181 protein-coding genes, 1 tRNA gene and 2 pseudogenes (2 of these 184 running past the window's edge) are annotated in these 230,686 nt (G+C 65.4%); 70 read left to right on the plus strand and 114 right to left on the minus strand.

Going from position 1 to position 230,686, the window contains the following annotated elements; all coding sequences use genetic code 11:
- Positions 1–466, plus strand: partial view of a tetratricopeptide repeat protein gene (locus QX128_RS15160; RefSeq protein WP_316237841.1) — the end only. Its footprint begins 1,763 nt before the window's first position; the window shows 466 of its 2,229 coding nt (coding positions 1,764–2,229); its start codon lies off the left edge, out of view; the stop codon is at positions 464–466.
- A gap of 20 nt (positions 467–486) precedes the next feature.
- On the opposite strand, the gene QX128_RS15165 is transcribed toward QX128_RS15160, so the two are convergent.
- Positions 487–1,824: a sulfotransferase gene (locus QX128_RS15165; protein WP_316237842.1), complete on the minus strand. Its 1,338-nt coding sequence runs from the start codon at positions 1,822–1,824 to the stop codon at positions 487–489.
- Positions 1,825–2,056: 232 nt separating this feature from the next.
- Here QX128_RS15165 and QX128_RS15170 point away from each other — a divergent pair, with 232 nt between their 5' ends.
- Positions 2,057–2,212, plus strand: a complete 156-nt coding sequence (locus QX128_RS15170) for a hypothetical protein (RefSeq protein ID WP_315803114.1) — start codon at positions 2,057–2,059, stop codon at positions 2,210–2,212.
- 26 nt (positions 2,213–2,238) lie between these two features.
- Here QX128_RS15170 and QX128_RS15175 read toward each other — a convergent pair whose 3' ends face one another.
- The 3 genes from QX128_RS15175 to QX128_RS15185 all read right to left on the minus strand — a co-directional run bounded on the left by QX128_RS15175 (position 2,239) and on the right by QX128_RS15185 (position 4,535).
- Complete coding sequence (locus QX128_RS15175) at positions 2,239–2,757, minus strand: hypothetical protein (protein WP_315803113.1); 519 nt, start codon at positions 2,755–2,757, stop codon at positions 2,239–2,241.
- A 168-nt stretch (positions 2,758–2,925) separates the two neighbouring features.
- Positions 2,926–3,843, minus strand: a complete 918-nt coding sequence (hpaD, locus tag QX128_RS15180; RefSeq protein ID WP_315827378.1) for a 3,4-dihydroxyphenylacetate 2,3-dioxygenase — start codon at positions 3,841–3,843, stop codon at positions 2,926–2,928.
- Between the two features lie 170 nt (positions 3,844–4,013).
- Positions 4,014–4,535, minus strand: a complete 522-nt coding sequence (locus QX128_RS15185) for an Hsp20/alpha crystallin family protein (protein WP_315714485.1) — start codon at positions 4,533–4,535, stop codon at positions 4,014–4,016.
- Positions 4,536–5,022: 487 nt separating this feature from the next.
- Here QX128_RS15185 and QX128_RS15190 point away from each other — a divergent pair, with 487 nt between their 5' ends.
- The gene (locus tag QX128_RS15190; RefSeq protein ID WP_315803111.1) at positions 5,023–6,777 is read left to right on the plus strand and encodes an ATP-binding protein; all 1,755 of its coding nucleotides are present in this window, start codon (positions 5,023–5,025) and stop codon (positions 6,775–6,777) included.
- Between the two features lie 158 nt (positions 6,778–6,935).
- Entirely contained in the window at positions 6,936–7,520 is a 585-nt protein-coding gene (locus QX128_RS15195; RefSeq protein ID WP_316237843.1) for a peroxidase-related enzyme, read from the plus strand.
- A gap of 5 nt (positions 7,521–7,525) precedes the next feature.
- On the opposite strand, the gene QX128_RS15200 is transcribed toward QX128_RS15195, so the two are convergent.
- Complete coding sequence (locus QX128_RS15200; RefSeq protein ID WP_315803109.1) at positions 7,526–8,152, minus strand: ParB-like protein; 627 nt, start codon at positions 8,150–8,152, stop codon at positions 7,526–7,528.
- A 239-nt stretch (positions 8,153–8,391) separates the two neighbouring features.
- Here QX128_RS15200 and QX128_RS15205 point away from each other — a divergent pair, with 239 nt between their 5' ends.
- From QX128_RS15205 to QX128_RS15235, 7 genes are all read left to right on the plus strand, one after another.
- Entirely contained in the window at positions 8,392–8,742 is a 351-nt protein-coding gene (locus QX128_RS15205) for a hypothetical protein (protein WP_315803108.1), read from the plus strand.
- Positions 8,743–8,959: 217 nt separating this feature from the next.
- Complete coding sequence (locus tag QX128_RS15210; RefSeq protein WP_006609130.1) at positions 8,960–9,241, plus strand: acyl carrier protein; 282 nt, start codon at positions 8,960–8,962, stop codon at positions 9,239–9,241.
- A gap of 9 nt (positions 9,242–9,250) precedes the next feature.
- The gene (locus QX128_RS15215; protein WP_315803107.1) at positions 9,251–9,721 is read left to right on the plus strand and encodes a 3-hydroxyacyl-ACP dehydratase FabZ family protein; all 471 of its coding nucleotides are present in this window, start codon (positions 9,251–9,253) and stop codon (positions 9,719–9,721) included.
- Positions 9,718–10,923, plus strand: coding sequence for a beta-ketoacyl-ACP synthase (locus tag QX128_RS15220; RefSeq protein ID WP_315803106.1), 1,206 nt, complete (start codon positions 9,718–9,720; stop codon positions 10,921–10,923). Before QX128_RS15215 ends, QX128_RS15220 begins: the two co-directional genes overlap by 4 nt.
- A 38-nt stretch (positions 10,924–10,961) precedes the next feature.
- Positions 10,962–12,236, plus strand: coding sequence for a beta-ketoacyl-ACP synthase (locus QX128_RS15225; protein WP_409997940.1), 1,275 nt, complete (start codon positions 10,962–10,964; stop codon positions 12,234–12,236).
- Positions 12,237–12,252: 16 nt separating this feature from the next.
- Entirely contained in the window at positions 12,253–13,185 is a 933-nt protein-coding gene (locus QX128_RS15230; RefSeq protein ID WP_315803105.1) for a lipid A biosynthesis lauroyl acyltransferase, read from the plus strand.
- A 158-nt stretch (positions 13,186–13,343) separates the two neighbouring features.
- Positions 13,344–13,721, plus strand: a complete 378-nt coding sequence (locus QX128_RS15235) for a VOC family protein (protein ID WP_315803104.1) — start codon at positions 13,344–13,346, stop codon at positions 13,719–13,721.
- A 102-nt stretch (positions 13,722–13,823) separates the two neighbouring features.
- Here the strand turns inward: QX128_RS15235 and QX128_RS15240 are convergent, their stop codons facing one another.
- The 13 genes and pseudogenes from QX128_RS15240 to QX128_RS15300 all read right to left on the minus strand — a co-directional run bounded on the left by QX128_RS15240 (position 13,824) and on the right by QX128_RS15300 (position 30,060).
- Positions 13,824–14,930, minus strand: a complete 1,107-nt coding sequence (locus QX128_RS15240; RefSeq protein ID WP_315803103.1) for a polyamine ABC transporter substrate-binding protein — start codon at positions 14,928–14,930, stop codon at positions 13,824–13,826.
- 12 nt (positions 14,931–14,942) lie between these two features.
- Positions 14,943–16,106, minus strand: a complete 1,164-nt coding sequence (locus QX128_RS15245; RefSeq protein WP_315803102.1) for an aminotransferase — start codon at positions 16,104–16,106, stop codon at positions 14,943–14,945.
- Between the two features lie 9 nt (positions 16,107–16,115).
- Positions 16,116–16,445 carry a rhodanese-like domain-containing protein gene (locus QX128_RS15250; protein WP_315714496.1) on the minus strand — a complete coding sequence of 110 codons (330 nt, stop codon included), beginning with the start codon at positions 16,443–16,445 and terminating at the stop codon, positions 16,116–16,118.
- Between the two features lie 108 nt (positions 16,446–16,553).
- Positions 16,554–18,476, minus strand: coding sequence for a potassium transporter Kup (locus QX128_RS15255; RefSeq protein WP_316216235.1), 1,923 nt, complete (start codon positions 18,474–18,476; stop codon positions 16,554–16,556).
- Between the two features lie 151 nt (positions 18,477–18,627).
- Positions 18,628–20,526: a potassium transporter Kup gene (locus QX128_RS15260; RefSeq protein WP_315803100.1), complete on the minus strand. Its 1,899-nt coding sequence runs from the start codon at positions 20,524–20,526 to the stop codon at positions 18,628–18,630.
- A gap of 280 nt (positions 20,527–20,806) precedes the next feature.
- Positions 20,807–21,637 carry a flagellar motor protein MotB gene (locus QX128_RS15265; protein WP_315803099.1) on the minus strand — a complete coding sequence of 277 codons (831 nt, stop codon included), beginning with the start codon at positions 21,635–21,637 and terminating at the stop codon, positions 20,807–20,809.
- Positions 21,638–21,673: 36 nt separating this feature from the next.
- A complete protein-coding gene (locus QX128_RS15270) occupies positions 21,674–22,447 on the minus strand; it encodes a motility protein A (protein WP_315714499.1) in 774 nt (257 codons plus the stop codon).
- Between the two features lie 164 nt (positions 22,448–22,611).
- Positions 22,612–22,974 carry an Hpt domain-containing protein gene (locus QX128_RS15275; protein WP_315803098.1) on the minus strand — a complete coding sequence of 121 codons (363 nt, stop codon included), beginning with the start codon at positions 22,972–22,974 and terminating at the stop codon, positions 22,612–22,614.
- The gene (locus tag QX128_RS15280) at positions 22,971–25,160 is read right to left on the minus strand and encodes a hybrid sensor histidine kinase/response regulator (protein WP_316237844.1); all 2,190 of its coding nucleotides are present in this window, start codon (positions 25,158–25,160) and stop codon (positions 22,971–22,973) included. Before QX128_RS15280 ends, QX128_RS15275 begins: the two co-directional genes overlap by 4 nt.
- Positions 25,161–25,449: 289 nt before the next feature.
- Positions 25,450–26,169, minus strand: coding sequence for an RraA family protein (locus QX128_RS15285; RefSeq protein ID WP_316237845.1), 720 nt, complete (start codon positions 26,167–26,169; stop codon positions 25,450–25,452).
- Positions 26,170–26,279: 110 nt separating this feature from the next.
- Positions 26,280–27,170 (minus strand): phosphatidylcholine/phosphatidylserine synthase, encoded by an 891-nt coding sequence (locus QX128_RS15290; RefSeq protein ID WP_315803095.1) that lies wholly within the window; start codon positions 27,168–27,170, stop codon positions 26,280–26,282.
- An 87-nt stretch (positions 27,171–27,257) separates the two neighbouring features.
- A pseudogene (locus QX128_RS15295) lies at positions 27,258–27,962 on the minus strand (phosphatidylserine decarboxylase); the annotation flags it as partial.
- A gap of 124 nt (positions 27,963–28,086) precedes the next feature.
- On the minus strand, positions 28,087–30,060 hold the full coding sequence (locus tag QX128_RS15300) for an ABC transporter ATP-binding protein/permease (protein WP_316237846.1): 1,974 nt from the start codon (positions 30,058–30,060) through the stop codon (positions 28,087–28,089).
- Between the two features lie 245 nt (positions 30,061–30,305).
- On the opposite strand from QX128_RS15300, the gene QX128_RS15305 reads away from it, so the two are divergent.
- Positions 30,306–30,908 carry a TIGR00730 family Rossman fold protein gene (locus QX128_RS15305; protein ID WP_315803093.1) on the plus strand — a complete coding sequence of 201 codons (603 nt, stop codon included), beginning with the start codon at positions 30,306–30,308 and terminating at the stop codon, positions 30,906–30,908.
- Between the two features lie 3 nt (positions 30,909–30,911).
- Here QX128_RS15305 and QX128_RS15310 read toward each other — a convergent pair whose 3' ends face one another.
- The 4 genes from QX128_RS15310 to cysS form a co-directional block, all read right to left on the minus strand.
- Complete coding sequence (locus QX128_RS15310) at positions 30,912–31,289, minus strand: VOC family protein (protein WP_316237847.1); 378 nt, start codon at positions 31,287–31,289, stop codon at positions 30,912–30,914.
- A gap of 115 nt (positions 31,290–31,404) precedes the next feature.
- Positions 31,405–33,018, minus strand: a complete 1,614-nt coding sequence (gene cimA, locus QX128_RS15315; RefSeq protein WP_316237848.1) for a citramalate synthase — start codon at positions 33,016–33,018, stop codon at positions 31,405–31,407.
- Positions 33,015–33,518 carry a GNAT family N-acetyltransferase gene (locus QX128_RS15320; protein WP_315803090.1) on the minus strand — a complete coding sequence of 168 codons (504 nt, stop codon included), beginning with the start codon at positions 33,516–33,518 and terminating at the stop codon, positions 33,015–33,017. The genes cimA and QX128_RS15320 overlap by 4 nt, the downstream gene beginning before the upstream one ends.
- Positions 33,519–33,631: 113 nt before the next feature.
- Complete coding sequence (cysS, locus tag QX128_RS15325; protein ID WP_316237849.1) at positions 33,632–35,041, minus strand: cysteine--tRNA ligase; 1,410 nt, start codon at positions 35,039–35,041, stop codon at positions 33,632–33,634.
- 390 nt (positions 35,042–35,431) lie between these two features.
- On the opposite strand from cysS, the gene QX128_RS15330 reads away from it, so the two are divergent.
- Together QX128_RS15330 and QX128_RS15335 are read left to right on the plus strand one after the other, a co-directional pair.
- Entirely contained in the window at positions 35,432–35,740 is a 309-nt protein-coding gene (locus QX128_RS15330) for a hypothetical protein (RefSeq protein WP_316180680.1), read from the plus strand.
- Positions 35,741–35,893: 153 nt separating this feature from the next.
- Complete coding sequence (locus tag QX128_RS15335) at positions 35,894–37,057, plus strand: DUF2865 domain-containing protein (RefSeq protein WP_315803087.1); 1,164 nt, start codon at positions 35,894–35,896, stop codon at positions 37,055–37,057.
- A 26-nt stretch (positions 37,058–37,083) separates the two neighbouring features.
- Here QX128_RS15335 and QX128_RS15340 read toward each other — a convergent pair whose 3' ends face one another.
- The 3 genes from QX128_RS15340 to QX128_RS15350 are packed head-to-tail and all read right to left on the minus strand — an operon-like array spanning position 37,084 to position 40,256.
- Entirely contained in the window at positions 37,084–38,502 is a 1,419-nt protein-coding gene (locus tag QX128_RS15340; protein ID WP_316237850.1) for a nitrilase-related carbon-nitrogen hydrolase, read from the minus strand.
- Between the two features lie 12 nt (positions 38,503–38,514).
- On the minus strand, positions 38,515–38,868 hold the full coding sequence (locus QX128_RS15345; protein WP_315776898.1) for a diacylglycerol kinase: 354 nt from the start codon (positions 38,866–38,868) through the stop codon (positions 38,515–38,517).
- On the minus strand, positions 38,868–40,256 hold the full coding sequence (locus QX128_RS15350; RefSeq protein WP_315803084.1) for a class II 3-deoxy-7-phosphoheptulonate synthase: 1,389 nt from the start codon (positions 40,254–40,256) through the stop codon (positions 38,868–38,870). Before QX128_RS15350 ends, QX128_RS15345 begins: the two co-directional genes overlap by 1 nt.
- A gap of 173 nt (positions 40,257–40,429) precedes the next feature.
- Between QX128_RS15350 and QX128_RS15355 the strand changes: the two genes are divergently transcribed.
- Together QX128_RS15355 and QX128_RS15360 are read left to right on the plus strand one after the other, a co-directional pair.
- A complete protein-coding gene (locus QX128_RS15355; RefSeq protein WP_316237851.1) occupies positions 40,430–41,305 on the plus strand; it encodes an alpha/beta fold hydrolase in 876 nt (291 codons plus the stop codon).
- Positions 41,306–42,322: 1,017 nt separating this feature from the next.
- The gene (locus tag QX128_RS15360) at positions 42,323–42,817 is read left to right on the plus strand and encodes a hypothetical protein (protein ID WP_316237852.1); all 495 of its coding nucleotides are present in this window, start codon (positions 42,323–42,325) and stop codon (positions 42,815–42,817) included.
- 316 nt (positions 42,818–43,133) lie between these two features.
- Here the strand turns inward: QX128_RS15360 and QX128_RS15365 are convergent, their stop codons facing one another.
- Together QX128_RS15365 and QX128_RS15370 are read right to left on the minus strand one after the other, a co-directional pair.
- A complete protein-coding gene (locus QX128_RS15365) occupies positions 43,134–43,862 on the minus strand; it encodes a sulfite exporter TauE/SafE family protein (protein ID WP_316237853.1) in 729 nt (242 codons plus the stop codon).
- Between the two features lie 42 nt (positions 43,863–43,904).
- Entirely contained in the window at positions 43,905–44,096 is a 192-nt protein-coding gene (locus QX128_RS15370; protein WP_316216225.1) for a hypothetical protein, read from the minus strand.
- 328 nt (positions 44,097–44,424) lie between these two features.
- Between QX128_RS15370 and QX128_RS15375 the strand changes: the two genes are divergently transcribed.
- The 4 genes from QX128_RS15375 to QX128_RS15390 all read left to right on the plus strand — a co-directional run bounded on the left by QX128_RS15375 (position 44,425) and on the right by QX128_RS15390 (position 47,321).
- Positions 44,425–46,137, plus strand: coding sequence for a jacalin-like lectin (locus tag QX128_RS15375; protein WP_316237854.1), 1,713 nt, complete (start codon positions 44,425–44,427; stop codon positions 46,135–46,137).
- A 194-nt stretch (positions 46,138–46,331) separates the two neighbouring features.
- Complete coding sequence (locus QX128_RS15380; RefSeq protein WP_315803079.1) at positions 46,332–46,655, plus strand: metalloregulator ArsR/SmtB family transcription factor; 324 nt, start codon at positions 46,332–46,334, stop codon at positions 46,653–46,655.
- Complete coding sequence (locus QX128_RS15385) at positions 46,652–47,062, plus strand: SRPBCC domain-containing protein (protein ID WP_316237855.1); 411 nt, start codon at positions 46,652–46,654, stop codon at positions 47,060–47,062. Before QX128_RS15380 ends, QX128_RS15385 begins: the two co-directional genes overlap by 4 nt.
- A 40-nt stretch (positions 47,063–47,102) precedes the next feature.
- Positions 47,103–47,321: a hypothetical protein gene (locus tag QX128_RS15390; RefSeq protein WP_316237856.1), complete on the plus strand. Its 219-nt coding sequence runs from the start codon at positions 47,103–47,105 to the stop codon at positions 47,319–47,321.
- A gap of 85 nt (positions 47,322–47,406) precedes the next feature.
- On the opposite strand, the gene QX128_RS15395 is transcribed toward QX128_RS15390, so the two are convergent.
- The 5 genes from QX128_RS15395 to rpiA form a co-directional block, all read right to left on the minus strand.
- Entirely contained in the window at positions 47,407–48,630 is a 1,224-nt protein-coding gene (locus QX128_RS15395; protein WP_316237857.1) for a caspase family protein, read from the minus strand.
- A gap of 68 nt (positions 48,631–48,698) precedes the next feature.
- Positions 48,699–49,493: a DUF4336 domain-containing protein gene (locus tag QX128_RS15400; RefSeq protein ID WP_316237858.1), complete on the minus strand. Its 795-nt coding sequence runs from the start codon at positions 49,491–49,493 to the stop codon at positions 48,699–48,701.
- A gap of 151 nt (positions 49,494–49,644) precedes the next feature.
- Positions 49,645–51,030, minus strand: coding sequence for a glutathione-disulfide reductase (gene gorA / locus QX128_RS15405; protein WP_316216220.1), 1,386 nt, complete (start codon positions 51,028–51,030; stop codon positions 49,645–49,647).
- 33 nt (positions 51,031–51,063) lie between these two features.
- Positions 51,064–51,585, minus strand: coding sequence for a DUF2059 domain-containing protein (locus QX128_RS15410; protein WP_316216219.1), 522 nt, complete (start codon positions 51,583–51,585; stop codon positions 51,064–51,066).
- A gap of 48 nt (positions 51,586–51,633) precedes the next feature.
- A complete protein-coding gene (gene rpiA, locus QX128_RS15415; protein WP_316216408.1) occupies positions 51,634–52,326 on the minus strand; it encodes a ribose-5-phosphate isomerase RpiA in 693 nt (230 codons plus the stop codon).
- 173 nt (positions 52,327–52,499) lie between these two features.
- On the opposite strand from rpiA, the gene QX128_RS15420 reads away from it, so the two are divergent.
- The 8 genes from QX128_RS15420 (at position 52,500) to QX128_RS15455 (ending at position 60,668) form a co-directional block, all read left to right on the plus strand.
- Positions 52,500–53,186 (plus strand): HAD-IA family hydrolase, encoded by a 687-nt coding sequence (locus tag QX128_RS15420; protein WP_316237859.1) that lies wholly within the window; start codon positions 52,500–52,502, stop codon positions 53,184–53,186.
- 265 nt (positions 53,187–53,451) lie between these two features.
- Complete coding sequence (locus QX128_RS15425) at positions 53,452–53,844, plus strand: hypothetical protein (RefSeq protein ID WP_316237942.1); 393 nt, start codon at positions 53,452–53,454, stop codon at positions 53,842–53,844.
- A gap of 210 nt (positions 53,845–54,054) precedes the next feature.
- Positions 54,055–55,086 (plus strand): GTP 3',8-cyclase MoaA, encoded by a 1,032-nt coding sequence (gene moaA / locus QX128_RS15430; protein ID WP_315803071.1) that lies wholly within the window; start codon positions 54,055–54,057, stop codon positions 55,084–55,086.
- 182 nt (positions 55,087–55,268) lie between these two features.
- Entirely contained in the window at positions 55,269–55,901 is a 633-nt protein-coding gene (locus QX128_RS15435) for a DUF1326 domain-containing protein (RefSeq protein WP_316237860.1), read from the plus strand.
- Between the two features lie 36 nt (positions 55,902–55,937).
- On the plus strand, positions 55,938–56,759 hold the full coding sequence (locus QX128_RS15440; RefSeq protein WP_315803069.1) for a DUF2182 domain-containing protein: 822 nt from the start codon (positions 55,938–55,940) through the stop codon (positions 56,757–56,759).
- Between the two features lie 136 nt (positions 56,760–56,895).
- A complete protein-coding gene (locus QX128_RS15445) occupies positions 56,896–57,573 on the plus strand; it encodes a spermidine synthase (protein WP_315803068.1) in 678 nt (225 codons plus the stop codon).
- A gap of 228 nt (positions 57,574–57,801) precedes the next feature.
- Entirely contained in the window at positions 57,802–58,188 is a 387-nt protein-coding gene (locus tag QX128_RS15450; protein ID WP_315803067.1) for a nuclear transport factor 2 family protein, read from the plus strand.
- A gap of 218 nt (positions 58,189–58,406) precedes the next feature.
- Entirely contained in the window at positions 58,407–60,668 is a 2,262-nt protein-coding gene (locus tag QX128_RS15455) for a DUF2235 domain-containing protein (protein WP_316237861.1), read from the plus strand.
- A gap of 124 nt (positions 60,669–60,792) precedes the next feature.
- Here QX128_RS15455 and QX128_RS15460 read toward each other — a convergent pair whose 3' ends face one another.
- Positions 60,793–62,562: a tannase/feruloyl esterase family alpha/beta hydrolase gene (locus QX128_RS15460; protein WP_316237862.1), complete on the minus strand. Its 1,770-nt coding sequence runs from the start codon at positions 62,560–62,562 to the stop codon at positions 60,793–60,795.
- A 486-nt stretch (positions 62,563–63,048) separates the two neighbouring features.
- On the opposite strand from QX128_RS15460, the gene QX128_RS15465 reads away from it, so the two are divergent.
- The 4 genes from QX128_RS15465 to QX128_RS15480 all read left to right on the plus strand — a co-directional run bounded on the left by QX128_RS15465 (position 63,049) and on the right by QX128_RS15480 (position 67,026).
- Entirely contained in the window at positions 63,049–63,321 is a 273-nt protein-coding gene (locus QX128_RS15465; RefSeq protein ID WP_316180645.1) for a hypothetical protein, read from the plus strand.
- A 235-nt stretch (positions 63,322–63,556) separates the two neighbouring features.
- Entirely contained in the window at positions 63,557–64,447 is an 891-nt protein-coding gene (locus QX128_RS15470; protein ID WP_315803064.1) for a cation diffusion facilitator family transporter, read from the plus strand.
- A 318-nt stretch (positions 64,448–64,765) separates the two neighbouring features.
- Entirely contained in the window at positions 64,766–65,347 is a 582-nt protein-coding gene (locus QX128_RS15475) for a TRAP transporter small permease subunit (protein ID WP_315803063.1), read from the plus strand.
- A 23-nt stretch (positions 65,348–65,370) separates the two neighbouring features.
- The gene (locus QX128_RS15480; protein ID WP_316180643.1) at positions 65,371–67,026 is read left to right on the plus strand and encodes a TRAP transporter large permease subunit; all 1,656 of its coding nucleotides are present in this window, start codon (positions 65,371–65,373) and stop codon (positions 67,024–67,026) included.
- A 96-nt stretch (positions 67,027–67,122) separates the two neighbouring features.
- Here the strand turns inward: QX128_RS15480 and QX128_RS15485 are convergent, their stop codons facing one another.
- The 4 genes from QX128_RS15485 to QX128_RS15500 all read right to left on the minus strand — a co-directional run bounded on the left by QX128_RS15485 (position 67,123) and on the right by QX128_RS15500 (position 71,365).
- The gene (locus QX128_RS15485) at positions 67,123–68,211 is read right to left on the minus strand and encodes a TRAP transporter substrate-binding protein (protein WP_316180641.1); all 1,089 of its coding nucleotides are present in this window, start codon (positions 68,209–68,211) and stop codon (positions 67,123–67,125) included.
- Between the two features lie 176 nt (positions 68,212–68,387).
- The gene (locus QX128_RS15490; RefSeq protein WP_315803060.1) at positions 68,388–69,482 is read right to left on the minus strand and encodes a TRAP transporter substrate-binding protein; all 1,095 of its coding nucleotides are present in this window, start codon (positions 69,480–69,482) and stop codon (positions 68,388–68,390) included.
- A gap of 179 nt (positions 69,483–69,661) precedes the next feature.
- On the minus strand, positions 69,662–70,786 hold the full coding sequence (locus QX128_RS15495; protein ID WP_316180639.1) for an Mrp/NBP35 family ATP-binding protein: 1,125 nt from the start codon (positions 70,784–70,786) through the stop codon (positions 69,662–69,664).
- A gap of 132 nt (positions 70,787–70,918) precedes the next feature.
- Positions 70,919–71,365: a VOC family protein gene (locus QX128_RS15500; RefSeq protein WP_316237863.1), complete on the minus strand. Its 447-nt coding sequence runs from the start codon at positions 71,363–71,365 to the stop codon at positions 70,919–70,921.
- 259 nt (positions 71,366–71,624) lie between these two features.
- Between QX128_RS15500 and QX128_RS15505 the strand changes: the two genes are divergently transcribed.
- The 6 genes from QX128_RS15505 to QX128_RS15530 all read left to right on the plus strand — a co-directional run bounded on the left by QX128_RS15505 (position 71,625) and on the right by QX128_RS15530 (position 79,207).
- Complete coding sequence (locus tag QX128_RS15505; protein WP_316237864.1) at positions 71,625–72,494, plus strand: NAD(P)-dependent oxidoreductase; 870 nt, start codon at positions 71,625–71,627, stop codon at positions 72,492–72,494.
- A gap of 341 nt (positions 72,495–72,835) precedes the next feature.
- Positions 72,836–75,226 carry a TonB-dependent receptor domain-containing protein gene (locus tag QX128_RS15510; protein ID WP_316237865.1) on the plus strand — a complete coding sequence of 797 codons (2,391 nt, stop codon included), beginning with the start codon at positions 72,836–72,838 and terminating at the stop codon, positions 75,224–75,226.
- Between the two features lie 7 nt (positions 75,227–75,233).
- On the plus strand, positions 75,234–76,664 hold the full coding sequence (locus QX128_RS15515; protein WP_316216209.1) for a PepSY domain-containing protein: 1,431 nt from the start codon (positions 75,234–75,236) through the stop codon (positions 76,662–76,664).
- Positions 76,665–76,801: 137 nt separating this feature from the next.
- On the plus strand, positions 76,802–78,397 hold the full coding sequence (locus QX128_RS15520) for a HAMP domain-containing sensor histidine kinase (RefSeq protein WP_316180631.1): 1,596 nt from the start codon (positions 76,802–76,804) through the stop codon (positions 78,395–78,397).
- A gap of 47 nt (positions 78,398–78,444) precedes the next feature.
- Positions 78,445–78,642 (plus strand): DUF1289 domain-containing protein, encoded by a 198-nt coding sequence (locus QX128_RS15525; RefSeq protein WP_315803053.1) that lies wholly within the window; start codon positions 78,445–78,447, stop codon positions 78,640–78,642.
- A 28-nt stretch (positions 78,643–78,670) separates the two neighbouring features.
- Positions 78,671–79,207 (plus strand): TIGR02281 family clan AA aspartic protease, encoded by a 537-nt coding sequence (locus tag QX128_RS15530; RefSeq protein ID WP_315717625.1) that lies wholly within the window; start codon positions 78,671–78,673, stop codon positions 79,205–79,207.
- A 75-nt stretch (positions 79,208–79,282) separates the two neighbouring features.
- On the opposite strand, the gene dusA is transcribed toward QX128_RS15530, so the two are convergent.
- Complete coding sequence (gene dusA, locus QX128_RS15535; protein WP_316237866.1) at positions 79,283–80,281, minus strand: tRNA dihydrouridine(20/20a) synthase DusA; 999 nt, start codon at positions 80,279–80,281, stop codon at positions 79,283–79,285.
- A 111-nt stretch (positions 80,282–80,392) separates the two neighbouring features.
- On the opposite strand from dusA, the gene QX128_RS15540 reads away from it, so the two are divergent.
- Positions 80,393–81,454, plus strand: a complete 1,062-nt coding sequence (locus tag QX128_RS15540; protein ID WP_315720766.1) for a site-specific integrase — start codon at positions 80,393–80,395, stop codon at positions 81,452–81,454.
- A gap of 230 nt (positions 81,455–81,684) precedes the next feature.
- On the opposite strand, the pseudogene QX128_RS15545 reads toward QX128_RS15540, so the two are convergent.
- Positions 81,685–82,419 (minus strand): annotated as a pseudogene (locus QX128_RS15545) (substrate binding domain-containing protein).
- 229 nt (positions 82,420–82,648) lie between these two features.
- Between QX128_RS15545 and QX128_RS15550 the strand changes: the two are divergent.
- Positions 82,649–82,849 (plus strand): zinc-binding dehydrogenase, encoded by a 201-nt coding sequence (locus tag QX128_RS15550; protein ID WP_316237867.1) that lies wholly within the window; start codon positions 82,649–82,651, stop codon positions 82,847–82,849.
- Between the two features lie 269 nt (positions 82,850–83,118).
- Here QX128_RS15550 and QX128_RS15555 read toward each other — a convergent pair whose 3' ends face one another.
- The 6 genes from QX128_RS15555 to QX128_RS15580 all read right to left on the minus strand — a co-directional run bounded on the left by QX128_RS15555 (position 83,119) and on the right by QX128_RS15580 (position 90,657).
- Complete coding sequence (locus QX128_RS15555) at positions 83,119–84,780, minus strand: FAD-dependent oxidoreductase (RefSeq protein ID WP_315720768.1); 1,662 nt, start codon at positions 84,778–84,780, stop codon at positions 83,119–83,121.
- A gap of 40 nt (positions 84,781–84,820) precedes the next feature.
- Complete coding sequence (locus QX128_RS15560; protein WP_315720769.1) at positions 84,821–86,050, minus strand: MFS transporter; 1,230 nt, start codon at positions 86,048–86,050, stop codon at positions 84,821–84,823.
- Between the two features lie 149 nt (positions 86,051–86,199).
- Positions 86,200–86,832: a hypothetical protein gene (locus tag QX128_RS15565; RefSeq protein WP_316237868.1), complete on the minus strand. Its 633-nt coding sequence runs from the start codon at positions 86,830–86,832 to the stop codon at positions 86,200–86,202.
- Positions 86,833–86,840: 8 nt separating this feature from the next.
- Positions 86,841–89,096 (minus strand): xanthine dehydrogenase family protein molybdopterin-binding subunit, encoded by a 2,256-nt coding sequence (locus tag QX128_RS15570; RefSeq protein WP_316237869.1) that lies wholly within the window; start codon positions 89,094–89,096, stop codon positions 86,841–86,843.
- Position 89,097: 1 nt separating this feature from the next.
- The gene (locus tag QX128_RS15575) at positions 89,098–89,562 is read right to left on the minus strand and encodes a (2Fe-2S)-binding protein (RefSeq protein ID WP_316237870.1); all 465 of its coding nucleotides are present in this window, start codon (positions 89,560–89,562) and stop codon (positions 89,098–89,100) included.
- A 159-nt stretch (positions 89,563–89,721) separates the two neighbouring features.
- A complete protein-coding gene (locus QX128_RS15580; RefSeq protein WP_410053155.1) occupies positions 89,722–90,657 on the minus strand; it encodes a helix-turn-helix domain-containing protein in 936 nt (311 codons plus the stop codon).
- A gap of 291 nt (positions 90,658–90,948) precedes the next feature.
- Between QX128_RS15580 and QX128_RS15585 the strand changes: the two genes are divergently transcribed.
- Entirely contained in the window at positions 90,949–91,962 is a 1,014-nt protein-coding gene (locus QX128_RS15585; protein ID WP_315720774.1) for an aldo/keto reductase, read from the plus strand.
- 718 nt (positions 91,963–92,680) lie between these two features.
- Here QX128_RS15585 and QX128_RS15590 read toward each other — a convergent pair.
- From QX128_RS15590 to QX128_RS15610, 5 genes are all read right to left on the minus strand, one after another.
- Positions 92,681–93,391: an alpha/beta hydrolase gene (locus QX128_RS15590; RefSeq protein ID WP_409998792.1), complete on the minus strand. Its 711-nt coding sequence runs from the start codon at positions 93,389–93,391 to the stop codon at positions 92,681–92,683.
- A gap of 118 nt (positions 93,392–93,509) precedes the next feature.
- The gene (locus tag QX128_RS15595; protein ID WP_410053156.1) at positions 93,510–94,472 is read right to left on the minus strand and encodes an alpha/beta fold hydrolase; all 963 of its coding nucleotides are present in this window, start codon (positions 94,470–94,472) and stop codon (positions 93,510–93,512) included.
- 231 nt (positions 94,473–94,703) lie between these two features.
- Positions 94,704–94,994 (minus strand): putative quinol monooxygenase, encoded by a 291-nt coding sequence (locus QX128_RS15600; protein ID WP_315720776.1) that lies wholly within the window; start codon positions 94,992–94,994, stop codon positions 94,704–94,706.
- Between the two features lie 46 nt (positions 94,995–95,040).
- A complete protein-coding gene (locus tag QX128_RS15605; protein ID WP_315720777.1) occupies positions 95,041–95,718 on the minus strand; it encodes a type 1 glutamine amidotransferase domain-containing protein in 678 nt (225 codons plus the stop codon).
- 87 nt (positions 95,719–95,805) lie between these two features.
- Positions 95,806–96,165, minus strand: a complete 360-nt coding sequence (locus QX128_RS15610) for a helix-turn-helix transcriptional regulator (RefSeq protein ID WP_316237872.1) — start codon at positions 96,163–96,165, stop codon at positions 95,806–95,808.
- A 1,286-nt stretch (positions 96,166–97,451) separates the two neighbouring features.
- Here QX128_RS15610 and QX128_RS15615 point away from each other — a divergent pair.
- The gene (locus QX128_RS15615) at positions 97,452–100,295 is read left to right on the plus strand and encodes an ATP-binding protein (RefSeq protein ID WP_316237873.1); all 2,844 of its coding nucleotides are present in this window, start codon (positions 97,452–97,454) and stop codon (positions 100,293–100,295) included.
- Positions 100,296–100,461: 166 nt separating this feature from the next.
- Here the strand turns inward: QX128_RS15615 and QX128_RS15620 are convergent, their stop codons facing one another.
- Together QX128_RS15620 and QX128_RS15625 are read right to left on the minus strand one after the other, a co-directional pair.
- Positions 100,462–101,277, minus strand: coding sequence for an NAD(P)-dependent oxidoreductase (locus QX128_RS15620; protein WP_315720780.1), 816 nt, complete (start codon positions 101,275–101,277; stop codon positions 100,462–100,464).
- A gap of 5 nt (positions 101,278–101,282) precedes the next feature.
- Positions 101,283–101,732, minus strand: coding sequence for a MarR family transcriptional regulator (locus QX128_RS15625; protein ID WP_316169126.1), 450 nt, complete (start codon positions 101,730–101,732; stop codon positions 101,283–101,285).
- Between the two features lie 190 nt (positions 101,733–101,922).
- On the opposite strand from QX128_RS15625, the gene QX128_RS15630 reads away from it, so the two are divergent.
- The gene (locus tag QX128_RS15630) at positions 101,923–102,270 is read left to right on the plus strand and encodes a tyrosine-type recombinase/integrase (protein ID WP_316237874.1); all 348 of its coding nucleotides are present in this window, start codon (positions 101,923–101,925) and stop codon (positions 102,268–102,270) included.
- Positions 102,271–102,733: 463 nt separating this feature from the next.
- Here the strand turns inward: QX128_RS15630 and QX128_RS15635 are convergent, their stop codons facing one another.
- Positions 102,734–102,952: a helix-turn-helix transcriptional regulator gene (locus QX128_RS15635; RefSeq protein ID WP_315718625.1), complete on the minus strand. Its 219-nt coding sequence runs from the start codon at positions 102,950–102,952 to the stop codon at positions 102,734–102,736.
- Positions 102,953–103,070: 118 nt separating this feature from the next.
- Between QX128_RS15635 and QX128_RS15640 the strand changes: the two genes are divergently transcribed.
- Both QX128_RS15640 and QX128_RS15645 read left to right on the plus strand, forming a co-directional pair.
- Complete coding sequence (locus QX128_RS15640) at positions 103,071–103,487, plus strand: hypothetical protein (RefSeq protein ID WP_316237875.1); 417 nt, start codon at positions 103,071–103,073, stop codon at positions 103,485–103,487.
- A gap of 249 nt (positions 103,488–103,736) precedes the next feature.
- Positions 103,737–103,823: transfer RNA gene (locus QX128_RS15645), tRNA-Thr, on the plus strand.
- Between the two features lie 691 nt (positions 103,824–104,514).
- Here the strand turns inward: QX128_RS15645 and QX128_RS15650 are convergent.
- The 3 genes from QX128_RS15650 to QX128_RS15660 all read right to left on the minus strand — a co-directional run bounded on the left by QX128_RS15650 (position 104,515) and on the right by QX128_RS15660 (position 106,078).
- Positions 104,515–105,075, minus strand: a complete 561-nt coding sequence (locus tag QX128_RS15650) for a hypothetical protein (RefSeq protein WP_316237876.1) — start codon at positions 105,073–105,075, stop codon at positions 104,515–104,517.
- A 374-nt stretch (positions 105,076–105,449) separates the two neighbouring features.
- On the minus strand, positions 105,450–105,863 hold the full coding sequence (locus tag QX128_RS15655; protein WP_316237877.1) for a hypothetical protein: 414 nt from the start codon (positions 105,861–105,863) through the stop codon (positions 105,450–105,452).
- Positions 105,860–106,078 carry a hypothetical protein gene (locus tag QX128_RS15660; protein WP_316237878.1) on the minus strand — a complete coding sequence of 73 codons (219 nt, stop codon included), beginning with the start codon at positions 106,076–106,078 and terminating at the stop codon, positions 105,860–105,862. The genes QX128_RS15655 and QX128_RS15660 overlap by 4 nt, the downstream gene beginning before the upstream one ends.
- Before the next feature lie 341 nt (positions 106,079–106,419).
- Here QX128_RS15660 and QX128_RS15665 point away from each other — a divergent pair, with 341 nt between their 5' ends.
- Both QX128_RS15665 and QX128_RS15670 read left to right on the plus strand, forming a co-directional pair.
- The gene (locus QX128_RS15665) at positions 106,420–107,109 is read left to right on the plus strand and encodes a hypothetical protein (protein WP_316237879.1); all 690 of its coding nucleotides are present in this window, start codon (positions 106,420–106,422) and stop codon (positions 107,107–107,109) included.
- A gap of 77 nt (positions 107,110–107,186) precedes the next feature.
- The gene (locus tag QX128_RS15670) at positions 107,187–107,327 is read left to right on the plus strand and encodes a hypothetical protein (RefSeq protein WP_316187962.1); all 141 of its coding nucleotides are present in this window, start codon (positions 107,187–107,189) and stop codon (positions 107,325–107,327) included.
- 466 nt (positions 107,328–107,793) lie between these two features.
- Here the strand turns inward: QX128_RS15670 and QX128_RS15675 are convergent, their stop codons facing one another.
- A complete protein-coding gene (locus QX128_RS15675) occupies positions 107,794–108,840 on the minus strand; it encodes a hypothetical protein (RefSeq protein ID WP_316237880.1) in 1,047 nt (348 codons plus the stop codon).
- Positions 108,841–110,334: 1,494 nt separating this feature from the next.
- Between QX128_RS15675 and QX128_RS15680 the strand changes: the two genes are divergently transcribed.
- The 3 genes from QX128_RS15680 to QX128_RS15690 all read left to right on the plus strand — a co-directional run bounded on the left by QX128_RS15680 (position 110,335) and on the right by QX128_RS15690 (position 114,880).
- Positions 110,335–112,158 (plus strand): AAA family ATPase, encoded by a 1,824-nt coding sequence (locus QX128_RS15680; protein ID WP_316237881.1) that lies wholly within the window; start codon positions 110,335–110,337, stop codon positions 112,156–112,158.
- Between the two features lie 432 nt (positions 112,159–112,590).
- Entirely contained in the window at positions 112,591–114,105 is a 1,515-nt protein-coding gene (locus QX128_RS15685) for an ATP-binding protein (protein WP_316237882.1), read from the plus strand.
- Positions 114,106–114,649: 544 nt separating this feature from the next.
- Positions 114,650–114,880 (plus strand): helix-turn-helix domain-containing protein, encoded by a 231-nt coding sequence (locus tag QX128_RS15690; RefSeq protein WP_316237944.1) that lies wholly within the window; start codon positions 114,650–114,652, stop codon positions 114,878–114,880.
- A 746-nt stretch (positions 114,881–115,626) separates the two neighbouring features.
- On the opposite strand, the gene QX128_RS15695 is transcribed toward QX128_RS15690, so the two are convergent.
- The 5 genes from QX128_RS15695 to QX128_RS15715 all read right to left on the minus strand — a co-directional run bounded on the left by QX128_RS15695 (position 115,627) and on the right by QX128_RS15715 (position 121,204).
- On the minus strand, positions 115,627–117,486 hold the full coding sequence (locus tag QX128_RS15695) for a TRAP transporter large permease subunit (RefSeq protein WP_316237883.1): 1,860 nt from the start codon (positions 117,484–117,486) through the stop codon (positions 115,627–115,629).
- Complete coding sequence (locus QX128_RS15700; RefSeq protein ID WP_316237884.1) at positions 117,483–118,499, minus strand: TRAP transporter substrate-binding protein; 1,017 nt, start codon at positions 118,497–118,499, stop codon at positions 117,483–117,485. The genes QX128_RS15695 and QX128_RS15700 overlap by 4 nt, the downstream gene beginning before the upstream one ends.
- A gap of 78 nt (positions 118,500–118,577) precedes the next feature.
- Positions 118,578–119,591, minus strand: a complete 1,014-nt coding sequence (locus tag QX128_RS15705; protein ID WP_316237885.1) for a transketolase family protein — start codon at positions 119,589–119,591, stop codon at positions 118,578–118,580.
- Positions 119,591–120,439 (minus strand): transketolase, encoded by an 849-nt coding sequence (locus tag QX128_RS15710; protein ID WP_316216201.1) that lies wholly within the window; start codon positions 120,437–120,439, stop codon positions 119,591–119,593. Before QX128_RS15710 ends, QX128_RS15705 begins: the two co-directional genes overlap by 1 nt.
- Before the next feature lie 15 nt (positions 120,440–120,454).
- Entirely contained in the window at positions 120,455–121,204 is a 750-nt protein-coding gene (locus QX128_RS15715) for a glucose 1-dehydrogenase (RefSeq protein ID WP_315802997.1), read from the minus strand.
- A gap of 108 nt (positions 121,205–121,312) precedes the next feature.
- Here QX128_RS15715 and QX128_RS15720 point away from each other — a divergent pair, with 108 nt between their 5' ends.
- The 3 genes from QX128_RS15720 to QX128_RS15730 all read left to right on the plus strand — a co-directional run bounded on the left by QX128_RS15720 (position 121,313) and on the right by QX128_RS15730 (position 126,742).
- Entirely contained in the window at positions 121,313–122,215 is a 903-nt protein-coding gene (locus QX128_RS15720; protein WP_316216200.1) for a LysR substrate-binding domain-containing protein, read from the plus strand.
- A 178-nt stretch (positions 122,216–122,393) separates the two neighbouring features.
- Positions 122,394–123,788: a transcriptional regulator CadC gene (locus tag QX128_RS15725; protein ID WP_316237886.1), complete on the plus strand. Its 1,395-nt coding sequence runs from the start codon at positions 122,394–122,396 to the stop codon at positions 123,786–123,788.
- A gap of 326 nt (positions 123,789–124,114) precedes the next feature.
- The gene (locus QX128_RS15730) at positions 124,115–126,742 is read left to right on the plus strand and encodes a spermidine synthase (protein ID WP_316237887.1); all 2,628 of its coding nucleotides are present in this window, start codon (positions 124,115–124,117) and stop codon (positions 126,740–126,742) included.
- Positions 126,743–126,746: 4 nt separating this feature from the next.
- Here the strand turns inward: QX128_RS15730 and QX128_RS15735 are convergent, their stop codons facing one another.
- The 3 genes from QX128_RS15735 to QX128_RS15745 all read right to left on the minus strand — a co-directional run bounded on the left by QX128_RS15735 (position 126,747) and on the right by QX128_RS15745 (position 129,939).
- A complete protein-coding gene (locus tag QX128_RS15735; protein ID WP_316237888.1) occupies positions 126,747–127,370 on the minus strand; it encodes a 2OG-Fe(II) oxygenase family protein in 624 nt (207 codons plus the stop codon).
- A 94-nt stretch (positions 127,371–127,464) separates the two neighbouring features.
- Entirely contained in the window at positions 127,465–127,794 is a 330-nt protein-coding gene (locus QX128_RS15740) for a hypothetical protein (protein ID WP_316237945.1), read from the minus strand.
- 120 nt (positions 127,795–127,914) lie between these two features.
- Positions 127,915–129,939: a hypothetical protein gene (locus QX128_RS15745; RefSeq protein WP_316237889.1), complete on the minus strand. Its 2,025-nt coding sequence runs from the start codon at positions 129,937–129,939 to the stop codon at positions 127,915–127,917.
- A gap of 281 nt (positions 129,940–130,220) precedes the next feature.
- On the opposite strand from QX128_RS15745, the gene QX128_RS15750 reads away from it, so the two are divergent.
- The 5 genes from QX128_RS15750 to QX128_RS15770 are packed head-to-tail and all read left to right on the plus strand — an operon-like array spanning position 130,221 to position 133,866.
- Complete coding sequence (locus tag QX128_RS15750) at positions 130,221–131,105, plus strand: peptidylprolyl isomerase (protein ID WP_315803165.1); 885 nt, start codon at positions 130,221–130,223, stop codon at positions 131,103–131,105.
- On the plus strand, positions 131,102–132,082 hold the full coding sequence (locus QX128_RS15755; protein ID WP_316180615.1) for a HupE/UreJ family protein: 981 nt from the start codon (positions 131,102–131,104) through the stop codon (positions 132,080–132,082). The genes QX128_RS15750 and QX128_RS15755 overlap by 4 nt, the downstream gene beginning before the upstream one ends.
- A gap of 17 nt (positions 132,083–132,099) precedes the next feature.
- Entirely contained in the window at positions 132,100–132,711 is a 612-nt protein-coding gene (locus tag QX128_RS15760) for a HupE/UreJ family protein (protein ID WP_315802989.1), read from the plus strand.
- On the plus strand, positions 132,708–133,328 hold the full coding sequence (locus tag QX128_RS15765) for a HupE/UreJ family protein (RefSeq protein WP_316180613.1): 621 nt from the start codon (positions 132,708–132,710) through the stop codon (positions 133,326–133,328). Before QX128_RS15760 ends, QX128_RS15765 begins: the two co-directional genes overlap by 4 nt.
- A 46-nt stretch (positions 133,329–133,374) precedes the next feature.
- Complete coding sequence (locus tag QX128_RS15770; protein ID WP_315802987.1) at positions 133,375–133,866, plus strand: prepilin peptidase; 492 nt, start codon at positions 133,375–133,377, stop codon at positions 133,864–133,866.
- A 19-nt stretch (positions 133,867–133,885) separates the two neighbouring features.
- Here QX128_RS15770 and QX128_RS15775 read toward each other — a convergent pair whose 3' ends face one another.
- From QX128_RS15775 to QX128_RS15820, 10 genes are read right to left on the minus strand one after another with little or no spacing between them, the layout of a single operon-like run.
- Positions 133,886–134,524 carry a hypothetical protein gene (locus tag QX128_RS15775; RefSeq protein ID WP_316237890.1) on the minus strand — a complete coding sequence of 213 codons (639 nt, stop codon included), beginning with the start codon at positions 134,522–134,524 and terminating at the stop codon, positions 133,886–133,888.
- Positions 134,524–135,087 carry a type II secretion system protein GspM gene (gene gspM / locus QX128_RS15780; RefSeq protein WP_315802985.1) on the minus strand — a complete coding sequence of 188 codons (564 nt, stop codon included), beginning with the start codon at positions 135,085–135,087 and terminating at the stop codon, positions 134,524–134,526. The genes QX128_RS15775 and gspM overlap by 1 nt, the downstream gene beginning before the upstream one ends.
- Positions 135,084–136,154 (minus strand): PilN domain-containing protein, encoded by a 1,071-nt coding sequence (locus QX128_RS15785; protein WP_316237891.1) that lies wholly within the window; start codon positions 136,152–136,154, stop codon positions 135,084–135,086. The genes gspM and QX128_RS15785 overlap by 4 nt, the downstream gene beginning before the upstream one ends.
- Complete coding sequence (locus QX128_RS15790; protein ID WP_316237892.1) at positions 136,151–137,095, minus strand: type II secretion system protein GspK; 945 nt, start codon at positions 137,093–137,095, stop codon at positions 136,151–136,153. The genes QX128_RS15785 and QX128_RS15790 overlap by 4 nt, the downstream gene beginning before the upstream one ends.
- A complete protein-coding gene (locus tag QX128_RS15795; protein WP_316180605.1) occupies positions 137,095–137,817 on the minus strand; it encodes a type II secretion system protein in 723 nt (240 codons plus the stop codon). Before QX128_RS15795 ends, QX128_RS15790 begins: the two co-directional genes overlap by 1 nt.
- Positions 137,817–138,215 carry a type II secretion system protein gene (locus QX128_RS15800; RefSeq protein WP_316180603.1) on the minus strand — a complete coding sequence of 133 codons (399 nt, stop codon included), beginning with the start codon at positions 138,213–138,215 and terminating at the stop codon, positions 137,817–137,819. The genes QX128_RS15795 and QX128_RS15800 overlap by 1 nt, the downstream gene beginning before the upstream one ends.
- Complete coding sequence (locus QX128_RS15805; protein ID WP_316237893.1) at positions 138,208–138,672, minus strand: prepilin-type N-terminal cleavage/methylation domain-containing protein; 465 nt, start codon at positions 138,670–138,672, stop codon at positions 138,208–138,210. Before QX128_RS15805 ends, QX128_RS15800 begins: the two co-directional genes overlap by 8 nt.
- Positions 138,665–139,147, minus strand: coding sequence for a type II secretion system major pseudopilin GspG (gspG, locus tag QX128_RS15810; protein WP_316216190.1), 483 nt, complete (start codon positions 139,145–139,147; stop codon positions 138,665–138,667). Before gspG ends, QX128_RS15805 begins: the two co-directional genes overlap by 8 nt.
- A gap of 20 nt (positions 139,148–139,167) precedes the next feature.
- Positions 139,168–140,379, minus strand: a complete 1,212-nt coding sequence (locus QX128_RS15815; RefSeq protein ID WP_316237894.1) for a type II secretion system F family protein — start codon at positions 140,377–140,379, stop codon at positions 139,168–139,170.
- Between the two features lie 8 nt (positions 140,380–140,387).
- The gene (locus QX128_RS15820) at positions 140,388–142,043 is read right to left on the minus strand and encodes a GspE/PulE family protein (protein ID WP_316237895.1); all 1,656 of its coding nucleotides are present in this window, start codon (positions 142,041–142,043) and stop codon (positions 140,388–140,390) included.
- Between the two features lie 255 nt (positions 142,044–142,298).
- On the opposite strand from QX128_RS15820, the gene gspD reads away from it, so the two are divergent.
- The 4 genes from gspD (at position 142,299) to QX128_RS15840 (ending at position 148,602) form a co-directional block, all read left to right on the plus strand.
- Entirely contained in the window at positions 142,299–144,602 is a 2,304-nt protein-coding gene (gene gspD / locus QX128_RS15825) for a type II secretion system secretin GspD (protein WP_316237896.1), read from the plus strand.
- A complete protein-coding gene (locus QX128_RS15830; protein WP_316237897.1) occupies positions 144,574–145,122 on the plus strand; it encodes a tetratricopeptide repeat protein in 549 nt (182 codons plus the stop codon). The genes gspD and QX128_RS15830 overlap by 29 nt, the downstream gene beginning before the upstream one ends.
- 243 nt (positions 145,123–145,365) lie before the next feature.
- A complete protein-coding gene (locus QX128_RS15835) occupies positions 145,366–147,240 on the plus strand; it encodes an alkaline phosphatase family protein (protein WP_316237898.1) in 1,875 nt (624 codons plus the stop codon).
- 243 nt (positions 147,241–147,483) lie between these two features.
- Positions 147,484–148,602 carry a hypothetical protein gene (locus tag QX128_RS15840; RefSeq protein WP_316237899.1) on the plus strand — a complete coding sequence of 373 codons (1,119 nt, stop codon included), beginning with the start codon at positions 147,484–147,486 and terminating at the stop codon, positions 148,600–148,602.
- A gap of 73 nt (positions 148,603–148,675) precedes the next feature.
- Here QX128_RS15840 and QX128_RS15845 read toward each other — a convergent pair whose 3' ends face one another.
- The gene (locus QX128_RS15845; protein ID WP_316237900.1) at positions 148,676–149,545 is read right to left on the minus strand and encodes a ferritin family protein; all 870 of its coding nucleotides are present in this window, start codon (positions 149,543–149,545) and stop codon (positions 148,676–148,678) included.
- Positions 149,546–149,750: 205 nt separating this feature from the next.
- Between QX128_RS15845 and QX128_RS15850 the strand changes: the two genes are divergently transcribed.
- The 7 genes from QX128_RS15850 to QX128_RS15880 are packed head-to-tail and all read left to right on the plus strand — an operon-like array spanning position 149,751 to position 158,675.
- The gene (locus QX128_RS15850) at positions 149,751–152,051 is read left to right on the plus strand and encodes a 4Fe-4S binding protein (RefSeq protein WP_410053153.1); all 2,301 of its coding nucleotides are present in this window, start codon (positions 149,751–149,753) and stop codon (positions 152,049–152,051) included.
- Positions 152,052–152,061: 10 nt separating this feature from the next.
- Positions 152,062–153,987: a TAT-dependent nitrous-oxide reductase gene (nosZ, locus tag QX128_RS15855; RefSeq protein WP_316216182.1), complete on the plus strand. Its 1,926-nt coding sequence runs from the start codon at positions 152,062–152,064 to the stop codon at positions 153,985–153,987.
- Between the two features lie 3 nt (positions 153,988–153,990).
- On the plus strand, positions 153,991–155,382 hold the full coding sequence (locus QX128_RS15860; RefSeq protein ID WP_316237902.1) for a nitrous oxide reductase family maturation protein NosD: 1,392 nt from the start codon (positions 153,991–153,993) through the stop codon (positions 155,380–155,382).
- Complete coding sequence (locus tag QX128_RS15865; protein WP_316216180.1) at positions 155,379–156,299, plus strand: ABC transporter ATP-binding protein; 921 nt, start codon at positions 155,379–155,381, stop codon at positions 156,297–156,299. The genes QX128_RS15860 and QX128_RS15865 overlap by 4 nt, the downstream gene beginning before the upstream one ends.
- Positions 156,296–157,126, plus strand: a complete 831-nt coding sequence (locus tag QX128_RS15870; protein WP_315802967.1) for an ABC transporter permease subunit — start codon at positions 156,296–156,298, stop codon at positions 157,124–157,126. Before QX128_RS15865 ends, QX128_RS15870 begins: the two co-directional genes overlap by 4 nt.
- Positions 157,123–157,680, plus strand: coding sequence for a nitrous oxide reductase accessory protein NosL (locus QX128_RS15875; protein WP_315802966.1), 558 nt, complete (start codon positions 157,123–157,125; stop codon positions 157,678–157,680). The genes QX128_RS15870 and QX128_RS15875 overlap by 4 nt, the downstream gene beginning before the upstream one ends.
- Positions 157,677–158,675, plus strand: a complete 999-nt coding sequence (locus QX128_RS15880) for an FAD:protein FMN transferase (RefSeq protein ID WP_315802965.1) — start codon at positions 157,677–157,679, stop codon at positions 158,673–158,675. Before QX128_RS15875 ends, QX128_RS15880 begins: the two co-directional genes overlap by 4 nt.
- Positions 158,676–158,721: 46 nt before the next feature.
- Here QX128_RS15880 and QX128_RS15885 read toward each other — a convergent pair whose 3' ends face one another.
- From QX128_RS15885 to QX128_RS16040, 32 genes are all read right to left on the minus strand, one after another.
- Positions 158,722–159,348, minus strand: coding sequence for an NAD(P)H-dependent oxidoreductase (locus QX128_RS15885; RefSeq protein WP_315802964.1), 627 nt, complete (start codon positions 159,346–159,348; stop codon positions 158,722–158,724).
- A 3-nt stretch (positions 159,349–159,351) separates the two neighbouring features.
- Entirely contained in the window at positions 159,352–160,926 is a 1,575-nt protein-coding gene (locus tag QX128_RS15890; RefSeq protein WP_316237903.1) for an isochorismatase family protein, read from the minus strand.
- 18 nt (positions 160,927–160,944) lie between these two features.
- Positions 160,945–161,793 (minus strand): MBL fold metallo-hydrolase, encoded by an 849-nt coding sequence (locus tag QX128_RS15895; RefSeq protein ID WP_315802962.1) that lies wholly within the window; start codon positions 161,791–161,793, stop codon positions 160,945–160,947.
- A 39-nt stretch (positions 161,794–161,832) separates the two neighbouring features.
- Positions 161,833–162,720 carry an amidohydrolase family protein gene (locus tag QX128_RS15900; RefSeq protein WP_315802961.1) on the minus strand — a complete coding sequence of 296 codons (888 nt, stop codon included), beginning with the start codon at positions 162,718–162,720 and terminating at the stop codon, positions 161,833–161,835.
- On the minus strand, positions 162,717–163,835 hold the full coding sequence (locus QX128_RS15905) for a VWA domain-containing protein (RefSeq protein ID WP_315802960.1): 1,119 nt from the start codon (positions 163,833–163,835) through the stop codon (positions 162,717–162,719). The genes QX128_RS15900 and QX128_RS15905 overlap by 4 nt, the downstream gene beginning before the upstream one ends.
- On the minus strand, positions 163,832–164,713 hold the full coding sequence (locus tag QX128_RS15910; RefSeq protein WP_315802959.1) for a MoxR family ATPase: 882 nt from the start codon (positions 164,711–164,713) through the stop codon (positions 163,832–163,834). Before QX128_RS15910 ends, QX128_RS15905 begins: the two co-directional genes overlap by 4 nt.
- Positions 164,714–164,719: 6 nt before the next feature.
- Positions 164,720–165,742, minus strand: a complete 1,023-nt coding sequence (locus tag QX128_RS15915) for a xanthine dehydrogenase family protein molybdopterin-binding subunit (RefSeq protein WP_315802958.1) — start codon at positions 165,740–165,742, stop codon at positions 164,720–164,722.
- Between the two features lies 1 nt (position 165,743).
- On the minus strand, positions 165,744–167,318 hold the full coding sequence (locus QX128_RS15920) for a xanthine dehydrogenase family protein molybdopterin-binding subunit (protein ID WP_316237904.1): 1,575 nt from the start codon (positions 167,316–167,318) through the stop codon (positions 165,744–165,746).
- A 12-nt stretch (positions 167,319–167,330) separates the two neighbouring features.
- Positions 167,331–167,810, minus strand: coding sequence for a (2Fe-2S)-binding protein (locus QX128_RS15925; RefSeq protein ID WP_316180567.1), 480 nt, complete (start codon positions 167,808–167,810; stop codon positions 167,331–167,333).
- A gap of 3 nt (positions 167,811–167,813) precedes the next feature.
- Positions 167,814–168,635, minus strand: a complete 822-nt coding sequence (locus QX128_RS15930; protein ID WP_316180565.1) for an FAD binding domain-containing protein — start codon at positions 168,633–168,635, stop codon at positions 167,814–167,816.
- A 15-nt stretch (positions 168,636–168,650) separates the two neighbouring features.
- Positions 168,651–169,094, minus strand: coding sequence for an SRPBCC family protein (locus QX128_RS15935; protein ID WP_315802954.1), 444 nt, complete (start codon positions 169,092–169,094; stop codon positions 168,651–168,653).
- A 4-nt stretch (positions 169,095–169,098) separates the two neighbouring features.
- Complete coding sequence (locus tag QX128_RS15940; RefSeq protein WP_315802953.1) at positions 169,099–169,536, minus strand: SRPBCC family protein; 438 nt, start codon at positions 169,534–169,536, stop codon at positions 169,099–169,101.
- A 6-nt stretch (positions 169,537–169,542) separates the two neighbouring features.
- Positions 169,543–172,440: a flotillin family protein gene (locus QX128_RS15945; RefSeq protein WP_316237905.1), complete on the minus strand. Its 2,898-nt coding sequence runs from the start codon at positions 172,438–172,440 to the stop codon at positions 169,543–169,545.
- A gap of 74 nt (positions 172,441–172,514) precedes the next feature.
- Positions 172,515–173,360: a phosphoenolpyruvate hydrolase family protein gene (locus QX128_RS15950; protein ID WP_315802951.1), complete on the minus strand. Its 846-nt coding sequence runs from the start codon at positions 173,358–173,360 to the stop codon at positions 172,515–172,517.
- Between the two features lie 5 nt (positions 173,361–173,365).
- Complete coding sequence (locus QX128_RS15955) at positions 173,366–175,585, minus strand: ABC transporter permease (protein ID WP_316237906.1); 2,220 nt, start codon at positions 175,583–175,585, stop codon at positions 173,366–173,368.
- Positions 175,578–176,360 (minus strand): ABC transporter ATP-binding protein, encoded by a 783-nt coding sequence (locus tag QX128_RS15960; RefSeq protein ID WP_315717437.1) that lies wholly within the window; start codon positions 176,358–176,360, stop codon positions 175,578–175,580. Before QX128_RS15960 ends, QX128_RS15955 begins: the two co-directional genes overlap by 8 nt.
- The gene (locus QX128_RS15965; RefSeq protein WP_409997935.1) at positions 176,353–177,441 is read right to left on the minus strand and encodes a branched-chain amino acid ABC transporter permease; all 1,089 of its coding nucleotides are present in this window, start codon (positions 177,439–177,441) and stop codon (positions 176,353–176,355) included. The genes QX128_RS15960 and QX128_RS15965 overlap by 8 nt, the downstream gene beginning before the upstream one ends.
- Before the next feature lies 1 nt (position 177,442).
- On the minus strand, positions 177,443–178,453 hold the full coding sequence (locus QX128_RS15970) for a branched-chain amino acid ABC transporter permease (RefSeq protein WP_316237907.1): 1,011 nt from the start codon (positions 178,451–178,453) through the stop codon (positions 177,443–177,445).
- 199 nt (positions 178,454–178,652) lie between these two features.
- On the minus strand, positions 178,653–179,477 hold the full coding sequence (locus tag QX128_RS15975; RefSeq protein WP_316237908.1) for an AraC family transcriptional regulator: 825 nt from the start codon (positions 179,475–179,477) through the stop codon (positions 178,653–178,655).
- A gap of 119 nt (positions 179,478–179,596) precedes the next feature.
- Positions 179,597–180,847: an ABC transporter substrate-binding protein gene (locus QX128_RS15980; protein WP_315802947.1), complete on the minus strand. Its 1,251-nt coding sequence runs from the start codon at positions 180,845–180,847 to the stop codon at positions 179,597–179,599.
- Positions 180,848–181,164: 317 nt separating this feature from the next.
- Positions 181,165–181,518 carry a hypothetical protein gene (locus tag QX128_RS15985; RefSeq protein WP_315803163.1) on the minus strand — a complete coding sequence of 118 codons (354 nt, stop codon included), beginning with the start codon at positions 181,516–181,518 and terminating at the stop codon, positions 181,165–181,167.
- A gap of 182 nt (positions 181,519–181,700) precedes the next feature.
- Positions 181,701–183,032, minus strand: coding sequence for a lysine N(6)-hydroxylase/L-ornithine N(5)-oxygenase family protein (locus QX128_RS15990; RefSeq protein WP_316237909.1), 1,332 nt, complete (start codon positions 183,030–183,032; stop codon positions 181,701–181,703).
- An 18-nt stretch (positions 183,033–183,050) separates the two neighbouring features.
- Positions 183,051–184,112 carry a GNAT family N-acetyltransferase gene (locus QX128_RS15995; protein ID WP_410053154.1) on the minus strand — a complete coding sequence of 354 codons (1,062 nt, stop codon included), beginning with the start codon at positions 184,110–184,112 and terminating at the stop codon, positions 183,051–183,053.
- Positions 184,113–184,245: 133 nt separating this feature from the next.
- Entirely contained in the window at positions 184,246–185,979 is a 1,734-nt protein-coding gene (locus QX128_RS16000) for a cyclic peptide export ABC transporter (protein WP_316237911.1), read from the minus strand.
- Positions 185,976–186,959 carry an alpha/beta hydrolase gene (locus QX128_RS16005; protein ID WP_316237912.1) on the minus strand — a complete coding sequence of 328 codons (984 nt, stop codon included), beginning with the start codon at positions 186,957–186,959 and terminating at the stop codon, positions 185,976–185,978. The genes QX128_RS16000 and QX128_RS16005 overlap by 4 nt, the downstream gene beginning before the upstream one ends.
- Before the next feature lie 7 nt (positions 186,960–186,966).
- Positions 186,967–203,367, minus strand: a complete 16,401-nt coding sequence (locus QX128_RS16010; RefSeq protein ID WP_316237913.1) for a non-ribosomal peptide synthase/polyketide synthase — start codon at positions 203,365–203,367, stop codon at positions 186,967–186,969.
- Positions 203,360–209,938, minus strand: a complete 6,579-nt coding sequence (locus QX128_RS16015; protein ID WP_316237914.1) for a non-ribosomal peptide synthetase — start codon at positions 209,936–209,938, stop codon at positions 203,360–203,362. Before QX128_RS16015 ends, QX128_RS16010 begins: the two co-directional genes overlap by 8 nt.
- Entirely contained in the window at positions 209,935–219,657 is a 9,723-nt protein-coding gene (locus QX128_RS16020; protein ID WP_316237915.1) for a non-ribosomal peptide synthetase, read from the minus strand. Before QX128_RS16020 ends, QX128_RS16015 begins: the two co-directional genes overlap by 4 nt.
- Positions 219,658–219,699: 42 nt before the next feature.
- Complete coding sequence (locus QX128_RS16025; protein ID WP_316216158.1) at positions 219,700–220,626, minus strand: TauD/TfdA family dioxygenase; 927 nt, start codon at positions 220,624–220,626, stop codon at positions 219,700–219,702.
- Between the two features lie 122 nt (positions 220,627–220,748).
- On the minus strand, positions 220,749–221,477 hold the full coding sequence (locus QX128_RS16030) for a thioesterase II family protein (protein ID WP_316237916.1): 729 nt from the start codon (positions 221,475–221,477) through the stop codon (positions 220,749–220,751).
- A gap of 20 nt (positions 221,478–221,497) precedes the next feature.
- Complete coding sequence (locus QX128_RS16035) at positions 221,498–221,728, minus strand: MbtH family protein (protein ID WP_316237917.1); 231 nt, start codon at positions 221,726–221,728, stop codon at positions 221,498–221,500.
- Positions 221,729–222,083: 355 nt separating this feature from the next.
- Entirely contained in the window at positions 222,084–224,378 is a 2,295-nt protein-coding gene (locus QX128_RS16040) for a TonB-dependent siderophore receptor (RefSeq protein ID WP_316237918.1), read from the minus strand.
- 252 nt (positions 224,379–224,630) lie between these two features.
- Between QX128_RS16040 and QX128_RS16045 the strand changes: the two genes are divergently transcribed.
- Entirely contained in the window at positions 224,631–224,975 is a 345-nt protein-coding gene (locus QX128_RS16045) for a hypothetical protein (protein ID WP_316180539.1), read from the plus strand.
- A gap of 67 nt (positions 224,976–225,042) precedes the next feature.
- Here the strand turns inward: QX128_RS16045 and QX128_RS16050 are convergent, their stop codons facing one another.
- The 6 genes from QX128_RS16050 to QX128_RS16075 form a co-directional block, all read right to left on the minus strand.
- Positions 225,043–225,291 carry a hypothetical protein gene (locus QX128_RS16050; protein ID WP_316237919.1) on the minus strand — a complete coding sequence of 83 codons (249 nt, stop codon included), beginning with the start codon at positions 225,289–225,291 and terminating at the stop codon, positions 225,043–225,045.
- The gene (locus QX128_RS16055; protein ID WP_316237946.1) at positions 225,288–226,418 is read right to left on the minus strand and encodes a PepSY-associated TM helix domain-containing protein; all 1,131 of its coding nucleotides are present in this window, start codon (positions 226,416–226,418) and stop codon (positions 225,288–225,290) included. Before QX128_RS16055 ends, QX128_RS16050 begins: the two co-directional genes overlap by 4 nt.
- Positions 226,419–226,764: 346 nt before the next feature.
- Positions 226,765–228,216, minus strand: coding sequence for an aldehyde dehydrogenase (locus QX128_RS16060; protein WP_316237920.1), 1,452 nt, complete (start codon positions 228,214–228,216; stop codon positions 226,765–226,767).
- A complete protein-coding gene (locus QX128_RS16065; protein WP_316216154.1) occupies positions 228,213–228,971 on the minus strand; it encodes an ABC transporter ATP-binding protein in 759 nt (252 codons plus the stop codon). Before QX128_RS16065 ends, QX128_RS16060 begins: the two co-directional genes overlap by 4 nt.
- On the minus strand, positions 228,964–230,631 hold the full coding sequence (locus QX128_RS16070; protein WP_316237921.1) for a branched-chain amino acid ABC transporter ATP-binding protein/permease: 1,668 nt from the start codon (positions 230,629–230,631) through the stop codon (positions 228,964–228,966). The genes QX128_RS16065 and QX128_RS16070 overlap by 8 nt, the downstream gene beginning before the upstream one ends.
- Positions 230,628–230,686, minus strand: partial view of a branched-chain amino acid ABC transporter permease gene (locus tag QX128_RS16075; protein WP_315752511.1) — the 3' end only. It continues 817 nt past the right edge of the window; 59 of the gene's 876 nt are visible here — the last part of the coding sequence; its start codon lies off the right edge, out of view; it ends in the stop codon at positions 230,628–230,630. Before QX128_RS16075 ends, QX128_RS16070 begins: the two co-directional genes overlap by 4 nt.

Here is a 230,686-nt window from a genome sequence, read left to right on the forward strand (position 1 = left end):
CCTGCTGCGCGACCGATTGGTTGCACGCTTCGTCGCTCACGGCATTACCGCGGACCGCGTCCGTTTTGCAGGAAAGACGACGCGCCAGGAGCATCTTGCGATGTTCGCCGAGATCGACATCTCGCTCGATCCGTTCCCGCAGAATGGCGGCATCTCGACCTGGGAATCGCTGCAGATGGGCGTGCCTGTGGTCACCAAGCTCGGCAGCGGCCCTGCCGCCCGCGCGGGCGGCGCGATCGCCAAGGCAGTGGGCCTGGACGCGTGGGTCGCCGATGACGACGAAAGCTATCTCGCGACAGCGCTGAAATTCTGCTCGCGGCCTGCCGAGCTTGCCGCGCTACGCGCCGAGCTGCCGGCCAGGGTCTCGCATTCAGCGGCCGGAAACGGCGCGCTCTACACGCAGCATGTGGAACAGGGATATCGGACGTTCTGGCGCGACTATTGCCGGCAAGCGCCGATCCGCTAGCGTTTCCTGTTTTGATTGGATCAGGACCGACCGGGCCGGCAGAGCCTCGCGCCCGTGCGCCGTTCCACCCATGCGAGATACTCTTCCGACCGGGCTAGCACCTGCGCCCGCGACAATCCGAATTGCTCGAGCGAGTAGACATGCTTGAAACGGCGGCTGATGGACTCCGCCTGCAAGTGCCGTCGCATGAGGGTCTCGAACTCGCCCGTGAAATCGTAGCCGAACTTCGCATAGATGGTGCGAACGGTCGCGATCGGGTCGCGAGTCAAATCCTCGAACAGGACATCGATGAATTGGCCGGATCTCGCCTCCTCGTCGGCCTGCATCATCCGGGCCATCGACTGCTCGAACAGCTCGAGCATGCGCTGGCCGAGGTCGTGGGCATCGAGGCGCGGCGTATAGGCGATCTGCATCTGCGCGATCAGGCTGGCGAGGGCCGGAATGATCTGGCAGGGATCCCGATGCAGCCGAACGATCCGTGCGTCGGGAAAGCTCTTGAACAGCACCGGAAAGAACTGCGCATGAGCCAGCGACTTGCTGACCCAGTGCCCGCCGCGATGAAACAGTTGCAGGTGCTGAACCTGACGTCTGTAGCCGGCGTACAGCATGTCCAACTCTGACGGACTCACCCCTCGGAACCATTGCCAATAGTCCGGTGACCTCAGCCCGAGGATCATGTGCTGCGGGCCGTGCCACATCATGAGCTGGCACTCCTCGGGGGCCGCGGGGGCGAACTCATGGATCTTGTGCAGATCCGGCATCACGGCCGACCTAAAATCGGCGTGCACGCGAAGCCGGTCGATCCGCGGATCCGTCTCATACGTCTCCCGACGAGGCGGTGGCGACGGCTCCTGCAACTCCCAGAGCCGCGGTGCCCGCGCCTGGGGATCGAGGGCCAGCAGATGATGCAGAAACGTGCTTCCGGTCCGGCCGAAACCGACGAGAAACAGAGGCTTTGCAACGGGCACGTCGACGATGTCGGGGAAGTCGGCCACATCCTGCTCGAACTGAAGGTACCGCTCGAGCCAGCCATAGATGTAGTGGCTCGCCATGTAGCGGCCGAGATCGTCATAGTGGGTATCGCGTGCGATCGAGCCTGCCAGGCACCTGATCCCTTCGAGATGCAGTTCGCCGCGCGTCCCCAGCGGCACCGAGCCGACGCGGCTTTGCGCCAGGTCGAGCAACTGATCGACGTCCAGCACTTGCCTCGCGCCAAGTTCGCGATCCAGGGAGAGCATCCTCGTCAGGAGCTGTGCGGCCTTGGGCGAGCGCAGCTCTGGAGCGACGACGATGGTTTCGTCGGAATCGACTTTCCGGCGAGGCATGGAACGCTTCCCTGGGCGCGGTGAGGCGTCCATGCTAGCGAACGGCCCGCCCGATCACAACAGAGGCGCCGCGATCGAGGCTGAATGCGACGCTTGCGCTGCGTCGACGACGCTGTCCTGCCGGTCCCCGCCTCGCATCGTCTCCTCGACTTCACGATCTCGCCAAGGTGCGCCCGATCACGGAATTAACCCGTCATTCACCACGATCCTCATCCGGCCGGAACGATGCAATTTGCTTCAAATTGTCTGGCCAGGGAGACGGGACATGACCAAGCTGATGGACCTCGAAGACCAGATCGAACGCGCCGAGCGACTCGCGCGCAGCATCACCGACACGCTGACGATCGAGCGGCTGCGCCAGTTCGCGGCCGAGTGCCGGTGCGAGCGCGAGCGGCTGTCGCATCAACGCCACGCGGCCTGAAGGATCGCATCAGAGGGCGCAGCCGCTCACGAGCAGGTCGTCACCATGTTGGTGCAGAGCTGCCGCGTCCAGCCGACGCCTTTCTTGACGCGGATCCTGGCGAAGTCGCCGAAGCAGCCGAGCAGCTCGACCGCCTGGTCACCGCTCGCATGCGGGTCGAGCTTCGCGCTCGATGTGGCGTGATCGCGGTAGATCGCCGCGCCGTTCTGCAGGCCGCCGGCGCCGACGATGCTCCGATGCAGGAAGCCCCTGCCCTGAAAGATCACGGTCTCCTTGCCTTGCTCGACGTCGTTCAGCACGGCCCGGTCGATCTCGAACCAGTCACCCTGCTGCGCGGTGAGATGCACGACGATCCAGCCGTCGCTGGTCGGGTTCTTCAAGGCATTGACGATGCCGCCGCCTGGCTCCGCGCGGACATTGGCGCCGTTCGGATCGCGGTCGATGATGTCGGCCTCGACGTTGCAGGCCTCGCGATGCGGCACTTGCGCCGCCGCCATGCCCGGCACGATGAGCATCGCGGTCAGCAACAGAATTCTCGTCAGCATTGAGCGGTCACCGGCCTCCGGTCCATCCCGCATTGGTCGCGCCGCCGACGCCGCGGTTCAACACCGAGCAGATGGCGGCGACCAGCCGGGCTCACGGCGACCGCCGATCAGGTCTATCCGGAGGACATCATCGAGATGCACCGGCATCCGGAGGTCTGGTGAGCGGCGCTACAGCCGACCGCCCGCGAGCGCGGCGGCGCGCGGCCGGCCGACGTCGTCCAGCGCCTGCGGCATCGGTGAGACCGGAAACACCGCGTTGATCTGGCCCGTCCCTGATGACGGGAAGAACGGCGTCACCACCTCGACGCCGCGGTCGTAGTGGTTCCAGCCGAGCGCGCCCAGCAGCATGGCCGTATCGTGCATGAAGCCCTCGCCATGGCCCTTGCTGGCATATTCCGGCAGCATGTCGCAGAAATCCGGCCACTCGCCGTGCTCCCACATCTGGATCACCTCGTGGTCGAGCCGCTCCAGGAACGGGCTGAACATCCGGTCGCGATACTCGTCGGCGGTGCCGTTCTGGGCGAAGCGGTGGCTCAGCGAGCCCGAGGCGAAGAAGGCGACCGTGCCGTCGTAATGATCCTCGACCGCGCGGCGGAACGCCCAGCCGAGCTTGGCGCTGTCGGCGAGATAATGCGAGGTGCACAGCGCCGAGACGGAGACGACCTTGAAGTGGCGGTCGGGGTTCATGTAGCGCATCGGCACCAAGGTGCCGTATTCCAGCGCCAGCGACGTCGCATCGTGGGCCATGGTGGCAACACCATGGGCGTTGGCGCCCTCGGCGAGGATGTGGCCCAGCTCCGGGTTGCCGTCGTATTCATAGGTCATGTTGGCGATGAAGTGCGGCAGCTCGTTCGAGGTGTAGAGCCCTTCGAAATGCGGCGCGCAATTGATGTGGTAGCCGGCATTGACCAGCCAATGGGTGTCGAACACGACGATGGTGTCGACGCCGGCCTCGCGGCAGCGCCGGCCGATCTCGATATGACCGTCGATCGCCGACTGTCGCTTGCCCTTGGCCGGACCATCCAGCTCGCTGAGATACATCGACGGCACATGCGTGATCTTGGCCGCGAGTGCGAGCTTGCCCATCCTCTCGTCTCCCTTCCGGTCGTTCCCCGGTCCGGCATCGCCGACCGTTTGCTTGGGAGGCAGATTACCCCTGCAGCTCCGCGAAAAAAAGGGCCGCGCGCGCGGCCCTTCCTCGGCGTCCGATCCATCGTCTGTCCCATGATCATGGGACAGAAAGCCACAGGATGCGGTCACGCCGCCTTGATGTCGATGGTCTTGGCGGCCTTCTGTACCTCGGGTTTCTTCGGCAGGGTGACCTTGAGCACCCCCTGCTTGAACACGGCCTCGATCTTGTCGGTGTCGACGCCGTCGGGGATCTGGAAGGAGCGTTCGAACGAGCCGAAGCTGCGCTCACGGACGTAATAGTCCTTCTTCTTCTCCTCCTTGTCCTCCTGCTTCTCGCCCTTGATCGAGAGCACGCCGCTCGCAACCTTCACCTCGACGTTCTTCTCGTCGAGGCCGGGCAACTCAGCCGTGACCTCATAGGCATTGTCGTGCTCGGCGACGTCGACCGCCGGCGCCACGGCAAAGGACCGTGCGCGGGCCAGACCCGGCAGTTGGTCGAACAGCGACGGTGTGCGCCAGATTCCGCCATGGAAGTCCTCGAACACGCGATCGATCTCGCGGCGCAGGTTCTCGAACGGCCGCCATCCCTGCATGGAGGGCGCACCTGCCTTCTCGGTGTTGACGGGCAGCTTGGTAGGTTCAGCCATAACATCATCCTCCTGCTTCACGCGAGGATCAGGTCTGCAACGGCATGGGCGCGACCAATGTCATCCGACGAGATCGGCCGGCATCCGCTCCCTCGCGCTTGACGGGAAAGATATAGCCTGCACGCCCGGGTTCCAGATTGATTGCGATCAAATCGCTGAGCGGCCGGACGGCTTTCGGATCGGTGCGGCAACCCATCCAGGTTGCTTTCAGGGTCGGGGCGTCCAGCGCCGAAGAGCCCTGAAGGAAGAGCCTTGGAGATGGTGAACCGGACGTTAACCCGAACGGCTCGCGCAACGCTTTAGGGAAGGATGCAGAAATCCTTACACTCCAAAGTGTTAGGCCCCATTGAGGAGGCGCGATCGCAACGCTCCGCGCGACCCTCCGACGGCCGGACCGGGCGCCGGCGCGTTCACAAACATTGCCCGCTTAACAAATTTTCCAGTCCCAGCAGAGAAGGTGTCAGCTCAACAATTCACCACAGGTTTCATGACCGTGACATCCTTCGGACGCGTGATCTCGGTGCGGGGCTCCCAGGCCCGCGTCGGCATTCTGTCGAAACAGCAGATGAACGTCTCCGATATCCGCGCGACAGTCGGCCGTTTCATCAGCATTCGCTGCCCGAGCGCCACGATCATTGCGATCATCACCGAGGTGACCAGCGAGGACCTCTCGCATGCCAGCGAATACGTCGCGACGGCGTCGGTAGACCTGCTCGGCGAGATTCTCGGGCCGGCCGAACGGCCCAAGTTCCAACGCGGCGTCACCCACTACCCGACCATCGGCGACGCCGTCGACATGATCACGAGCGAGGAGCTGCGCACGATCTACACGCCGACCGCCGGCGACCACATCGACATCGGCGCGCTGCAGCAGGACACCTCCGTGCGCGCCTGTGTCAATGTCGAGGAAATGCTGTCGAAGCATTTCGCGGTGCTTGGATCGACCGGCGTGGGCAAATCGACCGGCGTGTCGCTGCTGCTCAACGAGATCCTGAAGGCGCGGCCGAACCTGCGCATCTTCCTGCTCGACGTCCACAACGAATACGGCCGCTGCTTTGGTGAAAAGGCGCTGGTGCTGAACCCGCGCAACCTGAAGCTGCCGTTCTGGCTGTTCAATTTCGAGGAGATCGTCGACGTCCTGTTCGGCGGCCGGCCCGGCGTGCCGGAAGAGCTCGACATCCTGGCCGAAGTGATCCCGCTGGCGAAGGGCATCTACACCCAGTACCAGAACACGGACCGCATCGGGCTCAAGCGCGTCGACCCCAAGATGGTCGGCTACACCGTCGATACGCCGGTGCCCTACCGCCTCGTCGACCTGATCAACCTGATCGACGAGCGGATGGGCAAGCTCGAGAACCGCTCCTCGCGCATCATCTATCACAAGCTGATCTCGCGCATCGAGACCGTACGCAACGACCCGCGCTACGCCTTCATGTTCGACAACGCCAATGTCGGCGGCGACACCATGGCCGAGGTCATCAGCCACCTGTTCCGCCTGCCCGCCAACGGCCGGCCGATGACGGTGATGCAGCTCGCCGGCTTCCCGGCCGAGGTTGTCGATTCCGTCGTGTCGGTGGTGTGCCGCATGGCGTTCGATTTCGGGCTGTGGAGCGACGGCGTCTCGCCGCTGCTGTTCGTCTGCGAGGAGGCCCACCGCTACGCCTCCGCCGACCGCTCGATCGGCTTCGGCCCGACCCGCAAGGCGATCTCGCGCATTGCCAAGGAAGGCCGCAAATACGGCGTCTATCTCGGCCTGATCACCCAGCGGCCGGCCGAGCTCGACGCCACCATCATCTCCCAGTGCAACACGCTGTTCACGATGCGCCTCGCCAACGAGCGCGACCAGTCGCTGCTGCGCTCGGCGGTGTCGGACGCCGCCGCCAACCTGCTCTCCTTCGTCCCCTCGCTCGGCACCCGCGAGGTGCTGGCGTTCGGCGAAGGCGTCGCGCTGCCGACCCGGCTGCGCTTCAAGGAGGTGCCGCTGCATCAATTGCCGCGCAGCGAGGCGACGATCGCCACCGTCCGCTCGGTGAATGCCGGACACGACATGCATTTCGTCAGTGCCGTGCTGGAGCGCTGGCGCGGAGCGACCTCGAGCCGGGACGCCTCGAGCGGCGACGGCGGCGCCGGCAACCTCGGGGATCGAGGAAGTATGTCCGCATCGCTGGACGCGCCAATGCTGCAGCCCTCGATGGGCCTCGATCCGGACCGCTTCTCCCTGTTGAAGAAGCCGCTGCGCTAAACACGGCGGCCGCCGCTCTCAAATCCCGGTCGACGACGCCCCGAGGAGGCGTTGCGGGCACGTCGCCAAAAGCAAGGTGGTGGGCTGAGCTGGACCGTTGCGCCTGCGCGGCGATCGACTAAGGTTCGCCCCCTGCCACGCACGCCGGACCCGTTGCCATGACGCAAGCTCCCATCAGCCGCTTTCCCGTTCCCGCAATCGACGCCTTGCCGGACGACATCCGCACCCGGCTGCTCGGCGTGCAGGAGAAGAGCGGCTTCGTGCCCAACGTGTTCCTGACACTCGCGCACCGGCCGGACGAGTTCCGCGCGTTCTTTGCGTATCACGACGCGCTGATTGAGAAGGACGGCGGGCTGACCAAGGCCGAGCGCGAGATGATCGTGGTGGCGACCTCGAGCGCCAACCAGTGCCAGTATTGCGTCATCGCGCATGGCGCGATCCTGCGCATCCGCGCCAAGAGTCCCCTGATCGCCGACCAGATCGCGATCAACTACCGCAAGGCCGACATCACGCCGCGGCAGCGGGCGATGCTCGATTTCGCGATGAAGGTGGCGCTCGAGGCGCAGACCGTCGGGGACGCCGATTTCAAGGCGCTGGCCGGCCACGGTTTCAGCGACGACGACATCTGGGACATCGCCGCAATCGCGGCATTCTTCGCGCTGTCGAACCGGATGGCGAATGTCACAGGCATGCGGCCCAACGACGAGTTCTACCTGATGGGGCGGCTGCCGAAGACCAAGTGAGACGATCAGTCGTCCGACGCCGGCCCGCACCAGCCGGGCAGATAGACCGCGTCGTGGCTCTTTGCGGCCGCCAGCGCGTGCTCCATGGCGGCGGCGAAATGGGTCTCGACCGTCTTGCGCTTGACCTTGCGGCGCAGGAAGTCGGCCCATAGGAACTCGCTGAACGGCGTCGTGTCCTTGGCAAAGCCGCCGGCGCGGCGCAGCTCACCGGCCAGGCTGCGGAACGGATCGTCCTTCAGATTCGCGACGGTCTTCGGCAGGTCCTTGAAATGCCGCCGCACGCCCTTGGCGTCGTAAGGATAGACCCAGCGCTTGTTGTCCATCACGCCCCAGAACGCCTCCCGATCGACCATCGAGAGGTCGCCGATCACCGTGACCAGCACATCCTTGACGCCCTCATCATGGAGCGCGCGGGCGAGGTGATGGTGGTCGACGACGTAGTGCCGCTCGTCGGGACCGAGCACCACCGGGATCATGTGCTTGCCGAGCAGCTCGGCCTGCTTCTTCTTCGACTTGTGCTCGCGCCAGCGCTCGCGCTTCTCCTTCACCTCGCGCATGCCGACGGTCATCTGGGTCGGGCGCAGCGACAGGATCGGCACGGGATGAAGCAGCGGCTCGCGGGTATTGGCCATGGCTGGGCTTCCAGGGGGATGATCAGCATTATGCCACGCCTGCCGAGCCGTTCCAGCGCATCTTCCCCGAGCTGCGACGCCGTTCGGACCGACCGCGGCAGGTTCCAATCACCCGCGGAGCAGGCGCCGACTGGATGCATCCGAGGAGGGAGATGTTTTGCTGATGCAGCTCAATTATGGCAAAGTTTCTTTGTGAGAGGTTGGGCCCGCGTGCTAAAAAGGACCATCGGAGTCGAGGCATGAAGTCCCAGCGCCCCATTGCAGCGGAGGAAGAGCATCGCGTGGTGCCGTTCCGGCCGCGCAGCAGTCCGGTGCGGCGCGCGGCCGAGGGCGGCAGTCCGCCGATTCAGCTGCACCGGCGCGAGCAGCCGACACTCGATCTCTCCCGGTATGAGCAGCCGCGTGAGGAGCCCGATGACTTCCGTCACCGCATCCTGGCCAACATCGCCGCCATCGCCTTCACGGTCGCGTTGACCGCGATCGGCATCTGGCTGGCGATGAGCATTGCCGACCTGCGCAAGACCCAGGACTGCCTGCTGACCGGACGGCGCGACTGCGCCCGCATCATCACCGAGACCTACACGCCCTGATCCCCTGCTGGACGCGGCTGCCGCGGCCGGCGGGGCATCACAATCCCGCCACAACCGCCGTGTCCGGCTCCATTGAACTCACCGCGTCGCTCCGATATACGGGCACACGACTCCCCGGGCGACGGGGGTAAAAGGGCTCGCATCAGACGCCCCCGGGGGCGCGGTGTCCTCCCGTCGCCACCTACCGGATTAGCTCCAAAATATCAAAGGCTTAGTGATGTCCTCAACATTCGATCAGGTCGCCACGATCATCGCTGAAACCTGCGACATCCCGCGCGACACGATCACGCCGGATAGCCACGCCATCGACGATCTGGGCATCGACAGCCTCGATTTCCTCGACATCGCGTTTGCGATCGACAAGGCCTTCGGGATCAAGCTGCCACTCGAGAAGTGGACGCAGGAAGTCAACGACGGCAAAGCCAGCACCGAGCAGTATTTCGTGCTGAAGAACCTGTGCGCCCGCATCGACGAGCTGGTCGCCGCCAAGGGCGCGTGAGCGCCTGCCATGCAGATCGAATACTTCCTGCTCATCGACCGCATTCTCGATCTTCGGCTGGACGAGAAGGCCATCACCGTCGAAGCCAAGGTCCCCACCGAAAGCACGATCTTCGAAGGACATTTCCCGGGCTATCCGATCATGCCCGGCGTTCTCCTGATCGAATCGATGGCGCAGACATCGGGCTGGCTGCTGCTCGCGCTCATGAAGTTCGAGCGGATGCCGTTCCTCGCCGCGGTCAAGGAGGCCAAGATGCGCGGCTTCGTGTCGCCGGGTGAGGTGCTGACCGTCGAGGCCAACGTGCTGCACGAGGGCTCCGGCTATGCCATGACCGAAGCGCGCGTGAAGGTCGGCGGCAAGCTACGCTCGAACGCGACGATCACCTTCAGCCACGTCCCCTTCCCCAATCCGGAGCTGCGCGGACACATGGACGCCGTCGCCGAGCGCGTCGGCTTTCCGCAACAGGTCCTACAGCGATGAGTGAGACGACAGCCGTGACCTCCGAGCCCGTCGAAGTCTGGATCACCGGTATCGGCCTTGCGACCTCGCTCGGCGAGGGACTCGATGCGAACTGGGAGGCCCTCAACGCCGGCCAGATCAACGTCGACGAGCAGGGTTTTGCACCCTACATCGTGCATCCCTGGGCCAAGGTGAATCTGGAAGCGCAGATCCCGAAGAAGGAGCAGCGCCAGATGGAGGCGTGGCAGCGCATCGGCACCTATGCCGCCGGGCTTGCGCTGGATTCCGCCGGCCTCAAGGGCAACAAGGACATCCTGTCCCGGATGGACATGATCGTGGCCGCGGGCGGCGGCGAGCGCGACATCTCCGTCGACACAGCGATCCTCAACGCGGAGGCCCAGGGCAATTGCACGCCTGGCTTCCTGAACGACCGGCTGATGAGCGACCTGCGCCCGACCCTGTTCCTGGCGCAGTTGTCCAACCTGCTCGCCGGCAACATCGCGATCTCGCACGGCGTCTGCGGCACCTCGCGCACCTTCATGGGCGAGGAGGTTGCGGGCGTCGACGCGTTCAAGATCGCCTTGGCCCGCATCGCCGGCCGCCAGAGCGACATCGCGCTGGTCGGCGGCTCGCACAATGGCGAGCGCAAGGATCTGCTCGTGCTGTACGAGTTCGGCGACTACAATCTGAAGAACGAATTCAAGCCGGTCTGGTCCCGCAAGGACCATCCGGGCTTCGCGCTCGGATCGGCCGGCGCGTTCCTGGTGCTGGAATCCAAGCCGCATGCCGAAGCCCGCGGCGCCAAGCCGCTGGCGCGGCTCAGCAAGGTCGTCGCCGACCGCGCCCGCCGCAAGGAGGCAGGCGCGGTGACCGGAACGCTAGACCGTCTATGGTCGGCGCTCGACGTCCACGAGGCCCCCGGCGCCATCATCACGGGCGCGACCGGTGCGGAGCCGGTGACCTCGGAGGAGCGCGCCTTCCTCGACCATCACAAGGCGTTCGCGGTGCGCTCGAGCGGGACCCGCTTCGGCCACACGATGGAAGCGCATTTCGCGCTTGGTCTGGCGCTTGCCGCACTTTCGATCTCGCGCGGCGCCCTGTTCGCACCGGGCGACGCCTCGGGTGTGGAGGCAGAGATGAAGGAGGCTCCGACCCAGATCGTGGTGGTCGGCGCCGGCCACTACCGCGGCGAAGGCATGGCCTTGGTCGAAGCAGTCAAGTGAACACGGTACGGCCTTAAGAAGACGCGACGGGGGACATCATGAGTGTACGCGACAAGTTTGGACGCCCCATCGTGGTCGTGACCGGGATGGGCATCGTCACCTCCCTTGGGGCCGGCAAGTCCGATAATTGGAACAAGCTCGTGGCCGGCGAGTCCGGCATCCGCACCATCACGCGCTTTCCGATCGACGGCTTGAAGACGACCATGGCCGGCACGGTCGATTTCGTCCCCGTGGCGCCGTTCACGTCGACGGGCCTGTCCGAGCGGCTCGGCCACATGGCCGTCGAGGAAGCCATCGCGCAGGCTGGAATCGGCAGCAAGGGCGACTTCCCGGGCCCGCTGTTTCTCGCCGTGGCGCCCGTCGAGATCGAGTGGCCGCAGCGCCTGGAGCTCGCGCATGAGGTTGGCGGCACTCAGTTCACCTATGACGACCTGCTGAAGGTCTGCGGCGGCGGCAAGTTCGTCAACTATCACCACCGCTTCCTGTTCGGCTCCGTCGCCGATTCGCTGTCCGACACCTTCGGCACCAAGGGCTCGCCGATCTCGCTGTCGACTGCCTGCGCCTCCGGCGCGACCGCGATCCAGCTCGGCGTCGAAGCCATCCGGCGCGGTGAGACTGACGTCGCGCTATGCGCCGCCACCGAAGGCTCGGTCAATCCGGAAGGGCTCGTGCGCTTCTCGCTGCTGTCGGCGCTGTCGACCCAGAACGACCCGCCGCAGGCCGCCTCCAAGCCGTTCTCCAAGAACCGCGATGGTTTCGTGATGGCCGAGGGCGCCGGAGCGCTGGTGCTGGAAAGCTACGACGCGGCCGTGGCGCGCGGCGCCAAGATCCTCGGTGTCGTCGCCGGCTGCGGCGAGCTGACCGACTCCTTCCACCGCACCCGCTCCTCGCCGGACGGCAAGCCGATCATCGGCTGCATCCGCAAGGCGCTCGCCGATGCCGGCATGGCGCCGGAGCAGATCGACCATATCAATGCCCACGGCACCGCCACGCCCGAGAACGACAAGATGGAATATGTCGGCGTCTCCGCCGTGTTCGGCGAGCACACCGGCAAGATCCCGGTGTCGTCGAACAAGTCGATGGTCGGCCACACCATCTCGGCGGCCGGCGCGGTCGAGGCGATCTTCTCGCTGCAGACGCTCGAGCATCAGCGTATTCCGCCGACCATCAACTACGACATTCCGGATCCCGCGATCCTGTTCGACGTCGTCGGCAACAAGGCCCGCGATGCGCGCGTCACCACCGTGATGTCGAATTCGTTCGGCTTCGGCGGCCAGAACGCCTCGCTGATCCTGACGCGCGAACCGGCCTGATCCGCCTGTCACATCGATGAGTCTCCTGCCCCTCCGGACCAAGCTCGTGATCCGCCGAGCCGTGAAGTCGGCCGGGGCGTCCGCCGTCGGCGCGCTGACGGTCGGCATGCTCAGGACCACGCGCTATTTCGATCCGCAGAAGACGGCCGACCGCTTCGCGCGCCTCGCGCAGTGGATCGGTCCGCGGCTGCGCGAGCAGCGCATCGGCCGCGACAATCTCACGGCGGCCTTTCCGGAGAAATCGCCCGAGGAGATCGAGAAAATCCTCGCCGGCGTGTGGGACAATCTCGGCCGCGTCGGCGCCGAGTTCGCCCATCTCGACAAGATCTGGGATTACGACGAGGCTCATCCGGAGCGCAGCCGGATCGAGCTGTCGCCGCGCACCCATGAGCTGTTTCATCAGCTCCGTCTCGACGGCAAGCCGGCGCTGATCTTTGCCAGCCACCTCGCCAATTGGGAGATGCCGGCGCTGGCGGCGGTCGCCCATAAGCTCGATACGGCGATCCTCTATCGCCGGCCCAACATCGCCGCCGCCGACCGCATCATCCAGGAGATACGGCAGGTCAAGATGGGCACACTGGTCCCGGCCGGCCGCGACGCGCCGCTGCGGCTGGCACAGGCGCTGAAGAACGGCCAGCACGTTGCCATGCTGGTCGATCAGTACCTGACCGGTGGCGTCGAGGTCACCTTCTTCGGCCGCAAGACCCGCGCCAATCCGATGCTGGCCCGTCTGTTACGCCAGGTCGAATGCCCCGTGCACGGCGTCCGCATCATCCGCCTTCCCGGCAACCGCTTCCGCGCCGAAGTCTCGGAGGAGGTGAAGCCGGTCCGGACGGCCGATGGTCAGATCGACATCCAGGGCACGACACAGGCGATCACCGACGTCGTCGAGAGCTGGGTCCGCGAATATCCCGAGCAATGGCTCTGGCTGCATCGGCGCTGGCGGTAGCCCGCGCCCGGACAAACTCCGCTGCGGGGAAGCAGCGCTGCAGCACCACTTACCGCTGACGGGCCGTTCAAAGAAAACGCTTACCTCATCCATCGACGCTCGCTACCTTGGTCGCGTATCCGACGGCTGTTCGGAAGCTGCAGGGAGGACAAGCGCGAATGTTTTCGCATGTGATGATCGGCACCAACGACCTCGACAAGGCCAAGGCCTTCTACGACAAGCTGCTGGGAACGCTCGGCGTGAGGCCGGCACGGGTCGACGGCCACCGCATCTTCTACATCACGCCGACCGGCATTTTCGGGGTGTCGAAGCCGATCAACGGTGAGCCGGCCACGCACGCCAATGGCGGCACGATCGGCTTTGCCTGCAACTCACCTGAGCAGGCAGACGCCTGGCATGCAGCCGGGCTCGAAGCCGGCGGCACCAGCTGCGAAAATCCGCCCGGCGTTCGTGAAGGCTCCGCCGGCAAACTCTATCTGGCATATCTGCGCGACCTCGACGGCAACAAGCTCTGCGCGATGCATCGGCTGGGGTAATCCCGCGGAGTCATTGCGAGGAGCAACGCGACGAAGCAATCCAGATCTTCTTCTCAGCCCTGGATTGCTTCGCAGCGTTCGCAATGCCGGCAGCAGCGCAGGCTACCGCCCGGTCTTCACCTTCGTCCAGAGCCGGTTGATGACGCGCTGCGTCGCGGGCTCGCGGGCGGTGATGACGAACAGCTTCTTCAGCGTCGTCTCATCCGGATAGATGTTCTTGTCGCCAAAGATTTTTGGATCGATCAGCTTCTGGCTCGCCAGGTTGCCGTTGGCATAGGACAGGAAGTCGGAGTTCTTGGCCGCGACCTCGGGCCGGTAGAGATAATTGATCAGCGCATAGGCTTCGGCCACGTGCGGAGCGTCAGTGGGAATCGCAAAATTGTCGAAGAACATCTGCGCGCCCTCTTTCGGGATTGCGTAGCCGATCTCGACGCCGTTCTTTGCTTCTTCCGCGCGGCTGCGCGCCTGCATGATATCGCCGGACCAGCCGACGACGAGGCAGATCTCGCCGGTGGCGAGCGCGCTTAAGTATTCCGACGAATGAAACTTGCGCACGGATGGTGCGACCTTGCCGACCACCTCGGCCGCCTTCTCCAGATCGGCCTGCCTGGTCGAGTTCGGGTCGAGGCCAAGATAGTTCAGCGCCGCCGGAAAGATGTCGTCGGCGGAATCCAGCATGTGGACGCCGCAGTCCTTGAACTTGGCGAGGTTCTCCGGCTTGAACACCATGTCCCAGCTGTCGATCCGCGCGCCGGGCCCCAGGATCTTCTCGACCGCCTTGACGTTGTAGCCGATCCCGGTCGTGCCCCACATGTAGTTGGCGGCGAACTGATTGCCGGGGTCGTAGGTGGCCAGACGCTCGGTCACGACGGGCCACGCATTGACGAGATTGGGCAGCTTCGACTTGTCGAGCGGCTGGAAGATCTTGGCCTTGATCTGGCGCTGCAGGAAGTACGCGGTCGGCACCACGACGTCGTAGCCGGATTTGCCGGCGAGCAGCCGCGTCTCCAGGGTCTCGTTGGCGTCGAATGTGTCGTAGACCACCTTGATGCCGGTCTCCTTGGTGAAGTCGTCAAGGACACCGGGCGCCATGTAGTTCGACCAGTTGTAGAAGTTGACGACGCGCTCCTCTGCGCGACCGGCCGCCCCCGTGAGCGTCAGCGCCGCGACAGCCAGCGCCAGAGCCGAACCCATGCAGCCGCGCGTCATCACTCGTCTCTCCTAGCGCCGGTGGATGGCGTCCGAGAGGCGCTCCAGCGCCGTATCCAGGGTTGCGTCCTTCTTGGCGAAGCAGAACCGCACCACCGACGTCACGGCATCCGTCTCGTAGAACGCCGACACCGGGATGGCGGCCACCTTGTAGTCGTTGACGATGCGGCGGCAGAACTGCTCGTCGGTCTCGTTGAGGCCGAGCGGCGAAAGGTCGACGGTCAGGAAGTAGGTCCCCTGCGCCTTCAGCACGGGAAAGCCCAGGCTCTCGAGACCGGCCGTGAGCCGGTCGCGGCTGCGCGCGAGCTCGCTGCGCATGTTGATGAAGTAGTCGTCCGACTTGCCGAGGCCGTAGGCGACCGCGACCTGCAGATTCGGTGCCGTCGTGAAGGTCAGGAATTGATGCACCTTGGCGGCGACGCGCAGCAGATGCGGCGCGGCGCAGACGAAGCCGATCTTCCAGCCCGTCAGCGAGAAGATCTTGCCGGCCGAGCCGACCTTGATGGTGCGGTCGCGCATGCCGGGAATGGTGATCAGCGGGATGTGCGCGCGGCCGTCGAACACGACGTGCTCCCAGACCTCGTCGCAGATCGCGACCGCGTCGAACTCCTGGCAGAAGCGCGCCAGCAGCTCGAGATCCTCGCGCGGGTAGACCACCGCGGCCGGGTTGAGCGGGTTGTTGAACAGCACCGCCTTGGTCTTTGGCGAGAACGCCTGCCGCAGCATCTCCTCCGACAGCCGCCAGTGCGGCGGCTCCAGACGGACGAGGCGCGGAATGCCGCCGGCCTGGCGGATGATCGGCAAGTATGAATCATAGACCGGCTGGAAGCAGATCACCTCGTCGCCCGGCTCCACCACCGACAGGATCGCCGACGTCAGCGCCTCGGTGCCGCCGGAGGTGACCATGACCTCGCTCATCGGATCGAGATCGAGCTTGTGCCAGTGCTTGTAGTGCGCGGCAATGGCCTGGCGCAGCTCCGGCAGGCCCATCATCGACGGATACTGGTTGTAGCCGTTGAGGACCGCGTCGGCCGCGGCACGGCGGATATCCTCCGGACCCGGATCGTCGGGAAAGCCCTGCCCCAGATTGATCGCGTCGTTGTCGCGCGCGAGCTGCGACATCTGCTCGAAAATGGTGACGGGCAGGTCGGCAAAGACCTTGTTCTGCGAGATCATGATCGCCTGTCAGCCGCCAGTCCTGGTCGGCAGGCCAGCCGCCTTCCAGCCGAGCATACCGCCCTGGAGATGCTTGTCGTAGGGCAGACCGGCGGCCTGCGCGGCCAGCGAGGCCGTGACCGAGCGCTTGCCGGAGCGGCAGGCGAACACGACGTCCTTGCCTTGCGGATCCGGGATCAGCTTCGGGTCGAAGCCCGACAGCGGAACGACGACGCCGTCGGGATAGGCTTCCGCAGAAACTTCATTCGGCTCGCGCACGTCAACCAGAAGAATTCGCCCTTCCGCGATCCCCTGGGCCACGTCCTGCGGGGTCAAATCGTGCACAACAGCCACGCCCATCCTCCAAGCCTTCAGCAGGGCCATATCGGCCCCAATCCGGTCGCCAAACTCACCCCAGACGCACCGAAAATCAAGCGCTTCGGCACGCTGAGGAGACGGGTCTCGAGCTCAGATCGTAACCTGGGTGCCGACCTCCACCACCCGTCCGCTCGGGATCTGAAAATAGTCGGTCGCGTCGTTGGCGGAGCGGCTCATCGAGATGAACAGGTGATCCTGCCAGCGCGGCATGCCTGAATGCGCAGCCGGCTTCAGCGCACGTCGCGACAGGAAGAACGAGGTCGACATGATGTCGAACTGCCAGCCGAGCTTGCGCGCGATCGCAAGTGCCCGCGGCACGTTGGGCGATTCCATGAAGCCGAAGCGCAACGTCACCTTGGAAAACGTCGGACTGATCTGCTCGAGGCGAACCCGTTCGGACGGCTCGATGCGCGGCGTCGGCGCGGTCTCGATCGTCAGGATGACGTTCTTTTCGTGCAGCACCTTGTAGTGCTTGAGGCTGTGCATCAGCGCGGTCGGCGCGCTCAAGGGATCGCTGGTCAGGAACACGGCCGTGCCGGCCACCCGTTGTGGCGGACGCTTCTCAAGCATGGTCACGAGATCGGCGAGCGGGAATTCGAGCTTGCGCGACTTGTCGAACAAGAGCCGGCTGCCGCGCCGCCACGTGTACATCAGCGTCATCACGAAGCCGCCCAGCGCCAGCGGCACCCAGCCGCCTTCGAACACCTTCAGGAGGTTCGCCGCCAGGAAGGTCAGATCCAGGAACAGGAACGGCGCGATCAGGGCGGCCGCCGCAATCGGCGACCATCGCCAGACCTTCCAGATCACGACGAAGCCCATCATGGCGGTGACGACCATGGTGCCGGTGACCGAGATGCCGTAGGCCGAGGCGAGCGCGCTCGATGACTTGAACATCAGCACCAGCAGCATGACCGAGATCAGCAGCAGCTTGTTGATGCGCGGAATGTAGATCTGGCCCGAATGCGCCTCGGAGGTGTGGCGGATCTCGAAGCGTGGCAGCAGGCCGAGCTGAATCGCCTGACGCGTCAGCGAATAGGCACCGGTAATGACGGCCTGGCTCGCGATGACGGTCGCCATGGTGGCGAGCGCGACCATCGGGATCAGCGCCCAGTCCGGAAACATCAGGAAGAAGGGGTTCTCGATCGCCTTCGCGTCGGCGATCACCAGCGCGCCCTGCCCCAGATAGTTCAGCGCCAGCGACGGCAGCACGATGAACAGCCAGGCGGTTTGGATCGGCCGCTTGCCGAAATGGCCGAGGTCGGCATACAGCGCCTCCGCGCCGGTGACGGCCAGAAACACCGCGCCGAGCGTGATGAAGCCGATGATGCCGTGATGCAGCATGAAGGTCACGGCATTCAGCGGGTTGATCGCCCACAGCACCTCGGGATGGCGCAGGATCGGCGGCAGCGCCGCGATGCCGATCACCAGGAACCAGATCAGCATGATCGGGCCGAAGAACGCAGCAACCTTGGCCGTTCCGCGCGCCTGGACAGCGAACAGCGCGACCAGAATCACGACGGTCAACGGCACGACGTAGGGCTCGAACGCCGCCGTGACCAGCTTGATGCCCTCGATCGCCGACAGCACGGACAGAGCCGGCGTGATCACCGCATCGCCATAGAACAGCGCGCCCGAGATGATGCCGAGCAGCACGATGATGCTGGCGCCGCGCGCGACTCCGCGCTGGGCGAGCGCCATCAGCGCCAGGGTGCCGCCCTCGCCGTGGTTGTCGGCGCGCAGCAGGATCACGACGTATTTGAGGGTCACGACGACGATGAGAGCCCACAGGATGAGCGAGATCACCCCCATCACGGCGTGAGGCGCAGGCTCGCCGCTGCTGCTCGCAGCCAAGACCGCTTCACGCAACGCGTACAGCGGGCTGGTGCCGATGTCGCCATAGACGACACCGATGCTTCCCAGTGTCAGCGCCGCGAAGCTCGCCGTGGAATGGGCGTTGCCATGCCCGTTGGTCGCCGGCGCTTCCGCGGGCGTAGCTGCGACGTCGACTGTCATGGGGTAGCCCCCTCGAGGACTCGTTAATGCTTCACTGCACAACGCGGCAGAGCGCGCGGCTTATAGCGGCAGCGCGTTACGACGGACCCGTCGGGAATGCGCCTCAGCCATGCATTTAAGCATGCACGAGCCGTCAGGGAAGTCCAGCCGATCAAATCGTTACCTGGGTACCTACTTCGACGACCCTGCCCGTGGGAATCTGGAAATAGTCCGTGGCGTCGTTGGCCGACCGGCTCAGACCGATGAAGAGATGGTCCTGCCAGGTCGGCATGCCCGACTGGGACGATGGCTTCAACGAGCGGCGCGAGACGAAGAACGACGTCGACATGATGTCGAACTGCCAGCCGAGCTTGCGCGCCACCGCGAGCGCGCGCGGCACGTTCGGGGATTCCATGAATCCGAAGCGCAGCCGCACCTTGGAAAACTTCTCGCTGATCTTCTCCATGCGCACGCGCTCCGAGACATCGACCCGCGGCGTCTGCGCGGTCTCGATGGTCAGGATCACGTTGTGCTCGTGCAGCACCTTGTTGTGCTTGAGATTGTGCAGCAATGCGGTCGGCACCGAGGTCGGGTCGCTGGTGAGAAACACCGCCGTGCCCTTGACGATGTGAGGAGGCCTCTTCTCCAGGCTGGTGATCAGGTCATCCAGCGGAACCTCGATCTTGCGCGTCTTGAGCACCAGGATCGCCGAACCACGCCGCCAGGTCCAGATCGTCACGACCATCGCGGCACCGAACAGCAGCGGAACCCAGGCTCCTTCGAGCAGCTTCAGCAGGTTGGCGCTGAAGAAGGTCATGTCGACGATGACGAAAGGAGCGATCACGGCGGCCGCCACGGCCGCGCGCAAGTTCCACAGCTTCCAGATCACCACGAAGCCCATGATGCCGTCGGCGACCATGGTGGTGGACACTGCGATGCCATAGGCGGAGGCGAGATTGCTCGAGGTCCGGAACAGCAGCACCAGCAGCAGCACGCCGATCAGCAGCAACCGGTTGACCCGCGGCAGATAGATCTGGCCGGCATGGCTCTCGGACGTATAGCGCACCTCGAAACGCGGCAGCAGGCCGAGCTGGACCGCCTGGCTGACCAGCGAATAGGCGCCCGTGATCACGGCCTGGCTCGCGATGACGGTCGCGGCGGTGGCCAGCACCACCAGCGGCAGCAGCAGCAGTTCGGGCACCATCCGGTAGAACGAATTCTCGATCGCGGCGGGATCGGACAGCACCAGTGCGCCCTGCCCGAAATAGTTGATCAGCAGCGCCGGAAGCACGAAGAACAGCCAGGCCGACTGGATCGGCTTGCGGCCGAAATGACCGAGATCCGCATAGAGTGCCTCGCCGCCGGTGACCGCGAGGAACACCGCGCCCAGGGTGACCAGGCCGATCGTGCCGTGCGAGAGCAGGAACTGCACCGCATAATAGGGATTGATCGCCGCGAGCACGGAGGGGTCGTCGCGGATGTGGACGAGTCCCATCACGGCGAGGGTGGTGAACCATGTGACCATGACCGGGCCGAAGGCGGAGGCGACGCGCGCCGTCCCCTTGCTCTGGACCGCGAACAGTACGACCAGGATGAACACGGTCAGCGGCACGACGTAGTGCTCGAGCGCGGGCGCCGCGAGCTTGAGACCTTCGACCGCCGACAACACCGAAATCGCCGGCGTAATCATCGAGTCTCCGATGAACATCGAAGCGCCGATCACGCCCAGCGACATCAGGAACAGGCTGCGCCGACCCAAGGCCCGCTGTCCGAGCGCCATCAGCGACAGCGTTCCGCCCTCGCCGTTGTTGTCGGCGCGGAGCAGCAGCAGGACGTATTTGGCCGTCACCACGATGAACAGCGACCAGAGGATCAGCGAGAGCACCCCGAGCACGATGATCCGCGACACCGGCTGCCCCTGAGCGGCGCCGTGCGCGGCCTCGCGAAAGGCGTAGAGGGGCGAGGTGCCGATGTCTCCGAACACCACGCCGATGCTGCCTAGCGTCAGCCCCCAGAACCCCGACGTGCTCGCGGTGTCCTGTCCTTCGGTCGATGTCGCGCTGGCCGTCATGTTGCTCGGAACGCATCTTCCCTGTTTGGCCCGGCGCGTGTGAACGTAGACCGTTCGCAGGTCAAGTCTCTAGCGTAAGCAGACCGCTGTTCCCAGGTCGCAACCAAACGGCATGGCAGACACGGATGTCGCATGCCGCATCGCGGCAAGTGCCTTTAGCCCAGGCATCCTGAGGCAGATGTCGGATCTACCCCCGGCGAATCAAGTGCCCGCTGATGCTCTTCGTTGCCGTTCGCAAGCCGCCATGCGGCATTATGATGCGGCAAGCGAAGCATCCCGGCTACGGCTTCAGATCGGGCGGCAATGGCGGGTCTTCCCGCATCAGGGTGATCGTCACGCGGCGGTTGGCTGCCAGCGACGGGTCGTCGGGAAACAGCGGCTGGGTGTCCGCCTTGCCGGAGACGGCATAGATGTGGCTCGCCGGCAGCCCTTCCCGCTCCAGGATCTGGCGCACCGCATTGGCGCGGTCCGCCGACAGGTCGAAGCCGCCATAGTCGCTGCGGGCGGGAACGAAGCCGGCGGCCGTGTGCCCGGTGATCTGGACCCGAAGCGGGGTCGCCTTGAGCGGGGCAGCCAGCTTCTCGATCAGGCGTCGCGTGCGGTCGAACGGCACCTTCGAGCCATCAGCGAACATCGACCGCCCGTCCTGGTCGACGATCTCCAAGTTGAGACCCTGCTTGGTCTCTTCGAACATGATGTGCTTGGAGATCTCGGTCATCTCCGGCATGTCCTGCAGCGCCTGGCGCAGCGAGGCGGACGCCAGCGCGAACTGGCGATCGATCTTCAGCTTGGCGCCATTGGTATGCTGGCGCTCCTCCTGCTCGGGGCTCGGCTCGCGCGCGGTCTCCTCCGGCGAGATGTGGGCGGCGTTCTTGAGCTTCGGCCGGGTCGGCAGGCCGTCGGATTCCACGATGCCCGAATAGCGCGACTCGGTCTGCACGCCGAAGGCGTCGCGCATCGAGCCTGCGACGACCTTCAGCTTGGCGTTGTCCATGGTCGAGAACGCGACCAGCATCACGAAGAAGCTGACCAGAAGTCCCATCAGGTCGGCAAAGGTCACGAACCAGCCGTGACCGCCGCCATGCGCATCGCCCCTCTTCTTCTTGGCCATTGCCTACCCCACCCCGGATCGCCCCGCCGCAGCCGATCAGGCCGGCACGGGCTCGCCTTCGGCGTGGCGATGCTTCTCCGGCAGATAGGCCAGGAGCATTTCGCGGACCAGGGCGGGACTCTTGGAGTCGCGGATCATCAGGATTCCGTCGATGATCAGCGTCCGGTTGGTTTCCTCGTCCAGCAGCTTGCCATGCAGCTTGTCGGCGATCGGCAGACAGATCAGGTTCGACACCAGCGCGCCGTACAGGGTCGCGAGCAGCGCGGTCGCCATGAACGGGCCGAGCTTCGAGGGGTCGGTCATGTTGGCGAACATCTGCACCATGCCGATCAGCGTGCCGACCATGCCGAACGCCGGGGCGCAGTCGCCGATGGCGCGATAGATCTTGCTGCCTTCGTCCAGATGCATCAGGAAATTGTCGCGGTCACGCTCGAGATTGTCGCGGATGAATTCGAGGTCGTAGCCGTCGGCCACGTATCGGATTCCCTTGGCGAGGAACGGCTCGTCGGTCTCGACCTTTTCCAGGCCGACCGGGCCCTGCTTGCGCGCGATCTCGGCGATGCGGGCGAGCTCGTCGACGAGCTCGCGGGCCGACAGGCGGCTCATGGTGAAGGCGTACTTCATTCCAAGCGGAACACCGTGCAGCATGACGCCCAGCGGGAAGCGAATCATGGTGGCTGCGATCGAACCGCCGAAGATGATGATTGCGGCGTGCTCGCTGACGAACATCTCGAGATCGCCGCCCAGCAGCATCATCGTCGCGATGACGATCACGCCAGCCACGAGCCCCGCACTCGTCATAATATCCATGAGTCAACTCCACCGCGTACGCAAACCACGGACCCTGCCGGACCGACGCGGTGCTTCTGGACCGCATGTCACGACACTAAATGTCCGCCATTAAGGACGAGTTACTGAATTCGGTAGGCATAATGAAAGGTAAACAGCAGCGCCGCAGACGACGCCGACCTCGCTCAAGCGACCGACGATCCGGACTTGAGCAGGTTCGCCGCGGCGAAGACGGCTGACTGATCGAATGATCGCTGCATCTTGTGGACCATCTCCAGCATCTGCGCCGGCTCCATCGTCGCCGATCCCACCTCGAGTTCGCGCGACAGGCGCGACAGCGCCGAGAAACCGAACGTCGCCGACGAGCTCTTGATCGAATGCGCCTCGCGCCTGAGTTCGAGGCGATCCTCGAACTTGGCCGCAAGCGTGCCGAACTTTCCGGACGTGTCGTCGAGGAACGTGCGCAGGACCTCCAGCGCATCCTCCTCGCCGAGCTCGGAGACCAGGATTTGATAGACGGATTCGTCGAATTGCACCCAGTCGGTCATGCGACAAGCCTTTCCTTGTGTGTAGCAGCGGCCGCGCGAAGCAGAGCGGCATTCAGTCGATCGCGCGTGACCGGCTTGGTCACGAAGTCGTTCATGCCGGCGTCGGTGCACGCCAGATGATCCTGGCTGGTGGCGTTGGCCGTCAGAGCGACGATGTAGATGTCCTGCGCGGGCGGCGGCAGCGAACGGATCATCCGCGTCGCCGTGAGCCCGTCCATCTCGGGCATCATCATGTCCATGAGCACGAGGTCGTAAGGCTGCTTCTGCACGGCTGCGATCGCCTGCGTGCCGTTCTCGACGATGTCGTAGCCGTGACCAAGCTTGTCCAGGAGCTTTTTGATGACGAACTGATTGGTCAGATTGTCCTCGGCAACGAGGATCTTCAGCGGCGCGAGGCTGCCCGGACGTTCCTCGGCGATCGTCTCGCCGACCGGCACGATGGTCGCCTCGGGCGCGCTCACCTGCTCGACGTCCGGCTGCGGCTGGACCTGGATCGAGAAGGTGAAAGTGCTGCCCTCGCCCACCTTGCTCTGCACCTTGATGTCGCCGCCCATGCAGGTGACGAGGCGCTTGCAGATCGCGAGCCCCAGACCGGTGCCGCCGAAGCGGCGCGAGATGGAATTGTCGACCTGCGAGAACTGCTTGAACAGCCGGCTGACGGCGTCTGCGGGAATGCCGACGCCGGTATCGGCGACCGAGAACACCAGCGTCAGGTTCGGCCCGGCAAGGTTCTCGGCACGCACATCGATATGGACGCCGCCCGATTCGGTGAATTTGAGCGCATTGCCGACCAGGTTGAACAGCACCTGGCGCAGCCGCGCGGGATCGCCGACCACGTAGTTCGGCACGTCCGGCGCGATCGACGTCGTCAGTTGCAGGCCCTTTTCCCTGGCGCGGGACACCAGCAACTCGGCGGTCGCCGTCACCGACCGGTGCAGGTCGAACTCGATGTGCTCGATCTCCAGACGATCGGCATCGAGCTTGGAGAAATCGAGGACATCGTTGAGCAGTTGCAGCAGGTAATCGGCCGACTCGCGCAAGGTTGTCGCGATCTTGCGCTGCTCCGGCGCGAGGTCCGCCGACAGCAAGAGATCGGCAAGGCCGATGACGCCGTTCATCGGCGTGCGGATCTCATGACTCATCATCGCCAGGAATTCGGAGCGCGCCCGCGTACCTGCCTCGGCGGCATCGCGTGAGGCGGCAAGTCCCGCCTGATAACGCGCAATCAGGATCGTGATGATGCCGATGACCACCGTCAGCAACGCCCCGACCAGCAGATCACGATCGCGGTTGAGCTTGAAGGCGCTGAAGATCTCCTCGGAGGCCTGACCGACGATGACCACCAGCGGCAGATCCTTGATGCGCTGGAACGAGTAGATGCGCGTGATGCCGTCGATCAGACTTTTGAAGGTGTAGAAGCCGCTGCTTCTGTGCTGAATGGCGCTCATCACCGGGCTGCTGGCGAGCGAGGATCCCACGCCCCCCGGACCGGCCGAGGCCCGTGCGCGCACGATGCCGTCGAGACCGAGGAGTGTGACATTGCCCTTCTTGCCGAGATCGACCGAATTGTAGAAGCTCGACAGATATTCGGGGTCGAGCGAGACCACCACCACGCCGCCGAACGAACCGTCCGGCATGATGATGCGGCGGGTCAACTGGATCGACCATTTGTTGGAGACACGGCCGAAGATCGGCTTGCTGATGAAGAGAAAATCGTCCTTGCCGTCGGCATGAACGCGGAAGTGCTCGCGGTCGCGCAGGTCGAGGCCGCGCATCTTCGGATCGATGTTGCTGGACAGCATGATGCCGTCCTTGCCGATCACGACGACCTGAAACGAGAAGTCGGACAGGAACTGGCTGTTCTTCGACCATAGCGACATGTCGAAGTTGTGCGGGTCCCTGGCATAGGAGTCGCGGACGTAGAGCAAGGTCTGATCTGCCGCGCGGATCGAGCGGATGATCTGCTCCTCGAACGCGCGGGCCAGATTGGCGCCGTTCTTCAGCGCCGACTGCTCGGTGCGCGTATACTCTTCGGAGATCGTGTAGAAGATGCCGGCCCACACCAGCGCGATCGCCGAGAGGCCGATCGCGGCACTGCCGAAATGTCCGATCAGCCGAACCATCCTGTCGACGGTCCGGTCGACCCGCCCGAACAACGGCCTCGATTTCGATATCAGCCTGCGCATGTCCTTCGCCCTCGGGCGACATGCCTATCGGGACGGGCTAGCCATCAGGTAAAGCTTGATGGATAAAATCTTCTCAACGAGCGACGGCCGCTTAACCTTCGGCGAGTCCCGGCCTGTTTGCGGGTAATTCGTCACCGCGTTCGACATCTTCGGCCGAAGCTCAGTCGTCACCCCGTAGTCATCCGGATGCGGTTGCAGCGTCGCAGTTCGGCGAGCGCCCCGCGCAAGGGCGGCGAGCCGCACCGTCGAGCGGCACGGCTCGCTCATTTGGACCGGAGCGAAGCGACGCTCAATGAATCTCCGCCGACCGCTTCAAGGCGGCCTTGAGCTTCTCGAGCGAGAAATCCGCAGACCGCGCGATGTCCAGGATCGGCGTTTCACGGCGCGCGCACAGCTCGGCCGCCTCGGGAAGCTTCGCGGCGATGTCGGCGGGGATGACGATCGCACCATGGCGATCGGAGTGGATCAGGTCGTCCGAGCGCACGGTCATCCCGGCGACGCGGACCTCGCCGCCGAAGCTCTCGGCATGCACCCACGCGTGCGACGGACCGATCGAGCCCGCCAGAGCCTGGAAGCCGGCAGCCCATTGCGGAATGTCGCGGATCGATCCATCCGTGATCACGCCGAGGCAGCCGAGCGCCTTGTGGACGTTGCTCTGCACCTCGCCCCAGAACGCGCCGTAGCCGATGTCGGGGCCATCGATATCCTGGATCACGACGATGCGCGGACCATGACCGGTGCCGACATATTCGTAGTAGTCGGTGCGCCGCCTCGCCTGCTCGTCCGCCGGCAGGCCCGACTTGACGACGGACCGGATCGTCGCCGTCCGCGCGTAGCCGACCATGGGCGGCAGGTCCGGGAACGGGCACACCAGCGGCTTGGTCGTGTAGCCGATCAGGCGGCGCTCGGGCGCCACGATCTCCATCGCGTTGCAGATGGTCGGCGTGTCATAGCGCGCGAGCGCCTCGAGGACGGAAGCAGCGAGGGGCGCGTCGGCAGTGCTTGTCACGGGCGTTTCTCCGGATGATGCGGACGGCATTCGCGGGCCGTCCTTGGCCATCCGGTATAACTGAGGCGCCGAAGCCGGCAAAGCGCGGGCTCGGTCGGGGCGCCCTGCGCTCAGTGCAGCCGTTCCGGCGGCCGCTGCCCCTGCTCCGCCGCCGGCACGCCGGTCGGCGCAAAAGCCGTCGTGGATGAAGACGAGGCGTGCGACGCTGCAGCCGCGGCACCAAGGACCGCGGCGTGCCGCGCCGCCTGCTGCCGATACAGCCGCCAGCCGAACGGAAGGCTCAGGATGTAGAGGATCGATCCGGCCGACAGGATGTGCCAGGGATAGACCACCAGCAGCGCGACGAAGAACACCACCGCGGCGAACACCGGCAGCACGAGTTCGGGCGAGACGCGCATCCGCGCGGTCTTGCCGGAGAACACCGGCAGCCGCGACACCATCAGGAAGGCGATCAGCAGCGTGTAGAACGCCGTCAGCAGCGCCGGCGGCCTCGGCAGGTCCAGGAACGCCAGATAGACGGGCAGCAGCACGGTGATGGCGCCGAGCGGGGCCGGCACGCCGGTGAAGAAATTGGCGGCGAAGGGCGGCTTGTTGGGATCGTCGATGCTGGCGTTGAAGCGCGCCAGCCGCAGCCCGCCGCTGATGGCGTACATCATGGCGGCGATCCAGCCGCCGTCGTGCAGCTCATGGAGCTGCCAGAAATACAGGATCAGGCCGGGCGCCACGCCGAAATTGACGAAGTCGGCCAGGCTGTCGAGCTCGGCGCCGAACTTCGACTGGCCCTTGATCATGCGGGCGATGCGACCGTCGATGCCGTCCAGGAAGGCGGCGAAGACGATGGCGCCGACGGCGAGCTCCATCCGCCCCTCGGTCGACAGCCGGATTGCGGTGAGGCCGGCGCAGATCGCCAGCAAGGTGATCATGTTCGGCACCAGCAGCCGCACCGGGATCGGGCGGAAACGGCGGCGGCGCAGTTCGGGAGAGTTCAGATCGAAGCTCATGATCACACCACGTGTGGTTTGTCCGGGACCTTGTGCCTGAACACGGCTCAAGGTCTCCTTAATGGGTCACCAGCGGGCAGCGACGGTTCACTGGCTCCGGAACGTCAGGCCGGGCACGGGCACGTCGAAATCGGCCAGGATCGTCTCGCCGGCGATGGCGGTCTGCCCCTCCGAGACCAGAACCTCAGTGCCGTCAGGAAGATAGACGTCGAGCCGCGAGCCGAAGCGGATCAGGCCGAAGCGCTCGCCCGCGCCAATGGTCTGCCCCTCGCGCACGAACGACACGATCCGGCGCGCCACGAGGCCGGCGATCTGGACCACGCCGATCCGGCCATGCGGCGTCGAGATCGCGAGCGAGTTGCGCTCGTTGTCCTCGCTCGCCTTGTCGAGCTCGGCATTGATGAAGGCACCCGGACGGTAGGAGATCTTCTCGATCCGGCCGGCCACCGGGCTGCGGTTCACATGCACGTTGAACACGCTCATGAAGATCGAGACCCGCAGCAGCGGCCGGTCGCCGAGGCCGAGCTCGGCCGGCGGCAGGGCGCGCGTGATCATGGAGATGCGTCCGTCGGCCGGCGCCACCACCAGCCCTTCCCGCTGCGGCGTGACCCGGATCGGGTCGCGGAAGAACAGCGCGCACCAGACGGTGAGCAGCGTGCCGATCCAGCCGAGCGGGGTGAATATCCAGAACAGGATCAGGCTGACGAGGGCAAATCCCCCGATGAAGGGGTAGCCTTCCGGGTGGATCGGCGGGATCTGAGCGCGGATGGAATTGCTGATCGACATGGCCTGCTTCGTTGAGTGTTGTCGCTCTGACCCTCAGAGCGGACCGCCGCCTTGACTAGGTCGATGGCCGGCGAAGGTCAAAATGAATCCTTAATGCAGTCTTGAGTTCAGATCAGGGCGGTCCGCAGCATCATTCGGCGGCGCTGGCTACCCGTCCCGCCAGATCCGGCCCGGCGACATCCGGTTCGCCCCGATCAGGCGGATTGCGGTTCGGCGCCGTGGCCTCATCGCCAATCTGCGCCAGTTTTTCGCGCGCCTCCTCGGCCTCGCGCTGCCGGTTCCACATGCCGGCATACAGCCCGCTTTTGGCCAGCAGCTCGGCGTGGGTGCCGCGCTCGGCGATGCGACCCCGGTCGAGCACGATGATCTCATCGGCCGCTACGATGGTCGAAAGCCGGTGCGCGATCACGAGCGAGGTGCGGTTGCGCGACACGCCATCGAGCGCCTCCTGGATCTCGTGCTCGGTATGGCTGTCCAGCGCCGAGGTCGCCTCGTCCAGCACGAGGATCGGCGGCCCCTTCAGGATGGTGCGGGCAATCGCGACGCGCTGCTTCTCGCCACCGGAGAGCTTGAGGCCGCGCTCTCCCACCTGGGTCTCGTAGCCCTTCGGCGCCATCCGGATCAGACCGTCGATCTGGGCCAGCCTCGCCGCCTCCTCAACAGCGGCGTCGTCCGCATCCCAGCGTCCGTAGCGGATGTTGTAGCGGATGGTGTCATTGAACAGCACGGTATCCTGCGGCACCATCCCGATCTGGGCGCGCAGCGACATCTGGGTAACATCGCGGATGTCCTGGCCATCGATCAGAATGCGGCCGCCGGAGACGTCGTAGAGCCGAAACAGCAGCCGCGAGATGGTCGACTTGCCAGCACCGGACGGCCCCACGATCGCGACCGTCTTGCCCGCCGGCACCTCGAAGCTGAGCCCCTGCAGGATCGGCCGCTCCGGCTCATAGGCAAAGCGGACGTCCTCGAAGCGGACGTTGCCGGAGGTGACCAGCAAAGGCGCCGCTCCGGGCGCGTCGTTCACCTCGGCATCGCGCGTGAGCACGCCGAACATCTTCTCAATATCGATGATGGCCTGCTTGATCTCGCGATAGACCATGCCCATGAAGTTCAGCGGCTGATAGAGCTGGATCATCATGCTGTTGATCATGACGAAGTCGCCGACGGTGTTGCGTCCCTGGCGCACGCCCTGGGCGCACATCAGCATGGCCACCGTCAACCCGACCGTGAAGATCACGGCCTGCCCGGCGTTGAGCACCGCCAGCGAGGTATAGGTCTTCACGCTGGCCCGCTCGTAGCGCTCCATCGAACGGTCGTAGCGCTCCGCCTCGCGCGCCTCGGCGCCGAAATATTTCACCGTCTCGTAGTTGAGCAGCGAGTCGATCGCCTTGGTGTTGGCGTCCGTATCCGAGTCGTTCATGCGGCGCCGGATCTCGATGCGCCACTCGGTCGCGATGTAGGTGTAATAGAGATACGCCGCGACCATGGTCAGCGTGACCAGCACGTAGCGCCAGTCGAACTGCCACAGCAGCACCGCGGTCAGCAGCGAGACCTCGACGATGGTCGGGATCAGCTGCAGGATCACCATGCGCACGATGGTCTCGATCGCGTTGCGGCCGCGCTCGAGCACGCGGGTCAGGCCGCCGGTCTTGCGCTCCAGATGGAAGCGCAGCGACAATTCGTGCATGTGGACGAAGGTGATGGTCGCGAGCTTGCGCACCGCATGCATGGCGACACGGGCAAAAATACCGTCGCGCCACTGCGTCAGCACCGCCATCAGCACCCGAATCCCGCCGTAGCTTGCCGTCATGACGATCGGCGAGGCCACCAGCCAGAACGCCCAGTTATCGGGCGCGATCGGCGCGGTGTTGGCGCCGGTCAACGCGTCGGTCGCCCACTTGAAGGTGAAAGGCAGAACCAGCGTCGCCACCTTGGCCGCGAGCAGCAGCACCACGGACCACAGCACGCGCATCTTCAGATCGGCGCGATCGCTCGGCCAGATGAAGGGCCACAAATGGCGCAGCGTACCGGCCAGCGTTCCCTGCTCGAGGGACGATGACGGCTGGTTGGCGGCTGCTTCGGAGGAGGAATCGGGCGGCATCAAACGTTCTGGAACAGCGAGTGTTTTGGCATGTTGTGATGCCGGGGCGTTGCCTGCGTCATATAGAGTGTCCGGGCGCCGGATGCACCGGTACGTCGACGGAATCCGTTACCGCGGCGCAGTATTTGCATACTCGTTTTCGGACAAATGGACCCATTCAGCCTGCATCATCCCGTGAAAGCCCGCGAATCCACGTCCTCCGCCCTCGTCTTGACGCCTTTCAACTGCAGTGTCACACCGCTCCAATGACTGAAATCCGCACCGTTTGCGTCTATTGCGGCTCCGGCCCGGGGACGAATCCCAGCTTCATCGAATCGGCGAAGGCACTCGGCAAGGCGCTTGCCGAGAACGGCGTCAGGCTCGTTTATGGCGGCGGCTCCATCGGCATGATGGGCGCGGTCGCCAAGGCGGTGCTCGACCATGGCGGCGACGTCACCGGCATCATTCCGGACTTCCTGGTGAAGAAGGAGGTCATGATGCCGCTCAAGGATCTCATCATCACGCCGGACATGCACGAGCGCAAACGGCTGATGTTCGAGCACTCCGACGCGTTCGTCGCCCTGCCCGGCGGCATCGGCACGCTCGAAGAGCTGGTCGAGCAGTTGACCTGGAAGCAGCTCGGACGCCACGCCAAGCCGGTGCTGATGGCCAATATCGACGGCTTCTGGGAACCGCTGTTCGCGCTGCTGGCCCACATGCGCGAGACCGAGTTCATCCGCCCCGGCTTCCAAATCGAGCTGCTCAAGGCCGAACGCGTCGAGGACATCCTGCCGCGCCTGCGCGAGGCCGCCGCCCGCGTCGCCAAGGAAGAGACCGAGATGGCGCCAGAGATCGCCAAGCGGCTCTGATCCCTATTCGGCCGGAAACGTCACCGCCTCAATCCGATTGCCGTCGGGATCGAGCACGAACGCCGCGTAATAGCGCACGCGGTCATGCGGCCGCAGCCCCGGTGCGCCGTCCGAGACACCGCCTGCCTCCAGCGCCGCGGCGTGGAATGCATCGACGTCGTTGGAGCTCCTGGCACGGAAGCAAAGGTGCGAGCCCGTCTCGGCGGATACCCGCGCCATGCCGGCGCGCAGATTGATCCAGAATTCCGGATAACTCTTGCCGAAGCCGATCGTGCTGGGACGTTCGACCAGGCGCGTCAAACCAAGCGGCGCCAACGTGCGCTCGTAGAACCGCGCGCTGCGGGCGAGATCGCTGACACCGACTGAGACGTGGTCGATCATGCGTTTGCTCCTGCCCTCTCCGCGTCATTGCGAGGAGCGAAGCGACGAAGCAATCCAGAGTCGTGCATTCAGCCCTGGATTGCTTCGCTTCGCTCGCCATGACGGATGCATCACCTCAACCCGGCGCGCCGGACTTCACCAGCTTGTAGAACACCGAATCCATCAGCGCCTGGAACGAGGCGTCGATGATGTTGGGCGAGACGCCGACCGTGGTCCAGCGCTCCCCCTTTTCGTCCTCGCTTTCGATCAGCACGCGCGTGACCGCCTCGGTGCCGCCATTGAGGATGCGGACGCGATAGTCGATCAGCTTGAGGCCGTCGATGTAGCCCTGGTATTTTCCGAGATCCTTGCGCAGCGCGACGTCGAGCGCATTGACCGGACCGTTGCCTTCGGCCGCGGAGATCAGCCGCTCGCCGGCGACGTCAACCTTGACGACGGCCAGCGCCACCGTGACGCGCTCGCCTACCGCGTTGTAGCGCTGCTCGACATTGACGTCGAACTGCTCGACGCGAAAATACTCCGGGACCGAGCCCAGTGTACGCCGCGCCAGCAGCTCGAACGAGGCGTTGGCAGATTCGTAGGCATAGCCCGCGGCCTCGCGCTCCTTCAGCTCCTCGACCAGGCGCGTGAGCTTCGGATCGCTCTTGCTGAAGGGGACGCCGCCGCGCTCCAGTGCTGCGATCACGTTGGAGCGGCCGGCCTGGTCCGATACCAGCACCTTGCGGCGATTGCCGACGCTCTCGGGCAGCACGTGCTCATAGGTCTGCGGATCCTTCAGCACGGCCGAGGCATGGATGCCGGTCTTGGTCACGAAGGCGCTCTCGCCGACATAAGGCGCGTGCCGGTTCGGGGCGCGGTTCAGCATGTCGTCGAGCGTCCGAGAGACCTTCACGAGGCCGCTGAGCTGCTCGTCGGAGACGGCGATCTCGAAGCGCTCAGAGAACTCGGTCTTCAGCTTCAATGTCGGGATCAGCGAGCACAGATTGGCGTTGCCGCAGCGCTCGCCGAGCCCGTTCAAGGTGCCCTGGATCTGGCGCGCGCCGGCGCGGACCGCGGCCAGCGAATTCGCGACTGCCTGCTCGGTGTCGTTATGGGCGTGGATGCCGAGGTGATCGCCCGGCACCTGCTTGGCGACCTCGCCGACGATCGCTTCGATCTCGTGCGGCATGGTGCCGCCATTGGTGTCGCACAACACGACCCAGCGTGCGCCGGCCTCATAGGCCGCGCGTGCGCAGGCCAGGGCGAACGCCGCATTCTCCTTGTAGCCGTCGAAGAAATGCTCGCAGTCGAGCATCACCTCGCGTCCCGCGGCCTTTGCGGCCGTCACGCTGTCGCGGATCGAGGCGAGGTTCTCCTCGTTGGTGGTCTCCAGCGCGACGCGCACCTGATAGGCGGATGACTTCGCGACGAAGCAGATCGCGTCCGCCTTGGCGTCCAGCAGTGCGGCGACGCCCGGATCGTTGGACACCGAGCGTCCTGCCCGGCGCGTCATCCCGAAGGCAGTGAAGCGGGCATGGCCGAGCTTGGGCTTGGCGGCGAAGAACTCGGTGTCGAGCGGGTTGGCGCCGGGATAGCCGCCCTCGACATAGTCGATGCCGAGATCGTCGAGCATGCGCGCGATCGCCTGCTTGTCGGCCAGCGTGAAATCGACACCGTTGGTCTGCGCACCGTCGCGCAAGGTGGTGTCGAACAGATAAAGTCGTTCTCTGCTTGTGCTTGCCCTGCTCATGCCTGCGCTCCCCCGGAGCCGAGCGTCTTCTTCATCGTGGTGTTGGCGAGCCACTCGCCATTGATGGAGACGCTGTTGCGCTGCTGCGCGACATAGCCGCGCTTGCGGAAGAATTCGACCGCCGTGTCGCTGGCGTCGACCGACAGACCGGTCGTGCCGCGCGCGCCCGCCAGCTTTTCCAGTGCGTCGCATAGCAGGGCGCCGACGCCCTGCCCCGCCGCGTTCGGATGAACGTAGAGCATGTCGATGTGATCGTTTCCCTTCAGCGCGGCGAAGCCGACCGGCGAGCCCTGCAGGGTCGCAATCAAGGTGAGCTCGGATGCCAGCCTCTTGCCGAAGCCCGTCTCATCCTCCGCAGCGGACGCCCAGGCCTCCTGCTGCTCCTCGCTGTAGTCGTCACCTGTCAGCCCCTGGATGCTGGCGACGAAGATCGCGGCGAGCAGCGGCGTATCAGCCGGAAGAAACGGCCGCAGTGCGGGCCTCGGGAGAGCCTGTCCCATGTGTCACCACATGCCGTAGAGTTTCGTGACCAGCGCCACTGCGCCCGCGATCAGCACCAGTTTGAGCAGGATGTAGTACAGCCAGTGCCGCGGAAACGGGGTGTCGGGCTTGCTCATCGCGCAATCTCCCAGGTCGTGACCGGCTTGCCGTCGGCGCCTTTGCCATCCTTCAATACAACGCCCATCGCCGCGAGCGCGTCGCGCAGGCGATCGGACTCCTTGAAGTCCTTCCGCGCGCGGGCCGCGGTACGCTCGGCGATCAGGCCTTCGACCTCGGCGGCGTCCACGCCCTTGGCCTGCTGCTTTCGCGCTTCCCATTGCACGGCGGTCTCCGACAGGAAACCCGCAAAGCGAAGCGAGCCGGCAAAGGCAGCGCGATCCGACTCGCCGCCGGACGCCGCACGGCTCCGCAACGCGTGCAGCTCTGCGATCATCAGCGGCGTGTTGAGATCGTCGACGAGCGCCGCGATGATCTCAGGCTCCGGCTGCTCGCCCGGCGCATCGGCCGCGACGCGATACCAGTCGTCGAGCGTCTTGGCGCTCTCCTCCAGGCCCTTGGCCGTCCAGTCCGCCGGCGAGCGATAATGCATCTTGAGCATGTTGAGGCGCAGCACCTCGCCGGGCCAGTCCGCCAGCAGGTCGCGAATGGTGACGAAATTGCCGAGGCTCTTCGACATCTTCGCGCCCTCGACCTGGACGAACTCGTTGTGCAGCCAGTAGTTCGCCATCACTGAGGTGCCATGGGCGCAACGCGACTGCGCGATCTCGTTCTCATGATGCGGGAAGATCAGGTCGAGCCCGCCGCCATGGATGTCGAAGACCTCACCGAGATAGGCCGCGCTCATCGCCGAGCACTCGATGTGCCAGCCCGGGCGGCCGCGGCCCCACGGGCTGTCCCAGCCCGGCTCGTCCTCCGACGACTGCTTCCACAGCACGAAGTCGGCAGGGTTCTTCTTGTGTGCGTCGACGGCCACGCGCGCGCCGGCAAGCTGCTCGTCGAGCTTGCGACCCGACAGCGCGCCATAGTCCGGCATTGATCGGGTGTCGAACAACACCTCGCCGCCCGCCTCATAGGCGTGGCCACGCGCGATCAGTTGCTTGATCAGGGTCACCATATCCGCCTTGCCATCGGGGCGCGGCAGCACGAATTCGGTGGCGCGTGGCTCGAAGGTCGGAGGCAGGCTGCCGAGCGCAGCCGCGTCGCTGCGGAACTGATTGGCCGTCACCTCGGTAACCTTCCGGATCGCCTCGTTCAGCGGCAGCCCGGGAAAGTCACGCGCGGCGCGGGCGTTGATCTTGTCGTCGACATCCGTGATGTTGCGGACATAGGTGACGTGCTTTTCGCCATAGAGATGCCGCAGCAGCCGGAACAGCACGTCGAAGACGATCACCGGGCGCGCATTGCCGATATGGGCGAAATCGTAGACCGTCGGTCCGCAGACATACATGCGGACGTTGTTGGGATCGAGCGGCACGAAGGGGCGCTTCTCCCGCGATGCGGTGTCGTACAAACGCAAGTCCATGGTCCGTCCCCGAATGCCCTGTGCTCACCGCCTCGCCGGACCGACAGGTCCATGACGAGGCGCAACGGGTGTCCTACGCCGAACGACCGACCGCGAGCGGACGGCAACGGCACGAATCACGCTCCCGACCTGCCGGCCGGGCGTCCTGATCATCTCTGTTGAGAAAAGACGGCCTCAGCCAGCGAATCGCTAGCGCGTAATCTCGCGGCAAATGCAGCAGATGGCGAGGAAACCGTTCATGAAACTCACCATGATGCAGCAGGCTGTCTCCGTCAAGAGCCGCAAAACGGCCGCTTTCACTGCCCAAATGCTCGCGCCCCGCCTCATGGTTAATCATTTTTAACCTTTTGGGCCTAACCATGAGTTGTCTCCTACACCCACCGGTGCACCATGCGAATCTCCCCGGCGCTGCTCGCCTGCTGTGTTCTCCTCGCCGCCGCGACCACCGCCACGGCGGAGAGCCGCATCTTCATCATCGCCAACGAAGCCGACGGCTACGGCGTCGACCAGTGCCTCGCCAAGGGCGACCGCTGCGGCGCCTCGGCTGCGCGCTCGTACTGCCAATCACGGGATTTTGCACAGGCCTCCTCCTATCGCCGCGTCGACCCCGATGAAATCACCGGATCGGTGCCGAAAGCCGGGGCAAACTGCGCCCATGGCGGCTGCAGCGACTTTGTCGCGATCACCTGCCAGCGCTGAGACGGCCGGGAACGGCTGTTCCCGCCACCCCGGCGCCCCGGAAACGACGTGACGATGCCCGACAAAGCGGCTATGGGATGCCCGCCGCTGCCGCGATTTTTCCGAATTCTGTGCTAGTCCCGCGGCCGCACCCATGGACCGGAATACCGCATCTTGATCGCATCCCTGTCTCCGCGCCTGTTGGCCCTCTCTGCGCTGCTCGGACTGACCCTGACCGGCTCGCACGCCCTGGCGCAATCCAGCTCCGATTCCTATGCGCAGATGCCGCCGGGCCCGCCCGGGCCGCAGGCCGGCGTCAATCCGATCTGCCCACGTCTGGAAGCGCAGCTCGCCTCGATCGATCGCGGCGGTGGCGGCGATCCCGCGCGTGAGGACCAGATCCGGCGTTATCAGGACGCGGCCGCCAAGCAGCAAGGCGAGCTCGACCGCGTCAGCATGCAGGCCAAGCGCATGGGTTGCGACAGCCCTGGCTTCTTTTCGATCTTCAACGGCCGCGCGGCCGAATGCCAGCCGGTGAACAACCAGATCCAGCAGATGCGCTCCAACCTCGACCAGATCATGGGCAGCCTGGAGCGTCTGCGCAGCGGTGGGTTCGGCGGTGAGCGCGACAACCAGCGCCGCTCGGTGCTGGTAGCCCTCGGCCAGAACAATTGCGGCCCGCAGTACCAGCAATATGCCAATGCAAACGCCAATCGCAGCGGCGGCGGTAACTTCCTGACCAGCCTGTTCGGCGGCGGGGCCGACAGCAATCCCGCCGCATCGCTGCCGCCGCCGAGCGCCGATCTCGCGGCGCCGCAGGGCACCTTTCGGACCGTGTGCGTGCGCAGCTGCGACGGCGCCTATTTCCCGATCTCGTTTGCCACCGTTCCCGGCCGCTTCGCCGACGACGAGCGCGCCTGCAAGGCGCAATGCCCTGCCGCCGACGCGACGCTGTTCACCTATCGCAATCCCGGCGAAGACATGAACCAGGCGGTCTCGGTCAACGGTCAGCCCTATACCGCGCTGCCGAACGCCTTCAAGTTCCGCACCGAGTTCAACCCGAGCTGTTCCTGCAAGGCGCCGGGCCAGACCTGGGCGGAGGCACTGAAGTCGATCGACGACCGAGCCACCGCCGCCGAGCAGGGCGACATCATCGTCACCGAGGAGAGCGCCAAGCGCATGCAGCAGCGCCAGACCGGCAGGGCGCCGGCGAACGCCGCCAGGAAGGGTGCCGCGCCGGCCGAGGCCGCAGCGCCAGCGACCGCGGACATCACGACCAGCGCTGGCGGCGACAAGCAGATCCGCACGGTCGGACCGACTTTCATCCCGCAGCGCTGATCGAGTCAGTCGCCGGGCCATGGGCGTCATCCCTCGAACGCGTCTGATGACGCGCGGTCGGCAAGCGCCCGGTCGTCGCGCGCCTCCAGCGGACTCGTGATCAGAGCGGGCGAGATGACCTCGCCCGACGGTCCCAGCGCGTCAGCGAACCGCCAGCGGTTTCGCAATGCTGCGAGACGACGCAACTGTGCCGGGCCGATGCCTTCGAGCGGCGCAAACCCGCCAGCCACGTCGCCGATCTCGGCCGTGGCGCCGACGACAACGGCCAGCGCGCCGGACAGGCTCGCCAGTGCCATCAGCAGCGTCGCGCGGACGCGGGCCAGCAATTGATGACGGGCGCTTCCCGCAAGCGGCCCGGGCAGCGCGCGCTCGAAGCCTTCGACGGCGGCCGCGATCGGTACCCGCTCGGCGGCGAAGCCGAGTCGCGCCGCGACCGCCATGGCCTGATCCAGCGACGCCTGCGACGTGCCGGGTCCGGACAGCATCACGCCGCGGACTTTGCCGGACCCGAGCGCATCGACCGCCAGGGCTGCGGCCAGCGCCGACTCGATGGCTCCGGTCAGGCCGAGCACGATGCCGGTGAAGCCGTGCTTCTCGACGTGGTCGCGCAGGCCGAGCACGCGGGCCGCGTAGTCCGCCTCGTCGCCCTCGATCAGCGTGGTGACCGGTCCCCGGCACTGCCAGCCATCGTCTCCCCTGCTCCATGCCAAGGTCGCGACTTCAGCGACGAAGCCCGGGAGCTGTGCCGCCACCGAGAGATCGACGTTCAGCGCGAAGGACGCGCCGTCGAACACCTCGCCGTCCTGACCGCCGACCTGGTTGAGCCAGACGAGCGGCAGATCGCTTTCGGTGACGCGGGCCACGGCGGCCGACAGGCGCCGGTCGCCGCCGCTGCGCACGTAGCATGAGCGGCTCGGCACGACGATGAGCTCGGCCCCGGTTTCCGCCAGCGTCTCGACGACGTTTTCGTAGTTCGAGGAGTCTTCGAGCGAGATGTCCTCGCCGATCGCGACCCCGATGCGGACGCCCCGCACGCTGAGCGGGCCGGCCGCCGGGCCGCGCGTGAACACGCGCTTCTGATCACCATCGGCCAGGTTGGCCTTGAAGCGCGTCGCGGCGATGCGGCCGGCGTCGAGGAGCACGCAGGCATTGTAGAGCTTGCCGTCCTCGGTCCAGGGCGTGCCGATCAGCACCGCCGGCCCGCCATCGGCGGTCTCGCGCGCGAGCGCCTCGATCGCGGCCCGGCACGCGGCCTGAAATGCCGGCTTCAGCACCGGGTCCCGGGATGGATGCCCCGCCAGGAACAGCTCCGGCAGCACCACGAGATCGGCGCCGTCGGCCGCCGCCTTCGCCCGCGCCTCGCGCGCCTTCGCGGCGTTTCCCGCGATGTCGCCGGCCGTCGGGTTGAGCTGGGCCAGCGTGATCCTGAAGAAGTCAGCGGCCATCGCTCAACTCATTCACAGCAGCCCGAGCCGCTCGGCGATCGCGAACAGCCAAAAGCAGCCCGACATCAGCAGCGCGACGCCGACTGCGGCCGAGCCGAGATCCTTGACCCGGCCGATCTGCAGATCGTGCTCGGTGGTCAGGCGGTCGGCGAGCTTCTCGATCGCGGTGTTCAGCAGCTCGACGACCAGCACCAGCACCACCGCGCAGACCAGCTCGACGCTGCGCATCGGCGTCGCGCCGATCACATAGGCGAGCGGCAGCGCCAGCAGGAATGCGACGACCTCCTCGCGCACCGCCTGCTCGGAGCGCAGCGCGAAGGCCAGGCCGTTGCGCGAGTTGACCGTCGCGCGCCACAAACGCAGCATCAGAAGCCCGCGACCGCCGGCATCGGTGCGGACTTGCCGCCGCGCTGCTGCTTCAACAGCTCGGCGATCAGGAACGCCATGTCGATCGACTGCTCGGCGTTCAGCCGGGGATCGCACACCGTGTGATAGCGGTCGTTGAGATCCTCGTCGGTGATCGCGCGCGCACCGCCGATGCACTCGGTGACATCCTTGCCGGTCATCTCGAGATGGATGCCGCCGGCATGGGTGCCCTCCGCCGCATGCACCGCGAAGAACGCGCGCACCTCGGACACGATGCGGTCGAACGGCCGCGTCTTGTAGCCCGAGGTCGAGGTGATGGTGTTGCCGTGCATCGGATCGCACGACCACACCACCTTGCGCCCTTCCCGCTGCACCGCGCGGATCAGTCCCGGCAGATGATCGCCGACCTTGTCGGCGCCGAAGCGGTTGATCAGGGTCAGCCGGCCCGGCTCGTTGTCGGGATTGAGAATGTCGATCAGCTTCAAGAGCTCGTCCGGCTTCAGCGACGGGCCGCATTTCAGGCCGATCGGATTCTTGATGCCGCGGAAATATTCGACATGGCCGTGATCGAGCTGGCGGGTGCGATCGCCGATCCAGATGAAATGGCCTGAGGTCGCGTACCAGTCGCCGGTGGTGGAATCGACGCGCGTGAAGGCCTGCTCGTAGCCGAGCAGCAGCGCCTCGTGGCTGGTGTAGAAATCGGTGGCGCGCAGCTCCGGATGGCTCTCGAGGTCGAGGCCGCAGGCGCGCATGAAGTTGAGCGCCTCGGAGATGCGGTCGGCGAGCTCCTTGTAGCGGCGCGACTGCGGGGAATCCTTGACGAAGCCGAGCATCCACTGATGCACGCTGCCGAGATTGGCGAAGCCGCCGGTGGCGAACGCCCGCAGCAGGTTCAACGTCGCCGCCGACTGCCGGTAGGCGTCGAGCTGACGCTGCGGATTGGGGATACGCGCCTCGGCGGTGAAGGCGGTGTCGTTGACGATGTCGCCGCGATAGCTCGGCAGCTCGACGCCATCGATCTTTTCGGTGGGCGAGGAGCGCGGCTTGGCGAACTGGCCGGCGATGCGGCCAACCTTCACCACCGGCACCGCGCCGGCATAGGTCATGACGACAGCCATCTGCAGCAGCACGCGGAAGAAGTCGCGGATGTTGTTGGCGCCGTGCTCGGCAAAGCTCTCGGCGCAGTCGCCGCCCTGAAGCAGGAACGCCTCGCCCGCCGCCACCCGCGCCAGCGCCTTCTTCAGGTTGCGCGCCTCGCCGGCGAACACCAGCGGCGGAAAGGTCGCAAGCTGCGCCTCGACCTCGGCCAGCGCCTTCTGGTCGGGATAGTCGGGCACCTGCTGCACCGGCTTGGACCGCCAGCTCTCCGGGCTCCAGCGCTCCGTCATGGCTTTCTACTCCCTCTGGACGGCCGCACACTTGTTCCCCGCACGGCGGCGCGCGCCTTATACACAGCCTGTCCCCGTGCCGCCACTTGGAATTTAAAGCGCGGACACAAGGGCTTGCACCGCAACCGGAATTTGACTTTGCTGCGGAAGGGCAAGGGACGGGAGAACGAGGCGTGGGCGAGACGGAATCCGACGGCGTTTCGAGCGAGGATCTGACCGTTCCGGCCGTCGATGGCTTTGCGCTCGCCGGCAGCCTGTTCATGCCGCGCGGCAGGCCGGCGCATGCCGTGCTGATCAATTCGGGGGCGGCGATCCCACGCCGGATCTATCGTGGCTTCGCAGCCCATCTCGCCCAGCAGGGGTGCGCGGTCCTCACCTACGACTATCGCGGGACCGGCGGCAGCCGTCCCCGCTCCCTGAAGGGCTTTGCGGCCTCGATGACCGACTGGGCCGCACTCGACATCACCGGCGCGGTCGGTTGGATGCGCGAGAGCTTCGGTGAGCTGCCGCTGCGCTATGTCGGTCACTCCTTCGGCGGCCAGACGCTCGGCCTGCTCGCCAACAACACCGAGGTGTCGCGCGCGCTCTTCATCGCCTCGCAGGCCAGCTATTGGAAGCTGATGGCCCCGGGTGAACGCTGGCGCGTGGCGGCGATGCTGAACGGCATCGGCGTTCCGCTGACGCATGCGCTCGGCTACACGCCGGGATGGAGCGGCGTCGGCGAGGACCTGCCGAAGGGGGTGTTCCTGCAATGGGTGCGCTGGATCATGAGCCCGCGCTATCTGTTCGATGACGCATCGCTGCCGGGCCTCGCGAACTACGCCAGCTTCAACGCCCCGCTGCGGGCGCTGTGCCTGGCCGACGATCCCTGGGCGACACGGCCCGCGGTCGAGAAGCTGTGCGCCGGTTATACGGGCACGACGCCGGAGCTGCTCAGCATCGCGCCACAGGACGTCGGCGCCTCCGCGATCGGCCATATGGGCTTCTTCCGCGCCGCGCATCGCGACACGCTGTGGCGCAGCGCGACGGAGTGGCTGCTCGAAAGCTGAGTCAGGGGTCGGCTCGCCGTTGCCCATGAGCAAACGTTCTCGCGGCGCCATGGTGCCCGAGCTGGACTGGTCTTGCTCACCCTCCAATAGTCGGAGGGCGCAGGGAATGCCGGACGATGGCCTCGCCCATGGCCCGCCTGCGGAAGAAAGTGCAGGCGGCAGGTACCACAGGTTCAGCCGGTCCTCCGGCATTCCCTGCGCGACGGTCTTCACGCTTATACGCAGTCTGCCTGGTGCGCCGGGCTTGTTGGCCACCATTGCCACGCGAAGCGAGGCTCCGCGTAACGTGACACCAGCGTCGGGGTGTCAGCACGCTGCGACTTCACGTCCGCGCCGAGCCGTTCGTCCGCGCATCCTTCCCGACACGCTGCGGCTCCCTCGCGGCCATCGCTCCCCGCCCCGCGTGTCGTGACGATCGCGCGCAACGCCCCTTCCGAGTGAGGCGGGATGGCGACACTAAAGCATGATTTCTGATATTCGTAAATCGAAATTTTCAGACTATCATTCCCGGGCTGGAGCTCTGAGCAGAGGCCACGGAGCACGGCGGCTCCACAAATGCCTACCAATGGAAAGCTTGGCTCCGGCCAAGCATTGAGAGGTACGCCAATCCGACATCCGGGCACCAACAAGAAGTATCGGCGCGATTACCGCCTACCATAAACCCTAAATTGCTTCACCAAATTATTGCAATTTTATTAAAGTTCCGCTAGCGAGAACGCGTGTTCAGTTTTTCTAATTGCCTTGGGGGGAATTGATGCCGTTTCGGATTGGAGAAGACGTGTACGTAATGAGCAGACTGGAAACGGGCGAGGTACGAACGGTAAATTCCCCTTTGTATGACGTCGCACGGGATAGCGACAATAGTGTTGGGGAGCATCACGAAGATGACCTCAAGAGCCTACCATTTCGCGGACGCATTCATAAGGTGGGATACTTTATAGTAGTCGAAGCAACCGCTGCTGACGGTCAGCGAAATGCAAATCACCGTATGTACACATCCACAGGCTCACGAATTAGATGAGTCCCTTTTTTCATTTGTCTGATAAGGGGCGCGACGCGGCGCAGAAGGTCGTAGTATTTTCATTGCTAGTCGTATTCTTCAGCGGCTTTAAAATACAACTAAGTCAGGTTCCAATACTAAATATCCCGCTGCCTGCTCCTGCCGACAATCCGGGCCACGAGCTACCTTCCGTGGCTTCTATTTTTCTGCTGGTTGCCATCTTTCAGGCCGCCGTTTTGCTAGGAATATACTTAGGCGAATACTCGAATTATATCGATCAGGCGGATCAAAAGCTTACCGTAACAATTATCGATAGAGCCGGCGTCGTTCCGCCCGAACAGCAGGCAATCAACGCCGGCTTAAACCGCAGCCGCGAGGCGAATTGGAAGCTTGCTTCTATAGGTTCGGCACTTCGGTTTATCACGGACTTATTGGCGCCTTTCTTGCTTGTTTCTTTAGCTGGCTACCTAGAATTCGGCCACAGTATTCGATCCATATACCAAATGTTGTAAGATCAGCGCGAGAATCGTTTCTCGGATGGGGGCCCGTGACATGCATTCCGCACAATTTGAGTTCGTTCTTGAAGACGGTCGCGAGGTAACAGCTCGACGATTTGTCAATCCCGATGGCAAAATCGGCGGCTGGGTTGCGGTAAGCGCAACAGTCCAGCCCGGTGCAGTGATAGATGTCGGAGCGATTGTGTGCCCAGGGGCAGAAGTACAACGAAATGAACATATTAGATCCGGCGAAATAAGATCCTGAAGTGCTGCACCCCACTAGTCATCTGAAAGTATTGCGGGCTGCTAGTATAAGCGCCTCCAGAACGGATCAGACGACCAGCAGCACTCCCGACAGCAGCAGGATGCCCAGGATCATCTTCCTGAACAGCGCGTCGTTGATCCTGCGGAAGGCGAGGATGCCGAGCGCCGTGCCGGCGAACAGCGCCGGGATGCTCAAGGCGAGATCGATGATCACCTTGGACGACAGATCCTGCCGGGCCAGCATCGCCGCCAGCGAGGCGAGCTGAATCGCGGCAATGAACGGCTGGACGACGCCGCGCTGCTCGGTCTTCGGCAGGCCGTGCATCTCGCACCAGATCGTCGGTAGCGCACCCGGCATCGCCGTGAGGCCGCCGATGAGACCGCCGCCGAAGCCGACGATCGCGGTGCGGCCTCGGTTCATCGGTTGAAGGCTGCCCAGCGCCGGCTTGAACAGCATGTAGCCGGCGTAGATCGCGATCGTCGCGCCAAACACCTGCTGAAACACGCGCGCGTCCGCATTGTGCAGCAGCCAAAGCGCGAGGGGGACGCCCAGCAGGCCGCCCAGGATCAGGACGAAACTGTCCTTCCAGCGGATGCTGCTGCGAAGCGCCCAGAGGTTCGTCGCCTGCACGCCGACGCTGCACGCCATCATCAACGGCACGGCCTCCAAAGGCTGCAGACTGTGCAGCAGGATCGCGCCGGCCACGGCGGAAAAGGCGAACCCGGCCAGGCCGGAAACGAAGGCACCAAAGAAAACGGCGGCGCTGAGCAGCAGAAATGATCCTGGTCCGGCCATGAAATAGCTCCGGCTGATGAAGTTGAAAATGAGCGGGGATCGTCAATCGTAGGGCTGGAGCGTTGCAGTCCCATCGGCCTGCGCTCCGCTTCGCGTGGCATCGCCCCGCAGCATCGTGGCTGCGACGACGTGCAGGAACAGGAAGACGGCGAGGACGCTCGCGGCCAACACCGCGCGGGGGATCATCGGCAGCTTGCGCCGCGGCCGAGCCTCGTTTGGCTGCATGTCCGTCATCTCCATCACCTGATGCCGGGCTTGCTAGCAGTTCAGCGTCCCCTCAGCGTCCCCCGAGCAGAGTATGGCGTGCGGCGTGTTTCCGTGCAGGGCGAGGAGGAGTCGGCGTCGGTCAGTTCCTCGGCGCTCGTCATTCGCAACCGCTGCCATGGCCGCGGTCGATCGCAGAGCGCAGGCGGATCGGTCGTGCGCACACGACGCAACCCCCGCTCGCATCTGCCATCCCGACACGCCGCGCGCAGAACATGCATCGATCCGTCATCAGGCCGACACGCGGCAGGTGATATCGCGCGCCCCGCTATCCGGCATCATCGAGGGGAATCGACCAATGACACTTCGCCTATGGGCGGGCGCAATCGCGCTTGGATGCACCAGCCTGCTCGGCAGCGCGCTGCACGCCGCAGACGGAACGTTCAGCACGCTGACCTACAACGTGGCGGAAACGCCGACCGCCTACAATGGCGGCAGCGACGCGCATTCGCGCGTGATCAGCTGCTATCTGCGCCAGTTCGGCATCGTCAACGTGCAGGAAGATTTTCTCTGGCACGCCGCGCTCTACGACACCTGCGACAACCATCCCTATCGCACGCCGACCTCGGGCACGGCCGGCATCGGCGACGGCATGAATACGCTCAGCGCCTATTCGTTCGACGATCTCGATCGCGTGACCTGGACCAAGCGCGCCGATTCGGACGCGCTGACTCCGAAGGGCTTCTCGCTGATCCGCACACGGCTGGCCGAAGGCGTCTATCTCGACTTCTACAACCTGCACGCCCGGTCCGGCACGTCCTCCACCGATCTCGCCTACAGCGAGTCCGACGTGGCGCAGATTCTGAGCTACATCGAGGCGAACTCGGCCGGCAACGCCGTCATGGTGATGGGCGACACCAACACGCGCTATACCCGGGCCGGCCAGAACATGTGGGAATTCCTGCATCACGGTTTCAGCGACGCCTGGATCGAGACGGTGCGCGGCGGCAGCGTGCCGCCGATCGGCGATGCGCTGGTCTGCGGCGATACCCAGACGGCGCGGCCGGATTGCGAGATCGTCGACAAGGTGCTGTGGCGGAACAACGGCTTCCTGAACCTGCAGGCGTCCAACTATGCCGACCGCCAGGACGCGCTGGATTCAAACGGCGCGCAGCTCTCCGATCATCATCCGATCGAGGTCGACTGGAGCTTCGCCACGGCCGCGAGCCGCAGGCTCAGCGACCAGTTCGGCGGCCCGCACGGCACGAGCTACAACGACGTCTCCGCGCTGCCGGCCAATCCGGTGGTCAGCAAGCTGACCATCCGCACCGGAGCCCGGGTCGACCAGGTCGAGCTGACGCTGTCCAACGGCTATGTCTACAGCCATGGCGGCACCGGCGGCACGGCGCAGAGCCTGGCGCTCGTCAGCGGTGAATATCTCACCTCGGTCAATCTGTGCAGTGATCAGTATCAGGGCCACACGCGCATCTTCCGGGTCGCGTTCGGCACCAGCGCGGGCCGCACTTTGTCGGGCGGCACGACGACGTCGAGCTGCACCAGCTACACCGCACCGAGCGGCTGGCAGATCACCGGCTTCCACGGCCGGTCCGGCGACGAGATCGACAAGCTCGGCGTCGTCTACGCGCCGGTCCCCACCGCCACAGCGCCAGCGCGCCAGCCGGTCCGCATCGTCAATCGCACGTCGGCGCTGTGCATGGACGCCAGCGGCGGCGCGATGGCCGACGGCACCGCCGTGATCCAGTGGTACTGCACCGGCGCCGCCAACCAGACCTGGAGCTACGACGATGCCAGCGGCATGATCCGCAGCATGCAGGACCCCCACTACTGCCTCGACAACAGCGGCAGCTATGGCGACGGCGCGCAGCTCGTCATCTGGACCTGCACCGGCAACAACAACCAGCGTTTCCGCTACGACGCTGCGGCCGGCACGATCGCGGTGCGCAGCAATCCGGTCGAGGTCATGAGCCAGAACGGCACCTCCGTGGGCAACCAGCTGCTGACCACCTCGGCCTCGGCGGCGGGATCGCAGCAATGGACGCTGGCGCCTTGAGCCGACCATGAACGCAGATGATCCGGGCGGTCGCGCCGGCCGGATCATGCTGCGGTGGTCCCGGAACTCCACCGAAGCCGTCCGCGCCCCACCCGTCGAACTTGCGGACCGATCGCTCCAACGAGAATTCATGCTTGACCTATTCATAACTTTGCGGTTATGAGTTTATCCATAACCAACGGGTTATGGATAAAATGGCGCGATCGCCCGACCTCCTGTTCAGATCACTTGCCGACCCGACCCGGCGGGCCATTTTCGAGGGCCTGTGCCGGCATGGCGAGCAGACCGTCGGCGCGCTGACGGCCAAGGCCGGCGTGTCGCAACCAGCCGTGTCGAAACATCTCGGCGTGCTCAAGCAAGCCGGCCTCGTGCGCGAGCGCCACGAAGGCCGCCAGACGCATTATCGCGCGCAGCCGAAGGCGCTCGCCCCCCTGCTCGACTGGACCAGCCGCATGGGCGCGTTCTGGGAGAGCCGGTTCGATGACCTGGAAAATCTTCTCAACAGGATGGATCAATGACGAAAGCCGCGCCGGAAACCCGCACCGTCGTCGTCGAACGCGAGTTCGCGCATCCGCCGGAAAAGCTCTGGCGCGCGCTGACGCAGCCGCATCTGCTCGCGGAGTGGCTGATGGCTAATGATTTCGTGCCGGCGGCCGGTCATCGCTTCAAGCTGAAGGCCGACTGGGGCGTGGTCGACTGCCAGGTCACGACTGTCGAGCCGCACAGGACGCTGTCCTACAGCTGGGCGGCGCTCGGCCTCGACAGCGTCGTGACCTGGACGCTGACGCCGACAGCGGCGGGCACGCATCTGCGCATGGAGCAGACCGGCTTCGGACCGGATCAGACCCGCGCCTATCAGGGCGCAAGCTACGGCTGGCCGAAGTTCTTCGACGGCCTGGAGCAGACTCTGGCGCGGCTCGACTGAGCCGAACCGGACGAAAACTCATCATCAAGGAAAGAAACAGATGAATTGGAGCAACACGATCCGGCAGGTGCATCGCTGGGTGTCCATCGCCTTCACGCTCGGCGTCATCGTCAACATCGCGGCGATGACGCAGACGCAGCCGGCCTTCTGGATCGGCCTGCTCGCGCTTGTCCCGCTGATCGCGCTGCTCTGCACGGGGCTTTACATGTTCGCGCTGCCCTATCTCGCACGACCGCGCAACGCGCGGCAGGCCGGTTGACGAGACAGCAGCTTGGCCCGTCATTGCGAGCGGGGTGGTGTACAAGCGCGATCTGAGCGGCGATGCGCTGAGGGTGCGGGACTGCTCACTCCAGCCCGTTCGACGACACCCAGCCGACGACGCCGTTCCACACCGCCCGGCACGACGGAAACCGGCTGATGCCGTCGCCCGGCATCACGCAGCCGCCGACCATCGCGGTCTCGCCGGCCGGAATGCGGGTCAGGATGCTGGATTTCTGCCCGGGCTCGCTGCGCAGGTTGAGATAGCCCTGCGAGACGTTGCGCTTGACCACGCGCGGCACGAGGTGCGGATTGGGCAGAATGGCTTGCGCGCGCTCCGTCGGAGAGTCGGTCGGACGCGCCGCGGTCTGGGTCTTCTTCAGCTCCTCGATGCGGGCGCGCGCCATCGAGCCGTATGGCGTGCTGCCGAACTGGCGCACGAAATCCTCGAGCACGGCGATGCTGCTGGTGTTCTGCGTCACCGCCCAGGCGCGCTCGGCCGGATCGGATGACGACGGCGCCGGCTGTGCGGTCGAGGCCGGCGCGAACGCTTGGCCCGCGAAGTAGAAGTCGCCGTCGACCGGCGAGCTCGACACCCAGGGCTGCTGGCTTCCAGCGGTCGCCCGCTTCACCTCCAGGCCGACCTGGTTGAAGGTCTTGAAGATGTCGAGACCCGGCTGCTTGATCGTCTCGGCCAGGGCCTTCGTGAACGGGCTGTTGCCGTCGCGGCCGTCGAGCGCGACGTTGCCGGGCTGGGTCGCGAACGAGATCAGCGTGCCCTCCGGCGCGCGCATCTGCGCAAGCCCGCTGCCGGCGTCGCGCAGGCCGCGGCCGCCGAACGGATTGTTGCGGCAGGCATCGAGGATGACGAGGTTCAGCTTGGTGCCCGCGCTCTCCATCTGCCGCAGCACGACATTGACGTCGAGCATCTGGAAATCGACGTCGGCCTCCCGCGTCGGATTGGCGTCGATCGGCACCAGATAGTTGGCGCCGCGCACCTGCACGCCATGGCCGGCATAGTAGACCAGCGCGACGTCGGCGCCGCGCGCGTTGGCGCCGAACTCCTGTACGGCCCTGCGCATCGCGGTTTCGTCGAGATCGAGCTGGGCGCCGCCGCCGACCAGGGTGAAGCCGAGCCCGGCCAGCGTCTGCGCCATCAGCGCGGCATCATGTCTGGGATTGTCGAGCCGGCTGACGGCGCGATAGGCCGAATTGCCGATGACGAGCGCGATGCGGGTGTCGGCGAGCGCCGGGCTGCATAGGAACAGCACGCTGCATCCGGCCAGCACCAGCCTCATCCATTGCCGCATCCGTCCGCCCTCGCCAACCTCGATGGCACGAGCTTATACGTCCGTCGCGGGAGGAGAAAAGCACGGCTTCACGACGGCCGGTCTCGTGAGGCCATGCCGGCCGTTCGAGGCCGCAGCAACCAGCAGAATGCCTCGCGCAGGATCTCGGTGCCGTCAGCCGGGTGCCAGGCGCCATGGGCGATCACGATCCGCTCGGGGTGCCACGCCAGCATGGTCTCGACCGCCGCCCGCAACTCGCGTCGGTGCCGCCAGGTAAATGTCAGCCGGAGATCGCGCGGCAGGCCGCCATGCGGCGGACCGACGCCCCCGATCCAGCTTAGGTAGCGCGCCAGGCCGGCGCCGATCTTGGCCGGCTCGAAATTCTCCATCAGATCGGTCAGGATCAGCGTGCGCGACGGCCGATGGAAGAACACGACCTCCGTCATATAGCTGCCGAGGACGGGCAAGGTCGCGATCTCATCATCCCACGGATAGCCAGTACTGCGATCCAGCGGCCTGCCCTCGAAGTCGATGCGGCCCTTCGCCTGCGCGCGAATGCCAGGTGCCAGATAGATCGCCGCGTCGGGAAACGCCGCCTGCCAGTCGGGGATCCACCAATAGTGGATGCGATTCGGACCGATGATGTCGCGCACGCGGCCTTCCCGGTCGATCTCGGCCCGCAGCGCCGGCGTCAACAGCGTGGGCGAGTGGATGAACAGATCGCCGGAGGCGCAGCGCACCACGGTCATGCGGGTGGGAAACGGAAATTTCAGCCCGGGAATGCCGAAGCGGATCACGGGCCCGTCGACGATCCAGATGTTCTCGGCAACGGGCTTCAGGGTGTTGAGCGGCGGATAGGTCGCAAGGCAATCATCCTGGGACATGCTGGTCGCTCTCCAACCGCCGTTCACTGAACGGCTCCAAGATGGCAAGCCCGATCGGCCATGGTGTGGACCGTCGTCAGACCGTGAGCACTGGCCACCGCAGTCGCTACGGAGGCCGGCTGCGCACGAGCGCCAAGAAGCAGACGGCGTCCTACTCCGCCGCCTGCCGCACGTGGCGCTCGGTCACCGTGCGCATCGTCACCAGCTCCTCGGCAGCCGAGGGATGCAGCGCGATGGTGGCGTCGAAATCGGCCTTGGTCGCCTTCATCTTGATGGCGATGGCGACGGCCTGGGTGATCTCGGCAGCCATGTCTCCGACGATGTGGCAGCCGAGCACGCGGTCGCTGGTGCCGTCGACGACGAGCTTCATCAGCACGCGGGTGTCGCGGCCGGACATCGTCGCCTTGATCGGGCGGAAATTCGTCTTGTAGATGTCGACGCGGTCGTACAGCTCGCGCGCCTGGGTTTCCGTCAGGCCGACGGTGCCGACTTCAGGCTGGCAGAACACGGCGGTCGGAATGTCCGCGTGATCGACGCGCACGGTCTTGCCGCCGAACACGGTGTCGGCAAAGGCGTGGCCCTCGCGGATCGCAACCGGCGTCAGGTTGAAGCGATGGGTGACGTCGCCGATCGCGTAGATGCTCGGCACCGAGCTCTGCGAGAACGCGTCGACCGCGATGCCGCCGTTCCGGGGATTGATGGCGACGCCGGCCTTCTCCAGGCCGAGATTGGCCACCGCCGGATGGCGGCCGATCGCGAACATCACCTTGTCGGAGGCGATGCTGGAGCCGTTCGACAGATGGGTGGTGTAGTCCTGGCCGTGCCTGTCGACGCTGGTGACGGTGCATCCGGTAAGGATGGTGATGCCTTCCTTCTCCATCTCCGAGCGGACATGCTTGCGGACGTCCTCGTCGAAGCCGCGCAGGATGTTGTCGCCGCGATAGACCACGGTCACGTCGGAGCCGAAATTGGCGAAGATGCAGGCGAACTCGAGCGCGATGTAGCCGCCGCCCTGGATCACGATCCGGCGCGGCAGCTCGTCGAGATGAAACGCCTCGTTGGACGAGATGACGTGCTCGATGCCGGGAATCGGCGTGCCGTGGTTGGGCGCGCCGCCGGTCGCGATGAGAATGTACTTGGCGCGGATGGTCTCGCCGGTCGTCAGCCGCACGGTGTGGGCGTCCTCGAGCACCGCGCGGGTCTTGACGATCCTGGCGCCGGACTTCTCGACGTTGCTGGTGTAGGCCGCCTCGAGCCGCGCGATCTCCTTGTCCTTGTTCCTGATCAGCGTCGGCCAGTCGAAGGTCGCGGTCGGGATCGTCCAGCCGAAGCCCGCGGCGTCGGCGATCTCCTGGCGGACATGCGAGCCGATCACGAACAGCTTCTTGGGCACGCAGCCGCGGATCACGCAGGTGCCGCCCATGCGGTATTCCTCGGCGACAACAACGCGAGCACCATAGCCGCTCGCGATGCGGGCGGCGCGCACGCCGCCCGAGCCGCCACCGATCACGAACAGGTCGACGTCGAATTCAGCCATCTCTCCCCCGACCTGGCCTTTCGGCCGCAAGCCTCAGATCGGCTTGTTGCGCTTGCGCATCTCGGCGCGGAACTGTGCGGTGACGGTGTCGGAGAACTCCGCCGCCCACAGGTTCATCGCCTGCATGCTCATCTGGATCGCCTTCGGCTCCGCCGCAAGCAGCTTCTGGCCGATGGCTGACTTGTAGAAAGCGACGAGGTTGGCGATCTCCTGGTCGGAGAACTCGTTGCAGTAGATCTGCGCCATCTTCTCGCCGATCTCCTTCTCCTTGCCGGCATAGGTCTGCGCGACCACCACGGCGACCTCGTCGAGGTCCTTCTGGTAGTTGAGATTGGACTGCAGCAGCGCCTGCTTGGTCTGCTGCACGATGCCGGGGACGGCATTGGCGTACATCGCAGCCGCGTTCTTCATCCCCAGAATCTCGCGCGCGCCGGCCATGCAGGCGGGCGAGGCCGGCTTCAGCGCCGGTGCCTGGCCCTGCGCCGCAACCGGGCTTGCCGAGGCCAGGGCCAGCACGAGTCCGGCGGCCGGCAAGATTCTGAACACGCTCTTCATTCCAAGTCTCCTGTGAGTTGCCGCCCTGAGCGCAGCCTCGTGCCGCGCTCAGGGCCGCTGGATAACGCGAATTCCCTGTGCGCCTGCCAGGATCGCCGTGCTGCCGAGGCCGATGAACAGCCCATGCTCGACCACGCCCGGAATTGCGCTCAAAAGGTCCGCCAGGCGCGGGGGATCCACGATCTCCCCAAGGCGGACGTCGATAATCCAGTGGCCGCCATCGGTGACGAAAACGTGGCCGTCTGCGGACTTGCGCAGGCTCATCGGCCCGGACACGCCGGCCGTGGCGAAGGCGTCACTCATCTCGCGCTGGGTCGCAGCGAGGCCGAACGGAACCACCTCGACCGGCAGCGGGTAGCGGCCGAGCCGCGCCACCCATTTGCTGTCGTCAGCGATCACGATCATGCGATCCGAGGCGCTGGCGACGATCTTCTCGCGCAGCAGCGCGCCGCCGCCGCCCTTGATCATATCGAGCGCCGGATCGATCTCGTCGGCGCCGTCGACGGTGATGTCCAGCCGGTCGATCTCGTCGAGCGTGGTCAGCGGCACGCCGCACGCTTGCGCCTGCGCGCGCGTCGCCTCCGAGGTCGGCACGCCCACGATCTTGAGGCCGGCGCGCACCTTTTCCCCGAGCAGATCGACGAAATGCTTCGCGGTCGAACCGGTGCCGAGACCGAGCTTCATGCCGCTCTCGACCTCCTCCAGCGCACGCGCCGCCGCCTGCCGCTTCAATGCATCCATGTCGACCAAGGAACCCGCCCTTCGCACCCAGGGCCCCCACAAGCCGGGGCCGAAAGCCGGCGCATATCTAGCGATGTTTTGACGCGGGGCCTAGCTCTCGCCGGCCACGAAATCGGACAAAAAGCCATTGCGAGGCTCTTGCACGGACGCGAGCCGGCCGCTAGCGGATACCGATGGCCATCTCCAGCACCATCGTCTTCGATCTCGACGGCACCCTGGTCGACACGGCGCCGGACCTCATCAACGCGCTGAACCACATCTTGCAGCGCGAAGGGCTGCGGCCGGTGCCATTGGCCTCGGCCCGCAAGATGATCGGGCACGGCGCGCGCAAGCTGCTCGAGCGCGGGCTGGAGGCGGAAGGCCGCTTCGCCAGTCCCTCCGACATGGAGCGGCTCACGGTCGACTTCATCGATTTCTACGCCGAGAACATCGCCATCGAATCGCGCCCCTTCGAGGGGCTGGAGGCGGCGCTCGACGAGCTCGCCGGCCGCGGCTGCCAGTTCGCGGTGTGCACCAACAAACTGGAATGGCTGTCCAGGCGGCTGCTCGACCAGCTCGGCCTGTCCTCCCGCTTCGCCGCGATCTGCGGCGCCGACACGTTCGGCGTTGCCAAGCCGGATCCGACGATCCTGCGCCAGACCATCGCGCAGGCCGGCGGCGAGGTCGGGGCTGCGATCATGGTCGGCGATGCCGGCACCGACGTCGGCGCCGCCCGCCGCGCCGGCGTGCCGGTGATCGGCTGCACCTTCGGCTATACCGACGTACCGATCGCGGAGCTCAATCCGGACCACCTGATTGACCACATGCGCGAGCTGCCGGCGGCCGTCACGGCCCTCAGCCCCTCGCTCAGGATCGCCTAGCCAGCTTGCGATTCGACTGCCGCATCGCGCCCTAACTCCCTGCCCGATCGACCTGAATCCGCACCTTGGGGTGCGTTAACGTTCTGTTGAGAATAGGGTTGACCGCAGTTGCGCCGCTGTTCTGACGCTCCTATGGTCGCCCTGGGATTGCGGCCGATGGCCGCAGGGTTGTGGGGCGGACATCATGATGCGGCGTGTCATCGCAATTGCGGTTGCGGGAGCCGGCTTGGCCGGTTGCTCGTCCTTCTCCATGGACAGCTTCAAGATGGCCGCGCCCGAGGTACCGGTGCAGCTCGACTCCGTGCCGCCGGGCGCTGACGCCAAAACCTCGCTCGGACCAGGCTGCAAGACGCCCTGCACCGTCTCGGTGCCGGCGCCCGATGCCGGCTTCAGCGTCACCTTTACGATGGACAAGTACCAGCCCGCGACCATCCCGGTGCAGGTGCTCCGAAACTCCGGCGATTTCAACACCTCGCCGCCGGTGGTGATGGACCCGAGCCCGGTCGTTGCCGAGCTGCAGCCGATGCCGGGTGCGCCGCCCAAGGCCGTCAAGCACATGCGGCCGAAGAAGCCGAAGCCGCCGAAATCCGCCGCTGCGCCGGAAGCACCGGCGACCACCGGGTCCGCCTTCCCCGCCCCCGCGCCGGGACGGCAATAACGGGCCATCGTCCCGCGCGTCCCCTTGCCAAGGCGAAGCTGCATTGCAGCATCGACGTTTCAACGTCGATGATTGTGAGGCGCGGCGATCATGATTAGATTGTCGTGAGACCGACATCCGGCCGCGCTTGCGCGGCCGCCGCGTGGCATCGCCGCCACCTGGGCCGCCACCAGCCAAGGCTTGCATCAAGGCTTTCCATCAAGGCTTTCCATGACCGCAGAGACGTTGAGTGACACCGCCCTGACGCGCCCGATGACCGACCCGTTCGGCCGCCGCATCAGCTATCTGCGCGTCTCGGTGACCGACCGCTGCGACCTGCGCTGCTTCTACTGCATGTCCGAGGACATGACCTTCCTGCCGAAGGCCGACCTGCTGACGCTCGAAGAGCTCGACCGGCTGTGCTCGGCGTTCATCCACAAGGGCGTCAAGAAGCTCAGGCTCACCGGCGGCGAGCCGCTGGTCCGGCGCAACGTGATGGGCCTGGTGCGCTCGCTGTCGCGGCATCTCAAGAGCGGCGCGCTCAACGAGCTGACGATGACGACCAATGCGACGCAGCTCGCCAAGTACGCCGCCGAGCTCGCCGATTGCGGCGTCCGCCGCATCAACGTCTCGCTCGACACCCTCGACCCGGACAAGTTCCGCGCCATCACCCGCTGGGGCGATCTCGACCGCGTGCTGGCCGGCATCGAGGCGGCGCGCGCTGCGGGTCTCGCCGTGAAGATCAACGCGGTCGCGCTGAAGAACATGAACGAGGACGAGATCCCCGCGCTGATCGACTGGGCGCACGGCAAGGGCATGGCGCTGACCTTGATCGAGGTGATGCCGATGGGCGAGATCGGCGAAGGCCGCATCGACCAGTATCTGCCGCTGTCGCTGCTGCGCGGGCGTCTTGCCCAGACCTACACCATGACCGATCTCGACGAGACCACCGGCGGTCCCGCCCGCTACGTCCGCGTCGCCGAGACCGGCGGCACGATCGGCTTCATCACGCCGATGACGCATAATTTCTGCGAGAGCTGCAACCGCGTCCGCGTCACCTGCACCGGCACATTGCACACCTGCCTCGGCCACGAGGACGCCTCCGACCTGCGCAAGCCGCTGCGCGCCTCGGCCAGCGACGAGCAGCTGAGCGACGCGATCGACCGCGCCATCGGCCTGAAGCCGAAGGGCCACGACTTCATCATCGACCGCCGCCACAACCGCCCGAGCGTCAGCCGGCACATGAGCGTGACGGGCGGCTGACCGGAGTCCTCGACCACCGCGGCCTGCGACCGATCGCGGCCGGAGCCAGTCAGTGGGCCGGCCCCCCTGACGTGGAGAGGAACAAACGACCGGCTTGCGGCACGTCCCGACGCGGCGTAGCTTGCAACCTGAGATCGTGCGTTCCAGAGCACGTTGTCGGTGAGACCCAGCGGGAGGCGGCGATGGCAGACCCAGTCGCTTGGCACCTGTCCGGTGACTATTTCGAGAATTGCAGCTGCAGCCTGCTGTGTCCGTGCCTGATGTCGGCCGCGCCTCCCCTGACCGCGCAGCCGACCGAGGGGTTCTGCAACGTGCCGCTGCTGTTCCACATCGACACCGGCCGCTATGGCGATGTCGCGCTTGACGGCCTCAACGCGGCGGTGATGCTCCATGCGCCCGGCGTGATGGCGGAGGGAGACTGGTCGATCGCCGCCTACGTCGATCAGCGCGCCGACGATCCGCAGACCGAGGCGATGGCCGCGATCTTCACCGGCGCCGCCGGCGGACCGATGGCTGCGTTCACGCCGCTGATCAGCACCAATCTCGGCGTGCGCAAATCCGCCATCACCTTCCGGATCGCCGGCAAGACGCGATCCGCCGAGATCGCCGACATCCTGCACATGTCCGTCGAACCGCTGCCGACCATGCATCCGAGCGGCGAGATGTGGGTGAACATCGGCCATCCCGTCAGCCCGGACAGGATGGCGCTCGCCGTCGGCGCAGCGGGCAACACCTACAATGATCACGGCATGCGCTGGGACAATTCCGGCAAGAACGGCCTGTACGCGTCGATCAGCTGGTCCAACCAGGCCTAGATCGACGTGACGCAAGGCCGGCAACCCGCCTTGCAGATGACTGGCAGCGCCCTCGAAGCCGTGCTGCGGCGCGATCGCTGGATCGTCGGCGGCGCGATCGCAATCATGGTCGCCCTGTCATGGGCCTATGTTGTCTGGCTCGCCAACGACATGGACATGGGCGGCATGGACATGACCGGCTTCCGCATGATCCCGGCCGGCATCGGCATCATGTTGCCGGCCAGCGAGTCGTGGCGCGCAATCGAGTTTGCCTATGTGTTCCTGATGTGGGTGGTGATGATGGTCGGGATGATGGCGCCGTCGGCCGCGCCGATGATCCTGATGTACGCCCGTGTCGGTCGACAGGGCCGCGCGCAGGGCCAGCCGTTCGCTGCGACCGGCTGGTTTGCGGCCGGCTATCTGCTCGCCTGGAGCGGCTTTTCGCTGCTGGCGACCGTGCTGCAATGGGGTGTGGAGCGGACGGCCCTGCTGGATTCGCGGATGGCGATCGACAGCCACGTGCTCGGCGCCACCGTGCTGATCGCCGCGGGCGTCTATCAGTGGACACCGCTGAAGGGCGCCTGCCTCGTCCAATGCCAGTCGCCGCTCCTGTTCCTGATGCGCCACGGCGGCTTTCGCGGCGACCTGCGCGGGTGCCTGCTATTGGGCCTCCGGCACGGCGGCTATTGCGTCGGCTGCTGCTGGGCTCTGATGGCGCTGCTATTCGTCGGTGGCGTCATGAACGTAACGTGGATCGCCCTCCTGACCCTGCTCGTGCTGTTTGAGAAAGTCGCTCCGTTCGGACGATGGGTCGCGCGCGCGGCCGGGATCGCCTTCAGTGCCGCGGGCGTCTGGATGCTGGTGTCGCCACCGCAATGATGCGCGACGGCGCCATGCAGGCCGTCGCAACAGTGGCGTCGCCCTTGGTGCTGGATGCAGGCAATGTGGTAAGCAGCGGCCCAGCGCGGCGACTCCGCCGCCTGACATAGCGTAATCCAACTGACGCGAGACGCCCGTGATTCCCTGGAAGCTGATCGACACCGCGGACGTCCCCGGCGGCGGCGAGCCGCTGCGGCTGATGCAGCGCGGCAAGGAGTTCTCGATCAAGCTCGGCGCGAACGAACTGATGAACAGCCGGCTGCACGGATCCGAAGAGGCGCTGGCGACCCTGAGCTGCGCCCGCATCAAGGCCGCGCCCGCTCCGCGGCTGCTGATCGGCGGCCTCGGCATGGGCTTCACCTTGCGCGCCGCGCTGAAGGTGCTGGGTCCGCAGGCCCGCGTCACCGTCGCCGAGCTGGTGCCCGCGGTGATCGCCTGGGCCCGCGGCCCGATGGCCGAGTTGTCCGGCGCAAGCCTCGCCGATCCACGCGTCGACATCCACGAGGGCGACGTCGTGAAGCTGATCGCCGCCGCGCGCGGCACCTATGATGCGATCCTGCTCGACGTCGACAACGGCCCTCAGGGACTGACGCGGCAATCCAACGACGCGCTGTATGATTCCTCGGGCTTGCGCACCGCCTTCACCGCCCTGCGCCGCGGCGGCGTGCTGGCGGTGTGGTCGTCACACCCGGACGAGCGCTTTACGCCGCGGCTGCGCAAAGCAGGCTTTGCCGCCGAGGAGATCAACATCCGCGCCACCGGCCGCGGCGGCGGCGCCCGCCACGTGATCTGGATCGCGACGCGGCCGGCGTGACGGCGGCAGCGTTGTTGCGGGGAGCCACTCAGGCGGAGAGCTCGTTCCTTCGCATCTCCCGCCGTTCGCATCGGAGTGGTGAGGCGTCAGCCATCGTCCTATGATGCATCACGGCTGCGAAGCCGGCGGATGCCCGCATCAACGCGCGAACGCCGCGAGGATGCGCCGTTCTCTGGCGTGTCGACGGACGCTCTGCAACGAGAGCGCGTGCCTGAATGGGAGATTGCCATGGACGACCGCGCCACGCGCGCTGCCCTGCAGCACCATTGGGATGCATCGGACGCCAACGATTTCGACGCCGAGCACGCCATCTATCGCGACGATGCCGTGCTCGATTATCCGCAATCGGGCGAGCGTATCCGCAGCCGGCGCAACATTCAGGAAAGCCGCTTCGTCCAGCCCAACCACAAGCGCTTCACAGTGCAGCGGATCATCGGCGGCGGCGATCTCTGGGTCACTGAACTGGTCCTGACCTATGACGGCGTGCCCTCCTACGTGGTGAGCATCATGGAATTCCGCGACGGCAAAGTGGTGCATGAGACGCAATATTTCAGCGATCCCTTCGACCGGGCGCCCTCGCGCGCACATCTCGTCGAGCACATCAACCCCGCCTGAAGGGCGATGAACGGCGACGGCAACCGCATTTCGGTGATGTCGGCATTTCGGTGGCAGCGCAGTGCATTTTCGTCCTCGGGTCGCCGCGTCGCTGCAGCGGCGTCCCGCATCCTCCGGCCACGCCGCCGAAAGCCTCACACCATCTCAGGTTGCTTTCCCGATCGTCCGTATTACGCTCCCGGCTCTCGACCGGGGGAATGTCGAGCGGGGTCCTTTGCATGGCGAGTCCCAAGATCATCATCCTGTCCGACGGGACCGGCAACGCCGCGTCGAGCGTGTGGCGGACCAACGTCTGGCGCATGTTCCAGGCGCTCGACCTGCAGAGCAATGCCCAGGCGGCCAAGTACGACGACGGCGTCGGCACATCGTCGTTCGTCCCTCTCGCCCTGCTCGGCGGCGCGTTCGGCTTCGGTCTCAAGCGCAACATCCTCGACGCCTACAAGTTCGTCTGTCGCAACTACGACCACGAGCATGGCTCGAAGATCTATCTGTTCGGCTTCAGCCGCGGCGCCTTCACCGTGCGGGTGCTGGCCGCGCTGATGCTCGACCAGGGCCTGATCGTTGCCGGCACCGAGGCCGAGCTGCACGATGGCGCCGTGAAGGCCTATCGCGCCTATCGCGCCAAGGGCTACCATTCGATCTGGCGGATCGAGGTGCCGTTCCGCTGGCTTCGCGATCATGTGCTGGTGCCGGTGATCGACCGCATCATGGGCCGCAAATCTCTCGACCTCCTCGAGCGAAAACGCCTCCCGGCGATCGAGTTCATCGGGCTGTGGGACACCGTCGCCGCCTACGGACTGCCGATCGACGAGATGACGCGAGGCATCTCCAACTGGGTGTGGCCGCTCGAGCTGCCCAATCGCGTGCTCAACCCGCGGGTGACATGCGCGCGCCACGCGCTCGCGCTCGACGACGAGAGAACGACATTCCATCCGGTGCTCTGGACCGAGGCCGGCGAGACCAAGCCGCAGGATGCCAGGACGATCGATGACGAACGGCTGGTTCAGGTCTGGTTCGTCGGCATGCACGCCAATGTCGGCGGCGGCTATCCGGACGATTCCGTCTCCTTCGTCCCCCTGACCTGGCTGGTCGGCGAGGCCGTCAAGCGCGGCCTGATCTTCAAGTCCGCGCCCGAAGCCGATCCGGATGCGATCAGGTCGATCGTCACGTCGCAGGACAAGGATGGACGCCTCTACAACTCGCGCTCCGGCCTCGGCTCCTACTATCGCTATGGCCCGCGCAAGGTGTCGGATCTCTGCAACGACCCGGCCGCGGGCGTCCAGGTGCCGATGCCGAAGATCCACGAAAGCGTCTTCGACCGCATCGACAGCGGCTGCAACGCCTATGCGCCCATCGGGCTGCCCGACAACTACATGATCGTCCGCTACGACGGCACGCTGACGCCGCTCGGGCCGACCACGTTCGAAACGCCGGCCGGCGCGGCGGCCCGGTTCGCGGCCCAGGAAAAGCTGTGGAATCTGGTGTGGTTCAGACGCCTCGCTTATTTCGCGACGCTGGCGGCCTCGCTCCACCTCGCGGCGTTCTGGCTGTTCCACGACCTCGATCGCACGCACGAATACGCCTCCCGCATCAGGATGGTCTCCGAAGCGGTCCGGCTGGTCGAATCGTTCCTGCCGAACTCCCTGCACTGGTGGACGGACTGGTACGCCGCCAATCCCGAATGGTTCGCCGGCGGGATCATCATCCTGGTCGTACTGACTGCGCTCGGGACGTTCCTCAGCGACCGCATCGGCGACCGGATGCGCGTGATCTGGCGCGAACGCGCATCGCCCCCGATACCGTCCGGCCTGGTGCATCGGGCCATTTACGCGCTCCGGACAAATCGCGCCTATCAGTTCGTCATCAGGAACGGCAAGCGACATGTCGGCCCGTTCTTCCTCGCTGTCGGCACCGTCTGGCTTGCGGTCACGCTGATCAGCCATTTCCTGTTCAACGCCGCGGACTCGATGGGCGCCTTCTGCCATGGCACGCCCGCGCGCGAGCTCGTCGCGGTCGACAAGGGCATTCCGCAGGATGCGCGGGATTTCTCGACCGACGCGGTCTGCGCGCCCACCGGCTTGAGCGTCCGTCCCGGCTTCTCCTACGAGATCATCGTCACAATGACCGATCCGTGGGAGGACGCCGGGCGGCCGGTCACGCCCGCCGGCTATCGCACCTCGACGGTCCAGGGCTATGCCCGCTCGACGTTCTACGCGGGCATCCTGCTGCGCCGCGTTCTGTTCCGGCCGTGGTATCGGCTGATCGCCAGGGTCGGCGAGACCGGCGTCGACGAATATTTCCTCGACCCCGTTCCCGCCCCCAACACGACACCTCAAGCCTACAAGGCACGCTTCAAGGCCGACCGCGGCGGCGAGCTGTTCCTCTATGTCAACGACGCGGTGATCGGGCTGCCCTGGATGTACGGTGCATTCTATCCGAACAACGCCGGCAAGGCGAAGGTGAGCGTCAGGCTGCTGTGAATCACCATCGCCGACGGTGTGGACCGGCGTATCGACATCGCGACGTCGATCGCGGTTCTCTGATGCAGGGACGAGGTCATCATCGATTGTCGGCGAGCCGCTTCGCTGTGTTCAAACACCTGCCTCACTGCTCGTCGTGCGGCCCGTGGTCATGACGGTGCCCACCCTCGACGCAAGAGAAGCTCGCCGCGTCGTCGGTGCTGCCGCGGCCGTTGTATCGCGCGATCTTCGGGAACACACAGAGCGGCCGCGTCATCTGCACATCGGGCGCCGTGTCGTTGACGTACTTGGTCGCGACGACGGACCCCGGCGGCGTGCCGTTCTCGACCCAGTCTTGGAGCGCCGGAAGGAAGACGAACGCGTTGGGGCCAGGTCCGCCGCCGCAGTGATACATGCCCGGCACCATGTACAGGCGGGCGTAGCTCAGGGTTCGCTGCAGCCCGGCTCGCACGTGATCGCCGCCGAACCGATCTTCCGCGACGTCAGCACCGACCTGCGCTTCGTCTCCTCGCCGCGTCGCGAAGGACGGGCTGTCGAATTTCACAAGCGAGTTGAAGTAGTCGATCGTGTTCTGCGGCATCACAAGCTCATCGGCCCACCCCTGATACATGATGAGCCGGCCGCCGCGTTCCCGGAAGGCCGTGAGATCCGGGCTGGTGGCGTTCAGCGGCTCGGCCAGCATGGCCTCCACAGCCGGCAGGTCGCGATGGATGTCGAAGTTCGTGTAGTTCACGGCACTGCCGGGCTGCCCGAAGGTCGGACCATAGACCCAATAAAGGGGGCCATCGAACAGCGGCTCGGGAAGCTGCTGCTTGAGCATGATCCCCTTCTCTGACAGGTCCTCGGTCTCGCTGCCGGGCGCAAAGCCCGGGACGATCCTTTCACCGGTCACCGGGTCGACCGTGCCGGCATAATAGTTCTGCATCGTCGTGACCTGTTCCTCGGTCAGGCATGCCGGTGGCACGTCGCCGCCGGTGCATTGCAGGACTTTAGGATCGAACCGGCAGCGCCGCGGATTGTTCAGGAACTGGTCCGTTGCGACTCCGCCATCCCGCCCAGCGCATTGCGCCAGGACGGCCTTGTTGATCAGCGACATCTGACCGGCTTGCATCTGCCGCCCCGGCGTCGCATGCGTGTTGCGCCATCCGAGCGGCGTCGTCGCATACAGGTGTGTGCGATTGTAGGCCGGCGCGCCGACCAGGATGCCGTCATAGTCCTCGGGATAGCGTTGCGCCTCCATCAGTCCGCTGTGGCCTCCGGTGGAGCAGCCGAAGAAATAGGCCCTGGTCGCGCTCTGCTGATAGTATGCTTGTACGATCTCCTTGGCCCGCAGCGTCATCAGGTGGACCGCGCGATGGCCGAAATCAGTGATCCACTCGGGATGCCCGTAGAGCCCGAGGCTCGGGGTCGCCTTGTCGCCGAGAGCGATCGCGAACGCGTTGCCCTTGTTGCCGTCCGATCCGCAGTAGTGCACGGTGCATCCGGAGGTCCCGGTTCCCAGACCGGTGTAGGCAACAGCGTAACCGGCCTTGAGGCGGAACGCGAGGCCGCCATAGTCGTAGTAGCCGCCGAATCCGCCACTGCCGAGGCCGAGAAACCGCCCGCTCCACGTCGACGCCGGCAGCCAGACCTCGATCTTGATCGCCGAATCCACGGTCGGCGCGATCGTCGCGGCGACGCGGCAGAACGCCGGCAGGCCCGTGATGTCTTGCGCCGGATTGCTCCCGGGAACGGTGAAGACGCCGCTCGTGATGTCGGTCGCCAGCGTGATGGTGGTATGCTCGAGCGCGAGCGTCTGCAGGTTGCTGCACGGTGTTGCCGCACACGGCGTCGCGATCTCCGCGATCGCGGTCAGGCCTCCCAGGATCAAGCCGAAAAGACGCAACCCAAGCATGTCCGAGTCCCCGCTTCCCCGTCTGAGCCGACGGCGCATGTGGGCCGCCCCACAACATAAGGTCGCATCAGAATGTGAAGCCCGGAAGAACGTCACCGCAAGCCGAGCCGGTCTGCAAATATCTTCGCGTCGCGTGCCCGCGTTTTGGGAAACGATGTGCGGATCGGCCGAGCACAGACCGTTCGCTCAGCTTCGCCACCGGCATGTCAGGGATCCCGCCGCGGAGACTTTGCGCGATCGTCCGCGTCGCAGCCGACATCGACCAGCGAGCCACCGCGGGCCTGCGCTGGCGTCGCTGCGCCCTGACGAAATCTCGCGTCCATCGTTGCCGACACTGCATCGCATCAACACAGGCTGCGTCTGGCGTGCCGGAACCCCGACCAGTCGACCGAGTTGCAAACGCGGAGAGCGTCGAACGATGAGGACAAGATCTCCTCATCGCCCCCTCGCTCCCCTTTTGGCTGTTCTTGGAAAAGAGAGGCGACGATGAAAGCACCCCTTCTTCTTGCCGGCGCAGTGATCATCGGATCGGTCGCTCCGGCGCTTGCTGACGAATACTACATCGTGCAGGGACCGAGCCATCGCTGCACCATCACCACCACACGCCCCGCCGACCGCGAGGTCGTCACGCAGATCGGACCGATGGCGTTCACCAGCCGCGTGGAAGCCGAGGACCGCATCCGCCAGACCAAGGTCTGCGAGGACGAGGGCACGGTCGGCAGCTCCACCAGCACCACCACGGTCATCAAAGAGAAGTAGTCGGCGGCGTCATTCCTGTTGGCGTTTGCCGACAAGGTCGCGCCCATGTCCGTGGGCGCGACCTTTCTGTTTTCCACAGATCGCTTCTCCATCGGAGCGACACCGCCGCTATAGGCGGTCTCGACGGCCATAAAAACCGGGGGCATCAGCTCCTTCCCGACACCGAACCGCTTCCACCCTGGTTGCGTTCCGCCGCAGCGTTGAGTACCCCAGCGCGGGATCGGATCAGGACATCATGGCCTCGCAATCGCTCAAGCTCGCCATCGGCAGCCTCGTGGTCGGAACGATCGTGCTCGGCCTGAAATATCTTGCCTATTGGATCACCGGCTCGGTCGCGCTCTACTCCGATGCCGTCGAGAGCATCGTCAACGTCGTCACCGCCGTGGTCGCGCTCGGCGCGGTGCGCATCGCCGCCAAGCCCGCGGATGCCAACCATCCGTTCGGCCACCACAAGGTCGAGTACTTCAGCGCGGTGATCGAGGGCGTCATGATCGTCGTGGCGGCGCTGCTCATCATCCATGAGGCCTACGGGAATTTCTTCAATGCGCGCGCGTTTTCGGCGCCTGCGGAAGGCCTCGCGGTGAACGCGCTGGCGAGCGCGATCAATGCGGTCTGGTGCTGGCTGTTGATCACGCGCGGCAAGCGGCTGCGATCGCCGGCGCTGGTGGCGGACGGCCGGCACCTGCTGACGGACGTCGTGTCCTCGGGCGGCGTCGTGGTCGGCCTCGGCCTCGCGGTGATGTTGCAGTTGCCGATCCTCGATCCGGCGCTGGCGGTGCTGGTCGCGGTGAACATCCTGTGGTCGGGATGGCAGGTGCTGAAGGAATCCACCAGCGGGCTGATGGATGAGGCGGTCTCCGACACCACGCTTGCGCGCATCCGCCAGATCATCAGCGCCCATGCCGATGGCGCGCTGGAGGCGCATGATGTCCGGACCCGTCACGCCGGCAAGCTGACCTTCATCGAGTTCCACCTCGTGGTGCCCGGAGAGATGTCGGTCAACCAGGCGCACGAGATCTGCGACCGGATCGAGGCGGCCTTGCGCGAGGACGACGAGCACAGCTGGATCACCATCCACGTCGAACCCGAAAACAAGGCCAAGCATTCCGGCGTGGTGGTGCTGTAAGACCGCCTCGCGCAGGACGCGCTCGGTCGGCCGCATTCGCGCGCCCTCCGCCCTCGGACGCCGCCCGTTCAGCTCCCGGCACCGGCCGCCGATCGCCCGGCTCCGGCAACCGGAGACGGCTGTGGCGCGGCGTCGCCACTCCCGCAACATGTTGCGGCAACGCCCCTTTTTGCCCATTTTTCCGATTGACGGCAACACGAGGCGCTGAAATGGTGCCCTCGTTTTTTGAGCCTGCCGGGCCGGATAGGCCGTTGCGCCATGTGCTGCGCAGCCAGAACGGGCCATGGGACGTCGCAAGACATTTGGGGGAGGATTGCGTTGCAAGCGTTGCTGAAATTGAGCCGTGGGATCGATGCGTTCACGACCTGGACCGGCAAGCGGCTGGCGTGGCTGATCCTGCTGGCCGTCATCATTTCCACGATCAACGCCATCGTCCGCAAGACGCTCGACACCTCGTCGAACTCCTGGCTCGAGCTGCAGTGGGTGCTGTTCTCAGCGGTCTTCCTGCTGTGCTCGCCGTGGACGCTGCTCGACAACGAGCACATCCGCATCGACATCGTCAACGCCATGATGCCCAAATGGCTGCGTGACACCATCGACGTCGTCGGCCACGTGCTCTTCCTGATTCCGCTCTGCGTCGTGATGATCATCACCAGCGTGCCGTTCTTCCTGCGCTCGTTCGAAATCAACGAACAGTCGAGCAATGCCGGCGGCCTGCCGCAATGGCCGGCGAAATCGCTCATCATGATCGGCTTCGTGTTCCTGCTGGCGCAGGCCATCTCCGAGCTGATCAAGCGCATCGCCGTGATGCGCGGGCTCATCCCTGATCCCCACGCTGCGAAATCCCACGGGATCGAGGCCGAGGTCGAGCACCTCGTCGAAGCGATCGAAAAGAAGTAAGCGGCGGGCTGGGGGATACTTCAATGACAGCTTTTCTGATCGCCAACATGGCGCCGATCATGTTCGGCTCGCTGGTCGTGATGCTGCTGCTCGGCTATCCGGCAGCCTTCTCGCTCGGCGCCGTCGGCCTGTTCTACGCCCTCGTCGGTATCGAGCTCGGCGAATTCCGGCCGGACTTCCTGCAGGCGCTACCGGAACGCGTCTACGGCGTGATGAACAACGACACGCTGCTGGCGATTCCGTTCTTCACTTTCATGGGCCTGGTGCTGGAAAGATCCGGCATGGCCGAGGACCTGCTGGACACCATCGGCCAGCTGTTCGGCACCATCCGCGGCGGCCTCGCCTATGCGGTCGTGTTCGTCGGCGCGCTGCTCGCGGCCACCACTGGCGTGGTCGCCGCCTCCGTGATCTCGATGGGCCTGATCTCGCTGCCGATCATGCTGCGCTACGGCTACGACCGCCGGCTTGCCAGCGGCATCATCGCCGCCTCCGGGACCTTGGCGCAGATCATCCCGCCGTCGCTGGTCCTGATCGTCATGGCCGACCAGCTCGGCAAGTCCGTCGGCGACATGTACGAGGGCGCCTTCATCCCCGGCCTCGTGCTGTCCGCGATCTATGCGCTCTACGCCTTCCTGACCAGCATGATCTTTCCGAAATCGGCGCCCGGCCTGCCGGCCGATGCGATCGGCTTTCGCGAGGACTCGGGCGACCGCGGCCTGAAATCGCTGGGCGTGCTGTTTCTGGCGAGCTGCGTGTTCGGCTGGTTCATGATGCGCGGCTCGGAATATCACGGCGCCGACTTCGTCGTGCTGAGCATGTTCTACGGCATCGTGTTTGCCTTCGCCGTCGCAGTCGTGAACTGGGTGCTGGAGCGCACCACCGGATACCGCTTCCTGTCCCGCATGGCGCAGCAGACCACCTTCGTGATGGTGCCGCCGCTGTTCCTGATCTTCCTGGTGCTCGGCACGATCTTCATCGGGCTCGCGACGCCGACCGAGGGCGGCGCGATGGGCGCTGCCGGCGCGATCATCCTCGGCGCGATCAAGCGGCGGCTCAGCTTCGACCTGGTCCGCCAGGCGGTCGAGTCCACCGCAAAACTGTCGGCCTTCGTGGTCTTCATCCTGGTCGGTGCGCGCGTGTTCTCGCTGACCTTCTACGGCGTCAACGGCCATGTCTGGGTCGAGCACCTATTGACGTCACTGCCCGGCGGCCAGATCGGCTTCCTGATCTTCGTCAACGCCTTCGTGTTCGTGCTGGCGTTCTTCCTCGACTTCTTCGAGCTGGCCTTCATCATCATTCCGCTGCTGGGGCCCGCGGCCGAAAAGCTCGGCATCGACCTGATCTGGTTCGGCGTCATCCTCGGCGTCAACATGCAGACCTCGTTCATGCATCCGCCGTTCGGCTTCGCGCTGTTCTATCTGCGCTCGGTGGCGCCGAAGGAGTCCTATCTCGACCGCGTCACCGGCAAGCGGATGGAGCCGGTGACGACCGGCCAGATCTACTGGGGCGCCGTGCCGTTCGTCGTGATTCAGTTGGTCATGGTGATGCTGGTGATCCTGTTCCCCTCGATGGTCATGCACTACAAGGGCGCGGCCTCGACCGTCGATCCGAACTCGATCAAGATCGAGATTCCGCAGATCGATGCGCCGCCGCTCGACTTCGGCCCGCCGAAATTCTGATGGCGCAGATGCTCCATCGTCGCGACAATGAAAAACCCCGGCGCGCTGCGCCGGGGTTTTGTTTTGTCTGCCTCCTGACGCGATACGGCGCCGGCCTCAGCTCTGCGAGTTGCGCGCCATGAAGGCGTCGTAGCCGATCTCGGCGACCTGGAACCAAGAGTAGCCATTGCCGGAGAAGGCCGACAACGACTCATAGGTCTTCTTGAAGTCGGGGTTGGTGGCCGCGACCTCGCTGTGCAGTTCGCGGGCGGCCTTCAGGCATGCCTGCATGATCTCCGGCGAGAACGCATGCAGCTTGGCACCGGCGGCGAGCAGCCGGCGCAGCGCCGCCGGATTGCTCTGGTCGTACTTCGCCATCATCCAGTTGTTGGCATAATGGCCGGCATGCTCGAGGATCTTCTGATAGTTCTTGGGCAGCGCATTCCAACGATCCTGGTTGACGAAGGAGAGCAGCATCGGCCCGCCTTCCCACCAGCCCGGATAGTAGTAATGCGGCGCGACCTTGACGAAGCCGAGCTTCTCGTCGTCGTACGGACCGACCCACTCAGCCGCATCGATCGTGCCCTTCTCCAGCGCAGGATAGATGTCGCCGCCGGCGATCTGCTGCGGCACCGCGCCAAGCTTCTGCAGCACGCGGCCGGCAAAGCCACCGATGCGGAATTTCAGTCCCTTGAGATCGTTGACGCCGGTGAGCTCCTTGCGGAACCAGCCGCCCATCTGACAACCGGTGTTGCCGGCAAGCAGCGAGACGACATTGTACTTCGTGTAGAACTCGTTGAGGATCTCACGTCCTCCGCCGAGCATGTACCAGGCCTGGTTGATGCGCATGTTCGGCCCGAACGGGACCGACGAGCCGAAGGTGAACGTCGGGTCCTTGCCGAAGTAGTAGTACGACGCGGTGTGGCCGATTTCGACGGTGCCGTTCTGCACGGCGTCGAGGACCTGCAGGCCGGGGACGATTTCGCCGGCCGCGAACGGCTGGATCTGGAATTTGTTGTCGGTGGCTTCGCCGACCACCTTGGCCATGATCTCGGCGCCGCCATACAAGGTGTCGAGCGATTTCGGCCAGCTCGTCGGCATGCGCCATTTCAGCTCCGGCATCGATTGTGCGATGGCCGGCGCTGCGATCGCGGCCGCGCCAGCGGCGCCAAGCCCGGTCACCTTGATGAAGTCTCTCCGCTTCATAGTTCTTCCCTCCCTGGGGGTCATTGTGTTCGTTTCCTGAGCAGCCTTCTTTGTGAGGCTTCAGTTCCAGTGTGGATCAAAGTGCGTCGGAGTGCCATTGCGAAACGTTGCCGCAACGCAAAAGCCCGGCCTCTTGCGAGGCCGGGCTCAAGTCGATCCGCCGATTGAAGCTACGATCAGCCGCGGGTACGCGAGCGGATCATAAAGCTGTCATAGGTGTACTCGGCGACCTGCCACCACAGATACTCATCCGAGCGGTAGGCCTGCATCGCGTCGATGACCTTCTTGAAGTCGGCGTTCTTGGCCGAGATCTCGCCCCACAGCTCGTTGGTCGCCTTGAGACAGGCTTCGAGCACCTCGTTGGTGAACGGACGCAGCTGCGTGCCCCCGGCAACCAGGCGCTTCAGCGCCGCCGGGTTCACCTGGTCGTAGCGCGCGGCCATCCAGGTATTGGCGTTGACCGTCGCGTTGGCGAGGATCGACTGATAGTGCTTCGGCAGCTCGTTATACTTGTCGAGGTTGGCGAATGCGTGGACGGTCGGACCGCCTTCCCAGAAGCCCGGATAGTAGTAGTACTTGGCAACCTTCTGGAAGCCGAGCTTCTCGTCGTCATACGGACCGACCCACTCGGCCGCGTCGATGGTGCCCTTCTCCAGTGACGGGTAGATGTCGCCACCCGCGAGCTGCTGCGGCACGACGCCGAGCTTCTGCAGCACCTGGCCGGCGATGCCGCCGATGCGGAACTTCAGGCCCGAGAGGTCGGCGACGGTCTTGATCTCCTTGCGGAACCAGCCGCCCATCTGGGTGCCGGTATTGCCGCAGGGGAAGCCGATCACGTTGGCCGACTTCTTGAAGAACTCGTTGGCGAGCTCGTTGCCGCCGCCCTGATATAGCCAGGAGTTCTGCTGCCGGGCGTTGAGGCCGAACGGCACCGACGCGAAGATCGCGAAGGTCGGGTCCTTGCCGACGTAATAATACGACACCGTATGGCACATCTCGACGGTGTTCTTGGAGGTCGCGTCGAGCGCCTGCAGACCCGGAACCAGCTCACCGGCCTGGAAGACCTGGATCTGGAACTTGTTGTCGGTCATCTCGGCGACCTGCTTCGCCAGGTACTCGGCGCCGCCATAGATCGTGTCGAGCGACTTCGGGAAGCTCGAGGTCAACCGCCACTTGATTTCCGGCATCGACTGCGCGATCGCCGGCGAGGCCACCGCAGCCGTCGCCGCGGCACCGGCGGCCGAAACCTTCAGAAAATCACGACGCTTCATATTAAGGCATCTCCTTGTTGGGGGCGTTTCCCGTTGAAAAAGCATTTATCCGCCGATGCGATTGGCCGCACACGGTCGAAGGCGATCCGGGCCGGGCTTTAGCACGGAACCGGTTAAGCGAAAACGCGACGTTGGAATGACAAACGGTCCAATAGTCGCACGCGCTTCGCTGCAGTGCATCAAGCAGCGGCGATGGCGTCCTTGAGCTGATCCCGCACCGACGCGGCGATGGTCCTGTAGATCGCGGCATGCGGACCCTTCGGCTCGCTCTCGACCACCGGGTTGCCGGCGTCCGACGTCGAGCGGATGTCCATGTGCAGCGGGATCTCGCCGAGGAACGGCACGCCGAGCCGCTCGGCCTCGTGGCGCGCGCCGCCATGACCGAAGATGTCGGACCGGGTGCCGCATTGCGGGCACTGGAAGTAGCTCATGTTCTCGATGATGCCGAGCACGGGCACGTTGACCTTGCGGAACATCGCAAGCCCGCGGCGGGCGTCGATCAGCGACAGGTCCTGCGGCGTCGACACGATCACCGCGCCCTTCAGCGGCACGTTCTGCGCCAGCGTCAGCTGGGCATCGCCGGTGCCCGGCGGCATGTCGACGACGAGCACGTCGAGCGTGCCCCACGCGACGTCGCGCAGCATCTGGTTGATCGCCGACATCACCATCGGGCCGCGCCAGATCATCGGGCTGTCCTCGTCGACGAGAAAGCCGATGGACATGATCGACAGGCCGAAGCGCGACAGCGGAATCATCTTCTTGTCGTCGGTGAGCTTGGGCTTTTCCTGCAGCCCGGTCAGCCGCGGCACCGACGGGCCGTAGATGTCGGCGTCGAGCAGCCCGACCTTGAGGCCGAGATCGCGCAAGCCCAGCGCGAGATTGATCGCGGTGGTCGACTTGCCGACACCGCCCTTGCCCGAGGCCACGGCGATGACGGCCGCGATACCCGGAATCGCGGCCTGCCGGGACATCGGCGAGTCCGCCGGATGCTGGTGCGGACGATGCGCCGAGACCGGCTGCACCCCGCCTTGCCGCGGCGGCGGGGCGGCAGCGCCCGCCTTGCGCTCGGCGGTCAGCGCGATCATCGCCATGGTCACGCCGGGAATGGCGCGCACGGCGGCTTCGGCTTGCGCCCGGGTGTCTTCCCAGGCGCGAGCCTCGCTGGCCTCGACATTGATCGAGAAGAACACCTTGCCGTCATTGGCCGTGATCGGCGACAGCACGCCGGCGTCCGGCAGCGCCACGCCACGTGGCGAGCGGACCCGCTTGAGTGCCTCGATAACCTGCTGCTGCGTCACGCTCACGGCGCGTCTCCTGAAATAGCTCAGAACGCGCCACATCGTCGCGCCCTATCCTGTTGGCCGGACATGATCTTCCGTCGTCTGCGACGGCACCGCTCCGGCCCTGCGTTGCGCCGCTTCATAAAGCCGACCGGCTCAAAACGCCACCATGGTTCCGATGTCGGAGGCGGTCTCCACCGGCGCATCCTCGGCCTGCTCTTTCGCTGCCTCGTAATTGAGCTCGATCATCACGCCGTTGGGGTCGCGCACAAAGATCTGCCACAGCTCCCCGCCCGGCACCTGCCGCGCTTCGAACGGCATGCCCTTCTCGGCGAGCCGGGCCTTCATGCCGGCGAAGCCGCGGCTGACGAAGGCGACATGGTGGACGACGCCGGAGTCCGGCTTCTGTGCCTCGGAGGTCGGCGAGATGTCGACCAGGTGCACCACCGGGCGGCCCTCGCTGTACATCCAGGCGCCAGGAAAGGCGAAGTCCGGACGGGCGCCGTTCTCCAGCCCGAGCACGTCTTCATAGAAGCGCACGGTCTCGGCGAGGTTGCGGGTCCGGATGTTGAAATGATCGAGCACGCCGACGCTGACGCCCATGCGAGACACTCCCTGGCTGGTTCGTTGGTTGACTGGATTTCGTTGCCGGATGGCGGCTTTGCAAGCCGTCATGATGATGCCTCTTTAGCACGCGGCGGCGCTTTCGCATCCGTCACGAAGCCGTTGCCCCCGCCTCGCAAGCCGGTATGGTGCGGCGTCCAGCACCGCCGCGACCGCGCCGGGTGCTGATGTGTTCCTTTCAAGAACAGCCCGGCCCTCTCAAGGCCGCCGGCAGAACCCCAAGGTCAAGGTAGCTCATATGGCTAAAGTCGCTTTCATCGGTCTCGGCGTCATGGGTTTCCCCATGGCAGGACACCTCGTGAAGAAGGGCGGTCACGAGGTCACGGTCTACAACCGCACCTCGGCCAAGGCGAAGGAATGGGCCGACAGGTTCGGCGGCCAGGCAGCACCGACGCCGAAGCAGGCCGCGGAAGGCCAGGACTTCGTGATGTGCTGCGTCGGCAATGATAACGACCTGCGCTCGGTCACGATCGGCCCGGACGGCGCCTTCGCCGGCATGGCCAAGGGCGCGACCTTCGTCGACCACACCACCGCCTCGGCTGAAGTGGCACGTGAGCTCGACGCCGCAGCCACCAAGGCCGGCTTCAAATTCATCGATGCGCCGGTGTCCGGCGGCCAGGCCGGCGCCGAGAACGGCGTGCTGACGGTGATGTGCGGCGGCACCGCGGACGCCTATGCCGGCGCCGAACCGGTGATCGCGGCCTATGCCCGGATGTGCAAGCTGCTGGGACCGGCCGGCAGCGGCCAGCTGACCAAGATGGTCAACCAGATCTGCATCGCCGGTCTCGTGCAGGGCCTGTCCGAGGGCATCCATTTCGCGAAGAAGTCCGGCCTCGACGTCCCCGCCGTGATCGAGACCATCTCCAAGGGCGCCGCACAGTCGTGGCAGATGGAGAACCGCTACAAGACCATGAACGATGGCAAGTATGACTTTGGTTTTGCGGTGGAATGGATGCGCAAGGACCTGTCGATCTGCCTCAGCGAAGCGCGCCGCAACGGCGCCCATCTGCCGGTCACCGCGCTGGTCGACCAGTTCTATTCCGAGGTCGAGAAGCTCGGCGGCAAGCGCTGGGACACGTCGAGCCTGCTGGCCCGTCTGGAGAAGTAGTCCCGGGGCTTGTCGACACCATCAAGCGGCCGCCCTCGGTTCGACGGGCGGCCGTTTTGCATTGGACTCGGTATGCGAGCCGGACCCGCCCTGTCGTCGACGCCAGATGCTCTGAATGACATCGGAACGCTCCATTGCGCCCCCTGCGACTCGCTGATACCCGTTGCAATCGCTAATCGTTCGCATGTGTTGCCAGATCGAGACACCCTCCAGCCGGAATCGTTTACTTGTAATGTTATAACATTATATTTTCGGAGGTTTAAGCTAACTCTCGTCCGGGCATCGTGAACGTAAGGGGGGCGCAGGCGCCGGCTCAGTCCGGACCTGCGGTGGGGATCAGAATGAGCGTGCGGACGATCTGGGGGTCGATATCGTTGGCGGGACTTGTGGCCGGGTGGTCAGCTGGCCACATGGCTCACGCGCAGCAAACGGCAAGCCCCGCCGTAACACCGGCGGCCAACACGTTGCTTCCGGATGTAACGGTCGACGCACCGCGGCAGCGGCCAGTGTCCGACCGGACGCAATCGCGTGGCCGAACGGCGGGCCGGACCACCCGTCCCGTCCAGCAACGCGGGACCGCGCCAGCGCAGGCAGCGCCATCCGTTCCCTCACAGGCCACCAACGCGACCGCGACCCCGCTCAACGGCAACGCCATCCCGGCAGCCGGCAGCCGGCTCGGCCTGGCCGCGCGCGAGGTGCCGGCGACGGTCGAGGTGATCGGCGCCGAGACGCTGCGCGAGCAGGGCTATCACACGACCGTCGACGCGGTGAAAGGCGCCACCGGCGTCAGCGCCGGCGATGCGCCGAACGACGTCGGCTTTGCGATGCGCGGCTTCCAGGGCAACCAGGTCAACGTCCTCTATAACGGCATCAACATCGGGCCGACCGGATTCACCGCGCTGACGATGGAGACCTTCAACCTCGACCGCGTCGAGTTTCTCAAGGGCCCCTCCTCGCTGATCTCAGGCCAGGGGGCGGTCGGCGGCACCATCAATTTCGTCACCAAGACCCCGCACAGCGGCCCGGTCGAGAGCGAAGCCTTCGTCGGCTTCGACCAGCGCGGCACATTCCGCAGCTGCTTCGGCTCCGGCGGCAGCACGACCGTCAAGGGCCTGGACTATCGTTTCGACATCAGCCGGACCAAGGAGGTCGGCTTCATCGACGACACCGAGTTCAAGAATGTCCATGTCTCCGGCCAGCTCGACTACCGGCTGTCCGAGAGCTTCAAGACCTTCTTTGCCGCCGAGTTCAAGGACTACAAGGCCAAGCCCTATGAGGGCACGCCGCTGGCGCCGGTGGCCTATAGCGGCGCGAACGCAACCAGCGGCATCGTCTCGGGCTCCAAGATCTCCGCCTACAACGGCAGCGATCTCGGCGCCGTCACGATCGACGGCCGCACGCTGTCGACCAACTACAACGTGGTCGACGGCCACAAGACCATCAAGGAATCCTGGGTCCGCAGCGGCTTCGAATGGGACCTGAACAACGCAGTCACGCTGCGGAGCCAGATCTACAACTACAACGCCAGCCGCGACTGGTACAATAACGAGGTCTCGGCCTTCAACGCGAACACCAATCTGGTCGATCGCGAGCGCTTCTTCGTCCATCACAACCACAACATGGTCGGCAACATCACCGACGTGATATGGAACGGCAACATCTTCGGTCTCGCCAACCGGCTCGTCACCTCGGTCGAGAGCTCGCATACCGACTTCACGCGACCCGGCGCGGCCAATTTTCCCGGCGATTCAGTCCCGCTGATCGGCTTCGATCGCGGCACCTATGGTAAGCTGAGGACACAGCTTCAGACCGCCACGATCGACAGCGTCGCGCTCAATCTCGAAGACCGCTTGAGGCTGACCAACAGCTTCGCGCTGGTCGGAGGGCTGCGCTACAACCCGTTCACGCTCGACCGCAATTGGATCCGCAATGGCGCCGAGCGGCCCGGCTTCCCCTATTCCAAGAGCTGGCAACCGGTCACGGGACGCATCGGCTATACCTGGGAGGCGCTGCCGGGCACGATGTTCTACAGCCAATATGCGACGGCAACCGACATCTCGGCCGACAGCATCTTCATCCTCACTCCGACGCAAAACCTGACGCTGTCGGATTCGCGCAGCTACGAGACCGGCGTCAAGCGGCTCGCATGGAACGGCCGCGCGGAATGGACCTTCTCGGCCTTCGACATCGAGCGCAACAACGTCTACAGCGCCCAGGCCGGCCAGCAGCTCAACCTTGCCGGCAAGGTCAAATCGCAAGGCATCGAGCTGTCGGCTGCGGTGCGGCCGACGCCGGAGAGCAGGCTCTGGGGCAATTTCGCCTATGTCCGCGCCCGCTATGCCGATTATGATCTCGCCGGCGGCGGCTCGTTCTCGGGCAACACGCCACCCAACATCCCCGCCGTCATCGTCAATGGCGGCGGCTCCTACCGCTTCCTCAATCCCGGCTGGTGGCCGGTCGAGCTCGGTTTCTCCGTCCGCCACGTGGGCGACCGCTGGAGCACCGATGCCAACACGGTGAAACTGCTCGCCTACACCACGGCCGACCTGTTCGCCTTCATCGACCTGCCGAAGGTGCCGCTGTTCGCCACCGCGACCAGCACGCGGCTCGCCTTCCGGGTCCGCAACGTCACCGACCGGCGCTACGCGGCCTGGAGCGATCCGTTCTATCCCGACCAGATCTTCCTCGGCGCGCCCCGCACCTACGAGGTCGAAGCCTCGTTCAAGTTCTGATGGCCGCATGATCCGGGCGCTGATCCTCACGCACCGCTGGCTGAGCATCCCGCTCGGTCCGCTGCTCGTGCTGTGGTTCGCGACTGGGATCGTGATGCACTACGTGCCATTCCCGGCGCAGACCGAGAGCGAGCGCTTCGCCGCGCTGCCCGTGCTCGACGTCGCCATGTCGCTGCACGGTCCCGCGGAGGCCCTCGCCAAAGCTGGAATCGACCATCCAGACCGCATCCGCCTGGTGCAGCGCATGGATGGCCCGGTCTATGTCATCTCGACCGCCGGCCGCAGCACGGCCATTCATGCCGACACGCTGGCCACAGCCGAGGTGAGCGCCCCCGACATCGCCCTGTCGATCGCACGCGCGGCAGCGCAGCGGCGCGGGCTCGAAGCCGACGGCGCCGCCGTTGCAGCTCTGGACGACTACGACCAATGGACGGTGCCGAACCGGTTCGACGTGCATCGTCCGTTGCACCGGATCGCGCTCAACGATCCCGGCGGCACCGAGCTCTATGTCTCCTCGCGCACCGGCGAGGTCGTGCTCGACACGACTCGGTTCGAACGCGCCTGGAACTACGTCGGCAGCGTCGTTCATTGGATCTATCCGACCATCCTGCGCAAGGACTGGGCGGCCTGGAACGCTGCCGTGTGGTGGCTGTCGCTCGCGGCGGTCGTCGCCGCCGTGAGCGGCGCCCTGCTCGGCCCGATGCGGCTGAGATATCATGAGGCGCGGCTGTGCTCGCGCTACCGCGGCTGGCACCTGTGGCATCATTGGGCCGGCCTGATCTGCATGCAGTTCGTGCTGACGTGGATGGTCAGCGGCTGGCTGTCGATGGACCATGGCAGGCTGTTTGCGACCGGCCGTCTGACGCCGTCCGAGCAAGCCATTCTCGTCGGCGCGCCGGATTGGACCGACGCGACCGCGGGCGCGCTCGCGGCGGTGCATGGCGGGGTCCGCGAGATCGAGTGGTTCGCCTTCGGCGGCCGCCTCTATCAGCGCATCCGGCGCGCGCCGAGTCAGCAGCAGATTTCGCTGCTGGACGGCGCATCGGCACGCATCGTCGGCCGCTTCCTGCAGCCGGCCGACGTCAATGCCGCGGCGTCCCGCCTGCGCGGCGACTGCGCGCGCTCGTCCGAAGTCGAGCCGGGCGACGACTATCCGTTTGTTTCCGATGTGCCGGGCGCGCCGGTCCATCGCGTGATCTGCGGCGACACCTGGTATCAGGTCGACGCCGCCTCCGGCGCAGTGCTCGAGAAGCTCGACCCATCCCGGCGCGCCTATCGGTGGCTCTATCAGGCGCTGCACACGCTCGACTTTCCGGCCCTGCTTGCGCAGGCGGCGCTGCGCACGTTTCTCATCGTCGGCCTCTGCGCGATCGGCCTCGTCTTCAGCATCACCGGCGTGGTGATCGGCTGGCGCCGCCTGCGCATGCAGCTCCGCTGAGCCTCGCCACAATGGTTAATTTAACGCGCGGTTAACGCAAATTTTTCGTTGTCTATAATCCGTCTTAAGGATTTGGGCCCAGTTATAGACAATGCAGAAAGCAGCCCGTACCTCGCGGGCAGGATTTGTGTTGTTTGATGAGTAAACCCGCTGAAAAGCCTGAGGTCGTCGAGCTTCCGGCAGATCCGCCGGCGCTTGCACCAGCAAGCCAGCGCCGGGCCGCGCAGCAGCGGGTGCGCGAGGCGCGCGACCGGTTAACGTCGACATCGGGAACGCGTCCGGCCTTCGACCGCGAGCTGCTGCGCCAATACGCGCAGACCCGCATCTCCGCCTCCTACATCGTCGTGCTGCTGGTGGTGGCAACCGGCCTGATGCTCAGCGTGTGGCTGCATACGATCGCGGCCGGCGCCTGGACGCTCGGCGTGCTCTGCATTCATGCGGCGATCGTGCGCAACTGCTCGAACTTCCTCGCCGACCAGCCGTCGCTGGCGGCGACGCGGCGCTGGCGCACGCGCTTCGTGCTGCTCGACCTGCTCTACGGCGTGTGCTGGATGGCGATCCTGATCCATCCGGCGCTCGCGGCGGTGTCGGGCACGCTGATGATGTTCCTGATGCTGCTGGTGATCGCGGTCTCCAGCATGCTCGCCGCCAACCTGCCGATCGCAGCCGTCGCCGTCACCGCGCCGGTGACGGTCGCGATCACGCTGAGCCTCGCGCTGTCGGGCACGTTCGACAACTACCTGCTCGCCGGGTTCGCCGTCGCGGCCGAAGGCTATTTCGTGCTGCTCGCCCATCAGCTGCACGCGACGACGCTCGCCACGCTCGAAGCACGCGCCGAGAAGGACGCCCTGATCGGCGAGCTCGAGCAGGCGAAGGCGATCTCCGACGAGGCGCGCTACCGTGCGGAGGCCGCCAACGTCGCGAAGTCGCGATTCCTCGCGCAGATGAGCCACGAGCTGCGGACGCCGCTGAACGCCATCCTCGGCTTTTCAGAGGTGATGAAGAGCGAGATCTTCGGCGTGCATGCGGTGCCGGTCTACAAGGAATATTCGGCCGACATCCACAATTCAGGCGTCCACCTGCTCAACCTCATCAACGAGATCCTCGATCTCTCGCGCATCGAGGCCGGCCGCTACGAGCTGAACGAGGAGGCCGTGGCGCTGGTGCACGTGATCGCCGACTGCCACCATTTGCTGAAGCTGCGCGCAACGAGCCGCGGCATCACCATTCACGAGGTGTTCGAGCAGAAGATGCCGCGGCTGTGGGCCGACGAGCGCGCGATCCGCCAGGTGGTGCTCAACCTGCTGTCCAACGCCATCAAGTTCACGCCGCAGGGCGGCGACATCTGGCTGAAGGCCGGCTGGACGGCCTCGGGCGGACAATATCTCAGCGTCAAGGACACCGGCTCGGGCATCCCCGAGAACGAGATTCCGATCGTGCTCGCCTCGTTCGGCCAGGGCTCCAACTCGATCAAGTCGGCCGAACAGGGCGCAGGATTAGGTCTGCCCATCGCCAAGAACCTGATCGAGATGCATGGCGGCACGTTCACGCTGAAATCGAAGGTCCGCATCGGCACCGAGGTGATCGTCACCTTCCCGCCGGAGCGGGTGATGTCGGCGCTCGCTCCGCTGTCGGACGAGGCACCGCCATTGCAGCCGGAACACGCGATCGCCCCCGCTCAGGAGAAGCGTCGGGTCCGCAAGCCGATCATGAATGCCGGAACGGGACTGTGAGATGATTGCACTTGCACGACAGTGGCAGAACCTTTCAAACTCGCGCCATGAGCCAGGAGACGCCCTGCATCGCCGTCTGCATGATCGACCCGAAGACGAAGCTCTGCTTCGGCTGCGGACGCACGCTGCCGGAGATCGCCCGCTGGGGCCGCATGTCGACCGACGAGCGGCTGGCGCTGATGGACGGGCTGCCGTCCCGCATGCACGACGCCGGCCTGCCCGCGCTGGCGCGTCGGCGCGACTGAGCGCCTCGGTGCCGACGGGAGGCGCGGCATGAACAAGGTCGTGCTCGTTTTCGTCACCATGGTGCTCACCGCGGGCGCCGTGATCGTCTACAAGGACCCCGAGCAGGCAGCGCTCGCAAGCGACACCGTGTCGGAGGTTCTGCGCAGCCGCGCGCTCCGCGCCAAGGCGAGCCCTCCGACCAACGCGGTCGAGATCGAGCGCACCAGAGGCGGCGAGTTCGCATTGCGCGCCAAGATCAACGGCGTCACCGCGCCGATGGTGGTCGACACCGGCGCCACATCGGTGGTGCTGACCTACGAGACTGCCAAGGCCGCAGGCCTGCCGCTCGAACTGCTCGCCTACGACGTCGACGTCGAAACTGCCGGTGGCCATACCAAGGCGGCGCGGCTGACGTTGGACCGGCTCGCGATCGGCAAACTGGTGGAGCGCTCGGTGCCGGCGCTGGTGGTGCCGCACGGCCAGATGAAGACCAACCTGCTCGGCATGAGCTTCCTCGACCGGCTGGAGCGCTGGGAAGTGCGCTCCGACCGGCTGATGCTGCACGGCTTTCCCGACCGCAGCTGAGGAGCTGGGCCTCGTCGCAGCCAGCAGAGAGATCGCGCGCCAGGCCGTCGCCGAACTGCCGCTGGCCTGAGCCGCTCAGGCCAGCGCAGCAACCGCTGGGCGCTCCTCGACCATCGCGACCGCCTCGCGCAGTACCTCGATGCCGGCGTCTGGCTTGACGCCACGCTCGGCGAGATGGCGGCGGAATGCGCGTGCGCCGGGCACCGCGTGATAGGCGCCGACGAGATGCCGCGTGATCGCGTGCAGCCGCGCGCCCTGCCCGAGCTGGCGCACGATGTAGGGCTCGAGCGCCGCCAACGCATCCTTCATGGTCCGATGCGGCGCGACCTCGCCGAACAGGACGGGATCGACATCGAGCAGCCGCCACGGCTCCTGATAGGCCGCTCGCCCAAGCATCACGCCATCGACATGCGCGAGATGACCTTGCGCAGCTTCGATGCTGCCGATGCCGCCATTGATGATGACGGGCACGTGCGGCAGCCTCGCCTTCAACCGGTACACCCTGTCGTAGTCGAGCGGCGGAACGTCACGGTTCTCCTTTGGCGACAAGCCGTTCAGCCACGCCTTGCGCGCGTGCACGATCAACGCGTCGGCGCCGCTATCGACGACCGCGTCCGCCAGCGCATCGAGCGCGACCTCCGGATCCTGATCGTCGATGCCGATGCGGCACTTCACGGTGACGGGAATGCGAACGGCGTGCTTCATCGCGGCGACGCAGGCGGCCACGAGCGCGGGCTCGGCCATCAAACAGGCGCCGAAGCGGCCGTCCTTCACCCGGTCCGACGGACAGCCGACATTGAGGTTGATCTCATCGTAGCCGAAATCCTCGCCGATCCTGGCCGACGTCGCGAGATCGCCGGGGTCGGAGCCGCCGAGCTGCAGCGCCACCGGATGCTCGCTGGCATCGAAGCCGAGCAGCCGCTGCCGGTCCCCATGAATGACGGCGCCGGTCGTGACCATCTCGGTATAGAGCAACGCCCGGCGCGACAGCAGCCGATGGAACACCCGGCAGTGCCGATCGGTCCAGTCCATCATAGGCGCCACGGCAAATCTATGTAATTGATTTATCTGCATTTTTCGATTAAGTTCAATTCGTTAGGTCGCGTCGTGTGCACTCTACTCTACGCCATAGTGCGACGTTTTTTCCGGCTTTTCGACGCCTCAGTGCACACGGAGCGCACACGCGTGGCAACTATCACCAGACTGAAATCCGGCTCTTGGAGAGCCCAAGTCCGACGAAAGGGGAAATATGTCAACGAGACATTTCTCCGCCGAAAGGACGCCGAAGAATGGGGCATCGATATCGAGCGGCGGATCGATCGCCAAGAATCGATAGCGACGCACAAATCTCGGGATGTCCAGCTTTTCGGCGACCTCATCACACTTCATCGTCAAGACTTGGAAGAGGTCGGGAAGGACATCGGTCGTTCCAAAACTGCCAGCCTCAACTTCCTGGACGAAAGACTTGGGCATCTTCGTCTTCCAGAGCTTGATCGAGAGCGGCTCATCAAATTCGGAAAAGAGCGCGCGCTGGAGGGAGCGGGCCCCGTGACGGTCGGGATCGATCTTGGATATATAAAGACGATTCTGTCTCACGCCGCCGCGGTACACGGTATTGTTGCGTCAACTGAACCAATCGATCTCGCCCGGATCGCTTTGGGACGTCTCGGGCTCGTTGGAAAAGGCAATGAGCGCAATCGCCGTCCCACGCAAGACGAACTCGATCGTATTATCTCAGCGTTGGAGTCAAACGATCGGCAACAGATCCCAGTTGGTCGTGTCATCCGATTTGCGGTCGCGACGGCTATGCGGCAAGACGAAATTGCAAGAGTCGAATGGCGCGACTTCGACGCCGGCAGCCGAATGCTCCTCATTCGCAATCGGAAAGATCCCCGAAAGAAGAAGGGCAACGATCAGCGAATTCCCCTGCTGGATGTAACAGGCTATGACGCATGCAAGATCATTGAGGAGCAAGGTCGGTTCTCGAATACTCGCGAAGGTCGAATTTTTCCTTACAACGGACGATCCGTTGGAACAGCATTTCGTCGTCAGTGCCAGCAATTGAAGATCGATGACCTTCATTTTCACGATTTGCGTCACGAAGGCACGAGTCGCCTCTTCGAAGCTGGATTTTCAATCGAACAGGTCGCACTTGTCACCGGGCACAAGGATTGGAAAATGCTGCGCCGCTACACACACCTAAGGCCAGAAACGCTACACTCTATCCGTTCGGTCCGGGTTGCCTGACAGGCACCGAAAACATTGGGGAGCTCAATCCCAATGGCTGAAAAATCGAACCGTCGTATTCAGCTCGGAGGTTTCGAGAGTTGAATACTTCAAAGCGCGTTGGGACAAGAGTCGGCTCTAGGCGCGATCGAACTAGAATAGCTTTTCTGGACAGTCCGAACTGAAGCGACCCAAGATCGCCCTCAGCTGCGGGTTGGAACTGCCATTCGCAAGCGACCATCGCCGAACGCTCACAGGAACAGACGACCGGCGGTCTCACGCAATGCCTCAGACAGCACCTGCAGCCTAGCCGAAGGTTGGGCCAGCGCACGCAAGAGCCAGATGCCGACAGGTCGGCTACTCCAGACCTCGCCGCCAAAGCCGAGAGGGACCAGTGCGCCCGAGCGGACATCCGGGACGACCACCCACTCGGGAAGTAACGCGACGCCGAGACCCGCGCACGCGGCAAGTCGCATCGCTTCGAAATCATCGCAGCGGAAGACGGCATCGTCATTGCTCACCGCCTGCGCCACTGGCGTGCCCAACAGATCGGCTCAATCAAGCAGGTCCGCGCCATGCAGCTTGTCGATCAGTCGATGGCGCGGCAGATCGGCCACCGCTTCAGGGCGGCCCGCACGCGCCAGATAGGCTGGACTTGCCACTAGGAGGCGGCGCTGATCGGAGAGCTTGGTGGCGATAAGCGTGCTGTCTGCCAGATCACCGATGCGGATCACAGCGTCCAGCCATTCAAGCACCGGATCGGCAAGGCGCTCGGTCAAACCAAGTTCAATCCGGAGCCGAGGATGCTCGGCCATGATCCGCTGGAGGACCGGAATAACGTAGCGTTTTCCGAACGTCGGCAAGCAGGCGATCCGCACTACACCCGCCACGGCTCCATCGAACGCAGCGACTTCAGCATACGTATCGGCCAGTTGGTCGAGCAAGGGCTGGGCCCGCTCGTAGAGGCGTTCGCCCGCGTTGGTCATCGCCAACGCGCGCGTAGAACGGACCAGCAGCAGCAGGCCCAGCGAGTGTTCTAGCGCGTCAATCTCGCGCCCAATCTGCGTAGCCTCAGACCTGGCGGAACATTGGTGCAGATCGGCAATCTCAGCGGCGCGACAGAGGCGACCATTCCGCTCAAGCTGCTCCTGCACAATCACCTGCGGCTGCAGGGCACGGTGATGAAATCGCGCGATCCCGCGGAAAAAGAGGGCCGTGATAGAGCGTTTTGCGCCTTTAGCCCTGCCCTTGCTCGCGGAGGGCAAACTGAAGCCGCTGATCCGTGCAGTGCTTCCGCTGCAACAAGCTGCCGAAGCGCATCGTCTGATGGAAGCAGGTGGCAGCTTCGGTAAGATCATCCTGACGGTTGAATCAGAATTCCGTCCTTACAGCTTGCTCGTCCGATTGGAACGCTGACCGCGCAACAGTGATGAAAACACTGGAGCGGGTGAAGGGAATCGAAACTCTCGTATGGAGGAGGCGGTGAGTTGCCAATGCGGTGCCTGAGAACCAGCATTAGGGGTCATCCCGAGATACGTCGGGGGTTCGAGTAGCGGGGGGATTCACGCGTCACTCCGTCCCCCGACAGATCTCTTCATGGTCATCCGTCGGAAACGAAGGCCGCCTGAGGTCGCTGCCGAGTCGTTTGGTGAGGCGCGGCAGCCATCCTGCTCGCTCCCGCCGGGTCAGCGGCTTCGCGTCAGGACCGAATGAACCTGCGAGACGACGGTGGCGCCTTCGCCGACGGCCGCTGCGACGCGCTTGGTCGAGCCTGCCCTGACATCGCCGATCGCAAAGATGCCAGGCCTGCTCGTCTCGAGCGACAATCTGTGCCCCGGACCGGCTTGCTCGCCCGTCAGCACGAAGCCTCGGTCGTCGATGTCAACGCAGCCGTTGATCCACTCCGAATTGGGATCGGCGCCGACAAAGAGGAACAGATGGCGCGCCTCTAGCGTGCGGGTCGTGCGGCTTCCGTTGTCGCGCAGCGTCACGGCGGTCACGCCCGTCGCGCGGTTACCGTGCAGGCCGACGACTTCCGAGCCGAGATGCAGCTCGATATTGGGAAGCGCGGAAATCCGGTCGATCAGATAGCGCGACATCGTCTGCGCAAGCGGCCGGCGAACCACGAGGTCGAGCCGCTCGACCCTGGGCGCAAGATAGACGACCGCCTGACCCGCTGAGTTGCCGCCGCCGACCAGCGTGACCTTGGCGCCCGCGCAGAGACGTGCCTCGATCGGCGAAGCCCAGTACGAAACGCCGGCACCTTCGAACTCGCCCAATCCGGCAATGTCTGGCCGCCGATAGCGAGCGCCCGACGCGATAACGACGGTCTTCGCACGTGCGGTGCTGCCGCCGCCAAGCTCCAGCGTGAAGGCGACATCCGACTCATCCCCGTGACAGTGAAGCCGGTCGACCGTGAGCGGGATCGCGACCTCGGCGCCGAACTTGACGGCTTGATTGAACGCGCGTCCGGCCAGGGCCTGACCTGAAATGCCCGTGGGGAAGCCGAGATAGTTCTCGATCCGCGCGGACGCACCCGCCTGGCCGCCGAAGGCGCGGGAATCGAGCACCAGGGCAGAGAGCCCTTCCGATGCGGCGTAGACCGCCGCCGCCAGTCCCGCCGGCCCGGCGCCGACGACGGCGACATCGTACACCGTCTGCGGCTCGAGCACCGGCAAAATGCCGAGACAGGACGCAGCGTCGGCATCGCTCGGTTTCGCCAGCAACGTGCCGTTGGGGCAAATCATCAACGGCAGATCGTCGGCCGCGATACCGAGCCGTCGCACCAGTTCGCGTCCCTCCGCCTCCGACGCATCGATCGTGGTGAACGGATAGCCGTTGCGCGCCAGAAAGCCGGCGAGGCGGACGATCTCGGGCGCATCGCTGCGACCGACCAGGACCGAGCCGGCACCGCCGCCCTGTCCCTCCTCGATTAGCATGATGCGACGAAGAATGTACGCGCGCATGATGATCTCGCCGACCTCGGCCGAGGCAATGACGAGGGCGCGCAAATGCGGCGCATCGAATGGAACAGCCAGCGCCCCCTGTTCGCCTGCGACGACCGACATCAGCGTTGGACGGCCCGACAGATGATTGGTCTCGCCTGTGAACTGGCCGCGGCGATAGGTCGTGACCAGCGACGACTTGCCCGCGGCGCCGCGCATGAGCGCATCGGCCGATCCCTCCAGGATCATCCAGGCCGGAATGTTGCGGGCACCGATGTCGTAGATCGTCTCATGGGCGTCGAAGCGGCGCGCATCCGCGCTTGCAAAGCGCCGGGCCAGGCTGATCTGCAACTCCGAAAGCGTCGGGAAGATCTGCTCGCGGCGAGCCTCACTGATAGCCATGATCGTCACCACCGGTTCCATGCACCCAAGCCGGCTTCGTTCATGCCCGCGCGAGCTGCGGCACCTTTGCCAGCGTCAGCGCGAAGACCGCGAGCCCGAGCATTGTCAAACCGAAACCAGCCCATGCGCATGACAGCAGTCCGCGACCGGACGCGATCACTTGGCCGCCGACCCATGCGCCGATCGCATTGGACAAATTGAGCGCGGCGAGATTCATGGCGCCCATCAACGTGGGCGCTTCCGGCGCCAAGCGTGTGAGCCGGACCTGGATAGTCGGGATCGCGGTCATCATCGTGGCGCCCACCCCGAACAAGGCGGGCATGAGCACCCAGACATGGCTGCCTGCGATCGCCAGCACGGCGAGCACCACGAGAGCGCAACCGAAGCCGGCGACAAGGCCACGCGCGGGAAAGGCGTCGGCCATTCGCCCGCCGATGAAGTTGCCGAAGGTCATGCCGAACCCGAACAGCGCCAGCGCGACCGGGATCCAGGCGCGATCAAGCGCGGCCTGGTCGGTCACCAGCGGACCGATGAAAGTGTAGATCGCGAAGATGCTGGCGACGCCGAGCGCTGCGACCAGCATGGTTCCCCACACGGCAGGCCGGCGCAGCGCGCCAAGCTCCTGCATCAAGGGACGGCCGCGCAGTGACTGACTTACCGGCACCCACGCCCACAGCGCCAGCAGGGCAAGCAGCGCCACGCACGCGACGACGGCATAGGTCCGCCGCCAGCCAATCGCCTGACCCAGGAAGGTCGCCAGCGGCGAACCAATGATCGTTGCAATCGTCAGTCCGCCCATGACCTGCGCGAACGCCCTGCCGGACTGACCGGGACCGACGATGCAGGACGCGACCATGGCGCCCGCGCCAAAGTAGGCACCTTGCGGCAGTCCGCTCACGAAGCGCGCGAGGGCTAGAAGCGTCAGATTGGGGGCAATCGCCGACAGCGCATTGCCGAGCACGAATAGCGCCATGAGGCAGAGCAGCAGCATCCGCCGGTTCAGTCGCGCGGCCATCAGCGTCACGAGAGGCGCTCCGACCACCACACCGACCGCGTAAGCCGTGATTGCGTAGGTCGCGGCCGGGATATCGACGCCAAGCCCGGTCGAGAGCAGCTGAAGGATTCCCATGCTCGCGAATTCGGACGTGCCGATGCAGAAGCTTCCGAACGCGAGCGCAAACAGCGTCAGGCCGCGCCTGCGCTGCTGCGCTTCATCGGTGCAATGGTCCTCGACGGCTGCGCATTGCGCTCGGTAGGCGCTCTCGAGCATCACTATATCCGCTCACAAGGAAGGTCTGATCGCGGCGATCATGGCCCGAGGATCCCGCAGTTGGTTCACACGCTCGCGTCAGCGCGTCCGCACTGCGGAGGCTCTGACGTACGGCTATTCACGCCCTTGGAACCCGCCGCGTCGCTGTATCACTTTGGACAAGGCTGTCCTGCCGCGCCCCAGAGGGCCACATCCTTGACGTGATCCTCGAACGTGCCCGGCGGCGTCGAGCGTCCCGCGCCCGGCGCCCAGCCGCGCGGGATGAAGCCATTCTGCGAAGCGTCGTGGCGCAGATGTTCGAGCAGCCCGACGGCGTCGCGGCCCCCGTTGCGCTTGGGATCCTTGAGCTGCGCGCAGATCTCGGCGCCTTTCTTGCCGAACCAGATGAACTCGACTGGCGCGAGCTGCCAGTCGATGCCCGCGTGCGGCGGCGCAGGCGCCGGATCATTCGGCATGGCCGAGGTCATGTGACAGGTCGAGCACGGCACCGCCTCGGCACCGATGCGGCTTTCGCCGCCATGGACGTTCATGCCGTGCACGCGCGGCTTGGTTTCACCCGCCGGCGTCCAGATCGGAATCGCCCCGGCATCGACGTGACAATTGGCGCAACGCGGATGAGTGATGACCGCTTCGATCCGCTGCCAGGCTTTCAGTCCTTCGGCGCGGCTAATGCTACCGGCCGGCAGCGCATCTTTGTTGGCCTCGTCCTTGGCGGCAACGATGCCAGTGAGCGCCGCTATAGCTGACGTTGCGACGACGATCGCAATCAAAGAGCATTTCATGGCCGGCCTCACACGAATTCGACGAACTTGTTGAAGGGCATTTCGCGGATGCGCTTGCCCGTGGCCGCGAAGATCGCGTTGGCCAGGGCGGGCGCCACTGGCGGCACCGGCGGCTCACCGAGCCCCCTCACCTTCGGATCGTTCTCGAGACCGCGCACGGTGATCACCGGACACTGGTACATCCGCATCGCTTCGTGATGATTGTAGTTGGTCTGCTGCACCCCACCCTTGGCATAGGTCAGTTCGCAATTCATTGCGTGACCGAGCCCCCAGACGACGCCGCCCTGCACCTGGCTCTCGAAGTTGACGGGGTCGATGATCTTGCCGACATCGACGGCGACGAAAACCCTGTCGACCCGGATGCCGTGCGGCGTCGCCGTCACGTCAACGACCTCGGCGACCGGTGTTCCGAACGACTCGACGAAGGCGACGCCGCGTCCCCTGCCCTGGCCGAGCGGTCCCTTCCAATCCGACATCTCCGCAACCGTCTCGAGCACCTTGCGATAGGTCGGCACGGCACACATCTCGATGCGAGCCTTCATCGGATCGAGCCCCGCCGCATGAATCATCTCGTCGATGAAGCTCTCGGTGAAGAAGCCGCCCGTGGATGCGCCGACCGAGCGCCAGGTCGTGCACGGCGACAGGTTGCGCGCCTCGAAGGTCGTCGCGCGAAAGTGCGGGATATCGTAGTAGACGTTCCACAGCCCGGCGGCGAGTTGCGGATCGGGATCCTTGGTCGGCATGCCCATGTGCTCGAGCAGTCCGTTGTAGGGCATCGTGCCCGCGAGCTTCAGGTCGGCCGCAATGATCCTGCCCTTGGCCACGCTGCCTGTGTGGCGGGCGATCGAGATCTGGCGCGGGATATCCTGACGGAAATCCTCCTCGCGCGAGAACACCAGCTTGATCGGCGTGCCGCGCATCTGGCTGGCGATCTCCGCCAGCACGCGGACGTTCTCGAACTCCAGACGATGCCCGAAGCTGCCGCCCGTCCATTGGTTGTGAAACGTCACCTGCTCGGGCTTCAGACCGGCATTGGCAGCCGCGATCGCCTGCACCGCCTGCGGGCTCTGATGCCCGACCCAGATCTCCATGCCCGCATCGGTTACGACGGCGACGCCGTTGAGCGGCTCCAGCGGCTGGTGACCGACATAAGGTGCACGATACTCGGCCTCGACCCGCTTGCCTTGCTTGAGGCCTGCCTCGACATCACCGATCTTGCGCCACTCCTTGCCGAGAAACTCCGGTTTGAAGGATGCCTCCAGCGTCTTCCAATGATCGGCCTGTTCGGCAGGATAGGTTGACGGCGCCCAATCGCAGTCGATCGTCTCGACCGCCTTCATGGCATACCAGCTGTTTGTCGCGACGGCAGCGACGCCGTTCTTCAGACGCAGAATCGTCTTCACGCCCGGCATTGTCCGTGCCTTGGCAGCATCGAAGGATTCCAGAGGCTGCCCCTTGTTGGGGTTCAGCTTGACGGCGGCGTACAGCATGCCGTCCATCTTCATGTCGATGCCGAACTTCAATTCGCCCAGCACTTTCGAGCGGATGTCGAGCCGCATCATCGGCTTGCCGAGAATCCTCCACGTCGAGGCATCGCGCGGCTTGGCATCGAGCACCGGCGGAATGCGCGCCGCGTCCGCTGCGAGATCGACATAGGCGATCCGCGATCCGTTCGGCAGCACCACATGGCCGGACTGGGTGCGGAGATCGGCCAGCGGCACGCCCGTACGTTTGGCCGCTGCAAGCTTCAACGTCTCGCGCGCGACGGCGCCGGCCACCCGCAGCTTCTCATAGGTGTCAGGGATGGTGCTCGACCCACCCGTCATCTGCAGCCCGGACTTCCTGAGACCTTCGAGCGCGACGGCGCGCGCCTTCTCCGCGGCGGGGCTCTGGTCCGCAGCCAGGAAGGGTGCGAGCTCTTCCTTGAAGCCTGTATTGAAATAGGCGGGGTGCGGTCCCGCGAACCGGATCTCGAACTGACCGGGATCGAGGTCCATCTCCTCGGCGATCATCATCGGTTGGACCGAGCCGGTGCCCTGGCCGATATCGGCATGCTGGGCAATCAGCGTGATCTTGCCGCCACTGATCTCGACCCATGGGTTGAAGGTCACCGCATCGGGCGCAAGGCCCGCAGCCAGCGGATTGTCGTTGGCCGATTCAGCCGCCTGCACGGCCGCGCCGTAGCCGCCGAATGCAACACCGCCGGCCAGCGCCGCGGAACCGATGAGGAAGGACCGACGCGAAAGACCTTGCGCGATATCCATGTTACTTCTCCGCCATCTTCTTTGCGGCCGCCGTATGAATCGCGGCTCGAATACGAGGATAGGTGCCGCAGCGGCAAAGATTGCCGGACATGACCTGTTCGATCTGTTCGTCGGTCGGCTTTGGGATCAGGTCCAGCAGCGAGATCGCCTGCATGATCTGCCCGGTCTGGCAGTAGCCGCATTGCGGCACCTGATGCTCGATCCATGCCTGCACCACCGGATGCTGATCGCGTCCGTCGACGCCGTCGAGCGTGACGACCGACTTTCCGGCCAGATCGCCGATCCGCGCCTGACAGGAGCGGACCGCCAAGCCATCGATGTGAACCGTGCACGCGCCGCACTGCGCGACGCCGCAACCATATTTGGCACTGGTGATCCCGAGCTCATCCCTGAGCACCCAAAGCAAAGGCATGTCGGGAGTGACGTCGACCTGGCGCTTGGTTCCGTTGACCGTGAACTCGATCATGTCGATGAATCCTCCTATCAGATGCCTGCCGCGCTTGCGGTCTGAAGCCAACGGTTACAGGAGCAGCCGCATCGGGATGCGGCCGGCAGTTAGCTCGGCGAAGCTGACGCATGTAGTCTGCCGCATGGGGACGCGACGGTATTGGCGAATCCTGCGGTATTATGGACAATCCGTGCGCCGATCGAGTGCGCGACGACCCTGCTTTGCCTGCGAGGAGCCGCAGCACAACTCGCGATATTGTCCGGGTGTCAGGCCGGTAGCCTTGCGGAAGACACGCGTGAAATTGGCTTGCGATCCGAAGCCGAAGTCGAGCGCGATCTGGACCAGCGTCGCGTCGTTGTGCGCCAGTTCATGCCGTGCCGCCTGGACTCGGCGATCGGTGACGTAGCGATGCGGCGACAGGCCGGTCGCCTCGCGAAACAGGCGCGAGAAATGGAACGGGCTGAGACAGGCCTGGGCGGCAAGTTCGTCGAGCCGGATGTCGGCGCCGAGCGAAGCTTCGATGAAGTCGATCACGCGTTGCAGCCGGCGCGGATCAAGCGAAGGCGATCTCTCGGGCGGCCGCCAGCGATCGATCGTATAGCAACCGATGAGATGGGCCGCGAGCGCGGTCTGGATGCCCTCGACGAACAACGCATCGGTCGGCTGGCGCGGCCGATACAACAGATCGCGCAGCGGCGAGCAGATCTGGAAGATCACCTGGTCTGCAAGGCCGTCGGCATAGGCGATCTCAATTTTGTCCGGGTCGACGTCGAAATCGGCGAGCGCGCTTTGATCGAGAAGCGCGGGGGGAAGATAGAGATGCAGGCACTCCATCCGGTCCGACAGTTCGAGATGGCTCTCCTGCGTGCCGACCGGAACGAGATAGGTCATCCCCGGCCGGGCGAGACTGGTTTGTGTTTCGCCATTGCCGGTGCGCGAGACGATGCCTCCGCCGGACAGCAGCAGCACGAGCTCGTTACAGATTGGAACGGGCGTCTCCTGACGACCGGCCGCGAACTTGCGATGCTCGATGCCGAGGTGTTGCCAGTCCTTGGCTTCCGCGAGCTTCTCACTGTTCCGATATTTCTCGTCCCCATGCGTGGGGAGCGGCATTGTGGCCTCCGCTCGATCCGGGGGTATCTCGACTAACGCTGCCGGTCGTCCCCACTGACCTGCCACTTGTTCGCGACAGCGCAGGCAAAGTCCAGGGAGCGCGCGGTTAAAAGAGGTAAATCGCAGTAAACACAGAGGCTTGCTGGCGACCCCAGTCCCCTCGGACGATTGTTGAGGCTGCGCAGCAATCAGCAAGATCGGTCCGTCATCGCGCAGAAACCGAGAATATGTCCGCGCTCATCCGCCGTAGGAACGGCTGAGCCAATCAGCCACGTCTAAGGAGACGAGAGCATGTCACTGAAGACCATCCTGCCCGGCAAACTGGGATTCGGCGCCGCACCGCTCGGCAACATGTTCCGCGACATTCCGGAAGACGAAGCCCTGGCGACGGTCAGCGCCGCATGGGACAGCGGCATCCGCTATTTCGACACCGCCCCGTTCTACGGCGCTGGGCTCGCCGAGTTGCGCCTGGGTGCGGCGCTCGCTGGGCGGCCGCGGGCTGACTATGTGATCAGCACCAAGGTGGGCCGTCTGATCCTCGACGAGATCGAGGACGTGAACGCGCGTGACCTCGGCGAGAAGGGCGGCGTGTTCAAGCATGGACGTCCCAACAGGATCGTCAACGACTACACGGCCGATGCGACGCTGCGCTCGATCGAGGACAGCCTGAAGCGGCTGCGCCTGGACCGCATCGACATCGTCTTCGTTCACGACGTCGCGCAGGACTTCTACGGCGACGAGTGGCTCGGCGTGTTCGATACCGCGCGCAAGGGCGCATTCAAGGTGCTCGACCGGCTGCGCGACGAGGGCGTGATCAGGGCATGGGGGCTCGGCGTCAACCGGGTCGAGCCGATCGAACTGCTGCTCGCGCTAGATGCGCCGCGGCCCAATGGCTGCCTGCTGGCAGGCCGCTACACGCTGCTCGACCATGCCCAGGCGTTGCAGCGGCTGATGCCAATGGTGGCCGAGCACGAGCTCGGACTCATCGTCGGCGGCCCCTATAGTTCCGGGGCGCTCGTCGGCGGTCCGAACTTCGAATACGCGCCGGCTCCGCCCGAGATCATCGAGAAGGTGGCGCGCATCAAGGCCATCGCCGATCGCCATCGCATCAGCATGAAAGCGGCCGGCCTGCAGTTCGCTCTCGCCAATCCGGCAGTTGCGGCTGTCATTCCCGGAGCAAGCCGCCCCGACCGTATCGCGGCCGATCATGCCGCGCTCGCGGAAGTTATTCCTACCGCGTTCTGGAGCGAGCTTCGCGCCGCCTGCCTCATCCATCCGGATGCTCCGGTCCCGGAGACGAACTGACCGGCCTCAGAGCGGAGCACAGCAAGTTGCGGCCGGTCCCGGCTCTCTCTCGGCCGCAACACTGCCTGTTGACCTCGAGGAGATTGCAGATGACCGACGCTGTGAACAATGCCGCCGATATCGAATGCTCGACCATGCTTCGCGCTACTGACGGGCCCGGCCGCTTCCGCCTAGCAGGCCTCGTCGCCGAGCTATGCGGCCATTCCGATTGGCGCCTACTCCGTGGTGGCGCAGGCGCGGGCAAAGCTGATGCGACTCCGGGCCCTCAATCATCGCGTCTCTGGGCAGCCTGATCGCGCCGAGCGTCTCCCTCCTAGCCGCGATCGACGAGGCCCGCAGCATCGGGGCGCTGTCATTCGAACTGCGCGCCGCCAGCGAGCTTGCGGCGCATCATCTCGAGACTGGCTATCCAGGAAAGGCCAATTTCATCCTGTCGCCTGTCTGCCGGCAGTACCGGGAAGGGTTCGCTATGCAGGACCTCGTGAGAGCGTCGCACCTCCTGCGGCGAGCCGGCGAGATGACATTGTAGGATCGACAAGCCCAACGATCCCAACGAGCCGCTGAGCCGCCATGATCCGGCAATTGTTTTCCGACGCGCTTGGTGGGATTCCAGTGATCGCTTTGTTCCCTTGACGGCTTGGCTGCGTGCTCCCGCAATCGACGACCCGCAGCGGAATTCACTGCGGGTCGCAACGAAAGATGATCTATTCCGCTTCGATCATCGGTCGGCAGACTCGATGAATGCGGCGACCTCCCGCGGATGGGACAGCATCACTGCATGGCTGCTGCTTATCTCTTCCACTCGCGCGCCGCTTCGCTTGGCCATCTTTCTTTGCGAACTTGGAGTTATCATGCGGTCTTGCGACGGGATCAGGAAAACACTTGGTTTTGCCTTCCAGCCCACCTTTGTGACCTTCGCTTCAACGGCGTGCAATCCCCATGGCACTTGCGCGGCCGCCATGAACTCGGTGAGAGCCACGGGCGAATCCGCTGCAAAGGACGTCGGGAACTTCGCGGGATCGACCAGTAGATAGCCGTTCTGCGGGGGCAGCAGTGGTGCCTTAACCTCGCCGGGCTCTGCTGGCCACGAATTCAGCGATGCGGCCGATTCGCCCGTATCCGGCGCGAAAGCTGCGATGTAAGCCAAGCTCTTGACCTTCGGATTTTCGCCAGCCTGCGTGATCACCATGCCGCCATAGGAGTGGCCTACCAGCACGACAGGATACTTGGCTGCTGCGATCACTGCCTCTGTGGCGGCGACGTCGCCTTCGAGTGTGATGGTCGGATTCTGGACCACCAATACTTCGTAGCCGTCCTTCTTGAGAAGATCGTAGACCGCTTGCCAGCCTGAGCCATCGACGAACGCTCCGTGGACGAGGACGACGGATGTCGCTTTCTGCTGCTGAGCTCCCGAGGATGTTGACGTCATGACAAGCGCGGAGAGCGCCAGCAACGGTGCCAGATACTTCATATGATTTCCCTTCGTCTTGTGGAGTGGAATAACAAATCAGCCAGCGTTGGCTTCGTGCGAACGTCTTGCATCAGCGTCATTTGTTAACTTGATCGAGAAAGTCGTTGATCAGTGGCGCCATCACGTCGATTTGGTCCTCGAGTGCGAAGTGGCCGGTGTCGAGCAAGTGCAACTCGGCTTCCGGCAAATCGCGCAGATAGGCGTGCGCGCCTGCTTCAGCGAAGACTTTGTCGTTCTTGCCCCAGAGGATCAGGGCGGGCGGTTTACGTTCGCGGAAAAACGCCTGGAAGGCCGGATAGAGCGGGACGTTGGTCGCGTGGTCGTACAGCAGGTCGAGCTGAATATCCTTGTTGCCCGGGCGATCCAGGAGTGCCTGGTCATTGACCCAATTATCAGGGCTGATGCGAGTCGGATCGCGTACGCCGTCGGTGTACAGGAACTTCGTCGATGCGGCCGAGACGAGGAACGAAAGCGCATTCCTCCGCTCCTCCGTGCCTTCCTTCCAATACGCCTTGATCGGCTCCCAAGCGTCTCGCAAACCCTCTTCGTAGGCGTTGCCGTTTTGAACGATGAGGGCAGTCACACGCTCTGGATGTTTGAGGGCGAGCCGGTAGCCGACCGGCGCCCCGTAATCCATGACGTACATGGCGTAGCGCTTTGCACCGAGTTGATCCAGCAACACATCGATCATCTCGGCATAGTTCGCAAACGAATAGGAGAATCGGCTGCGGTCTGGAGCGTCGCTCTGCCCGAAGCCAGGATAGTCCGGCGCAATGACATGATATCTGTGGGCCAGCTTCGGGATCAAATCGCGAAACATATGCGAGGACGACGGAAAGCCATGCAAAAGCAGAGCGACCGGCCCATCTGTCGGCCCAGCCTCCCGGTAGAACACGTTCACGCCGTTGATAGCGGCCGTGCGGTAGTGAACCGTTGAAGAGCCCGCTGCGCGGCCAGGTATCGGCAAGCGATGAGCGGACGCGCCCGGTCCGCAATCGGACGCCGTGGGTTCCCCGAACGATGGATGGGCACTCGCCATGATCAAGCCGATGGCAATCGTGCAGGACAGACGCATCGCAACTCCTTCGGTCGTGCACCAGGTTATTTCGCGGTAGTCGAGTGCGATCAACATCGCCTCGTCAGTCTACCGATCTGTCGTCTTCGCAATTCGTGACAGAAGCGCAATTGCGTGCGCAACCCTTACGAACCGGCCGTCTCGCGCTGTGGCAACTGAAGCTCAGCGACATTGCCAATATGTCGAAGGCAACGATTATCTGACATCCAAGGCCTCCGCGACGACTGCCGTGCGCTCGGCCAATTTGGGAGCCTTGGCCAGGTACTCCTGATAATGCTGTGAATTGCGATGCGCTTCGACAGCAGCGCCGTCCAGATAGAGTTCGTCAAGGACGTAACGATGATCGTCCTCCCGGTCGCGCCAAATGTCCCAACGCAGATTTCCGGGCTCGGCTCTGCAATGCGGCGCCATTCCGACAAGCAGATCTCTAAGCTCAAGGCTTTTGCCAGGGTAGGCAACCAGAATGGCTGTAATCTTTGACGGCATTGTACAACCGACCTTTTTCGTGACTGCGGCCTCCGAGGCGGCCAGGCTAGACTTGGCTGCTTCTGAGTGCCGCCAGCAGCTCCTTTGCCAGAGGCCCGGCTGACGCAGGATTCTGCCCGGTGATCAGGCGCCCATCGACGACGACGTGCGGCTGCCAGTTTTCTACAGACGTATATTCAGCGCCCTCGGCCCTCAAAGCATCTTCAAGCTCATAAGGAACATCTTCACGTGCGTAGTCGTACTCTTCTTTCTTCGAGAACGAAGTCAGCTTCCTTCCCTGCACGAAAGGCTTACCGTCGCCAAGGTCTACTCCGAGAAGCGCGCATGGACCGTGACAAACGGCCGTCACGATTTTTCCCGTGCTCCATGCACGCACGACCGCATCATGAACGGTAGGATTTCGCTGGATATCGACCATCGGCCCAAGTCCGCCTGGCACCAGGATCGCATCAAAATCCGCAGCATCCACCTCGGCCAGCTTGCGGCTGCGATTGAGACGGCGAAAAGCCTTGCTTTCAAGGAAGGCTTTTTGCGCAGGATCTTTCTCGTCGTAGGCGTCATAGGGCGTCCATCCACCTCTCAAGGAAGCGAACTCGACCGCGATGCCTGCCTTGTCAAGAACATCGAACGGATGCGCAACCTCGGCGAAAAAGAAGCCCGTCTTGCGATTCTGCGGGCCGATCACTGCCGCGTTGCTGACGATAAACAGGACGTGCTGGGTCATGATCGGCCTTCTGGAGAGCTGCAAAAGTGAGATGTCGCAATGACGTTATCGCCGGGCCCCAGAACCGTATTTGCGAATCCTGCGGGATCATGAGCAATCCCTGCGGTCATTCGAATCGGGCCCATCGGCATTTGCCTGGATCTGGTCGCTGCACAATTCGAGATACTGCCCCGGAGTGAGGTCTGCGGCCTTACAGAAGAGGCGCGTGACGTTCGCTTGCGAGCCAAAACCGAATTCAAGGGCAATTTCCACCAGGGAGACTCGGCTGCGCGCGAGTTCGTGCCGCGCAGCCTGAACGCGCCGATCAGTTACGTATCGGTGCGCTGACAATCCGGTCGCTTCGCGAAACAGCCGGCAGAAATGATCGGGGCTGGGACAGGCCTGAGCACGCGCTGCAGTCGCCTTGGATCGAGCGACGGAGCCTGTCTGGCGAACGCCGGCGATCAATTGTATAGTTGCCCCAAATGTGCGCCGCGAGCGCGACTTGAATCCCTTTCCCGAACAGCGCGTCAGCCGACTGTCGCGGACGATGAAGCAGATCCAGAGGCGGTGAGCAAATGAGGAAGTGCACCCGGCCCGTCAAACCGTGAGCATAGGCGATTTCGATCTTCACCGGATCGATATCGGAATCCGCAAGCGCGCTCTGGTCGAGGAGCGCGGGCGGAATTTAGAGATGGAGACGCTCCGTCCGGTCCGGAAGCTCGATATGACTATCCCGCGTCCCAGATGGGACGAGGTAGCTCATGCCAGGGCGCGTCAGGCTCTTCTGGATTTCACCGTTGCCTGTTCGACACACCATCCAGCCGACTGACAGCAGCATCACCAGCTCGGTGCAGATGGGAACCGGCGTCGCCTGGCATCCTGCTTCAAGCTTACGATGTTCTATGCTCAGCCCTGGTCAGTCGTTGGCCGCTGCGAGCTTGTCGGTGTTTCGGCACTTCTGATCTCCATAAGTCACGAGTGCCATCAAGACCCCGCAAGTTGCGGTAATTTCCCCCTCCCATCGCGAGAGAACGATCATTCCGCCTGGTCAATGAGTGCAGCCCCGGCCAGCTGCAACGCGCATACTCAGATTCTCACAAGGAGCGACAGCGAAGTCCAGAGGTGGCACGGTTAAAAAGAGTTAAAAGCGAGCGACAACAGGTTGCACTCGCGTATCGCGCTGCCTGGAAGCCGCCCTCTCACCGCAGATGAGCAAGATGCGATCGTCGTCGCGGGAGTTAAAGGAATCGCAACTGATCACGCGCGCTCGAGAGTCTAGCAAACGGCCATGTCGCCAAGGATCAGGGCCAGCTATGAAGCCGATTACATTTTCATTTGCTGCCAAGGCGACGGGTCTGCTGCGGTTCGCGCCGGCGAACCAAGGTAGTGGCAGCTGTCATTTCCGGCGCGATCCGCCCAGGCATTGCCGAGAATCGCGCGGCGCGCTTAAGGAAGAAGCGCTTCCCCCCCCGCAACTCCGCTTCCCCACTTAAGTGCAATTCGAAAGCGTGCTTCGCCAAGTCTCCACAACTCGATGATGAGGCATCGGCCTCTGCGCATAGCCGTTCGCAGCATGCCAAAAAAGTAGCCAGAAGCGCCTCAGGCGAGGAATTCCACGCTGCACTCGTGCAATTGCAAATGGTTCGCTTTAACAACTCTGGAGGCCATGATAATACCGGTCGATCTCATCGACTGATTGGCTTTGCTCAATGCGGACCGCCACAAAGAAACGGGGCGCCCCCCGACAGGAGTTGACGTTCAGCTTCGGTCCTTTTCGACTGGTCCCCGGCCGTCAGCTGCTTCTCCTCGACGACCGCCCCGTCAAACTCGGCGGACGCGCCTTCGAGCTCTTGCGGCTGCTGGTGCAGCGCCGTGGCGAGCTCGTCAGCAAGAACGACCTGACGGCGGCCGCCTGGCCCGGCACGTTCGTTCATGACAGCAATCTCAAGGTCAATATGTGGAGCTTGCGCCGCTCGCTGGGAGACACCCAGATCGAGCCCATCTACATTGCGACCGTCGCACGGCGCGGGTACAAATTCATCGCCGATGTCCGGGTCGGGATCGGCGATGTCCAGGACGAGCCGACGCCAGCCGATCCGCCCCCGCTTGCGCACCCGCCATTGCCGCGCGGCATCGTCGGCCGGGAAGCCGATATCACCGCCATCGCCGATCTACTCGCCGAGGACAGACTTGTAACCCTGGCCGGCACCGGGGGGATCGGGAAGACAACCGTCGCCCTAGCCGTCGCACAGGCGTACGCTTCAAGATATCACGACGGCGTCTGCTTCGTCGATCTCGCGACAATCTCCGATCCTACCCTGTTCGGCGCGGCGCTAGTGACGGCGCTCGGTATCCGAGGCAATACGGACATTGGTCTGGCTGCTGTCCTCGACTTTCTGAGGCCGCGGCAAATGCTGCTCATTCTCGACAATTGCGAGCATGTGCTGCCCGCTGCTACGATCTTTGCCAGCAAGTTCATGACGGACACATCGCCATCCAGGCTGCTTGCCACGAGCCGCGAGCCGCTCGGCACCACCATTGAGCATGTCGTTCGGCTTGGCTCTCTCTCATTTCCCAGCTTCGGTCTTGGACTGTCGGCCGATCAGGCTGTCAGATTCCCGGCGGTGGAGTTGTTCGTCCGACGCGCCACCGAATGGTCGGATTACGAGTTCGTCGACGAAGATTGCAATGCAATAGCCGCGATCTGCCATTCGTTGGACGGACTTCCATTGGCCATCGAATTGGCTGCAGCCCAGATCGGCAGATTTACTCCGCAGGAGCTATTGCTCAATCTCGATCATAAGCTTGGTTTTACCGCGGCCGGGATCGCCTCGTTGCCCCGCCATGAAACTCTCATGGCTACGATTGAGTGGAGCTACCGGCTGCTTTCGCAGAAGGAAGCCAGGTTGTTCGCGGTATTGTCGGTGTTCAGTGACGGATTCGAGCACGATGACGCGGTCTTCGTGGCGAACGCGGCGGGGCTCACGCCAATCGACGTTGTGACCGCACTCGGGAGTCTCGTCGCCAAATCACTGTTGAGTGCGCAGGCCCGAGGCTCGAGCCTGCGATACCGGCTGCTCGACAGTACACGCCGCTACGCTGCCGAGCGGTGTCGGGGCGACCCGGCGTGCGGCTCGGCGATGCGCCGGCATGCGGAACGCATGATAGCGCTGTTCGAGCAGTCGGAGGAGGAGTGGAATTGGCGCGAGCCGGCCGATTGGACCGAGCGCTATCTCGGCCGCATTGCCGATCTGAGAAGCGCACTCTCATGGTCGTTCGGCGAGCAAGGCGATCCCATGCTCGGCATCAGGCTTGCGGTTGCGGCCATCACTCTCTGGTCGGAAACCTCCATCCTGTCGGAGGCGCAGGCGCGGCTGGAGGTCGCACTCGCCTTGGCCAAGCGCGTCCCATGCGACGATCTGTCAAAAGCGAAGCTCGCCTGTGCCCTCGGCTGGAGCCTGTTCTACGCTCGCAAGAGTTCGAATGAGAACGAGGTCGCTTGGCTTGATGCCATCGCATTCGCGACACGCGCCGGCAACGTCGATTATCAGCAGCGCGCGCTGGTAGGTTTCGCGTTCTACCTGCTCCAGATCGGAGAAATCGCACGTGCCATAACCTATCTTGAGCAGGCCACCTCGCTGGCCGGCCGGGACCGCGATTCGACGGCCACATCCGAAGCCGACAGGGCCTTGGCCTGGGCCCACGCCTTCGCAGGCGAATTGAGCAAAAGCCGCCCGGTTCTCGATCGTCTCGCGTCAACCCATTCGCTGGCCCAGGGACGTTCGCGCAAGGATGCAAATGAGGTCTACCGCTTCATCACCGTCCGCTTCAACCTGCCCTTCGTCGCGTGGATGCAGGGGCAGGCCGACTACGCCGCCAAGCTGGCTCGCGACGCCGTGGATGCTGCAGACCGCGGCGGCCATTGGGTGTCGCAGTCGAACGCACTTGGGCTGGCCGCTCTTCCCATCTCGCTTGAAATTGGCGATCTTGACGCGCTCGCGTTCTTCACAGAACGTTTGCGTCGCAACCTGGAACGAGAGCGCATCTCTCGCTGGGTTTCAGTCGAGCGCTATTTCTCCGCCTGCCTGCGCAACTTGCGCGGCGATCGGCGGGCGGTGGAGGATATTCGGGTTGCGATCGATGAACTGATAGAATGCCGCTTCTTGATGCGGATCGGCAGCTATCTGGCTTTCCTCGCTCGTGCATACCTGCGGCAGGGACGGGTCGCGAAAGCGCGGGACGCCATCAGGCGAGCGATCGATTATCAGGAACGCCAAGGCGAACGCTGGTGTCGCTCGGAACTCCTTCGTGTCAATGCATCGATCCTTCTCCACGCAGGCGAAACTGACCGCGCTGAAAAGCTGTTCAATCAGGCGCTTGCCGACGCTCGCGCTACCGGCGCGTTGACTTTCGCACTTCGAACCGCCACCGACCTCGCGGCTCATTGGGCGACGACAGGCCGCGAGAAAGACGCAGTCCAATTGCTCGCTCCGATTTTTGGGGAGTTTACTGAAGGGTTTGGCGCGCAAGACCTCGTCCGTGCCTCTAGGTTGTTGGCGGAGATAGATGACGGAACCAGCGGCCGGGACTCATAAAGAACAAGTCCGACATGGAGCTGATCTAACTGGCAAGCTCTTGATCAAAAGGGACTACGGACTCGTTCAATACGTAGTCGACTTCTGAAGGTTGGCACTGCCTCGTGCATCTACTGCTCTCCCTCCGCCAGAGCTACGCCCCTCCAACCCTTATCAATTGGGCAACTCAAAGGAGGCCTTCTTGTACCGCTTGGTAGACCGTGCGCACGGTGGGTTGGAAACCGAGGCCACGCGCCAGCGACGCATCGATGTGCAGATGCCAGGGGTTCTTCATCGGCTCGGCTGAAGCCTCCATCCTTGCGCCGGCGAGACCGACCAACTCGTAGATTGTGGTGGGCGCTTCGTCGGCAATATTGACGATGCGGCCATCGAATACACCCGCGAGCGCCAGCTTCATGGCAGTCGCGATGTCGCGGTGATGGATGGTGCTCATGCGATTGGCGGGGTGGAATCCGAACGCCGCCATATGCTTGGGAAGCATATCGAGGTGGCCATCACCGTCACCATACACAAACGGGAACCGTAGAATCGCCCAGTTCAGCCCGCTGTCGCGGAGCAGCGCCTCGGCCGCGACCTTACTTGCCGGGTAGGCAAGATCCGGCTCAACCCTGTCGCTCTCACGGCTGGGCTGAGGACTATTCTCGTTATAGACGTTCGAGGTGCTCGCCATAATGAAGCGCGCATATGGAGCATGGGCCTGCACCGTAGCGATGAGGCTGCGTGTACCGCCCAGATTGCTTCGCCAAATCAGGTCGGCGTCTTGCGTGCGAAACACTGCCGCAAGGTGGATGACTGCCGAGACGCCGGTGGCGGCCTCCGCCAGCGATTCAGGCTCAAGGAGGTCCCCTTCAACGGATGTCGTGCCAGCTGGGCTGTTCTTGCCACGACGAACCAAGACCCGGCAATCCTCGCCCGCTTCCATCAGACGCGGCAGCAGGCGTTCGCCTACCAGGCCGGTTGCTCCGGTTATGAGAACTGTCATGATTTCTATGCCTTCATTCGTTGATTGAGGCGCTCGGTCGCGACTTTCAGCACGCGCGCGGTCGTTGCAAGGTCAGCCTCGGAAAAACCGCCAAATGCCGCCTCATGGATAAAGCCCAGATCGGGCAACTTTCCCCACAGCCTTCTTCCCGCTGGGGTTAGGCGCAGAAGTTTCTGGCGTTGATCAACCTCGTCAGCGACCTGTTCAACCAACCCCTTGCGGACAAGCGTCGCGACAATGGTACTCAGCGTCGCCCGTTCAATTTCAAGCAAGCGCACCAGTTCGCGCTGCATCGTCGGTCCCACTTGGGCCAACTGATGCAGGACATACCATTGAGTAGCGCCGATCCCATGCGGCCTCAGCGCGTCTTCCATCATCGCACGCCCCGCGAAAAAGCAGCGCTTTGCCCACGCCCCTACCGAAAAAGGCCCGTGATCATTGCTTTTGTTAGCCATCTAACATATAATGTCAGCTAGCTAACTTGATGTCAAGAATGGTGATTTGAGGGACCGGAGAAATACAAAATGTCATGTCAAGCAAGGGTGTCTCAGCCGGAACGCAAGCGCCTTGCTTCAGTCTTGCGCTGTCGGCCGTATGACTATGCTGCCAACATCGACTTCGAACGGCTGCTCAAGCGCAAAGAGAATGCCCCGGGCGACGGCATTGGGGCCCCTGCTGGATGTAACAGGCTATGACGCATGCAAGATCATTGAGGAGCAAGGTCGGTTCTCGAATACTCGCGAAGGTCGAATTTTTCCTTACAACGGACGATCCGTTGGAACAGCATTTCGTCGTCAGTGCCAGCAATTGAGGACCGATGACCTTCATTTTCACGATTTGCGTCACGAAGGCACGAGTCGCCTTTTCGAAGCTGGATTTTCCATCGAACAGGTCGCACTTGTCACCGGGCACAAGGATTGGAAAATGCTGCGCCGCTACACACACCTAAAGCCAGAAACACTCCACTCCATCCGTTCAGTGCGGGTTGCCTGACAGGCGCCGAGAACACTGGACAAGTGAAGAGCTCAAACTGGAGTGGGAAGAGAATCGAACCCTCGTATTCAGCTTGGAAGGGTTTCGACAGTTGAATACTTTCAAGGGGTGTTCGGACAAGAGTTAGCTCCAGGCGCGATTGAACTGTAGTAGCTTTTCTGGATTGTCCGAATTATAGCGGCCCGAAGATCGCTTCTCACCCGCAGGCTGGAGATAGTCACTCTGCTGAAAACATGCTGCAGGTCGGCGCACCTGCGACCCAACAGTTAGGAGCCGCGATCTTGGGCTATTTGACGTGTGCCAAAAGTCGCCGGTTCTGAACTTCAACAGGTTAGAGCACGATTCAGAACGAAGCAGCCGAAGTCGTCAGCCGTCTAAATTCAGGCTTGGCTTCAGAGGCAGCCCTTCATGGCGCGGCAATCGTCCTGAGCTGTAAGTGAGTGCCAACGCGTGAAGCAACCTCTCATCGCACCAAACGAACTCCAGGATGATCGCCGTCGATGAAATGAACGCCCGCGGCCTCCAGAGCGCGCCTGACGGCCGCCAAATTGTTGATTGACGGAATCCGGCGGCCTTTTTCGAAATCACGAATTGTACTCTCGCTCAAATTGGACCGAGCAGCCAATTCAGCCTGAGACCAGTCGAGCAAACCACGAGCCGCCCGAGATTGATCGGGAGTCATTCAACCGCCATTTCATGGGAACACGCTTTTCGTTTAACAGCCACGAAAAGCGTTGACATCCGCGAATATAAACGCTAACCGTGTAAAATTGTCGGTTTCCGTGTACCGAGCTGAACAAATGCGTGATCATGTCGAAGGCACCAGCCTCGAGGAAGCGATCGGAGACCTAGACGCTCCTTTGGTCGCCTTCGAAAACCAGTTCTTGGCGTTGATAGCTGAACTCGATCGTGACGGTGAAAACCGCAAGCAGTCCGACGAGTACTTGACGGCGCGGGATGAGGCCCTCCTGGCCCGCCTCGATCCCGTTGAACGAGCCATCATGGGGACCCCCGCCTATACGATGACGGGCTTGAGTGTGAAGGCCCGTCACTTGGCCTACGTTCTGTCGGAGTACTGGGAAGCCCCAATCGATCAAATAGGTTGGGAAGGACGAGCGGTGCGTCTGCTCGTTGAAGCGATATGCAACGTCGCAAGCACGCCCTTAAGCATCCGAGATGCCATAAGTCGGAAAACAGCAGACGGAAGGTGGCCATAGAGACCCCAACGGGTGAGCGTGGCGAGAGCGGCTCCTCAGTCGGGGGGTCAATGCGCTGGAACGCTACCGCCTTTCCCCACACCAACCAAACTTGCGATATCTTATCCAGTCATTCGCCTAAATCTTGCCGGCACAAGCATACCGCCCGCGCCTTCAGGCTTCTGCGCGCTCAAACCTGGCTTTGGGATCTGGTGGTTGCGGGGACCTGCAACCACCTCAAATTGCTGTTCGAGGCTCCGCATAGCCTACGTGGCTTAGGTAAGTTTTATCGCTGCGCTCTGAAGCGCTCCCTTGGTAAGAGAGAGGTCGACAGTTTAATCCTGTCCGGCAGCACCAGTCCTTTGCCTCAACCTTCACGCCGCTTCGTTTGCGCTCGACCATTCCCCAAACGGGGAGCCGCACGCACGACCTGGTCGAGGACTCTCCGACACGTTTGAGGCAGTCCGGGCGGAAGGCGACATACGCTTTCGCTCAAGAATTGAAGGATGCGTTACCGGCCAATAGCACGGATGCCTCTCAGGTTCCGAAGAGCGTCGTAGAGCACTCTGTGGTCAACAACATCTAGGGCGGGAACATCCTTATCGCATCTCACGCCCAGAACTTCTCGCAGATTTCTCAGACCAATTTGGCCGAGGGCGACTCTGCAGGCCTCGTAAAGGCTCTTGCGGAGCTTGGCGTTACGCAAGAAGGCATATTCGCTCTCCAAGCCGCTATGAAGGCGGATAGGGATTCAGGCCAGGAGATCATAGGAACCAAGACTAAAGGCTGGCTTGCCGATGTGCGAAAATACATCGCGAAGGAAGGCGCTAAAGCTGGATTCGAGGTCGCAAAGCAAGCGGCCACCAAATGGGTGCTCCAGCACTATGGCCTACTCCCCCCAGGTTAATTCTGCCGACACCCGACCTCATCCCAACTCGCGGGCTCACCGTGCCGATCCGTGCCACAGCACGTAGATCGGGCAAGGACGCCAGTCGCTTTACAGCCAGGAGCCGAGCTGGTCGAAGTATATCCGCTGGGCTAGACTTACTCAGAGCTCGCTACCAACTTCAATCTTCTTCACTGAAGAGAGGGCGTCGACTTGCGACTGAGATAAATGTCCACCAGCAGCCGGAATGCGAGCGGCAAGCTCTTTCGCCACCTCATGGATAGTGAGAGCGTGCTTCTGTACAAGTTCGCCAGTCCGGTTGGCATATTGTTCGACGTACTTATCGAGAAGCTTTTGCCGGTCGTCATCCTCGCTCTCAAGTCCCGCAAGCAAAAGCAACAACTCACGGATCTTCGCAAAATCGTTCATGCCGACTTCAGACGAAAAGTCTTTCAACGCCTGTTGCTGATCGATCGTTACTCCGCGCAATGCTTCGGCTGCAACGCCAGCGTAGAGCACGACCACGCGTCTGGCTACGTATTGTTTGATGGCCTCGATGTCGCGCAAGTCCGGGACAAGAGTTACCCCGGCTCCCGCGTCTTTCTGGCTAAACCGAATCTCTCCGGTTTCAAAACCTAGCAATTTCGCGATGACGAGGTGGCCAGCTTCATGTCTGAGGATATCGATCTTCTTGCGAACTCGAGTGAACGTCGACTTAGGCATTTTGATCCCCCCACAGCCTGGCTTCTACCAGCTTTCTAATCCCCTCGTCCGTTTTTCGCCAGTTCTCAGGTCGCTCGCACTGGCGCATAACTTCCTAATCCCATCGCGACCGCTGCCGCTCGGCTTCCGTGGTTTTTCGCACCTTCGCTGGACGACGGTGAACCCATGCCGCCGACCCGAATAGAGCTACGCGAAGCGTTCAAACTCCTTAGAGAGGACGATGACACAATCTACTATATTCTCGCCAAGTGCGCGGGCGTGTATCACGCACTCCAGCCATGGAAGCGTGGCCGATTCTCATCGCAGGACAGTCCGGCCCTCTAGAGCACTGGTGTGTCCTGCCACCCCCTCCGTGGAGAGAAAGCAGGCGCGGATCAGGTTTCTTTTTTCTTACGCCGCCGCCGAACCGGTTTAGGCAGGAGATCCCCCTTGGGATACATGAAGTCCCACTGTGGCCACGAACGGCCAATGTCGATCAAACAAGCCTCGTAAAGCGCGGTGATGTCGGCTACGACTTGCTTACGCTCGGTCGGCGTCAGAGCATCAAAAGCAAAATAGGCGTAGTTCTCATTGACATCTTCCCTCGCTTTGCGTCTCGCCTCCATGATGCGATTGAACGCTGGGCGAAGATGCTCAGGGAAGTCCCGTTCATGATATGTCGCCAGCGCGAAAGTCGCGGCATCGTAACGGTCGCGCAGCTTTCCTTGACCAGCGAGCTTTCGCATGGCGGTTTGAAGCGCGATAAGCTTTCCAACGTGGTCTCCACCCCAGCCGAAATCATCATTCAAGGCACGTCACCCTTTCGCGACCCGCCGATTGAATGGGGCTTATTCAGGAAATAGTCCCGATTTCCCGTCGCGGCTTCGGCGTACTGGTCGATCGACACAATGATCGCCTGGACGTGTGCATAGCACCAGCCCTCTCGCGTCGCTTTGTTTCGGACGTCGTTCAGCGCCTTGAGGAATGGCGACAGCTCGGGCTCATCGCTGAAGTATCTCACCATGGTCGCCCTCCAAGAACCCTGCCCGCGTTATGGCCTGGTTTCTTGTCGTTGAGCTTGTCCCTCACGGCACAGAGGTTATCGATGGTGTCCAGCATCCTCTGGAGGAGAACCTCCGCCGAGGCCGTGGGTATGCCAGCTCGCTTAAGCAGAAAGATCTCTCTCCTCTGCCTGCCGACGTGGGTGCGCATACACGCTATTTCTTCCCGGATAAAATCAATGTCCGGCATTGTCCGCCCTGAGATGGAAGGCCACTATAGAAACAAAACAAGAACGAAGAGTCCAGCCTGTAGATCTCAGGTAAGCGACTGGGCTAGAGTTTTTCGAAGGCTGGGTACGATGCGATGGACGACAAGAAATCCAATCCACACCAAGGCGGGGAACCCAGTGACCGAGCGTCGTTCCATGGCGTGGCTGGTGAAGGCCGGGTTGGCGGAGGTGATGTCGCCAACTTTCGCGGTGTCGTCGGGGTCGGAGAAGCCGGTCAGCTGACTCCCGTGACGTCAAATGCCACGTTGCAAACCGCCGTCAATGCGCAAGCAAATATTGCGCTCGATCCTATTACGAGTGATGCGACCGTAACCGTCATCCCCGAGGTTATTCGTGCACCCTTTAGTCCCATTGGTATAGCAGAGAAGTTAGCCGAGAATCCGGAGTTCTACCGGCGCTTGGCCGAGACCATCGCGTCCGAATTAGCACGTGAGGCGGCGATCCATACGGGCTCTGGCAACACCCAGCACGTCATCAGGGGTGAGCTTCAGAAGCTGGAGCAAGGCTTTGGACAGATGGCCCAGCTCATTGCCGCTAAAACTTATGACAAAGCGGCTGAGGTCGTGTTGTCTCTCCGAGATGGGCTTATAGCGTTCGACCACAGCCATCCGGAGCTTGTCGACATATTCGGAAAAATCGCGGCCGTCTCTCTTGGGACCTACTTGCTTGGATGCCTTGGGGTTCCGGCTGTCTTAGGCGTCTTGGTATCCGCGTCTGTTGTCAAGAGTGAGAAGCTTTCTGATCTGCTGAAGTTCTGGAAATGACGAAGCTCCTCTTTCTTATGCCCCGTTAAGCACTTCTGACTTTCCGCCGATTCCCTCCACAATCAGTGGAGGGGTGCATGAGCTGGTTTCATTCAAAGCCTGAAAACGCCGTGGTTGTCCTGCCGCCGGAAAGGCAGACGCAAATCTTGGACATCAACGCCAACTCCCATGTCATGCAGGGGATAGGCCAGCAGATTGCATCCATAGCCCCAAACTGACAGTTCACCATCGAAAGCGAGCATACGGGCAAGGGAACGCGGCTTAGCTTTTTAGATTGGGCCACCTTTGTTCTCAAGCCAGGCAGGGCGGTTTTCGATCCGCAACTGGCTGCATCACCCAACGCGCTTTCGTCCATTGATCCTGCAGCACGCCCCCCGGGTACGCGTCCGAGCGCCTGCAAGTTGTTGACCCACCTTTGTCTATTGATCCTTAGAGACCATGCTGTATTCGCTCGATCCTGTTTCCGTAAACCCCGCTTAACAGGATCTTTTGTTTCACCCCAATGAGATAGCCGCATCCGGCTCGCGAAGCGTCAGCACCACAGGTGCATAGGGTGTGAGAAACTCCTTGCTTCGTTCTTCTGGCCTTCAGCTGCAAGTTTGCGCGGAATCAGGTTTGCTGGTCACCGATTTGGTCAAGGCCCCTATCGCGCGATGAGCTTGCTTGGAGACGAAACGGCAACGGTCAGAATGAACCCGCGCGCCTGGCGTGAACTCCGGCAGCGAGCAGCAGCGCCACTGCCATCGGATCAAGGACGGCAACAAGCGCCAGCGTGAGCAGCCGGACCGCTCGCTCAAAGTCCGCGGCGGGTATGCCAATCAGCTCGGCGAGATATCGTATTGGCCCGACCTCGGCCTCGGCACGCCTGCGTTTCGCGTCAATCTTGGCTTTTTCGATCTGTAGATTAGCGAGAGCCTGGGACTCACGTTGGCGTTCTGCCGCGATGTCGGCACGTTCGCGACGCCTCTGGTCAGCAATCGTCATCGCTCCGACGGGCCGGCCAAGGCGCGTCGCCTCGTCGATGGCCGCGTCGATCTGGGCAATGCGCCGGTCAATGTCGGTGACCACTCGGCTCTGCATTCCGAGGCGGGCCTCGACGTCTGCGGTTCTGTCGGCAAGGGTGAGATCTATGGATGCCATATGGTCGAGGTGAGCGCGGGTGAGGAAGCCGAATACGCCAACGGCGTTCAGGCCCATCAACACGCCAATCATCAGGACGAGGACGAACCTCAGGAGGGACGGCGCAGACGTCCAATGCTCCGTCAGCCAAGCCGCCGCCACGAGCTTTCCGGCCTCCAGCACCGCGCCCATGATGATGACAGGCCAGAAGGCTCCGGCAAAGATCGCGGTCAGGCCGTCGATGGAAAAGGCAGCCGATACACAAGCCAGCGCCAGAGCCACAATCAAAGCAGCGAGCTTGACGCGTCTCGGGGAACGATGGGCTTCCTCCGCTCCGGATGTCCCTGTGACCCCGGCGGCGTCCGTAACGCCAGCGGTACCATCTGTAACGGTCGGTGTTACGGTCCCCGTTACAATGATCGCTTCAGCGTTACGACTGATCAGGCCGCCGCGCTCCCAGGCTTTCAGGCGACGACTGGTCCGCATCCTATTCCAGCCCCATTGGCGTCCGAGCTCAGCGGCGCTGACCGTCACGTGTCCCTTGGGCTGGGAGCGCAGCCAGGCCAGCGCCTCCATGTCATCGAATGGATGGGGCGGAACGGACCCGGTCATGATCAGATGCTACTCCTTGCGTCTCGGCCCCGCGCGATCGGAGGCACGCGAAAGGCCGGCTGCTGCAAAGCGATGACGCTGACCAAAGTGGCCGGAACGGGGAGCTGCCTGCCCTGCCCGGGATCGGTCATCCCTCCTGCTCGCCCCCTTGGAGAGAAATACAGAGAGGCCCTGGGCGTAGTGGTGCCAGATGGTGGGCGATTCTGCCCGCCGCTTGGCGAAAGCGGACCAAGCCTCGCGAGCCATGCCCTGCGCGCAGGTGTCGTGCAAAGGTGGCATGTCCGAAGCCAAAGCGGAACGGCCGAATTGCGCGACGTCGCGCGCTACAGCCCTCCCCTTAACGGCCACGATGCGCTGTTGCTGCCGACCTGCCGCCGATCGACACTCGATCTGAGCCGGCCGTATCGGCGATTTGCGTGCGGCTTTAACACCAGCTTTCCTCGATGCTGGACCGGTGCGCGTTGAATTGATGCTGAAGGGCAGTCCGACTGCCCATCTCAGATCTGCGGACGAACAGCATCGCCGATGCAGTTCGATCACTCTGGTTTGTCTCGATAGATCGCTAAGACCCTGCGCTCGGATGGCAATGGTCCGACCGGAGATGCAGCAAAGATGCAGCCTGAGACTCACCACTCGTGCAGCCACCGCGCGGTGTCTGAGCGCAGTTCAGCCTGGGATTGGAGAGAAGCGACCGTAGGGCGGGCACGATGGCAAGATAAAAGCGCCTCTCCGCGGCGTAGAATCGGCGGTCGTAAGTTGTTCTGCTCACTTATCGCAGTATGGCACTGCTCTAACACCCAGAGTGTTGCTAGAAGAAGAAAGGCCTAAGAGATCAACATTCCGAATGGCACTAATCGTAGGCTAGCGAACTGGTTCGCAAAATTGGGCAGACCTAGCCATGAGCGCATGGAAGACCGCTGCCGGACTACCGTAGCCCCAGTTGGAGCTCGCACCTAAGCACGACGGGCGAAGCCGGCTCACCAGCCTTGACCGGGCCTCGCCTGGCTCGGCTCTTTGGCTTCGACGCGCTTATGGCTTCTTGTGGGACTGCACTGATCAGAAATGCGAAGCAACACGACAGGTCAGCTTTCCGTTGGAGACCAGAAGCGATCCTACCCGATCCGAGGCGACGCGATTGACCCGAATCGGACATTGACCTGGTTGGACCGCTGTCAAGAGGCAGGATCACCATTGTAGATTTATATAAGTCTTCGATACTTCCAATGTGCTGCAGGGTCGAAGGCATCGTCGGAGGGCTCTTTTTGGCCCACGCTCAGCTACGTCGGACAGCCTGCGACTGGCACGGTATGCGCCTTCATTGAGGAATACCGTGAATAACGTGTCGGCAGCGCCAGCAAGAGCTAGGCGAGGAACTCCGTCGTCACTACCTTGGCCTGTGCACTGACACCGTGCCCTTTCCCAAGTCGGCAGCTTGTCGCCTATTCGGGCCGGCCGGCGCCCCAATGGATTAAGCCTTCAGAGAGATCGAGAATAATGCGGATTAGAACGTTCGAGATAAAAAACGTTGGACCGATAAAGCGCGTTTTCGTTGATGGGCTGGCCGATGTTGTAGTTTTTGCTGGCCCAAACGGCGTTGGAAAGACCCATATCAATACTGCGCTTATAAGCTCTGCTCGTGATCCACAACACATCCAGACCACTTGGATGATCGTCGAGGCGACTTCCGAAAAAGAGCGATCCGCGTGGAAGAAACCCCTTCTTGACACGCGGGTACCAGAGGACGCGCAGATCTTGCGAACACAACTGCAGAGAAACCAGCGGCGCAACAGTTATGAAAGCTCGTTTCTAAACTTCGACAGCGACCGTGCGGTGCGGAATGTTCAGCAGTACAATTTCGGTTGGGACATCGGAAATCCCCTCACGGAGGAGGTCGGCTGGGACCTTACGTTCGGCTCTCTGTTCAATCGGTACAACGACGTCCGGCACTCCCTGTTCAGGATGGTCGAGGGACAGAAGAGGCAGGTCGCCGAGCAGGCGTTCGCACTTCAAAAAGCAGGCGCCGCGTCAATGCCACTCTCCATCCCGGACGTTCTCAAAGACTTCAAAGATGCCTTCTGGCAGCTCCTCGCCCCAAAGCAATTGATCGAAGTCAATACGCGCGATCAGCAGATCTATTACGAAACACAAGGAAGCAAGCTTCCCCTTGATAATTTGAGTTCAGGCGAACGGGAGGTCGTGAACATTGCGTTTGATTTTATTCTCCGTGGTCCGAAGGATTGCGTGATCTTATTCGATGAGCCGGAGCTTCATCTTCATCCTGAGCTCAGTTACAAGCTGCTTCAGACACTATCCACGATCGGTAAGCGCAATCAGTTTCTATTCTCGACGCATTCGCCGGAAATCATCTCTGCATCCCTCGAAAACACAGTGGTCTTTGTAAAGCAGCCGCGAGATGAGATCAGCAATCAAGCGCTGGTCATTCACCGCGACGATCAAACCCATCACGCACTACAAGCGCTGGGGCAGTCCATCGGCGTGATATCTCTCGGCAAGAAGTTGGTGCTGGTAGAGGGACAGGAAGCGAGCTTAGACAAACTCACTTATGGCGCAATTTTGAAGGGACGGTTTCCTGAATTTGTTCTTGTCCCAGCAGGAGGCAAAGACACGATACGGTCGTTCGCGGATGTGCACGAAAACGTCCTCAACAAGACGATTTGGGGCGTGGACTTCTATCTCTTGTGCGACAGGGATGCCGTAACTCTTTTGGGTCAGAAGGCAATCGATAGTGTTCAATCCAGCCGTATCAAAGTTCTACCTCGCTATCATCTCGAGAATTATTTCCTAGATGAGGACGTGCTTGCGAAGGCATTTGCCCAAATCGAGCCTGAAGGTTCAAGACTACGAGATGTGGCAGAGATAAAGCGTCGGATTTTAGCAATAGCCTCTACCGTGATCCCATACGCCGTTGCTTTGAACGTCACAGCGGCGATGCGCGAAAGGGTGGGGAACGTAAGTGTCATGCCGAAAGGAGCAATCGAGGCGAAGACTGCAGCTGAATTATATAACCTAATGGAGCGCAAGCTCGATAGCGAGGTGGAGCGTGTTAAAACCGGCTTAGATAAGACCCTACTGAACTCTCTCGTACTGTCAGAGTTTGAACGCCTTACGAATGCCGTTGCTCAAGACACCTCAGTCTGGAGAGCCGACCTGCCGGGTCGGATCATTCTCAATAAATTTGCTTCCGACGCCGGACTGCAGGTGGGGCGCTTGAAGCAACTCTATTTAGCGCACGCGACACCGGAAGAGAGCTTCAGGGACATAATCGGCGTCTTTGAGGGATTTCGCGCGCGGTCTTGAACAGGTTGCTAGTGGTAGTACCGCGTGGTAGCAATGGCGAAGCATTCAGGCTGAAGTGTGCCTGTTTTTGAGTGATTTTCTCAAATCGCCCTTCTTCTCCTTAGGGAGCGCCATTTGCGCAGGCGGTCAGGTCAACTGTTGGTCCATCTCCGGTCTCACCACCCACGCCAGTTGGCGTCTGACGTTGTAGGGAAAGGGGACCAATACGTGATTGGCCCTGTGACAGCCGCTTCTGACCCTGGCTGGGTGAAAACGCCGCGGCTTTGCGTGCCATGAGTGTTCGCCCGACTCTGCGGGTTAGGACGATCGCTTTCCCCGGCGATGTCAGCTCTTGCGCGTGCCCCGCATCCTCCGGCAGCGCCGACAACCAGTTGTAATCTATGCGAATCGTCTGCATCGGCGGGCATGGCGATCGGGGTCGGGGGAAGCGGCATGGCCAAGCAGCGGAATTTATCCGACGCAGAAATCGCCATGGTGAAGGCGATGCTCCGGAAGGGCTGGCGAAATGACGTCATTCATTTTTACTTTAACAAGCCAGATCGGTTGATCAGTTCGGGACGCATCACGCAGATCAAGAAGGGCAAGTACGGGGCATCCGTAGAGGAGGCGCTGCCCGAAGAACTCGAGGCGTTCCTGTCGGCCTATAAGGATCTGGAGGCAAAGACGCCCCCAGCTCCTTCTCCGGTCGACCTGCGCATTCTCCGCTCCATGTTCATCCGCGAAGGCGGGGTGTGGCGCCTGGCCGGCGGCGAGACCGATCGCACCGAATGCAAGGCTGGATTCCGGCTTCAGCCGGAGGATCGTTTCTCGAAGGCACTACGCGCGATAGCCGGCTTGGCAAACAACAAGGGAGGCTACCTGCTGTTCGGGGTCACGGACGGGACGTTCCAGGCCCAGGGGCTCTCGGATGACGTCTTTGCGACGTCGGACATCTCGCTCCTAAACAGGGTCCTGGTGGGAGCCCTTGATCCCGTCCCTCACGTGACGAAGGGGCTCATCGAGCTCGGCGGCAAGCAGGTCGGCGTGCTATACGTGGAGAAGCACGACCTCGGCCCCGTCATCGCCATCAAGAACGTCGGTCAGGACGTCAAGGAAGGGGGCGTTTACTTCCGCTACGTCGGGGAGACCCGCTTGATCAAGCCAGGCGAGCTGAGGCAGATCATCGCCGCGCGCGAGCAGCGGGCCGTCGCCGAGTTCAGCGCTCGCATGAATAGGGTCGCGATAGGCAAAGAAGCAACGATTGATCTGGACTCCGGCGAGGTCGCGGGCACCAGCGGCAAATTCCTCATCGATAAATCACTGCTTCCTAGCATCCAGTTCGTTCGCGAAGGCGAGTTCGACGAGAAGAAGGGCGCTCCGGCGCTCAGGCTGATCGGGGATGTCGAGCCGGTCTCAGAGGTCGAGAGGGAGCGAACGAAAGTCATCCGCGAGAACGTCACGCCCGACGCGGTCGTCCGCAACTTCCTACGGAACGAGAAGGTCGCCGAGCCTATGCAGTACATCCACTTCCAGGCTCACTCGCAACGAAAGTGGTTTCCGGTTTGGTTCTACATCGACCAAACCCGATCGACGGCCGCCGAGATGGCGGAGGGTCTTCGCAAGCAGGTCGCCACCTATCCGTCATCGCGCAACGCGCTGGTCGATCGGCTCTCGGGGAAGGAGTCGGCCTTCCGTCAGTCAACCGGGAAGGCCGAAGCCCTGCGCGTGAAACTAGCGCGGGGCGAGATCAAGGCGCCGGCCGACACCGATGAGGACGTCCTTTTCGCGGGAGCGGTCCAGGCTCTCCCGACTACAGTGAAGCTGAAGGACCTCGAGAGCATCCGGAAGATGCTTTTGGTCAGCCTGGATCGAGCTCAGGACTCGGACCCGCGAAGCAGCATTCGCCGCGGAGCCATCTACCGGGCCGCATGCCGGCTAGATGAATTGCTCTACTTGAAGAAGATGTAGCGCGGATCAGGCTAACTTTCGTCGTGACCTTTCAGCCGGCTTATTTGCGGTGGCTCCTTTCGCCGGCTTCTTGCCGGCGATCGGCATCAGCATCTCCGCTTGGCCGGCAGTCGCCTTGCGCGGCTTCTTGGCTCTTTTCTTAAAGAGCCTTGGCCTCGGCCGCTACGGAGCCGTCGCTGTGCGCCACGCGTCCATCAGATCGACGACGTTCTCGCAACGCCAACGCTCCTTCGGAGTATATGGCGGCGTGCTTTTGGCTGATGAGGCCGACCAAGGCCGTTTGGTACCAATCTTCGCACTTGTCGGGCTCGAAGTTGCCGGCCTTCTGCTCCACGATATGTTTGGCAATATCCGGCATATCCTTGATTTTCCCGTGATGGATCCCGTCGAAAATATTTGGCCGGATCTCGGGTTGATGCGAACGGTATGCCTTTGCGCCGCCGTTAGCCTTCTCTTGCACTATCCACTATCTATCCAACTTCCGAGGGCGGTCAGTACCGTGAATTACTGCAGTCGTGGTCGCGTGATCGGGAGTGCAGCAGCTATGGACGGTCGAAAATACCTGACGCCGGAGGAAGTCTCGGATCGCTACCGTGGCGCAATCAGCGTCGGTACCCTTCGCAACTGGCGAGCGATGCGCGTTGGCCCCACCTTCGTCAAAATCGGGAAAGCGGTCCTATATCCAATTGGTGAACTCGATGCATGGGACAAGAGAAACATGGTGTCCTGCCGTGCGCCAGGACGATCACCGGTGACCGGGCCTGATCAGGCGTGATGATCACGATTTGGCGTGCACTACCGTCCCCACTCTCCGTCCCCCGCTTGATGGTCGGCCTGCAAAATCCTTTATTCTTCAGTTAGATCGCTGCAGGGCTACGCTCATGCACAACAACCCCTCCGGCGACCCTCGCCGTCGCAAACGGATGTGCAAGACGAACAAGGCGTTCGTCTACACCGCCAACCACTCGGCATTCCCGTGACACCATGACGGCCAAGAGCAGCATCCCGACAAAGCTTCAATGCAGGACGGGACAGTTTTCGGCGAGCGTCGGCGGCAATGTCGTGAGAACGAAAGCGAAAGAATAGTAGAACATGCGTGCACAGGATTTGCACACGCCCTCCTCTTAACTATTTGATTTCAAAAAGCTCTCTGTCCAATCCATCATGGGGGCGACGGAGAAACGCCAAGCGTTTGATTTTGCAATTTTATTTGAGATATCAGTCATTCAGAAGTCGCGCCGGAAGCATCCCATCAGCGTCCATTTACTCCGATTTCCGCTGATTTCGACCCATTTTTGGTCTCCCGGTAAAACAATGTTGTACCGGAGATCGATCAGGCAGCCGTCGATTGGTGCCGCTGCGGGAGATCCATTGCCGCCCAGCAGAGCGTGGATCTCGCCGGAACGAATCCGCAGGTTGGCGCCGCGCAGGACGTGGGTGCACCGAAGCTCTTTTCGATGTCCCGGGCCTCGAGCTCGCGACTGGCATCTCGGTCCTCACGTTTTCAGCCGACCCGGGGGGTCAGAGAAAGCCGATCGACAGCCACGGCACGAAGGCAAGCAGCAGCAGGCCGAGCACGAGCGCGCCGAGATAGGGCCAGATGCGGGTCAGTCCGGCGTTGGGATGGATCTGTCCGATCGAGCACGCCGCGTAGTACCCAAGGCCGAAGGGCGGCGCGAACAGGCCGATGCCCATCGCGAGGATGATCACCATCGCGTAGTGCACCTCGTGCACGCCGAGCAGCTTGGCCGCCGGAAACAGCAGCGGGCCGAACAGCACCATGGCCGGCAGGCCTTCGAGGATGCTGCCGAGCAGGATGAACACGGCGATCGAGATCAGCAGGAAGCCGTATTTGCCACCGGGCACCGAAACCATCATCGCCGCGAGCGCATGCGAGAAGTTCGACTGCGTCAGCGCCCAGGCCATCGCGGTGGCCGCACCGATGATGAACAGGATCGCCCCCGACAAAGCGGCAGTATGCACCAGCGCCGGATAGAGCCTGCGCCAGTCGAAGCGGCGATAGACGAGCAGTCCGACCAGGATCGTGTAGGCGATGCCGACGGTCGAGACTTCGGTCGCGGTGGCGACGCCCTCGGTGACCGCGGTGCGGATCAGCACCGGCAGCAGCAGTGCCGGCAGCGCCGTGATGAGCGCCGAGCGAATGGTGGCCCAGGTCGGCCGCGGTCGGATCACGCCCTCCGGCTCGACCATGCGGCGCTTGGCGACCACCGCCAGCGCGGCGGCCAGCACCAGGCCGGGCAGGATGCCGCCGGTGAACAAGGCCGAAATCGAGACGCCGGCGACGGAGCCGATAATGATCAGCACGATCGAGGGCGGAATGGTCTCGGCCATCGCGCCCGAGGCTGCGAGCAGCGACACCAGCTCACCGTCATGAATGCCGCGGCGCTTCATGTCCGGAAACAGCACCGGCGCGACCGCCGCCATGTCGGCCGTCTTGGCGCCGGAAATGCCCGAGACCAGCAGGATCGCGCCGAGCAGCACGTAGGACAGGCCGCCTCTGACATGGCCAACCAGCGACACCAGGAAGCCGACCATCGCTGCCGCCATGCCGGTCATGACGATGAGATGGCCGAGCAGAATGAACAAGGGAATCGCGAGCAAAACGAGGGATGAGACGCCCTCGTCAATGCGGCTGGTGACGACTTCGAGCGGCGCCGAGGTGACCGTGAGGAGATAAGCCACCGTGGCGAGCCCGAAGCAGAATGCGATCGGGACGCCGGCGAGCACGGCCGCGCCGAGCAGGATCGCGAAGAAGACGATCAGATTCCAGTTGCCGAGCGCCTTGAGCGCCGGCGCCGCGCCCCACAACACGAGCGCCGTGGCCGCCAGGATCACCAGCGTGATCGCGATGTCGCGCGAGCCGTGGCGCGCCATGCGCAGCAGGGCGGTGGCCAGCATGAGGCCGATGCCGACCGGCACCGCGCCGGCCCGCACGCTGTCGGGCAGGCCGAGCGCCGGCGTCTCCGCGAACGCCTGTCCGCTCGCATAGTCGATCGCAGGATGCAGCAGGATCGCCAGGAACAGCGCCGGCGCCATCAGCGCCGCGCTCTCCAGCACCGCGCGGGTGCGCGGTGCGACGCGGTCGATCAGCGCGGTCATCCGCATGTGCTCGCCGCGGCTGAGCGCGAGCACGGCGCCCAGCATCGCGAGCCAGAGAAAGGTGATCGACGCGAGCTCGTCAGCCCAGGTCAGCGGCCGGTTGAAGGCGAAGCGCGCCGTCACACCGGTGAAGAGGATTCCGACTTCCGCGACCAGCGCGACGATCGCGGGAATCTCGATCAGCTTCGTCAGCGCCCGCTCGAGGCTTTCGACGACGCCGTGCTTCGTGGAGGCTGCCAGAGACGCGTCGACCGAGTTCATCCGAGCTCTCCCACATTCGACTGCAGGATCTTCCAGGCCTCCTCGCCGAACTTGCCGCGCCAGTCCTTGTAGAAGCTGCTCTTGCCGAGCGCGCCACGGAATGCCTCCTTGTCGACATCCACGAAGGTGAAGCCCTTGGCGGCGAGATCGGCGCGCAGGCTCTGGCTGAGCGCGGCAATGTCGGATCGCTCGTCATCCGCCGACTTGTTGAATTCCTTCGTGACCAGCGTCTGCAGGTCGGACGGCAGTTTGCCGAAGGCAGCGCGGTTGCCAAGAATCCAGTAGGCATCCCAGACGTGGCTGGTCAGCGAGCAGTATTTCTGGACCTCATAGAGCTTGGCGGTGGCGATGATCGGCAGCGGGTTCTCCTGGCCCTCGACCACCTTGGTCTGCAGCGACGTATAGACCTCATTGAAGTTGATCGGTGTCGGACCGGCACCGAGCGCCTGAAACAGGCTGGTCAGGATCGGCGCCGCCGGCACGCGGATCTTGAAGCTCTTGAGATCGTCCGGCGTCTTGATCTCGCGGGTCGAGGACGTGACCTGGCGAAATCCGTTGTCCCAGGGCTTGGAGAGCGCGATGGCGCCGGTCTTCTCGATGTCCTTGCGGATGTGATCACCAAGGCTGCCGTCCATCGCCTTCCAGACCTGGTCGTAGGACGTGAAGGCGAAGCCGGTGTTGACGATGCCGGCGAGCGGCACGCGGGTGGCAAGCACGGAGCTCGCGATGTTGATCGCATCGACGGCGCCGACGCGGACCTGCGAGATCAGATCGGTGTCGGAGCCGAGCTGGTTGGCCGGGTAGAGATTGATATCGAGCCGGCCGCCGCTCGCCTCCTTGATGCGATCGGCCGCCTGCTGCGCCCGCTTGTTGACCGGATGCGACGGATCCTGTCCGGTCGCGAGCTTCATCGTGAACTCCGCTGCCTTGGCGAATCGCCCGGTGAACGGCAGCACCGCAGCCCCCACCATTGCTCCTGCCATGAATCGCCGACGCGTCATTGCCTTGCGCATTCCCGTCCCTCCAGTATGAAATTGTTGTTATGGTCCGGCGCGTCCGCGCGCCGGCGGGTCATGTCAGCGGCTGGTCCGCTATTTGAGCCAGCCCTTGACCTGCTTGACGACTTCCGACAACGAGATGCCGTAGCGATCGTGCAAGGTCGGCAGCGCGCCGGCGTCGAGGAATTCGTCGGGCAAGCCGATCTGCCGGAACGGTACGTGCACGCCTGCGCGCATCAGCACCCCGGCGACCGCCTCCCCCAGTCCGCCGATCACCGTATGGTTCTCGGCGACGACGACGAGACGGCCGGAGCGGCCGGATTCGCGCACGATGGTCTCGGCATCGAGCGGCTTGATCGTCGGCACGTGCAGCACGCCGACGTCGACGCGATCATCGGACAGCGCCTTGGCGGCCTCGAGCGCGCGCATCGTCATCAGCCCGGACGAGATCATCAGCACGTCCCGGCCGTCGCGCAGCAGCTTGGCCTTGCCGAGCTCGAATGTGTAGTCGTACTCGTCGAGCACCAGCGGCACCTGACCGCGCAGCAGCCGCATGTAGACCGGGCCTTGATGGGCGGCCATCGCCGGCACGACCTGCTCGATCTCATGCGCATCGCAGGGGTCGATCACCGTCATGTTCGGCATCGCGCGCATCAGCGCGAGATCCTCGGCCGCCTGGTGGCTCGGGCCGTAGCCGGAGGTCAGGCCGGGCAGCGCGCAGGCGATCTTCACGTCGCGATCTTCCTCGGCGATGGTCTGGTGGATGAAGTCGTAGGCGCGGCGCGAGGCGAACACGGCATAGGTCGTGGTGAACGGCATGAAGCCTTCGGCCGCCATGCCGGATGCGGCGCCGAATAGCAGCTGCTCGGCCATGCCCATCTGGTAGGTGCGCTCGGGGAATTCCTTCGCGAAGATGTGCAGGTCGGTATACTTGCCGAGATCGGCGGTCATGCCGACCACCTCCGGCCGGCTGCGCGCCAGCGCGACCAGCGCGTGGCCGAACGGCGCCGGCCTGGTGCGCTGGCCCTCGGAAGCGATCGAGGCGATCATCGCCGAGGTCGTCAGGCGCGGCTTGCTCAGATCCGGTGCGGGTCTCGTCGATTTCATCACGGCCTCCCGGCGTCGAGTGCGGCAATCGCGAGCTGCCACTCGTGCGGCTCGACGCGAATGAAGTGGTTCTTCTCGCGCTGTTCGAGGAAGGGCACGCCCTTGCCCATCAGCGTGTCCGCCACGATCATACGCGGCTTCGGCGCCGCGTGGGTCTTGGCGGCATCGAAGGCGGCGACCACGGCGTCGAGGTCGTTGCCGTCGACGCGCTGCACGAACCAGCCGAACGCTTCCAGCCGATCCACCAAAGGCTCGAAGCCCATGACCTGGGTCGAAGGGCCATCGGCCTGCTGATTGTTGACGTCGACGATGCCGATGAGGTTGTCGAGCTTGTGGTGGCTGGCGGACGAGATCGCCTCCCACACCGAGCCCTCGTCGAGCTCGCCGTCGGAGAACAGCGTGTAGACGCGAGAGCTCGACGTCTTGCGCTTCAGTCCGAGGCCCATGCCGACGGCGATGCTGAGGCCGAGGCCGAGCGAGCCGCCCGACATCTCCATGCCCGGCGTGTAGGACGCCATGCCGGACATCGGCAACCGGCTGTCGTCGCTGCCATAGGTTTCCAGCTCGGCCTCGGGAACGATGCCGGCCTCGATCAGCGCGGCGTACAGGGCGATCGCATAGTGTCCGTTCGACAGCAGGAAACGGTCGCGCTCCTCCCAGTTGGGATCCTCGGGCCGGTAGCGCATGGCGTGGAAGTAGGCGACTGCCAGCACGTCGGAGATGTCGAGAGCCTGGGCGATGTAGCCCTGCCCTTGCACCTCGCCCATGCGAAGCGCGTTGCGCCGGATGTCGTAGGCGCGCTGCGCCAATGTCGGCGCGTTGGCGAGCCGGCTGGTTGCGGTGTCCATCTCTTGAGACCTTGGTTAGTGGATCAGCATGCCGCCATTGACGTCGATGACCGCGCCCGTGACATAGGCGGAGAGGTCCGACGCCAGAAAGGTGTAGATGCCGGCGACGTCGTCGGCGGTGCCGAGCCGGTTGAGCGGAATGCCCTCGAGGATCTTGGCCTTCATCTCGTCGGTCAGCTTGCCGGCCGTGATGTCGGTGCCGATCAAGCCCGGCGTGACGCAGTTGACGCGAATGCCGTCGATGCCGAATTCGCGCGCCATCGCCTTGGCGAGACCGAGAACGCCGGCCTTGGCCGCGGAATAATGCGGCCCGCCGAAGATGCCGCCGCCGCGCTGCGCCGAAACCGACGACATGCAGGCGATAGAGCCCTGCTTGCGCGCGCGCATGTGGGGGATCACCGCTTGCGACAGGAACAGCACGCCCTTGAGATTGACGTCCTGGATGCGATCCCAGTCGTTGGGCGTGATGTCGAGCAGCTTGACCGGCTGGGTGATGCCGGCGTTGTTGATGAGGATGTCGATGACGCCGAATGTGGCGATGACTTGCGCGACGGCGTCGTTGCAGGAGTTGTTGTCGGCGACGTTGCAGCCGATCCCGAGATGCTGGTGGCCGAGCGTGGCCGCCGCGTCGGCGGCCGCCGCCGCATCGAGGTCGAGGATGGCGACACGCGCCCCTTCGGCGGCGAACCGTCGCGCAGTGGCCAGCCCAATACCGCGCCTGGAAGCTGCGCCCGAGATGATCGCCGTCTTGCCGCTGAGCAGCATCCTTGGTCCTCCCAAAGTGTCGTTGTGTTGGGCTTGACCATGGCGGGCCTGACCGGCGGGGACAAACGCGCAGTTGTCACGGATAGATGAATCTGGTTCACTCATCCGATGCTATCCAACGTCCCAATTTCGTCAATCAAAGCGTTTGAGGCCGCTGCACGGACTGGCTCGTTTCGCGATGCAGCGAATGAGCTTCACCTGACCCCGAGCGCAGTCAGCCACGCCATCCGCAAGCTGGAGACGACCCTGCGCACGGTGCTGTTCGAGCGCACCGCCCGCTCGGTGCGGCTGACACCTGCCGGCGAGAACCTGATGCGCCATGCCGGCGCCGCCTTCGACCAGTTGCGCCGCGGCCTGGAGGAGGTCGCCGCGCGCGGTCCCCAATTGGTCCGCGTCCATTCGGCGCCGAGCTTCGCTGCGCAGTGGCTGACGCCGCGATTGGCGCGATTTCTCGCCGCCCACCCCAAGCTCGAGGTGCGGCTTGCGGCGAACACCGACTATGCGCGATTCAAGAACGACGATTTCGACATCGATATCGTCTATGGCCAGCCGCATGCGGAAGGTGTCGAAATCGTTCCGCTGGCCGAGGAAACGGTGACGCCGCTCTGCTCGCCGGCACTGGCGGCCACGATCAAGCGGCCTGCCGACCTGCTGGAACGAACGCTGATCCGCTCCGATGTCAAGCAGATCCAGTGGCATCAATGGTTCGCCGCCAACGGTCTCGAGCCTCCCGCTCTTCATGGCATGCGCTTCGACCGCAGCTTCCTGGCGCTTGCGACCGCGACCGAAGGTCTCGGCGTTGCCCTTGAATCCACCCTGCTGGCCGAGCGTGAGCTGGCATCCGGCCGGCTGGTGGCGCCGCTAGCCGGCCGCGCGACCGACGTCCGCTACGTCGGCCATCGCCTGGTATTTCCCCGCAATGCTCACCAACGCACGGCTGTCCGCGCCTTTGCCGACTGGATCACATCCGAGCTCAGTCCGGAACGCGGAGGGCGACGATCGTTCGATTGATCTCGCGCCGTCCCTGCTTTCTTTCGACCGAGCTCGCTGATTGGGGCTCTCGGAACGCATTGCGTCCCGAGGCTGAAACGCTCACCTTGAGGCAGGCCAAGCAGCCCAGGTTGACCTTTCAGATCATTACTCGGCCGTCGTTTGATCAACTGTTCGGGCAGCGTGTCCTGCGCGGCCAATGGGGGGATACGTCTTTACCGCGGACATCGCGTCGGAGGCAGAGATCAAGGTCTCTTCGCCCGAGGTGGACCTTCCCTCCCCCGCCCCGACCACCGTGCTCGACGTCGCCGCCGCCTCCGCCGCTGAGGCGACGACCGGGCCGGCGAGATCGTCATGGTTGTCGGCCCTCGGCGGACGCATGGCGATCACGGCCGCCGCAGCGCTTTGCGCCATCGTCGGGCTTGCGGCGGCTGCGCCGCTGTTGAGATCGAACCTGATCTTCAAGCGTTCGCCCCCTGTGGTCGCGGTGATGGCGATGGCCGACGCGAGCGGTGATCCGCTTGGCGCGGTGATGGTAACGGAGATCGCGGGACGCCTGACCGACGGGCTCGCCAGGATCAACACCATCAGCGTGATCGCGCCGCGATCGACGGCACCGCAGCCGGAGCAGGCTGCGTCGCTGGCTGCGCCGCCGGATTTCGATATCCGCGGTGAGCTGCAGCGCAGCGGACCGTCATGGACATTGCGTGCCCGCTTGATCCAGACCACCTCCGGCAAGGTTGAAGCGGTCGCAGCCGTCTCCGTCGACGCCGATGAGCGCGATCCGCTGCTGCAACAGACGCGTCTCGCCGCGGGCGTGGGCGACGTGCTGGCACGCCGTCTCAACGAGCTCATCGAAACCGGAACGTCTTCCGCGGACGGCGGCGTCACGGCCGGCGGCGCCCGCGCCGCCATCGAGCAGGCGACCGCGTCGATCAACAGCGTGACGCAAGAGCGCTTCAGCATGGCGCAGACGATGTTGCAGAATGCGCTCGCCGACCAGCCCGACAATGTCGACGCGGCGGTTGCGCTTGAGGCGCTGCAGATGCGCGGCATCCAGATGGTCTGGTACAGTCCGGATGCCGCCGCGGCGGCCGAGGCTCAGGCGGCCGCGAACCTGGAGCGCGCCCTGCGCGCCAAGCCGAACTCGATCGCGGTGCTCGAGACCTATTGCCGCTTCCTCAGCGCAACCAATCATTTCGTCGAAAGCCTGGTCATCTGCGCCAGAACGCTGAGTCTCGATCCATGGGACGGCCTCGCGCTGAATCTGGTCGGCCTCGGGCAGCTCCATCTCGGCCGCTTCGAGGATACGCTGGCGACCTTCCAGCAGGCCGACCGCTATGACACGCCGGCGGTCTCACGCTGGACATGGCTCCTGGGCGTCGGGTGGGCGCACATGATGATGGATCGCGCGGAGGAAGCCCTGCCGTGGCTGCAGCGCTCGATCGCCATCACGGCCGCGTCCGGGCGTCCCTATATGCTGCTGGCAGCCGCCTATCAGAGGGCCGGGCAGATCGATGAAGCGAGAGCCGCGATCCAGAAGGGACTGAAGCTGCGGCCCGGCACGACCGCGCTCAACGTGCGCCGCCGATGAAGAACACCAGTCCGGTGTATCGCGAGGCCGCTGCCAGGATCGTTCAGCTCATGGTCGACGCGGGCCTGCCGGCCCGGTAGAGCGACCAGCCCGATCCACGATCCGCACGCGTGGCAGTCTCACCAAAAATCATTGCCCCTGGAATCGTTCAGACGACGCTAGTGCTCCCGCGGCCTCTGTCAAACCACCGTCACGAAACACGAACACAAGGAAACGATCTCGACCTTGGCGGCCCGTGCCGCCGAGCTTGATCCAGCGCTCGGACCAGTACTCCGCACGGCGCGCTGCATCCGAAGACCGATCACGGGAATTGCAGGTACCAAACCTTGACCGAGGCACGCCACGCAGACCCGCGCGACAATGATCTGGTCGCGGAGAAGCAAAGTGCCAGGTCTTCCGGCGTCGATCTCGTCGCCCGCCAGAGCACGGCCCGGCTGGGGGCGCTGAAGCTGCTGATTGCGGCATCCGGCCTCGCCGGGCTCGGCTATGAGATCGTCTGGACGCGCCAGCTCGCCCTCGCCCTGGGCACGGAGATGATGGCCGTGCTCGGCGCCATCGCCGGATTTTTTGCTGGGCTCGCGGTGGGCGCCTTCGTCCTCGATGGCCGGATCCGCCGCGTCGCCAATCCGCACCGGCTCTATGCCGTCCTCGAAGCGGTCATCGGCCTGTGGGGGCTATGTGCGGTCTGGTTGCTTCCGGCGAGCGCGCGCGCCCTGGCGCCGCTGCTCGGCACGGCTCCCTCCCCCCTCCTGTTGTGGAGCGCGAGCTTCCTGCTGCCGACGCTGGTGCTGTTGCCGGCCACGGTGGCAATGGGCGGCACGCTGACCGCGCTGGAACGCATGACGTCCGCAGCGCACGGCACGCGGTCCGTCAGCGCCGGCGTCTATGGCGCGAACACCGCCGGCGCCGTCGCCGGCACGCTGCTGTCCACCTTCGTGCTGATCCCCGCGCTTGGATTGTCGACGACGCTGCTTTGCCTGGCAGCCGTCAACGCGGCCTGCGCGCTCGCAGCGCTTCGCCTCGGCCGAGCCGTGCAGGCCGACGCTCGCGCGCGTGACGATAGCAGGCATGCTGTCACCGGCCTCCGCCTTACGGCAACTCTGTTCGTCACCGGCCTGCTCGGCATCGCGTTCGAAGTGCTGGTCGTGCGCCTGGCCGCGCAGATGATGCAGGACACGGTCTATAGCTTCGCCTGTCTGCTGGCGGCCTATCTGCTGGGCACCGCGATCGGCGGCATGATCTGGCAGCGTTTGGGGCCCACGGTTGCACGCGGCAGAACCGTTCTGATCAGCCTCACCGCACTCGTTGGCCTCGGCACGGCGATCATGACGCCCTTGCTTGGCGGCTTCGCCGATAGCGCGGCGAGCCTCGGCGTCGCCGGCGAGCTCGGCATCGCGCTGGCGCTGCTGCTACTGCCCGCGATGGCGATGGGCGCCTTGTTCGGCCAGCTCATGCAGGAGGTCCGTGACGGCCGGGGATCGGTCGGCTGGGCCGTCGGCATCAACAGCGTCGGCGCAGCCATTGCACCGCTGGCCGCAGCACAGCTGCTGATTCCCGCTTTCGGTATCTGGAGGGCATTGATCCTCGTTGCCGTCGGATATCTGCTGTTGCTGCAGCCGCAACGCGTCGTGCTGCGGTGGGCCGCGGCGCCCGCTCTGCTTGCGCTCGCGCTGTTGTGCCTTCCCGCCCCCCTGCTCATCAAGGTCCCGCCGGGCGGCAAGCTTCTCGCCGTGCGCGAGGGACCGATGGCGACGGCAAGCGTCGTCGACGACGCCTCGGGGGCACGCTATCTCGAAGTGAACGGCCACTTCCGCATGGGCGGTACCAGCTCTGTGCGGTCCGATTTCCGCCAGGCCATGCTGCCGCTGCTCTTGCATCCGGCGCCGCGCAGCGCGCTCTTCCTCGGTGTCGGCACCGGCGCGACCGTGCTCGGCGCAGCGCAGATGCCGGATCTCGACGTGCGCGCGGTCGAACTCTCCTCCGAGGTCGTCGCGCTGCTGTCCTGGTTCGACAACCCCGCGGCCGAGAAGGAAAGACCGCCGATCGCCGTTGCCGACGCCCGGCGCTTCATCGTCGCCGACGACGGACGCTACGACGTGATCGTGGCCGACCTGTTCCACCCGGCGCTGGATGGCAGCGGCGCGCTGTACACGGTCGAACATTTCGCGGCCGTCAAGCGGAGGCTGGCGGCCGAGGGCGTGTTCTGCCAGTGGCTGCCGCTCTATCAGCTCGATGCACCGTCGCTGCGGGCGATCATCAGAAGCTTTCTCGCGGCCTTCCCACACGGGTCAGCCTGGCTGAACCATTACAGCGTGCGCACGCCGATGCTGGCCCTGATCGGATCAGCGGCCCCGGACCCGATCGATCCCGAGCTCCTCGCCGCACGGTTTTCCGACCGGAAGCTTCACCCGATCATTCAACCGCTCGGCTTCGATCAGCCGATCGACCTTCTCGGGCAGTATGTCGCCGGCGAGAAAGCACTCGCGAGTTTCGCCGGTCCGGGACCGCGCAACACCGACGATTTCCCGTTCGTCACGTTCGACGCGCGCAGCAACGTCAACGCTCTCTCGGCGGCGCCCTGGCAATTGCTGCTGACGGTCCTCAACCAGACAAAGACAGATGCAGGTGAGCTGCTCGACGGGTCGAAACGCGGAACGTGGGAGCAGCGGCTCGACGCCTATTGGCGGGCACGCAATCGCTTCATTCAAGCCGGCGCGGCGCTGACCGGCGAGCCGCGCGGGTCGGCGCTGATTGCAGCCGCCGCACCCGGCCTCCTCGACTCCATTCGCGCCAGCACCGAGTTCGAGCCGGCCTATGCGCCGCTGTTGAGCATGGCGAAGGCGCTGCTCGCATCGGACCGCGCGGCGGCTGAACGCCTGCTTCACGCGATCGACGCCGCCGCGCCGTCGCGACGAGACGCCCGCGACCTGCTGTCGCGCGAATTCGAGCGATAGCGCGTCAGGACGCGAAGCTGACGCGGTAGCCCCAGCAATCCAGATGATCGGGAATCGCGTTGAAGGCGATGGTGATGCGCTGGTCGCCCTGATTGCGCGGCACCTCGTGATAGAGATAGCTCGGGAACAGCACGAGATCGCCCGGCTCAGCCTCTGGCAGCACGTACTTGCCGGCATTGAACGGACCGACCGCGGCGCTGCGCGTATGATGGCGGAACGAGAAGTCGCTGCCGCCCGGCGGCCGCACGAAAACGGTGCGGCTGCCGGAGTGCGACGGCGTCAGATAGAAGATGCCGGAGATGAAGCTGTTGGCATGGGCGTGCAGGGTCTGGTTGCCGCCGGTCTCCAGCATGTTCGTCCACATCTCCTTGACCGTCCAGCGCAGCTTCTCGCCGAACAGCAGCTCGCCGAAATCGACCAGCTTGGGCACGGCGAGCTCGGCGATGGTCTGAAACAGGTTGTTGGCGCGGGGATCGGCGACCTCGGTGTGAAACAACTGTCCGGACCGCAGATTGTTCTCGATCTTCGAATTGCGTATCGCTGCTACCGCCGCGTCCTTGAGCTCGGCGCTCAAGAGCCCAGGCGAACGCAACAACGGTATTGGAAAAAGAGCTTCGATCTGGTCCATGTCTCAAGGCCTAGCACACGCCGCAACAGGACCGACAATTTGCCGACTTGCATGACAGCCGGATGACAAAATTGGAAACGCAGCGCGTTACCCCTTAGCGCGCCGGCATTTCGTCGGCCCGAAGGATGTTGAGCCGCTCGCCGGGCTTCAGGCTGTGGGGCCGGTCGCGTACTTCCAGCACGGCCCGCTCGGCCTTCTCGACGCAGTCATCGAACTCGCCATTGCCGGCCTCGACCAGCGCCTGCTGAATGTCCCGCTCGGCGAAATAGCGCGACACGTCGTCCGCCGGCAAGGTCGCCGCCTGCGCGCGCGCCTCGGCCACTGCGGCGTCGCAGACCTCCTGCGTCGGCTCCTCGTCATGCGCCGACGCGACCGCGTTCGCGAGGGCAAGGACGGCAAAACTCACGGCGGACAAGCGAGACATCATCTCGACGAACCCCAGGTCAAACAGGCTTCAAAGACGAAGCGCCGGTTCGCAAACCGGCGCTCGGAGTGAGCAGGATCCGACGGGACGATATCGTCCCGCCGGATTGGTGCCGATCGATCAGTCGCGGTTGAACGCCCAGCGACCCCAGTGGCCCCAGTGCCCCCAGTGGTCCCAGTCGTGCCAGTGGTGATGCTCGTGAGCCAGCTTGCGGGCCAGTTCCTGATTCTTTTCGACCAGCAGCTTGGGCGTGCCGTAGGTTCGGACGAAGATCGGGTTGCCATAGAACCAGACGTTCGACCAGGCCTGCACGTCGTTCGTGACCTTCTTGACGCCATTGACCGTTCCGAGGTGCGACGGGCACGCCGCATCGGTGCAGCTGACGTTGGCGTTGTTGAGATCGAGCAGCGGGTTACCGGCACTGTCGGAGACGTTCGGAGTCGCCGGCGGGATGTTGGTGCCGCGGGCGCGGATGTAGAACGGCGTCTGGCCGGCGATGAAGGTGGTCGTGAAGCTGAGGCGGGTCGAACCGTCGCGCAGCTTGCGGCTCCGCATCTTGGTCGCCTGGATCTGCTTCGCGATCTTGGCCGACGGGTTGTAGACGATGGCCGCACCATCGACACCCTTGGCATTGGCTACCGCATAGCCCGGGGCACCCGGCGCGATCGGACCGGTGATGTCGCCGGTGATCAGATCGACGTGGTCGAGCGAGGGCTTGTTCAACGGCTGCTTGATGCCGACCGGCAGCAGCAGCGGATTGTTGAAGCTGTACGGGCTGTTGTTGGACGCCGGAACGGTCATCTCCATCTCGAGCGTGACCTTCTCGCCGGGACGCACGACCAGCGTCTCGCCCATCGTCTTCCAGTCGTAGTCCCATTCACCCTTCGCACGAAACTCCATGTCGGAGTCGATGATGTCGGCGTTGACCGAATAGGAGTTGCCCGAGCGCATGCCGTCGATGATGGACTGCTGGGAGAAGCGCCGCTCGTTCGGCACGTACAGCCTGGTGTACTCGCCGGGGATGAAGTCCGCCGTCGTACCCGGATCGCGCGCGCCATAGACGCCGCGGCTGTGCCAGTCCGAACTCTGGAACAGGAAGAAGTTGCGGCCTTCGCCGAGCAGACCGTCCCAGAGCCCGCCAACCTTGGCGGTGTAGACGCCCTGCATGCCGTAGGTGCCGCCGCCGACCGCGCCCGAGCCATAGGAGCCCGAGCCGCCGTTCACGCCGCCCTCGGCCATGTGACCCGGGGCTTCGATACCGAACGCGACCGTCGGGCCGGCATTGTTGAAGTCACGGAAGTGCTCGATGTTGTAGCCGGCCGAGCCGTTCGGGTTGAACGGTCCCTGCCGCTCGGTATGGGTCGGCACCGCGTAGGATTGCAGCGGATGGTTCGCCTGCAGCCAGGCGATGCCGGCAACGGCCTTCTGGTGACCGGCCGTGCCGGAATTGTTGACATTGTCCTTGCCGGCCCAGACCGGGTTGTTGCTGGCATCGACCGGACCGATCGCGTCAGTGTCCCCGCGGTCGAAACGATATTCGAACTCGGCCATCTTGTCGGCATTGCCGTAGCCACGCGGGTTCTGGCCGGCGATCACGGCGACGTCGCCATGCTCGTGACCGGGCAGGATCCACTCGAGGCCTTCGACCAGCACCTTGTTGTAGGTCGCGGTGCGATTGACGATGGTCGGATACTCGACTTCCTTGATCGACTGCCAGCGCCACATCTTGGCGTTGGTGTCGGTGCCGTTCGGCGTGCCCTTCAGGCTGGTGATCGTGATGCCGTCGATGGTCTTGCCGAGCGTCTGGCTCCAATACGTCGTGGTGTTGTCGCCCGGGATGTTGGCGCTCGCATCGCTGAAGCGGCAATCGCGGTTGCCCGAACCGCCGTGGTTTCCCAGGGTGAACCAGTCGAGGTCGAAATTATTGCCGCCAGCAGCCGCGGTGCCCTTGCCGACCGAGCGATCGATCGCATAGCCGGCTGCGACCGAGCCGTCGGTGCAGGTGTTGTGGTTGTGCATGTCGCCCGCGACATACGGATTGTTCTTGCTCGTTTCCCCCCAACGCTCCCCGGCGTCGGCGCTTTGTGACAGAGCCAGCGAGACCGAGGCCGCTGTCAGCAGGATTTTCTTGGTAGATGGAACCATTATCGTCGCCCCTAAAGAATTCGATCGATCTCCAAACCGAGATGACAACGCGACCGATGCGCCGTCGTCATTCGCGGCGCGACCAAACCAAAACTCGGAGACAGTTTGTTGAAGGATTTATTTTTGCTGGTGCCATCTCCACGGCCATCGCGATCCGCAATCGTTGCGAAATTTTTGTGACACTGACGTTTGCCCGGTGACAACGGCAACTGTGCCGTTGCATATACGCGCCGCGCAACGAGCGCAGCCCGAGTTGTAAAGAACGTATGTCAGCCCCTGCCATGTCGAATGCGGCGCAGACCTTCGAGAGCGCCTCTGCACGCTCCAATCAGCAAGATGGCAACAGCTCTTCCCCAGCGCGAATATCATTCGTGACCGCCCTGCGTGGGCTCGGCAGGGAGCCGCTCCTGCACTTCCTTGTTCTGGGCGGACTGATCTTCGCGGCCGACGCCATCATCCATCCGCCAGCGAAGGACGAGAAGGTCATCACCGTGACCAAGGCGCTGCGCCAGTCCTTCATCGACACGTTCGACGAGGACAAGCAGCGCACCCCGAGCGAGGCCGAGCTGCAGAAGATGGTCGAGGCCTGGGTCGCCAGCGAAATCCTCTATCGGGAAGGCAAGACGCTCGGCGTCGACCGCGGTGACGAGATGATCCGCGACCGTGTCGCGTTCAAGCTGCAATATCTGATCTTCGATCAGGTGCGCGTGCCGCAGCCAAGCGACGAGCAGTTGCGCGCCTGGTTCGCCGACAATCATGCGCGGTTCGACGAGCCCGAGCGTGTCAGCTTCTTCATGACGCCACCCAGCGACGAACCGACGGCGCGGCGCTATCTGGACGACATTCGCGAGCAGCGCGAATCGGAGGAGCTGCGCGATCAGACGCGCGCGGTTCTCGACCGGCCGGTGCCGAGCCTGGCCGCCGGCTTCGGCGACGGCTTCAGCGAAGGCCTGCTCAAGGCGCCCCTCCAGGAATGGATCCTGCTGCAGTCGAAAGACGGGTGGCACGTGGTTCGTCTCGACGCCCGGACGCCGGGCGCGCCTGCGAAACTCGAGGACATCCGCGCCGAGGCAGCCAAGATCTGGCACACTGAAGAGACACGGAAACGGGCCTGGGAGGCGGTGAGCCGGCTCAAGGCCAACTACACGATCAGGTACGAGCCGTGACCGGCGCGCGCGCCCTGATCGCCATCGTGCTCGCGCTCGCAGCGCTGCTGCCTGGGCGGCCGGCGGCTGCGCATCAGGCGACGATCGCCGTGCTCGAATTTCGCGAGATGCGGCCCGGCGCGTATATCGGGCGATGGACGACCTTGCCGAAGGATGGCGTCAACCGCATCGAGCTCAAGATGCCGCCGCATTGCTACCTGCGCCTGCCGGAACTCAATTGCGGCGACAAGGGCCTCGTCGGACAGATGACGATCGGCAATCTCGGCGAGGACATGTCGGCTGCCATCATCCGCGTGACGTCGCTCGCTGGAGAGACGCGCAGCTACACGATCTCAGCGGCCAATCCGGTCGTGACGGTGCTGGGCACCGATGCGCCGACGCTCGAGACCTGGCTCGAGCTTGCCAAGACCTACGTCAACCTCGGCATCGACCACATCCTGCTCGGCGCCGATCACCTGCTGTTCGTGCTCGGGCTGATCTGGATCGTCCAGGGCGGCTGGCGCCTGCTCAAGACGATCACGGCCTTCACGATCGGCCACAGCGCCTCGCTGGCTGCAACGGCGTTCGGCTTGATCGGCGTTCCCGAAGGCCCGCTCAACGCCTGCATCGCGCTCAGCATCGTGTTCGTCGGCGTCGAGATCATCAAGCAGCAGCGCGGCGAGATCGGGCTGACCGCCCGCTACCCCTGGGCCGTCGCCTTCAGCTTCGGTCTCGTCCACGGCATCGGCTTCGCCAGCGCGCTCGCGAGCCTCGGCCTGGAGCGGCGAATCCTGCCCGCGGCGCTGCTCTTCTTCAATGTCGGCGTCGAAGTCGGGCAGATCCTGTTCGTGCTGCTGGTGCTGGCACTGATCTGGGCGCATCGCCGGCTCGGCGCGGCGCTGCCGCGCTGGGGCGCCGAGCTGCCGGCCTATGCGATCGGCTCGGTCTCGATGTTCTGGTTCCTGGGCCGCCTGGTGCGGGTTCTGGCGGCCGCATGATGATGAATGGGACGAACATGATCGCGCGCAAACTCCTGCACGCCGTGTTGGGTGCGGCTTTGCTCTCGCTGCTGACTGCGAATCCTGGCTTTGCCCATGAGCAGACCGGCGTCGGCGGCGGCCTCGCCAGTGGTCTGCTGCATCCCTTGACCGGGCTGGATCATCTGGTCGCAATGGTCGCAGTCGGCATCTGGGGCGCGCAGCTCGGCGGCGCGGCGATCTGGATCCTGCCGGTCGTCTTCCCGTTGGTGATGGCGTTCGGAGCCGTCCTGGGAATCCTCAAGATCGGTCTGCCCGTCCCGGAGCTCATCATCGCGCTGTCAGCGCTGGTCCTTGGCCTCGCTGTCGCCCTGCGCGTCCGTGTCCCGTTCGCGATTGCGGCTATCATTGTTGCGATCTTCGCCATCTTTCATGGCCACGCGCACGGCATCGAGCTCCCGACGGCGGCGAATCCCCTGGCCTATGGCTGCGGCTTCGTGGTCGCGACCGGTCTTCTCCACGCCTGCGGCATCACCATCGGCGCGCTCGCGCGCTGGCCCGGCGGCGAGCGTATCATCCAGGGCGTCGGCGCAGCCATCGCCGCGCTCGGCGGCTACTTCCTGATCGCGAGCCTCGGAGTCGCGGCATGAGGACGTACCACCGGACCGCCCTGCTCGCATCCGTGCTGCTGCTGGCGCAAGCGCAGCTCGCCGATGCGCATATCGTATCGGCCCGGCTCGGTGACTTCTACGCCGGCGCCCTGCATCCGCTGCTCACCCTGCAAGACGTCGTGGTCTGGGCCGCGCTGGGATTGCTGGCCGGCTCGCTCGGTGCGGCGAGCGGACGCTGGCTGGTCGTGGTGTTTCCGCTCGGCCTGTGCGCGGGGCTGGCGCTCGCCGCCGGGTCGGGGCTCGCCCCGGCTTCCCCGCTCGTCGACGCCGCGACCATTCTCATTCTCGGGCTGCTGCTGGCCGCGGCCTTGCGCATTCCCGTGACATTGCTGAGCGCGATCGCATTCATGCTCGGGCTGATGCGCGGCGCAGCGAATGCCGGCGAGCTCGTGCCGCAGACCGACCGTCTCCTGTACGCCGCCGGGCTCGCCAGTGCAGGCTATGTCGCCATCACCCTCGTGATGGCGCTCGCGCTCACCTTCCGGCGTCCCGAAACCGAGCCGGTATCGAGCTGGCGCGGAATCGCCGTGCGCGCGGTCGGTGGCTGGGTCGCCGCGATCGGCCTGATGATGGCGGGACTATCGCTCGCGTCCTGAGCAGGCCTATGCTCGGGTGATCCGACACCGCCAATCCCCACCTCGCGTGACCGACGCCATCAATATCGCAGCCATTGCCGTGCTGCTCCTGACCTGCGCCGGCCTGATCTGGACGGATCTGCGCAGCGGGCTGCTGCCCGACTGGATGAATGCGCTGGTCGCCGCCAGCGGCTTCGCAAGACTGGCGACGCTCGTCGACCTGCCCGAGGCGCTGTGGAATTGCGCCGCAGCCCTCGCGATCGGCTTGGCGCTGCTGCTGCTGCGGCTGCTCTACGCAATGGCCCGCGGCCGCCAGGGACTGGGCCTCGGCGACGTCAAGTTTCTGATGGCTGCAACGCTTTGGGCCGGCCTGCCAAATCTGCCGATCCTGCTGCTCATCGCCACGACGACGGCACTCGCTGCGGCGCTCGCTCTCTTCGTCATGGGACGACGGCTGACGGGCCAGACGGCGCTGCCGTTCGGCCCGTTCCTCGTCCTCGGCCTGCTGGCCGTACTCGCCCTGCAGGCCACCGGCCGCGAATTGCTCGTGACCTTCTGATTGCCGTAAGCCACTGACCTCAGCGCGCCCGCCGCGCCATCCGCTCGCGTCCGGCCTGCGGCGCCGGCGGGGTCATCGGTCCCGCCTGCACGTCGCCGCTGCCGGCTGTGCCGAGCTGCGGCATTTGCAGAGTGACGGTCTCCGGCGCCTTCAGCAGCGAGGCTTCACGCGGTCGCAGCGACTGCAGCACCCATCCCTCATGCGAAGCGCCGACCCGCAAGCGCAGCGATGCCTGCGACGCCGCGTCGACGAAGATGCCGAAGCTCTCCTCGTCGCCGATCACCGTGCCGACGAGCTGCAGGTTTGGCCGTTCCGGATCCCTCGGCGGCGCAGGCGGCGGCGCCCGCATCACCGTGACGGGTGCGGCAACCGGCGGCGGCCGCCGCGACGCCGAGAAGATCGGACGATCACGTGTCGCCGAAAGGGTACTGATCGGAACATCCCACAGCGGGTTGGCACTCCTGCCCCCCGGAGCTTCTGCGCTGGGAGCTTCTGACATGGCGGCCGGCGGTTCGGAGGCGCCGGGCGCGGGCGCGGCCTGGACGGGCGTGGCCGGCTCGAGACCATCCGCCGTCTCGCTCCAGGCACGGCTGAGCGAAGCTGCAAGCACGCACACGGTGGCAAAGGTGACGAGGCCCGAGCCTACGAACGATCGCATCACGATTTTCCTTGCCATTGACCCGACACGGTGACCAGCACGGTCAATCGTCCCACGCCGCCGGCTGCGGCGGCCAGCGGCTGCTGCACATGCAGTTGATCGACGAAGAGAAACGGCAATCCGGCCTCGAGATCATAGAGCAGCTGCTGCAACGCCGGCTGTTCGAGCTCGCAGCTTGCCACCACGCTGATCAGGTTGGTGTTGGCGCGTGCCGCCGGCAGCTCGACCTGGGTCGACAGCACGCTGCCGCCGACCTTGCTGATCGCCTCCGTGAGGCGCTGGACCAGCGCCGCGCCCGCGATGGTGACCGTTCGTCCCTCCACGAACACCGATCCACCCGGAGCCGTCGCGCTGCCTGCGGCGGAATTGCCGGCTGGCCGTTTGCGTCCGGAAAACTGCGCCAGTTGCGCGTTGGTGTCGTTGAGCTGGTCGCGCCTGGCGACGAGATCGACGACCCCAGCGGCACCAAGCCAGAGCAGTGCGACAATGGTCGCCGCATAGAGGATCGCAGAAACGGCCGGTGAGTTCACGAACATGCGGCGCAGCGATGTCGACCAGTTCATGCCCGGTCTCCGAAATAGGCGTTGATGCGCGCCTCGATGTGGAAGCGCTCGCCCGCTTCGCCGGCGGTGCGCGTCGTCGGCGCGTAGAAGGTGGCGCGGCTGAACTGCGGCGACTGCTCGATCAGCCGGATCAGCGCGGGTGCATCCTGGGTCAGGCCGGATATCTGCAGCCGATCGTTCTCGACATGCATCTCGACGACATACGTCCCGTCGGGGAGGATCTTCGACAACGTGTCGAGCACGATCACGCTGGCGGGGCTGGTCTGCTTGCGCTTGGCGAGCAGCCCGTCGGCGGCGGTGGCGCCCATCGCGGGCCGCAGCGCCGCACGCAGCCGCGTGACCTGCGCCTGTGCGTCCTCGATCTCGCCATCGAGATATCCACCGATCAGCGTCGTCGCGATCAGCAGCACCGCCGTGGTCGCAGCGACCGACAGCCAGCTGAGCTTGAGCACGCGCCCGAGATCACGGCCGCCGGCAAGCGACGAACGCAGCGACGTCTTGAAGATCTGGATCGGACCGCCATCGGTTGGGCCGACGTCGGCGGTGATGACGAGCTTGGCAATGCCGACCTGATCGGCAAAGGCGAGCAAGGGCTGGACCAGAGCGCGCGGCGTTGCCGCGAGCGTCAACGCGATCCGATCACTGGCTGCGCGCGGGGCGCTGTAGCCGTAGAGGACCTGTCCGAGATTCCACGGCGTCAACCTGCCGATCTGGGTCCGGATCATGCCGTCCAGAAAAGGCTCCGCCTGCTTGGGAAAGTCGAGAGGCCGGATCAGAACGTTCTCGGTGGCCAGATGGATGTCCAGCACAGCACCGCGCAAGGTTCGCAGCCACTCCGGCGAGAGCCCGACCTGCGCCGCTCCCAAAGCCGGATTCAGCCGTGCCGCCGCCAGCATCGGTCTCGCCTTCGGCGGCGTCTGTACCGTCATGACGATCGCTTCTGGCTGATCGTAGCGGATCACGACTCGCGGGCGTCTGAGCTGCCGATCGGCGACGGCCTCGATCGCTGTAGCGACGCTTTCCGTCCACACCGTCAGTCCGCGCTCGATCGCTTCGGTCAGCTTCATGGCATCCTCCGCGCCTGAAGCGCTCCCCTCGGCTGCGGTCCCTCGTCCTGGCGCGCCAGCAGCCGATAGGGCTCCTCGCCTTCGCCGGGAACGATCACCGCCGTCGCAGTGTGACGAAGCCCGCCCGCCGGACCGACGACGATGCGCAGCCGATAAGCCTTGCTTTTGCCCTTGGCGGCGTCCTTCGCAGCAGGCCCCAACATCTTGGCGAGCGTATCGGCATCCTGTGACAACGACGCCCGTGCGTTGAGGAAATCCTTCAGGATCAGCGGCGTAATTCCCGGCAATGCGGCAACGACCTCCGGCGCCGCGATCGTCGGATCGATTCCCGGAGAACCGTTGAAGACGGTGACCAGCGGAAGCACCCGATCAACCAGCGATGCGGGAAGGCCGAGGACGAGCGACAGCTCGCCGACATGCGCGAATGGCGCCAGGCGCGGCACCCGCTTGAGACCGGCCGCCGCATAGCGCGCCTCCTCCGCCTGCGCCTTGGCTGCATCGGACGGCTTGGAGCGCCACGCAACGATCCGCTCGGCATGATCCTTGGCAGCATCGCGCTCGACGCCCAGCGTGACGAAGAGATTTTCGAGCATGTCCTTGGACGCGGTATTGAGATCGATCCGCGCCGCTTCGTTGACGAACGAGACCGCAATGTCGTTGCCTGCAAGCGCCAGGCGGAAACCGCCCTGCCTCGGCCGCTCCTCGTCCTTGGACAGCAGCAGACGATACGCCGACAGTTCGATGGCCGCCGAGACCAGCGCATCGGCCTCGACCGCCTCGTCCTCGAGCCGCAGCAACCGCGCCGAGCTGCCGAGTTGCTGCGAGACGACAACGACCAGGGCCGCCAACGCCGCAAGCATCCACAGCGCCGCGATCAGGATGAAGCCATCCTGCGCGCCGCGCCTCTGGGCAGAACCTCTGGTAAAGGAGCGAACCAGCATTAGTCGATCGGCTCGCTCTTGTTCAGCTGCGGCGGCTCGCCCGCACCCGCCGACGGATTCGCGGTGCCTGCCGCTCCGGGATCCGCAAAGCCGCCGCCCGGCGCATCGACGTGAATACGGACTGCGCTGACGAGAACGGCGGCACCGCCACGGCTGTCGTCATAAACCGTCATGCGCACGGCGGATGGTAGCTTGGTCGCATCGCGCCACTCCGACGTCCACGCCATCGTCCCGTCGGCATAGGCGAACGACATCCGGAACGGCGCCGACAGCAGCACCACGGGATCGCGGAACCGGAAATGCTCGGTCACGGGCTGGCCGACCGGCACGGGCTCGAACATGGCACGCGATCGCCGCAGAGCGCGTTCGCCCCTGCTCCCTTCCTCGCCGATGCGCACGATGTCGAGACCATGTCCGGCATTGGGGCCGAGTTCGGCGCGCACGAACATCGCCGAGACCTCGTCGCCCACGAACAACGGTCCCTTCTGCTCGCGATTGGCCGAGACGAACTGCACGGCAGCGAGATCATCGCCGACCCGCCGCAGCGCAGCGGCCACCATCTCGGCGCGCTGGACGCGATCCAATCCGCGCTTCCACGCCGGCAGCCATTGCGACGTCACCGCGGCAAGCGCCGACAACACGATGCCGGCGATCGCGAGCGCGCCGAGTGCCTCGATCAGTGCGAAGCCCTGCTCTCGGGATCGATCGGATCGGGCGGTCATCATCGCGCTCCTCGCGCCAGGCGAACCGTCTGCACATCGGCGACCGCGCCCGAGCCGGTCTTGACGCGCAAGGTCACCGCCTCCGGGATCCAGCCGGTCTGTCCCGCCGGCTCATTCCAATCGCCGCCGAGCGGCCTGACCTGCAGCACCACCGACCCGGAGCCGGAGCGCTGATCGATGCTGCCCGGCTGCAGCCGGCCGCGATCGGCCAGCATCGTTGCCAACGCCAGCCTCATGTCGGTGACCAGAGTGACATGCTGTTCGAGCTTGCGAACGATGGCCGCGTTGCGCGACACCACGGCGCCGATGGCGATGATCGACACGCTCACGATGGCAAGCGCGACGAGCACCTCGATCAGCGAAAATCCGGCTTCACTCCGGCGGTCGATCTCAACCATTGGCGAGCACGCGCGAGACAATGTCGATCCTCCCCGTCAGCCAGTTCACCCTGATCTCCAGGCTCAGATCGGCGCGCGACAAGGTGATGGCGCCGCCGCAGGACAGCCCGTCAGGAAAGAAGGTGATGGTCGCCAGCACCGGCCGATGCTGGCAACTGCGCGGCAACGTCGCCAGGAATGCGACGTCGTCGGGCAGCTTCAGCGCAGCCGCGCTGCTGCCGGAGCGGATCAAGCGGCGCGACGTGTCGATCTCCGTTTCGACGCGCGCGCCGATCCGCATCGATGAGGCACGGTCCGACTTCAGCAGTGTCGCCGCCTGCAACGCGTAGGCCTGCAGCCGCGGCCGCGACGTCTGCCGCGGCAGATAAGGCAGCGCGACGGACGCCAGCAGCGCGACGATCGCGAGCACGCAGACCATCTCGAGCAGCGTAAAGCCGCGCTGGCCGCCGTCATTCACTGCGCGCGCTCGTCTGCGTCGGCGTTCCCAGCACGATGTCCGCCGCCGTCCCGCTGCCGCCTTCCTGGCCATCGGCACCGTAGGACAGGATGTCGTACGGGCCGTGATCGCCCGGTGCGCGGTAGACATAGGCCGTATTCCACGGATCCTTCGGCACTGCCCCGCCCTTGAGATAGGGACCGTTCCAGGCGCTCAACCCGGCCGGCCGTTGCGCCAGCGCCCCGAGGCCTTCCGAGGTCGAGGGGTAGCGGCCGGCATCGAGATAGAACAGATCCAGCGCCGCCGAGAAGCTCTGCAACTGGATCCGCGCCGCCTTGGTCTTGGACTCGCTGAGATAGTTCAACACGCGCGGGCCGATGAGACCCATGATCAGCCCGATGATCGTGATCACGACCAGCATCTCGACCAGCGTGAAGCCGCGCTCGTGTTCACGGTCGGCACTCTTGGCCGGCTTGCTCTGCGTGTCCGATCTCATGTCATTCTCCTTGGTAGCCATCAGCCGACCAGTTGCGTCACAGAAAGCAAAGCCGTCATGATCGAGACGATCAGGCCGCCGACAACCACGCTGATGAGCAGAATGGCGGCGGGGCCGACGATGCCGACGACGCGATCCAGGCCGCGCTGCAGCTTGGCTTCGTAGAACTCAGCGATCCGTGTCGACAGCGTCGGCAACTGGCCGGTCTCCTCGCCGAGCCGCAGCATGCGCAGCGCCATCGGCGGCAGCACGTTGTCGGCCGACAATGCCTGGGACAGCTTGCCGCCGTGACGGACGCGATCCGCGGCTGCCGACCAAGGCGCACGCGACGACGTCACGGCCATCACATCGACGAGAATGCGAAGGGCCGCGCTCAGATTGACGCCGCAGCCGAGCAGCAGGCCGAGATTGCGGCAGAACAGGCTGGTCCGATAGAACAGCAGCAGGCTGCCGATGCCGGGCATGACGGCCACGACGCTGGCCAGGCCGGCGCGAACCGCGGGCTGACGCAACAGCCACCAGCCTGCCGCGAGCAGCGCCGCACAGCCGAGTGCAATCGCGGCTGCATTGGCGCGCAGCAGATCCGACAGCGTCATGAAGAAGCCGAGCGCCGTATCGGTACGGCCACCGAAGTCACGCAGCACGGCCGAGAAATTCGGCAGCACGGCCACGAGAAAGAACAGCATCACGCCGATCGCCGCGAGGAACACGAAGGCAGGATATTGCATCGCGTCGGTCAATTTGCGGCGCGTCGCCTCCGACCGCTCGCGTTCGCCGGCCAGCGCGGTCAGCACGTGATCGAGTGTTCCCGACGATTCGCCGACGCGCATCAGCGCGACATACATCGGCGAGAACAACTGCGGCTGGGCGGCCGCCGCATCGGCGAAGCTTTCACCGGCCATGATCGCCGCACGCAGCCGCGCCACCACGGGACGGAGGCGGCCGATATCGGAATCGCCGGACAACAGATCGAGCGCGTCGTCGAGCCGCGCGCCGGCCTTGAGAAGCAGGGCCAGGTCGCGCGTGAACGTGGTCACTTCAGTCGCGGACGGAGCGCCGAACGAGAGCCCGGACGCAGCGCCGGTCCGCTCCTTTTTCTCCTCCACGGTTTCGATCGGCAGAAGTTGCAGATACGAGATGCGCCGTTCGACCTCGCTGCGCGACGGCGCGACGAGAGATCCGACGACGATTTCACCGGACTGCGTCAGAGCGCGATAGCGGTAGCTCGGCACGATCCACCTCACCGCGCCACGAGGACACGAAGCAGCTCGGAGGCCGAGGTGACGCCGGCGCGGCACTTGGCGACGCCGTCGTCGAGCATCGTCGTCATGCCTTCCCGGATCGCCAGCCGATCGATCGCGAGGCCGTCGGCACTATCCGCGATCAGCTCGCGCAGGCCGGTGGTCAGCTCGAGCAGCTCGAACACGCCGACCCGGCCGCGATATCCGCTCTGGCCGCATCGCTCGCATCCCCTCGGGTGCCAGGTGATGTCGCCGGGGACGAGGCCGAGATGACCAAGACGTGGATCCTGGCGGCATGTCTCTTCATCGAGCGCCTCCGGCGCCTTGCAATGATCGCAGAGCTGACGCACCAGCCGCTGCGCGATCACCGCGCGCAAGGTGGAGCGCAACAAGAAGCCTTCGACACCAAGATCGAGCAGGCGCGGCACCGCCGCGGCCGCGGTTTCGGTGTGCAGCGTGGTCAACACGAGATGGCCGGTCAGCGCGGCATGGACCGCGACATGCGCCGTCTCGCTGTCTCTGATCTCGCCGACCATGATGACGTCGGGGTCCTGACGCACGAAGGAACGCAGCGCGCTCGCGAAAGTCAGCCCGATCGCCGGCTTGATCTGCGACTGGTTGATGCCGGGAATCTCGTACTCCACCGGATCCTCGACGGTGAGGATCTTGCGCTCCGGCGTGTTGAGCAGCGACAGGATCGTCGCCAGGGTCGTGGTCTTGCCGCTGCCGGTCGGCCCCGTGATCACGATCATGCCGTGGGGCAGCGTGATCAGGCGCCGGAGTGCGGCGTCGTCGCGGGTGGCGAGACCGAGACGGCTCGCGACAAGCTGCGAGCGATCCTTCGGCAGGATGCGTAGCACCGCCGATTCCCCGTGCTGGGTCGGCATGACCGCGACGCGGACGTCGATCTCGGCCCGGCCGGCGCGAATGCGGGCCGCGCCGTCCTGCGGCAGCCGCCGCTCGGCGATGTTCAGGCCGGCGACGATCTTGATGCGCGAGATCACCGCCTGCGGCAACACGCCCGCGGGCGCCGCGATCGGACGCAACAGGCCGTCGACGCGCAGCCTGACCACGAGCCCGGTCGAGAACGGCTCGATGTGGATGTCGCTGGCGCGCATCTCAACGGCCTTCTCGATCAGATCGTTCACCGCGCGGACGACCGGCGCGCCGCTGGCGAGATCGCGGAGACTCTCGATGTCGTCGTCGCGCAGCTCCTGCGCCGGCGAGATGTCGGGCTCGCCGGAATCCTCTAACCGCTGGTCCAGGACAACGGCGATATCCTCATGCGAGGCGACCTTGAAGAGAGTCTGCGGGCCGAGCACCAGCTCCGCGGCCCGGCGCACGGCCTGATCGGTCGGATCGGCCATCGCGAACACGGCGGCGCCGTCAGAATCCTTGTAGGGATAGCCGAGCACCTCGCGGAGGAAGCGGTCGGAGAACTCGCTCACCGCGGGCAGTGCCGCCAGCAGTTCGCGCAGTGCGACGCGCTCCAATCCGGTGAAGCCGGCGACCTCCTCCGCGAAAACGTCGGCGGTCAGGCCGAACCTGTCCCAGAGCGCGATCTGCGTTTCGGCCGCAGCTCCGCCTTCGCCCGCCGCCTGGGGATGGCGCTCGCGAAGATAGGCATGGAATTGGGTCGACAGTGTACCGCTCATGGCGTGATCCGGGTGGCGCCCGTGCCGGCCCATCGTCTCGGCACGCCGCTACTGGTGACCCACGTTATTGATCGCGAACATGACGGCCGTACGAATGCCGGAGGCGCCGACATTTCCGACACACACGCGGCGCAAAGGTCGGACGGCAGCCGCCAATTATACATAAGTGTCATATTGGACCGTTATGCAGGCTGCGCGGTCAAACCGAGGCGCTGCCCCGTTTCGGCCGGTCAACACGAGTAGATCGGTAAGTCCATGTTTGGTATCGGCAATCGAAGCCAGTCCGCTGCGGTTGTCAGACATGCCTCGTTGCTGGCGATCGCGGTGCTGCTCGCCTCCTGCAACATGGCAACGCTCAATTCCCAGGCCAGCGCGCCTGCCGATGTCGATGTCATCGACAAGGTGCGCTCGCTCGACATCCTGCCGCGCGACAATGCACCGGTCGCATCGATCCAGGGACGCCCCGAGGTCGAGCGCGCGAGCGCGCGGACCTATCAAGGGACCACGGTTCAGGAGGTCGCCGAGGTCAGACCGCTGCCGGCGGCGGACGGCAAGGGCTATGATCTCAATTTCGAGAACACGCCGATCGCAGTGGTCGCGAAGGTCGTGATCGGCGACATCCTCGGCGCGGGCTACGCGATCGATCCCCGCGTGCAGGGCAGCGTCAGCTTGGTGTCGGCGCGGCCGGTGCCGAAATCAGACATCCTGTTCGTGCTGGAGAGCGCGCTGCGCCTGTCCGGCGTCGTGCTGGTCCGCGAAGGCGGTGGCTACAAGCTGACCCCGCTCGGCGACGCCATCGGAGCCGGACGCGTCGACGGCGAAGCCGGCCGCGCCGAGCCCGGCTACGGCGTCTCCGTCGTGCCGCTGCAATATGTCGGTGCGCAGACGATCCTCAAGCTGATGGACAGCTTCGCGACCCGCGCCGGCAGCGTGCGCGCCGACACCACCCGGAACCTGCTTCTGATCCAGGGCACAGGAGCCGAGCGACGCTCCGCGATCGAAACCGTGATGAGCTTCGACGTCGACTGGATGCGCGGCCAGTCCGTCGGCATCTTCCCGGTCAGCAATTCGGCGCCAGAGCCGTTGATGGCGGAGCTGGAAAAGATCATGGACTCTGGTGAGAACGGATTGAGCCAGAATCTCGTCAAGCTGCAGGTCGTCAATCGCCTGAACGCGATCATGGTCGTGACGCGCAAGCCGGCGCTGCTGCAGAGCGCGGCGACCTGGATCCGCCGGCTCGATCAGGCCGACTCCGGGCGCACCAGCGTCCACGTCTACCGGGTCCGCTACGGCGACGCGCGCCAGCTCGCCAAGGTGCTCACCGACATGTTCGGCGGCGCCGGCTCGTCCTCCACCGACAGCGCCGACGGCCAGGCCGCGCCGGGCTCCGACGGCACCACGACCTCCGTTGCCGACCGGCTGTCCTTCAACGCCAATGCGACGGGATCCTCGAGCGCCAGTGCCAATCCGTCGAGCCGGACCCAGGGCGCAGGCGGCCTGTCCGGCATGCAGGCGTCGAGCACGTCATCATCCAGCAGCACGCCGACTTCGACCGGACTGGAACCCCGCGCTGGCGGCAGTGGCGGGCAGTCCCTGATGCCGAACGTGCGCATCACGCCGGACACGGTGAACAACTCGCTGCTGATCTACGCCGACCGCGAGAGCTACCGCATCATCTCCGGCACGCTGCAGCAGCTCGATCAGCCGGTGTTGCAGGTCGGCATCGACGCGACCATCGCCGAGGTGACGCTCACCAACGAACTCTCCTACGGCGTGCAATCATATCTTTCGAGCAAATTCCTCGGGCTCGGCACCGATCGGGGCTCCATCAGCAACACGCAGGCGACTTCGGTCGCGACGGCCACGGCCTCAGCCGCGACGACGGCGCTGATCAACCGCGCTTTGCCCGGATTCAACTTCCTGATCGGCAATGAAGCGTCGCCCAACATGATCCTCGATGCGCTTCACACCGTGACGAGCGTGAAGGTGCTCTCGAATCCCTCGCTGGTCGTGATCAACAACCAAAGCGCCACCTTGCAGGTCGGCGACGTCGTGCCGGTCTCGACTGGCAGCGCCACCGTGCTGTCGTCGAGCAACACGGTGGTCAACACCATCGACTATCGCAACACCGGCATCATCCTGCGCGTCGTGCCGCGGATCGCCGCCAACGGCAACGTCCGGCTCGAGATCGAGCAGGAGATCAGCAACGTCGCCGCGCAGACGGCAGCGAGCCTGACGCCGACGGTGTCGCAGCGCAAGGTCAAGAGCGCGATCTCCGTCGCCAACGGCCAGACCGTGCTGCTGGCCGGCCTGATCAGCGAACAGCAGAACGGCAATCGCAACGGCATTCCGGGTTTCGACGAGATCCCGGTGCTTGGCGACGCGTTCTCGCATCAGGACAAGAAGGGCACGCGCACAGAGCTGATCATCTTCATCCGGCCGCAGATCATTCGCGACGGCAGCGATGCCCATCAGGTGGCCGAAGAACTCCGCTCCAAGCTCCGCGGATCGGTTGGAGCCAGCATCACGGATGATTTGCGTGTCCGCACCACCCGCTGATCCCCGCCAAATGACCCGGCCGACGATGCGGTGCCTCGCCGTCGTCTGCACCGCAGCCGGCCTGCTGCTCGGCGCAATCACATCGCCCGCGCACGCCGATTCGGTTAGTGCCGCACGCAGTGCCTATGCGCGCGGCGACTTCGTCCGCGCCGTGCGCGTGCTGACGCCGCTGGCGCTGCGCGGCGATCCGCGCGCGCAGGCCATGCTCGGCTTCATGTATGAGAACGGCTTTGGGACCCCGCAGGCCTATGAGGTCGCCAGCGATCTCTATTGCCAGGCCGCCGCCGCCGGCAATCCATTCGGCCAAGCGATGCTTGGCCTGATGTATGACAAGGGACATGGCGTTCCACAGGACGTCGTGCTCGCCTACAAATGGCTCAACCTCGCCGCCGGGCACGCCAAGTCGACACAGCGCAGCTACTTCCTGCGGCTTCGCAACGCCGTGGCCTCGAAGATGTCGGCCAGCCAGATCGCCCAGGGCCAGGCCCTCGCGCTGGACTGGGTCCCGGGCCAGCTCTGACCGGCATTGCCGGTTCATGGCTCGGCGAAGGCGGGCTCCCTGCAGCAATGGAGTGAAGACGGCGCGGCACGCGATGGCTGGCGCGGTGGGGCGCATTTGTCTCCTGCATCCGCACTACTCGGCGCATTTCACAAAACCGAAGCAAGACCGACACCACGTTGCAATTTGTTGCCGCGATAGATCGTCGCAGGCAAGCGTCCATCAGCATGCGCGCGCCACCACCCTCCTCCGTCTGGAGATCTCATGACCAGAACAGTCACACGATCCAAGGCGCTCGCCCTTGCGACCACCGCCGTATTCACCGCGACCAGCGTCGCGCCAGCCTTCGCCGGAGCGGCGACGAGCACACCGATCGAGCACGTCATCATCATCGTCGGCGAGAACCACACGTTCGACAATCTGTTCGGCACGTACAAGCCAATGCCGGGGCAGACGATCGACAATCTGCTCAGCAAGGGAATCGTCAACGAAGACGGCACGCCGGGCCGGCATTTCAAGAAGGCGGAGCAGCGGATCGGCCGCGACGAGGTTCGCTACACGGCCGAGACCGCGTCCACGGGCGCCTATGCGACGCTGCCGCAACCCTACACCACCTATGGAATCGGCCTGCCGCAGAACGTCCTCGACACCCGCTTCCCGGCCAATCTTCCCAATGGGCCGTACCAGATTTCGAAATATGTCTCATACGCCTCTTATACTGGAGATCCGGTACACCGCTTCTTCCAGATGTGGCAGGACATCGACGGCGGCAGGCACGACAAGTTCGTGTGGGTCGAGCAGACCATCGGCACCGGGTCGAACGGGCAGCCTTATCCGTCCGGCGGGTTCAACCCGATGGAAGGCGCCATCTCGATGGGCTTCTACAACATGAACCCGTTCACCGACGCCTCCGGCAAGGCCCAGCCGGGTGACGCGCCGTTCTTCAAGCAGCTCGCCGACGAGTACGCAATCAGCGACAACTATCACCAAGCGATCATGGGCGGCACCGGGGCCAACTTCCAGGCCCTCGTCACCGGCCACGCTGCGTTCTTCACCAATCCCGAGACGCTGAACGGCACCCCCGCCGTGCCCTACGCCAACCAGATCGAGAATCCAGATCCCGTCCCCGGCACCAACAACTACTACAAGCAGGACGGCTACAGCGGCGGATCCTACGTCAACTGCTCCGACCCAAGCGCGCCCGGCGTTGCCGCCGTCAACGAGCAGCTGTTCAAGAACGGCGTCACCAGCAACAACTGCGCGCCGAACCACTATTACCTTGTCAACAACTATAGCATGTTCTGGAACCAGACCAGCGCCAAGCCGAACGCGCTCGGCTCGGACAAGTTCGTGCTGCCGCCGCAGAGCGCGCCGACCATCGCCGACGTGATGACGGCGAAAGGCGTCTCTTGGAAGTACTACAGCGCCGACCGCGGTGACGACACCACCACCTTCGCCAGCAGCGTCGACGGCGTGCCGCTGCTGTTCCACTCCTATTGCGGCATCTGCGACCCGCTCACCGGCTTCAACAAGATCATGAAGACCCCGGCGGAGGAAGCCAAGCTGCAGAACTACGGCGCCTTCGTGAAGGACGTGCAGAACAACACGCTGCCGGCGGTGTCGTTCGTGCGTCCGTTCGAGGCGCTCGCCGGTCATCCCGCCGATTCGACCACGGATCTCTACGAGAAATTCCTCGAGGCGCTGATCAATCGGGTCAAGGCCAATCCTCAGCTCTGGGCCAAGACTGCGATCTTCATCACGACCGACGAAGGCGGCGGCTACTACGACTCCGGCTATGTCCAGCCGGTCGACTTTCTCGGCGACGGCACCCGGATCCCCTTCATCCTGGTCTCGCCGCTGGCCAAGAAGGGCCATGTCGACCACACCTATTACGATCACGTGTCGCTGCTGAAATTCATCGAGCGCAACTGGCGGCTGCCCACGATCTCCGCCGTCAGCCGCGACCGGCTGCCCAACCCGATCCATGACCGGGATGACCACCGCTATGTGCCGAAGAACCGTCCGGCGATCGGCGACCTGATGAACCTGTTCGCCTTCAGCGACGACGATGGTGACCACGATCATGACGGCGGCTGGCACCACCACGACCACGACGGACACTCCGGCGACGATCGCTGATCGACCGAGCGTCCACGGCTGACATCATTGCCGTGAAAAACAGCCCGCCGCAGACGATGCGGCGGGCCTTTTTGCGTCGCCAGCTGCGACAATCTCTCAGTGACGCACCGATCCGCAACATCGTGAATCCGTCAGCGGATTGTAAGCTGATCGTCACGCCCCCGTTATCGACCCTCCGCATCGTCCCGCCGCCGCTTGAGTGAAGCGGCGCGATACAACCGAGGTCTTGGGGGATCTTGCAGAATGTCATTCCGATCATCATTCAAATCTGCCTTTCATGAATTGCTCACATTGTCCGTCACGGTGTCGTTGCTCGCGTTCGCCGCTGCCGCGCCAAGCCTCGCGCACGACCACGGCTTCGACGACGATGACGACAGCTACGCCATCGGTCTGTGGGGCGATCTGCCCTACTCCACCTTGCAGGCGACCGTCGGCGTCCCGAACCTGATCGCGGACATGAACGCCCACCGGCTGAAGTTCACGGCGCATGACGGCGACCTGAAGCAGGGCTCCAATTCCGCCTGCGATGCCGGCCTCTACGCCCAGGCGCTCGCCTTCTTCAACAGCCTGGAGGCACCGGCCATGTTCACGCCGGGCGACAACGACTGGGTCGATTGCGATCGCCCGTCGAACGGCGGCTTCAACTCGCGCGACCGGCTCGACTACGAGCGCAAGATATTCTTCTCGACACCGTTCTCGCTCGGCCAGCGCAAGCTGCGCCAGGAGGTGCAGACCGATCCGCTGTGCCTCAGCGCCAATGGCACCAAGGTCGGTTGCGTCGAGAATCGCCGCTGGACCCTCGGCCGCGTGACCTATGCGACGCTCAACATCCAGGGATCCTGCAACAATCTCTGCGACACCAACCCCGATCCGGACGAATACAATGCGCGCAATACGGCCGTGATTCTGTGGATGCAGCAGACCTTCGCTGAAGCCAAGAGGCGCAATTCCGCTGCGGTGATGTTCATCACCCAGGGCAACCCGGGCTGGGACCAAGCCGACCCGACGCGTGCGCCGCTGCGCGATCCCAAGACGCTCGCCGAAACCGACGGGCAGCCCGATGGCTTCGTCAGCTTCCTGACTGCGCTGCGTACCGAGGTCGAGGCGTTCCGCAAGCCGGTCGCCTACGTCCACGGCGATTCCCACTATTTCCGGATCGACCAGCCGTTCCTCAACGCTGCCGGCCAGCGGCTTGAGAACTTCGTTCGCGTCGAAACGTTCGGCGACAATCAGGGCAATGGCAACAACGACGTGCGCTGGCTCAAGGTGACCGTCGATCCGCGCAGTCGCGACGTGTTCTCCTTCCAGCCCGTCACGGTGCCGGCGAACCGCACCGCCGTGCCGGCGCCGACCCGCAACTGAGCCTCATGATGACCGGGTCGTCCAGCCTGGCTGGGCGACCCTTGTCTTTCGCCGAGCAGCGCTGCAGTCGGACTCAACCGAGCGACCGCAGCCAGGCCAGCCGCGCGATCGCCTGCGACGCCAGCCGCTGCATGAGACCGAGCCGGTCCGATTCGGTCGCTCGCTCCGCATGCTCCAGATACGCGTCCGCGAGCGCTTCCGCCAGCACGGCTGCATCGGCTTGCGCGAGCCCAGCCGGCAGGCGCAACAGGCCCGCAACGTCCGATGCCATTGCCGCGGCTTCGCGCGCAAGCTCGCCCACGCGATCTGCCGGGCGGCCTGCGGCGCGCGCCGCCATCGCGTCGAGCAGCTCGGCGAGTCGACGCTCCAGCCGGCCGGCGTCGATCGTGCAGGCGTCCGACGCCACTGACGCCGCGCGCCTGGCGTCGGTCTCAAGATGATAGGCACGGCGCCGCTCCTTGCGCAGCGTCGCGACATGACCGAGCTCCTCCCGCGCCATGGCCTCGGACGCCCTCTTGACCTCGGGAACATCGTTAAATGCGGCGAGATAGGACCAGAACGCAAAGGCCCGTTCCTCGTTGCGCACCGCCATCGATAGCGCGCGGTAAGGAGTCATCAACCGCGAATCCTGAATTTCGCGCGCCGCGCCGGGCTCAAAGGTCTCCGGCGGCTGCCAGCGCACCAGCGACGCATCGGGGGCGCGCCCCGTACGCGCTTGCGACCATTGCGCGACACTGTCGACATGCTCGCGCTCGGCCGCGGCCAGCCTCGCGAAGACGTCGGCCAGATCGAGCCGGCCTTGACGCTGCATCTCTCCGGACAGCTCGTCGTAGCGATCGGCCGCCTCCTGCTCCATCGCATTCGCGAGCGCGAACAGCTCGTCGATCGAATGCAGGTTCCCGGCCGGTTCCGACTTGAGCGAGAGCGTGCGTGACAACAACATATAATAGTCCGCCTGATTGTCCGGGCCTGTTTGATCCAGCGCAACGTCCGTCGGATTGCGACCCACTAGACAACCGGCACGATAAGGAGTCAATTTAGCCTGACTCTATCTCAGGGATTGTCAATGGCGACGATCCTTCCTTCCCGAAACAGTCCTGACTGGAATACGGCTCCTTCGTGGGCCGGCCGTTCCGCTTGAGGTGATCATGGTTGCGAGTGATGTCGCCACCAATCGGTGGCGCATGCCTGCTATCTTGGTAGCAATCCTCATCGGGCTCTGCGCCATCGCGGCCCCGCGCGCAGCACATGCGGCCGGCGATCTCGCAACCTACCTCTCGAAGATCACGCCGGGCGATCTCTTCCCCAATGCGGACCGTTTCGGCGTGCCGCAAGGCGAGCCGCCGATCATACCGGTGTATCGCGGCGATCAGCTCAAGGGTTACGTCTATCTCAACTCCGATTTCGCCAATTCCGTCGGCTATTCGGGCAAGCCGATCCACATCCTCGTCGGCATCGATCCCAAGGGCGTCATCACCGGGCTGAAGCTGGTCGATCACAAGGAGCCGATCGTGCTGATCGGCATTCCCGAGCCACGCATCGTTGCCGCACTCAACGGCCTGCTCGGCAAGGACATGATGCCGATTGCGCAAGGCGCAGAACACGCGCCGCAGGCCGACATCGTCTCAGGTGCAACGGTCACCGTGCTGGTGATGCACGACAGCATCGTGCGCGCGGCCACGCGCCTGATCCGCAGCGGCCGCATCGGTGCCGGCGCTGCGGCGAGCGCCGCCGCGGCACAGCCGGGCGTGACCAGGACGGTCGATCCCGACAAGAGCGAGATCCGCGACTGGAGCAGCCTGCTCGGCGACGGCTCGGTGCGGCGCCTGCACCTCAGCATCGGCGACGTCAACGATGCGTTCGCCAAGTCGGGCAATGCGGCGGCCGCGCAAAGTCCGGAGCCCGGCGATGCCGGCGACACCTTCGTTGATCTGTATGTGGCCATGGTCAGCGTGCCCACCATCGGCCGCAGCCTGCTCGGCGACGAGGGCTATCAGCGACTCAAGCAGCGATTGCAGCCCGGACAGCAGGCGATCGTCGTCGCCGGCGACGGCATCTACTCGTTCAAGGGCTCCGCTTATGTCCGAGGCGGCATCTTCGACCGCATCGAGGTGCTGCAGGAGGGCGGAAGCACACGGTTCCGCGACAAGAACCACATGCGCCTCGGTGCGCTGGCCGCGGCCGGCGCCCCTGCCCTGCGCGAGATCGGACTGTTCGTCACGCCGCCCGAATTCACGCTCGACCCGACCGAGCCATGGCAGCTCCAGCTCCTGGTGCAACGAAGCACAGGCAGCCACGACAAGGCGTTCCTGACTTTCGATATCGACTACACGGTGCCCGACGCCTACTTGAAGCAGCAGACGCGCCCCGCTGTGCCGGCAGCGAAGGCGACGACCGCACGTCCCGCCCCGGCCACGGCGCAACCGGTCGCCGACGACACCGAAGAGCCGTTATGGATGCGCATCTGGCGCTCGCAGATGGTCGCCATCGGCATCACCGCGCTGGCGCTGGCCGTGCTCACGGGGATATTCTTCTTCCAGAACGTTCTGGTGCGCCGTCCCCGGCTCTACACCTGGGTCCGCCGCGCCTATCTCCTGTTCGTGCTGGTCTGGCTCGGCTGGTACGCCAACGCCCAGCTCTCGGTCGTCAACGTCGTCACCTTCGTCAACGCGCTGCTGACCGGCTTCCATTGGGAGTTCTTCCTCGCGGCGCCCTTGATCTTCATCCTGTGGGCGGCAACGGCGGCTGGACTGCTGTTCTGGGGCCGCGGGCCGTTCTGCGGCTGGCTCTGTCCGTTCGGCGCGCTGCAGGAGCTCACCAACACAGTGGCAAAATGGCTCAAGGTGCCGCAGATCACGGTACCCTGGGGTCTGCATGAGCGTCTCTGGCCGATCAAATACATCATCTTCCTCGGCCTGTTCGGTTTGTCGCTTTATTCGGTCGCGCTCGCCGAACAGGTCGCGGAGGTCGAGCCGTTCAAGACCGCGATCATCCTGAAATTCTCGCGCAGCTGGCCGTTCGTGCTGTATGCCGCGGCGCTGCTCGGCATCGGCCTGTTCATCGAACGCTTCTTCTGCCGCTATCTCTGCCCGCTGGGCGCGGCACTGGCGATTCCCGGACGCATCCGCACCTTCGAATGGCTGCGTCGCTGGAAGGAGTGCGGCTCGCCCTGCCAGCGCTGCGCCAAGGAATGCCCGGTGCAGTCGATCCATCCCGAGGGACACATCAACGTCAATGAATGCATCTACTGCATGCATTGCCAGGAGCTCTACTACGACGATCAGCGCTGCCCGCACATGATCCAGGTCCGGCTCAAGCGCGAGAAATTCGAGGCGATGTCATCGCCGTCGATGCGCGCCGCGAAATCCGGTCCGAAGACCGTGATCACCCATGCCGGCCAGCCGATGGCGGCGACGGCCCCCTCCAACGATCTCACCCATCCATCATAAGGAGACGACGATGGCGCAAGACGACGACCAGACAAAAATCAGCCGCCGGCAGATCGTCGGCACCGCCGCACTGGGCGCGGCCGGCGTAGCCGGCAGCATTGGACTTGGCAAGAGCGTCGAGACCGCGCCGGCCGCCGCGCAACCACGTTCGGCCCAGGGCGCCGGCAAGGCGGAGGTCGCCCCCGGCGAGCTCGACGAATACTACGTGTTCTTCTCCAGCGGCCAGACCGGCGAGCTGCGGATCATCGGCATGCCGTCGATGCGCGAGCTGATGCGCATCCCCGTCTTCAACCGGTGCAGCGCCACCGGCTGGGGCCAGACCAACGAGAGCCGCAAGATCATGACCGAGGGGCTGCTGCCGGAGACGCGCGAGCGGCTCAAGGACAGGCTCGGCATCTGGATGAACGGCGACTGCCACCATCCGCACATGTCGTTCACCAATGGCACATATGACGGCCGCTACATCTTTATCAACGACAAGGCCAACACCCGCCTCGCCCGCATTCGCACCGACGTGATGAAATGCGACAAGATCATCGAGCTGCCGAACCAGTACACCATCCACGGCATGCGGCCGCAGAAGTTCCCGCGCACCGGCTACGTGTTCTGCAACGGCGAATATGAGGTGCCGCTACCGAATGACGGCAAGGTGCTCGACGACAAGTCGAAATACTGGTCGATGTTCTCGGCCGTCGACGGCGATACCATGAAGGTTGCCTGGCAGGTGATCGTCGACGGCAATCTCGACAACACCGATTGCGACTACCAGGGCAAATATGCCTTCTCCACCTGCTACAACTCGGAAAAGGGCGTTACCTTGGCCGAGATGACGGCAAGCGAGCAGGACTGGGTGACGATCTTCAACATCAAGCGCATCGAGGAAGCCGTCAAGAAGGGCGACTTCAAGGAGATGAACGGCGTTCCCGTCATCGACGGCCGCAAGGGCTCGCCCTACACGCGCTACGTTCCGGTCTCGAACAGCCCGCACGGCCTCAACACCGCCCCCGACGGCATCCATGTCGTCGCCAATGGCAAGCTGGCGCCGACGGTCACGGTGATCGACGTCCGCCTGATCGACAACCTGTTCGACGACAAGATCAAGCCGCGCGACGTCGTCGTGGCCGAGCCGGAGCTCGGCCTCGGGCCGCTGCACACCGCCTTCGACGGCCGGGGCAATGCCTACACTACGCTGTTCCTCGACAGCCAGGTCTGCAAATGGAGCATCGATCTCGCCAAGCGAGCCTTCAAGGGCGAGAAGGTCAACCCCATCATCCAGAAGCTCGACGTCCACTATCAGCCGGGCCACAACCACGCCTCGATGGGCGAGACCAAGGAAGCCGACGGCAAATGGCTGCTGTCCTTGAACAAGTTCTCCAAGGACCGCTTCCTGAATGTCGGGCCGCTGAAGCCGGAAAACGACCAGCTGATCGACATCACCGGCGACAAGATGGAGCTGGTGCACGACGGCCCGAGCTTCGCCGAGCCGCACGACGCCGTCATCGTGCACCGCTCCAAGCTCGAGGGCCGCGTGACCTCGATCTGGAAGCGCGACGACCCGTTCTTCGCCGACGCCCGCAAGCAGGCCGCAGCCGACGGCGTCACACTGGAGAGCGACGCCAAGGTGATCCGCGACGGCAACAAGGTGCGCGTCTATATGTGGTCCAGCGCGCCCGCCTATGCGCTCGAGAAGTTCGAGGTCAAGCAGGGTGACGAGGTGACCGTCTATGTCACCAACATCGACGACGTCGAGGATCTGGTGCACGGCTTCTGCATCGTGAACTACGGCGTCAACATGGAGATCGATCCGCAGCAGACCTCGTCGGTGACGTTCATCGCCGACAAGCCCGGCGTGTACTGGTATTTCTGCACATGGTTCTGTCACGCCATGCACATGGAAATGCGCGGGCGCATGCTGGTCTCGCCGCAGAACGCGTGAGCGATGCGGCGCATGCGCCATATCATGACTCTGGGGCTGGCGGCGCTCGTCGTCGCCGGCCTGCCCTTCCGCGCAACGGCGGCGACACGACAGGTCGCGGCCGATATTGCCGACTTGCAGGACGTCCTCGATCGCGCGGCCGACGGCGATGAGATCGTGCTGGCCGCAGGCACCTATCGCGGGCCGCTGCGGATCACCCATCGCCTGACACTGACAGGCGCGCATGGCGCGGTGATCACCGGCGATGGGCATGGGAGCGTCATTACCGTCACGGCACCGGGTACCGTCATTCGAGGCTTCGTCCTCAAAGGATCCGGCCGCTCGCTCGAGGAGATGGACTCCGGCATCTTCGTCGACCAGGGCGCGCACGACACGCTGATCGAGAACAACCGGATCGAAGGCAATCTGTTCGGCGTCTATCTGCACGGATCAGCCAATGCCATGGTCCGCCACAACAGCGTCATCGGCCTGCGCGCGACGCAGCCCGGCGGCACCGGCAATGGCGTTTCGGTCTGGAACGCGCCGGGCGCCAAGGTGATCGACAACGACATCCGCTATGGCCGCGATGGCGTGTTCGCCATTACCAGCCGCAACAACACGTTCAGCCACAACCGCTTCAGCGAGCTGCGCTTTGCCGTCCACTACATGTACGCCAATGACGGCGAGATCACCGGCAACGTCTCGGTCGGCAACATCATCGGCTATGCGATGATGTTCTCGAAGAACCTGGTCGTGAAGGACAACGTCTCAGACCACGACCGCGATCGCGGCATGCTGTTCAACGCGACCAACGGCTCGCAAATCTCCGGCAACAGCGTGATCGGCGGCTTGCAGCCGGCGGAGCGCTGGGCGACCGCCGAGAACCGCGGCACCGACGAAGGCGTGCCGCTGACCGACAAGAGCGTGTTCACGCCGAGCGGCGGCGTCCGTCCCGGCCCCGAGAAATGCGTGTTCATCTACAACACGAACAATAATCGTATCACCAATAACTGGTTCGAGGGCTGCGAGATCGGCGTGCACTTCACCGCCGGCTCCGAAGGCAACGACATCCGGGGCAATGCCTTCGTCAACAACGCCAGCCAGATCAAATATGTCGGCACCCGCCATCTCGACTGGTCGAAGAACGGCCGCGGCAATTACTGGAGCGACAATCCCGGCTTCGACCTCAACGGCGACGGCGTTGCCGACACCGCCTACCGGCCGAACGATCTGATCGACCGCGTGCTGTGGACGGCGCCGGCCGCCAAAGTCCTGATCAACAGCCCGGCCGTGCAGGTCATCCGCTGGGCGCAGGCGCAGTTTCCGGCGATCCTGCCCGGCGGGGTGGTCGATAGCCATCCGCTGATGTCGCCACCGCCGGCGCGCCGCACTGCCGCCGGGAGCAGCGCCCGATGAGCGCGACCGTCCATATCGCCGACGTGATCAAGCATTACGGCAAGGTCGAAGCCGTCAAGGGCGTGTCGTTCGATCTCGCGGCCGGAGAGATGGTGGCCCTGATCGGCCACAACGGAGCCGGCAAGACCACGCTGATGAAGATGATGCTCGGCCTGATCCGGCCGACCAAGGGCACGATCGCGCTGCTCGGCGAAAACCCGGCCGCCGGCGAGTTCTCCTCGCGGCGTCGGCTCGGCTATCTGCCGGAGAACGTCGCCTTCGATGCCGCGCTCACCGGCCGCGAGACGCAAACCTTCTACGCCCGCCTCAAACGCGAGCCGGTGAGCGGCGCACTGGCGCTGCTCGATGTCGTCGGGCTGGGCGACGCTGCCGGGCGCCGCGTCAATACCTACTCGAAGGGCATGCGCCAGCGGCTTGGCCTGGCGCAGGCGCTGATCGGCCGGCCACGCGTGCTGCTGCTGGACGAGCCGACCACCGGTCTCGATCCCGAACTGCGCCAGACGTTCTACGAGGTGATCCAGAAGCTCGCCGCCGAGGGCACGACGGTGCTGCTGTCATCGCATGCGCTGACCGAGCTGGAGGAGAGGGCCGGCCGTGTCATCATCATGAACAAGGGACTCAAGGTCGCCGACGGCACGCTCGACGAACTGCGCCGCCTCGCGCGACTGCCGACTCGGATCCGGGTCAAGGTCGCTGACCTGCCGCTATCCGGCCGGCCCTCGTGGCTGCCGGAGGCGACCTCCTATCGTCGGATCAACGGCCACATCGTCGAGATCGACGCGGCGCCGGACGAGAAGATCGCTCTGCTGCGCCGTGCGACGGCCGAGGGCACCGCCGTGCAGGATCTCGAGCTCATCCCGCCCAATCTCGACGAGCTCTACGCGCATTTCCTGCGCCACGCGGAGCGTTCGCAATGAATGCCGTGATCACCATCGCCGCGAAGGAAATCCAGCAGGCGATCCGCAACCGCTGGGTGCTGGCGTCGACCCTGCTGCTGGCAGGGCTCGCGCTGTCGCTGACCTTTCTCGGCAGCGCACCGACTGGCACCGTGGGCGCGCGCGCACTCGACGTCGTCATCGTCAGCCTGTCGAGCCTGACTATCTTCCTGATCCCGTTGATCGCGCTTTTGATCTCGCATGACGCCATCGTCGGCGACATGGAGCGCGGCACCATGCTGCTGCTGCTCAGCTATCCCGTGGCGCGCTGGCAGGTGCTGCTCGGCAAGTTCCTCGGACATCTTGCCGTGCTCGCCTTCGCGACCTGCCTCGGCTATAGCGCAGCCGCGGTGGCGCTGCTGATCGCCGGCAGCCACTTCGACAGCGACGGGCTCACGGCCTTCGCCGCGATGATCGGCTCCTCCGTTCTGCTTGGCGCGGTGTTCGTCGCGATCGGCTATCTGGTCAGCGCAGTCGTGCGCGACCGCGGCACCGCAGCGGGTGTCTGCATTGGCCTGTGGCTCGCGCTCGTCCTGATCTACGACATGGCGCTGCTCGGCCTTCTGGTCATCGACCAGGGCCGCAACGTCTCCGGCGGCCTGCTCAGCGCGCTGCTGCTGCTCAACCCGACCGACGCCTACCGGCTGTTCAACCTGACCGGCTTCGCCAATGTCAGCCTGTTCTCCGGCATGGCCGGGCTCGCCGGCAGCAGTACGCTGTCGGTTGAGGTGCTGCTCACCGCGTTGGTGCTGTGGACGTTGGTGCCGCTCGCAGGCGCCGCGCTGGCCTTCTCCCGGAGAGAGCTATGAAACGCCTCGCTTACGCCGGCGCGCTCATCGCCGCCTTTGCGCTCGCCGCCTGCAACGACAAGCAGGCCGCCGCGCCGCCGCCGCCGGTCAAGCTGACGGCGGAGGCGATCGGGCATTATTGCGGAATGAACCTGCTCGAGCATTCCGGCCCCAAGGGACAGATCTTCGCCGCCAGCCTGATCGAGCCGGTGTGGTTCTCCTCCGCGCGCGACGCCATCGCCTTCACGATGCTGCCCGACGAGCCCAAGGACATCCAGGCGATCTACGTCTCCGACATGGGCAAAGCCGCGAGCTGGGACAATCCGGGCGCCGACAATTGGGTCGAGGCGCGCAAGGCGGTGTTCGTGATCGGCAGCCGGGTCAGGAGCGGCATGGGCAGCGACGAGGCGGTGCCGTTCTCGGATCGGAGCGCGGCCGAGCGATTCGCTGCCGAGCACGGCGGCCGCATCGTCGGCTTCACCGAGGTGCCGCGCGACTATGTGCTGAGCTCGCCCGACGACAACGCCGGCGCGATCGAGCCGGGCCACAAGGACACGCCTGAGGTGCAACGATGACAAATCAGCTCTCGCGTCGGCGCTTCATCCGCATCAGCGCCGCATTGGCGGGCCTCGCGGTCGCTCCTTCCAGGGCGCATGCGGCCGACAGCACAAGCGGACTGGTCGAATGGCGCGGCACGCTGCTCGGCGCCGTCGCCACGATCAAGCTTCATCACCGCGACCGGCAAGAAGCCGAACGGCTGATCACGGTCTCGATCGGCGAAGCCCGGCGGCTCGAGCGCCTGTTCAGCCTGTATCTGGAGCAATCGGCGCTGGTGACGCTGAACCGCACCGGCGTGCTGGTGGACCCCGCGCCCGAGCTGGTCGACATCCTCACACGCTCGCAGCGCTACGCCGCGATGACCGACGGCCGCTTCGACCCGACCGTGCAGCCGCTGTGGACGCTCTACGCCGATCATTTTTCGCGCCCGGATGCCAATCCCGACGGCCCGCCGCAGGCGGCCGTGCAAGAGGCGCTGACGCGGGTCGGCCATCAGCGGCTGAGCGTCAGTCGCGATCACATCGTCATGCCGCGCGGCATGGCGCTCACCCTCAATGGCATCGCGCAGGGCTATGTCACGGACAGGATCGTCGAGCTGCTGCGCGGCGAGGGTGTACAGCACAGCCTGGTCGACATGGGCGAAGCCCGCGCCATCGGCGCACGGCCGGACGCGCGGCCCTGGGAGGTCGGGATCGCCGACCCTGACAATCCCGATCGGATCGCCGCGATGCTACCGATCATCGATCGGGCCGTATCGACGTCAGGCGCCTATGGCCTCCGCTTCGATCCACAAGGCCGCTTCAATCATCTGTTCGATCCGCACAGCGGCGGCTGCGCGCAGCGCTATCGCAGCGTGACCACGGTCGCCGGCAATGCAACGGCGGCGGACGCGCTCTCGACCGCGTTCAGCCTGATGTCGGAGCCCGAGATCCGTGCACTGCTGCCCCGCACCGAGATCGAACGTGTTCACCTGATCGACGCGGCTGGAGCCGCAGTCGACCTCGTCGGCTGAGTCCGTCTCGTCTGCCGTCGGATCGCAATCGGGAACGTCGCATCAGCTAGAATCGTGCGGCCATCTCGGCGAGCCGCCTGTGCGCCCGCTCACGTGCGGCGGCGGTGTGCGTGGCCGGTCCGCTGGTCGGCCCGATCGCCACGAAGTGGAGGTCGCGAAGACCCATGAAGCGCAGCGCCTCGCGCAAATAGGGCGTCGCGAGGTCGGTCCGCCCCCGGCTGATGCCGGTGGTGAAGTCGCCGCCGCTGGCGAGGATCACCAGCGTCGGACGATCCTTCAGGAGCGGCAGGTAGCCACGCGACGGATCGAAGTGAAAGGTGAGGCCCGGCTGATTGATGATGTCGAGCCAGTGCTTGAGTTTGTAGGGAATGCCGAAATTCCACATCGGCGTCGAGATCACGACGCGCTCGGCCAGATCGAGCCGCACCGCCATGCGTTCGGCCGCCGCGAACGCCCCGCGCTGGCCGTCGGTGAAGGCGCGGCCGCCCATGCGGGCATACTTCGCCTGCAAAATCTCACCGTCGAACTCCGGCAGATTCTCGCGCCACAGATTCATCTCGTCGACGTCCCATCCCGGCCGCGCCTGCCTGAAGCGGTCCAGGAAGGCGCGCGCGCCGGCGCTGGATTCCGAATCCGCCCGCGGCGAGGCGACGAGATGCAACAGCTTTGGCATGCCTCACCCAAGTGCCCTGATCACCGCGTCGGCCGTGGTCACGACAGCAACATTCTGCATGGCGAAGTTGATCGACGCATTGTGCCAGTCCGCGTTCATGGTCGAGCAGCAATCCTCCGGCACCACCATGAAGTAGCCCTTGTCCGCCCCGGTCCGCGCGGTGTGCTCGACCGACATGTTGGTCCAGGCGCCGGTGTTGATGATGACGTCGCGCCCGGTGGCCTTGAGAATGGTCTCGAGCCGCGTGCCCTCCCAGGCGCTCATCCGCATCTTCTCGACGACGAAGTCCCCGCTCCGCGGCTCCAGCCCCGCGACCGGCGCGGCCCCCCAGCTGCCGCGCACCATCGCCCTGCTGTCGACCAAACCCTCGAACAACGGCGCGTTCAGGGTCACGCCGGGGGCGCCGGGCTCGACCACGAACCAGACGTGAATGATGACGACGCCGCGCGCGCGGGCGGCCTCAGCGAGCCGCCGGACATTGTCGATAACACGCTGCTGCCTGGCGTGCCCCGGCGCTCCGGACTCGGCAAAGGCGCCGCCGTCCATGATGACGTCGTTCTGCAGGTCCTGGATGATCATGGCGCAGCGGCGCGGGTCGAGCTGCATGTCGCCAGCAGCGAGCTGCGGGGCCGAAGACGCGGTGGCCGGCGCGGCGTTGCTGCCAGTCCGCCCGCTCATATACGTCTCGTGGCGCGGACCGATCTTGGTTGCGATCGCGTAGACCGAATGCGTCGCGGTCAGATAGAGCGTGCGGAAATCAGCCCCGCCCCAGGCGAGGTTGGCGACGAGCTCCGGCACGCGGACCTTGCCGAGCAGCTCGCCGCCGGGCGCGTAGACCCAGACGCCGCCGGGAGCGGTGACCCAGACATTGCCGCGCTGATCGCATTTCATACCGTCGGGCACGCCGGGCTCGAGCTCGGAACGGATGCCGCTTGCAAAGATGCGTCCGTTCGACAGCGCACCATCGCCGCCGACGTCGAACACGCGGATCACCGCCTGCACCGTGTCGTTGACGTAAAGCAGTTTCTCGTCCGGCGAAAAGCACAGCCCGTTGGGCTGGTCGAACAGATGGCGGTCAACGAGCAGCCGCGGTGGCCCGCCGCCCGGCGCCACCCGGTACACGCCCTGGAAGCCGAGCTGGCGCGGCCGTTCCACGCCATAGACCGGCATGCGGCCATACCACGGATCGGAGAAGTAGATCGCCCCGCTCGAGTGGACGCACACGTCGTTGGGGCTGTTGAGTTCCTGGTTCTCGAAATGCGACGCCAGGATCTCGCGGCGGCCGTCGGGACGCTCGCGCACCAGCGACGACGTCGCGTGTTCGCAGACGATCAGGTTGAGCTCGGCATCATAGGTCATGCCGTTGCACTTGTTCGAGGGCCGCCGCATCTCGACCACGCCGCGCTTCGCATCCCAGCGGCGGCGGACATCAGCCGGCATGTCGGAGAACAGCAGGAACTGCTCGACGGGATGCCAGATCGGCCCCTCCGTGAACTCGAAGCCGGTCGCCACCTGCGCCACCGGCGCGTAGGGGTCGACCAGGGTCTCGAACTCAGGGCGCAAGGTCACGTGTGTCATCGTTGTGCCTCGTGCGGATCACGCCGGGAACCAGTGCCGCTGCGGCAGCGACTGCACGATCGGGCCCGGCACCTGGTCGTGCAGCCGCCCCGTTACGACGCCGCCTTCGATCTTGGCGGGACGATCATGCACCGGCAGCAGATAGCGCGAGCTCGACAACAGCTTCTTGATCGCCGCCTTCTCGGCACGCTTGGTGGTGCCGTGATTGCCGGTGGTGCGCGGCTCGCCATCCTGGATCTCGTTGAACGGCGTCACGATCTGGTCGTTGAAATCGTAGATGACGTCGCCGCAGATGGTGGCGATGCCGTCGGCGGTGTGGACGTGGATGTTCATCGAGCCCTCGGTATGGGCGTTCGCAGCATCGCAATAGACGCCCGGCATCAGCTCGACCGGCCCGGTGAGCTCGAGGTCGAGGAAGCGCAGCGCGCTCTTGGTGTGCAGCCGGTCGATGAGATGCTTGATGTCCGGCGCCGGATATTGCGGATGCATCAGGCCGGAGACGGAGTATTCGAGCTCGCGGCGGTTGAGCACGACCGTCGTGTTCATCGGGAACAGGTCGTCCTTGCCGGCATGATCGATGTGCAGATGGGTGTGGCAGACATAGCGGACGTCGCCCATGCGGACGCCGTGGCGCGCCAATTGGTTCTCGATCATGTTCTCATGGTACTGCAGCCCGCGCATGCCCAGCGTCTCCATGATCTGGTTGGAGCGGTAGCCGGTATCGACCACGACCGGATACGGGCCGCCCAGGATCAGGAAGCCGAGCGTCAGCACCCGGCGGGTGCGGCCGCAATCACGACCGAGCACGAGGAAGCTCGATTCGAGCTCGATGTCACCATAGTCGAGAATCTTGATTTCCAGCGCCATGAGCGTTCCCTGTTGCTTTTGTTGTCGTTGCAGGCGGTATCATCCCAGCCGATAGACGCGCTGCGCCGTCCCTCCCATGACCTGCGCGCGTGCATGCTCGTCGAGGTCTTGGATGGCAGCCTCATAGGCTCCCACCAGTGCGCGATAGTCGGTCCAGAGCTTCTCGATCGGAAAATTCGAACCGAACAGGCAGCGCTCGGGCCCGAACATTCCGATCGTCTCCCGCACCACCTCGACAACATGCGCCGGATCGTTGCGGCGAATGAAGGTGCCGAGGCCCGAGAGCTTGCTGACGACGTTGCTGCAGTTCGCCAGCCGCTGCATTCCGGCTCGCCATTGATCGCGACCATGTGCGGACAGGTCCTCCGGCATGCCGGCGTGCTGAAGGATGAAAGTCACGGACGGACAGCTCTCGGCAAGCGCCGCGGCGCCAGCCATCTGCGGCGCGAAAACCTGCAGGTCGAAGGACCAGCCGTAGTCGGCGAGCCGCGCGATGTTGGAGCGGATATGGTTATCGCTGCAAAGGTCTGGTGACGAAGCGAAACGATAGAGCGGGTTCTCATGCCAGTGGAGCTGCATCCGGACCCCGCGCAGCAGCGGGTAGCGCGCCAACCGGTCGAACTGCGGCCGCGCATCGTCGACGCTCAGATCGGCATAGGCGACGATCGCATGCGGAAAGCCATGCTGCTCAGAAGTTCGCTGCACCCAGGCGGCCTCGTCCTCGAAGCCGTCCTTCGCCCAGTTGGTCTGCACATAGACCGACTTCCTGACGCCGCTGCCGGCGATGTCGTTGAGATATTCCCCGATCGCGTAGTCGCGCCGGATCGGCTCGTAGGGGCCAAAAATCCGCGGCTGCATCGGCCCGACCAGCCAGGGCAGATCGGCCTGCCGCCAGATGTGATGATGTGCATCGACGTATCCGGTCATGCCGCCCTCCTCTGTGCCAGCGACAGCACATGCGCGACGATGGCCTCGTCCGACCCGCCGGCTGCGATGTCGTCGACGAATGGCGCAATCGCCTGCAACGCCTCGGTTTGAGGCTTGAATCCGGGCCCCGTCGCGAGCGGCGTCAGCCAGCTCAGGCGCCAGGCGCGCAGCGACAGCTTCCACACGGCGTCACGGAGCACGTGATGGTCACCACGCTCGAGCCCATCCGAGATGACCAGCACGGCGGCGCCCCGCGCGTAGGTCGAGAACCGCGGCACCGCGAGGAAGGCCTGCAGCGCCTCGCCGATACGCGTGCCGCCGTCCCAGTCGCTGACGAGATGAGAGGCAGCGAGCAGCGCCTGCTCGCGCCGCTTGAGCCGCAAGGGCCGCGTCACACGTGTCAGCCGTGTCCCAAGCGTGAACACCTCGGCCTGGGGTACGGCCTGCACCAGCACGTGGGCGAGCCGCATGTTGTCCTCGGTCCGCGCCTTCATCGAGCCGGAGACATCGATCAGCAGCAGCAATCGTCGCAATCGAGGCCGTCGCTTCAGCCGCCGCAGCGACAGCACCTCACCGTCGCGCCTTACGCTCTCACGCAGGGTCCGTCGCAGGTCGACGAAACTGCCGCGCCGCGCGCGCATGCGCCGATGGCCGCGCCGCTTCGGCAGCTTGGCACGCGCCTGGCGCGCGAGACGCTGCAGGACGTTGCCGCCTGTGGTCGCAGCCAAGCGGCGCGCGACCAGCGCCTCGGCACGCGTGGCCGCCAGACCGGACTCGTTCTGCTCCTCGGCGATATCGGGATCGACAGCGCCGCTCCCTTCCTCCTGGAGACGCACGACATCATCCTGCCTGTCGCTCTCGCCGAAGGCCGTCGCCTCGGCAACGCCGAAATGGATGTCGAACAGCAGATTGTAGGTCGCAAGCCGCTCGGGCGGCGGCGCTAGGGTCGCCGTCCCGGCCCGCCGGATATCGTCGAGGCTGGTCGGCCCCAGCAGTTCGATCGCAGCGAGAAAGGCGGTGGTCTGCTCGGGTGCGATCGCGAAGCCGTTCCGCCGCAGCAGCGCAGCGAACGTCACGAAGATCTCAGTCACCTGCGGCAGGCGGGGCTCGCTCATGTCATCGCCTCCGCGAGCATCGCATCGAGCCGCGGCGCGATGAAGGACAGATCCTCCTCATCCTTCAGCGCGACGCCAATCGCGCGCTTGAACGCATCGGGCCAGCGTGCGCCGGTCTGGTTGAGCAGCGTCGCCGCCTCCGCCCAATCAACCGCCTCGGCAATCCCGGGCGCCTTGCTCAGCGGCTCGCGCCGCAGCTTCGCCACTGCAGCCACCACGGCCCGCGCGGTCGCTTCGGCAACACTGGAGGCCCGCATCATCACGATCCGCGCCTCGCGCTCCGCATCGGGATAGTCGATCCAATGATAGACACAGCGGCGGCGCAGCGCTTCGTGCAGGTCACGAGTCCGATTCGAGGTCAGCACCACGATCGGCCGCTCGGCGGCACGGATCGTGCCGCGCTCTGGAATCGAGATCTGGAAGTCGGAGAGGAATTCGAGCAGGAACGCCTCGAACTCCTGGTCGGCGCGATCGATCTCATCGATCAGCAGCACCGTCGAGTCGGGCGCACGCAGGCAGGCCAGCATCGGCCGCTCGATCAGGAACGTCTCACCATAGATGTCGATGCTCTCCTCGCCGGCCTGGCGGATCGCGAGCATCTGGCGCGGATAGTTCCACTCGTAGAGCGCCGCCGCGGCGTCGATGCCTTCGTAGCATTGCAGCCGGATCAGCTTGCGGCCGAGCACTGCAGCGATCGCCTTCGCCGCCTCGGTTTTTCCGACGCCGGGTGCGCCTTCCAAGAGCAGCGGCTTGCCCAGCGCGAGGGCGAGATAGGCCGCGGTCGAGAGCCCGTCATCGGCGAGATAGTAGGCCGCCCGCAGTGCCTTTTCCAGCGCCTGCGGCGAGTCGATGCCGACGATGTTGCTGCGGACCACCATGCTGCGTCACCGCCGCGTCTGTGGCCGGGCGCCACCCTGGGCCCTGATCGCGCGCAGCACCTTCTCCGGCGTGATCGGCAGCTCGTCGATGCGCACGCCGACGGCGTTGAAGATCGCATTCGCGATGGCAGGGAGCACCGGATTGGCGCACATTTCGCCAGGGCCCTTGCCGCCGAACGGCCCGTCGGGCGCCGGCCGCTCCAGCACGGCGATGTCGTGCGGACAGATGTCGCCAGGTCCCGGCATCAGGTATTCGACGAAGTCGCGCGGTCCTTGCTTCGGGTCCGGGTAATACGGCTCCGTCGTCTCGTAGAGCGCGTGGCTCATGCCCATCCAGGCGCCGCCGACCAGCTGCTGCTCGACGAGGCGGGGATTGAGCGCGCGTCCCAGCTCATAGGCACTGTCCATCCTGACCACACCGACCTCGCCGGTCTCGTCATCGACCTCGACCTCGGCAACGAGACACGCATGCGCGTAGCAGGTCGCCGGGGACATTTCGCCGGTCTCAGGATCCACCTCCGACAGCGGCACCAGGAAGATGCCGCGGCCGGAGATCGTCTTGCCCTGACGGAACTGCGCGGCGATGGCGACGTCCTTCACCGAGATCGAGCGATGCGGCGCGCCCTTGACGTGAATGTTGCCGCGGCCATCGGTCTCGAGATCGCTGGCGTTGACCTCGAGCTCCTCGGCCGCCGCCTCCATCATGACGCCGCGCGCCTCCTTGGCGGCAGCCATCACGGCATTGCCGACGCGATGCGTGCCGCGCGAGGCGAACGAGCCCATGCAATGCGGGCCGGTGTCGGAATCGGCGGTGTCGACATAGACGTCCTCGACCGGCACGCCGAGCGTCTCGGCGCAGATCTGCCGCGTCACCGACTTCATGCCCTGTCCGAGATCGATCGAAGACAGCGCCACGGTGAACTTGCCGCTGGGATTGGAGTGCACCAGCGCCTGGCTCGGATCGCCGCCGAGATTCATGCCGATGGGATAGTTGATCGCCGCCATGCCGCGGCCGCGGTGCCTGGTCATGTCAGCGCCTCCTCGTGCCGAATACCGACGAGAACCGCGTCGCGCCGTGTGCGGGAGCCGGTGCCGGGCTCTGTGGGGGTGGTGACGGCGGCTCAGGAGGTGGAGAAACCGGGAGCCCCCGGTCATAGCTCGTGCGCTGCTGCGCCGGCGCAGGCCGCGCGCTCACCGGCTCACGCGGCGTGGAGGGAACGGCCGCCCGCGCTCCGCCGCCATCCTTGCGCGAGGACATGCGCCGGAACTCCTCCCGGATCGGCCACTTGGCCTTCTCGGCCGCGACCTGGACGCATTCGATCAGCGCGGTGTTCTTGGCCTCGCGGCGATGCGCCTTCATGTCGCCGTCGCGATAGGCGTTGAGGATGCGGAACTCCATCGGATCCATGCCGATCAGATGCGCGAGCTTGTCCATCTGGCATTCGAGCGCGAAGTCCATGCCGGTGATGCCGAAGCCGCGCATCGCGGTGGCCGGCGTGCGGTTGGTGAAGATACAGTAGATGTCGCCATGGACGTTCGGGATCGTGTAGGGCCCCGGCAGGTGCGCGGCACATTTGACCACCGCGTAGCTCGACAGCCGCGTATAGGCGCCAGAGTCGAAATAGCCGCGGATCTGGCGCGCCACGATGCGGCCGTCGCGCATGACCCCGTCCTTGATGTAGATGCGCTCGGCGCCGCGGGGCGGCCCGAACTGCATCTCCTCCTCTCGCCCGAGCACGTAGCACACCGGGCGCCCCGTCAACATCGCAGCGAGAATGGCGAGCGGCTCGGTCAGCGTGTCGACCTTGCCACCAAAGCCGCCACCGACCGTGCCGCCGATGAAGTGGAATGTGTTCGACGGCAGATCGAGGATCTTGGCGCAGGTGTCGAGCGAGAAGAACAGCGCCTGGGTCGAGGTATAGACCACGTAGCGGCCGTTGGTGTCGGGCGCGGCGATCGAGCCGTTGGTCTCGACCGGCGCATGCTCGATCGGAGACATCTGGTAGCGCTGTTCCAAGACATGATCGGCGCCGGAGAAGCCACGCTCGACGTCGCCGAAGCGCAGCTTCTGATGATCGTAGCGCTCGTGATAGGTGAATGTGTTCTTCGGATAGGTCTCGTTGACGACGGGCGCCCCCGGCTTTAGCGCCTCCTCGACGTCGAACACCGCCGGCAAGGTCTCATAGTCGACGCGTACCCTGGCCGCCGCCTCGGCCGCCGCGCGCGGCGTCTCGGCGACCACGGCGACGATCGGCTCGCCGCGGTACCGCACCCTGTCGACGGCGAGCGTCGGTTCGTCGTCCTTGCCGAAATTGATCAGGCTGAGCAGCGTATTCAGATTGCGCGGCACGTCGGCGCCGCGGATGATCCGCCGCACGCCCTCGCTCCGCTCGGCCTCGCTGGTGTCGATGCGGCGCAGCCGCGCATGCGGCTGCGTGGATCTGACGACCTTCAGATGCAGCATGCCCTGCAGCTTGTGATCGTTGAAATAGGTCGAGGTTCCCGTGACATGGCCCAGCATGTCCTGGCGCTGGGTGCCCTTGCCGACCTCGTTGAGATTGTCGTCGCGCTCGTCGGCGAAGATGTCCTTGCGCAATTCCAGCATGGCGATCTCTCCTCACGCGCTCGCGCGCAGCGACGCGGCCGCCGCCAACACCGCATTGATGATCGGCTCGTATCCGGTGCAGCGGCAGATATTGCCGGAGATGGCCTCAACGACCTGCTCGCGGCTCGGCTGCGGGGTCTTGTCGAGCAGGGCCTTGGCCGCCATGATCATGCCTGGCGTGCAATAGCCGCATTGCGCGGCGAAGCCGTCGGCGAACGCCCGCTGCAGTGGATGCAGGTTCGGCCCGGCCTTGATGCCGTCGAGCGTTTCGACCGCACGGCCCTCGACGGACTCCGCCAGGGTCAGGCACGCGAGATGAGCATCGCCATCGATCAGCACCGTGCAGGCACCGCAGCCGCCCTGGCCGCAGCCGAATTTCGGCGTGACGTCGCCGATCATCTCGCGTAGCACGACCAGGAGGTTGGTGCCACCTTCGACGAACAGCGCGACGTCGCGGCCGTTGTGCCGGAATTGAAGGGGAGTCTTTGTCATGGCCTAGCTCTCCTGCCCCGACAACAGCCGCCGCAGATGCACGCCCGCGACCTCGCGGCGGTACCACGCGCTGGCCAGCGAATTGTCCGTGGGAGCCGTCCCCTCGCCCGCCGCCGCAGCCGCCGCGCTGATCGCGGTCGCATCGAGCGGCCGGCCTTCGAGCGCGCGCTCGGCCGCCTTGGCGCGGATGGCGGTCGGGGCCATCGATCCCAGCGCGATCCGGGCCCCCGTCACGCGACCGCCGCCGAGGGGAACATGCGCCGCGATCGTGATCACAGATCCGCCCTTCGGCTTGATGCGGGCGATCTTGCGATACCGGAACGCATCCACCGATGCCGGCCGAATGCAGGAGACCGCGACGACCAGCGCACCAGCCTGGCGATCGCGCGACTGCAGAAACTCTTCCAGCGGCATGTCCCTGACGCCGAAGCCGCCCTGCACCGAGACCGTGCCGTCCAGCGCCAGCAGCGCCACGGTGAAATCGCCGAATGGCGCAGGTGCGAACAAATTGCCGCCGACGGTGCCCATGTTGCGGACCGCCGGCCCGCCAATCGAGCGCGCCGCCGGATGCAGGAACGCAAGCTCGCGCTCGGCCAGCACGCGGGCAAAAGTGACCGCGGCGCCGATGCGGATGCGCGCGCCCGCCGCATCGATGCTCTGCAGCGCGCGGTCGGTCGCGCGGACCACGGTCGCAATCGAGACGTCGCCTTCGTTCAGATCGCGCATCACCAGCGTGCCGCCGCCGAGATAGCGGGCTGCGCGATCGGACGACAGCGCCGACGCCGCGTCGCTCGCGGCCTGAAACGTCTTCACCGTGACCGGCATCGGTTCACCTCTTGCTCATGCCGCCTGCTTCAGATGCGATCGGATCGCCTCGAAGCCGGCCTGGTAGATGTCTTCCGCCACCATGCGCGTCAGAGCCTCGGCCTGCTCGGGCCGCGTCGTGAAGCGGCTCTCCCAGTGCCAGAAGGTGCGATCACCATCGGTGACCGGCAGCAGCCGGACATGGGCGACGTAGTTGAACAGCTGGATCGGCGTGTCGAGCAGGCAGTAGCTGAAGCTCTGTTCGAGATCGGACAGCGCCAGCAGTTGCTCGCGCAACTCCGACCCGTCCTTGAGCCGGAAGCGCCTGACGCAGCCGATCTTGTCGGACGTCTGCGAGCGCTCGATCGCCGAGGTCGCCACCGCCGGGTGCCAGCGATCATGACCGTTGAAGTCGCGCAGCACCTCCCACACCCGGTCAGTCGGCGCGTCGATGATGGTGCTCTTGACGACGTGCGGCACGGCGTCAGCCTCCGAACGCCCGCTTGAGCGCATCGAAGCCGCCCTGGAACACGCCGCCGCCGATCGAGCCGGCCAGGTCGGCCTCGCGCTCCGGGGCGCAGTCGAATTCGGCGGTCCATTCCAGGAAGGTCTTGTCGCCGTCGGTAACCGGCGTCAGGCGCAAGGTCGCGACGTAGTTCGACACGCCCATCGGCGATTCCAAAATCGAATAGGTGCAGAACATGTCGTAGTCGGACAGGCCGAGCAGCTTCTCGCGGATGCGGTCGCCATTGCGCAGCCTGAAATCCCTGACACAGCCGATCTTGTCGGCGGGCTCGCCGCCCTCGATGCGGCTCTCGGCAATCGCCGGATGCCAGTTCGGCAGGCCGTTGAAATCGCGCACCCGCGCCCACACCCGGTCGTTGCGGGCATTGACGACGGTGGAGACGTAGACTCTCGCCATGGTGCCTCACCCCTTCTTGCGCGGACCGCGGTCGGCTGGCGGCTCCGATGGGCTGGCATCATTTGCTCCACCTCCGCCGCCTGCATCCTTGCGCGCGGACGTCTCTTTCCGGATGCCCTGCATGTCCCTGGCTTCGCGGATCAGGCCGGGCATCTTGGCGAGGCTGCCGCCCTCGACTCCGATGTCGGAGAGGATGGAGTCGATCAGCGGCGCCTGCACGCGGTAGCGCAGCGCGGAGTCGATCACCTCGTCGGTCGCGCTGCGGCCGCCATTGCCGTTGCCGCCATTGCCGTTCAAGCCGTCGACCTGCAGGATGCGGATGCCCTCGATCTTCTCCATCGGCTTGACGCTCTCGCGCACGATGCCCTCGATGCGGTCGAGCAGCTTGCGCCGGAACAGCGAGTAGCGCGCCTGATCGGTCAGGACGTTCTCGGCCTCGTTGAGCAGCTTCTGCGCTTCGGCTTCGACCGCGGCACGAACCCGCTCGGCCTCGGCCGCGATCCGCGTCTCTTCGGCCTGCTTCTCGGCGAGCAGCACCTCGACGGTCTTACGGCGGCGGGCGATCTCGCTCTCGCGCGCGGTGACCACTTTCTCTGCCGCTTCCGTTGCGCGCGTGCGCGCCTCCTCGGCCGCGACCTTGGCCGCGGATTCCTCCAGCGACTTCTGATACAGCGCGATCGCCTTCTCCATCAGCGCAGTCTCGACGTCCTTCTCGCGATTGACTTCGAGCTTGCGCAGCTCGCGCTCGCGGCCGATGCGGGCCTCGTCGAGACCGCGATCGGAGGCGATGCGGGCGCGTTCGACCTCCTCACGGGCCGCGATCTCGGCCTCCTGCAGCGACTGGACGCGCGCGACCTCGAGCTGCTCGATCGCCCGGCGACGCTCCAGCCGGACAGCCTCCAGCGCCTGCTCGCGCGAGACATCGGCGGTCTCGACCTGCTTGCGCGCGACGATCTCGGCTTCCTTGACCTGGCGATCCGCATCGATGCGCTCGGCGCGCTTGGCAGCGAGCTCGATCACGCGGGTTTCGTCGGCGAGCTCGATCGCCTTCTTCTGGTCGATGTTGAGCACCTCGCGCGTCCGCGACGAGGCGATGCGCTCGGCCTCCAGCGCCAGCTCGACCTCGATGCGACGCCGCTCGACCGCCTCCCGACGCTTCAGATCGGCGGCCTCGACGGCCTCCGTGCGCTCGATCTCCAGGCTGCGCGTCTCCTTCTCCGACTGGATCCGCTTGGCTGTTACAGCCAGCTCCTGGGCGATGCGGGCCGCTTCGATCGCCTCGCGCGAGGCGATGTCCGCCTCCTCGATGGTCCGGATGCGCGCGATCTCCAGCGCACGCACCCGCTCCTCCTGCGCGATGCGGCTGGCTTCCGTCGCCTCGCGCGCGGCGATGCCGGCGATCTCGACGCCCTGGTTGCGCTCGATCTCCAGCTTGCGCGTGGCGTGCTCGGCAGCGATCCGTTCTGCCGACAATGCCTGCTCGCGCGCGATCCGGGCGGCCTCGACCGCCTTCTGCGCCTCGATCTCGGCCTCCTGGATGTTGCGCACCTGGGCAATCTCGGTGGCGCGGGTGCGCTCGTCGGAGCTGATGCGCTCCAGATTGACGATCATGGTCTGCGCGATGCGCGCCTTCTCGGTCGCCTCGCGCGCGGCGATCTCCGCCTGCTCGACCGCGCGGGTGCGTTCGATCTCGCGGCGGCGTGTCTCCTCGTCATTGGCGATGCGCGCATCGGAGACGACGCGATCCTGCTGGATCCGCGCCTTCTCGACCGCCTCGCGCGCCGCGATCTCTGCTTCCTCGATGGTGCGGGTCCGCTCGATATCGCGTTGGCGCACCTCGCGCTCGGATTCGATCCGCGCGGCATCGATGGCCCGCTGATTGGCGATACGAGCCTTCTCGATATCCTCGCGCGCCAGCAGCTCCCTCTCTTCGACGGCACGCGTCCGCTCGATCTCGCGCTGCCGCGTGTCGCGCTCGGCCGCGATTCGGGCCTCGGCAATCGTCAGCTCGTTCGCGATCCGCGCCTTCTCGATCGCCTCGCGCGCCATGATCTGTGCCTGCTCGGCCTCGGTCTCGCGCAGCGCCCGCTCGCGCGCCACTTCCGTCCGCTGCAGGGCGCGGCGCATCTCGATGTCGCGCTCCTGCTCCAGCCGCGCCGTCTCGCTCTCGCGCTCGATATCGAGCGCCTCGCGCTCGGCTTCGAGGTTGCGGGTGCGAATCTTGATCATCGAGTCCTGCTCGATGTCGTTGCGCAGCTTGCGCTTGCTCTCGATGTCCTCCATCAGCCGCGTCAGGCCCTCGGCATCGAACCGGTTCGAGGGGTTGAAGAATTCGAGGTCGGTCTGGTCGAGATCGGTGATCGCGACCGATTCCAGCTCCAGGCCATTCTGCGCCAGCGCCTCGGAGGCGGCCGCCTTCACACGGGACACGTAGTCGCCGCGCTGCTCATGCATCTGCTCCATCGTCATCTCGGCCGCGACCGCGCGCAGGGCGGAGATGAACTTGCCGGAGAGCAACGCGTGCAGTTTTTCCGGTTCGAGCGTGCGCCGGCCGAGCGTCGCGGCCGCAATCGACACCGCTTCCCTGGTCGGCTGCACACGCACGTAGAAGTCGGCTTCGACGTCGACCCGCATGCGGTCACGCGTGATCACGGCGTCCTGCTTCGCGCGCGTGATTCCCATCGGCAGCACGTTCATGTTGACCGGCGTATAGTCGTGGATGAACGGCATCACGAAGGCGCCGCCATTGATGACGACGCGCTCACCCATAAAACCGGTTCGGACGAAGGAGACCTCCTTCGACGAACGATGATACAGCCAGTTGACGATGTAGACTGCGACCACGATGACGATGATCGCGATGATCAGCCAAAGGATCAGCTCACCGATCAGAACCCCGGACATCTCATTCCTCCCTCAGTCTCCGTCCGGCGAGCGTGGCGCCAGGCGCCAGGGCTGCCGGATATCGTGTTGTCACCTCAGACGCGGCGTGGCCGCGCGCTGATTGCCTTGAAATGTCGTACCTGCTCCGTCAGCGCCCGCTCCACCGGCAGCCGCTCCATTGAGGAGGCGCCGTAGAAGCCGTGGCAGTTCTTGGTGTGCTTCATGATGAAGTCGGCGTCGGACGGCTCCGCGATCGGGCCGCCATGGGCCAGAACCAGAATCTCCGGGTTGACGCTGAGCGCGGCCGAGGCCCAGCTGTCGATCAGGCCGGGGCAGTCTTCGAGCTTGGGCGCGGTCTGCGCGCCGATCGAGCCGCCGGTTGTCAGACCGAGATGGCAGACGATGATGTCCGCGCCCGCGATCGCCATGCCCGCGGCCTGGGCTTCATTGAAGACGTAAGGCGTCGTCAGCAGGTCCTTGTCGTGCGCGCGCCCGATCATGTCGATCTCCAGCGCGTAGGAAATGCCCGTCTCCTCGAGGTTGGCGCGGAAAGTGCCGTCGATCAGGCCGACGGTTGGGAAGTTCTGCACACCGGAGAAGCCGAGCGACTTCAGCTCGTCGAGGAACACATCCATGTCGCGGAACGGGTCGGTGCCGTTGACGCCCGCGAGCACCGGGGTCGACTTCACCACCGGCAGCACCTCGCTGGCCATCTCGACCACGATGGCATTGGCGTCGCCATAGGCCATCAGGCCGGCGAGCGAACCGCGGCCGGCCATGCGATAGCGGCCGGAATTGTAGATCACGATCAGGTCGATGCCGCCGGCCTCCTCGCATTTGGCAGATAGGCCGGTGCCGGCGCCGCCGCCGATGATCGGCACGCCACGGCGCACCATGTCGCGAAACTTCTTCAGCAGCGGTGCGCGCTCATATCTCGGCATCACCATCACCTCGCCTGTCTGCGCCGCGCCGGCAGCCGCCCGAGCATCGGCCTGACGGCACCGACGATCGCTGCTGCGAACTCATTGTCGTTGATGTGATGCGGCACGCGGATCAGGCGCCGGTTCGAGGTCTGCCGCACCGTCTGTTCGAGGCTGCGAAACAGCGCCTCGTCCGCCTCGCGATCGAAGAACGGCTGTCCCTGTGCATCGAGGGCCGACACGCCCTTCTCGGGCAGGAAGAACCGGACCGGCCCGTCCATGCGGTTGAGCCGCTCGCCGATCCAGCGCCCCATCTGCGCGTTCTCCGCCGCCGTCGTCCGCATCAGCGTGACCTGCGGGTTGTGGACATGAAACTTGCGGTCGCGATAGCGCTCCGGAATGGTCTCGGGCGCACCGAAATTGACCATGTCGAGCGCGCCGACCGAGCCGACATAGGGGACGCGGGTGCGGATGATCGCGCCGAAGCGATCCTCGGTTGCCGGAAACACGCCGCCCATCAGCAGGTCGCAGACCTCGGTCGTGGTGAGATCGATGACGCCGGCGAGCATGCCGGAATCGACCAGCTTCTCCATCGAGCGGCCGCCGACGCCGGTGGCGTGGAAGACGAGGCACTCGTAGTCGTCGCGCAGCTCGGCGGTGAGCTTCTGCACCGCCGGCGTGGTCACGCCGAACATGGTGATGCCGATCGCGGGACGTTGCGGTCGGGTGCGATCAGCGACAGCGGACCGTTGCTCGCGCGCCATCACCATGCCGGCAAGCGCATGCGCGCCATTGCTCAGCACCATCAGCGAAATCGAATTGAGTCCTTGGACGTCGGTGACCGAGTACATCATCGCGATGTCGGCCGGCCCGACATAGGCGCCGACGTCTCCCGAGGCGACCGAGGAGATGATCAGCTTGGGCACGCCGACGGGGAGCTCGCGCATGCCAGGTGCGACCAGCGACGTTCCACCGGAGCCGCCCGCCGAGATGATACCTGCGACATTGTCCTGCCGACGCAGCCAGCGCGCGAACGCGTCGGCCATCGCGGTGACGGATGCACCGCGATCGGTGCCGAACACGGCGGAGCCGCCGCGCGGATGATTGAGCGCGACCTCCTGGGCCGAGACGTCGCAGCTCGTATGGCGTCCGCTGGTGGAGACGTCGACCAGCCGGGTGCGCAGCCCGTGGCTCGCGACGAGATCGCGAATGAAGCGCAGTTCGTCACCCTTGGTGTCGAGCGTGCCGGCGACGATCACCGCGGGCGGACCTGACGCGATCGGCACGGCGCGCTCACGGCCCTGGCGCGCGGCCTCGTCAAGCCGGCTGACGCTGGTGGAGAGCGTGCGCGCCTTGGCCTCGATCTGCGCGATCGGCACCGGCTGCGACCAGCGCGTCGGCAGCACGGGATTGGAGACGTAAACCTTGACGGGCGCAGCTTTCGGCGTCGTTGGCGCCGCCGCACGTGCGGCGGGCGCGTCGCCGTCCTGCCCCGTGCCGAGATCCGTCTCGTCGCCGGCATGCTGGCCGACGCCGAGCAGGCGCTGCTGCAGCTCGCGGTCGGCGGCGAGCCGGGCCGAGTCGATGATGCGGTTGATGCGGCCATTGACCATGATCGCGACGCGGGCCGAGATTGCGGTTGCAACGCCGATGTTCTGCTCGATCACGAGCACCGCCATGTCGCCGTCCTGGCCGAGCCGGATCAGCATCTCCTCGACCTGGGCGACGATCACCGGCGCCAAGCCCTCCGTCGGCTCATCCATGATCAGCAGCTGCGGATTGGTCAGCAGCGCGCGCGAAATCGCCAGCATCTGCTGCTCGCCGCCGGACAACTGCCCGCCGCCATTGTTGCGGCGCTCGGCGAGCCGCGGAAACGTCTCGTAGACGCGCTCGACAGTCCAGGCGCCGCGGCGCTGGCCGGCCGCGAGCCGCAGATGCTCGTCGACGCTGAGCGAGCGCCACAGACGCCGCCCCTGCGGCACGTAGCCTACGCCGAGCCGCGCGATGCGCGCGGGATTGAGGCCCGTGATATCCTCTCCCCGCAGCCGCACCGTCCCTCCGGACGGCCGCAGCAGGCCCATGATGGCCTTGCACAGCGTCGTCTTGCCCATGCCGTTGCGGCCGACCAGCGAGAACACTCCGCTGTCGAGCCGGAGGTCGACGCCCTGCAGCGCATGCGAATGGCCGTAGTAGACGTCGAGGCCGCGGACCTCGAGCGCAGGCGCGGAGCGGCGGATATCATTCATGGCCTCCTCCGAGATAGAGCTCCTGCACCTCCGGATCGGATTCGATCTCCTGCGGTGCGCCCTCCTTGAAGATGCGGCCGTTGTGCATCATCGTCACGCTCTCGACGACGCGCAGCGCCACGTCCATGTCGTGCTCGATGATGATGTAACCGATGTGCGGCGGCAGCGACGTCAGAATCTCGACCAGCTCGCGCCGTTCGGTCGGCGACAGACCCGCCGCCGGCTCGTCGAACAGGATGAATCGGGGCGCACCGGCCAGCGCCAGCGCGATCTCGAGCTGCCGCTGCTGGCCATGGGCGAGCTCCGAAACCAGTTGATCGCGCACGGACGTCAGATGCACGGCCTCGATCAGGCGCTCGGCCGCCTGCATCAGGGCGTCATTGGCGCTGGGACGCAGCATCGAGAAGCGCGCGCGCGAGACGCCACGGCATGCCAGATAGACATTGTCGCGAACCGACAGACCGAGGAACAGTGCCGAGATCTGGTAGGTGCGGCGCAGCCCGCGGCGGATCCGCTCGTAGGGCGGAAAGGCGGTGATGTCCTCGCCGAAGAAGCGGATCGTGCCTGACGTCGGCAGGAAGTCGCCGGTCACGCAGTTGAACAAGGTGGTCTTGCCGGCGCCGTTCGAGCCGAGCACCGCGCGCCGCTCGCCAGGCCGCACCGTGATCGTGATGTCGGTCAGCGCGGCGAGCGCACCGAACATCCGCGTCACGCCGCGCAATTCGAGGGCTGCGGTCGAGCCGAGCGCTGAGAGCCGGTCCGCGACCCTATCCATGGCCGTGACCTCCCGGACGGGGCCGCTCCTCCGTGCGCTGGCCGCGTTTGCGCCACCGCTCATAGAGGCCGATGACGCCGTCGGAGGACCAGAACACGATGGCGAGGAAGCCGAGCCCGATCAGCAGCCGGAACCGGTTGCCGTCGAGCCCGACCTTGACCAGGAAGTCGAGCGCGAAGGTGCGCAGGATGACGAAGATGAACGCGCCGATATACGGCCCGACCGGCCGGGTGATTCCGCCGACGACGGCGACGATGAGAATGTCGATGCAGCGCTCGACCGCGACCGATCCGGGCGAGATCTGCCGATAGTTCCAGACCTGCAGCACGCCCCCCATGCCGGCGATCAGGGCCGCGAACGCATAGGCGGCGATGCGATGCGCATTGACGTTGAAGCCGAGCGCGGCCATGCGCCTGGGATTGTCGCGCACGCCCTGCAGCGCCAGGCCGAACGGCGCGCGCGATAGATAGAGCACAGCGAAATAGCAAAGCGCGGCCACCGCAAGCGTCAGGTAATAGAACGCGATATCCGTGCGCCAATCGACGCCGAGAACATGCGGCGTGGCGATCGTGTTGATGCCGGTGTGGCCGTTGAAGATCGCCCAGTTCTGGTTGGTGAAATAATAGAACGCCGCGCCGATCGCGAGCGTGATCATGATGGTGTAGATGCCCTCGGTGCGCACCGCCAGCGCACCACCCAGCGTGCCGAACAGCACCGCGAGCACCAGCGCCACCGGCGTCGCCAACCACCACGGCCAGCCGAGGCTGATATTGGCGTTGCCGCTGACGCCGAACACGGCAACCATGTAGCCGGCAAAGCCCGCGATCGTCAGCTGCATCAGACTGACCATGCCGCCATAACCGGCGAGGAACATCAGGCTCAGCGCGATGGTGCCGAGGATCAGGGTCGTGCCGAAGATCTCGATCAGGAAGAAGCCGTTGGCGATCAGCGGCATGATCAGCAGCAGCGCGGCGACCGCCCAGGCCCAGGGCTGCTCGGTGGCCGACCATGCGACCGGCTGCCGTGCGGCGCCGCCTGCCAGCATGCTCTCCCGCGCGCGTGCCTCCTGGATCAGCGACATCTCATCGCCTCGCCAGCAGGCCCTGGGGCCGCAGCGCGAGCACCAGCACCATGATCAGGAAGGTCACGACGATCGCATAGGTTGGGATGTAGACCGAGCCGAGCTGCTCGGCGAGCCCAATGATCAGCGCGCCGAGCGCGGCTCCCGGGATCGATCCCATGCCGCCGACGATGACGACGACCAGCGAGGCCAGCAGAAAGCGCGTGTCCTCGCCGGGTGAGATGGACTGGAAGGTTCCGCCGACCACGCCGGCAATGCCGGCCAGCCCCGCGCCCAGTGCGAACACCAGCACGAAGACGAGCTGGATCTGCACGCCGGTCGCCGCCAGAATCTCGCGATCATCCACGCCGGCCCGCACGATCATGCCGACGCGGGTGCGGTTGAGCGCGAGCCACATCGCAATGCCGATCACGACCGAGCCGCAGAAGATCACCAGCCGCACCAGCGGATATTGCAGGAACACCGCCTCGCCCGACGATTTCATCGCCGTCATCAGCGGCAGCTGCACCGGCCCGATCAGCCAGGCCGGCGTCTGGATCTGATAGAAGTCGCCGCCGAACGCCCACAGCATCAGATCGGCGAACACAATCGAGAGGCCGATCGTCACCATGGTCTGGCGCAGGTCCTGCCCCTCCATGCGGCGGAAGACGAGCAGTTGCAGGAGAACACCGATGGCCGCCACGGCGATGAAGGCGGCGGCGAAGGCAAGGATCCATGACCCGGTCGCGGCGGACACGCCGTAGCCCACATAGCCGCCGAGCAGATAGAGTGAGCCGTGCGCCAGATTGACGTTGCGCATCAGGCCGAAGATCAACGTGAAGCCGCTCGCGACCAGGAAATACAGTCCGCCCAGCGTGATGCCGTTGAACACGGCACTCAGGAACACCTTCTTGCGGCCGATCGCCTCCTCGAGCCCCGGCGGCCACACGGCGAAGATCAGCCACGCCAGCAGCGCCAAGGCGAGGAGAATGATGAGGGACCAGATCGGGTGACGCTCGATGAAGCGGCTCATCACCCCTCCCTCAGGATACGAGGGACGGATCCGTCGTCACAGCGGAAAGGCGCATTCAGCCGAAGATCGCCGGGTCTGCCGGCCATCGCTCGTCCTCCCTCGTCGGATCCTTTTGCGGATCACGTTGCCCAGAGTGTAGCGGCAGACGAGAGTGCGCACTTGATCGACAGTCTCTTTTCGCGCAACGCGCAGCAGCAGGTCAGGCGCGCAGCACTTTTGCAGCGCGGCGATAGTCGGTCGGCGCCATGCCGACATTGCCGGCGAAGAACCGCGTGAAGCCGCTTTGCGAGGTGAATCCGAGATCGAAGCCGATATCGGCGATCGGCGCTTCCGTTGCCACGACGGCATCGAGCGCTCGCTCCATCAGCAGCGTATTCAGATAGAGATTGGGCGTCACACCGGTCTGGCTGCGGAACAGCCGATAGAAATGAGGCCGTGACAGTCCCGATTCGCGGGCGATGTGATCGAGCTCGATCTCGGCGCACGGACTGTCCGACATCAGCTTGATGCACTTGCGAACACGAAAGTCCGTCACTTCCGCGCATGGCCGTTCGGGCATCTGCTCCGAGATGCGCCAGCTTTCCTCGTAGCAACTGTCGATGAGCTGCCTCAGCTCGCCGTCGAGACAGCCGAGCGATGGCGCGCCACATACCAACGCTGCGGTGCGGCGAATACAGCGATCGAGCGCGGCAGTCCGCCGGAAGCAGGTACGGCCAAACCGCAGGCCCTGCTCGCGCGCAGCCGAGGGCGTGAACCACTCCGCATTGACGTAGAGCACAAAAAAGATGGCGCCGTTGTCGATGTCGTTCGGCAGGAAATTGTGCGGTTCCCACGGATTGACCGCGACGATCCAGTCCTCGCCGATCTGATAGTGCTGGTCGCAGACGTCGATGTCGGCCGGCGTCCCACCAACGTGAAAGATCAGATGTCCCTCGCGATGGGCATGCACATTGAATGGCCGATTGAGCTGATAAACCGTCGCACGGCCGAAGCGAGCATGAAAGACGGCGAGCGCCCTACTCATCACTTCCTCACCGAAATGGCTTTTATTATTCGTCAGCGTCGATCATTGCATGTCAGAAAGCAAGGGACGCGACGACGCGGCCCGAGCCCGCTCGAGCCGCGCCGCTCCCTGTCGAAAGGTCAGTACTTCTTACATTCAGGCACGGTGCGGCTCGGCAGGCCGATCTTGGCGAAGGTCGCGGCGTCGTATCCCAGCGTCTGGTTGACGTCGGGGATCACCTTCACGACCTTGCTGAACAGCGCGCCCTTGCCGTCGTCGACCACCTCGGTGACGAAGTTGGTGCCGATGGCCTGGCGGTTGGCGTCGAGCTTGATCTTGCCGTTGGGGGCATCGATCTCGATCTTCGCCAGCGCCGCCTTGAGCTTGGCCTGGTTGTTCGACAGATCGCCATTGACCTCGCGCAGCGCCAGGATCAACGCCATGGTCGAGCCATAATAGTTGGTCGCCAGCAGCGACGGACTCGGGAAGCGCTTCTCCGGCGGGAACGAGTCCTGATAGGCCTTCACGAACTTCTGCCAGCGCGGATCCTCCCAGGTATCGGCCTGACCCGATGCAGCAATCGTACCGATCAGGGCGTTTTTGGCATTTCCCTTGGACGACAGGATGGTCTGGTCGATCATGATCGAGCCGCCCATCAGGTGCGCCTTGCCGCCGGCCTGTTGATACTGGTTGAGGAAGTTGACGGCATCGGCGCCGCCGAGGCCGAGATAGATCGCATCGACATCATCGGGCAGCGCCGCGATCACCGACGCGAAATCCTTGGTGCCGAGCGGGACCCATTGCCGGCTGGTGATCTTGCCGCCCAGGCCGCAGAACTCCAGCGCCAGGCCGAACACCTGGGTGTAGATGAAGGAATAGTCCTCGCCGACGGTCGCGATCTTGCGGTAGCCCTTGGTCTCATAGGCGTATTTGCCGAGGCCGACCTGCCATTGAGCGCCATCCATGTTGAAGCGGAAGAAGTTCGGCGCAGGATCGACATAGGTGGTCTCCTGCGCACCGGACGCGGCGTTGACGAAGGTCAGCTCGGGGTGCGTCTTGGCGAAGTTCTTGACGGCGATGCCCTCGTCGCCCGACAGCGGCGACAGCAGGATCTGCACCTTGTCCTGCTCGATCAGCTTGCGCACGGCACGGACGGCCGAGTCCGGCGTGGCGTCGGTCGACGCGACGACGAATTCCAGCTCCTTGTCGCCGACCTTCTTACCCAACACGTTCAGCGCGGTGACATGTCCGCGCATTCCGTCCTCGCCGAGCACGGTATAGGTGCCCTCCAGCGTCGCGGTGACGCCGACCTTGATCTTCTCCTGCGCGAACGCTGTGCTGGACAGCAAAAGCGCCGTGAACACGGCGATACCTACACTTCGCATGTGCATCGAACTCCTCCCTTGTCGCCCATTGCTGGGGCACACGAGCGTGTGCCGGCCACTGTTTTCTTGGCCATGTTGGCAGTGGACCTTCCCGTCGCCTCGCGTCATCTCTGACGAGCGACGGTGAGCCCCCATCGACCGCGGAGGCTAGCGGATGAGCCGAGCCCCCGCGCAACCCGCCCGGCCTCGACCTTGACGACGAGTCTCATTTTCCATGATGCGACGCGATAGGGCCCGCGGTGCATTCCGTGTGCATCGCGGTCCCGTCAGTGCCTCGATGGGAGCCTCCGGTGGGCTCGCCGCTCAGGCAGAGCCCGAGCCGTTCAGCCGCCTCGGCCTGGCTCCCTGGGGAGCGTCCTGCCGTTCAATCGTCGCGTTCGTACCGCCACCCGGGAGCGCCGGACACGCCGCTTCCGAAACTCCAATCCGCACATGACGATATCGATGCTTTCATTCGGACGCCGCAAACGGCGCCCATGGAACGCGAGCCATTTCTCGACCTGCCGCACGACCACGCGGCCGAGGTCCAGCCGCCGCACCAACTCGTCGCGCGTATGCAGCGAGGCGATGTCGACGATGTAGTCGAGCCGTTCCGACATGGTCCGCCCGACGAGCCGCGCGTATTCACTCGACACCAGCAAGGTTACGGCCCGCTCAGGCAGATGCGGCTCACCCATTTCCATTCCTGCACTCCACCGCGCCCGCCGGCCGACCCGAGATGTCGGCAATCCAGCAATTGCAGGCACGGCGCCCCCCGATGACAATTCGACCGCGACACGCCAGGGACGGCCCGATCGTTTCGTCTCATTTCATGACGCCGCGCGCGGCGCGCTCCTCGCGGCTTGCATTCGGCCGTCCATCACGAATACACGCGCTCAGCCTGGTCGTGAGACGGCGCTGCGTCCTGTTCTCTCGCTGTTGCCGACACCAGCGACTGTGTGATCTCCTGTGCCCGCATCGGCAGCACCGACAAGAGTGTGTCGCTGAGGCCGTGCGAGGTTTCGGCGCAGCCCTGCACGTAGACCCGCGGACGAAACGCCGGGCTCGTCTGCAGACGATAGTCGCGGTCGAGCGACGCCGATTCGATGTAGCGGCTGATCGGACCAAGACACGCCGGGATCGGAGATCGCTCGTAGCCGGTGGCGAGCACGACAGCATCGTACGCGGCCCGGCGGCGAACCTCTTCGTCCTTGTTGACGATCTCGAGCACCATCCCCTCAGGGGAGGCATAGGCTGCGACGATCTCGCTGCGCGGATGGAGAGCCAGTTTCCGAGCGCCGGCAACCCGCTGCTGGTACGTCATCCGGTACAGCTGATCGAGCAGATCGGGGTCGACCACCGCATAATTGGTATTGCGGAAGCTGCGGACGATCGTCTCGCGCTGCCGATCGGACCGCGAATGAAAATAATCGGTGTAGTCCGGATTGAAGATCTCGTTCACGAACGGGCTGCTGTCCGCCGGCTTGAGCGCGTGCCCACGGAAGACCAGATCAATCTGGGCGTCCGGAAGCCGCTCGCTCAGATCGAGCGTGACCTCAGCCGCACTTTGCCCGCCGCCGATGACCGCCACCCGCGGCGACCGGCCATCCGATCCTGCCGCAAGCGAGGAACTCAGATAGCCGCTGGTGTGCACGACCCGCGGATCCCTCGCGATCGGTTGAAATATGGAAGGGATGTGCGGCACGCCGCCGACGGCCGCCACGAGGTGACGCGTGACGCGTGATCGCTCTTTTCCGTCAGCCATGCGCGTGAGCACACGAAGCGCGGTGACGGATTGACCGCTATGCACGGGATCGACAGACTCGACCGTTTCTCCGTAGGCAACCGTGGTGCTGAACTGGCCTGCGACCCATCGGAGGTAGTCGTTGAACTCGATCCGGCTCGGATAGAACGTCTTGCAATTCGTGAAGTCGAGCAGCCGGCCGGATTTGTGCAAGTAGTTGACGAAGGTGAACGGACTGGTCGGATCGCGCAGCGATACCAGGTCCTTGAGGAAGGAGATCTGCATGTTGCTGCCGGGCAGCAGCATTCCGCCGTGCCATTTGAAGTCCTGCTGCTTTTCCAGGAACAGGGACCGGCATTTCAAGCGCCGCTGTCTGACGCAATCGCCGAGTGCGATCGCCAGCGCAAGGTTCGATGGCCCGAAGCCGACGCCGACGACATCATAGTCAGGGGCAGGATGATACGACATGGTGATGCTCCGTCCGCGCTAGGCTTCTGTGGGTGCTTCCTTGGCCGCCGGCTGCCACAGCCGATCGCCGAAGAAGCGTTCTCGCAGCAACATGACCAGGGTTGCCCGCTTGTGGGGGAAATCGAAATTCTTGATCCGGGCAAACCCCGCCAGATCCAGGTTGCGGAGCTGCTGGGAATGTGCCGCCGCCGGCTCGCCGACGATGCGCTCGGTACGGCAGTCGTCGAGGAACATGTAGTGCATGAGTGAGGGAAGCCAGGCCGTGATGAAGCGGCGGCCCCGGAAGCCGTCCTCGCCGACGATCACGTGCCATCCACGATCATAGTCCGCCGCGTCGTAGAACGGTGCGATACGATTTTCCTTCGCCCAGTAGAGCTCGAAATAGCCGAACGGCTGATCTCCGAAGCAGCCGATCAGCGGCACCATGTGCGGGTCCGACATGATCCGTGACAGATATTGCCGGTGCTTGTCGATGTCCCCCGCTTCGTTCCAGAACGAGTCCACCCGCGGATCGTTGAGCCAGCGGTGGACCAACGGGAGATCGTGAGCGATGTCGATGACGCGAAAGCTGACGACGTCGGACAGCCAGGGAATGAAACGGGCGTAGACGGTGCCGACCGGCTTGGGCGGCCGCCGCGGATGGCGCCTGCCGTCGGTCATCGCGTAGGACTGTGGAAACGCCGGGCGCGCGGCGTCCGTCAGCCAGTTCTCGCGAAACTGCATCACCATGTCCGGATACAGCGCCAGCCTGCCGTCGGTCACCACCGCGAGGCCATCGTTCGCAAGGGCCGATGCTGCTGCCGGGTTGTCGTCGAGTGCAAGGTCGAGCCTCTGCAGCGACGGCGTCCAGGCAAAGACCGCTTCGGCCATTGCCGCGGCTCCGCGCGACAGCCGGCGCCAATCATCGACCCCGTCGTGCACGATCAGACGCGTCAGTTCGCCATCCGGCCGAAGCGCCAGCAGTGGCGCGCCGTCCGCGATCACCCGAAGCCCGTCATCGTCGCGAACGACCGACATTGTCGCGTCGGTTGCGACAGGGAATGTCCGGATACTGCCCGTAACGCTCGCGGTCGCGCTCATGCGAACTCCCTCCCTCTCATTGATCTGCACGGGCGTCATCTCTGTCCACTCCCGCTCAGGATGTAGATCGGCCGGCACGACGAAGACAACAAAGTCCGTAGCGCTGTTTTTAGATTAACTACAAAGATGCGGCTCACGGCTTCGATGCTCCAAGCGATGCAGCGGGTTCATGCAGAACAGTCGTAAGCGTGCGCTGCCTTTGTGCCGGCTCGCGGCGTTCCGCGGCGTCGCTGGCGTCAATCCGACCGTCGCGCAGACGCACGATCCGATCGGCGCAGTGGAAGTAGCGATCGTCGTGCGAGATCACAATGATCGTCTTGCCGAGACGTTTGAGGTCGGCGAGCAGCTCGGTGTAGAAGATTTGGCGGAACGCTGGATCCTGATCGGCCGCCCATTCGTCGAACACCAGCACCGGCCGTCCCTCGATCCAGGCATTGATCAAGGCGAGCCGCTTGCGCTGGCCCGTCGACAGGTCGGTGGTGGAGAACGCGCCGCCATCGATCGAGACCTTGTGAGCGAGCTCGAGTCGGTCGAGATAGCGATGTGCGAGGTCAGGCGGCTGGTTGCTCTGCTGCGCCAGGGTGTCGAACAGGAAATAGTCCGAGAATATCGTGGTGAAGAGCTGCCGATAGTCATCGCGGGTCTCGCTGACGACGGGATTGCCGTCGCGCAGCAGCACGCCGCGGTCCGGCACATAGAGTCCAAGCAGCAGCTTGATCAGCGTCGTCTTGCCGCTGCCGTTCTCACCGACGATGAAGACGATCTCGCCGCGGCGAATGCGAAGGTCGATCGGTCCGATGACAAAAGGGCGTTCGGATGACGACGCAGGGAATGCATAGGAGACGCCGCGCAGCTCGATGGATTCGATCTGCTCAGCGGTCCGATCCTGGGGATCATCGAGCAGTTCAGCCTCTGCGGCGGTGAAACGCTCCGACAACTCGGCGATCCGGCGCATCGCAACCTGGGCGCGGCCGAGCGACGGCAGCATGCCGATCAACTGGTCGATCGGTCCGCGCATGAACAGCAGCACCAGCACGAAGCCGCTGGACACCGAGGCCGGGCTGTCGGGCCACAGCAGTGGACGCAGCACCAGCGCGGTCCCGATCACCAGAAACAGCAGAACCGTCCCGAGCGCACGCGCCGTCACCAGCAGATTGATCGCCTTGATCTGCACGTCACCGATCCGGTCGACCGTCCGTCCGATCAGATCGACATGGACATGGCGCCGGCGCTGGCGATGAAGACGGAGTTCCTTGGCACCGTCGGAGATCGCGCGGTAGTGCTTCTGCAGATCGTCTTCGTATTGGCGCGCGAGATTGAAGCCCGTCATTCCGCGCTTACGGGCGAGGTAATGGACGAACGACCCGAGCGCGATCAAGGCTGCCGTGACCAGGAACAACGGCCACGACAGCACCGCGAGGTAGATCAGGCAGCCGGCGACGATGACGCCGGACACCAGGAAGGCGGGAAAGAAGAAGGCGAAATCGCTGATGGCATCGACGTCCTTGGTCAGGACCGGGATGAGGCGGTGCGACCGATAGGATTCGAGCTGGTCGATCGGCGCCATCAGGATCTTGGCGGCCAGCGACTTGCGCAACGAGGCTACGATCCGCTGCCCGACAATATTGGCGCTGATGTCAGAGCCAACCGACCCGATCACGATCAGGATGCAGAGACCCGCGAACGAGGCCATCAGGCTGCCGACGTCGCCTGCGCCTGCGTAGAGGCCGCGGTTCACCACGGCGAGCAGACCCGCAACGCTGGCGCCGCCGAGCAGGCCAAGCAGGATGGCTGCCGCCAGCAGCAGCCAATACGGCCGCAGCAGGCTTCCGACGTTGGCAGCGCCTGGATTGGATGACGTCATCATCGGTCGGCGGCTCCCATTCGCGTGGCGAAGACGGTGGCGAGCTTGGCGCCGATCCCGGCGCGGGCCTGCAAGGCGTCCGGAACGACGTTGCCCATGCGCAGGAACTCGTGGACCATGCCGGGATAGACCTTCAGATCCACGGCGACGCCGGCCTCGCGCAAGCGAGCGGCATAGGCCCGCCCCTCGTCGACCAGCGGATCGAACTCGGGCAGCACGATCAGCGCGGGCGCGACGCGCGTGAGGTCGGACGCGGCCAGCGGCGCAAATCGCCAGTCGTGGCGATCGGTGCCTTCGGGCAGATAATGATCGAAGAACCAGTCCACGGTCGCGCGCTCCAGCAGATAGCCTGAGCCGTATTTCTCGTAGGAGTCAGATATCTGCCGCGGGCTGAGCCCGGGATAAGCGAGGACCTGAAGGACAGGCTGCGGCAAGGCCCGGTCGTCGCGCGCGGCGATTGCCAGCGCCGCGGCCAGCGTGCCGCCCGCACTGTCGCCGCCGATCGCGACCCGCCGCGGGTCGAGACCAAGTGCTGGCCCCTCACGCCCGATCCAGGCGAGCGCATCGACGCAATCCTCGAACGCCGTCGGAAACCGATGCTCGGGGGCCAGCCGGTAGCCAATCGACAGCACCGCCGCGCCGCTGTCACTCGCGAGGCCGCGGCACAGCGGCTGATGCGAGTCGAGGCTGCCGACGACGAAGCCGCCGCCATGCATGTAGAGCAGCACGGGCATCGGATCGGCGACATCCAACGGCCGCCCTGCATAGAGCCGCGCGGCAATCTCCGTCCCGTCGCGCATCGGCAGCGCAAGCCGCCTCTCGAACGCCAGCGGCGGCGGATCGACATCCAGCAGCGGCGACGACGCGTCGAAATCGGCGCGCGCCTGCGCCGGCGTGAGTTGCGGAAACGGGATGCGCGCGCCGGCTTCCGTTCCGAGCTGGATCATCTCGAGCAACGCCGCGATATCAGGATGAAGGCCCATGATCACCTCATTCAGCCGGTTCGGGCTGCAGACCCGGCGATGTCTGCGCCGCCTGGTCCGGCTCCAGCCACGCGCCGAGCGCCGTCAGGAAGGATTCGTTGCTCAGGATCGAGAAGTGATCGTCGCCGATCACGCCGAGGTCTGCCGCCTGCGGCAGCCGCGCCGCGAGCCGATCGCGCTGTCGAAGCCGGCCCGAGGTCCACCAGCAGCCGGGCGCGACAGCGAGATCAGTCGGCCATTCGGCCGTTTGCGCCAGTTGCGCGAGATGGCGTCCGACCCTGAAAGCCGCGACGATGTCGTCGATGCCGAGAAGGCCGTCGCGCGGCTGTAGCGGCGCCGTGCCGATCGCATCGGCGACGAGGCCCCGGATCACCTCGTCCGTCGCGGGCGCATCGGCGGAACGGATCGCCGCCACCTGCGACGTGATCGTTGACAACTGCACGCCCGGCGCCGTGACCGAGAGCAGCGCGAGCAAGTCGTCAGTCCAATGCAGCGTCGGCTGCTGGCCGCCATGCGGAACGAAGCTGTCGATCAGCGCCAGGCGCTCGACCCGCGCGCCGCGCCGTTCCAATTCGACGGCGACCAGGCCCGCGAGCAGCCCGCCGAGCGACCAGCCGATCAGATGATAGGGCCCCTCGCTCTGCGTCTGTACGATCTCATCGGCATAGTCCACGGCCATCGCCGACAGCGAGCGATCGATGAAGGACGGCTCGATCAGCGTCCGGCACTGCAGTCCGATCAGTTGCCGTTCTCCCTCCAGACGGCGCGCCAGCGGCGCATAGTCGAACACGGTGCCGAAGCCGCCGTGAAGGCAGAACACCGGCGCCGCGCCATCGACCGGCGAACTCAGGGGCAGCAGCGCCGACGGCCGCGTGGATGATGCTGCGGGCGAGCCGAGCAAGGCGCGAATGGTCGGCTTCTGCAAGAGATCCCGCAGCTTGATCTCGCCATCGAGGACCGGGTCGCGGCGAAGCCGCGCGATCACCTTGAGGCTGAGAATCGAGTTGCCGCCGAGCTCGAAGAAGTTGTCGGTGACGCCGACTTGCGCGACGCCGAGAACCTCCGCCCACAGCTTTGCCATCGCGGCCTCGGCCGGATTTCCCGGCGCGATGAACGCGCGTCCGGCTGCAATACCGGGCGCGGGCAACGCCTTGCGATCGACCTTGCCGCTAGACAGCGCGGGCAGACGCTCGAGCACGATGATGCGGGCCGGAACCATGTAGGCCGGCAAAGTCCGGCGCAGTGCGGCAATCAGCGTTGCAGACAGCCGCTCGGCCGGAGCAGCGGCGGCGTCACCCGGCGCCCGTGGCGCCACATAGGCCACGAGCTGATTTCCTCCCGCACCCGCCACCACGAGCACGGTAGCCTGTGCGACTGCGGGGTCGCTCAGCAGGGTCGATTGGATTTCGCCAAGCTCGATCCGGAAGCCGCTGACCTTGACCTGATCGTCGCTGCGCCCGAGATACTCGATCGTGCCGCTCGCATCCCAGCGCGCAAGGTCGCCGGTGCGGTAGAGACGTGCGCCCTCCTCCGTCGAAAATGGATCCGGCACGAAGCGTTCCGCCGTCATGCCTGGCTTGGCGAGGTAGCCGCGCGCCAGCCCGAAACCGCCGACATAGAGCTCGCCGGCTGCGCCTGCCGGAACGAGATTCAGCGCGCCATCGAGGATGTAGGCGGTGCGGCGCCCGACAGGAATGCCGATCGGCGCATAGGCCTTGTCGCATGCCGTGTTGCCATCGACCTTCCACACCAGCGGTGTTACGACGGTCTCGGTCGGACCATAGCCGTTGATCAGGATCCGCGGCTTCAGCGCCCGCCTCACCTTGTCGAAGCCGGTCTTCGGCATGGCCTCGCCACCGAACGAATACAACCGCACCGGCGGCGGATTTCCGGTCTGCTCCACCCATTCGGCGACCTGCTGCAGGTAGGCCGGCGGCAGGCCGATATGCGTCACGCGCTGCGCATGAAGCTCGGCGACCGTCTGCTCCGGCGTCCACAGCTCCGCATCGCGCATGACCAGCCGTGCGCCCTGCGACAGCACCGTGAGCCACCGTTCATGCGCGCCGTCGAAGGCCAGCGACAGGAAATGCAGCTCGGTTGCGTGCTCGTCGAGCTCGTAGAGCGCAGCGGTCGCCCGGCAATGCATCGCCAGCGGTCCATGCGCGACCGCGACGCCTTTCGGCCGCCCGGTCGAGCCGGACGTGTAGATCACATAAGCCAGATTCTCCGGATGCAGGCCCGGATCCGGCGCATGGTGCGGACCGCTGTCGAAATCGAACGAGGCCAGATCGACGGCCTGGAGGCCTTCGGTGGCGGCGATCTCATGCGCGCCGGACAGCAGCATGCTCATCCCGGAATCGCGCATCAGATGGGCGATGCGGTTCGGCGGCAGCTCGGGATCGAGCGGCACATAGGCTCCGCCGGCCTTCAGCACGGCGAGCAGCGCGGCCATCGTCACTTCGTTGCGCGCGACGACGACGCCGACGCGCTGGTCTGGCTGGAGCCCGGCGCCGACGAGGCGGAGCGCGAGCCGGTTGGCACGACGATCGAGCTCACCGTAGGACACGTTCCTGCCGCCGATCGTGAGGGCGACACGTTCCGGGTCACGCTGGGCATGACCGCTGATCATCTCGTGCACGAGCGGACGCGTCGCGGAAGACGCCGCCCGGCCATTGCAGGCGTCAGCGCGCTGGACATCCAGAGCGGTAGCCGCATCGATTGCGCCGAGCGCGGCTTCCGGACTTCGCATGATAGCCGCGAGCAGATGTTCGAATTGCGCCCTCACCTGCTCCGCCTGATCCGGCGTGAAGTGGCTCGGCATATAGGTGAACTCGACCTGCAGCGTATCCTCGACCATGATGGACAGGTCCATCGGATAGTTGGTGACGTCGACATTGCGCAGCTCGCCGAATTGAAGCGAGCCGTCGCCCTGCAGCAGGCCCCGGTCGACGGGATAGTTCTCGAACACGATGATACTGTCGAACATGCTCTCGCCAGCACGGCCGGCCCAGCTCTGGATGTCGTAGAGCGGCGTCTGCTCGAAATTGCGCATCGCCGCGTTACGGTCCTGCATGGCACGCAGCCAGTCGCCGATCGTGGTGGCCGGCGACGGCGTCTCGATCACCGGCAGCGTATTGATGAACAGGCCGATCATCTGCTCGGCCCCGTCGAGACCAGCCGGACGGCCGGCGACGGTGACACCGAAGGTGACGGTCTGCTGGCCGGTGTAGCGTTGCAGCAGCAGCGCCCAGACGCCCTGGATGAGCGTGTTCAGGGTGATGCGCTCGCGCCGAGCAAACGCCTTCAAGGCCGCGGTCGCGTCTTCGTCGAGCCGCGTGTAGCAGCGCTGGTGCCCGTGCGCATCGTGGCGCCGTGCTCCGAAGGCATCGGCCAGTTGCGTCGGCTGATCGAAGGCCGTGAGTTGCCCCCGCCAGAAGCGCTCGGCGGCCTGCGCGTCCTGGGCCAGCAGCCAGGCGACATAGTCGCGATAATGCGCTGAACGAGCCGCGAGCGGCCGCCCGGCATAGCGCTGCAGGATTTCGCCGATGAAGCGGGACGAACTCCAGCCATCCATCAGGATGTGATGGTAGGTCCAGATCAGGCGATGGCGCTCGTGGTCGAGCTGCAGCAGCCGGACACGCTGCAGCGGCGGCACCGCGAGATCGAACTCGACGTTACGCTCCGCGGCCAGGGCCGACGACAGCCGCGCTTCATCGACGACCTGCCCGCGCCAGTCCTCCATCACGAACGGCGCGTTCGCGGCACGATGGACGGCCTGCAGCGGTGCACCGGACAGCTCGCGCCAGAGAAAACCCGTGCGCAGCATCGGATGAGAGTCAGAGACCTCTTGCCACGCGCTGCGCAGCCGCTCGACGTCCAGCCCGCGGATCTCGACGCTGATCTGGTTGACGTAGACACCGCTGCCGGCATCGCGCAGGCTGTGGAACAGCATGCCCTGCTGCATCGGCGAGAGCGGGTAGACGTCCTCGATGCGGTCCCAGTCGACCCCGAGCCGAGCGAGCTCGTCGCTCGTCAGCCCAGACAATGCGCCGCGCGCGAGCGCAATCGCGGGCTGATCTTTCCGCGCCACTCGGCAGGCCGGCGCGAGCAGCTCGATCGTCTGCAGCCGGAAAACGTCTCTCGGGTCCAGTTCGAGACCGACGCGGCGTGCGCGACCGACCATCTGCAGCGAGATGATCGAGTCGCCGCCGAGCTCGAAGAAATTGTCGGTGACGCCGACGTCCGGCTGGTGGAGCAGTTCGGCCCAGATCGCGGCGAGCGTGGCCTCGGCGGGACTACGTGGCGAGATGCGCTGTCCCTGTGCGGGCCGGGTGTCGGGCAATGGCAAGGCCTTGCGATCGATCTTGCCGTTCGGCGTCAGCGGCAGAAGCGGCAGCACCATGACGCGCGACGGCACCATGTAGTCCGGCAGCGCCGACGCGAGCGTCGCGCGCAGCTCAGCTCCGTCGAGCCCATCGTCGCCGCTGACATAGCCGACGAGCTGCCGCCCGCCGCCGAGCTCTTGCGCCACCACGACGCTGTCGCGGACGCCGGGCTGCGTGCGCAACCGCGCCTCGATCTCGCCGAGCTCGATGCGGTGGCCGCGAATCTTCACCTGATGGTCGGCACGGCCGACATAGTCGAGCAGTCCATCGGCGCGCCACCGCGCCAGATCGCCGGTCCGGTACAGCCGCGCACCGCGATCGCCGAATGGATCGGGAACGAAGCGCTCGGCGCTGAGCGCCGCCCGGCGCCAATAGCCGCGGGCCAGGCCTTCGCCGCCGATGAAGAGCTCGCCTGTCACGCCGACAGGGGCGCGGTTGAGATCGCCGTCGAGCACGTGCAGCGTGGTGCTGCCGATCGGGCCGCCGAGGACGGGTGCGGGATCGCGCACATCGAGCCGATGACGCGCCGACCACACTGTGGTTTCAGTCGGCCCGAACAGGTTCCAGACCTCGCCGCCGAGCGCGAGCAGCCGGAGCGCCAGATCGGGCGCCAGCGCCTCGCCGCCGCTCAGCAGGCGGCAGCCTTGAGGCAGCCATCCACGCGCGCCGTCGTCATGGTCGAGCAGCATGCGCCAGCTCGACGGCGTGGCCTGGATCATGGTCGCGCCATGACGGCCCACGATCGCTTTCAACGCCGCCGGATCATGGGCCGAGGCGCGGTCCGCCAGCACGATCTGCGCGCCATGAGTCAGCGGCAACCAGAGTTCGAGCATCGCGATGTCGAACGACAGCGAGGTCAAACCGAGCACGCGGTCATCGCGCGCAATGCCCGGCTGCTCAGCCATGGTCGCCAGGAAATTCGTCACCGCGCCATGGCGCACCATCACCCCCTTGGGCAGGCCGGTCGAGCCCGAGGTGTAGATGACGTAAGCCAGGTTTTCAGGATGGACGGCGACATCGAGATTGCCGACGTCGGCAACTTCCTCTCCAGGCGCCTCGTCCAGCAGCCAGACCTCGGCGTGGCCGTCCGCCAGCACCGGCGCGAGCCGGTCGTGGAGCGCCGCCTGCGTCAGCAGCAGCTTGGCGCCGCTGTCGGCCAGCATGTGCGCGAGACGCTCAGCCGGGTAGTCCGGATCGAGCGGCAGATAGGCCCCGCCCGCCTTGAGCACCGCGAGCAGCGCCACCATCATCGTGACACCGCGCTCCAGCGCCAGCCCTACCACGACATCGGGACCGACGCCGCCCTCCCTGAGCCTTTGGCCCAGCCGGTTCGAGCGCGCGTTCAGCGCGGCGTAGCTGAGCGTCTCCTCATTGTGCACGAGCGCGATCGCATCGGGCGCGCGCCCCGCCTGCGCCTCGAATTGAGCGACGACTCCGGGCGATATCACGGCGGCCGCTGTCGCGTTCACCCGTGCCAGCAGCGCGATATCCGCGGGATCATCGGCCGCAATGCAGCCGACCGCCTGCTCCGCATCGCGAGCGATGGCCGCGAGCAGTTGCACGAACGCCATCTGCAGCCGACGGATCTGGACGTCGTCGAAATGTTGCTGCTGGAAATTGAACACCAGCCGTAGCTCGCTTTCGAGACCGACACTCACGAACAGCGGGTAGTTGCTGGTTTCGAGGATCCTCGTCCGGCTGACGCTCAGACGGCCATCTCGGGTCTTCAAGGCCGCGTCCACCGGATAGTTCTCGAACACGAGGATGCTGTCGAACAGCGGACGCCCGCTCCTGCCCGCGATCCGCTGGATGTCGGCCAGCGGCATCCAGCCGTGATCCCGCAGGCCGAGATTGCGATCCTGCAAGTCCCGCAGCCACGCGCCGACGCGCTGCTCCGGATCCTTGGTATCGACCACCGGCAAGGTGTTGATGAAGAGGCCGACCATCTCTTCGGCGCCGGCGAGCTCGGCGGGCCGGTCCGATACCGTCACGCCGAAGCAGACTGTAGGCTGGCCGGTGAACCGACGGAGCAAATGCGCCCATGCCGCCTGCACCACCGTGTTCAGCGTGACCCGTTCGCGGGTCGCGAAGCGTTGCAGCCGCTCGCTGAGATCGGCGTCCACCATCATGGCGAGCGAGCCATGGCCGACGCGAGCGCCGGCCGCAGGCTGCGACAGCAGGCTCGGCTCGTCGAGCCCGGCCAACGCCGCTCGCCAGAACTCGGCCGCCGCACCGTGGTCCTGCGCCTGCAGCCATCCGATGTAGTCGCGGAAGCGCGGCGGCGGTCCTTGCAGCGCCCCCTGCCCCTCTTGCTGCATCACCTCGGCAATGAAGCGGGCCGAGCTCCAGCCGTCTATCAGAATGTGATGATGGGTCCAGATCAACCAGTGCCGGTCATCGGCGATCCGGACCAGCCGCACGCGCTGCAGCGGCGGCCGCGAGAGATCGAAGCCGTCGGCGCGCTCGCGATCTGCAACTGCCATGAGCTCAACCTCCAGCGCCGACGGAGTAAGTCCCGCCGCACGTTCCCGCCAATCCTCCGCGACGAAGGCAACGTCGGCATTGCGATAAACGATTTGCTGCGGCGGTCCGGACAATTCACGCCACAGGAAACCGGTGCGAAGCACGGCATGGCGATGGCTGACCGCCTGCCAAGCGGCTTGCAGCTTGCCGGCGTCGAGGCCGCGGATCTCGGCTGCAACCTGGTTGACGTAGACCCCGGCGCCGTCGTCGTGCAGCGCATGAAACAACATGCCCTGCTGCATCGGCGACAGCGGATAGATGTCCTCGATCTCGTGCCAATCCAGCGCCAGCGCATCGAGCTCGGCCTGGCTCAGCTTCGACAGCGGCACATCGGACGGCGTCACGCCATGGACGCCGCTCGTGCAATGATCGACCAGCTCACGAAGCGCTTCCTCGAAACAACCGGCGACGCGGGTCACGGTCTCGCGTCGATAGCGCTTCCTGCTGAAGCCGAACGACAACTGCAGACGGCCGTCGAGCACCCTCGCATTGATCGCGATATGGTGGCGCAGCGGGCTCGATGCTGCACGTGAAGGTCCTGCGCTCTCGGGCGCGATCGAGAACAGCGCCGTCTCGTCCGCGCTGCCATCGACCTGACCGAGATAGTTGAACCCGATGCGCGGCTGCACGCCCGTCCTCAGCGCCGCACGCTGGGCATCAGACCCCAGGTAGCACAGCACGCCGTAGTCAAGCCCCCGGTTGGGGACGGACCGCAGCATCTCCTTGGTCGCCTTGATCAGCTCGGCGGGCGGCCGCGATCCAGCCGTCAATTGCACCGGAAACGCGGTCGTGAACCAGCCGATGGTTCGCGACAGATCGAGCCCGCCGCCGAGATCCTCGCGGCCGTGGCCTTCGAGCTCGATCGCCATGATCTCACGGCCCGACCACTGCCACAACGCACGCGCCAGCGCCGACAGCAGCAGATCATTGACCTGGGTTCGGTACGCGCCGTGCGCCGCGCCCAGCAGGCGCGCGGTCAGCTCCGCGTCGATCGCGAGCAGCACGTCGTCAGCGTCGGCGCTCGTATCCCGATCCGCATGATCGACATCGCACGGCAGGTCATCCGTCTGCCGGAGACCGGACCAATGATCGAGCTCGTCCGACAGCACATCCGAGGCCGCATGCGCGTGCAGTGCTGCGCCCCATTGGGCATAGGCGTGCGTCTTGGGCGGCAGCGTCGCCTCCTGCCCACGCATGAGCTGCGCATAGGCCGCCGCGAGATCCTCCAGCAGCACACGCCACGACACGCCGTCGATCACGAGGTGATGGATTACGATCAGGAGGCGCTGCCCGCCGTCCGGCAGATCGATGCCGACCATCTGCACCAGACGACCCTGCGCGAGCGAGAGGCTCGCCTGGACCTCAGCGGCCAGCGCGGTGACCGCCTCGCCGTCGGCCAGCTCGCACGATCGGAACAGACCGGAGGCGGCCGGCGCCGACGCGTGCTCGGCGCGCCAGGTGCCGTCGATGCGTTGGAAGCGCAGCCTCAGCGCATCATGATGGGTGACGACGGCCACCGCCGCGCGCCGCAGCACGTCCCAGTCGAGCCGCTGCTGCGGCCGCAGCAGCAAGGCCTGGTTCCAGTGATCGGGCGCGTCCAGCTCCTGCTCGAAGAAGCGGAGCTGAATCGGCAACAACGGCAGTGGCCCGGAGACGAGGCCCTGCTCCGCCGTCGTCTCCAGCCGAGCGATCTGCCGCGCGTCGCGCGCCAGGGCTTCCAGTGTCTGATGCTTGAAGACGTCGCGCGGCTCGATCAGAAGGCCGGCTCGCCGCGCGCGACTGACCATCTGCAGCGAGATGATGGAATCGCCGCCGAGCTCGAAGAAATTGTCGGTCATGCCGACATCGGGCTGATGCAGTAACTCGGCCCAGATGGCCGCCAGCGCAGCCTCGGCCGCCGTCCGCGGCGCAATCCGCGTGACTGATGCGGGCGCCTCCGGCGCTGGCAGCGCATTGCGATCGACCTTGCCATTCACCATCAGCGGCAGACGATCGAGCACCACGATCCACGCCGGCACCATGTAGTCCGGCAGCGTCGCGGACAAGGCGTCGCGCAGCACCGCAGCATCGAGCGTGCCGTCACCGCAGACATAGCCGATCAGTTGGCGGCCTGCCCCGAATTCCCTGGCGATGACGACGGCCGCAGTGACCGATGGCTGCTGCCGAAGCCGCGCCTCGATCTCGCCGAGCTCGATGCGGAAGCCGCGAACCTTCACCTGATGATCGGTGCGGCCGACATAGTCGATGGCGCCGTCGCTGCGCCAGCGCGCCAGATCGCCGCTCCGGTACAGCCGCGCGCCGGGAGGTCCGAACGGATCGGGAATGAAGCGCTCGGCCGTCAGCGCCGCGCGACCGAGATAGCCGCGCGCCAGCCCGTCGCCGCCGATATGGAGCTCGCCCGTCGTACCCTCGGCCACCGGATTGAGGTCGGCATCGAGAATGCGCAGGATCGTGCCCGGGATCGGCACGCCGATCGGCACGCGTGGCCCGCTCGCCTCGCGGCAGCTCCAGAAGCTGGCATTGATGAGCGCTTCGGTCGGTCCATAGCGGTTGTCGAACCGGATCGCTGGAAATACCGCGTAGACTTGGTCCCTCAGCTGGACCGGCAGAGCCTCGCCGCCAGAGAACAGGCGTTTCAGGCTCACGCATCGGCGCGCCTCGGGCTCGGCCACGAATTGCGCGAGCATCTGGGGCACGAAATGCAGCGTCGTGACGCCGTGCGCGGTGACCGCATCGATCAGCCGCTTCGGCTCGCGATGGGCGCCCGGCGCCGCGATCGCAAGCCGTGCACCGACGGTCAGCGGCCACAGAATTTCCCACACCGCGACGTCGAAGCTGAACGGCGTCTTCTGCAACAGCGTTTCGCCGGGATCGAGCCCATACTCCCGCTGCATCCAGGCCAGCCGTGCCGCCAGCGCGCCACGCGTGCAGGCCACGCCCTTCGGCATGCCGGTCGAGCCGGACGTGTAGATCACGTAAGCGAGGCTCTCGGCGTGGATCGGACTGCGGAGATCCGAACTGCCGGCATCGATCCCGTGCGAAGCGCGGCTGTCGTCGACGGCCATCAGCTCGGCGCCCGCCCCTGCCATGATCTCCATCAGCCGATCGCGCAACTGCGGCTGCGTCAGCACCAGTCGCGCGCCGCTGTCGCCCAGCATCGCGGCGAGCCGCCCGCTCGGATAATCCGGATCGAGCGGCAGGTAGCCGGCCCCCGCCTTCAGCACCGCCAGCACGGCCACGACCAGATCGGCGCTACGCTCGAATGCGAGGGCGACGGGAGCATCAAGAGCGACGCCGGCCTGCCTGATCTGTCGCGCCAGTCGGTTGGCCCGCGCGTTCAGTTCGGCGTAGCTGATCCCCTCCTGATCAGAGATCAGGGCGACGGCCGCGGGCGACCGTGCGACCTGCTGTTCGATCTGCGTCATGACGTCGACGAAGCCGTCTTTCGCCGTCGGCGCGGCGCGTCCCGAGCTCCAGCGGAGCACCCGTTGCAAAGCGTCGGCGTCGAGGCCATGCAGCTCCGCGACCGGGCGGCTGCTGTCGTCGGCGATGCGCGCGAGCAGACAGGCGAACGCCGCCTGCATCCGCTCGATCTGCGGCCGGTCGAACCGGCTGCGATCGTAACGGAATCCGAGCCGGATGCCGGCGTCGGTCGCGAACACCGCGACCGTCAGCGCATAGTTGGTGATCGAGATCTGCTCGGCGCGGCTGGCGCGCGGCCCCTCGCCGGCCTGATCGCGTAGCGCCGCGTCGACCGGATAGTTCTCGAACACGAAGATGGAGTCGAACAGCGGCCGGCTGGCCCGGCCGGCAAGACGCTGGATCTCGTGCAACGGCATCCAGCCGTGCTCGCGCAGGTCGACGTTGCGGTCCTGCAGGCTGCGCAGCCAGTCGCCCACCAGCGTTTGCGGTCGCGCGTCCTCGAGCACAGGCACGGTGTTGATGAACAGGCCGACCGTCTCCTCCACGCCCGCGATCTCGGGCGGCCGGCCGGAAATCGTGGCGCCGAAGCAGACGACATCCTGCCCGGTCAAGCGCCGCAGCAGCTGGCCCCAGGCCCCCTGCAGCAGCGTGTTCAAGGTCACCCGCTCGCGCCGTGCCACGAGCTGCAGCCGCTCGGTTTTCGCTGCATCGATGACGAGGTCGATCGAAGCATGGCCTTCGGCTGGTGCGGCCGGCCCGCCAAGCGCATCGGCCAGCAGGCTCGGCTCGCCGAGCGTCGAGAGCGAGCGCGACCAGAACGCAATCGACGCCTCGCGATCCTGTCGTTCCAGCCAGGCAATGTAATCGCGATAGCGGCCGCGCGGTGCGCCCAGCGACGCGCCGCCGACATGCTGCATGATCTCCCCGATCAGCCTCGCCGCGCTCCAGCCGTCGAGCAGGATGTGATGATGGGTCCAGATCAGGCGGCAAACGCCGCCGCCGAGATCGATGAGACGGACCCGCTGCAGCGGCGGCCGTGACAGGTCGAAGCCGGCGCGCCATTCGGCCGCCGCCACCTCGGCCAGCGCCGCGTCACGCGTGGCTCGATCCATCGAGTCCGCACGGTCGCGCCAATCCTCCTCGACGAAGGGAACAGGAACCTGCCGATGGACGACCTGCTGCGGCGCGCTCGATAATTCCCTCCACACGAACGCGGTCCGCAGCACCGCGTGTCGTGCCGTCACCGCCTGCCACGCCGCGCGCAGGCGCGCCGCGTCCGCGCCTTCGACGTCGACGGCGATCTGGCTGACATAGTTGCCGCTGTCGCCGTCGCGCAGCGTGTGGAACAGCATGCCCTGCTGCATCGGCGACAGCGGATAGATATCCTCGACATCGCGCCAATCACACGTCGCGCCGAGCAAATCGAGCTCCGGCTGGCCGAGGCGCGACAGCGGAACGTCGGACGGCGTGAGGCCGTGTACGCCGCTGGTGCAATGCGCGACCAGCTCGCGCAACGCCTTGGAATAGCACGCGGCCAGCCGCTCGATCGTCGCGCGGCGATAACGGCGGCGACCGAAGCTGACTGTCAGCTTCAGCCGGCCATCGAGCACCTGACCGTTGATGCTGAGCCAGCGGCCGAGCGGCGCGCTGGCGCTGCGCGACGGCCCCGCGCCTTCCGGCGCGAGCGCGAAGGCAAGGTCGGAGCCGGCGCCGAACTGGCCGAGATAGTTGAAGACGATCCGCGGTTCGGCTCCATCCGCCAGGGCGGCGCGCTGCTCGGGGCTGCCGCAATAGCGCAGCACGCCGTAGCCGAGCCCGCGCGCCGGGATGGCCCGCAACTCCTCCTTGATCGACTTGATGAGGGTGGCGTCGTCGCTCGCGCCGGCGGAGAGCCGAACCGGAAATGCTGTCGTGAACCAGCCGACCGTGCGCGACAGGTCGATGCCTCCGAACAGATCCTCGCGGCCGTGGCCCTCCAGCTCGACCAGGCATTCACCGAGTCCGCACCAGCGGCTGACCGCGCGGGCCAGCGCCGCCAGCAGCAGATCATTGACCTGGGTCCTGTAGGCGGCGGGTGCCTGCTTGAGCAGTTGCCCCGTCATGTCGGCATCGAAGGACACGACGACGTCTTCACCATCGGCAACGCGATCAGTCTCCCCGTGATCGTCGTCGCACGGCAGGTCGTCGGCGGCGCAGCGCTGTCTCCAATAATCGAGCTGATCGGCCAGCTCCTCGCTCGCCGCGTAGTCTTCGAGCCTCCTGCCCCACGACGCCACGGACAGGCTTTTGGGCGGCAAAACAATCGCGGCCGCGCCCTGCTCCGCCTGTCGAGACGCCGAGGCGATGTCCTCGAGCAGGACGCGCCAGGACACGCCGTCGACGACGAGATGATGCACGATGATCAGAAGCCGCTGGCTGCCGTCCGCGACGTCCATGCCGACAAAGCGCAGCAACGGCCCCTGCAGGGACAGGCTCGCCTGCGCGGCCGCGGCAACCGAGGTGATCTCCGCCGCGTCCTGAACAGTACGGATCCAGAGCAGATCGGCGCTCGCCGGCGTCGCGCCGTATCTCGCGTGCCACGTGCCGTCGCTTTGCTCGAATTGCAGCCGCAGGACATCGTGATGCGCCATCACGGCATCGATCGCGCGCGCCATCACGCGCCAGTCGAGCCGCGCCGAGGGTACGAGCATCACGGCCTGGTTCCAGTGATGGCGTTCGCCGGCGTCCTCGGCAAAGAAGCGGCGCTGGATCGGCAACAGCGGCACCGGATCGCCATCGCGCGCAAGCGGCTCCTCAGATGCAACGACCGCCTGATCGCGGCGCGCGACCCGCGCCAGCTCCTGCAGCGTCTGATGCCGGAACAGGTCACGCGGCTCGATCGACAGGCCGCGCTGCCGCGCCCGCCCGACCACCTGCAATGAGATGATGGAATCGCCGCCGAGCTCGAAGAAGTTGTCGGTGAGCCCGACCCGCGCATGGCCGAGCAGCTCGGCCCAGATCGCCGCGAGCTCCAGCTCCACGGCCGATTGCGGCGCGACATAGTCTGTCTCGACAGACGATGGCTCGGGCACCGGCAGAGCGTCGCGATCGACCTTGCCATGCGCCGTGAGCGGCATCCGCGGCATCGGCACGATGCGGGCGGGAACCATGTAGTCCGGCAGTTCCTCCGACAACGCCGTGCGCAGCGCGGTCTCGTCGAGGCCATCCTCGCCGCAGACATAGCCGACGAGCTGCTGGCGTCCGCCGATCTCGCGTGCCGTCACCACCGCCGACTGAACACCAGCCTGCCGCGTGAGCCTTGCCTCGATTTCACCCGGCTCGATACGGAAGCCGCGGATCTTGAGCTGGTGGTCTGACCGGCCGACATAGTCGATGACGCCATCGGTACGCCAGCGCGCCAGATCGCCGGTGCGATACAGCCGCGCGCCCGGTACGCCGAACGGATCGGGGATGAAGCGCTCCGCCGTCAGCGCCGGCCGATTCCAATAGCCGGCCGCGAGCCCCTCGCCGCCGACATGAAGCTCGCCGGTGACGCCGACCGGAACGATGTTGAGATCGCCGTCGAGAACATAGGCCGAGCGCCGGCCGACCGGACGACCGATCGGCGCATAGGCGCCGTCGATCTCGGCATCGGCGTCGACCTTCCAGACCAGTGGCGTGACGACCGTCTCCGTCGGACCGTAGCCGTTGATCAGCTTGCGCGGCCGCAGCGCCCGCCTGACCTTGTCGAAGCCCGATTTCGGCATCGCCTCGCCGCCGAACGAATACAGCGACACGGGCGGCGGATCGCCGCGCCACGCCGCGAAGTCGGCGAGCTGCTGCAGGTAGGCCGGCGGAAAGCCGGCATTGGTCACGCGCTCCGCGCGCATCACGTCGAGCGTCTTCTCCGCCGACCAGAGATCGGCGTCGCGCATCACCAAGGCCGCGCCGCAGCTCAGCGCGGTCCACAACCGCTCGTGCGCGCCGTCGAAGGTGAAGGAGAGGAAGTGCAGCTCGCGCGACTGCCGGTCCATCTCGTAGAGACCGGCGGTGGCGTCGCAATGCATCGCGAACGGTCCATGCGCGACCGCGACGCCTTTCGGTACGCCGGTGGAGCCGGACGTATAGATCACGTAGGCAAGGCTCGCGGGATGGACATCGACCGCCGGATCAATCCCCGTCGTCGCCACCGGGATCGCGCCGAGATCGACAATCGCGATGTCCGGCATCGGCGGCCATTGCGATCGTCCCGCCACATCGACCAGCACGACGCGCGCGCCGGCATCCCGAACGGTTGCAGCGAGCCGCGCCGGCGGATGATCGGGGTCGAGCGGCAGATAAGCGGCGCCGGCCTTGAGGACGGCAACGAAGCCGGCGACGAGATCGGGCGAGCGCTGCATCGAGAGCCCGACGAGATCGCCGGGTCGCACGCCGAGCGCCAGCAGATGCTGCGCGATGGCATTGGCGCGGCGATCGAGCGCCTGATAGCTGATCGTCTCGGCCCCAAACACCAGGGCTGTCGCGCCCGGCGTGTCCTTCGCATGCCGCGCGAACATCCGATGCACCGGCTGGAAGATCGCGCGCGCGGGCGCGCACGCATTCCAGCGCCTGATGTCGTCGCGCTGCCGGTCCGACAACAGCTCCAGCGCCGCGATCCGGCGCGTGGGATCCGCGACCATTTCCTGCAGGATCGTCAGCCAATGCCCGGCGAGCCGAGCGATGGTCGACCGGTCGAACAGCGCCGTGGCAAAGGAAAACAGCGCCGAGACGTCCCCCGACGGCAATTCCTCGCTGTCGAGCGCGAGGTCGAATTTCACCGTCTCGATCTCGGCCGCGATCGTCTCGATCTGCAATTCGGACCCAGCCGGCGCATGCGCCGGCCCGCGCCGATGCTGATGGTTGTAGAGCACCTGGAATAGCGGGGTCTGGCTCAGGCTGCGCTGCGGCTGCAACACGTCGAGCAGCCGCTCGAACGGAAGGTCCTGGTGATCCCTGGCCTCGAGCGAAGCCGCGCGCAGCGTTTCGATGACGTCGGCGAACGTCCCCAGGCTGTCGATCCGCGTCCGCAGCACCTGGGTGTTGACCAGGAGCCCGATCAGCCGGCGCGTTTCCGGCCGATCGCGATTGGCGAGGGGAACGCCGATGCTGATGTCGCGGTGCCCGCTGTAGCGATAGAGCACCAGTTTCAGTGCCGCGAGCAGCGCGACGAACAGCGTCGTGTGATGCTGCCGCGCCAGCTCGCGCAGACGATCGGAAAGCTCGGTGCCGAGCGACAGACGGATGGCACCGCCGGATTGATCGGTCTGGGCCGAACGCGGGCGATCGAACGGCAGTTGCAGCATCGCCGTGTCCTGCAGCCGGCCGGTCCAGTAGCGGAGCTGCCGCTCCTCCTCCACGGCGCCGAGCCACAGCCGCTGCCAGGCGGCAAAGTCGGCATAGTCGATCTCGAGCGCCGGCAGCGAGGCGGTCTCGCCGCGGACGGCTGCGCGATAGAGCTGCCAGAACTCGTCGGTGAGGACCTGCATCGACCAGCCATCGGCGACGATGTGGTGCAGCGTCACCGAGAGAACATGGTCGTGCTCGTCGAGCCTCAGCAGCGCCGCGCGCAGCAGCGGTCCGGATTCGAGATCGAACGGCAGCGCCGCTTCCTCACGCAGCAGCCGGCGCGCCTGCTGCTCGCAATCATCGCCGGCAATCTCGATGCGGCGAAGCGCGACCGGCGCCGGCGGTCCCACGATCTGCTCCGGCTCGCCGCCGTCCTGCCGGAACGTGGTGCGGAGCGCGGCATGGCGCATGACCAGCTCGTCGAGCGCCCGTTGAAGCGCGGCGGCATCGAGACGGCCCCGCAGCCGGATCGCGACCGGCATGTTGTAGGCGGAGCCGTCCGGATCCATCCGCCACAGGAACCAGAGGCGGGCCTGCGCGAACGACAACAGCGCGCGCTGCAGCTGCTGCCGGGCGATCGGCAGAATCGAAAGATCGATGCCCTTGGCCGCCAACTGCGTCAGGAAGGCGCGCTGCTTTGGCGCGTCGAGACGCACCAACCGGCGCGCGATCTCGCTGAGCTGCTGGGCCTGACGTCCGGACTGATCATTCATTGGCGAACTCGACTTCTTCAAGCAGATCGAACATGGCGGCGATGTCGTCGCTGCGCCTCGGCGGCGGGTCCGCGGCGAGCGCGGACGCCATGGTCTCGACCGTGGTCAGTTCGAACAACCGCTTCAGCGGCAGCTCCCGCGCGAGATCACGCTTGATGCGGCCGACGAGCTGGACGGCCACCAGCGAGTCGCCGCCGAGCTCGAAGAAATCATCGGTGACGCCGACGTCCGGCCTGTGCAGCAGCTCGGCCCAGATCGCCGCGAGCGCCGCCTCGGTCGGATTGCGCGGGCCGACGCGCCGCGCCCCCGGCGGCGTCGCATCCGGCCGCGGCAGCGCCTTGCGGTCGATCTTGCCGTTCGGGGTCAGCGGCAGCTCCGGCAGCACGATCACGCGCGAAGGCACCATGTAGTCCGGCAGCGCGTTTGCGAGCGCGGCGCGAAGACCACTGCCGTCGAGCGAGGCCTCGCCGCTGACATAGCCGACCAACTGACGGCCGCTGCCGAGTTCCTGCGCGACGACGACGCTGTCGCGCGCGCCCGGCTGCTCCCGCAGCCGCGCCTCGATCTCGCCCAGCTCGATCCGATGCCCGCGGATCTTCACCTGATGATCGGCGCGGCCGACATAGTCGAGCTCGCCATCGGCCCGCCAGCGCACGAGGTCACCCGTCCGGTACAGTCGCGCGCCGTCGTCGCCGAACGGATCCGGAATGAAACGCTCGGCACTCAGCGCCGCGCGTTTCCAATAGCCGCGCGCGAGTCCGTCACCGCCGATGAAGAGCTCGCCGGTGACGCCGACCGGCGCGAGGTTGAGCTCGCCGTCGAGCACGTACAGCGCGGTGTTGCCGATCGGGCAGCCGAGCAGCGGCACCGGATTCGCGCCATCGAGGCGGTGGCGCGCCGACCACACCGTGGTCTCGGTCGGCCCATACAGATTCCAGACCTCGCTGCTCTCTGCGTTCAGCCGCCGCGCCAGGTCCGAGGCCAACGCCTCCCCGCCGCTCAGCACGCGGCAGCCTTTCGGCAGCCATGGATCAGGGTTGGCCGCGTCGTGATCGAGCAGCATGCGCCAGCTCGATGGGGTCGCCTGGATCATGGTCACGCCGTGCCGTGCGACCATCGCCTTGAGGGCCTCGGGATCATGGGCCGCGGCACGGTCGGCGAGCACGACCTGGGCGCCATGGGTGAGTGGCAACCACAGCTCCAGAACGGCGATGTCGAAGGACAACGAGGTCAGCGCGAGCACGCGGTCGCCGACCGCGATGCCCGGCTGTTCGGCCATCGTCGCCAGGAAGTTCGTCAGCGCGGCGTGGCGCACCATCACGCCCTTGGGCAGCCCGGTCGAGCCGGAGGTGTAGATGACGTAAGCAAGGCTCTCCGCATGCACGTCGACGGAAAGATTGTCGGTCTGGCCAAGGCCATCGCCAGCCGCGACCTCGAGCAGCCATGCCTCGGCCTCGCTCCGGGCCAGCACCGGCGCGAACCGGTCGTAAAGCGTGGCCTCTGTCAGCAGCAGCTTGGCACCGCTATCGTTCAGCATGTGCGCGAGCCGCTCGGCCGGATAGTCCGGATCGAGCGGCAGATAGGCCGCGCCCGCCTTGAGCACCGCGAGCAGCGCCACCATCATCGTGACGCCGCGTTCCAGCGCCAGCCCGACCACCATATCCGGCCCGACGCCACGATCCCGCAGCCGCCGCGCCAGCCGGTTCGCCCGCGCATTCAGCGCACCATAGCTGATCGTCTCCTGTCCATGCACCAGCGCGACCGCATCGGGTGTTCGCGCCGCATGCGCCTCGAACTGCCGATACACGCAGGGCTTATTCGCAGCGTTGGTCGCCGTCGCATTCCAGGCCTGCAGCAGCCGCGCGCGATCATCATCCGGAATGACGTCGATCCGGCGCACCGGCGTGTGCGGCGCCGTCTCCAGTGCCAGCGCCAGCTGGTCGAGCGACTGCTGCATCATCGCGCCGACGCGCTCGGGCGCAATCGGCGCCACGGCCTGGACCGTCAGGTGGAGCCCGTGGCCGTCGTCGTCCACCGCCAGCATCAGCGGATAGTTGGTGCGCTCCTCGCCCCCGAGCCATTCGACCCCATCCAAGAGCCGCGCGTTTGTCCGCGCATCCTGCCGCCGGCCGTGCCGATAGTTCAGGATCGCGGAGAACAGCGGCGTCGGCGGCGCGACGCCGCTGCAGCGCTGCGCCATCGCCAGCGAGGCATGCTCATGCACCATCAGCTGCGCCAGCCGCGCATGCGCCGCGCCGACGCTGTCTTCCACCGACGTGCCGTCGAGATCGAGCCGCAACGGCAGCGTGTTGATGAACAGGCCCAGGCTGCGGCCGGTATCGTGACCGGCCTGCATGCGGCCGAGCAGCACGGTGCCGAACACGACCTGCTCGCGCCCGCTGCTGCGCGCCAGCACCTGCCCCCAGGCGACATGACAGAGGCTGGCGAGGCTCGCGCCAAGGCGCCGCGCCTGTGCACGCAGCCGCGCGTCGAGCGCGGCCGGCAGGGGCAGCCTTGCCTCGCGCACGCCGTCGCCGTCGCTGCGCACCTCCATCAATCCGAACGGTGCCGTGGGCGCATCGATGTCGGCGAGCATGCCGCGGAAGAAACGCTGCTGCGCATCCTGCCCGGCGGGCTTGCGCGTTTCGGCGACAAGATTGCGGAATGGAATCGGCGGAGGCAGATCAGCGCGGCGCCCCGACAGAATCAGCTGCACCTCCTCATGCAACGCCTGCAGCGTGGTATGGTCGCCGACCATGTGATGCAGCAGGACCAGCAGCAGCAGGCGATCATTTTCCTCGTCACGGGCGACGATCAGACGCAGCAACGGCGCCTGAATCAGATCGAGCCGACAGGATCTCGGATCGAAGCGGCGGGCCAGCTCGACCTGAGCCGGCGCGTGACCTTCGAGCGCGACTTCGGTGACGCTCAGCGGTGCGTGGCGCCAGACCACCTGCGCCGGAACCGACAACCCATCCCAGAGGAACGACGTCCGCAGCACGTCGTGCCGGTCGATCACGTCCTGAACCGCGGCGAGATAACGATCCAGCAGATCGCGGCCCGCGAATGCCATCTGTGCGACCAGCACGTAAGGATCGCCCTCGGTCGCCAGCAGATGATGGAACAGGATGCCTTCCTGCAACGGCGACAGCGCGTAGATGTCCTGGACGTTGGCGACGCCGCCCGGCACCTGGGCGACCACGCGGTCGATCTCGGGCTGGCTCAGCGCGATCAGCGGCAGCATGTCCGGCGTGATGGCCGCGCTCTCCGGCGTGATCAGGTTGGCGGGGATCGCAATCTCCTCGCCGGGCCGCAGGCTGGCCGCGAGATCGCGCAGCACCGGCCTGGCGAACACCATGTGCGCATCGACCGTCAGTGCATGGCGCTTCAGCCGGTCCAGCATGCGGACGACGAGCAGCGAATGGCCGCCGAGCTCGAAGAAATGATCGTTGCGGCCGACGCGCTCGATGCCCAGCAGCTCGCGCCAGATGGCCGCGAGGGCCTGTTCGATTTCGCCCCGAGGTGGATCATAGGCGCCGCGGCCGAACGCTTCGTCGTCCGGCGCCGGCAGCGCCTGCCGATCGACCTTGCCGTTGGGTGTCAGCGGAAACGCATCGAGGCGGACGATCGCCGAGGGAACCATGTAATCCGGCAGGCACGCCTGCAATTGCCCGCGCAGCTGCGCGGCCCATGCGGCGGCGTCATCGGTGTCGTCTGCCGGCACCACATAGGCGACGAGCCTGAGATCGCCCTGCGCATCGCGCCGCGCCAGCACCGCCGAGTCCCGCACGGCGGCTTGCGCATTCAGCCGATGCTCGATCTCACCGAGCTCGATACGGAAGCCGCGGATCTTCACCTGATGGTCGTTGCGGCCAAGAAATTCGATATTGCCGTCGGCCAGATGGCGGCCGAGGTCACCGGTTCGATACATCCGCGCGTCGGCCGACAGCCCGAAGGGATCGGCAGCAAAGCGCTGCGCCGACAGATCCGGACGGTTGAGATAGCCGCGCGCAACCCCTGCCCCGCCGATCCAGATCTCACCCACGGCACCGCGCGGCACCGGCATGCCCTGGGCGTCGAGCAGATAGATGCGCGCATTGGCGATCGGGCGCCCGATCGGGACGATACCGCCGGCAAAGCCGGCTGGACGACGCCACGCGGTGGCGCAGACGGTCGCTTCCGTCGGGCCGTAGGCGTTGAAGACCGCAATCTCCGACGGCAAAACCTCGAACAGCTCCGACTTCGGCAACTCGCCGGCAAGAACCAGCACCTCGAGCCCGGAGAGCCGCGCGAGGTCCGAGCGGCCCTGCAGCATCGCGGGCGGCAGGGTGGCGTGGGTGATGCGATGGTCGGCGAGATAGTTCAACAGCTCGGCTGCGTCGCGATGCTCGCGGCTTCCGAGCAGATGCAGCTCGGCGCCGGCGCAGAGCGCCATGACGATGTCCCACACGCTTGCGTCGAAACTGAAGGAGGCGAACTGCGCGACCCGGCTGTCCGGACCGGTGTCGAACAGCCCGATCTGGGCCTGCGCGAGATTGACCAGGCCATGGTGCTCGATCATCACCCCCTTCGGCCGCCCGGTGGAGCCCGAGGTGTAGATGACATAAGCGAGATTGCGCGGCGTCACGCCGCGGGCATCAACATCCGGCGCGCTGTCCGGCAGCCCGCTCCAGGCCGGTGCATCGCTTTCCACATCGACCACGGGGCATGCCACGTCGCCGAGCGCACCGGCGCTCTCGCGGTCACGGAGCAGCAGCATCGGCTGGGCATCGGCCACGATCTCGCGCAGCCGTTGCGGCGGATAGGTCGGATCCAGCGGCAGATAGGCGGCGCCGGCTTTGAGGACCGCGAGCACGCTGACGATCGTATCGACGCCGCGCTGCTGGCAGATCGCGATCAGCCGGTCCGGACCGGCGCCCAGCGCGACGAGGTGATGCGCGAGGCGATTGGCGCGCAGCTCGAGCTCCCGATAGGTCAGTCTGACCTCGTCATGGACCAGCGCCACCGCTGACGGCCGGCGGCGTGCCTGCTCGGCAATGAGATCCTGGATGCAGCAGTCGGCCGGCGTGAACGATCGGGTGCAATTCCAGCTGTCCAGCAGCAGCGCACGTTCCTCGGCCGGTAGCAGCTCGATGCGGTCGACCGGCTGGCTGGTGTCAGCGACCATGGCGCGCAGCGTAGCCAGCAGATAGCCGCGATAGCGCCGCACGGTCTCGGCGTCGAACAGCGCCGTCGCGTAGTTGATCTTGCCGGAGATGCGGCCACGGCTCTCACTGAGATCGAGCTCGAGATCGAACTTGACCTTGTGCTGCTCGGTCGCAAGGCGCTCGACCGCCAGGCCGGGCAGCGCCAATGAGCCGATATCATGGCTCTGCCATGCGAACACCACCTGGAACACGGGCGTGTATTCCGGATGCCGCGGCGGCTGGAGCGCCTCGACAAGATGCTCGAATGGCAGGTCCTGATGATCCTGCGCCGCAAGAACGGCCGTCTTCACTCGCTCGATCAGCTCGACCACAGCAGGATCATCCGAGAGGTCGAGCCGCAGCGCCAGCATGTTGACGAAGAAGCCGGCCAGGCCTTCGAGCTCCGAACGCATCCGATTGGCCGTCGGCGTGCCGATGACGAGATCCTGCTGGCCGGCCAGCCGCGACAGCACGATCGCCCAGGCCGCCAGCACGATGACGAACGGGGTGGCGCCGAGCGCGACGCTCAATTGCCTGATATCGGCCGAAAGACCGTCGTCGATCTCGACAGGCACCGCTGCGCCAGCGTCGGATCGCGGCGTGGGACGCGGACGGTCCGTCGGCAATGCCAGCACGGATGGCGCGCCCTGCAGCACGGCGGTCCAATGATCGAGCTGCCGCTGCAACCGATCTGCCGTGAGCGCATGGCGCTGCCATGCTGCATAGTCCGGATACTGAATCGCCAGCGGCGGCAACGGATCGTCGCCGCCTGCGGCGAAGGCGCCATACAGCGCCGAGAGCTCGCGAACGATGACGCCCATCGACCATCCGTCGGAGATGATGTGGTGCTGGCTGAGCAGAAAGACGTGATCATCATCGCCGAGACTGATCAGGTGGCCGCGGATCAACGGACCCCGAGCGAGATCGAACGGCGCGCGCGTCCACGCATTCAGCAGGTCGGCCAGCCGCGTCTCGCGGTCCGGCCGGCTGCGAAGATCGTGCATCTCCAGCGGCAGGCCGGTATCCGGCGGCAACAGCATGGCTCGCGGCTCGCCCTGCTCGGCAACGAAGACCGTCCGCAGCGCCTCGTGGCGGGAGAACAGCCGATCGAGGCTGCGGCGCCATGCGCCGATGTCGAGCCGGCCCCGCAGCCGCAGCGCGACGTCGATGTGATAGTTCGTGCCTCCGCCCTCGAGCTGTGCCAGCAGCCAGAGCTGCTGCTGCGCGAAGGAGAGCGGTAGCCGACCCCCGCGATCGATGCTTGGGATGGTGTTGACGTCGCGTCTGCCGGCGTTGCGGCCGCGCTGCCGTGCGCGCGAAGCCAGCTGGCGCAATGCGTCCGGATCGAGGTCGCGCAGTCGAGGCTGTCCTGATTGTCCGCTCATGATAGCTCCGCCGTCATCAGGTCCTCGAGCTCACCTTCGGCGAACTCCTGCTCGATCAGCCTGATCGAGAGGACGCGCGCGAGCTCCGCCAATTCGGGATGAGCGAACAGCTCGGACAATGGCATCGACGTGCCGAACTCCTGCGCGACGCGGCTGAGCAGCCGTACCGCCAGCAGAGAGTGGCCGCCGAGCTTGAAGAAGTGATCCGCCCGCCCGACACGGTCGAGACCGAGCAGCTCCGCCCAGATGCCGGCCAGCGTGCTCTCGATCTCGCCGACCGGAGCCTGATGGTCGTCCCGCGCCTCGCCTTGCGACATCGTCGGCAGCGCCTTGCGGTCGATCTTGCCGTTCGGCGTCAGCGGCAGCCGCGGCAGCACGACGACGCGCAACGGCACCATGTAGTCCGGCAGCACGGCCGCGAGCGCCGCGCGAAGCTCGCCGCCATCCAGCATGCTCTCGCTGCTGACATAGCCGACCAGGGTCCTGCCGCCGCCGAACTCCTGCGCGACCACGACGCTGTCGCGGACGCCGGGCAGCGCGCGCAGCCGCGCCTCGATCTCGCCGAGCTCGATGCGATGTCCGCGTATCTTCACCTGGTGATCGGCGCGGCCGACATAGTCGAGCGCGCCATCGGCACGCCAGCGCGCCAGATCGCCGGTCCGGTACAGCCGCGCACCGGGGCGGCCGAACGGATCCGGAATGAAGCGCTCCGCGCTGAGCCCGGCGCGCCTCCAATAACCGCGGGCCAATCCCTCGCCGCCGATGAACAGCTCGCCGGCCACCCCGGGCGGCAGCAGATTGAGATTGGCGTCCAGCACGTAAAGCGTGGTGTTGCCGATCGGACCGCCGAGCACCGGCGTTGGATCATCGGAGTCCAGCCGGTGACGCGCGGACCACACCGTGGTCTCGGTCGGCCCATACAGGTTCCACACCTCGCCGCTCAGCGCGACGAGCCGCCGCGCCAGATCGGGAGCCAGCGCCTCGCCGCCGCTGAGCGCGCGACAGCCAGGCGGCAGCCTCGCGGCCCCGTCATGATCGAGCAGCATGCGCCAGCTCGACGGCGTCGCCTGGATCAAGGTCACGCCGTGCCTGGCCACGATCGCCTTCAGCGCCGCCGGATCCTGCGCCGACGCCCGGTCGGCCAGCACGATGCGTGCGCCCCGTGTCAGCGGCAGCCACAGCTCCAGCACCGCGATGTCGAACGACAACGAGGTCAGGGCCAGCACGCGGTCGTCGGACGTGATCCCCGGCTGCTCGGCCATGGTCGCCAGGAAGTTCGTCAATGCGCCGTGGCGTACCATCACGCCCTTGGGCAAGCCCGTCGAGCCCGAGGTATAGATGACGTAGGCAAGGCTCTCAGGATGAATGGAAAGGTCGAGATTGTCGGTGTCGCCGCCCTCGTCGGCACGATCCAGCAGCCAGGCCTCCACTCCGCCGTCGGCCAGCGCGCGCGTGAACCGATCCTGTAGCGGGGCCTGCGTCAGCAGCAAGTTCGCGCCGCTATCACGGAGCATGTGGGCGAGGCGCTCGGCGGGATAGTCCGGATCGAGCGGCAGGTAGGCGGCGCCGGCCTTCAGCACGGCGAGCAGCGCCACGATCATCTCGGCGTCGCGCTCCAGCGCCAGTCCGACCAGGACATCGGCGCCGATCCCGCGCGCGCGCAGTCGCCGCGCCAGCCGGTTGGCGCGTGCGTTCAACTCGCCGTAGCTGATCCGGCGGTCGCCGCTGACGATCGCAACCGCGTCCGGGATGGCCTTCGCGCGCGTCTCGATCTGCGCCACAAGGCCGGGCACCAAATCGCTGAACGGCGGCCGGCATGAGGTCTCGCCGACCGCTGCTCCGCTCCAGCGCAGGACGCACGCCAGTGTCTCACCGTCGACCATTCGAAGGCTGCCGACCGGACGGGTGGCATCCGCCGATATCTGCGTCAGCCAGTCCCGCAACGACGCGCTCACCTGGCGGACCGCATGGTCGTCCAATTGCGCGCGATCGTAGTTGAAGTCGAGGCGCAGCCCCTCCGGTCCGTCGAACACGATGACCGCGATCGGATAGCTGGTCGGCGTCACGTGGTCGACCCGCCCGATCTGCGGCCCGGCCCGGTCGCGCGCGGTGAGCGTCCGATCGATCGGATAGTTCTCGAACACCATCAGGCTGTCGAACAGTGGCTGCCCGGCCCTGTCGGCCAGGCGCTGGATCTCGTGCAGCGGCAGCCACTCATAGTCGCGCGCCGCGACGCTCTGCGCCTGCAGCGCGCGCAGCCAGTCGCCAGTCGCGGTGTGCGGATGCGCGCGGTCGATCAGCGGCAGCGTGTTGATGAAGAGGCCGACCATGTGCTCGGCGCCGGCCAGCTCGGCCGGACGGCCCGAGACCGTGACGCCAAAGCAGACCGCGCTTTGCCCGGTATACTGCCGCAGCGATCGCGCCCAGGTCCCCTGCAGCAGCGTGTTCATCGTGATGCGCTGCTGTGTCGCGAACCGCCGCAGGCGAGCCGCGAGATCGCCGTCCACGCGCAAAGTCAGCCGGCCATGGCCGCTCGCAGCGTCGATCGCGCGGCTGGCGCGCAAGGCATCGGCCAGCGGCATGGGCTGATCGAAGCCGCGCAAGGTCTCGCGCCAGAAATCAGCGGCTGCCGCCTGGTCGCGCGTCTGCAGCCAGGCGATGTAGTCGCGATAGCTGTTGTGTGCCGCCGAAGCGGCGTCGCCACCGATCTGCTGAAGGACGTCGGCAAGCAGCCGCGCCGAGCTCCAGCCGTCAAGCACAATGTGATGATGCGTCCAGATCAGCCGCAGCCTGTCATCACCGAGCCGGACCAGCCGCAGCCGCTGCAGCGGCGGCCGCGTGATGTCGAAGCCAGGCTCGCGCTCGTGCACCGCCGCCTCCGCGAGCGCCGCATCGATCTCCGCCGCGGCGGCGCCATCAGCGATACGGCCACGCCAATCCTCCTCGACGACGGGAACGTCGAGCTGGCGGTACACGATCTGCTGGGCCGCGCCGGACAATTGCTGCCAGACAAACCCCGTCCGCAGCGCCGCATGCCGCGCGCTCGCCGCCTGCCATGCCGCACGCACCTGCGACGGCGTCACCCCGCGGAGCTCGATCGAGAGCTGGTTGACATAGACGTCATCAGCGCCATCGCGCAGCGCATGGAACAGCAAGCCCTGCTGCATCGGCGACAGCGGATAGATGTCCTCGACGGAGCGACTGTCGATCGTCGCGCAGAGCCTGTCCAACGCCGCCTGATCGAGCCCCGCGAGCGGAACGTCGGACGGGGTGAGACCGCCTGCAGCGCAGAGGCAGTGATCGACGAGACCTTGCAGCGCCGCGCGATAGAGCTCCGCGAGCCGTTCGACGGTGGCCCGCCGATAGCGCCGGCGGCCATAGCGGAAGCCGAGACGCAGCTGCCCGTCGCGCACCTCGCCATTGATGGTGAGCCAGGCCCGCAACGGCGTGTCTGCGGCCCGCATCGGTCCCGGATTCTCCGGCGCGATCCGGTACGGCGCCGACGCGCCGAGCTGCCCATCGAAGCGGCCGAGATAGTTGAAGACGATGCGCGGGCTTGGCGTCTGCGATAGCGCCTCACGCTGCTCCTTCGCGCCGAGATAGCGCAGGACGCCATAGCCGAGCCCGCGGTCGGGCACGGCGCGCAAGCTCTCCTTGACGCGGGCGATGAGCGCACGGTCGGTCTCGCTGCCGCCGTCGAGACAGACCGGAAATGCGGTGGTGAACCAGCCCACCGTCCGCGTGAGATCGACGTCCGCAAAGACATCCTCGCGGCCGTGGCCCTCGAGCTCGATCGCGACGCCATCGATCCCGCTCCAATTCCAGAGCGCGCGCGCCAGCGCGGCCAGCAGCAGGTCGTTGACCTGCGTGCGATAGGCCGCAGGCGCGGCATCGAGCAGCTGTTCGGTCAGCTCCGCCTCGACGTTGAGCACGACCTCCTCGGCCTCGGCCTCGACATCGGCGCCGCCATGATCGTCGTCACAGGGCAGCGCGCGGCCGCGCGAGGACGCCAGCCAGAAGGCCATCTCGCCAGCCAGCCGATCGGACGCCGCATGCGCGCGCAGCCGCTGCGCCCATGACGACGGTGCGGAGCTCGTGGACGGCAGGGTGACGGCGGCCGCCTGCCCTGCCAGCTGCTCATAGGCCATCGTGATGTCTTCGAGCAGGATCCGCCATGACACGCCGTCGACGGCGAGGTGATGAATCGCGATCAGCAGCCGCTGGCTGCCGTCGGCCATGTCGAACCCGACCGCGCGCAGCAGCGATCCCGCCGCCAATGACAGGCTCGCCTGCGCCGCCGCCGCGATCGCACCGATGTCGGCCGGCTCGACAGCCGTGCGGATCCAAAGCAGCTCAGCCTCGGCAGGCAGGTCGACCGGCGCCGCCTGCCATTCGCCCGCGACCTGACGATATGTCACGCGAAGCGCGTCGTGATGCCTCACGATGGCGGCGAGTGCCCGCTGCAACACGCTCCAGTCGATCCGGTCCCGCGGGATCAGAAGCGCCGCCTGGTTGAAGTTATCGCGGTTCGGAATGTCGTCGGCAAAGAAGCGCAACTGGATCGGCAGCAGCTCCGCAGCGCAGGCGTTCATTGCGTTGCGTGCTGCTGCCGGCGGCGTCATGGCCGGTGCGGAGGTGGTCGCAACCACACCGGCCAGCGCCGCTATCGTCTGCTGCGCGAACATCTGCTTCGGCGTCAGCCTGACGCCGCGCTTGCGCAGCCGCGCGATGATCTGGAGGCTCAGAATGGAGTCGCCGCCGAGCTCGAAGAAATTGTCATTGCGGCCGATCCGCTCGCGGCCGAGCACGTCCTGCCAGACCTCCGCGATCGCCTGCTCCACCGCGCCGACAGGGGCGGCATAGGACAGCACGACGTCCTCGTCCGGCTGCGGCAGCGCCGCGCGGTCGAGCTTGCCGTTGGCGGTCAGCGGCAGCCGCTCGAGCACGACGAAGCGCGAGGGCACCATGTAGTCCGGCAGCATCGCCGAGAGCTGGTGCCGCAGCGCCTCCGGCTGCAACACGACGTTTGTCGCGGCAACACAATAGGCCACGAGCTCCTGGCGTTCCCGCTCCGCGTCGACGGCGCGGACCACGACGGCGGCATCGGCGACGCCATTCAACGAGCAGACGGCGCGGCCGATCTCGGCGGGCTCGACGCGGTAGCCGCGCAGCTTCACCTGATCGTCGCGCCGGCCCACGAACACGACCCGACCCGCCTGATCACAGCGCACCAAATCGCCGGCGCGGTAGAGGCGTTCGCCTGAGACTCCGAACGGATCGGGGACGAAGCGCTCGGCCGTCTGTCCAGGCGCGCCGCGATAGCCGCGCGCCAGCCCGGCGCCACCGATGTAGAGCTCACCAGCGACCCCGGCCGGCACGATATTCAACGCATCGTCGAGAACGTAGGCGCGCAGGTTCGCAAGCGGCAATCCGACCGGCACCACACCTTCGGCGTCGGCGTCCGTCCACTCATGGGTTATCACGCCGACCGTCGTCTCGGTCGGGCCGTAGTGATTGACGATCCGGCAGTGCGGCCGCAGCCGACGGACCTCTGCAATCAGGCCGGGATCGCAGGCCTCGCCGCCGAGGATCAGCACGTCGCGTGGCAGGATGTCGGCCGAGCGCCGCGCCCGCAACAGGCCGCGCAGATGGCTCGGCACGATCTTGAGGACGCCGATCTCGCCATCGCGCATCGCTTGCGCAAACGCATCCGCATCGAACGCAGCATCGGCCGGCAGCAGGTTCAAGGTCACACCGCTCGCGAGCGCGCCGAACAGCACGGTGTGGCCGAGATCGGCGGCGACCGTCGAGACCATCGCCATGCCGCCGCCGGCAGGCGGCTGCAGCCGAGACAGCATCGCCTGCACGTAGTTGGCGAGCGCGCCGCGCGAGACGGCGACCCCCTTGGGCGTGCCGGTCGAGCCTGAGGTGTAGATGATGTAGGCGGTCTGCGCCGGATGCGGCCGCGGGGCCTCGAACGCAGACGCGTCGCCGCGCTCAGCGCCGTCGAGCGTACGACACGCCAGCGCCCTCGCCGCGGCCAGATGCTCGCCGGTCGCGATCAGCGTGCCGATGCCACCGTCGCGAAGGATGCGCGCGACGCGCGCCACCGGCCACGCCGGATCGAGCGGCACGACGGCGCCGCCCGCCTTGAGGATGCCGAGCAGCGCCGCGACGAAGGCCGGCGACCGCTCGATCCACAACGCCACCGGCGTCTCGCGCGTGACGCCGGCCGCGACGAGCGCGCCCGCGATGTGGTCCGACCAGCGCGCCAGTCCGGCTGCGCTGACAGTGTCCTGTCCCTGACGCAGCGCGACCCGGTCGTCGCGGCCCGCAAACGCAGTGCCGATCAGATCGAGGATATCCGTCGCGGGGAAGCTCTTCGCCTCCGCTGCGACGGTCTGCCTGACGTCCCGCGCGATCGCGAAGTCGCGCAGCGGCCGGTCGGGACCGGCCGCGATCTGCCGCAGAAAATCGACGAGCTGGCCGCCGATCCGCTCGACCGTGGCAGCATCGAACAGATCCGTCGCAAAATTCAGGCTCGCATCCATGCCCGCCGGGCCGTCGACGATATCGAGCGCGAGATCGAAATGCGAGCCGGCGAGATCGACGATGCGCGTCTCGGCGCGCAGGCCGTCGCCGAGCGCAAGTCCGGCCGGCGCGGCCATGTAGTTGAACTTGACCTGGAACAGCGGATTGTGGCCGCCGGAGCGGGCCGGCTTGAGCGCATCGACGAGACGGTCGAACGGCAGATCCTGATGCGCGAGCCCGGTGATGACCTCCTCTTTCGCCTGCGCCAGCAGTTCGGCGAAGCTCATGCCGTCGGCCACGTCGGCCCGCAACACCAGCGTATTGACGAAGCAGCCGATCAACGATGCCAGCTCGGCCTGCCGGCGTCCGGCGACGGGCACGCCGACGCGCAGGTCGGAGCGGCCGGAGTAGCGGAACAGCAGCAACTGATAGGCGGCGAGCAAAAGCATGAACATGCTGACGCGATGCTCCCTGGCGAGCGCGCGCAGCTTCAGCGCCAGATCGGGCGGGATCGCGAGGTGGATGGTGTCGCCGCGATAGCTCGGCACCGCCGGTCGCGGCCGGTCGAACGGCAAGGCGAGCGGCGTATCCGCATCGCCGAGCCGCCCGCGCCAATAGGCGAGCTGCTGCGCGGCCTCGGGGCCGGCGAGCCACTCCCGCTGCCAGGCGGCGTAGTCGGCATATTGGATGGCGGATGGCGGCGGCAGCGCGACTGCTCCGCGCCGGAGCCCGTCATAAAGCGTGGCGATCTCAGCCAGCAGCACGTCGAGCGAGAGGCCATCGGCGACGATGTGATGCGCCGACAAAAGCAGTTCGTGGCGATCGTCCGCGAGCTGCATCAGCACCGCGCGCAGCAGCGGGCCATCGACGAGATCGAACGGCCGCGCCAGCTCCTCGCGTGTCCGCGCCGCGGCCCGCGACGCGCGCTCCGCTGCCGGCCTGCGCCGTAGATCCTCGACCGCGACGGGAATCTCGGTTGCCGCATGGATCACCTGCACGACACGACCGTCCGGCGCGGCAAAGCTGGTGCGCAGCGTCTCGTGCCGCGCAATGATCTCGGTCAGCGCCTGCACCAGCAGCGCCTGATCGAGCGCGCCGTCGAAGCGGAGCGTGCAGGCGATGGTGTAGGCCGTGCTGGCCGGGTCCATGCTCCAGAGGAACCACAGCCGCTCCTGCGCGGGCGACAGCAGTTCGCGCACGCCCGCCGGGGCCGGCTGCAGCGGCGCCAGCGCTCTTGCATCGGTGCCGGCCGCATCGACCAGCGCCGCAAGCGCTGCGAGCGTCGGCGCATCGAAGAAGCTGCGCAGCGCGAGCTCGATTCCGAACTGCTCGCGCACCATCGCCGCGACCTGGGCGGCTGCGACCGAATTGCCGCCGAGCATGAAGAAGTCGTCGCCGCAGCCGACGGCCGTGACCCGGAGCACATCCCGCCAGATCAGCGCAAGACGGCGTTCGGTTTCCGTTGCAAGCTCCGAGGACGGCGACCGGTCCGCCGCCTCACGCCGCCGCTCGAACACCCTAAAACTGTCGAGCGTGCCGTGCGCCCACCCGGCGCGGCAGGCGGAGCGCTGCAGCTTGCCGCTGGTGGTCAACGGCATGCCCTGCGGGTTCAGCAGCACGACCACCGCCGGATAATCTTGCGTCTGCCGCATGACCGCATCGCCGATCGCCTTGATCAGCACATCGGCCGGCGTCCGCCGCAGCACCGCCCTGCTGAACTCGGCCGCCACGCCGATGCCTTCGGCGCCATCGATCTCGACCGGGAAGGCCGCGACGCGCCCCTTCCGGACCGAGGCCACGTCGGACTCGACAGCCTGCTCCAGGTCGAATGGATAGATGTTCTGGCCGCGAACGATCAGCAGATCCTTGAGCCTCCCGGTGACGACGAGCTCGCCGTCACGGACGAATCCGAGGTCGCCGGTCCGCAGCCAGCGCGCGCCGTCACGCGCGACGAAGGTCTGCCGCGTCGCCTCCGGATTGTTCCAATAGCCCTGCGCGACGCTCGGACCCGCGACCCAGATCTCTCCGACTTCGTTCGCCTCGGCCTGGGCGGACGCATCGGTTCTCATGATGCGGACGGCGTGACCGTCGGCCACGGTGCCGCAGACCATCAGGTCCGTCCCTGCGTCGGTATCGGCAACACGGCCGCCGGCGAGTGCTGCGGAATCGAGCGTATGACAAGCCGCCAGGCTCGCGCTGTCGCCTGCGGTCACCAGCAAGGTCGCCTCGGCAAGGCCGTAGCAAGGCGTCAGAACGCGAGGATCGAGGCCCGCAGGCCGGAAGCGCGCGGCAAAGCGATCCAGCGTCGCGCGCCGCACGAACTCCGAGCCGGAGAACGCGAAGCGCCAGCGGCTAAGGTCCAGGTGCGCGATCGCCGCATCCGAGATCCGGTCCGCGCAGAGCGCGAATGCGAAGTCCGGCCCGCCGCTGCAGGTGCCGCCGTGGCGATCGATGGCCTCGAGCCATCGCCGCGGCTGCTCGAGGAAATTGCGCGGCGTCATCAGCACCGCGGTGAAACCCGTGAACAGCGGATTGAGCAATCCGCCCATCAATCCCATGTCGTGATAGAGCGGCAGCCAGCTGACGAACACGTCATCCCGGGTGCCGCCGAGCACCGCCTCGATCGCAATCTCATTGGCGACGAGGTTTCGGTGGGTGACGCAGACGCCCTTCGGCTGCGATGTCGAACCCGACGTATATTGGAGGAACGCGATCGCATCGCCGTTCAGCTCCGTCTCGCGCCAGGAGACGGCCGCGCCGACCGGCACCTCGTCGACGGCAACGACATCGGCCCGGATCTGGCCCACACAGGCCGTGACGGCGTCGCGAAGCCGCGCCTGGGTAAGAATGAGCCGCGGCGCGGCGTCGCGCAGGACGCCGTCGAGACGGCTCGCGTAGCGCTCCCTGCCGGTCTCCGGCGGATAGGCCGGCACGGCGATGACCCCGGCATAGAGGCAGGCGTAGAACGCGACTGCATAGTCCGGCCCGTTCGGCAGCAGGATCACGGCCCGCTCGCCGGCTCGCGCGCGCTCCCGCAGATGCGCGGCAAGGGCACGGATGCGCCGGTCCAGCGCCGCGAATGACAGCTCGTCGACGACGTCGTCGCCTTCGATGAAGCGCAGCGCCGGATGATCGGCACGCGAGGCGGCATGCTCACGGAGTCGTTCGACGAGGGTCTGTGGCGGCATCTTGCGAAGGTCCGATCGCGGCTGGTGCTCGATTGCGCGGATTCAGTTCACGCGATGGGCTTGCGCCATCGCGACGATCACCCTGCGCGGCCCCTTGAACGGCTCGCGCGCGTGCGCCGTCAGCATGTTGTCGAGCATGACGACGTCGCCGGTCTGCCACGGGAAGACGATCTTGTGCCGGTCGAGCACGCGGCGGACCGTGGCCAGCGTCTCATCCTCGATCGGCGCACCATCGCCGTAGAACGCATTGCGCGGCAGCTCGAGCGGATCGCCGACGATGTCGAGAAGACTCTCCCGAACCTCGGGCGCGAGGCTGGAGACGTGGAACAGATGCGCCTGATTGAACCACACCATGTCCCCGGTGACGGGATGCACCGCGGTCCCCTGGCAGACCTGCCGTGTCCGCAATTCGTCGCCATCCTTCCATTCGCAGGCGATGGCATGCGCGGCGCAATAGGCCTCGACCTCGGCCTTCGACTCCGTGCCGAACACCTGCCGCCAGTCGACGTCGAGACCGCTGCCATAGTTGCGGACATACATGACGCCGCGCTCGGCGAAACGGTTGCGGATCGCGGCAGGCATGTCGCGGTGGATGAGCCGGCCGTCGGCGACCGGCGTTTCGCCACCCTGCTGCGCCGCCTGCTCGCAATAGAACCAGATCTTCATCGGCCAGTCGCGCGTATAGGCCTGCTCGTTGTGCAGCGGGATGCTCTGGTGCGGCGGATATTCGGTCGATGTGTAGACGCCGGCGCTGACCTTCGATCGCGGCGTCGAGCCGAATTCGTAGGACAGCAGCGGATGGCCGAAGCTCGCGGCAAAGCTCCTGAACGCCTCGGCGCCATCGAGATGGAAGCCACGGAAGAGAATTCCGCCGCAGGCGTAGAGCTGACGCTCGATCATGTCGCGGACGTCGCTGACGGCCTCTATCAGCGGCTGCTGCTCGCGGCTGGCCCGCAGAAGGAACGGCAACGAATCTTGCTCTACTTTAGATTGTGTTGCGAACATGACCTCTCCCCGTCTCCCGTCGATTTCAGCATCAAAGTCTCATCACCAGCCGGCTCGCCGGCTGGGCCACGCTTTCGGCACGCCGCTCAAGGCCCCGCGCGAGCAACGGCGAGCTCCGGCCGGGCCGCGCGTGCCAGCAATGCGGCAAGGAGATTCAGCAGATCCGCCTGCCGGCTATGGATGAAGAAATGGTCGCCCGGCAACGTGTCGCGGCCGAACGCGCCGGAGGTCTCGGCCCGCCACGCCTCCAGCGCCTCGGCGCGCGTCTCGTCGAGATCGCCGCCGAACACGTGCAGCGGACAGGGCAACGGCTGGCGCCGCTGATAGACGTAGGTCCCGCACATCAGGAAGTCGGCCCGCAGGATCGGCAGCGCGCTGCGCATGATCTCCATGCTTTCGAACGCCTCCGGCGGTGTGCCGTTCAGCCTGAGAAGCTCGTCGCGCAACGCGTCGTCGCCGAGCGGCTCGCGCCAGCGGCTGCCGTCGCGCACGGCCGGCGCTTCCGTTCCGGACACGAGCAACATCTGCGGCCGCGGCGCACCGCGCGCGAGCAGCCGGTGCGCGAGCTCGAAGGCGAGCAAGCCGCCAAGACTGTGCCCGAACAGAGCGTAGGGCTGCGCCAACGGCGCCCCGATCAGTTCGGACGCGAGCTGATCGGCCAGCACGGCCGCATCCGTCTGCAGCGGCTCGTCCATCCGCGCCCCGCGTCCTGGAAGCTCCAGCGGCAGGACCTCGATCCAGGACGGAAGACCTCTCCTCCAGCGCGCGTAGACCATGGCGCTGCCGCCGGCATGGGGCAAACAGATCAGCCGCATGGCAGCCATCCTCCCTCGCTTCAGGATTCGGCAGAGGCCTGCGTGTTCTCCTGCATGAATTTCCGCAGCGAGAGCGGCCGCATGTCGGTCCACACCTGTTCGATATGGTCCAGACATTCCTTCTTGTTCCCGGTGACGCCTTTGGCCGTCCACCCGTTCGGAATGTCCTTGAATGTCGGCCAGATCGAATATTGCTCTTCGTGATTCACGACGACGGTGAAGGTGACGTCGTCCCTGTCGAAGACCATCATGACCGGCTACTCCCTACTAACAAGCGACGTTGATGAACTACGAGTAATGCAGTTGATAATGACAGTCAAAAGGATACCGCCGATCGAAGTTTTTAATCTCTCCAAGGTGACACGCGGGTGACGACTCAACATCTGGATGCATCGGCTTTAAGTCGGTGATTCCGGCGGCTCTACAGCAATTGCCGTGTAGTTCAGTGTTGCATCACGCTCCATTCGCTTGCCCGCCTTGGCATGCGCGCCACGGACCGCACGCTCTCCGTCGAATGGACATGCAACTCTACGCGTCGCTCCAACTAACCAAGCCGCCGCACATCTGCCGTGCGGCGGCCTGGTCGCCCTCATGTACGTCGACGCTTCAGAAGTTGAACGTCGTGGAAACGAGGTAGGTGCGCGGCGCGCCCAGCGTGATCACGCCACTATAGGCGGACGCCCAATAGGTCTTGTCGAACACGTTCTCGACGCTGGCGCGAACGATGATCGGCTTGCCGTTCCACGGCGAGGTGAACTTGTAGCGCGCGCCCAGGTCCACCCGCGTCCAATCTGGCAACGAGAGCGTATTGGTTGCGTTGACATATTGCGCGGCCGTGTAGACGACCCGGCCCGTCAGGGTCAGGTCGCGTGCGAACGGCGTGTCCCATTCGGCGCCGAGGTTGACCGTCAGTTCGGGCACACCGATGGCGCGCTTGCCGTCCGTCGTGCCGCCTTGCGTCTTCTCCTGCACGCCGTGGGTGTAGGCCGCGCCTCCGAGCAGGCGCAGCTCCGGCGTGATCTCGCCGAACACGTTGAACTCAGCTCCGGTATTTCGCTGCAAGCCGTTGAGCACCTGGGCGGGCAATGCCACCCCTGCCGTTGCGACGCTGATGATGCTCGGGCGCGAGATGTCGAAGGCGCTGAGCGTCGTCGTGATGCGGCCGAAATCGACCTTGATTCCGGTCTCCACCTGCTTGGTCTGCCCGGGTGGAAACACCGTGCCGACATTGCTGAAGTTGCCGGTGACGACGGCCGGGGTCTGCAAACCCTCGATATAGTTGGCGTAGAGCGCGACCTGCTGGACCGGCTTGATGACGAGCGCATAGGCCGGCGTCCAAACCGAGGTGTCCGCGAACGGCCTGCTCGACCCCGGCGCGACGAAATTCGTTATCTCGGTCCCCGCGGTCTGGCGGCGCGCACCGACGGTCAGCTGGATCCTCTTGTCGAGAATGGACATCGTGTCGGAGACGCCGACGCTCCAGAGATTCGCGCCGACGATCTGATTGGCTGCCAGCGTCGACGAGAATCCCGGCAGCGCGATGTTCGAGGGATCACGATAGAGATTCCAAGGCGTCGCCGCCGACAGCGTCCCCGTGACCACACGCTGGGTATAGGTGCGATCGGTGACGGAGTAGCCGACATTGATGGCGTGGTTGACGGGCCCGGTGTCGGCGGTCAGCCGAAGGCCGGCTTCGCCCGCCAACGTCTCATAGGTCTCGCTCCCCGTAAGCGGGGTTCCGGTGAGAACGCCGTTATTGCCGAGAACCGGCGACGTATAGCGATAGTTGATGTTGCTGTCGTGATAGCCGAACCCTGCGTAGGCCGTGATGTGATCGCTGAGATCGACCTCGCCCTTGACCGTCGAGAAGAAATCGGTCGGCGCATAATAGGCCCACGGCATCTGGAAGTTGGTGCCGGACGGCGGCGGCGACGCGATGCTGGTCGTGGTCGGGCCGACCGTGAAGAAGCGAAGCGGCGGATTCAGCTTGTCCGCCTGATAGCCGATATCGGCATCGACGCGTACGTTCTCGCCGTGATAGTCGACCGCGAGGTGAGCATTTCCGAACTCGTCGGTCTGGCGGTCCCACGGCGTATTGCCGTTGGAATACTTGCTGTTGAGACGGACGCCCCACTCCTTGTGCTCGCCGTAGCGGCGGCTGACATCGACCTCCTCGCCGAATTGCGATCGCGACGCGAAGGTCGCCGTGAGTTGCGTGATGTCGGTGTCGGGCGCGTGCTTGGTGATGAGATTAACGCTGCCGCCGACCGCACCGCCGCTCGAGGCGCCGGTGCCGCCGACCGTCATGCCGTTGAGCAGAGCCGCCGGCCCCTTGAGCAGCTCGACCCGCTCGATGAAATTGGCGCCCGTCGAATAATACGGCGCAATGCCGGCGAGGCCGTTCAAGGCGTAGTCGCCGCTGTCATAGTAGAAGCCGCGGATGAACAGGCTGTCGGCGCCGCCGCCGGCCGCCTGGATCGTCCGCACCGAGGGATCGTTGATCAGCACGTCGCGAATCGTGCGGGCCTGCTGGTTCTGGATGAGCTGCGAGGTGAAGCTCGTCTGGTTGAAGGGCGTGTTCATGACGCCGCGATTGCCGAGGAGTCCGAGGCCGCCGCCGCTGGCGACCTGGCCGCCGGCATAGGGCGACGGCGGCGCGCCGACTGTTCCCGTCGACGGCGTCACGTAGGCCACCGGGGCGGTCGGCGGCAGGTTGCGCGGCGCGACGCGGCGCTGCTGAGCGGCTCGCGTCGCGGTCGCCTGCGGTCTCGAGGCGGTCTGCCGGACTTTCGGCTTCGGCGCGTCGACGGTCACGTCGGGGAGCTTGGTCTGCGCGAAGGCCGGTTGAACGCCTCCGACATTCAGCGTGAGCGCCAATGAGCTCACAAGTCCCAACGACATCGTCAATCCAACGTCTTTATCCAAAATGCGACAAACCATCCTGACACCCCGATCATTCCAAGTTCCAACTCGGCTCGTCGGTGGTCCTAACACACAGGTATTTGAGGATGGCGTCGCGCGACGTAGAACCCGTCTAACGAGCGACAGTCTCGCCGAATCGGTCAGCTCAACAGATTGCCGCTACTACGAGATTTTTTTCCCGCCGCTTCTTTGAAGCCTTCCAAAGAAGCGCATGTCGCGCGGAAGGCCGACGTGATCGTGTCGGCTGATACAACTCAGGACACCAATCGTCTCGAACTCATCGAAATCATTTCGATCAATCGTACGATGATAACTAATCACATTGCCACTTTTGAATCAATCTTTGCGTTCAAATGCGCCGCATCTCCGCCGCGCCGCGCGCAGATCGGAGAGAGCATCGTGACCGTGGTATCTGTTTGTTTCCGGGGCGGAGAGACGCCGCTCGCGGCGGCGCTCACTGCGCGAGACCGATCACGCGCCGCCGACGCAGCGTGCGGCCATCGCGATGACGCGGCGCGCGAGAGAAGACGCGTAAGAGAAGAGATGCGTGGGATCGTTGGCCGGCCGAGCGCGTAGTCCCGCGGCCCGGATCGAGGTCAATGATGCGGGGCGTCTTCCGCCGACCGGCGGCGGACGTCAGCGCTCAGAGCGGCCCATCCTGCGTTCCGGCCTTCGCGACGCGGCTCCTTTTCGTGCCGTAGGCGAGCGACAGCAGGATCGGAATCGACAGGCCGAGCCAGCACAGGCCATCCCACAGGCCGTCGCCGAACAGTCCGAAGGCGAGCCCGGCCGCGGCAACGAGGCCGATCAGCAGCGGCGCACGAAACACCTGCCAGGTCGAGAGTTGCGCGACGCGGGAGGAGGGCGTCGCCGAGGCAGCGGAGGAGCTCATGTCGACACCACTGCCGGCGCGGCCGATGCCACGACACCTGACGCCTTCCTGCGGAAGCCCCAGCGCTTGGCGGCCCACAGATAGAGTCCACTGCACAGCACGATGATCGTGATCACGTCGAGAACGGCCCAGATGATCTTCAGCGGCAAGCCGCCGTAGTCACCGAAGTGCAGCGGCCGCGATACCTGCAACGCGGTGAGGTACCAGGCGAGCTCGGGCACGACCATCTTGCTGCTGTCCTGGGCGTCGACCAGGACCGGCTTGAACATGCGCGCGGTGAACGGCGTGCGGCCCTTGGTCCAGATCATCAGGTGCTGCGGGCTGCCGAACCGCGTCGTCGTCGGCAGGGTGATGGACGTCACCAGCCGGTCCGGGAATGCGGTGCGGACGGCGCCGACGGCGGCCTCAATCGACTTTGCTTCCGCCAGCGGCTTGCCCTGATAGGGCGCGAGCAGCGCCGGCATGGTCTTTGCGCGCCAGAGGTCGAACAGCGGCACCGCCAGCGTGTTGATGGTGCCGGTCAGACCGACCGCGAGCGCCCAGCTCACCGTGACGATGCCGAGCAGATTGTGCAGGTCGAGCCATTTCAGCCGCGCCGAGCGATCCCGCACAGTGCCGAACTGCAGGCGCCGCATGAAGGGCCAGTAGACGACGACGCCCGAGACGATGGACGCCGCGAACACCAGTCCCATCAGTCCGAGAAAGAGCTCGCCCGGCAGGCCGGTGAACATGTCGCGGTGGATGCGCAGGATCACGTCCATGACGTCCTGATGCGGCGCCTCCTCGCCGAGCACGACGCCGGTGCGCGCATCAACGGTGAGCCGATGAAACTGCCCGGGCACCGGAATGGCGGTCGGCGACATCGCGACCACGATCAGCGGCTCCGCCTGCTTCAGGCTCACGAACAGCGCATGCTGCTGCGGCAACTGCTGCTTGGCCGCCGCGATCAGGCGGTCGAGCGGCAGCAGCGGCGTGTCGGCCGGCATCGCCGGCGCGGCGATCTCGTCCTCGAACAGATGATCGATTTCCTCATGGAAGATCAGCGGAAGCCCGGTCAGGCACAGCATCAGCAGGAAGATCATGCTGATCAGCGACGTCCACGTATGAACCTGAACCCACAGCCGCATGCGCTCGAACCCACCCTTCGTCATCGACGTTGCACGTGTTGAGCCGAACGTCCGGCAAGAGAAGGGCCGCAGCAAACTGAATCGATCTAAAGCCGTTGGAATTTCTTTAAAGTAGCGCGCCTGTCTGCCGCAACCAGCGGAGCTGCAACGTGAATTTCGATCGCACCTCGCACCATCGATGCCCGGCGGGGGCGCGTCTCACCGCCGCGACGTCGCGCGCCGACGTCGCTGCTGCCGATGTCTCGGACACAGTTCGAATCGTTTCCGCGCATGGCCGCGCGGAATGCAACCGGCTCCGGCTGCATCCGACGATGCGCCAGAGCCGGGCCACGGATGAGTTCCCGCCTCAGAATGGGTAGTGCCGCTCGCCGGTCTGCACCGTGATCCAGCGCAGCTCGGTGAACTCGTCGATCGCGGCCTTGCCGCCGAAGCGGCCATAGCCGGAGGCCTTGACGCCGCCGAACGGCATCTGCGGCTCGTCATGCACCGTCGGCGCGTTGACGTGGCAGATGCCGGATTCGATCCGCTTGGCGACAGCGATCGCGCGAGCGATGTCGCGGCCGAACACCGCCGACGACAGGCCATATTCGGTGTCGTTGGCGACGCGCACGGCCTCGTCGACGCCGCTGACGCGCACGACGGTGACGACGGGACCAAAACTCTCCTCGCCATAGATGCGCATCGCCGGCGTGACGTGATCGACGATGGTCGCGGGCATGATCGTGCCGCTGCCGCGGCCGCCGGCCGCCAGCACCGCGCCCTTGGCCACCGCGTCCTCGATCAGGCCGCCGACACGGTCGCAGGCGGCGGCGCTGACCAGCGAGCCCAGCACCACGTCGCCCTTGCGCGGATCTCCGTAAGGCAGGCTGTTGGCCTTGGCGGCGAACTTCGCGACGAATGCATCCGCCACCTTGTCGTCGACCACGATGCGCTCGGTCGACATGCAGATCTGGCCCTGGTTCATGAAGGCGCCGAACGCGGCAGCATTCACCGCGGCGTCGAGATCGGCGTCGTCGAGAATGACGAGCGGCGCCTTGCCGCCGAGCTCGAGCAGCGCGCGCTTCAATTGCCTGGCACAGGCCATGGCGATGAGACGGCCGACGCGGGTCGAGCCGGTGAAGTTGACACGGCGGATCGCGGGATGGGCGATCAGCGCCTCGACCACGGCCTGCGCATCCTCGGGCGCGTTGGTCACGACGTTGACGACGCCGTCGCCGAGACCGCCTTCGGCCAGGCACGCGCCGATCAGCCGATGCACGCCCGGGCTCATCTCCGAGGCCTTCAGCACCACGGTGTTGCCGCAGGCGAGCGGCATCGCCACCGAGCGGACACCGAGGATGACCGGCGCATTCCACGGCGCGATGCCGAGCACGACGCCGACCGGCTGGCGATGCGCCAGCGCGATGTTGTCGGGCACGTCGGTCGGAATCACCTCGCCCGCGATCTGCGTCGTCATCGCCGCGGCCTCGCGCAGCATGCCCTCGGCGAGATGCACGTTGAAGCCGGCCCAGCCCGCGGTGGCGCCGGTCTCGGCCATCATCAGCGCGACGAACTCCGGTGCATTGCGCGCCAGCGCATCGGCTGCCGCATTGAGCCGCTTGCGGCGTTCGCCAGGGCCGAGCCGGGACCACGCCGGAAACGCCGCCGCGGCGGCATCGGCGGCGCGCAGCGCGTCGTCGATCGACGCCGCCGCGACGATGGTTGCGATCTCGCCGCTGATCGGATTGAGGCGCTGGAAGGTGCGCTGATTGGTGGCGGACTGATCCTTGCCGCCAATCAGGAGATTGATCGCGTTCATGGAAGACTCCCGGATTCGCTGGAGGTTGCTGGAGATTTCGGCGCGCGCGACTGGCCGAGATAGGCGCGCTGGATGTCGGGATTGTTCTTCATCTCGGACGCCGCGCCTTCGCCGGCATTGCGCCCCTGCTCGATCAGGTAGACGCGGTCGGCGATGTCCAGGCTGGCGCGCGCGTTCTGCTCGACCATCAGGATGCCGACGCCGTCGCCGCGGATCGTCTTGAGCGCCCGGAACACCTCGCGGCTCAAGAGCGGCGACAGTCCGAGCGACGGCTCGTCGAGCAGCAGCAGCTCGGGCCGCGACATCAGCGCGCGGCCGATCGCGACCATCTGCTGCTCGCCGCCGCTCATGGTCCTGACGGCCTGGCTCATGCGCTCGGTAAGGCGCGGAAACAGTTGCAGCACGTGCGCGAGCCGCGCGGCCTCGCCGTCGCGGGCGCGCGCCGGATAGGCGCCGAGCTGGAGGTTCTCGGCGACGGTGAGATCGCCGAAGACGCCGCGGCCTTCCGGCACCAGCGCGATGCCGCGCTCGACGATCAGATGCGGCGCGAGCGAGGCGATGTCCGTCCCGCCGAGCCGGATCACGGCCCCGGGCGACGGCCGGATCAGTCCCGCGATCGCCTTCAGCAGGGTCGACTTGCCGGCGCCATTGGCGCCGAGGATGGCGACGATCTCGCCGCGCGCGACCTCGAGCGCGACGTCGGTGAGCGCCTGGTGCTTGCCATAGGCATGCGACAGCCGCGCGATCTCAAGCATCGGGCTCTCCGAGATAGGCCGTGATCACGGTGGGATCGGCGAGCACCTCGCCCGGCGTGCCGCGCGCGATCACGACGCCCGCGCTCATGACCACGCAGCGGCCGCACAGCGCGCGGATCGCATCCATCACATGCTCGACCATCACGATGGTGATGCCGCGGTCGCGCAGCGAGGCGATCAGTCCGATGCCGGTCTCCAGCTCGGTCGGATTGAGCCCGGCCAGCCATTCGTCGAGCAGCACAACACGCGGATGCAACGCCAGCGCGCGGGCGAGCTCCAGCCGCTTCTGGTCGATGTAAGTGAGATCGCCCGCCAGCATCTCCGCCATGCCATCGAGGCCGACCAGGGCGAGCAGCTCATGGATCGATTCCGCGGCCGCACCGGTCTGGCGCGTGCGGAACAACGCCGACGCCGCGACATTCTCGGCGACCGTCAGGTCCGGCATCACCCGCACCAACTGGAAGGTGCGGGCAAGCCCGAGCCGCGCGATCCGGTGGGCGGCCATGCCGTTGATGACGGTGCCGTCGAAGCGGATGGTGCCGTCCGACGGCACCAGCGCGCCAGAGAGCATGTTGAGCAGCGTCGTCTTGCCGGAGCCGTTGGGACCGATGACGCCGAGGATCTCGCCGGCGCGGACGTCGAGACTGACCTTGTCGACGGCGCGCAGGCCGCCGAAGGATTTGCCGACGGTCTCGGCGATGAGCAGCGTTCCGCCCTGCTCCGGCTTGGCGCCGGCGACCTTGGGCTCGCGCCGCCAGACCCGATCGACCACCCCGATCACGCCCTTCGGGAGCGCCATCACGATGCCGATGAAGATGAGGCCGAGCACGATGCTGAAATGGTTCGGCAGCGCGGCTGTCAGCACCTCGAACAGCAGCACCAGCGGGATGACGCCGAGCACCGGGCCGATCAGCGAGCCGGCGCCGCCGAGCAGCGCCATGATCACGACCTGGAACGAGATCATCGGATTGAACGCGATCGCCGGATCGATATAGGTCCAGCGCGGCGCCATGATCGCGCCGGTCACCGACATGAACATCGCGCTGAGGATGAAGACCCCGAGCTTCACCGCCGTCGCATCGATGCCGGAATGGCGCGCGGCGGTCTCGTCGGCGCCGATCGCGCGCAGCGCGAGGCCATAGCGCGAGCGCGTCAGCAGAAAGCCCGTGAGGAAGACCAGCGCCGTCAGCGCGCAGAGCTGCCAGTACAGCATCTCCTGGGTGATGTCGCTGAACAAATAGCGGCCGACCGATTTGTGGATGTTGACCTCGTACCAGATCACGAGCTGGCGGATCAGCTCGGCCAGGCCGAACGAGAAGATGATGAAGTAGATGCCGGACAGCCGCAGCGTCGACAGGCCGGTGATGGCCGCGACGACGGCGCCGACACCCGCAGCGGTCATCAGTTGCAGCGGCCAGCTCAGCGTCTCGCCCGTCGCCGCCGCCGTATAGGCGCCGATGCCGAAGAACGCAGCCGTCGCCAGCGAGACGTAGCGGGTCGGTCCGGAAAACATGGCCCAGGCGGTTGCCAGCACGGTGAAATAGAGAATGCTGATGCCGAGCGCGAGATAGTAGCCGTTGGCATAGAGCGGCAGCGTGACCGCTGCGGCAACGCCGACGAGCCCGATGCACCAGGCGAGAATCTTGCCAGGGCTGATCACGACGCCGCCTTTCCGAACAGTCCGGTCGGCCGGATCAGCAGCACGGCGAGAAACA

This window comes from Bradyrhizobium sp. SZCCHNR1015 (assembly GCF_032489875.1).
Lineage (GTDB): Bacteria > Pseudomonadota > Alphaproteobacteria > Rhizobiales > Xanthobacteraceae > Bradyrhizobium.

Bases quoted from the DNA above. Each gene is read 5' to 3' on its own strand.
- QX128_RS15165 (WP_316237842.1), bottom strand. From the start codon at position 1,824: ATGGACGCCTCACCGCGCCCAGGGAAGCGTTCCATGCCTCGCCGGAAA.
- QX128_RS15170 (WP_315803114.1), top strand. From the start codon at position 2,057: ATGACCAAGCTGATGGACCTCGAAGACCAGATCGAACGCGCCGAGCGA.
- QX128_RS15175 (WP_315803113.1), bottom strand. From the start codon at position 2,757: ATGCTGACGAGAATTCTGTTGCTGACCGCGATGCTCATCGTGCCGGGC.
- hpaD (WP_315827378.1), bottom strand. From the start codon at position 3,843: ATGGGCAAGCTCGCACTCGCGGCCAAGATCACGCATGTGCCGTCGATG.
- QX128_RS15185 (WP_315714485.1), bottom strand. From the start codon at position 4,535: ATGGCTGAACCTACCAAGCTGCCCGTCAACACCGAGAAGGCAGGTGCG.
- QX128_RS15190 (WP_315803111.1), top strand. From the start codon at position 5,023: ATGACCGTGACATCCTTCGGACGCGTGATCTCGGTGCGGGGCTCCCAG.
- QX128_RS15195 (WP_316237843.1), top strand. From the start codon at position 6,936: ATGACGCAAGCTCCCATCAGCCGCTTTCCCGTTCCCGCAATCGACGCC.
- QX128_RS15200 (WP_315803109.1), bottom strand. From the start codon at position 8,152: ATGGCCAATACCCGCGAGCCGCTGCTTCATCCCGTGCCGATCCTGTCG.
- QX128_RS15205 (WP_315803108.1), top strand. From the start codon at position 8,392: ATGAAGTCCCAGCGCCCCATTGCAGCGGAGGAAGAGCATCGCGTGGTG.
- QX128_RS15210 (WP_006609130.1), top strand. From the start codon at position 8,960: ATGTCCTCAACATTCGATCAGGTCGCCACGATCATCGCTGAAACCTGC.
- QX128_RS15215 (WP_315803107.1), top strand. From the start codon at position 9,251: ATGCAGATCGAATACTTCCTGCTCATCGACCGCATTCTCGATCTTCGG.
- QX128_RS15220 (WP_315803106.1), top strand. From the start codon at position 9,718: ATGAGTGAGACGACAGCCGTGACCTCCGAGCCCGTCGAAGTCTGGATC.
- QX128_RS15225 (WP_409997940.1), top strand. From the start codon at position 10,962: ATGAGTGTACGCGACAAGTTTGGACGCCCCATCGTGGTCGTGACCGGG.
- QX128_RS15230 (WP_315803105.1), top strand. From the start codon at position 12,253: ATGAGTCTCCTGCCCCTCCGGACCAAGCTCGTGATCCGCCGAGCCGTG.
- QX128_RS15235 (WP_315803104.1), top strand. From the start codon at position 13,344: ATGTTTTCGCATGTGATGATCGGCACCAACGACCTCGACAAGGCCAAG.
- QX128_RS15240 (WP_315803103.1), bottom strand. From the start codon at position 14,930: ATGACGCGCGGCTGCATGGGTTCGGCTCTGGCGCTGGCTGTCGCGGCG.
- QX128_RS15245 (WP_315803102.1), bottom strand. From the start codon at position 16,106: ATGATCTCGCAGAACAAGGTCTTTGCCGACCTGCCCGTCACCATTTTC.
- QX128_RS15250 (WP_315714496.1), bottom strand. From the start codon at position 16,445: ATGGGCGTGGCTGTTGTGCACGATTTGACCCCGCAGGACGTGGCCCAG.
- QX128_RS15255 (WP_316216235.1), bottom strand. From the start codon at position 18,476: ATGACAGTCGACGTCGCAGCTACGCCCGCGGAAGCGCCGGCGACCAAC.
- QX128_RS15260 (WP_315803100.1), bottom strand. From the start codon at position 20,526: ATGACGGCCAGCGCGACATCGACCGAAGGACAGGACACCGCGAGCACG.
- QX128_RS15265 (WP_315803099.1), bottom strand. From the start codon at position 21,637: ATGGCCAAGAAGAAGAGGGGCGATGCGCATGGCGGCGGTCACGGCTGG.
- QX128_RS15270 (WP_315714499.1), bottom strand. From the start codon at position 22,447: ATGGATATTATGACGAGTGCGGGGCTCGTGGCTGGCGTGATCGTCATC.
- QX128_RS15275 (WP_315803098.1), bottom strand. From the start codon at position 22,974: ATGACCGACTGGGTGCAATTCGACGAATCCGTCTATCAAATCCTGGTC.
- QX128_RS15280 (WP_316237844.1), bottom strand. From the start codon at position 25,160: ATGCGCAGGCTGATATCGAAATCGAGGCCGTTGTTCGGGCGGGTCGAC.
- QX128_RS15290 (WP_315803095.1), bottom strand. From the start codon at position 27,170: ATGAGCTTCGATCTGAACTCTCCCGAACTGCGCCGCCGCCGTTTCCGC.
- QX128_RS15300 (WP_316237846.1), bottom strand. From the start codon at position 30,060: ATGCCGCCCGATTCCTCCTCCGAAGCAGCCGCCAACCAGCCGTCATCG.
- QX128_RS15305 (WP_315803093.1), top strand. From the start codon at position 30,306: ATGACTGAAATCCGCACCGTTTGCGTCTATTGCGGCTCCGGCCCGGGG.
- QX128_RS15310 (WP_316237847.1), bottom strand. From the start codon at position 31,289: ATGATCGACCACGTCTCAGTCGGTGTCAGCGATCTCGCCCGCAGCGCG.
- cimA (WP_316237848.1), bottom strand. From the start codon at position 33,018: ATGAGCAGGGCAAGCACAAGCAGAGAACGACTTTATCTGTTCGACACC.
- QX128_RS15320 (WP_315803090.1), bottom strand. From the start codon at position 33,518: ATGGGACAGGCTCTCCCGAGGCCCGCACTGCGGCCGTTTCTTCCGGCT.
- cysS (WP_316237849.1), bottom strand. From the start codon at position 35,041: ATGGACTTGCGTTTGTACGACACCGCATCGCGGGAGAAGCGCCCCTTC.
- QX128_RS15330 (WP_316180680.1), top strand. From the start codon at position 35,432: ATGCGAATCTCCCCGGCGCTGCTCGCCTGCTGTGTTCTCCTCGCCGCC.
- QX128_RS15340 (WP_316237850.1), bottom strand. From the start codon at position 38,502: ATGGCCGCTGACTTCTTCAGGATCACGCTGGCCCAGCTCAACCCGACG.
- QX128_RS15345 (WP_315776898.1), bottom strand. From the start codon at position 38,868: ATGCTGCGTTTGTGGCGCGCGACGGTCAACTCGCGCAACGGCCTGGCC.
- QX128_RS15350 (WP_315803084.1), bottom strand. From the start codon at position 40,256: ATGACGGAGCGCTGGAGCCCGGAGAGCTGGCGGTCCAAGCCGGTGCAG.
- QX128_RS15360 (WP_316237852.1), top strand. From the start codon at position 42,323: ATGAGTCCCTTTTTTCATTTGTCTGATAAGGGGCGCGACGCGGCGCAG.
- QX128_RS15365 (WP_316237853.1), bottom strand. From the start codon at position 43,862: ATGGCCGGACCAGGATCATTTCTGCTGCTCAGCGCCGCCGTTTTCTTT.
- QX128_RS15370 (WP_316216225.1), bottom strand. From the start codon at position 44,096: ATGACGGACATGCAGCCAAACGAGGCTCGGCCGCGGCGCAAGCTGCCG.
- QX128_RS15375 (WP_316237854.1), top strand. From the start codon at position 44,425: ATGACACTTCGCCTATGGGCGGGCGCAATCGCGCTTGGATGCACCAGC.
- QX128_RS15380 (WP_315803079.1), top strand. From the start codon at position 46,332: ATGGCGCGATCGCCCGACCTCCTGTTCAGATCACTTGCCGACCCGACC.
- QX128_RS15385 (WP_316237855.1), top strand. From the start codon at position 46,652: ATGACGAAAGCCGCGCCGGAAACCCGCACCGTCGTCGTCGAACGCGAG.
- QX128_RS15390 (WP_316237856.1), top strand. From the start codon at position 47,103: ATGAATTGGAGCAACACGATCCGGCAGGTGCATCGCTGGGTGTCCATC.
- QX128_RS15395 (WP_316237857.1), bottom strand. From the start codon at position 48,630: ATGCGGCAATGGATGAGGCTGGTGCTGGCCGGATGCAGCGTGCTGTTC.
- QX128_RS15400 (WP_316237858.1), bottom strand. From the start codon at position 49,493: ATGTCCCAGGATGATTGCCTTGCGACCTATCCGCCGCTCAACACCCTG.
- gorA (WP_316216220.1), bottom strand. From the start codon at position 51,030: ATGGCTGAATTCGACGTCGACCTGTTCGTGATCGGTGGCGGCTCGGGC.
- QX128_RS15410 (WP_316216219.1), bottom strand. From the start codon at position 51,585: ATGAAGAGCGTGTTCAGAATCTTGCCGGCCGCCGGACTCGTGCTGGCC.
- rpiA (WP_316216408.1), bottom strand. From the start codon at position 52,326: ATGGATGCATTGAAGCGGCAGGCGGCGGCGCGTGCGCTGGAGGAGGTC.
- QX128_RS15420 (WP_316237859.1), top strand. From the start codon at position 52,500: ATGGCCATCTCCAGCACCATCGTCTTCGATCTCGACGGCACCCTGGTC.
- QX128_RS15425 (WP_316237942.1), top strand. From the start codon at position 53,452: ATGGCCGCGCCCGAGGTACCGGTGCAGCTCGACTCCGTGCCGCCGGGC.
- moaA (WP_315803071.1), top strand. From the start codon at position 54,055: ATGACCGCAGAGACGTTGAGTGACACCGCCCTGACGCGCCCGATGACC.
- QX128_RS15435 (WP_316237860.1), top strand. From the start codon at position 55,269: ATGGCAGACCCAGTCGCTTGGCACCTGTCCGGTGACTATTTCGAGAAT.
- QX128_RS15440 (WP_315803069.1), top strand. From the start codon at position 55,938: ATGACTGGCAGCGCCCTCGAAGCCGTGCTGCGGCGCGATCGCTGGATC.
- QX128_RS15450 (WP_315803067.1), top strand. From the start codon at position 57,802: ATGGACGACCGCGCCACGCGCGCTGCCCTGCAGCACCATTGGGATGCA.
- QX128_RS15455 (WP_316237861.1), top strand. From the start codon at position 58,407: ATGGCGAGTCCCAAGATCATCATCCTGTCCGACGGGACCGGCAACGCC.
- QX128_RS15460 (WP_316237862.1), bottom strand. From the start codon at position 62,562: ATGCTTGGGTTGCGTCTTTTCGGCTTGATCCTGGGAGGCCTGACCGCG.
- QX128_RS15465 (WP_316180645.1), top strand. From the start codon at position 63,049: ATGAAAGCACCCCTTCTTCTTGCCGGCGCAGTGATCATCGGATCGGTC.
- QX128_RS15470 (WP_315803064.1), top strand. From the start codon at position 63,557: ATGGCCTCGCAATCGCTCAAGCTCGCCATCGGCAGCCTCGTGGTCGGA.
- QX128_RS15480 (WP_316180643.1), top strand. From the start codon at position 65,371: ATGACAGCTTTTCTGATCGCCAACATGGCGCCGATCATGTTCGGCTCG.
- QX128_RS15485 (WP_316180641.1), bottom strand. From the start codon at position 68,211: ATGAAGCGGAGAGACTTCATCAAGGTGACCGGGCTTGGCGCCGCTGGC.
- QX128_RS15490 (WP_315803060.1), bottom strand. From the start codon at position 69,482: ATGAAGCGTCGTGATTTTCTGAAGGTTTCGGCCGCCGGTGCCGCGGCG.
- QX128_RS15500 (WP_316237863.1), bottom strand. From the start codon at position 71,365: ATGGGCGTCAGCGTCGGCGTGCTCGATCATTTCAACATCCGGACCCGC.
- QX128_RS15505 (WP_316237864.1), top strand. From the start codon at position 71,625: ATGGCTAAAGTCGCTTTCATCGGTCTCGGCGTCATGGGTTTCCCCATG.
- QX128_RS15510 (WP_316237865.1), top strand. From the start codon at position 72,836: ATGAGCGTGCGGACGATCTGGGGGTCGATATCGTTGGCGGGACTTGTG.
- QX128_RS15515 (WP_316216209.1), top strand. From the start codon at position 75,234: ATGATCCGGGCGCTGATCCTCACGCACCGCTGGCTGAGCATCCCGCTC.
- QX128_RS15520 (WP_316180631.1), top strand. From the start codon at position 76,802: ATGAGTAAACCCGCTGAAAAGCCTGAGGTCGTCGAGCTTCCGGCAGAT.
- QX128_RS15525 (WP_315803053.1), top strand. From the start codon at position 78,445: ATGAGCCAGGAGACGCCCTGCATCGCCGTCTGCATGATCGACCCGAAG.
- QX128_RS15530 (WP_315717625.1), top strand. From the start codon at position 78,671: ATGAACAAGGTCGTGCTCGTTTTCGTCACCATGGTGCTCACCGCGGGC.
- dusA (WP_316237866.1), bottom strand. From the start codon at position 80,281: ATGCAGATAAATCAATTACATAGATTTGCCGTGGCGCCTATGATGGAC.
- QX128_RS15555 (WP_315720768.1), bottom strand. From the start codon at position 84,780: ATGGCTATCAGTGAGGCTCGCCGCGAGCAGATCTTCCCGACGCTTTCG.
- QX128_RS15560 (WP_315720769.1), bottom strand. From the start codon at position 86,050: ATGCTCGAGAGCGCCTACCGAGCGCAATGCGCAGCCGTCGAGGACCAT.
- QX128_RS15565 (WP_316237868.1), bottom strand. From the start codon at position 86,832: ATGAAATGCTCTTTGATTGCGATCGTCGTCGCAACGTCAGCTATAGCG.
- QX128_RS15570 (WP_316237869.1), bottom strand. From the start codon at position 89,096: ATGGATATCGCGCAAGGTCTTTCGCGTCGGTCCTTCCTCATCGGTTCC.
- QX128_RS15575 (WP_316237870.1), bottom strand. From the start codon at position 89,562: ATGATCGAGTTCACGGTCAACGGAACCAAGCGCCAGGTCGACGTCACT.
- QX128_RS15580 (WP_410053155.1), bottom strand. From the start codon at position 90,657: ATGCCGCTCCCCACGCATGGGGACGAGAAATATCGGAACAGTGAGAAG.
- QX128_RS15585 (WP_315720774.1), top strand. From the start codon at position 90,949: ATGTCACTGAAGACCATCCTGCCCGGCAAACTGGGATTCGGCGCCGCA.
- QX128_RS15590 (WP_409998792.1), bottom strand. From the start codon at position 93,391: ATGACGTCAACATCCTCGGGAGCTCAGCAGCAGAAAGCGACATCCGTC.
- QX128_RS15595 (WP_410053156.1), bottom strand. From the start codon at position 94,472: ATGGCGAGTGCCCATCCATCGTTCGGGGAACCCACGGCGTCCGATTGC.
- QX128_RS15600 (WP_315720776.1), bottom strand. From the start codon at position 94,994: ATGCCGTCAAAGATTACAGCCATTCTGGTTGCCTACCCTGGCAAAAGC.
- QX128_RS15605 (WP_315720777.1), bottom strand. From the start codon at position 95,718: ATGACCCAGCACGTCCTGTTTATCGTCAGCAACGCGGCAGTGATCGGC.
- QX128_RS15620 (WP_315720780.1), bottom strand. From the start codon at position 101,277: ATGACAGTTCTCATAACCGGAGCAACCGGCCTGGTAGGCGAACGCCTG.
- QX128_RS15625 (WP_316169126.1), bottom strand. From the start codon at position 101,732: ATGGCTAACAAAAGCAATGATCACGGGCCTTTTTCGGTAGGGGCGTGG.
- QX128_RS15630 (WP_316237874.1), top strand. From the start codon at position 101,923: ATGCCCCGGGCGACGGCATTGGGGCCCCTGCTGGATGTAACAGGCTAT.
- QX128_RS15635 (WP_315718625.1), bottom strand. From the start codon at position 102,952: ATGACTCCCGATCAATCTCGGGCGGCTCGTGGTTTGCTCGACTGGTCT.
- QX128_RS15640 (WP_316237875.1), top strand. From the start codon at position 103,071: ATGCGTGATCATGTCGAAGGCACCAGCCTCGAGGAAGCGATCGGAGAC.
- QX128_RS15650 (WP_316237876.1), bottom strand. From the start codon at position 105,075: ATGCCTAAGTCGACGTTCACTCGAGTTCGCAAGAAGATCGATATCCTC.
- QX128_RS15660 (WP_316237878.1), bottom strand. From the start codon at position 106,078: ATGGTGAGATACTTCAGCGATGAGCCCGAGCTGTCGCCATTCCTCAAG.
- QX128_RS15665 (WP_316237879.1), top strand. From the start codon at position 106,420: ATGGACGACAAGAAATCCAATCCACACCAAGGCGGGGAACCCAGTGAC.
- QX128_RS15670 (WP_316187962.1), top strand. From the start codon at position 107,187: ATGAGCTGGTTTCATTCAAAGCCTGAAAACGCCGTGGTTGTCCTGCCG.
- QX128_RS15675 (WP_316237880.1), bottom strand. From the start codon at position 108,840: ATGACCGGGTCCGTTCCGCCCCATCCATTCGATGACATGGAGGCGCTG.
- QX128_RS15680 (WP_316237881.1), top strand. From the start codon at position 110,335: ATGCGGATTAGAACGTTCGAGATAAAAAACGTTGGACCGATAAAGCGC.
- QX128_RS15685 (WP_316237882.1), top strand. From the start codon at position 112,591: ATGGCCAAGCAGCGGAATTTATCCGACGCAGAAATCGCCATGGTGAAG.
- QX128_RS15690 (WP_316237944.1), top strand. From the start codon at position 114,650: ATGGACGGTCGAAAATACCTGACGCCGGAGGAAGTCTCGGATCGCTAC.
- QX128_RS15695 (WP_316237883.1), bottom strand. From the start codon at position 117,486: ATGAACTCGGTCGACGCGTCTCTGGCAGCCTCCACGAAGCACGGCGTC.
- QX128_RS15700 (WP_316237884.1), bottom strand. From the start codon at position 118,499: ATGCGCAAGGCAATGACGCGTCGGCGATTCATGGCAGGAGCAATGGTG.
- QX128_RS15705 (WP_316237885.1), bottom strand. From the start codon at position 119,591: ATGAAATCGACGAGACCCGCACCGGATCTGAGCAAGCCGCGCCTGACG.
- QX128_RS15710 (WP_316216201.1), bottom strand. From the start codon at position 120,439: ATGGACACCGCAACCAGCCGGCTCGCCAACGCGCCGACATTGGCGCAG.
- QX128_RS15715 (WP_315802997.1), bottom strand. From the start codon at position 121,204: ATGCTGCTCAGCGGCAAGACGGCGATCATCTCGGGCGCAGCTTCCAGG.
- QX128_RS15720 (WP_316216200.1), top strand. From the start codon at position 121,313: ATGCTATCCAACGTCCCAATTTCGTCAATCAAAGCGTTTGAGGCCGCT.
- QX128_RS15725 (WP_316237886.1), top strand. From the start codon at position 122,394: ATGGGGGGATACGTCTTTACCGCGGACATCGCGTCGGAGGCAGAGATC.
- QX128_RS15735 (WP_316237888.1), bottom strand. From the start codon at position 127,370: ATGGACCAGATCGAAGCTCTTTTTCCAATACCGTTGTTGCGTTCGCCT.
- QX128_RS15740 (WP_316237945.1), bottom strand. From the start codon at position 127,794: ATGTCTCGCTTGTCCGCCGTGAGTTTTGCCGTCCTTGCCCTCGCGAAC.
- QX128_RS15745 (WP_316237889.1), bottom strand. From the start codon at position 129,939: ATGGTTCCATCTACCAAGAAAATCCTGCTGACAGCGGCCTCGGTCTCG.
- QX128_RS15750 (WP_315803165.1), top strand. From the start codon at position 130,221: ATGTCGAATGCGGCGCAGACCTTCGAGAGCGCCTCTGCACGCTCCAAT.
- QX128_RS15760 (WP_315802989.1), top strand. From the start codon at position 132,100: ATGATCGCGCGCAAACTCCTGCACGCCGTGTTGGGTGCGGCTTTGCTC.
- QX128_RS15765 (WP_316180613.1), top strand. From the start codon at position 132,708: ATGAGGACGTACCACCGGACCGCCCTGCTCGCATCCGTGCTGCTGCTG.
- QX128_RS15775 (WP_316237890.1), bottom strand. From the start codon at position 134,524: ATGCGATCGTTCGTAGGCTCGGGCCTCGTCACCTTTGCCACCGTGTGC.
- gspM (WP_315802985.1), bottom strand. From the start codon at position 135,087: ATGAACTGGTCGACATCGCTGCGCCGCATGTTCGTGAACTCACCGGCC.
- QX128_RS15785 (WP_316237891.1), bottom strand. From the start codon at position 136,154: ATGAAGCTGACCGAAGCGATCGAGCGCGGACTGACGGTGTGGACGGAA.
- QX128_RS15790 (WP_316237892.1), bottom strand. From the start codon at position 137,095: ATGCTGGTTCGCTCCTTTACCAGAGGTTCTGCCCAGAGGCGCGGCGCG.
- QX128_RS15795 (WP_316180605.1), bottom strand. From the start codon at position 137,817: ATGACCGCCCGATCCGATCGATCCCGAGAGCAGGGCTTCGCACTGATC.
- QX128_RS15800 (WP_316180603.1), bottom strand. From the start codon at position 138,215: ATGGTTGAGATCGACCGCCGGAGTGAAGCCGGATTTTCGCTGATCGAG.
- gspG (WP_316216190.1), bottom strand. From the start codon at position 139,147: ATGAGATCGGACACGCAGAGCAAGCCGGCCAAGAGTGCCGACCGTGAA.
- QX128_RS15820 (WP_316237895.1), bottom strand. From the start codon at position 142,043: ATGAGCGGTACACTGTCGACCCAATTCCATGCCTATCTTCGCGAGCGC.
- gspD (WP_316237896.1), top strand. From the start codon at position 142,299: ATGTTTGGTATCGGCAATCGAAGCCAGTCCGCTGCGGTTGTCAGACAT.
- QX128_RS15830 (WP_316237897.1), top strand. From the start codon at position 144,574: ATGATTTGCGTGTCCGCACCACCCGCTGATCCCCGCCAAATGACCCGG.
- QX128_RS15835 (WP_316237898.1), top strand. From the start codon at position 145,366: ATGACCAGAACAGTCACACGATCCAAGGCGCTCGCCCTTGCGACCACC.
- QX128_RS15840 (WP_316237899.1), top strand. From the start codon at position 147,484: ATGTCATTCCGATCATCATTCAAATCTGCCTTTCATGAATTGCTCACA.
- QX128_RS15845 (WP_316237900.1), bottom strand. From the start codon at position 149,545: ATGTTGTTGTCACGCACGCTCTCGCTCAAGTCGGAACCGGCCGGGAAC.
- QX128_RS15850 (WP_410053153.1), top strand. From the start codon at position 149,751: ATGGTTGCGAGTGATGTCGCCACCAATCGGTGGCGCATGCCTGCTATC.
- nosZ (WP_316216182.1), top strand. From the start codon at position 152,062: ATGGCGCAAGACGACGACCAGACAAAAATCAGCCGCCGGCAGATCGTC.
- QX128_RS15860 (WP_316237902.1), top strand. From the start codon at position 153,991: ATGCGGCGCATGCGCCATATCATGACTCTGGGGCTGGCGGCGCTCGTC.
- QX128_RS15865 (WP_316216180.1), top strand. From the start codon at position 155,379: ATGAGCGCGACCGTCCATATCGCCGACGTGATCAAGCATTACGGCAAG.
- QX128_RS15870 (WP_315802967.1), top strand. From the start codon at position 156,296: ATGAATGCCGTGATCACCATCGCCGCGAAGGAAATCCAGCAGGCGATC.
- QX128_RS15875 (WP_315802966.1), top strand. From the start codon at position 157,123: ATGAAACGCCTCGCTTACGCCGGCGCGCTCATCGCCGCCTTTGCGCTC.
- QX128_RS15880 (WP_315802965.1), top strand. From the start codon at position 157,677: ATGACAAATCAGCTCTCGCGTCGGCGCTTCATCCGCATCAGCGCCGCA.
- QX128_RS15885 (WP_315802964.1), bottom strand. From the start codon at position 159,348: ATGCCAAAGCTGTTGCATCTCGTCGCCTCGCCGCGGGCGGATTCGGAA.
- QX128_RS15890 (WP_316237903.1), bottom strand. From the start codon at position 160,926: ATGACACACGTGACCTTGCGCCCTGAGTTCGAGACCCTGGTCGACCCC.
- QX128_RS15895 (WP_315802962.1), bottom strand. From the start codon at position 161,793: ATGGCGCTGGAAATCAAGATTCTCGACTATGGTGACATCGAGCTCGAA.
- QX128_RS15900 (WP_315802961.1), bottom strand. From the start codon at position 162,720: ATGACCGGATACGTCGATGCACATCATCACATCTGGCGGCAGGCCGAT.
- QX128_RS15905 (WP_315802960.1), bottom strand. From the start codon at position 163,835: ATGAGCGAGCCCCGCCTGCCGCAGGTGACTGAGATCTTCGTGACGTTC.
- QX128_RS15910 (WP_315802959.1), bottom strand. From the start codon at position 164,713: ATGGTGGTCCGCAGCAACATCGTCGGCATCGACTCGCCGCAGGCGCTG.
- QX128_RS15915 (WP_315802958.1), bottom strand. From the start codon at position 165,742: ATGACCAGGCACCGCGGCCGCGGCATGGCGGCGATCAACTATCCCATC.
- QX128_RS15920 (WP_316237904.1), bottom strand. From the start codon at position 167,318: ATGCTGGAATTGCGCAAGGACATCTTCGCCGACGAGCGCGACGACAAT.
- QX128_RS15925 (WP_316180567.1), bottom strand. From the start codon at position 167,810: ATGACAAAGACTCCCCTTCAATTCCGGCACAACGGCCGCGACGTCGCG.
- QX128_RS15930 (WP_316180565.1), bottom strand. From the start codon at position 168,635: ATGCCGGTCACGGTGAAGACGTTTCAGGCCGCGAGCGACGCGGCGTCG.
- QX128_RS15940 (WP_315802953.1), bottom strand. From the start codon at position 169,536: ATGGCGAGAGTCTACGTCTCCACCGTCGTCAATGCCCGCAACGACCGG.
- QX128_RS15945 (WP_316237905.1), bottom strand. From the start codon at position 172,440: ATGTCCGGGGTTCTGATCGGTGAGCTGATCCTTTGGCTGATCATCGCG.
- QX128_RS15950 (WP_315802951.1), bottom strand. From the start codon at position 173,360: ATGCCGAGATATGAGCGCGCACCGCTGCTGAAGAAGTTTCGCGACATG.
- QX128_RS15955 (WP_316237906.1), bottom strand. From the start codon at position 175,585: ATGAATGATATCCGCCGCTCCGCGCCTGCGCTCGAGGTCCGCGGCCTC.
- QX128_RS15960 (WP_315717437.1), bottom strand. From the start codon at position 176,360: ATGGATAGGGTCGCGGACCGGCTCTCAGCGCTCGGCTCGACCGCAGCC.
- QX128_RS15965 (WP_409997935.1), bottom strand. From the start codon at position 177,441: ATGTCGCTGATCCAGGAGGCACGCGCGCGGGAGAGCATGCTGGCAGGC.
- QX128_RS15970 (WP_316237907.1), bottom strand. From the start codon at position 178,453: ATGAGCCGCTTCATCGAGCGTCACCCGATCTGGTCCCTCATCATTCTC.
- QX128_RS15975 (WP_316237908.1), bottom strand. From the start codon at position 179,477: ATGAGTAGGGCGCTCGCCGTCTTTCATGCTCGCTTCGGCCGTGCGACG.
- QX128_RS15980 (WP_315802947.1), bottom strand. From the start codon at position 180,847: ATGCACATGCGAAGTGTAGGTATCGCCGTGTTCACGGCGCTTTTGCTG.
- QX128_RS15985 (WP_315803163.1), bottom strand. From the start codon at position 181,518: ATGGGTGAGCCGCATCTGCCTGAGCGGGCCGTAACCTTGCTGGTGTCG.
- QX128_RS15990 (WP_316237909.1), bottom strand. From the start codon at position 183,032: ATGTCGTATCATCCTGCCCCTGACTATGATGTCGTCGGCGTCGGCTTC.
- QX128_RS15995 (WP_410053154.1), bottom strand. From the start codon at position 184,112: ATGAGCGCGACCGCGAGCGTTACGGGCAGTATCCGGACATTCCCTGTC.
- QX128_RS16000 (WP_316237911.1), bottom strand. From the start codon at position 185,979: ATGATGACGTCATCCAATCCAGGCGCTGCCAACGTCGGAAGCCTGCTG.
- QX128_RS16005 (WP_316237912.1), bottom strand. From the start codon at position 186,959: ATGGGCCTTCATCCTGATATCGCGGCGTTGCTCGAGATGATCCAGCTC.
- QX128_RS16010 (WP_316237913.1), bottom strand. From the start codon at position 203,367: ATGAATGATCAGTCCGGACGTCAGGCCCAGCAGCTCAGCGAGATCGCG.
- QX128_RS16015 (WP_316237914.1), bottom strand. From the start codon at position 209,938: ATGAGCGGACAATCAGGACAGCCTCGACTGCGCGACCTCGATCCGGAC.
- QX128_RS16020 (WP_316237915.1), bottom strand. From the start codon at position 219,657: ATGCCGCCACAGACCCTCGTCGAACGACTCCGTGAGCATGCCGCCTCG.
- QX128_RS16030 (WP_316237916.1), bottom strand. From the start codon at position 221,477: ATGCGGCTGATCTGTTTGCCCCATGCCGGCGGCAGCGCCATGGTCTAC.
- QX128_RS16035 (WP_316237917.1), bottom strand. From the start codon at position 221,728: ATGATGGTCTTCGACAGGGACGACGTCACCTTCACCGTCGTCGTGAAT.
- QX128_RS16040 (WP_316237918.1), bottom strand. From the start codon at position 224,378: ATGTCGTTGGGACTTGTGAGCTCATTGGCGCTCACGCTGAATGTCGGA.
- QX128_RS16050 (WP_316237919.1), bottom strand. From the start codon at position 225,291: ATGAGCTCCTCCGCTGCCTCGGCGACGCCCTCCTCCCGCGTCGCGCAA.
- QX128_RS16055 (WP_316237946.1), bottom strand. From the start codon at position 226,418: ATGCGGCTGTGGGTTCAGGTTCATACGTGGACGTCGCTGATCAGCATG.
- QX128_RS16060 (WP_316237920.1), bottom strand. From the start codon at position 228,216: ATGAACGCGATCAATCTCCTGATTGGCGGCAAGGATCAGTCCGCCACC.
- QX128_RS16065 (WP_316216154.1), bottom strand. From the start codon at position 228,971: ATGCTTGAGATCGCGCGGCTGTCGCATGCCTATGGCAAGCACCAGGCG.